This window comes from Rhodococcus sp. Z6_132, assembly GCF_058133635.1.
In genome coordinates, this window is the sequence record NZ_JBYUNP010000002.1 from 224,964 (window position 1) to 450,403 (window position 225,440).

215 protein-coding genes, 10 tRNA genes and 1 other RNA gene (2 of these 226 cut by a window edge) are annotated in these 225,440 nt (G+C 72.3%); 138 read left to right on the plus strand and 88 right to left on the minus strand.

Annotated elements, in window-relative coordinates:
- The 5 genes from AC3YO9_RS07675 to AC3YO9_RS07695 all read left to right on the plus strand — a co-directional run.
- Nucleotides 1-804, plus strand: partial view of an aldehyde dehydrogenase family protein gene (locus AC3YO9_RS07675; protein WP_489982761.1) — the 3' portion only. Its footprint begins 621 nt before the window's first position; 804 of the gene's 1,425 nt are visible here — the last part of the coding sequence; its start codon lies beyond the left edge, outside the window; its stop codon occupies nt 802-804.
- Nucleotides 804-1,658 carry a glycosyltransferase family 2 protein gene (locus AC3YO9_RS07680; RefSeq protein WP_489982762.1) on the plus strand — a complete coding sequence of 285 codons (855 nt, stop codon included), beginning with the start codon at nt 804-806 and terminating at the stop codon, nt 1,656-1,658. The genes AC3YO9_RS07675 and AC3YO9_RS07680 overlap by 1 nt, the downstream gene beginning before the upstream one ends.
- Nucleotides 1,651-2,547: a glycosyltransferase family 2 protein gene (locus AC3YO9_RS07685; RefSeq protein WP_489982763.1), complete on the plus strand. Its 897-nt coding sequence runs from the start codon at nt 1,651-1,653 to the stop codon at nt 2,545-2,547. The genes AC3YO9_RS07680 and AC3YO9_RS07685 overlap by 8 nt, the downstream gene beginning before the upstream one ends.
- Nucleotides 2,548-2,560: 13 nt before the next feature.
- On the plus strand, nt 2,561-3,466 hold the full coding sequence (locus AC3YO9_RS07690; protein WP_489982764.1) for a polysaccharide pyruvyl transferase family protein: 906 nt from the start codon (nt 2,561-2,563) through the stop codon (nt 3,464-3,466).
- Between the two features lie 71 nt (nt 3,467-3,537).
- Nucleotides 3,538-4,365, plus strand: coding sequence for an MBL fold metallo-hydrolase (locus tag AC3YO9_RS07695; protein ID WP_489982765.1), 828 nt, complete (start codon nt 3,538-3,540; stop codon nt 4,363-4,365).
- A 10-nt stretch (nt 4,366-4,375) separates the two neighbouring features.
- Here the strand turns inward: AC3YO9_RS07695 and AC3YO9_RS07700 are convergent, their stop codons facing one another.
- The 3 genes from AC3YO9_RS07700 to AC3YO9_RS07710 all read right to left on the minus strand — a co-directional run bounded on the left by AC3YO9_RS07700 (nt 4,376) and on the right by AC3YO9_RS07710 (nt 6,478).
- The gene (locus AC3YO9_RS07700) at nt 4,376-5,260 is read right to left on the minus strand and encodes an NAD(P)H-hydrate dehydratase (RefSeq protein WP_489982766.1); all 885 of its coding nucleotides are present in this window, start codon (nt 5,258-5,260) and stop codon (nt 4,376-4,378) included.
- Nucleotides 5,244-5,984, minus strand: a complete 741-nt coding sequence (locus tag AC3YO9_RS07705) for a histidine phosphatase family protein (protein WP_489982767.1) — start codon at nt 5,982-5,984, stop codon at nt 5,244-5,246. The genes AC3YO9_RS07700 and AC3YO9_RS07705 overlap by 17 nt, the downstream gene beginning before the upstream one ends.
- Nucleotides 5,985-6,055: 71 nt before the next feature.
- On the minus strand, nt 6,056-6,478 hold the full coding sequence (locus AC3YO9_RS07710) for a ChaB family protein (protein ID WP_489982768.1): 423 nt from the start codon (nt 6,476-6,478) through the stop codon (nt 6,056-6,058).
- Between the two features lie 310 nt (nt 6,479-6,788).
- Here AC3YO9_RS07710 and AC3YO9_RS07715 point away from each other — a divergent pair, with 310 nt between their 5' ends.
- Both AC3YO9_RS07715 and AC3YO9_RS07720 read left to right on the plus strand, forming a co-directional pair.
- On the plus strand, nt 6,789-7,688 hold the full coding sequence (locus AC3YO9_RS07715; protein ID WP_489982769.1) for a DUF2382 domain-containing protein: 900 nt from the start codon (nt 6,789-6,791) through the stop codon (nt 7,686-7,688).
- Entirely contained in the window at nt 7,685-8,179 is a 495-nt protein-coding gene (locus tag AC3YO9_RS07720) for a DUF2382 domain-containing protein (protein WP_489982770.1), read from the plus strand. The genes AC3YO9_RS07715 and AC3YO9_RS07720 overlap by 4 nt, the downstream gene beginning before the upstream one ends.
- 12 nt (nt 8,180-8,191) lie before the next feature.
- Here AC3YO9_RS07720 and AC3YO9_RS07725 read toward each other — a convergent pair whose 3' ends face one another.
- From AC3YO9_RS07725 to AC3YO9_RS07735, 3 genes are all read right to left on the minus strand, one after another.
- Complete coding sequence (locus tag AC3YO9_RS07725) at nt 8,192-9,160, minus strand: S1C family serine protease (RefSeq protein ID WP_489982771.1); 969 nt, start codon at nt 9,158-9,160, stop codon at nt 8,192-8,194.
- Between the two features lie 195 nt (nt 9,161-9,355).
- The gene (locus AC3YO9_RS07730) at nt 9,356-9,574 is read right to left on the minus strand and encodes an Rv3202a family protein (protein WP_127783583.1); all 219 of its coding nucleotides are present in this window, start codon (nt 9,572-9,574) and stop codon (nt 9,356-9,358) included.
- 100 nt (nt 9,575-9,674) lie between these two features.
- Nucleotides 9,675-11,462 (minus strand): PucR family transcriptional regulator, encoded by a 1,788-nt coding sequence (locus tag AC3YO9_RS07735; RefSeq protein WP_489982772.1) that lies wholly within the window; start codon nt 11,460-11,462, stop codon nt 9,675-9,677.
- Between the two features lie 214 nt (nt 11,463-11,676).
- Here AC3YO9_RS07735 and dnaK point away from each other — a divergent pair, with 214 nt between their 5' ends.
- The 5 genes from dnaK (at nt 11,677) to clpB (ending at nt 18,175) form a co-directional block, all read left to right on the plus strand.
- Nucleotides 11,677-13,581, plus strand: a complete 1,905-nt coding sequence (dnaK, locus tag AC3YO9_RS07740) for a molecular chaperone DnaK (RefSeq protein ID WP_489982773.1) — start codon at nt 11,677-11,679, stop codon at nt 13,579-13,581.
- A gap of 89 nt (nt 13,582-13,670) precedes the next feature.
- A complete protein-coding gene (locus AC3YO9_RS07745) occupies nt 13,671-14,222 on the plus strand; it encodes a nucleotide exchange factor GrpE (RefSeq protein WP_489983438.1) in 552 nt (183 codons plus the stop codon).
- A 6-nt stretch (nt 14,223-14,228) separates the two neighbouring features.
- Nucleotides 14,229-15,191, plus strand: a complete 963-nt coding sequence (locus AC3YO9_RS07750; RefSeq protein WP_489982774.1) for a DnaJ C-terminal domain-containing protein — start codon at nt 14,229-14,231, stop codon at nt 15,189-15,191.
- Between the two features lie 51 nt (nt 15,192-15,242).
- Complete coding sequence (locus tag AC3YO9_RS07755; RefSeq protein ID WP_127783578.1) at nt 15,243-15,548, plus strand: chaperone modulator CbpM; 306 nt, start codon at nt 15,243-15,245, stop codon at nt 15,546-15,548.
- Complete coding sequence (gene clpB / locus AC3YO9_RS07760; protein ID WP_489982775.1) at nt 15,539-18,175, plus strand: ATP-dependent chaperone ClpB; 2,637 nt, start codon at nt 15,539-15,541, stop codon at nt 18,173-18,175. The genes AC3YO9_RS07755 and clpB overlap by 10 nt, the downstream gene beginning before the upstream one ends.
- Before the next feature lie 78 nt (nt 18,176-18,253).
- On the opposite strand, the gene hisN is transcribed toward clpB, so the two are convergent.
- The gene (gene hisN / locus AC3YO9_RS07765) at nt 18,254-19,033 is read right to left on the minus strand and encodes a histidinol-phosphatase (RefSeq protein WP_489983439.1); all 780 of its coding nucleotides are present in this window, start codon (nt 19,031-19,033) and stop codon (nt 18,254-18,256) included.
- Nucleotides 19,034-19,228: 195 nt separating this feature from the next.
- Between hisN and AC3YO9_RS07770 the strand changes: the two genes are divergently transcribed.
- The 8 genes from AC3YO9_RS07770 (at nt 19,229) to ssrA (ending at nt 25,240) form a co-directional block, all read left to right on the plus strand.
- Nucleotides 19,229-19,750 (plus strand): PadR family transcriptional regulator, encoded by a 522-nt coding sequence (locus AC3YO9_RS07770; RefSeq protein WP_489982776.1) that lies wholly within the window; start codon nt 19,229-19,231, stop codon nt 19,748-19,750.
- A 25-nt stretch (nt 19,751-19,775) separates the two neighbouring features.
- The gene (locus tag AC3YO9_RS07775; RefSeq protein WP_489982777.1) at nt 19,776-20,363 is read left to right on the plus strand and encodes a GNAT family N-acetyltransferase; all 588 of its coding nucleotides are present in this window, start codon (nt 19,776-19,778) and stop codon (nt 20,361-20,363) included.
- 39 nt (nt 20,364-20,402) lie between these two features.
- Nucleotides 20,403-21,518: a peptide chain release factor 2 gene (prfB, locus tag AC3YO9_RS07780; RefSeq protein WP_489982778.1), complete on the plus strand. Its 1,116-nt coding sequence runs from the start codon at nt 20,403-20,405 to the stop codon at nt 21,516-21,518.
- Between the two features lie 126 nt (nt 21,519-21,644).
- Nucleotides 21,645-22,334, plus strand: a complete 690-nt coding sequence (gene ftsE / locus AC3YO9_RS07785; protein WP_127783574.1) for a cell division ATP-binding protein FtsE — start codon at nt 21,645-21,647, stop codon at nt 22,332-22,334.
- A 67-nt stretch (nt 22,335-22,401) separates the two neighbouring features.
- Complete coding sequence (gene ftsX / locus AC3YO9_RS07790; protein ID WP_127783573.1) at nt 22,402-23,304, plus strand: permease-like cell division protein FtsX; 903 nt, start codon at nt 22,402-22,404, stop codon at nt 23,302-23,304.
- A gap of 52 nt (nt 23,305-23,356) precedes the next feature.
- Nucleotides 23,357-23,830 (plus strand): SsrA-binding protein SmpB, encoded by a 474-nt coding sequence (gene smpB, locus AC3YO9_RS07795; RefSeq protein WP_127783572.1) that lies wholly within the window; start codon nt 23,357-23,359, stop codon nt 23,828-23,830.
- 8 nt (nt 23,831-23,838) lie between these two features.
- A complete protein-coding gene (locus AC3YO9_RS07800; protein WP_489982779.1) occupies nt 23,839-24,777 on the plus strand; it encodes an amidohydrolase family protein in 939 nt (312 codons plus the stop codon).
- Nucleotides 24,778-24,869: 92 nt separating this feature from the next.
- Nucleotides 24,870-25,240, plus strand: a transfer-messenger RNA (tmRNA) gene (gene ssrA / locus AC3YO9_RS07805).
- Nucleotides 25,241-25,295: 55 nt separating this feature from the next.
- Here the strand turns inward: ssrA and AC3YO9_RS07810 are convergent.
- Nucleotides 25,296-25,871 (minus strand): helix-turn-helix domain-containing protein, encoded by a 576-nt coding sequence (locus AC3YO9_RS07810; RefSeq protein WP_489982780.1) that lies wholly within the window; start codon nt 25,869-25,871, stop codon nt 25,296-25,298.
- 70 nt (nt 25,872-25,941) lie between these two features.
- On the opposite strand from AC3YO9_RS07810, the gene AC3YO9_RS07815 reads away from it, so the two are divergent.
- Both AC3YO9_RS07815 and AC3YO9_RS07820 read left to right on the plus strand, forming a co-directional pair.
- Nucleotides 25,942-27,507, plus strand: a complete 1,566-nt coding sequence (locus AC3YO9_RS07815; protein ID WP_489982781.1) for an FAD-dependent oxidoreductase — start codon at nt 25,942-25,944, stop codon at nt 27,505-27,507.
- A gap of 99 nt (nt 27,508-27,606) precedes the next feature.
- Entirely contained in the window at nt 27,607-28,656 is a 1,050-nt protein-coding gene (locus tag AC3YO9_RS07820) for an NAD(P)-dependent alcohol dehydrogenase (protein ID WP_489982782.1), read from the plus strand.
- Between the two features lies 1 nt (nt 28,657).
- On the opposite strand, the gene AC3YO9_RS07825 is transcribed toward AC3YO9_RS07820, so the two are convergent.
- Together AC3YO9_RS07825 and AC3YO9_RS07830 are read right to left on the minus strand one after the other, a co-directional pair.
- Nucleotides 28,658-29,419: an enoyl-CoA hydratase-related protein gene (locus tag AC3YO9_RS07825; protein ID WP_489982783.1), complete on the minus strand. Its 762-nt coding sequence runs from the start codon at nt 29,417-29,419 to the stop codon at nt 28,658-28,660.
- Nucleotides 29,416-31,101: a class I adenylate-forming enzyme family protein gene (locus AC3YO9_RS07830; RefSeq protein WP_127783566.1), complete on the minus strand. Its 1,686-nt coding sequence runs from the start codon at nt 31,099-31,101 to the stop codon at nt 29,416-29,418. Before AC3YO9_RS07830 ends, AC3YO9_RS07825 begins: the two co-directional genes overlap by 4 nt.
- Before the next feature lie 131 nt (nt 31,102-31,232).
- Between AC3YO9_RS07830 and AC3YO9_RS07835 the strand changes: the two genes are divergently transcribed.
- From AC3YO9_RS07835 to AC3YO9_RS07850, 4 genes are all read left to right on the plus strand, one after another.
- Complete coding sequence (locus tag AC3YO9_RS07835; protein ID WP_127783565.1) at nt 31,233-31,664, plus strand: fluoride efflux transporter FluC; 432 nt, start codon at nt 31,233-31,235, stop codon at nt 31,662-31,664.
- Entirely contained in the window at nt 31,664-32,020 is a 357-nt protein-coding gene (gene crcB / locus AC3YO9_RS07840; RefSeq protein WP_127783564.1) for a fluoride efflux transporter CrcB, read from the plus strand. The genes AC3YO9_RS07835 and crcB overlap by 1 nt, the downstream gene beginning before the upstream one ends.
- A 263-nt stretch (nt 32,021-32,283) precedes the next feature.
- Nucleotides 32,284-33,912 (plus strand): phosphoglucomutase (alpha-D-glucose-1,6-bisphosphate-dependent), encoded by a 1,629-nt coding sequence (pgm, locus tag AC3YO9_RS07845; protein ID WP_489982784.1) that lies wholly within the window; start codon nt 32,284-32,286, stop codon nt 33,910-33,912.
- 71 nt (nt 33,913-33,983) lie between these two features.
- Nucleotides 33,984-35,201: an MFS transporter gene (locus AC3YO9_RS07850; protein ID WP_489983440.1), complete on the plus strand. Its 1,218-nt coding sequence runs from the start codon at nt 33,984-33,986 to the stop codon at nt 35,199-35,201.
- Here AC3YO9_RS07850 and AC3YO9_RS07855 read toward each other — a convergent pair.
- The gene (locus AC3YO9_RS07855) at nt 35,176-35,865 is read right to left on the minus strand and encodes a VIT1/CCC1 transporter family protein (protein WP_489983441.1); all 690 of its coding nucleotides are present in this window, start codon (nt 35,863-35,865) and stop codon (nt 35,176-35,178) included. The two genes, AC3YO9_RS07850 and AC3YO9_RS07855, sit on opposite strands and share 26 nt — an antisense overlap.
- 169 nt (nt 35,866-36,034) lie before the next feature.
- Between AC3YO9_RS07855 and AC3YO9_RS07860 the strand changes: the two genes are divergently transcribed.
- From AC3YO9_RS07860 to serB, 5 genes are all read left to right on the plus strand, one after another.
- Nucleotides 36,035-36,514: a MauE/DoxX family redox-associated membrane protein gene (locus AC3YO9_RS07860; protein WP_489982785.1), complete on the plus strand. Its 480-nt coding sequence runs from the start codon at nt 36,035-36,037 to the stop codon at nt 36,512-36,514.
- Nucleotides 36,515-36,655: 141 nt separating this feature from the next.
- Complete coding sequence (locus AC3YO9_RS07865; RefSeq protein ID WP_489982786.1) at nt 36,656-37,378, plus strand: DsbA family protein; 723 nt, start codon at nt 36,656-36,658, stop codon at nt 37,376-37,378.
- Between the two features lie 77 nt (nt 37,379-37,455).
- A tRNA-Ala gene (locus AC3YO9_RS07870) sits at nt 37,456-37,528 on the plus strand.
- A 235-nt stretch (nt 37,529-37,763) separates the two neighbouring features.
- Complete coding sequence (ctaD, locus tag AC3YO9_RS07875) at nt 37,764-39,530, plus strand: aa3-type cytochrome oxidase subunit I (RefSeq protein ID WP_489982787.1); 1,767 nt, start codon at nt 37,764-37,766, stop codon at nt 39,528-39,530.
- A gap of 151 nt (nt 39,531-39,681) precedes the next feature.
- Nucleotides 39,682-40,959, plus strand: coding sequence for a phosphoserine phosphatase SerB (gene serB, locus AC3YO9_RS07880; RefSeq protein ID WP_489982788.1), 1,278 nt, complete (start codon nt 39,682-39,684; stop codon nt 40,957-40,959).
- Nucleotides 40,960-40,998: 39 nt separating this feature from the next.
- On the opposite strand, the gene AC3YO9_RS07885 is transcribed toward serB, so the two are convergent.
- A complete protein-coding gene (locus AC3YO9_RS07885) occupies nt 40,999-43,068 on the minus strand; it encodes an ATP-dependent DNA helicase (RefSeq protein WP_241248919.1) in 2,070 nt (689 codons plus the stop codon).
- 94 nt (nt 43,069-43,162) lie between these two features.
- The gene (locus AC3YO9_RS07890) at nt 43,163-44,458 is read right to left on the minus strand and encodes a nicotinate phosphoribosyltransferase (protein WP_489982789.1); all 1,296 of its coding nucleotides are present in this window, start codon (nt 44,456-44,458) and stop codon (nt 43,163-43,165) included.
- Nucleotides 44,459-44,533: 75 nt separating this feature from the next.
- Between AC3YO9_RS07890 and clpS the strand changes: the two genes are divergently transcribed.
- The 10 genes from clpS to rdgB all read left to right on the plus strand — a co-directional run bounded on the left by clpS (nt 44,534) and on the right by rdgB (nt 51,110).
- A complete protein-coding gene (gene clpS, locus AC3YO9_RS07895) occupies nt 44,534-44,836 on the plus strand; it encodes an ATP-dependent Clp protease adapter ClpS (protein WP_127783557.1) in 303 nt (100 codons plus the stop codon).
- Nucleotides 44,837-44,945: 109 nt separating this feature from the next.
- Nucleotides 44,946-45,533: an oxidative stress transcriptional regulator AosR gene (aosR, locus tag AC3YO9_RS07900; RefSeq protein ID WP_489982790.1), complete on the plus strand. Its 588-nt coding sequence runs from the start codon at nt 44,946-44,948 to the stop codon at nt 45,531-45,533.
- A 59-nt stretch (nt 45,534-45,592) separates the two neighbouring features.
- A complete protein-coding gene (locus AC3YO9_RS07905; protein WP_489982791.1) occupies nt 45,593-46,048 on the plus strand; it encodes a M67 family metallopeptidase in 456 nt (151 codons plus the stop codon).
- Between the two features lie 76 nt (nt 46,049-46,124).
- Nucleotides 46,125-46,403 carry a MoaD/ThiS family protein gene (locus AC3YO9_RS07910; protein ID WP_127783554.1) on the plus strand — a complete coding sequence of 93 codons (279 nt, stop codon included), beginning with the start codon at nt 46,125-46,127 and terminating at the stop codon, nt 46,401-46,403.
- 2 nt (nt 46,404-46,405) lie between these two features.
- Nucleotides 46,406-47,368, plus strand: a complete 963-nt coding sequence (locus AC3YO9_RS07915) for a PLP-dependent cysteine synthase family protein (RefSeq protein ID WP_127783553.1) — start codon at nt 46,406-46,408, stop codon at nt 47,366-47,368.
- Nucleotides 47,365-48,003: a rhomboid family intramembrane serine protease gene (locus AC3YO9_RS07920; protein ID WP_127783552.1), complete on the plus strand. Its 639-nt coding sequence runs from the start codon at nt 47,365-47,367 to the stop codon at nt 48,001-48,003. The genes AC3YO9_RS07915 and AC3YO9_RS07920 overlap by 4 nt, the downstream gene beginning before the upstream one ends.
- Nucleotides 48,000-48,830 (plus strand): glutamate racemase, encoded by an 831-nt coding sequence (gene murI, locus AC3YO9_RS07925; protein ID WP_127783551.1) that lies wholly within the window; start codon nt 48,000-48,002, stop codon nt 48,828-48,830. Before AC3YO9_RS07920 ends, murI begins: the two co-directional genes overlap by 4 nt.
- A 43-nt stretch (nt 48,831-48,873) precedes the next feature.
- Nucleotides 48,874-49,674, plus strand: coding sequence for an MBL fold metallo-hydrolase (locus AC3YO9_RS07930; protein WP_489982792.1), 801 nt, complete (start codon nt 48,874-48,876; stop codon nt 49,672-49,674).
- A gap of 52 nt (nt 49,675-49,726) precedes the next feature.
- Nucleotides 49,727-50,506 (plus strand): ribonuclease PH, encoded by a 780-nt coding sequence (gene rph, locus AC3YO9_RS07935; RefSeq protein ID WP_489982793.1) that lies wholly within the window; start codon nt 49,727-49,729, stop codon nt 50,504-50,506.
- A 13-nt stretch (nt 50,507-50,519) separates the two neighbouring features.
- Nucleotides 50,520-51,110, plus strand: a complete 591-nt coding sequence (gene rdgB / locus AC3YO9_RS07940) for an RdgB/HAM1 family non-canonical purine NTP pyrophosphatase (protein WP_489983442.1) — start codon at nt 50,520-50,522, stop codon at nt 51,108-51,110.
- A gap of 27 nt (nt 51,111-51,137) precedes the next feature.
- Here rdgB and AC3YO9_RS07945 read toward each other — a convergent pair whose 3' ends face one another.
- The 3 genes from AC3YO9_RS07945 to AC3YO9_RS07955 form a co-directional block, all read right to left on the minus strand.
- Nucleotides 51,138-52,493 carry an HNH endonuclease signature motif containing protein gene (locus AC3YO9_RS07945; RefSeq protein ID WP_489982794.1) on the minus strand — a complete coding sequence of 452 codons (1,356 nt, stop codon included), beginning with the start codon at nt 52,491-52,493 and terminating at the stop codon, nt 51,138-51,140.
- A 101-nt stretch (nt 52,494-52,594) separates the two neighbouring features.
- On the minus strand, nt 52,595-52,948 hold the full coding sequence (locus AC3YO9_RS07950) for a DUF3817 domain-containing protein (protein WP_489982795.1): 354 nt from the start codon (nt 52,946-52,948) through the stop codon (nt 52,595-52,597).
- Nucleotides 52,948-53,355: a hypothetical protein gene (locus AC3YO9_RS07955; RefSeq protein WP_489982796.1), complete on the minus strand. Its 408-nt coding sequence runs from the start codon at nt 53,353-53,355 to the stop codon at nt 52,948-52,950. Before AC3YO9_RS07955 ends, AC3YO9_RS07950 begins: the two co-directional genes overlap by 1 nt.
- 91 nt (nt 53,356-53,446) lie before the next feature.
- Between AC3YO9_RS07955 and AC3YO9_RS07960 the strand changes: the two genes are divergently transcribed.
- Nucleotides 53,447-53,530 (plus strand) — tRNA-Leu (locus AC3YO9_RS07960).
- Nucleotides 53,531-53,533: 3 nt separating this feature from the next.
- On the opposite strand, the gene bcp is transcribed toward AC3YO9_RS07960, so the two are convergent.
- Nucleotides 53,534-54,022 (minus strand): thioredoxin-dependent thiol peroxidase, encoded by a 489-nt coding sequence (gene bcp / locus AC3YO9_RS07965; protein WP_489982797.1) that lies wholly within the window; start codon nt 54,020-54,022, stop codon nt 53,534-53,536.
- Between the two features lie 105 nt (nt 54,023-54,127).
- Here bcp and AC3YO9_RS07970 point away from each other — a divergent pair, with 105 nt between their 5' ends.
- The gene (locus AC3YO9_RS07970) at nt 54,128-54,349 is read left to right on the plus strand and encodes a DUF3618 domain-containing protein (protein ID WP_127783544.1); all 222 of its coding nucleotides are present in this window, start codon (nt 54,128-54,130) and stop codon (nt 54,347-54,349) included.
- A gap of 109 nt (nt 54,350-54,458) precedes the next feature.
- On the opposite strand, the gene AC3YO9_RS07975 is transcribed toward AC3YO9_RS07970, so the two are convergent.
- The 9 genes from AC3YO9_RS07975 to AC3YO9_RS08015 form a co-directional block, all read right to left on the minus strand.
- Nucleotides 54,459-55,256: an SCO6745 family protein gene (locus AC3YO9_RS07975; RefSeq protein ID WP_489982798.1), complete on the minus strand. Its 798-nt coding sequence runs from the start codon at nt 55,254-55,256 to the stop codon at nt 54,459-54,461.
- Nucleotides 55,257-55,369: 113 nt separating this feature from the next.
- Nucleotides 55,370-55,442, minus strand: a tRNA-Lys gene (locus AC3YO9_RS07980).
- A 92-nt stretch (nt 55,443-55,534) separates the two neighbouring features.
- The gene (locus AC3YO9_RS07985) at nt 55,535-55,792 is read right to left on the minus strand and encodes a DUF167 domain-containing protein (RefSeq protein WP_127783542.1); all 258 of its coding nucleotides are present in this window, start codon (nt 55,790-55,792) and stop codon (nt 55,535-55,537) included.
- A gap of 11 nt (nt 55,793-55,803) precedes the next feature.
- Nucleotides 55,804-56,043, minus strand: coding sequence for a hypothetical protein (locus AC3YO9_RS07990; protein WP_127783541.1), 240 nt, complete (start codon nt 56,041-56,043; stop codon nt 55,804-55,806).
- A 102-nt stretch (nt 56,044-56,145) separates the two neighbouring features.
- Nucleotides 56,146-56,925, minus strand: a complete 780-nt coding sequence (locus tag AC3YO9_RS07995; RefSeq protein WP_489982799.1) for an acyl-[acyl-carrier-protein] thioesterase — start codon at nt 56,923-56,925, stop codon at nt 56,146-56,148.
- A gap of 58 nt (nt 56,926-56,983) precedes the next feature.
- Nucleotides 56,984-58,060: an alpha/beta fold hydrolase gene (locus AC3YO9_RS08000; RefSeq protein WP_489982800.1), complete on the minus strand. Its 1,077-nt coding sequence runs from the start codon at nt 58,058-58,060 to the stop codon at nt 56,984-56,986.
- Nucleotides 58,061-58,141: 81 nt separating this feature from the next.
- A complete protein-coding gene (locus AC3YO9_RS08005) occupies nt 58,142-58,906 on the minus strand; it encodes an alpha/beta fold hydrolase (RefSeq protein ID WP_489982801.1) in 765 nt (254 codons plus the stop codon).
- Between the two features lie 32 nt (nt 58,907-58,938).
- Entirely contained in the window at nt 58,939-59,424 is a 486-nt protein-coding gene (locus tag AC3YO9_RS08010; protein WP_489982802.1) for a DUF5709 domain-containing protein, read from the minus strand.
- Nucleotides 59,421-60,287: a putative protein N(5)-glutamine methyltransferase gene (locus tag AC3YO9_RS08015; RefSeq protein ID WP_489982803.1), complete on the minus strand. Its 867-nt coding sequence runs from the start codon at nt 60,285-60,287 to the stop codon at nt 59,421-59,423. The genes AC3YO9_RS08010 and AC3YO9_RS08015 overlap by 4 nt, the downstream gene beginning before the upstream one ends.
- A 73-nt stretch (nt 60,288-60,360) precedes the next feature.
- Here AC3YO9_RS08015 and AC3YO9_RS08020 point away from each other — a divergent pair, with 73 nt between their 5' ends.
- From AC3YO9_RS08020 to AC3YO9_RS08040, 5 genes are all read left to right on the plus strand, one after another.
- On the plus strand, nt 60,361-62,073 hold the full coding sequence (locus tag AC3YO9_RS08020; RefSeq protein WP_489982804.1) for a DEAD/DEAH box helicase: 1,713 nt from the start codon (nt 60,361-60,363) through the stop codon (nt 62,071-62,073).
- Nucleotides 62,074-62,169: 96 nt separating this feature from the next.
- Nucleotides 62,170-64,758, plus strand: a complete 2,589-nt coding sequence (locus tag AC3YO9_RS08025) for a glutamate--cysteine ligase (RefSeq protein WP_489982805.1) — start codon at nt 62,170-62,172, stop codon at nt 64,756-64,758.
- A 62-nt stretch (nt 64,759-64,820) separates the two neighbouring features.
- Nucleotides 64,821-66,605, plus strand: coding sequence for an N-acetylglutaminylglutamine amidotransferase (locus AC3YO9_RS08030; RefSeq protein WP_489982806.1), 1,785 nt, complete (start codon nt 64,821-64,823; stop codon nt 66,603-66,605).
- 1 nt (nt 66,606) lies between these two features.
- Nucleotides 66,607-68,472 carry a S9 family peptidase gene (locus AC3YO9_RS08035; protein ID WP_489982807.1) on the plus strand — a complete coding sequence of 622 codons (1,866 nt, stop codon included), beginning with the start codon at nt 66,607-66,609 and terminating at the stop codon, nt 68,470-68,472.
- A gap of 81 nt (nt 68,473-68,553) precedes the next feature.
- The gene (locus tag AC3YO9_RS08040; protein ID WP_489982808.1) at nt 68,554-69,690 is read left to right on the plus strand and encodes a zinc-binding dehydrogenase; all 1,137 of its coding nucleotides are present in this window, start codon (nt 68,554-68,556) and stop codon (nt 69,688-69,690) included.
- Here the strand turns inward: AC3YO9_RS08040 and AC3YO9_RS08045 are convergent.
- Nucleotides 69,687-70,562 carry a hypothetical protein gene (locus tag AC3YO9_RS08045; protein ID WP_489982809.1) on the minus strand — a complete coding sequence of 292 codons (876 nt, stop codon included), beginning with the start codon at nt 70,560-70,562 and terminating at the stop codon, nt 69,687-69,689. The genes AC3YO9_RS08040 and AC3YO9_RS08045 overlap by 4 nt on opposite strands.
- A 228-nt stretch (nt 70,563-70,790) precedes the next feature.
- Between AC3YO9_RS08045 and AC3YO9_RS08050 the strand changes: the two genes are divergently transcribed.
- Nucleotides 70,791-71,999, plus strand: a complete 1,209-nt coding sequence (locus AC3YO9_RS08050) for an MFS transporter (RefSeq protein ID WP_489982810.1) — start codon at nt 70,791-70,793, stop codon at nt 71,997-71,999.
- Nucleotides 72,000-72,008: 9 nt separating this feature from the next.
- On the opposite strand, the gene AC3YO9_RS08055 is transcribed toward AC3YO9_RS08050, so the two are convergent.
- Entirely contained in the window at nt 72,009-73,154 is a 1,146-nt protein-coding gene (locus AC3YO9_RS08055; RefSeq protein ID WP_489982811.1) for a winged helix DNA-binding domain-containing protein, read from the minus strand.
- A 36-nt stretch (nt 73,155-73,190) separates the two neighbouring features.
- Nucleotides 73,191-73,769, minus strand: coding sequence for a TetR/AcrR family transcriptional regulator (locus tag AC3YO9_RS08060; RefSeq protein WP_489982812.1), 579 nt, complete (start codon nt 73,767-73,769; stop codon nt 73,191-73,193).
- Between the two features lie 119 nt (nt 73,770-73,888).
- On the opposite strand from AC3YO9_RS08060, the gene AC3YO9_RS08065 reads away from it, so the two are divergent.
- Nucleotides 73,889-75,343 (plus strand): MFS transporter, encoded by a 1,455-nt coding sequence (locus AC3YO9_RS08065; protein WP_489982813.1) that lies wholly within the window; start codon nt 73,889-73,891, stop codon nt 75,341-75,343.
- Nucleotides 75,344-75,397: 54 nt separating this feature from the next.
- Here AC3YO9_RS08065 and AC3YO9_RS08070 read toward each other — a convergent pair whose 3' ends face one another.
- From AC3YO9_RS08070 to AC3YO9_RS08085, 4 genes are all read right to left on the minus strand, one after another.
- Nucleotides 75,398-75,712, minus strand: a complete 315-nt coding sequence (locus AC3YO9_RS08070; RefSeq protein WP_489982814.1) for a hypothetical protein — start codon at nt 75,710-75,712, stop codon at nt 75,398-75,400.
- 365 nt (nt 75,713-76,077) lie between these two features.
- Entirely contained in the window at nt 76,078-77,442 is a 1,365-nt protein-coding gene (locus tag AC3YO9_RS08075; RefSeq protein ID WP_489982815.1) for a DNA polymerase IV, read from the minus strand.
- A gap of 53 nt (nt 77,443-77,495) precedes the next feature.
- Complete coding sequence (locus tag AC3YO9_RS08080) at nt 77,496-78,536, minus strand: Atu2307/SP_0267 family LLM class monooxygenase (RefSeq protein WP_489982816.1); 1,041 nt, start codon at nt 78,534-78,536, stop codon at nt 77,496-77,498.
- 601 nt (nt 78,537-79,137) lie between these two features.
- Nucleotides 79,138-79,443 carry a helix-turn-helix domain-containing protein gene (locus tag AC3YO9_RS08085; protein ID WP_241248916.1) on the minus strand — a complete coding sequence of 102 codons (306 nt, stop codon included), beginning with the start codon at nt 79,441-79,443 and terminating at the stop codon, nt 79,138-79,140.
- A gap of 161 nt (nt 79,444-79,604) precedes the next feature.
- On the opposite strand from AC3YO9_RS08085, the gene AC3YO9_RS08090 reads away from it, so the two are divergent.
- Nucleotides 79,605-83,483 (plus strand): nSTAND1 domain-containing NTPase, encoded by a 3,879-nt coding sequence (locus AC3YO9_RS08090; protein WP_489982817.1) that lies wholly within the window; start codon nt 79,605-79,607, stop codon nt 83,481-83,483.
- Nucleotides 83,484-83,522: 39 nt separating this feature from the next.
- Here the strand turns inward: AC3YO9_RS08090 and AC3YO9_RS08095 are convergent, their stop codons facing one another.
- Nucleotides 83,523-85,076 carry an MFS transporter gene (locus tag AC3YO9_RS08095; RefSeq protein WP_489982818.1) on the minus strand — a complete coding sequence of 518 codons (1,554 nt, stop codon included), beginning with the start codon at nt 85,074-85,076 and terminating at the stop codon, nt 83,523-83,525.
- Between the two features lie 150 nt (nt 85,077-85,226).
- Here AC3YO9_RS08095 and AC3YO9_RS08100 point away from each other — a divergent pair, with 150 nt between their 5' ends.
- Nucleotides 85,227-85,811, plus strand: a complete 585-nt coding sequence (locus tag AC3YO9_RS08100; protein ID WP_489982819.1) for a TetR family transcriptional regulator — start codon at nt 85,227-85,229, stop codon at nt 85,809-85,811.
- A gap of 50 nt (nt 85,812-85,861) precedes the next feature.
- Here the strand turns inward: AC3YO9_RS08100 and AC3YO9_RS08105 are convergent.
- Nucleotides 85,862-85,937 (minus strand) — tRNA-His (locus tag AC3YO9_RS08105).
- Nucleotides 85,938-85,986: 49 nt separating this feature from the next.
- Entirely contained in the window at nt 85,987-86,625 is a 639-nt protein-coding gene (gene orn, locus AC3YO9_RS08110) for an oligoribonuclease (protein WP_489982820.1), read from the minus strand.
- 109 nt (nt 86,626-86,734) lie between these two features.
- Here orn and AC3YO9_RS08115 point away from each other — a divergent pair, with 109 nt between their 5' ends.
- A complete protein-coding gene (locus tag AC3YO9_RS08115; RefSeq protein WP_164860642.1) occupies nt 86,735-87,517 on the plus strand; it encodes a lipase family alpha/beta hydrolase in 783 nt (260 codons plus the stop codon).
- 77 nt (nt 87,518-87,594) lie between these two features.
- Here the strand turns inward: AC3YO9_RS08115 and AC3YO9_RS08120 are convergent, their stop codons facing one another.
- The 5 genes from AC3YO9_RS08120 to AC3YO9_RS08140 all read right to left on the minus strand — a co-directional run bounded on the left by AC3YO9_RS08120 (nt 87,595) and on the right by AC3YO9_RS08140 (nt 94,285).
- A complete protein-coding gene (locus AC3YO9_RS08120) occupies nt 87,595-88,401 on the minus strand; it encodes an ABC transporter permease (protein ID WP_127783519.1) in 807 nt (268 codons plus the stop codon).
- On the minus strand, nt 88,398-89,366 hold the full coding sequence (locus AC3YO9_RS08125) for an ABC transporter ATP-binding protein (protein ID WP_489982821.1): 969 nt from the start codon (nt 89,364-89,366) through the stop codon (nt 88,398-88,400). The genes AC3YO9_RS08120 and AC3YO9_RS08125 overlap by 4 nt, the downstream gene beginning before the upstream one ends.
- Nucleotides 89,363-90,478, minus strand: a complete 1,116-nt coding sequence (locus tag AC3YO9_RS08130) for a LolA family protein (protein ID WP_489982822.1) — start codon at nt 90,476-90,478, stop codon at nt 89,363-89,365. The genes AC3YO9_RS08125 and AC3YO9_RS08130 overlap by 4 nt, the downstream gene beginning before the upstream one ends.
- A gap of 37 nt (nt 90,479-90,515) precedes the next feature.
- On the minus strand, nt 90,516-92,534 hold the full coding sequence (locus tag AC3YO9_RS08135; protein ID WP_489982823.1) for an SDR family oxidoreductase: 2,019 nt from the start codon (nt 92,532-92,534) through the stop codon (nt 90,516-90,518).
- A gap of 71 nt (nt 92,535-92,605) precedes the next feature.
- Nucleotides 92,606-94,285, minus strand: coding sequence for an AMP-binding protein (locus tag AC3YO9_RS08140; protein ID WP_127783517.1), 1,680 nt, complete (start codon nt 94,283-94,285; stop codon nt 92,606-92,608).
- Nucleotides 94,286-94,600: 315 nt separating this feature from the next.
- Here AC3YO9_RS08140 and AC3YO9_RS08145 point away from each other — a divergent pair, with 315 nt between their 5' ends.
- The gene (locus AC3YO9_RS08145; protein ID WP_489982824.1) at nt 94,601-95,164 is read left to right on the plus strand and encodes a DUF308 domain-containing protein; all 564 of its coding nucleotides are present in this window, start codon (nt 94,601-94,603) and stop codon (nt 95,162-95,164) included.
- Here AC3YO9_RS08145 and AC3YO9_RS08150 read toward each other — a convergent pair.
- The 5 genes from AC3YO9_RS08150 to AC3YO9_RS08170 all read right to left on the minus strand — a co-directional run bounded on the left by AC3YO9_RS08150 (nt 95,148) and on the right by AC3YO9_RS08170 (nt 98,453).
- Complete coding sequence (locus AC3YO9_RS08150) at nt 95,148-95,990, minus strand: metal ABC transporter permease (RefSeq protein WP_489983443.1); 843 nt, start codon at nt 95,988-95,990, stop codon at nt 95,148-95,150. The two genes, AC3YO9_RS08145 and AC3YO9_RS08150, sit on opposite strands and share 17 nt — an antisense overlap.
- A 41-nt stretch (nt 95,991-96,031) precedes the next feature.
- Nucleotides 96,032-96,778, minus strand: a complete 747-nt coding sequence (locus tag AC3YO9_RS08155) for a metal ABC transporter ATP-binding protein (protein ID WP_489982825.1) — start codon at nt 96,776-96,778, stop codon at nt 96,032-96,034.
- The gene (locus tag AC3YO9_RS08160) at nt 96,775-97,704 is read right to left on the minus strand and encodes a metal ABC transporter substrate-binding protein (RefSeq protein WP_127783514.1); all 930 of its coding nucleotides are present in this window, start codon (nt 97,702-97,704) and stop codon (nt 96,775-96,777) included. Before AC3YO9_RS08160 ends, AC3YO9_RS08155 begins: the two co-directional genes overlap by 4 nt.
- Before the next feature lie 124 nt (nt 97,705-97,828).
- Nucleotides 97,829-97,902 (minus strand) — tRNA-Arg (locus AC3YO9_RS08165).
- An 89-nt stretch (nt 97,903-97,991) separates the two neighbouring features.
- Nucleotides 97,992-98,453 (minus strand): hypothetical protein, encoded by a 462-nt coding sequence (locus AC3YO9_RS08170; RefSeq protein WP_164860641.1) that lies wholly within the window; start codon nt 98,451-98,453, stop codon nt 97,992-97,994.
- Between the two features lie 219 nt (nt 98,454-98,672).
- Here AC3YO9_RS08170 and AC3YO9_RS08175 point away from each other — a divergent pair, with 219 nt between their 5' ends.
- The 5 genes from AC3YO9_RS08175 to AC3YO9_RS08195 all read left to right on the plus strand — a co-directional run bounded on the left by AC3YO9_RS08175 (nt 98,673) and on the right by AC3YO9_RS08195 (nt 104,562).
- Nucleotides 98,673-100,685, plus strand: coding sequence for a bifunctional copper resistance protein CopD/cytochrome c oxidase assembly protein (locus tag AC3YO9_RS08175; protein WP_489982826.1), 2,013 nt, complete (start codon nt 98,673-98,675; stop codon nt 100,683-100,685).
- A 209-nt stretch (nt 100,686-100,894) separates the two neighbouring features.
- Nucleotides 100,895-101,422, plus strand: a complete 528-nt coding sequence (locus AC3YO9_RS08180; protein ID WP_489982827.1) for a single-stranded DNA-binding protein — start codon at nt 100,895-100,897, stop codon at nt 101,420-101,422.
- Nucleotides 101,423-101,513: 91 nt separating this feature from the next.
- Nucleotides 101,514-103,193 (plus strand): energy-dependent translational throttle protein EttA, encoded by a 1,680-nt coding sequence (gene ettA / locus AC3YO9_RS08185; protein ID WP_127783510.1) that lies wholly within the window; start codon nt 101,514-101,516, stop codon nt 103,191-103,193.
- 216 nt (nt 103,194-103,409) lie between these two features.
- Entirely contained in the window at nt 103,410-103,886 is a 477-nt protein-coding gene (locus tag AC3YO9_RS08190; RefSeq protein ID WP_127783509.1) for an acyl-CoA thioesterase, read from the plus strand.
- Nucleotides 103,879-104,562 carry a DUF8185 domain-containing protein gene (locus AC3YO9_RS08195; RefSeq protein ID WP_489982828.1) on the plus strand — a complete coding sequence of 228 codons (684 nt, stop codon included), beginning with the start codon at nt 103,879-103,881 and terminating at the stop codon, nt 104,560-104,562. The genes AC3YO9_RS08190 and AC3YO9_RS08195 overlap by 8 nt, the downstream gene beginning before the upstream one ends.
- A 22-nt stretch (nt 104,563-104,584) precedes the next feature.
- Here AC3YO9_RS08195 and AC3YO9_RS08200 read toward each other — a convergent pair whose 3' ends face one another.
- The 3 genes from AC3YO9_RS08200 to AC3YO9_RS08210 all read right to left on the minus strand — a co-directional run bounded on the left by AC3YO9_RS08200 (nt 104,585) and on the right by AC3YO9_RS08210 (nt 108,157).
- Entirely contained in the window at nt 104,585-104,995 is a 411-nt protein-coding gene (locus AC3YO9_RS08200; protein WP_127783508.1) for a globin, read from the minus strand.
- A complete protein-coding gene (locus AC3YO9_RS08205; protein ID WP_127783507.1) occupies nt 104,992-105,933 on the minus strand; it encodes a mechanosensitive ion channel family protein in 942 nt (313 codons plus the stop codon). Before AC3YO9_RS08205 ends, AC3YO9_RS08200 begins: the two co-directional genes overlap by 4 nt.
- A 70-nt stretch (nt 105,934-106,003) precedes the next feature.
- On the minus strand, nt 106,004-108,157 hold the full coding sequence (locus AC3YO9_RS08210) for a prolyl oligopeptidase family serine peptidase (RefSeq protein WP_489982829.1): 2,154 nt from the start codon (nt 108,155-108,157) through the stop codon (nt 106,004-106,006).
- A gap of 237 nt (nt 108,158-108,394) precedes the next feature.
- On the opposite strand from AC3YO9_RS08210, the gene AC3YO9_RS08215 reads away from it, so the two are divergent.
- The 3 genes from AC3YO9_RS08215 (at nt 108,395) to AC3YO9_RS08225 (ending at nt 109,767) form a co-directional block, all read left to right on the plus strand.
- Nucleotides 108,395-108,937: an HNH endonuclease gene (locus tag AC3YO9_RS08215; protein WP_241248911.1), complete on the plus strand. Its 543-nt coding sequence runs from the start codon at nt 108,395-108,397 to the stop codon at nt 108,935-108,937.
- 79 nt (nt 108,938-109,016) lie between these two features.
- Nucleotides 109,017-109,286 carry an aa3-type cytochrome oxidase subunit CtaJ gene (gene ctaJ, locus AC3YO9_RS08220; protein WP_127783504.1) on the plus strand — a complete coding sequence of 90 codons (270 nt, stop codon included), beginning with the start codon at nt 109,017-109,019 and terminating at the stop codon, nt 109,284-109,286.
- 7 nt (nt 109,287-109,293) lie between these two features.
- On the plus strand, nt 109,294-109,767 hold the full coding sequence (locus AC3YO9_RS08225) for a DUF5130 family protein (RefSeq protein WP_489982830.1): 474 nt from the start codon (nt 109,294-109,296) through the stop codon (nt 109,765-109,767).
- 217 nt (nt 109,768-109,984) lie between these two features.
- Here AC3YO9_RS08225 and pepN read toward each other — a convergent pair whose 3' ends face one another.
- A complete protein-coding gene (gene pepN / locus AC3YO9_RS08230; protein WP_489982831.1) occupies nt 109,985-112,570 on the minus strand; it encodes an aminopeptidase N in 2,586 nt (861 codons plus the stop codon).
- Between the two features lie 215 nt (nt 112,571-112,785).
- Here pepN and AC3YO9_RS08235 point away from each other — a divergent pair, with 215 nt between their 5' ends.
- The 3 genes from AC3YO9_RS08235 to AC3YO9_RS08245 are packed head-to-tail and all read left to right on the plus strand — an operon-like array spanning nt 112,786 to nt 115,439.
- The gene (locus tag AC3YO9_RS08235; RefSeq protein ID WP_489983444.1) at nt 112,786-113,427 is read left to right on the plus strand and encodes a DsbA family oxidoreductase; all 642 of its coding nucleotides are present in this window, start codon (nt 112,786-112,788) and stop codon (nt 113,425-113,427) included.
- Between the two features lie 50 nt (nt 113,428-113,477).
- Complete coding sequence (locus tag AC3YO9_RS08240) at nt 113,478-114,917, plus strand: aldehyde dehydrogenase family protein (protein WP_346773849.1); 1,440 nt, start codon at nt 113,478-113,480, stop codon at nt 114,915-114,917.
- 48 nt (nt 114,918-114,965) lie between these two features.
- The gene (locus AC3YO9_RS08245) at nt 114,966-115,439 is read left to right on the plus strand and encodes a ribose-5-phosphate isomerase (RefSeq protein WP_127783502.1); all 474 of its coding nucleotides are present in this window, start codon (nt 114,966-114,968) and stop codon (nt 115,437-115,439) included.
- 85 nt (nt 115,440-115,524) lie between these two features.
- On the opposite strand, the gene AC3YO9_RS08250 is transcribed toward AC3YO9_RS08245, so the two are convergent.
- Both AC3YO9_RS08250 and AC3YO9_RS08255 read right to left on the minus strand, forming a co-directional pair.
- Nucleotides 115,525-116,220 carry an LpqN/LpqT family lipoprotein gene (locus tag AC3YO9_RS08250; protein ID WP_127783501.1) on the minus strand — a complete coding sequence of 232 codons (696 nt, stop codon included), beginning with the start codon at nt 116,218-116,220 and terminating at the stop codon, nt 115,525-115,527.
- Between the two features lie 156 nt (nt 116,221-116,376).
- Nucleotides 116,377-116,450: transfer RNA gene (locus tag AC3YO9_RS08255), tRNA-Gly, on the minus strand.
- Nucleotides 116,451-116,540: 90 nt separating this feature from the next.
- On the opposite strand from AC3YO9_RS08255, the gene AC3YO9_RS08260 reads away from it, so the two are divergent.
- From AC3YO9_RS08260 to clpX, 5 genes are all read left to right on the plus strand, one after another.
- A tRNA-Pro gene (locus AC3YO9_RS08260) sits at nt 116,541-116,617 on the plus strand.
- A gap of 53 nt (nt 116,618-116,670) precedes the next feature.
- On the plus strand, nt 116,671-118,116 hold the full coding sequence (tig, locus tag AC3YO9_RS08265; RefSeq protein WP_489982832.1) for a trigger factor: 1,446 nt from the start codon (nt 116,671-116,673) through the stop codon (nt 118,114-118,116).
- A 144-nt stretch (nt 118,117-118,260) separates the two neighbouring features.
- The gene (locus AC3YO9_RS08270) at nt 118,261-118,848 is read left to right on the plus strand and encodes an ATP-dependent Clp protease proteolytic subunit (RefSeq protein ID WP_127783499.1); all 588 of its coding nucleotides are present in this window, start codon (nt 118,261-118,263) and stop codon (nt 118,846-118,848) included.
- Between the two features lie 52 nt (nt 118,849-118,900).
- A complete protein-coding gene (locus AC3YO9_RS08275; RefSeq protein ID WP_127783498.1) occupies nt 118,901-119,542 on the plus strand; it encodes an ATP-dependent Clp protease proteolytic subunit in 642 nt (213 codons plus the stop codon).
- 307 nt (nt 119,543-119,849) lie between these two features.
- Nucleotides 119,850-121,130: an ATP-dependent Clp protease ATP-binding subunit ClpX gene (gene clpX / locus AC3YO9_RS08280; RefSeq protein ID WP_127783497.1), complete on the plus strand. Its 1,281-nt coding sequence runs from the start codon at nt 119,850-119,852 to the stop codon at nt 121,128-121,130.
- A 61-nt stretch (nt 121,131-121,191) separates the two neighbouring features.
- Here clpX and fdhD read toward each other — a convergent pair whose 3' ends face one another.
- From fdhD to AC3YO9_RS08295, 3 genes are read right to left on the minus strand one after another with little or no spacing between them, the layout of a single operon-like run.
- Complete coding sequence (gene fdhD / locus AC3YO9_RS08285) at nt 121,192-122,040, minus strand: formate dehydrogenase accessory sulfurtransferase FdhD (RefSeq protein ID WP_489982833.1); 849 nt, start codon at nt 122,038-122,040, stop codon at nt 121,192-121,194.
- A 14-nt stretch (nt 122,041-122,054) separates the two neighbouring features.
- On the minus strand, nt 122,055-122,507 hold the full coding sequence (locus tag AC3YO9_RS08290) for an HIT family protein (RefSeq protein ID WP_489982834.1): 453 nt from the start codon (nt 122,505-122,507) through the stop codon (nt 122,055-122,057).
- Nucleotides 122,508-122,552: 45 nt separating this feature from the next.
- Entirely contained in the window at nt 122,553-124,907 is a 2,355-nt protein-coding gene (locus AC3YO9_RS08295; protein ID WP_489982835.1) for an FdhF/YdeP family oxidoreductase, read from the minus strand.
- A 56-nt stretch (nt 124,908-124,963) separates the two neighbouring features.
- On the opposite strand from AC3YO9_RS08295, the gene mobA reads away from it, so the two are divergent.
- The 14 genes from mobA (at nt 124,964) to AC3YO9_RS08365 (ending at nt 142,455) form a co-directional block, all read left to right on the plus strand.
- Nucleotides 124,964-125,608: a molybdenum cofactor guanylyltransferase gene (mobA, locus tag AC3YO9_RS08300; RefSeq protein ID WP_489982836.1), complete on the plus strand. Its 645-nt coding sequence runs from the start codon at nt 124,964-124,966 to the stop codon at nt 125,606-125,608.
- Nucleotides 125,609-125,627: 19 nt separating this feature from the next.
- Nucleotides 125,628-128,288, plus strand: a complete 2,661-nt coding sequence (locus AC3YO9_RS08305; RefSeq protein WP_489982837.1) for a valine--tRNA ligase — start codon at nt 125,628-125,630, stop codon at nt 128,286-128,288.
- Nucleotides 128,285-129,679: a bifunctional tetrahydrofolate synthase/dihydrofolate synthase gene (gene folC / locus AC3YO9_RS08310; protein ID WP_127783492.1), complete on the plus strand. Its 1,395-nt coding sequence runs from the start codon at nt 128,285-128,287 to the stop codon at nt 129,677-129,679. The genes AC3YO9_RS08305 and folC overlap by 4 nt, the downstream gene beginning before the upstream one ends.
- 59 nt (nt 129,680-129,738) lie before the next feature.
- A complete protein-coding gene (locus AC3YO9_RS08315; protein ID WP_127784841.1) occupies nt 129,739-130,068 on the plus strand; it encodes a DUF4233 domain-containing protein in 330 nt (109 codons plus the stop codon).
- Nucleotides 130,069-130,175: 107 nt separating this feature from the next.
- On the plus strand, nt 130,176-130,586 hold the full coding sequence (gene ndk / locus AC3YO9_RS08320; protein ID WP_127783491.1) for a nucleoside-diphosphate kinase: 411 nt from the start codon (nt 130,176-130,178) through the stop codon (nt 130,584-130,586).
- Between the two features lie 137 nt (nt 130,587-130,723).
- Entirely contained in the window at nt 130,724-131,629 is a 906-nt protein-coding gene (locus AC3YO9_RS08325) for a DUF559 domain-containing protein (RefSeq protein WP_489982838.1), read from the plus strand.
- A 180-nt stretch (nt 131,630-131,809) separates the two neighbouring features.
- On the plus strand, nt 131,810-133,723 hold the full coding sequence (locus AC3YO9_RS08330) for a TIGR03960 family B12-binding radical SAM protein (RefSeq protein WP_489982839.1): 1,914 nt from the start codon (nt 131,810-131,812) through the stop codon (nt 133,721-133,723).
- A 6-nt stretch (nt 133,724-133,729) separates the two neighbouring features.
- Entirely contained in the window at nt 133,730-134,566 is an 837-nt protein-coding gene (locus AC3YO9_RS08335; RefSeq protein WP_206518002.1) for a TIGR03936 family radical SAM-associated protein, read from the plus strand.
- A 142-nt stretch (nt 134,567-134,708) separates the two neighbouring features.
- Nucleotides 134,709-138,122, plus strand: a complete 3,414-nt coding sequence (locus AC3YO9_RS08340; protein ID WP_489982840.1) for a translation initiation factor IF-2 N-terminal domain-containing protein — start codon at nt 134,709-134,711, stop codon at nt 138,120-138,122.
- A gap of 211 nt (nt 138,123-138,333) precedes the next feature.
- On the plus strand, nt 138,334-138,642 hold the full coding sequence (gene rplU, locus AC3YO9_RS08345) for a 50S ribosomal protein L21 (protein ID WP_127783488.1): 309 nt from the start codon (nt 138,334-138,336) through the stop codon (nt 138,640-138,642).
- A gap of 58 nt (nt 138,643-138,700) precedes the next feature.
- Nucleotides 138,701-138,976 carry a 50S ribosomal protein L27 gene (rpmA, locus tag AC3YO9_RS08350; protein WP_127783487.1) on the plus strand — a complete coding sequence of 92 codons (276 nt, stop codon included), beginning with the start codon at nt 138,701-138,703 and terminating at the stop codon, nt 138,974-138,976.
- Between the two features lie 147 nt (nt 138,977-139,123).
- Nucleotides 139,124-140,578: a GTPase ObgE gene (obgE, locus tag AC3YO9_RS08355; RefSeq protein ID WP_489982841.1), complete on the plus strand. Its 1,455-nt coding sequence runs from the start codon at nt 139,124-139,126 to the stop codon at nt 140,576-140,578.
- A 2-nt stretch (nt 140,579-140,580) separates the two neighbouring features.
- Nucleotides 140,581-141,681, plus strand: coding sequence for a glutamate 5-kinase (gene proB / locus AC3YO9_RS08360; protein WP_489982842.1), 1,101 nt, complete (start codon nt 140,581-140,583; stop codon nt 141,679-141,681).
- A gap of 165 nt (nt 141,682-141,846) precedes the next feature.
- Nucleotides 141,847-142,455 (plus strand): hypothetical protein, encoded by a 609-nt coding sequence (locus AC3YO9_RS08365; RefSeq protein ID WP_127783484.1) that lies wholly within the window; start codon nt 141,847-141,849, stop codon nt 142,453-142,455.
- Nucleotides 142,456-142,469: 14 nt separating this feature from the next.
- On the opposite strand, the gene AC3YO9_RS08370 is transcribed toward AC3YO9_RS08365, so the two are convergent.
- Nucleotides 142,470-144,593 (minus strand): RecQ family ATP-dependent DNA helicase, encoded by a 2,124-nt coding sequence (locus AC3YO9_RS08370; protein ID WP_127783483.1) that lies wholly within the window; start codon nt 144,591-144,593, stop codon nt 142,470-142,472.
- Nucleotides 144,594-144,682: 89 nt separating this feature from the next.
- Between AC3YO9_RS08370 and AC3YO9_RS08375 the strand changes: the two genes are divergently transcribed.
- The 11 genes from AC3YO9_RS08375 to AC3YO9_RS08425 all read left to right on the plus strand — a co-directional run bounded on the left by AC3YO9_RS08375 (nt 144,683) and on the right by AC3YO9_RS08425 (nt 155,901).
- Nucleotides 144,683-145,981, plus strand: coding sequence for a glutamate-5-semialdehyde dehydrogenase (locus AC3YO9_RS08375; protein ID WP_489982843.1), 1,299 nt, complete (start codon nt 144,683-144,685; stop codon nt 145,979-145,981).
- Nucleotides 145,982-146,114: 133 nt separating this feature from the next.
- A complete protein-coding gene (locus AC3YO9_RS08380; protein ID WP_489982844.1) occupies nt 146,115-147,002 on the plus strand; it encodes an AAA family ATPase in 888 nt (295 codons plus the stop codon).
- 13 nt (nt 147,003-147,015) lie between these two features.
- Nucleotides 147,016-148,461: a vWA domain-containing protein gene (locus AC3YO9_RS08385; RefSeq protein WP_489982845.1), complete on the plus strand. Its 1,446-nt coding sequence runs from the start codon at nt 147,016-147,018 to the stop codon at nt 148,459-148,461.
- Between the two features lie 80 nt (nt 148,462-148,541).
- Nucleotides 148,542-149,291: a nicotinate-nucleotide adenylyltransferase gene (gene nadD, locus AC3YO9_RS08390; protein ID WP_489982846.1), complete on the plus strand. Its 750-nt coding sequence runs from the start codon at nt 148,542-148,544 to the stop codon at nt 149,289-149,291.
- Nucleotides 149,288-149,743: a ribosome silencing factor gene (gene rsfS / locus AC3YO9_RS08395; RefSeq protein WP_127783479.1), complete on the plus strand. Its 456-nt coding sequence runs from the start codon at nt 149,288-149,290 to the stop codon at nt 149,741-149,743. Before nadD ends, rsfS begins: the two co-directional genes overlap by 4 nt.
- An 11-nt stretch (nt 149,744-149,754) precedes the next feature.
- The gene (locus tag AC3YO9_RS08400; RefSeq protein WP_489983445.1) at nt 149,755-150,366 is read left to right on the plus strand and encodes a histidine phosphatase family protein; all 612 of its coding nucleotides are present in this window, start codon (nt 149,755-149,757) and stop codon (nt 150,364-150,366) included.
- The gene (gene octT, locus AC3YO9_RS08405; protein WP_127783478.1) at nt 150,363-151,079 is read left to right on the plus strand and encodes a diglucosylglycerate octanoyltransferase; all 717 of its coding nucleotides are present in this window, start codon (nt 150,363-150,365) and stop codon (nt 151,077-151,079) included. Before AC3YO9_RS08400 ends, octT begins: the two co-directional genes overlap by 4 nt.
- 50 nt (nt 151,080-151,129) lie before the next feature.
- Nucleotides 151,130-152,035: a DegV family protein gene (locus AC3YO9_RS08410; protein ID WP_489982847.1), complete on the plus strand. Its 906-nt coding sequence runs from the start codon at nt 151,130-151,132 to the stop codon at nt 152,033-152,035.
- 246 nt (nt 152,036-152,281) lie between these two features.
- On the plus strand, nt 152,282-152,677 hold the full coding sequence (locus tag AC3YO9_RS08415) for a hypothetical protein (protein WP_489982848.1): 396 nt from the start codon (nt 152,282-152,284) through the stop codon (nt 152,675-152,677).
- Between the two features lie 99 nt (nt 152,678-152,776).
- Nucleotides 152,777-153,583: a ComEA family DNA-binding protein gene (locus AC3YO9_RS08420; RefSeq protein WP_489982849.1), complete on the plus strand. Its 807-nt coding sequence runs from the start codon at nt 152,777-152,779 to the stop codon at nt 153,581-153,583.
- The gene (locus AC3YO9_RS08425) at nt 153,580-155,901 is read left to right on the plus strand and encodes a ComEC/Rec2 family competence protein (RefSeq protein ID WP_489982850.1); all 2,322 of its coding nucleotides are present in this window, start codon (nt 153,580-153,582) and stop codon (nt 155,899-155,901) included. Before AC3YO9_RS08420 ends, AC3YO9_RS08425 begins: the two co-directional genes overlap by 4 nt.
- 48 nt (nt 155,902-155,949) lie before the next feature.
- Here AC3YO9_RS08425 and AC3YO9_RS08430 read toward each other — a convergent pair whose 3' ends face one another.
- The 3 genes from AC3YO9_RS08430 to AC3YO9_RS08440 all read right to left on the minus strand — a co-directional run bounded on the left by AC3YO9_RS08430 (nt 155,950) and on the right by AC3YO9_RS08440 (nt 159,034).
- Nucleotides 155,950-156,642: an NADPH-dependent F420 reductase gene (locus AC3YO9_RS08430; protein ID WP_489982851.1), complete on the minus strand. Its 693-nt coding sequence runs from the start codon at nt 156,640-156,642 to the stop codon at nt 155,950-155,952.
- Nucleotides 156,643-156,830: 188 nt separating this feature from the next.
- A complete protein-coding gene (locus AC3YO9_RS08435; RefSeq protein WP_489982852.1) occupies nt 156,831-158,543 on the minus strand; it encodes an MDR family MFS transporter in 1,713 nt (570 codons plus the stop codon).
- Entirely contained in the window at nt 158,540-159,034 is a 495-nt protein-coding gene (locus AC3YO9_RS08440) for a MarR family winged helix-turn-helix transcriptional regulator (protein WP_241248905.1), read from the minus strand. The genes AC3YO9_RS08435 and AC3YO9_RS08440 overlap by 4 nt, the downstream gene beginning before the upstream one ends.
- A gap of 179 nt (nt 159,035-159,213) precedes the next feature.
- Here AC3YO9_RS08440 and holA point away from each other — a divergent pair, with 179 nt between their 5' ends.
- A complete protein-coding gene (gene holA, locus AC3YO9_RS08445; protein ID WP_127783472.1) occupies nt 159,214-160,212 on the plus strand; it encodes a DNA polymerase III subunit delta in 999 nt (332 codons plus the stop codon).
- 81 nt (nt 160,213-160,293) lie between these two features.
- Here holA and rpsT read toward each other — a convergent pair whose 3' ends face one another.
- On the minus strand, nt 160,294-160,560 hold the full coding sequence (rpsT, locus tag AC3YO9_RS08450) for a 30S ribosomal protein S20 (protein ID WP_127783471.1): 267 nt from the start codon (nt 160,558-160,560) through the stop codon (nt 160,294-160,296).
- Between the two features lie 131 nt (nt 160,561-160,691).
- Here rpsT and AC3YO9_RS08455 point away from each other — a divergent pair, with 131 nt between their 5' ends.
- Nucleotides 160,692-161,495: a sulfite exporter TauE/SafE family protein gene (locus AC3YO9_RS08455; RefSeq protein WP_241248904.1), complete on the plus strand. Its 804-nt coding sequence runs from the start codon at nt 160,692-160,694 to the stop codon at nt 161,493-161,495.
- Here the strand turns inward: AC3YO9_RS08455 and AC3YO9_RS08460 are convergent.
- Nucleotides 161,492-162,025: a type II toxin-antitoxin system PemK/MazF family toxin gene (locus AC3YO9_RS08460; RefSeq protein WP_489982853.1), complete on the minus strand. Its 534-nt coding sequence runs from the start codon at nt 162,023-162,025 to the stop codon at nt 161,492-161,494. The genes AC3YO9_RS08455 and AC3YO9_RS08460 overlap by 4 nt on opposite strands.
- Nucleotides 162,026-162,115: 90 nt before the next feature.
- On the opposite strand from AC3YO9_RS08460, the gene lepA reads away from it, so the two are divergent.
- On the plus strand, nt 162,116-164,026 hold the full coding sequence (gene lepA, locus AC3YO9_RS08465; RefSeq protein ID WP_489982854.1) for a translation elongation factor 4: 1,911 nt from the start codon (nt 162,116-162,118) through the stop codon (nt 164,024-164,026).
- A 4-nt stretch (nt 164,027-164,030) separates the two neighbouring features.
- Complete coding sequence (locus AC3YO9_RS08470; RefSeq protein ID WP_489982855.1) at nt 164,031-165,074, plus strand: nitronate monooxygenase; 1,044 nt, start codon at nt 164,031-164,033, stop codon at nt 165,072-165,074.
- 455 nt (nt 165,075-165,529) lie between these two features.
- Here AC3YO9_RS08470 and AC3YO9_RS08475 read toward each other — a convergent pair whose 3' ends face one another.
- Both AC3YO9_RS08475 and AC3YO9_RS08480 read right to left on the minus strand, forming a co-directional pair.
- Nucleotides 165,530-167,506 carry a glycoside hydrolase family 15 protein gene (locus tag AC3YO9_RS08475; protein WP_127783467.1) on the minus strand — a complete coding sequence of 659 codons (1,977 nt, stop codon included), beginning with the start codon at nt 167,504-167,506 and terminating at the stop codon, nt 165,530-165,532.
- Between the two features lie 68 nt (nt 167,507-167,574).
- Nucleotides 167,575-168,540 carry a quinone oxidoreductase family protein gene (locus tag AC3YO9_RS08480; protein WP_489982856.1) on the minus strand — a complete coding sequence of 322 codons (966 nt, stop codon included), beginning with the start codon at nt 168,538-168,540 and terminating at the stop codon, nt 167,575-167,577.
- Between the two features lie 38 nt (nt 168,541-168,578).
- On the opposite strand from AC3YO9_RS08480, the gene AC3YO9_RS08485 reads away from it, so the two are divergent.
- Nucleotides 168,579-168,803: a hypothetical protein gene (locus AC3YO9_RS08485; protein WP_127783465.1), complete on the plus strand. Its 225-nt coding sequence runs from the start codon at nt 168,579-168,581 to the stop codon at nt 168,801-168,803.
- 112 nt (nt 168,804-168,915) lie between these two features.
- Here the strand turns inward: AC3YO9_RS08485 and AC3YO9_RS08490 are convergent, their stop codons facing one another.
- Nucleotides 168,916-169,419: an RrF2 family transcriptional regulator gene (locus AC3YO9_RS08490; RefSeq protein WP_127783464.1), complete on the minus strand. Its 504-nt coding sequence runs from the start codon at nt 169,417-169,419 to the stop codon at nt 168,916-168,918.
- A gap of 249 nt (nt 169,420-169,668) precedes the next feature.
- Between AC3YO9_RS08490 and AC3YO9_RS08495 the strand changes: the two genes are divergently transcribed.
- From AC3YO9_RS08495 to AC3YO9_RS08510, 4 genes are all read left to right on the plus strand, one after another.
- The gene (locus AC3YO9_RS08495; protein ID WP_489982857.1) at nt 169,669-170,571 is read left to right on the plus strand and encodes a sulfite exporter TauE/SafE family protein; all 903 of its coding nucleotides are present in this window, start codon (nt 169,669-169,671) and stop codon (nt 170,569-170,571) included.
- An 80-nt stretch (nt 170,572-170,651) separates the two neighbouring features.
- Nucleotides 170,652-171,731, plus strand: a complete 1,080-nt coding sequence (locus tag AC3YO9_RS08500) for an ABC transporter substrate-binding protein (protein WP_489982858.1) — start codon at nt 170,652-170,654, stop codon at nt 171,729-171,731.
- A 10-nt stretch (nt 171,732-171,741) separates the two neighbouring features.
- Nucleotides 171,742-172,533, plus strand: coding sequence for an ABC transporter ATP-binding protein (locus tag AC3YO9_RS08505; RefSeq protein ID WP_489982859.1), 792 nt, complete (start codon nt 171,742-171,744; stop codon nt 172,531-172,533).
- A complete protein-coding gene (locus AC3YO9_RS08510; RefSeq protein ID WP_127783460.1) occupies nt 172,520-173,425 on the plus strand; it encodes an ABC transporter permease in 906 nt (301 codons plus the stop codon). The genes AC3YO9_RS08505 and AC3YO9_RS08510 overlap by 14 nt, the downstream gene beginning before the upstream one ends.
- Before the next feature lie 35 nt (nt 173,426-173,460).
- Here AC3YO9_RS08510 and AC3YO9_RS08515 read toward each other — a convergent pair whose 3' ends face one another.
- The 8 genes from AC3YO9_RS08515 to AC3YO9_RS08550 form a co-directional block, all read right to left on the minus strand.
- The gene (locus AC3YO9_RS08515) at nt 173,461-173,853 is read right to left on the minus strand and encodes an RNA-binding S4 domain-containing protein (RefSeq protein ID WP_127783459.1); all 393 of its coding nucleotides are present in this window, start codon (nt 173,851-173,853) and stop codon (nt 173,461-173,463) included.
- The gene (locus tag AC3YO9_RS08520; protein ID WP_489982860.1) at nt 173,846-174,628 is read right to left on the minus strand and encodes an enoyl-CoA hydratase family protein; all 783 of its coding nucleotides are present in this window, start codon (nt 174,626-174,628) and stop codon (nt 173,846-173,848) included. The genes AC3YO9_RS08515 and AC3YO9_RS08520 overlap by 8 nt, the downstream gene beginning before the upstream one ends.
- A gap of 75 nt (nt 174,629-174,703) precedes the next feature.
- Nucleotides 174,704-175,999, minus strand: a complete 1,296-nt coding sequence (locus tag AC3YO9_RS08525; protein ID WP_489982861.1) for a sulfate adenylyltransferase subunit 1 — start codon at nt 175,997-175,999, stop codon at nt 174,704-174,706.
- The gene (cysD, locus tag AC3YO9_RS08530; RefSeq protein ID WP_127784833.1) at nt 175,999-176,886 is read right to left on the minus strand and encodes a sulfate adenylyltransferase subunit CysD; all 888 of its coding nucleotides are present in this window, start codon (nt 176,884-176,886) and stop codon (nt 175,999-176,001) included. The genes AC3YO9_RS08525 and cysD overlap by 1 nt, the downstream gene beginning before the upstream one ends.
- 44 nt (nt 176,887-176,930) lie before the next feature.
- The gene (locus AC3YO9_RS08535; protein WP_127783456.1) at nt 176,931-177,629 is read right to left on the minus strand and encodes a phosphoadenylyl-sulfate reductase; all 699 of its coding nucleotides are present in this window, start codon (nt 177,627-177,629) and stop codon (nt 176,931-176,933) included.
- The gene (locus AC3YO9_RS08540) at nt 177,626-177,832 is read right to left on the minus strand and encodes a hypothetical protein (RefSeq protein ID WP_127783455.1); all 207 of its coding nucleotides are present in this window, start codon (nt 177,830-177,832) and stop codon (nt 177,626-177,628) included. Before AC3YO9_RS08540 ends, AC3YO9_RS08535 begins: the two co-directional genes overlap by 4 nt.
- Nucleotides 177,829-179,514, minus strand: a complete 1,686-nt coding sequence (locus AC3YO9_RS08545) for a nitrite/sulfite reductase (RefSeq protein ID WP_489982862.1) — start codon at nt 179,512-179,514, stop codon at nt 177,829-177,831. Before AC3YO9_RS08545 ends, AC3YO9_RS08540 begins: the two co-directional genes overlap by 4 nt.
- A 90-nt stretch (nt 179,515-179,604) precedes the next feature.
- Entirely contained in the window at nt 179,605-179,703 is a 99-nt protein-coding gene (locus AC3YO9_RS08550; RefSeq protein WP_489982863.1) for a putative leader peptide, read from the minus strand.
- Between the two features lie 86 nt (nt 179,704-179,789).
- Between AC3YO9_RS08550 and hemW the strand changes: the two genes are divergently transcribed.
- The 15 genes from hemW (at nt 179,790) to AC3YO9_RS08625 (ending at nt 192,275) form a co-directional block, all read left to right on the plus strand.
- On the plus strand, nt 179,790-181,004 hold the full coding sequence (hemW, locus tag AC3YO9_RS08555) for a radical SAM family heme chaperone HemW (protein ID WP_489982864.1): 1,215 nt from the start codon (nt 179,790-179,792) through the stop codon (nt 181,002-181,004).
- A 117-nt stretch (nt 181,005-181,121) separates the two neighbouring features.
- On the plus strand, nt 181,122-182,153 hold the full coding sequence (gene hrcA, locus AC3YO9_RS08560; RefSeq protein ID WP_127783452.1) for a heat-inducible transcriptional repressor HrcA: 1,032 nt from the start codon (nt 181,122-181,124) through the stop codon (nt 182,151-182,153).
- A 96-nt stretch (nt 182,154-182,249) separates the two neighbouring features.
- A complete protein-coding gene (gene dnaJ / locus AC3YO9_RS08565) occupies nt 182,250-183,401 on the plus strand; it encodes a molecular chaperone DnaJ (protein WP_489982865.1) in 1,152 nt (383 codons plus the stop codon).
- On the plus strand, nt 183,402-184,160 hold the full coding sequence (locus AC3YO9_RS08570; RefSeq protein WP_489982866.1) for a 16S rRNA (uracil(1498)-N(3))-methyltransferase: 759 nt from the start codon (nt 183,402-183,404) through the stop codon (nt 184,158-184,160).
- Between the two features lie 181 nt (nt 184,161-184,341).
- The gene (locus tag AC3YO9_RS08575; protein WP_127783449.1) at nt 184,342-185,364 is read left to right on the plus strand and encodes a PhoH family protein; all 1,023 of its coding nucleotides are present in this window, start codon (nt 184,342-184,344) and stop codon (nt 185,362-185,364) included.
- The gene (gene ybeY, locus AC3YO9_RS08580; RefSeq protein ID WP_127783448.1) at nt 185,361-185,909 is read left to right on the plus strand and encodes an rRNA maturation RNase YbeY; all 549 of its coding nucleotides are present in this window, start codon (nt 185,361-185,363) and stop codon (nt 185,907-185,909) included. The genes AC3YO9_RS08575 and ybeY overlap by 4 nt, the downstream gene beginning before the upstream one ends.
- Nucleotides 185,906-187,285 carry a hemolysin family protein gene (locus AC3YO9_RS08585; RefSeq protein WP_127783447.1) on the plus strand — a complete coding sequence of 460 codons (1,380 nt, stop codon included), beginning with the start codon at nt 185,906-185,908 and terminating at the stop codon, nt 187,283-187,285. Before ybeY ends, AC3YO9_RS08585 begins: the two co-directional genes overlap by 4 nt.
- 55 nt (nt 187,286-187,340) lie before the next feature.
- A complete protein-coding gene (locus AC3YO9_RS08590; RefSeq protein WP_164860707.1) occupies nt 187,341-187,625 on the plus strand; it encodes a cytidine deaminase in 285 nt (94 codons plus the stop codon).
- Nucleotides 187,618-188,538, plus strand: coding sequence for a GTPase Era (gene era / locus AC3YO9_RS08595; RefSeq protein WP_241248902.1), 921 nt, complete (start codon nt 187,618-187,620; stop codon nt 188,536-188,538). The genes AC3YO9_RS08590 and era overlap by 8 nt, the downstream gene beginning before the upstream one ends.
- Nucleotides 188,539-188,628: 90 nt before the next feature.
- Nucleotides 188,629-189,168, plus strand: a complete 540-nt coding sequence (locus AC3YO9_RS08600; RefSeq protein ID WP_489982867.1) for a hypothetical protein — start codon at nt 188,629-188,631, stop codon at nt 189,166-189,168.
- Between the two features lie 85 nt (nt 189,169-189,253).
- On the plus strand, nt 189,254-189,661 hold the full coding sequence (locus tag AC3YO9_RS08605) for a CD225/dispanin family protein (RefSeq protein WP_127783444.1): 408 nt from the start codon (nt 189,254-189,256) through the stop codon (nt 189,659-189,661).
- Between the two features lie 82 nt (nt 189,662-189,743).
- Nucleotides 189,744-190,184 carry a DUF2752 domain-containing protein gene (locus AC3YO9_RS08610; RefSeq protein WP_489982868.1) on the plus strand — a complete coding sequence of 147 codons (441 nt, stop codon included), beginning with the start codon at nt 189,744-189,746 and terminating at the stop codon, nt 190,182-190,184.
- A 40-nt stretch (nt 190,185-190,224) separates the two neighbouring features.
- Complete coding sequence (gene recO, locus AC3YO9_RS08615) at nt 190,225-191,064, plus strand: DNA repair protein RecO (RefSeq protein WP_127783442.1); 840 nt, start codon at nt 190,225-190,227, stop codon at nt 191,062-191,064.
- Nucleotides 191,021-191,851 carry an isoprenyl transferase gene (locus AC3YO9_RS08620; RefSeq protein ID WP_489982869.1) on the plus strand — a complete coding sequence of 277 codons (831 nt, stop codon included), beginning with the start codon at nt 191,021-191,023 and terminating at the stop codon, nt 191,849-191,851. Before recO ends, AC3YO9_RS08620 begins: the two co-directional genes overlap by 44 nt.
- Before the next feature lie 22 nt (nt 191,852-191,873).
- A complete protein-coding gene (locus tag AC3YO9_RS08625) occupies nt 191,874-192,275 on the plus strand; it encodes a hypothetical protein (protein ID WP_127783441.1) in 402 nt (133 codons plus the stop codon).
- Nucleotides 192,276-192,298: 23 nt separating this feature from the next.
- Here AC3YO9_RS08625 and AC3YO9_RS08630 read toward each other — a convergent pair whose 3' ends face one another.
- Entirely contained in the window at nt 192,299-192,754 is a 456-nt protein-coding gene (locus tag AC3YO9_RS08630) for a Fur family transcriptional regulator (RefSeq protein ID WP_489982870.1), read from the minus strand.
- Complete coding sequence (locus AC3YO9_RS08635) at nt 192,755-193,099, minus strand: ArsR/SmtB family transcription factor (RefSeq protein WP_489982871.1); 345 nt, start codon at nt 193,097-193,099, stop codon at nt 192,755-192,757.
- Between the two features lie 135 nt (nt 193,100-193,234).
- Between AC3YO9_RS08635 and AC3YO9_RS08640 the strand changes: the two genes are divergently transcribed.
- On the plus strand, nt 193,235-194,638 hold the full coding sequence (locus AC3YO9_RS08640; RefSeq protein WP_489982872.1) for a glycine--tRNA ligase: 1,404 nt from the start codon (nt 193,235-193,237) through the stop codon (nt 194,636-194,638).
- Between the two features lie 35 nt (nt 194,639-194,673).
- Here the strand turns inward: AC3YO9_RS08640 and AC3YO9_RS08645 are convergent, their stop codons facing one another.
- Nucleotides 194,674-195,159, minus strand: coding sequence for a nitroreductase family deazaflavin-dependent oxidoreductase (locus AC3YO9_RS08645; RefSeq protein WP_241248901.1), 486 nt, complete (start codon nt 195,157-195,159; stop codon nt 194,674-194,676).
- Between the two features lie 118 nt (nt 195,160-195,277).
- Between AC3YO9_RS08645 and AC3YO9_RS08650 the strand changes: the two genes are divergently transcribed.
- From AC3YO9_RS08650 to AC3YO9_RS08660, 3 genes are read left to right on the plus strand one after another with little or no spacing between them, the layout of a single operon-like run.
- Nucleotides 195,278-196,273: an XdhC family protein gene (locus AC3YO9_RS08650; protein WP_489982873.1), complete on the plus strand. Its 996-nt coding sequence runs from the start codon at nt 195,278-195,280 to the stop codon at nt 196,271-196,273.
- Nucleotides 196,274-196,275: 2 nt separating this feature from the next.
- Complete coding sequence (locus AC3YO9_RS08655; protein WP_489983446.1) at nt 196,276-196,917, plus strand: YdcF family protein; 642 nt, start codon at nt 196,276-196,278, stop codon at nt 196,915-196,917.
- A 14-nt stretch (nt 196,918-196,931) separates the two neighbouring features.
- Entirely contained in the window at nt 196,932-198,188 is a 1,257-nt protein-coding gene (locus AC3YO9_RS08660; RefSeq protein WP_489983447.1) for a deoxyguanosinetriphosphate triphosphohydrolase, read from the plus strand.
- 6 nt (nt 198,189-198,194) lie between these two features.
- Here the strand turns inward: AC3YO9_RS08660 and AC3YO9_RS08665 are convergent, their stop codons facing one another.
- Entirely contained in the window at nt 198,195-199,823 is a 1,629-nt protein-coding gene (locus AC3YO9_RS08665) for a long-chain fatty acid--CoA ligase (protein WP_489982874.1), read from the minus strand.
- A 123-nt stretch (nt 199,824-199,946) separates the two neighbouring features.
- Between AC3YO9_RS08665 and AC3YO9_RS08670 the strand changes: the two genes are divergently transcribed.
- Nucleotides 199,947-200,540 carry a carboxymuconolactone decarboxylase family protein gene (locus AC3YO9_RS08670; RefSeq protein ID WP_489982875.1) on the plus strand — a complete coding sequence of 198 codons (594 nt, stop codon included), beginning with the start codon at nt 199,947-199,949 and terminating at the stop codon, nt 200,538-200,540.
- 10 nt (nt 200,541-200,550) lie between these two features.
- Here the strand turns inward: AC3YO9_RS08670 and AC3YO9_RS08675 are convergent, their stop codons facing one another.
- A complete protein-coding gene (locus AC3YO9_RS08675) occupies nt 200,551-201,471 on the minus strand; it encodes a sigma-70 family RNA polymerase sigma factor (RefSeq protein ID WP_127783436.1) in 921 nt (306 codons plus the stop codon).
- 69 nt (nt 201,472-201,540) lie between these two features.
- Here AC3YO9_RS08675 and dnaG point away from each other — a divergent pair, with 69 nt between their 5' ends.
- Nucleotides 201,541-203,430 carry a DNA primase gene (gene dnaG, locus AC3YO9_RS08680; RefSeq protein WP_489982876.1) on the plus strand — a complete coding sequence of 630 codons (1,890 nt, stop codon included), beginning with the start codon at nt 201,541-201,543 and terminating at the stop codon, nt 203,428-203,430.
- A complete protein-coding gene (locus AC3YO9_RS08685; protein WP_489982877.1) occupies nt 203,427-203,939 on the plus strand; it encodes a hypothetical protein in 513 nt (170 codons plus the stop codon). Before dnaG ends, AC3YO9_RS08685 begins: the two co-directional genes overlap by 4 nt.
- On the opposite strand, the gene AC3YO9_RS08690 is transcribed toward AC3YO9_RS08685, so the two are convergent.
- Nucleotides 203,936-204,217: a hypothetical protein gene (locus AC3YO9_RS08690; protein WP_489982878.1), complete on the minus strand. Its 282-nt coding sequence runs from the start codon at nt 204,215-204,217 to the stop codon at nt 203,936-203,938. The genes AC3YO9_RS08685 and AC3YO9_RS08690 overlap by 4 nt on opposite strands.
- Nucleotides 204,218-204,384: 167 nt before the next feature.
- Between AC3YO9_RS08690 and AC3YO9_RS08695 the strand changes: the two genes are divergently transcribed.
- The 4 genes from AC3YO9_RS08695 to bphC all read left to right on the plus strand — a co-directional run bounded on the left by AC3YO9_RS08695 (nt 204,385) and on the right by bphC (nt 207,002).
- A tRNA-Asn gene (locus AC3YO9_RS08695) sits at nt 204,385-204,460 on the plus strand.
- A 63-nt stretch (nt 204,461-204,523) separates the two neighbouring features.
- A tRNA-Ile gene (locus tag AC3YO9_RS08700) sits at nt 204,524-204,597 on the plus strand.
- Nucleotides 204,598-204,871: 274 nt separating this feature from the next.
- Complete coding sequence (locus tag AC3YO9_RS08705; RefSeq protein ID WP_489982879.1) at nt 204,872-206,053, plus strand: acyl-CoA dehydrogenase family protein; 1,182 nt, start codon at nt 204,872-204,874, stop codon at nt 206,051-206,053.
- A 43-nt stretch (nt 206,054-206,096) separates the two neighbouring features.
- Nucleotides 206,097-207,002, plus strand: coding sequence for a biphenyl-2,3-diol 1,2-dioxygenase (gene bphC / locus AC3YO9_RS08710; protein WP_127783432.1), 906 nt, complete (start codon nt 206,097-206,099; stop codon nt 207,000-207,002).
- A 66-nt stretch (nt 207,003-207,068) separates the two neighbouring features.
- On the opposite strand, the gene AC3YO9_RS08715 is transcribed toward bphC, so the two are convergent.
- The 3 genes from AC3YO9_RS08715 to AC3YO9_RS08725 form a co-directional block, all read right to left on the minus strand.
- A complete protein-coding gene (locus AC3YO9_RS08715) occupies nt 207,069-208,229 on the minus strand; it encodes a lipase family protein (RefSeq protein ID WP_164860638.1) in 1,161 nt (386 codons plus the stop codon).
- A 186-nt stretch (nt 208,230-208,415) separates the two neighbouring features.
- The gene (locus AC3YO9_RS08720) at nt 208,416-208,562 is read right to left on the minus strand and encodes a hypothetical protein (protein WP_489982880.1); all 147 of its coding nucleotides are present in this window, start codon (nt 208,560-208,562) and stop codon (nt 208,416-208,418) included.
- A gap of 12 nt (nt 208,563-208,574) precedes the next feature.
- Nucleotides 208,575-209,663: a GH25 family lysozyme gene (locus tag AC3YO9_RS08725; RefSeq protein ID WP_164860636.1), complete on the minus strand. Its 1,089-nt coding sequence runs from the start codon at nt 209,661-209,663 to the stop codon at nt 208,575-208,577.
- A gap of 428 nt (nt 209,664-210,091) precedes the next feature.
- On the opposite strand from AC3YO9_RS08725, the gene AC3YO9_RS08730 reads away from it, so the two are divergent.
- A complete protein-coding gene (locus tag AC3YO9_RS08730) occupies nt 210,092-210,607 on the plus strand; it encodes a DUF3145 domain-containing protein (RefSeq protein ID WP_127783429.1) in 516 nt (171 codons plus the stop codon).
- Nucleotides 210,608-210,729: 122 nt separating this feature from the next.
- Here AC3YO9_RS08730 and AC3YO9_RS08735 read toward each other — a convergent pair whose 3' ends face one another.
- From AC3YO9_RS08735 to AC3YO9_RS08760, 6 genes are all read right to left on the minus strand, one after another.
- Complete coding sequence (locus AC3YO9_RS08735) at nt 210,730-212,166, minus strand: acyl-CoA carboxylase subunit beta (RefSeq protein ID WP_127783428.1); 1,437 nt, start codon at nt 212,164-212,166, stop codon at nt 210,730-210,732.
- An 82-nt stretch (nt 212,167-212,248) separates the two neighbouring features.
- On the minus strand, nt 212,249-213,505 hold the full coding sequence (locus AC3YO9_RS08740) for a beta-ketoacyl-[acyl-carrier-protein] synthase family protein (RefSeq protein WP_127783427.1): 1,257 nt from the start codon (nt 213,503-213,505) through the stop codon (nt 212,249-212,251).
- The gene (locus AC3YO9_RS08745) at nt 213,502-213,741 is read right to left on the minus strand and encodes an acyl carrier protein (RefSeq protein WP_127783426.1); all 240 of its coding nucleotides are present in this window, start codon (nt 213,739-213,741) and stop codon (nt 213,502-213,504) included. The genes AC3YO9_RS08740 and AC3YO9_RS08745 overlap by 4 nt, the downstream gene beginning before the upstream one ends.
- A gap of 40 nt (nt 213,742-213,781) precedes the next feature.
- On the minus strand, nt 213,782-214,771 hold the full coding sequence (locus tag AC3YO9_RS08750) for a beta-ketoacyl-ACP synthase 3 (RefSeq protein ID WP_127783425.1): 990 nt from the start codon (nt 214,769-214,771) through the stop codon (nt 213,782-213,784).
- A complete protein-coding gene (locus tag AC3YO9_RS08755; RefSeq protein WP_489983448.1) occupies nt 214,768-215,685 on the minus strand; it encodes an ACP S-malonyltransferase in 918 nt (305 codons plus the stop codon). Before AC3YO9_RS08755 ends, AC3YO9_RS08750 begins: the two co-directional genes overlap by 4 nt.
- Before the next feature lie 202 nt (nt 215,686-215,887).
- Nucleotides 215,888-217,075, minus strand: coding sequence for a PucR family transcriptional regulator (locus tag AC3YO9_RS08760; protein WP_206517997.1), 1,188 nt, complete (start codon nt 217,073-217,075; stop codon nt 215,888-215,890).
- Nucleotides 217,076-217,271: 196 nt separating this feature from the next.
- Between AC3YO9_RS08760 and AC3YO9_RS08765 the strand changes: the two genes are divergently transcribed.
- Both AC3YO9_RS08765 and bluB read left to right on the plus strand, forming a co-directional pair.
- Complete coding sequence (locus tag AC3YO9_RS08765; RefSeq protein ID WP_127783423.1) at nt 217,272-218,882, plus strand: ABC transporter substrate-binding protein; 1,611 nt, start codon at nt 217,272-217,274, stop codon at nt 218,880-218,882.
- A gap of 158 nt (nt 218,883-219,040) precedes the next feature.
- Nucleotides 219,041-219,715, plus strand: coding sequence for a 5,6-dimethylbenzimidazole synthase (gene bluB, locus AC3YO9_RS08770; protein ID WP_489982881.1), 675 nt, complete (start codon nt 219,041-219,043; stop codon nt 219,713-219,715).
- A gap of 33 nt (nt 219,716-219,748) precedes the next feature.
- On the opposite strand, the gene aceE is transcribed toward bluB, so the two are convergent.
- Nucleotides 219,749-222,670 (minus strand): pyruvate dehydrogenase (acetyl-transferring), homodimeric type, encoded by a 2,922-nt coding sequence (aceE, locus tag AC3YO9_RS08775; RefSeq protein ID WP_127783421.1) that lies wholly within the window; start codon nt 222,668-222,670, stop codon nt 219,749-219,751.
- 177 nt (nt 222,671-222,847) lie between these two features.
- Between aceE and AC3YO9_RS08780 the strand changes: the two genes are divergently transcribed.
- From AC3YO9_RS08780 to AC3YO9_RS08800, 5 genes are all read left to right on the plus strand, one after another.
- Nucleotides 222,848-223,420 carry a hypothetical protein gene (locus tag AC3YO9_RS08780; RefSeq protein ID WP_489982882.1) on the plus strand — a complete coding sequence of 191 codons (573 nt, stop codon included), beginning with the start codon at nt 222,848-222,850 and terminating at the stop codon, nt 223,418-223,420.
- A 156-nt stretch (nt 223,421-223,576) separates the two neighbouring features.
- Nucleotides 223,577-223,996 (plus strand): DUF3052 domain-containing protein, encoded by a 420-nt coding sequence (locus tag AC3YO9_RS08785; RefSeq protein ID WP_127783419.1) that lies wholly within the window; start codon nt 223,577-223,579, stop codon nt 223,994-223,996.
- Nucleotides 223,997-224,136: 140 nt separating this feature from the next.
- Nucleotides 224,137-224,601 carry a peroxiredoxin gene (locus tag AC3YO9_RS08790; protein WP_127783418.1) on the plus strand — a complete coding sequence of 155 codons (465 nt, stop codon included), beginning with the start codon at nt 224,137-224,139 and terminating at the stop codon, nt 224,599-224,601.
- A 49-nt stretch (nt 224,602-224,650) separates the two neighbouring features.
- Nucleotides 224,651-224,725, plus strand: a tRNA-Val gene (locus AC3YO9_RS08795).
- A gap of 60 nt (nt 224,726-224,785) precedes the next feature.
- Nucleotides 224,786-225,440 carry the 5' portion of a cobalamin biosynthesis protein gene (locus AC3YO9_RS08800; protein ID WP_489982883.1) on the plus strand. It continues 329 nt past the right edge of the window, so only the first 655 of its 984 coding nucleotides appear in the window; its start codon is at nt 224,786-224,788; the stop codon falls past the right edge of the window.

The window sequence follows — 225,440 nt, forward strand, 5'->3', positions numbered from 1 at the left end:
GTGGCGGCCGACCCCCGGGTGCACGTGGTCGCCCAGGTGGGCAGCACCACGACCGGCCGGGCGATCGCCGCCACGGTTGGTGCCCGCGGCGGACGGGTGCTGCTGGAGAACGGCGGCAAGGACCCCATCCTGGTGGACGCCGGGGTGAACCCGCGCTGGGCGGCCCAGCAGATCGCCACCGGGGCCTTCACCAACGCCGGCCAGCTGTGCACCTCGGTGGAGCGGGTCTACCTGCACAGCGACGTCTCCGACGCGGTGATCAGCGCGCTGCTCGCGATCGCCGAGACGATGGTGGTCGGTGATCCGGCCGACCCGGCCAGCGACCTGGGACCGATGGTGGACGAGCGTCAGCTGCAGGTGGTCGCCGAGCAGGTGGACGCCGCGGTGGCGGCCGGCGCCCAGTGCCTGACCGGCGGCGCACGCCTGGACCGCCCGGGCAGCTGGTACCCACCGACCGTGCTCACCGGGTGCACCCCGGACATGGCCGTGCTCACCGAGGAGACCTTCGGTCCGGTGGCCGCGATCGTGGTGGTGGCCGACTTCGAGGAGGGGCTGGAGCTGGCCGAGGCCGGCGCCCACGGGCTGGCCGCCACCGTGCTCACCCCGCGGATGGACCACGCCCTGCGTGCCGCTGAGCACCTGGAGGTGGGCACGGTGAAGGTGAACGCCGTGTTTGGCGGCGCCCCGGGTGGCTCGGCCGACCCCCGTCGTGCCAGCGGTTCCGGCCCCGGCTTCGGCCCTGCCCTGCTGGGCGAGCTGAGCGCCCTCAAGGCGGTGCACCTCGAGCCGGCTCCGCCCGCCTGATGGACCCGCGCACCACGGTGGTGATGATGACCCGGGACCGGCGTGCACAGCTGCTCACCTCGCTGGCTCACCTGTCGGCGCTGCCGGAGCGCCCACCGATCATCGTGGTGGACAACGGTTCCACCGACGGAACAGCCGCGGCGGTGCGGGCGGCACACCCCGAGGTGAGCGTGGTGGAGCCCGGGCGCAACCTGGGTGCCGGGGCGCGCAACCTCGGCGTGCAGCTGGCGAGCACGCCCTGCGTGGCCTTCAGCGACGACGACTCCTGGTGGGCACCCGGCGCACTGGGCCGGGCGGCGGAGCACTTCGACGCCTGTCCCCGGCTGGCGGTGCTGGCGGCGCGGTCCCTGGTGGGTCCACCGGAGCGGCTGGACCCGGTCAGCGTCGCGATGGCCGCCAGCCCGCTGCCGGTGGCCGCCGACCTGCCGGGGCCGTCGGTGCTGGGCTTCGTCGCCTGCGCGGCGGTGGTGCGTCGCCGCGCGTTCCTGCAGGCCGGGGGCTTCAGCCCGGTGATCTTCTTCCTGGGGGAGGAGGCGGTGCTGGCCCAGGACCTCGCCGCGGCCGGCTGGGGCCTGTCCTACGCCGACGACGTGGTGGCGCACCACCACCCGCAGCCCGGGGCGGACCGGCGGGGCCGGCGGCAGCTGCAGGCCCGCAACGACGTGCTCTCCGCCTGGCTGCGCCGTCCGCTGCCGGTGGCGCTGCGGCACACCGCCGCTGCGCTGCGCGACGGCGACGCCCGCCCGTCCGTGCCGGAGCTGGCCCGGCGGCTGCCTGCAGCGCTGCGCACCCGTCGCCGGCTGCCGGCGGAGGTGGAGGCGCAGGTGCGGCTGCTGGAGACCAGCGGTGGGTGAGCCCCGGGTGGCGGTGGTGGTGATCACGCACAACCGCTGCACCGAGCTGCACCGGACGCTCGCCAGCCTGGCCGGGCTGCCGGAGGAGCCCGCCGTGGTGGTGGTGGACAACGGCTGCACCGACGGCACCGCCGAGATGGTGCGAACCCGCCACCCCGAGGTGACGCTGCTGAGCCCGGGCTGGAACATGGGTGCCACCGGGCGCAACCTCGGCGTGGCCACGGTGGACGCACCCTACGTCGCCTTCTGCGACGACGACACCTGGTGGGACCCCGGTGCCCTGGCACGGGCGGCGGACCTGCTGCAGGCGCACCCGCAGCTGGCGGTGCTCACCGCCCGCATCGTGGTGGAGCCCGGCGGCCACGACGACCCCATCTGCGACGAGCTGCACCGCTCGCCGCTGCACCACCCCGCGGGGCTGCCCGGCCACCCGCTGCTCAGCTTCCTGGCGGGGGCGTCGGTGGTGCGCCGCTCGGCGTTCGAGGCGGCCGGAGGCTTCTCCGCCCGGCTGTGGCTCGGCGGTGAGGAGGAGCTGCTCGCCGCCGACCTGGCCACCGCCGGCTGGGTGATGGCCTACGTCCCCGAGCTGGTCTGCCACCACCACCCGTCCCGGGCGCGGGATGCGCACCTGCGGCGTCGGCACGGCATTCGCAACACCCTGTGGTTCACCTGGCTGCGCCGGCCACTGCCCAGCGCGGTGCGGCGCACGCTCTACCTGGCGCGCACGGTGCCGCGCGACCGGTTGTCGGTGGCCGGGTTCGCCGAGGCCGTGCGCGGCCTGCCGTGGGTGCTGGCCGAGCGGCGGGTGGTGGCGCCGGAGCTGGAGCAGGGCTACCGGCTGCTGGAGCAGATGCAGCGCGGCTCCACCACCCGCCGCTACGTCTCGTGAGCGAGCACCGGTGGTGAGCGCCGTCCGGGTGCTGGTGGTGGGCTGGCCCAGCCTGCTGCACGGTGAGGCCACCGCCGGCGACGTGCTCAGCATGCAGGCGGTGGGCCGGGCGCTGACGCGGGCGGGCACCGCCCACGAGCTGGCCTGGAGCGCGGTGATGTGCCCGCCGGAGGGGTTGCGCCTGGACGACGCCGACCCGGCGCGCTTCACCCACCTGGTGTTCGCGTGCGGACCGCTGGCCGGGGCGGGCCCGGCGCAGCTGCACCGGCGCTTCGCCGGCCTGTGCCGCATCGCGGTGGGCGTGAGCGTCCTCGACGCCGCTGATCCCGCGGTCGCGGGGTTCGACCACGTCATCGCCAGGGACGCCCCTGGGGTGCCCGCCCAGCGCGACCTCGCTGCCCGCCACTGGTCTGCCAGCGTCCCGGTGCTCGGGGTCTACCTCACCCAGGGCCAGGCCGAGTACGGCCCGCGGCGGCGGCACCCCGCGGTGGTGGCTGCCCTGCAGGGCTGGCTCTCCACGGTGGACGCCGCGCGCCTGGACCTGGACACCCGGCTGGACCCGCGGGACTGGCGGCTGGCCGCCACCCCGGTGCAGGTCGAGGCGCTGCTGCGGCGGTTGGACGCGGTGGTCACCATGCGGATGCACGGACTGGTGCTCGCGCTGAAGAACGGGGTGCCGGCGCTGGCCGTGGACCCGGTGGCCGGCGGCGGCAAGGTCAGCGTGCAGGCCCGCGCCTGGCACTGGCCCGCGGTGCTGCCCGCCGAGGACGTCCACCCGGCGAGGCTGCACGAGCAGCTGGCGTGGTGCCTGTCCGCCGAGGGGCGGGCCTCGGCGGCGGCGCGGGCGGCGCTGCCTCCCGCCGGTGCGGACCAGCTGGCCCGGCTGCTGGAGGTGCTGCGGGGTGGTGCGCCGCGCTGACCCGGCACGCACGGGGTGGCTGTGGTCTCATCGCAGGGCGTGACTCACCAGCCCAGAGGAGCACCCCCGCCATGACGGCCCCCGGCCCATCCAGCGCGCCCACCGGCGACAGCATCACCTTCATCGGGACGGCGACCACGCTGATCCGGCTGGGTGGTTTCACCGTGCTCACCGACCCCAACTTCCTGCACCGGGGCCAGCGCGCCTACCTGGGCAAAGGTCTGTGGTCCACCCGTCTCACCGAGCCGGCGATGCAGCCGGGCGACTTGCCGGCGCTGGACGCCGTGGTCCTGTCGCACCTGCACGGCGACCACTTCGACCGGGTGGCCCGCCACCGGCTGGACAAGGCGGTGCCCATCATCACCACGCCGCAGGCCGGGCGCCGGCTGAACAGCTGGGGCTTCGTCACCACGGGCCTGACACCCTGGGAGAGCACCGAGCTCGCGGCCCGCCCGGGCGCCGTGCACACCCACGAGACGCTGACCGTGGAGTCGCTGCCGGCCATCCACGCCCGGGGGGTGATGGGTCGGCTGCTGCCCCCGGTGATGGGCTCGCTGCTGGTGCACCGGGCGGGCGGCGAGGTGACCCGGCGGGTCTACGTCAGCGGCGACACCCTCACCGGGGACCACCTGGACGAGATCCACCGACGCCACCCCGACATCGACGTCGCAGTGGTGCACCTGGGCGGTACCCGGGTGCTGCTGCACACCGTCACCATGGACGCCGCGCAGGGCGTGGACTTCCTGCAGCGCATCCAGCCGGACATCGCCGTTCCCGTGCACCACGACGACTACGGGGTGTTCCGCTCCCCGCTGCCGGCGTTCCTCAGCGCGGCCAGCGGCGCCGGCCTGGGCGAGCGACTGCGCGTGCCCAGGCGCGGGGAGACCATCCCGCTGTAGCGGCTCCGGGTCAGGCGTCCATCTCGGTGTTCACCAGCGGGATCTCCTCCAGCAGCTCACGGGCCAGGAACCCCACCCGGCCCACCCGAGCGGCCAGGCGGTCGCCGGCGGTGCCGTGCAGGTAGGTGCCCCAGCACGCCGCTTGCGCGGCGTCGGCGCCCCGGGCCAGCAGCCCGGCCACCGCGCCGGCCAGCACGTCCCCGCTGCCGGCCGTGCCCAGCCCGGAGTGCCCGGTGGGGGAGACCCACCGTCCGCCCTTGGCGTCGGCGATGCCGTTGTGCGCCGTCACCACGGCGCCGTAGGCCTCGGCCACCCGCACCGCGGTGTCCAGCGGGTCGTCCAGCTCGTCCTCCTCGCAGTGCAGCAGGAAGGCGGCCTCGGTGGTGTTGGGGGTGAGCACCAGCCGCCCGGACAGCCGCTCGGCGGTCTCCTCGGCGTCGGCCAGCACCCCGATGCCGTAGGCGTCCAGCACCACCGGCACGTCCTCGGGCAGTCGGCGCACCAGCTCGGCGAGCAGGGGGCGGGTCTCGTCCGGGTTGTCCAGGCCGGGGCCGAACAGCACCGCGTCCACCTGCTCCAGCTGGTCGGCCAGCGCCTCGGCAGCGTCGCGACGCACCGATCCTGCGTCGGTCTCCGGCAGCTCGATCACCCCCAGCTCGGGCACGCTCAGCGCCAGCTGCACGGCGACCGAGCGGGCCACCGCGGCGGTGAGCACGCCGGCGCCCACCCGCAGCGCCGCGATGGAGGACAGCGCGACCGCACCGGGGGTGGTCCGTGCGCCGCCGACCACCAGCAGCCGTCCGCGGCTGTTCTTGGACCCGCCCAGCTCGGGCAGCCGCCACTCGCGCAGCAGCGCGGGGGTGACGATCTCGGGTGAGTCAGTGTGCTCGGGCATCGTGCTCCGTCGGTTGGTCGGTCTTGGGAGTTCCGTTGTCGGTCAAGTGATCCTGGTCGTTGAAGACGTCGAGGCGCCAGGTGAGGCCGTCGGGCTCGCGCACCAGCCGGGTGACCGAGGCGTTGGCGACTCCGGAACCCTTGCCGATGGCGAGCACCTCCTCCTCGCTGAGCTGCTCGCAGATGTAGCGGATGCCCAGGATCACCATGTCGTGGGCGACCACGAGCACGCGCTGGTGCGGGGTGGTGCGCTCCAGGTCGGCCAGCCAGGTGCGCAGCCGCAGGATGACGTCCGCCCACGACTCCCCACCGGGCGGGCGGTGGTAGAACTTGCCCAGCCAGCCGCGGCGCTCAGCCTCCTCCGGGTAGCGCGCCAGCATGCCCTGGGTGGTGAGCATGTCCAGCACGCCGAGCTCGCGGTCGCGCAGCCGCTCGTCCACCCGGGTCGGCAGCTGCAGCCCGGCCTCCTCCAGCGCGGTGCTGGCGGTCTCCCGGGCACGGGCGTACGTCGACACCCAGAGCCCCTGCGGACGCTGGTCGGGATCCTGCTCGCGCAGCCACCGGCCGAAGGCCCGGGCCTGCTCCAGCCCGAGCGGCGACAGCGCCACGTCGGCGTCGCGGAGATCGACCTCGAGCCGGTCGGCCTTGGCTGCTTCTGCCTTGCGCTGCGCCAGGTTCCCGACGCTCTCCCCGTGCCGGACGAGCAGCAGCTCCAGTGTTCCCATGTTCCAGGACCGTACCGAGTTCCCCTCGGGTGCACCGTGCGGACCCGCGTGGCGCTGGTCTCCCACGCCGCTCAGGACTTGCGGGCGCGGGCGGACTCCCGGTCGTTCGCCTTGCCGATGGCCTGGACCAGCTCGTCCTTGGACATCCGGGACCGGCCGCTGACGTCCAGGCGCCTCGCCAGCTCCATGAGGTGGTCCTTGGACGCGTTGGCGTCCACCCCGCCGGCGGTCTCCCGGTTGGTGTCCTTGCCGCCCTCGGCCTGCTCGTCCGAGGGGCCCTTGCCGTCCTTGGGCTCCCAGTGGTCACCCACCTTCTCGTGGGTGTGCTTGAGCGCGGAGTAGGCCACCTGGTTGGCGCGCCGCTCGTCGCCGTACTCCTCGGCGGCGGAGTCGTGCGTCTTGGCGAAGGTCCGCTTGGCCTTGTCGTCGGAGCGCTGCAAGGTGCTCGGCAGCTCGTCCTCGATCGCCTTGCCCTGCTTGGTGGTCTTCGGCATCTTCAGTCCTCTCTGTCCGCGCAGCACCCGTCGGGTGGGTCTCGGCCCATCCTCGCCAGCGCGTCGACGACCGACAACCGCGGCCACCTCCGGGGCCTCTCCTGGCGCTGCTCGGACACGGCTGGCAACACTGTTTCCCCAGGTAACCATGGGTTTTGTCGAACGGCGCGGGGGGCCGAACGCGCTTACCGTGGGGAGGTCGGACCGGTGTCCGCAGCGTGCGGCGCCGGTGGGTGGGGGCCGACGAGGACCGACGAACTTCCGGACCGCGCCAGCAGCGCGCGGCCCCCACGCAACGAGGAGAACTGAGATGGCTAATCCCCGCACCATGAGCCCCGACCAGCTGGAAGGGCTGCAGGTGAAGGACGGCAGCGGCAGCAAGGTCGGGAAGGTGGACGCGATCTACCTCGACGTGGAGACCAACCAGCCGGAGTGGGCGGCGGTGAAGACCGGGTTCTTCGGTGGCCACGTAACCCTGGTCCCGCTGGTCGACGCCTCGCTGGAGGAGAAGGACCTCACGGTGCCCTACAGCAAGAACCTCATCAAGGACGCGCCCCACCACGATCCCGGTGGCGACCTGTCCACCGACGAGGAGATCGAGCTGTTCACCTACTACGACGTGCCCTACTCCGGCAGCACCGCCACCGCCGACACCAGCTCCAGCGACACCAGCTCCAGCGGCTCGAGCGGCAGCAGCTCCAGCGGCTCGAGCGAGACCAGCTCCAGCGGCACCAGCTCAGCGGGCAGCAGCGGCTCGGCCAGCAGCAGCGCGGGCCAGGCGAGCCAGTCCAGCAGCTCGGGCCACGACACCTCCGGGCCCAACACCGACGACGCGATGACCCGGTCGGAGGAGGAGGTGAGCGTGAGCACCGAGCGCGTGCGGACGGGCCGGGCACGGCTGCGCAAGCACGTGGTCACCGAGACGGTGACCCAGTCGGTGCCCGTCTCGCACGAGGAGGTCCGGGTGCAGCGCGAGCCCATCACCGACGCCAACGTGGACGCCGCCACCTCCGGGCCGGAGATCAGCGAGGAGGAGCACGAGGTGACGCTGCACGCCGAGGAGCCGGTGGTGGAGAAGAAGACGGTGCCCAAGGAGCGGGTGCGGATGGACACCGAGACCGTCCGCGGCGAGGAGAAGGTCTCCGAGCAGGTCCGCAAGGAGCAGATCGACCAGGTGACCGACGACGACAAGGGCCACAAGCGCTCGTGAGCGCCACCCCCGACCCGGGACGCGCCGCCGACCCCTCGGCGGCGCGTCCTGGTCGTCCCGGTGCTGTGGGTGCGGCATCGGCCAGCACGACTCGCGCCGAGGAGGAGCTGGACGTCCGCGTCCGCCGGGTGCCCGTCGAACGGGTGCGGGTGCGCCGGCGGGTGGTCACCGAGACCCGCCAGGTGAGCGTGGACGTCCGCCGGGAAGAGCTGGTGCTGGAGCACCTGCCGGTGGCCCAGCCCCCCGATGACCAGCCCCCCGATGACCAGCCCCATGACCAGACCCCCGAGGGTGCCGCGTTCGGGGAGGAGCGTGAGCCGGTGGTGCTGGTGCTGCACGAGGAGGTCCCCGTCGTGCAGCTGGCGACGCGGCCCTACGAGCGGGTGACCGTCCGGGTGGAGCGGGTCGACGGGGCGCACACCGTCAGCGCCGACCTCGCCCGGGAGGTGGTCGAGGTGCACACCGCGACCGAGCCCCCCGACCAGCGCTGACCAGGAGCACCATCAGCCGGCTCGGGCGCCGATCACCACCTGCAGCTGCTGCTCGGAAGGTCCCCGCAGCACCGTCATCGGGACGGTCTGCCCCGGCGTGGTGCCGCGCAGGATCCGCACGAAGGCCTGCGCGGTGGGGGTGTCCTTGCCGTCGAAGCTGATGATGACGTCGCCGGGCTGCAGGCCTGCGTTGGCGGCCGGGCTGTCCTGCACCACCTCCACCACCACCACGCCGTTGTCGCGGTTGAGCTCCAGCCGCTGGGCCTCGGCCGCGGTCAGCGTCTGGATCTGCAGGCCGACGTAGGGGTTCTTGGCGGTGCCGGAGGCCAACAGCTGGTCGGCCACGCTCACCACCGTCGCCGCCGGCGTGGCGAAGCCCAGCGCCACCGCCCCGGTGGTCGGCGGGAGGTAGGCCTCGGCCAGCCCGATCACCTCGGCCCCGGCGTTGACCAGCGGTCCACCGGAGTTGCCCGGAGAGATCGGGGCGTCGGTCTGGATGAGGTCAGACAGCGCGGTTCCGATGTTGCTGGAGGTGGGGATCTCCCGGTGCAGCCCAGAGATGATCCCCGAGGTCACCGTGTCCTGCAGGCCCAGCGGGCTGCCGATCACCACCGTGGGTGCGCCCACCACCGGCAGCTCGGTGTTGAAGGTCGCGGCGGGCAGGTCCTGCCGGCTGGCCTGCAGCACCGCGATGTCGCTGCCCGCGTCGCTGGCCCGCACCGTGGCGGGCCCGCGCTGGCCGTCGGAGTAGGCGATGACCACCTGCGCCGCGCCGGAGACCACGTGCGCGGCGGTGAGGATGATGCCGTCGCTCCGGTAGACCACGCCGCTGCCCAGGTCGTTGTTGTTGATGATCGTGACCACCGACGGCTCGACCTTGTCGACGATCGCGGGCACGTCGGCGACGGCGGAGGCGGAGGAGACGGTGGGGCTGGGGGTGGAGGACGACGTGCAGCCGGCCAGCACGACCCCGAGGACCACGGTTGCGCTGCACGCGCCCAGCCGGAGCTGTCGGCGTCGGCTGGTGACGGCTGCAGCAGGTCCGCCGCCGGGCTCGGTAGGGAGGGGCACGAGAACAGGGCGCATGACAACACACCTTCCGGGGGAGAGGTCCAGAGCTGCTAGCGACAACCCCCTTCGGCTCGTGCGCGAGCCCGGCGGCGACCCGGCGCGGGTCTAGCCGGCCGTCTCGCCTGGCGGGTAGTCGTCGTCGGTGTCCGGCAGCTCGCGGCGCTGGTCGAGGGCGTCGGCGGGATCAGCCTCCAGCGACTCGGGCAGCTGCTCGGGCAGCTCGTCGGTGGTGTCGCCGTCCTCCGGCAGCTCGTCGAGCGCACGCTCCTGCTCGAGGCGGTCGGCCTCCGGGGTCTCCAGCGGTGGCCTGCGGTCGTCTGCCATGTGCACCTGCTTCCCTCTCTCGTCGTGCTCACCAGGGTGCGCCGTCGCGCAACCCACGAGGGTAGGCGCGGCGGCGACGGGGCGGCGCCGGCCGGGGCGCTCACTCCACGACCTCGGCTGCCTGGTTCGGCGCCGCTGGGCTGCGCAGCGCCGGGACTGCGGCGACCTCGGCACCGCGCAGCACCTGAAGGGCCCGGGTGGCCAGGTGCAGGTTGAGGCGGGTGTCCACGTCGTGCAGGTCGCCCCCGGTGAGCTCGCGGATGCGGGCGAGGCGGTAGCGCAGCGTGCTGCGGTGGATGAGCAGCGCCCGGGCGGTCGCGTCGTAGCCACCGCCGCGCTCGAGGTACTGGGTGAGCGTGGCCACCATGGTGCTGCCGTGGAGCTCGTCGTAGTCCAGCAACGGGCCCAGGTTCTCCCGGACGAAGGCGCGCACCTCCTCCGGCCCGCCGCCGGAGTCCAGCAGCCGGTACACCCCCAGCTCGTCGAAGCGCACCACCCCGGCGGCGTGGTGGGTGTGGCGCCGGACCTCCTGCGCCCGGAGCGCGTCGGCGAAGGACTGCGGCAGCCCGGCAGGTCCGGCGCACACCGACCCCACCCCCAGCACCCCGGTGGCCGGGGCCAGCTCCTCGGCGACGCTGCGGTACAACGCGTCGGGGTCGGTGCTCGCCTGGGTCACCAGCACCACGGTCTGCCCGCGCTGGGTCAGCAGCGACGGCACCTGCCGGGTGCCGACGCAGTGCCGGACCGCCTCGGCCACCGTGTGCACCGCCGTCCGGGGGTCCCAGCTGAGGGTGACCACGCGGTGCGGCTGGCGCAGGTCGTGGCCCAACAGGTCGGCCCGGGCTACGGCGCTGGCCTCGTCGGTGCCCGCCACCAGGTCCTCGGCGAGGTGGCGCCGCAGCCGGAGCTCGGTCTCGGCGAGGTCGCGCTGGTGGGCCATCTCCACCCCGAGCGCCGCAGCGGTCTGGGTCAGTGCCAGCTCGTCGAGCTCACCCACCCGGTGGTCGGGATCCCACAGGTACAGCAGCCCCAGCACGTCCTGGCGGGGACGGATCACCTGCAGCACCCGGTTGGCCTCGCGCAGCGGGCCGCAGCTGGCGGCGGCCCGGCGCAGCAGGTCCTCGCGGTTGCGGCCCCCGGTGCGGCGGTAGCGCCCGGCGCGCTCGGGTCCCTGCCAGGCGCGCAGGTTGCCGAAGGTGTCCTCCAGGCCGCTCGCCAGCCCGGTGAGCTGGTGCAGCGCGGTCAGCAGGTCCGCGTCGGCCGAGCCCGCCGCCGCGGCGACGGCCACGGTGCGCTGCACGTGCTGCTGCCCCTGCAAGCGCGCCACCTCCGTGGCCAGCTCACCGATGGTGCTGGTGCGGTCCTTGATCACCTCCCGCAACCGGGCGAGCTGGCGCAGCTGGCGGCTGCGCTGCTGCTCGCGGGCGGCCAGCTGCGCGTGCGCCACCGCGGTGGCCGCCTCGTGGGCCAGCACGCCCAGGGCGAACAGCGCGTCGGGGTCGGGAGCAGCGGGTGCGCCCACCACCAGGCAGCCCACCACGTCGTGGCCGGCGCGCAGGCCCAGCAGGTGGTGCCACCGGTCGTCGTCGCGCGCCACGTCGCGGTCGGCGCCCAGCGAGCTGGCCGCCGTGCCCGGGCGCAGGGCCCCGGCGGACTGCGGTGGGCTGGGCCGCAGCAGCCCGGCCTCGGCGCGGTAGCTGGCCTCCACGGTGAACGGGCCCAGGCAGGGCACCACGTGCGCGGCCAGCTGCAGCACCTCGGCCGGCTCGTGGCCGTCGAACAGGTGCGCGGTCGCGCTGAACACCTGGCGCCAGTCCCACGCCCGCTCGACCGGACCAGCGGCGGGCAGCACGCACCCTCCGACGGTGTCGTCCAGCTCACGTGCCACCACTCCGAGCGTACCCACGGCGGCGCCGTCGCCCCGCCGACCTGACCTGCGGGGACGGGTCGCCGGGGGGCAGTTCACCCCCGTAGGTCGAGGCGGGGCCTTCGACGGGCGGTGACGCTGGAGCGCAGGGGTCGTGGCCGCGTCCGGCCGCCCGGACTGCCGTCCGGTTGCCGACCCGAGACAGCTCGTCCCGACCTGAGCGGAGCACACCCTGATGGCAAGACCAGTCGGCATCGACCTCGGCACCACCAACTCGGTCATCGCGGCGTGGGAGGGCGGTGAGCCCATCGTCATCGCCAACGCCGAGGGCGCCCGCACCACCCCGTCGGTGGTCGCCTTCACCGACAGCGGCGAGCGCCTCGTCGGCCAGATGGCCCGCCGCCAGGCCATCCTCAACCCCAAGGGCACCATCTACTCGGCCAAGCGGTTCATCGGCCGCCGCTACGACGAGATCTCCGACGAGGCCAAGGCCGTCGGCTTCGACGTGGTGCCCGGCGACAACGGGGAGGCCCGGTTCGAGATCCGGGGCAAGAAGTACGCGCCGGAGGAGATCAGCGCCCTGGTGCTGCGCAAGCTCGCCGAGGACGCGGGCAAGTTCCTCGGGGAGAAGGTCAACGAGGTGGTGATCACCGTCCCCGCCTACTTCAACGACGCGCAGCGCCAAGCCACCAAGGACGCCGGCCGCATCGCCGGCCTGAACGTGCTGCGCATCGTCAACGAGCCCACCGCCGCGGCGATGGCCTACGGGCTGGACAAGCGGGAGAACGAGACCATCCTGGTCTTCGACCTCGGCGGCGGCACCTTCGACGTCAGCCTGCTCGACGTGGGCGACGGCGTGGTGGAGGTGCGCTCCACCGCGGGCGACACCCACCTCGGCGGCGACGACTTCGACCGCCGGCTGGTGGACTACCTGGCCGACCAGTTCCAGAAGGAGAACGGGGTCGACCTGCGCAAGGACCCGCAGGCGCTGCAGCGGCTGTTCGAGGCTGCGGAGAAGGCCAAGGTGGAGCTGAGCTCGGTGACCCAGACGCAGGTGAGCCTGCCGTTCATCACCGCCAACGCCGACGGCCCCATGCACCTGAACACCACCATCATGCGGTCCACCTTCGACCAGGTGACCGCCGACCTGGTGGAGCGCTGCCTGGGCCCGGTGCAGCAGGCGATGTCCGACGCGCAGGTCACCGACGACGACATCGACGAGGTGATCCTGGTCGGCGGCTCCACCCGCATCCCGGCCGTGCAGAACCTGGTGCGGCGCCTGACCGGCGGCAAGGAACCCAACATGAGCGTGAACCCCGACGAGGTGGTGGCCATGGGCGCTGCCGTGCAGGCCGGGGTGCTCAAGGGCGAGGTCTCCGACGTGCTGCTGCTGGACGTCACGCCGCTGTCCATGGGCGTGGAGACCGCTGGCGGCGTGATGACCAAGATCATCGACCGCAACACCACCATCCCCGCCCGCCGCTCGGAGACCTTCTCCACCGCCGCCGACAACCAGCCCGCGGTGGACATCGTGGTGCTGCAGGGGGAGCGGGAGATGGCCGCCGACAACCGGGTGCTGGGCCGGTTCCAGCTGGAGAACATCCGCCCCGCCCCCCGGGGCGAGCCGCAGATCGACGTCACCTTCGACATCGACGCCAACGGCATCCTCAACGTCAGCGCCAAGGACAAGGACACCGGCGGGGAGCAGCGCATCACCATCAGCGAGGGCTCGAACCTGGACAAGAGCGAGATCGACCGGATGGTGCAGGAGGCCGACGCGCACCGCTCGGAGGACCGGCAGCGCCGCCAGGAGGTGGACGCCCGCAACGAGCTGGACGCGATGGCCTACCGGGTGGAGCGGTTGCTGTCCGGGCTCGGTGACGCCGCACCCAGCCACGAGAAGGCCCGCGCCGACATGCTGGTGGGCGACGCCCGTGAGGCGATCAAGAACCAGGCCGGCGTGGAGCGGGTGCGCTCGCTGACCTCGGAGCTGCAGCAGGTGGCAGCCGGGCTGGCGGCCATCCCCAGCGGCGGCGGCGCGAGCGCGGGGCCCGGGGCCGCCGGCCCGGCGGGTACCTCGGGCCCGGGGCCCGGCGGACCCGGTGACGACGTGGTCGACGCCGAGTTCGACAAGGGCTGAGGCGGCACCCGGTGACGTCACCGAGTCCGCGTCGCACCGGCCGGGCGGCGTCGGCCGCCGAGCCGGCCGCGCAGCCCGCCGACGCCGCGGTGGGTGGGGAGAGCACGAGCACGCCCGACCCCACCGAGTCCGTCGCGGCGACGGAGGGCACCGAGGAAGAGCTGGTCACCGGCGCCGCGGAGCCGGGGGACGCTGCCGGGGCGCTGGCGGAGATGGAGGACCGCTGGCGGCGGGCGCTGGCCGACCTGGACAACCTGCGCAAGCGCCACGCGCGGGAGGCCGGTCGGGAGCGCCAGGACGAGCGCAACCGGGTGGCCGCCCAGTGGCTGCCGGTGGTGGACAACCTCGAGCTGGCCCTGGAGCACGCCGACGCCGACAACCCGGTGGTGCAGGGGCTCAAGGCCATCCACCAGCAGGCGGTGCAGGTGCTGGCGCACCTGGGCTACGTCCGCCACGACGAGGTCGGCGTCGCGTTCGACCCCCGCCACCACGACGTGGTGTCGGTGGTGGAGGACCCGAGCGCGGCGCCGAGCACGGTGGTGCACGTGACGTCGCCCGGCTACGGCGAGGACACCCACCAGCTGCGCCCGGCGGCGGTGGTGGTCAGCCGTGCCCCGGCGGATCCCGGAACCGCGGAGTGAGGGCGCATGGCCACTGACTTCTACCAGGTGCTCGGGGTGGACCGGAGCGCCTCCACCAAGGAGATTCAGCAGGCCTACCGCAGGCTCGCGCGCCAGTACCACCCCGACCTCAACTCCAGCCCGGAGGCCGAGGAGCGGTTCAAGGAGATCAGCGAGGCCCACGAGGTGCTCACCGACCCCAAGCAGCGGGCGCGCTACGACCGCTTCGGACCGGACTTCCGCAAGATCCCGGAGGGGATGGAGGACGCTGCGGAGCGGGCCAGGGCCGGGGCAGGTGCACGAGGGCGCTCCGGCGGGTGGACCACCGCCGGGGGACCCGCGGGCGGCACCCGGGTGCACTTCGGCGGCGACTTCGGCGGGGCCGAGGGCTTCGACTTCGATGACCTGCTGGGGGGCATCTTCGGCGGCGCCCGGGGCGGGGGTGGCTTCGCGGTGCCCGGCGCCGACCAGGAGGCGGAGCTGGAGCTGACCGTGCTGGAGGCCTACCGCGGCGGCAAGCGACACCTGAGCCTCACCGGGAACGGCACCCGGGAGTACGACGTCACCATCCCGCCCGGGGTCGTCGAGGGCCAGCGCATCCGGCTGGCCGGGCAGGGCGGGCAGGGCACCGGCGACGCCCCGGCCGGTGACCTGTACCTGGTGGTGCGGCTGCGCCCGGACCCGCGCTACCGGCTCAACGGCCGTGACATCACTGTCACGGTGCCGCTGAGCCCTGCCGAGGCGGCGCTGGGCGCCACCGTGCCGGTGGAGACCCCGGGCGGGGAGCTGAAGGTCCGCATCACGCCGGGCTCCTCCAGCGGGCGCCGCTTCCGGCTCAAGGGTCAGGGCATGCCCAACGCCCGCGGTGCACCCGGCGACCTCTACGCCGAGGTGCAGATCCGGGTGCCGGCCATCCTCACCGACCACGAGCGCGAGCTGTACGAGCAGCTGGCAACCGAGTCCACCTTCGACCCCCGGGCCCGCACCTGAGGCCCGCGCACCACCGTCCCAGCCTGAGTCCACCGGCAGCAGGAGCACCGCATGAGCACCACCTACCCGCTGGCCCGCCCCGTGCGGCTGAGCCTGGACAGCGTCGCCCGGGAGAGCGGGCTGCACCCGGAGCTGCTGGTGCGCTTTGTGGAGCTGAGCCTGCTCGACGCCACCCGGGACGCCCAGGGGCGGCTGTGGTTCGCCCCCGGCACCCCGGTGCGGGTGGCGCGCATCCGGCGGCTGCGGTCCGGGCTGGCCCTGAACTACGCGGCGATCGGACTGGTCATCGACCTGCTCGACCGGATCGACGCGCTCGAGCACGACGTGAGACGAGGAAGAGCGACGCCATGGACATGAACGCACTGACCCAGAAGTCGCAGGAGGCGCTGCAGAAGGCGCAGGCCGAGGCGCTGCGCGGGGGCCACAACGAGACCGACCCCCTGGACCTGCTGGTCGCGCTGATCGACGACCCGGAGTCGCTGGTGCCCCGCCTGCTCACCCGGATGGAGGTGGACCTGGGCGGGCTGCGCCGCGGCGCCGAGGCCGAGCAGCAGCGCAAGCCGCGGGTGAGCGGGCCCGGGGTCACCCCCGGGCAGGTCTACGTCAGCCGCGAGCTCAACGGGGTGCTGGAGGCCGCCCAGCGCGAGGCCGGCCGGCTCAAGGACGACTACGTCTCCGTCGAGCACCTGCTGCTGGCCATCGTGGAGACCGGCTCCAGCACCGCCGCCGGTCGCCTGCTGGCCAGCTTCGGCGTCACCCGGGAGCGCTTCCTCGCCGCGCTCACCGACGTCCGGGGCAACCAGCGGGTCACCTCGGCGACGCCGGAGGGCACCTACGAGGCGCTGGAGAAGTACGGCCGCGACCTGGTGGAGGACGCCCGCCGCGGCACGCTCGACCCGGTGATCGGCCGGGACAGCGAGATCCGCCGGGTGATCCAGATCCTCTCCCGCAAGTCCAAGAACAACCCGGTGCTCATCGGCGAGCCCGGCGTGGGCAAGACGGCCATCGTGGAGGGACTGGCCCAGCGCATCGTCCGCTCCGACGTGCCCGAGGGGCTGCGGGACAAGACGGTGTTCGCCCTGGACATGGGTGCGCTGGTGGCCGGGGCCAAGTACCGGGGTGAGTTCGAGGAACGGCTCAAGGCGGTGCTGGGGGAGGTCAAGGCCGCTGAGGGCCGCATCCTGCTGTTCATCGACGAGCTGCACACCGTGGTGGGCGCCGGCGCGGCGGAGGGCGCGATGGACGCCGGCAACATGCTCAAGCCGATGCTGGCCCGCGGCGAGCTGCACCTGATCGGGGCGACCACCCTGGACGAGTACCGCAAGCACGTGGAGCCCGACGCCGCGCTGGAGCGGCGCTTCCAGCCGGTGGTGGTGTCCGAGCCGGACGTGGAGGACACCATCTCCATCCTGCGCGGACTGCGCGAGCGCCTGGAGGTCTTCCACGGGGTGAAGATCCAGGACGGCGCCCTGGTGGCGGCGGCGACGCTGTCCAACCGGTACATCACCGACCGCTTCCTCCCGGACAAGGCCATCGACCTGGTGGACGAGGCGTGCGCCCGGCTGCGCACCGAGATCGACTCCATGCCCGCCGAGCTGGACGAGCTCACCCGGCGGGTGACCCGGCTGGAGATCGAGGAGGCGGCGCTGGAGAAGGAGACCGACCCGGCCAGCATGACTCGGCTGGAGGACCTGCGCCGCGAGCTGACCGACCTGCGTGCGGAGGCCGACGCCAAGCGGGCCCAGTGGGAGTCCGAGCGGCGCTCCATCCGCCGCGTGCAGGACCTGCGCGGGCAGCTGGAACGGCTGCGCCACGAGGCGGAGGAGGCCGAGCGCCGCTACGACCTCAACCGGGCCGCGGAGATCCGCTACGGCGAGCTGACCGACCTGGAGCGCCGGCTGGGCGCGGAGGAGTCGCAGCTGGCCAACCGGCAGGACGGGCACCGGCTGCTGCGCGAGGTGGTCACCGCCGACGAGATCGCCGAGATCGTGGCGTCGTGGACGGGCATCCCGGTGACCCGGCTGCAGGAGGGGGAGCGGCAGAAGATCCTGCGCCTGGACGAGACCCTGCGCGAGCGGGTGGTGGGCCAGGACGAGGCGGTGGAGGCGGTGTCCGACGCGATCATCCGGGCCCGCTCGGGCATCCGCGACCCCCGCAAGCCGATCGGGTCGTTCATCTTCCTGGGCCCCACCGGGGTGGGCAAGACCGAGCTGGCCAAGTCGCTGGCGGTGGCGCTGTTCGACTCCGAGGACGCGATGGTGCGGCTGGACATGAGCGAGTACCAGGAGCGGCACACCGTGAGCCGGCTGCTGGGTGCGCCGCCCGGCTATGTCGGCTACGACGAGGGCGGCCAGCTGACCGAGGCGGTGCGCCGCAAGCCGTACTCGGTGATCCTCTTCGACGAGATCGAGAAGGCCCACGTGGACGTGTTCAACACGCTGCTGCAGGTGCTCGACGACGGCCGGATCACCGACGCGCAGGGACGGACGGTGAACTTCCGCAACACCGTCATCATCATGACCTCCAACATCGGCTCGCAGCACCTGCTGGAGGGCATCACCGCCGAGGGGGAGATCCAGCCGCAGGCCCGCGAGGCGGTGATGGCCGACCTGCGGCTGCACTTCCGCCCGGAGTTCCTCAACCGGGTGGACGACGTGGTGCTCTTCGCCCCGCTCGGGCTGCCGCAGATCATGCAGATCGTGGACCTGCAGTTCGCCGAGCTGCGCGACCGCCTCGCCGAGCAGCGCATCCGGATCACCCTCACCGACGCCGCCCGCAAGCTGATCGCGGAGCGGGGCTTCGACCCGGTGTACGGGGCGCGGCCGCTGCGCCGCTACATCTCCCACGACGTGGAGACCGCGGTGGGGCGGGCGCTGCTGCGCGGCGACGTCGCGGAGGGCGCCACGGTGACGGTGGACGCGGTGGACGGGGCGCTGAAGGTCGACTACAGCGGGGCCGAGGAGCTGGCCGGCACCGCCGCGTGAGGGGTTAGGTGCGTCTGCAAGTACGCCCATCCTGGCGGATGGCGTACTTGCAGACGCACCCAGAGCAACTCTGCGCAGTCAGCGCAGCCGGGACAGCACCCGCTCCTGCAGCAGCCCGTTGGTGGCCACCGCGCTGCCCCCGTGCGGGCCCGGCGTGCCGTCCAGCGCGGTGAACGCCCCGCCGGCCTCGCGCACCAGGACGTCCAGCGCCGCGAGGTCCCACAGCGACACCTCGGGCTCGGCGACGGCGTCCACCGCGCCCTCGGCGAGCAGGCAGTAGGAGAAGAAGTCGCCGTAGCCGCGCAGCCGCCACACGTCGTCGGACAGCGCGATGAACTGCTCCCGCAGGCCCGCGTCGCGCCACCCGCTGAGGCTGGAGAACGCCAGGCTGGCCGAGGCGAGGTCGTCCACCCGCGAGACGCTGAGGCGCCGCCGCGGCGAGCCGTACACCCGCAGCCACGCGCCGTCGCCGGTGCTGGCCCACCAGCGCCGGCCCAGGGCGGGCGCGCTCACCACGCCCACCGTGGGGACGCCGTCCTCCAGCAGCGACACCAGGGTGGCCCACACCGGCACGCCACGGACGAAGTTCTTGGTGCCGTCCACCGGGTCCAGCACCCACTGGCGGCCGCTGAAGGTCACCTCGCCGCCGTACTCCTCGCCGAGCACCGCGTCGTCGGGGCGCTGGGCGGCCAGCACCTCCCTGGCGGCGCGCTCCACCGCCAGGTCGGCGTCGGAGACCGGCGTGAGGTCGGGCTTGTCGTCCACCTGCAGGTCCAGGGCCAGGAAGCGGGCCAGCGTGATGGCGTCGGCGGCGTCGGCGATCTGGTGGGCCAGGGCGAGGTCGTCGGTGGCCAGGATGTCGGAGTTCTCGCTGGCCGCGTCGTCGTGGGTGGACTCGCTGGCCGTGGGGTCGGCGGAGTGCTCCGGGTTTGTCACGGCAAGTACGGTACCGGCCTGCTCGTACCGTCGTCCCGCTGGCCGGTGGCTGCAGTTTCGTCCGATATGGACGGTCGTGAGTGGACGTCCTCGGGTGCGCGGTGGCACGGTGGAAGGATGGCTACGCGCATCCAGCTGAACTCCACCGCTGCGGCGCTGCTCGGACTCCTCCGCGAGGGGCCGGCCACCGGCGGTCAGCTGATGGCGCTGGCCGAAGAGCGTTACAGCGGGTACTTCGGTCTCACTCGTAGTCAGGTGTACCGGGAGCTGCCCGCCCTCACCGAGGCCGGTTTGCTGCGCCTGGGCAAGCTCGGTGCGCGCTCCAGCCAGCAGTACGTCATCACCGCCGCCGGCCGCCGAGCCTTCAAGGCGTGGCTGGGCCAGGGTGATGCGGTCGCCGCGGTGGGCGACACCGTGCGCAGCCCGCTCATCCTGCGGCTGGCCAACGCCGGCGAGATGAGCGAGCGCCACCGCAACGAGCTGCTGGAGACCGCCCAGCAGGCGGTGGCCGACCGGTTGGCCGAGGCCAAGGCCACCTATCGGGCCGTGCCGGACCCCTACGACAAGGCGGTCGCGGAGTTCACGGTCAACCACTACAAGGCGCTGGCCAAGCTGGTCGACCGCATCATGACGATCTAGGTCATGACGACCTAGCGGTGCCCTGGTGGTGACCGAGGTGCGCTCCGCGGTCGGGCTGTTCGAGGATTTCGCCCGGGTCGTGGGCACCCGGCGCCCGGACGCCGGTGGCTGCTGGTGCACCAGCTATCGCGACTCCCGCCTGCGCGGGCCGCAGCGCCCCGAGCACATGCGGCGCGAGTGCGCGGCCGAGCCGGGACCAGGGGTGCTGGCCCACGTCGACGGCGAGGCGGAGGGGTGGTGCTCGGTGGCCCCGCGCAGCTCCTACCGGCGGCTGCAGCACTCGCGCACCCTGCCCCTGCTGGAGGGGCCACCGCCGTGGAGCATCGTCTGCTTCGTGGTGCGGCCCGCCTTCCGCCGCCGGGGGCTGATGCACGAGCTGCTGGCCGGGGCGGTGGCCCACGCTGCCGCGCACGGGGCGGAGGTGGTCGAGGGCTACCCCATCGAGAAGGGGGCGCAGAAGGTCGACGTCATCTCCGGCTACGTCGGCACGGTGGAGCTGTTCGAGCGCGCAGGCTTTCACCGCGCGGCACCCACCACCGGGCACAGCGGGCACCGGCCGCGCTGGCTGGTTCGCCGGGACCTGCGCCCGCCGGGGGCGGCCTCCTGCGCCTAGGCGGTTGGTCGGTTGATCAGGGCGGTAGCCTGGTGAATCGTGCATCCCGACGTCATTGCTGACCTGGCCGAGCTCGAGACCACCCTGGGCACCGTCGAGGCGGTGCTGGACGTGGAGGAGCTGCGTCGCCGGGTGGACGAGCTCGAGCAGCAGGCTGCCTCCCCGGACCTGTGGAACGACCAGGAGCACGCCCAGCAGGTGACCAGCCAGCTTTCCCACGTCCAGGCCGACCTGCGCCGGGTCAACGGCCTGCGCCAGCGCCTGGAGGACCTGCCGCTGCTCTACGAGCTGGCCGAGGGCGAGGAGGGGGACGCAGCCACCGAGGCCACCGCCGACGCCGACGCCGAGCGGGCCGCCCTGCGCGAGGACATCGCCGCCATGGAGGTCCGCACGCTGCTCTCCGGTCCCTACGACGAGCGCGACGCCCTGGTCACCATCCGCTCCGGCGCCGGGGGAGTGGACGCCGCCGACTGGGCCGAGATGCTCATGCGGATGTACCTGCGCTGGGCGGAGCGGCACGGCTACGGCACCGAGGTCTACGACACCTCCTACGCCGAGGAGGCGGGCATCAAGAGCGCCACCTTCGCGGTGAAGGCGCCCTACGCCTACGGCACGCTCTCGGTGGAGCAGGGCACCCACCGCCTGGTGCGGATCAGCCCGTTCGACAACCAGGCGCGGCGGCAGACCTCCTTCGCCGACGTGGAGGTGCTGCCGGTGGTGGAGACCACCGACCACATCGAGATCCCCGAGGGCGACCTGCGGGTGGACGTCTACCGCTCGTCCGGCCCCGGTGGGCAGAGCGTGAACACCACCGACTCCGCCGTCCGGCTGACCCACATCCCCACCGGCATCGTGGTCACCTGCCAGAACGAGAAGAGCCAGCTGCAGAACAAGGTCGCCGCCATGAAGGTGCTGCAGGCCAAGCTGCTGGAGGTCAAGCGCAAGGAGGAGCGCGCCGAGATGGACGCGCTCAAGGGCGACGGCGGCAGCTCGTGGGGCAACCAGATGCGCTCCTACGTGCTGCACCCGTACCAGATGGTGAAGGACCTGCGCACCGAGCACGAGGTGGGCGACCCCACCAAGGTGCTCGACGGCGACATCGACGGCTTCCTGGAGGCCGGGATCCGCTGGCGCATGCGGGAGCCCCAGAGCTGAGCGCAGCGGGAACCCAGGCCTGAGAACCGTCGGCGCGTCCCTGAAAGCGTGTGAGCACGGCTTTCGTGACGCGCCCGGGTCGGGAAGGGATCGGACAATCCGACTGGGTCGGTAGACTTCCCGCCTGTGATCCGGGTCGAGCACGTGTCCAAGTCCTACAAGTCCTCCACCAGGCCTGCGCTGGACGGCGTGAGCATGGAGGTCGAGAAGGGCGAGTTCGTCTTCGTCATCGGCGCCTCCGGCTCGGGCAAGTCCACGTTCATGCGGATGCTGCTGCGCGAGGAGGCCCCCACCTCCGGTGACATCCACGTGGCCAACTTCCACGTGAACAAGCTCGCCGCCCGCCGGGTGCCCAAGCTGCGCCAGCGCATCGGCTGCGTGTTCCAGGACTTCCGGCTGCTGCAGCAGAAGAACGTCGCCGACAACGTGGCCTTCGCGCTGGAGGTGATCGGCAAGCCCCGCAGCACCATCAAGAAGGTGGTGCCCGAGGTGCTCGACCTGGTCGGGCTGGCCGGCAAGGCCGACCGCCTGCCCTCGGAGCTCTCCGGTGGCGAGCAGCAGCGGGTGGCCATCGCCCGGGCCTTCGTCAACCGGCCGCTGCTGCTGCTGGCCGACGAGCCCACCGGCAACCTCGACCCCGACACCAGCCAGGACATCATGCTGCTGCTGGAGCGGATCAACCGCACCGGCACCACCGTGCTGATGGCCACGCACGACAACCACATCGTGGACTCCATGCGCCGCCGCGTGGTGGAGCTGTCGCTGGGCAAGGTCGTGCGGGACGAGGCGCGCGGCGTGTACGGAGTCGGCCGCTGACCCTGCGCTCAGCGCCGCCCCGCTAGCCCCTGCACCCTGTTCCCACGTCCCGGAGGACCGCGACCCGATGCGCGTCAGCTTTGTACTCAGCGAGGTCTTCACCGGCCTGCGCCGCAACATCACCATGACGATCGCCATGATCATCACCACGGCGATCTCCCTCGGGCTCCTCGGCGCCGGGCTGCTGGTCGTGCAGATGACCAACAAGACCGAGCAGATCTACTTCGACCGGGTCGAGGTGGCGGTCTTCCTCACCAACGACATCTCCACCAGCGACGCCGAGTGCAGCGGGCCGATCTGCGCCACCCTGCGCGAGGACCTGCAGAACTTCCCGGGCGTGCAGTCGGTGGAGTACGAGAGCCGGACCGCCGCCTACGAGCGCTTCAAGAAGGTCTTCGCCCAGCAGCCCGAGCTGGTGCAGCTGGCCCGCCCGGAGGCGCTGCCGGCGTCGTTCCGGGTGAAGCTGAGCGACCCCAAGCGCTTCGCGGTGATCAACGAGACCTTCGGCACCCAGCCGGGGGTGGACCGGGTGGTCGACCAGGCCCAGCTGGTGGAGCGGCTGTTCTCCGTGCTCGGCGGGGTGCGCAACGCCGCCTTCGCCATCGCGGTGGTGCAGGCCCTGGCCGCGCTGCTGCTGATCTCCAACATGATCCAGATCGCGGCGTTCACCAGACGCACCGAGGTGAGCATCATGCGGCTGGTGGGCGCCACCCGCTGGTACACCCAGCTGCCGTTCCTCCTGGAGGCGGTGGTGGCCGGGCTCATCGGCTCGGCGCTGGCGGTGATCGGGCTGTTCACGGCCAAGTCGGTGTTCCTGGACGGGGTGCTGGAGGACCTGTACTCGTCCAACATCATCGGCCAGATCACCACCAGCGACGTGCTCTACGTGGCACCGCTGCTGGGCATCGTCGGCATCGGGCTGTCCTCGCTCACCGCCTACATCACGCTGCGCCTGTACGTCCGCCAGTAGCGCGCGCCGGGCGCCCCGGTTACCGGCTGGCGCCGGTGGATAGGGTGGACGCATGAGGGAAAAGGGCCGCAAGGCCATCGCGACCAACCGGAAGGCGCGCCACAACTACAGCATCGTGGACGTCTTCGAGGCCGGCGTCGTACTGGTCGGCACCGAGGTGAAGAGCCTGCGCGACGGCAAGGCGTCGCTGGTGGACGCCTTCGCCACGGTGGACAACGGCGAGATCTGGCTGCGCGGTCTGCACATCCCCGAGTACACCCAGGGCAGCTGGACCAACCACGCCCCGCGCCGCAGCCGCAAGCTGCTGCTGCACAAGTCCGAGATCGAGCGGCTGATCGGCAAGACCCGGGAGGGCAGCCTCACGCTGGTGCCGCTGTCGATGTACTTCCAGAACGGCTACGTCAAGGTGGAGCTGGCCCTGGCCAAGGGCAAGCAGGCCCACGACAAGCGCCAGGACCTGGCCAAGCGGGACATGGAGCGCGAGGTCACCCGGGAGCTCGGGCGTCGCGTCAAGGGGATGCGCTGAGCACCCCGGTGGGCACCGCTGCCGCAGCGTTCACGCGGCCGGTGCTCGACGGCCCCGCGGACGACGCCGAGGTGGCCGCCTGGACCCGGGTACTGGGCCTGGACGGGTTGGTCGACCTGCACGTGCACTTCCTGCCCGAGCGGGTGATGGCCAAGGTCTGGGACTACTTCGACCACGCCAGCGAGAACTACGGCACCCCGTGGCCGGTGCACTACCGCCTGCCCGAGCCCGAGCGGCTGGCGGTGCTGGGCCGCCTGGGTCTGCGGGCCTTCGCGCCACTGGTGTACCCGCACAAGCCCGGCATGGCGGCGTGGCTCAACGACTGGGCCGCCGACTTCGCCGCGCGGGTGCCCACCGCGGTGCCCACCGCCACGCTGTTCCCCGAGCCGGGCGTCACCGACTACCTGCGCACCGCGCTGCGCCAGGGTGCGCGGGTGGTCAAGGTGCACGTGCAGGTCGGCGGCTTCGACCCGCGTGACCCGTTGCTGGACCAGTCCTGGGGGTTGCTCGCCGAGCTGGGCGTGCCGGTGGTGATCCACTGCGGGCACGGCCCGATCCCCGGCGAGCACACCGGCCTGGACGTGTTCGGCGAGGTGCTGCGCCGGCACCCGCAGCTGACCGCGGTGCTGGCTCACGCCGGGATGCCCGAGTTCACCGAGGCGCTGGAGCTGGTGGCGGCCTATCCGCGGGTGCACCTGGACACCACCATGGTGGGCACGCCGTTCAGCCAGCAGATGACGCCGCTGCCCGCCGACTGGGCGGCCCGGCTGGCCGAGCACCCCGACCGGGTGGCGCTGGGCACCGACTTCCCCAACATCCCCTACGACTACGCCACCCAGCTGCGCGCCATCGCCGGCTGGGCCGCCGCGGACGACCGGCTGGGGGAGGGTTTCCTGCGGGCGGTCCTGCACGACACCCCGTCTCGGCTGTTGGGGCTGGCTGCCTGACCTGTGCCGACGCGCCTTCTCCCGCCCAGGAATGACGCGGCGGGGTCGGGGCGTTAAGGTAGGGAGCCCGGTGCAGGTTGCCGGGCACGTATGGGGGTGAACGGTTTCGACTCCGTACGTTGATTCAGGGGAAGCGTGCTGGTGCAGGCAGGAGACCACCACAAGCGTCACTGCAACCAAATAAGCGCCGACTCCAGTCAGCGCGAGTTCGCCCTCGCCGCCTGAGCGAGTAGCGACTCTGTCAGACCGGGTGTGCCCTCGCCCCGGACCCTGGCATCGACTAGAGGGCTCTTACCCTGCGGATCGGCCGCGGATCCGCAGGGGACACCAAACAGCGGCTGGGATCGTCGTCCTGGCTCGTCCTCGTGACCAGGAGATCCAAGCAGGGACATAGAGGACTGCGCACGGAGAAGCCCTGTTGATGCGACGAAGGACCCGGGTTCGATTCCCGGCACCTCCACCCCGTACGTGAGGGAGGGGCGGTCACCACGGTGACCGCCCCTTTTTCGTGTGCCGGCTCAGGCGCCGTCGGTGTGCAGGTGGGCGCGCTGGCCGTCGCGGTCGAACACCATGACCAGCTCGGCCGGCCCGTCGAGGGCGTCCACGGCGTGCGGGGTCATGGTGGAGAACTCCGCGGCCTCACCGGTCTCCACCACGATCTCGCGCTCGCCGAGCGTGAGCCGCACCCGGCCGGAGAGCACGAACATCCAGTCGTGGCCCGGGTGCACGCGCGGCTCACGGCGCTCCGCGGTGGGCGCCAGGCGCATCTTGAGGGCGACCGTGCTGCCGGTCGGGCGGCTCAGCGGCCAGGTGGTGGCACCGTGGCGGGTGGTGGGGACGGGCCTGATCACCACGTCCTCGTCGTTGCCGTGCACGTCCAGCAGCGAGTCGAGGTCGATCTGCAGCGCGGTGGCCAGGGCGATGAGCACGTCGATGCTGATGCCGCGCTTGCCCGTCTCGATGCGGCTGATGGTGGACGGGCTGAGGTGGCTGCGCTGGGCCAGCTCGTCCAGGGACCACCCGAGCGAGCGACGCAGGGTGCGCAACCGGGCGCGGACGAGCTCTTCGACGTCGTTGGCGGGCACGGCACCCATCCTGGGCGCTTCTTGCCATTACCGCAAGATGCGTTGCTGCATTCGCCTGAGCGGTCGTACGGTTGTGGACATGACGGAACCAGTGATCCAGGACGACCAGCGCTCTGCCGACCACCCCCACGACGTGGTGGTGATCGGCGGCGGCGCGGCCGGCCTGACCGCCGCCCTGCAGCTCGGGCGGGCACGCCGCTCGGTGGTGGTGATCGACTCCGGCGAGCCGCGCAACGCCCCGGCCACGCACGTGCACGGCTTCCTCGGTCACGAGGGCATCGCCCCGGCCGAGCTGCTCGCGCGGGGTCGCGCCGAGGTGCGCGGCTACGGCGTGGAGATCTGGGACGGCCGGGTGCACACCGTGGACCGCACCGACACCGGTTTCCAGGCCACGCTCACCGACGGCCGCACCGTCCAGGCGCGCCGGGTGCTGCTGGCCACCGGCCTCACCGACCTCCTGCCGGACATCCCGGGGGTGCACGCGCAGTGGGGCCGCGGGGTCCTGCACTGCCCGTACTGCCACGGCTGGGAGGTGCGCGACCAACGCATCGTGGTGATCGCCACCGGACCGGCCGGGGCACACCAGGCGGGGCTGTTCCGCCAGCTCACCGAGCAGGTGACGGTGGTGGTGCACGAGGGCACCGGGCCGGACCACCACGAGCGGGTTCGGCTGGCGGCACGCGGTGTGCAGGTGCTGCCCGGCCCGGTGGAGCAGGTGGTGGTCGACGCCGACCAGGTCTCCGGGGTGCGCCTGGCCGACGGCACCATCGTGCCTGCCGACGCGGTGGTGGTCGCCCCGCGGATGGTGGCTCGGGCCGAGCCGGTGCACTCGCTGGGGCTGACGGCGGCGCCCGACCCAGCCGGCTGGGGCGAGGTGATCCCCACCGACGCCGGCGGCGCCACGGCGGTGGCCGGGGTGTTCGTCGCCGGCAACGCCACCAACGTCACGCAGCAGGTGCTGGCTGCCGCCGCCGACGGTGGCTGGGTGGGTGCGGCGATCAACGCCGACCTGGTGGCCGAGGACACCACCGCGGCGGTGGCGGCGCTGCCGGCCGACGTGGAGTGGGACCACCGCTACGCCGAGCAGATCTGGAGCGGCGGACCCAACGGCGTGCTGGTGGACGAGCTGACCGGGCACCAGCCGGGACGGGCCCTGGACGTGGGCTGCGGCGAGGGCGGCGACGCCATCTGGCTGGCCCAGCACGGCTGGCAGGTGACCGCCGTGGACGTCTCGCAGGTGGCGCTGGACCGAGGCCGGGCGGCGGCCGCCGGGGCCGGGGTGGAGGTGGACTGGCGCAAGGTCGACGTCACCACCGAGCCGCTGGGCCGCTACGACCTGGTGTCGCTGCACTACCCGGCGCTGCAGCACGGCGCTGACCACGCCACCGAGCGCGCGCTGCTGGCCGCCGTGGCCCCGGGCGGCACCCTGCTGGTGGTGGGGCACGCCTTCGGTGACCTGGCGCACGCCCACGCCCACTCCCAGGACTTCGACCCCGCCGACTACGTGCAGCCGCCGGACGTGGCGGCGCTGCTGGACGACGACTGGGAGGTGCTGGTGGACGGGACCCGCCCGCGCACCGGCGAGCCCGCGGAGATCTCGCCGCACACCCACGACGTGGTGCTGCGCGCCTGCAGACGGCGCTGACGGTGCGGGCGTTGTGACGCACGTCGTGTGATCCGCGGAATAGCCCGCGGCTCTGGCGACCTGTACTCGGGAGTAACACCGCCTACGCACAGGAGAACCATGACGAGCACCGCCGCCCTCGCTGCCGACTCGGCCGGAGCGCCGCTCAAGCCGACCACCATCGAGCGCCGCGCGCTGCGGGACGACGACGTCCGCATCGACGTCAAGTTCGCCGGCATCTGCCACAGCGACATCCACCAGGTGCGCGAGGAGTGGGGCACGGCGATCTTCCCGATGGTTCCCGGCCACGAGATCGCGGGCGTGGTGTCCGAGGTGGGCTCCGGCGTGACCTCCTACCAGGTGGGTGACCGCGTCGGGGTGGGCTGCATGGTGGACTCCTGCGGGGAGTGCGACTTCTGCCGCAGCGGCGAGGAGCAGTACTGCGACAAGGGTGCAGTGATGACCTACAACGGTCTCGGCTACGACGGCGAGCCCACTCTGGGCGGCTACAGCCAGGAGGTCGTGGTCTCCGACCGGTTCGTGCTGCGCATCCCGGACGGCCTCGGTCTCGACGTGGCCGCGCCGCTGTTGTGCGCCGGCATCACCACCTACAGCCCGCTCAAGCGATGGGGAGCAGGGCCGGGCAAGAAGGTCGCCGTCATCGGCATGGGCGGGCTGGGCCACATGGCCGTGCAGATCGCCGACAAGCTCGGCGCCGAGGTCTCCGTGCTCTCCCGCACGATGGCCAAGCAGGAGCAGGGCGCGGAGCTGGGCGCCGACCACTACTACGCCACCTCCGACGCCGACACGCTGAAGAGCCTGCGCAACAGCTTCGACCTGATCATCAACACCGTCAGCGCCGACCTGGAGATGGACCGCTACGTGGCGCTGCTGCGCCCGCTGGGTGCGCTGGTGAACGTGGGTCTGCCCTCCAACCCCTACCAGGTGACACCCGGCGGGCTGGTGGGCGAGGGCCGCACCCTGGCCGGGTCGAACATCGGTGGCATCCCGCAGACGCAGGAGATGCTCGACTTCTGCGCCGAGCACGGCATCGGCGCCGTCATCGAGACGATCAGCGCCGACCAGGTGGACGAGGCCTACGACCGCGTCGTGGACTCCGACGTGCGCTACCGCTTCGTCATCGACACCGCCACCATCGCGGTGGGCTGAGCTAGCCCTGCCAGGTGGGCCGGCGCTTCTCCAGGAACGCCGCCCGGCCCTCCACCGCGTCCGGGGTCTGCGAGGCCGCGGCCATCACCTCGATGGCCAGGGCGTAGGCGTCGTCGGTGGGCCGGTCCAGCTGGGCGCGCAGGGTCTGCTTGCCCAGCGCCTTGGACGCCCTGCTGCCCCGGGTGGCCCGGGCCAGCAGCGCGTCCACCGCGGCGTCCAGCTCGGCGTCGGGCACCGCGTAGTTGACCAGCCCCCACTGCGCGGCGGTGGGGGCGTCGATGACGTCTCCGGTGAGCGCCAGCTCCATCAGGTGCTTGCGGCTGATGGAGCGGGCCACCGGCACCGCGGGGGTGTGGCAGAACCACCCGGCCTGCCCGCCCGGCAGCGCGAAGCCCGCCGACTCCGCGGCCACCGCCAGGTCGCAGCTGGCCACCAGCTGGCAGCCCGCCGCGGTGGCCAAGCCCTGCACCCGGGCGATCACCACCTGCGGTGCGCTGCCGATGGCTCCCATCACCGCCGTGCACAGCTGCAACAGGTCCCGCACCCCGGCGTGGTCGCGGCCGTGCACGTCGCTGAAGTCGTGCCCGGCGGAGAACACCGGTCCCTCGGCCGCCAGCACGATGCCGGTGGCCGGGGTGGCGGCGGTCTCCTCCAGCGCGGCGAGCAGCTCGCGCAGCACGTCCTCGGCCAGGGCGTTGCGCCGCTGCGGGCGGTCCAGGGTGATGCGAGTGGTGGGGCCGTCCTGCTTGACCAGCACGCTCACTCGACGATGCCCGTCTCGGCGATCAGCCCCGCCCGCAGCTCCCGGCGCAGCACCTTGCCTGCCGCCGACACCGGGATGGCGTCCACCAGGTGCACCTCGCGCAGCTTCTTGTACGGCACCACCAGCGCGTTCACGTGCTCCTGCAACGCCTCGGCGGTGACGTCGGAGCCCTCCACGAGCACCACGAAGGCCACCGGCAGCTCGCCGGCCTCCTGGTCGGGCCGGCCGACCACCGCGGCCCCGGCCACCGCAGGGTGGGCGTGCAGGATCTCCTCCAGCTCGCGCGGGAACACGTTGTAGCCCTTGTAGAGCAGCATGTCCTTGGCGCGGTCGACGATGGACAGGTAGCCCTGCTCGTCGAGGGTGCCGACGTCGCCGGTGCGCAGCCAGCCGTCGGCCAGCACCTCCTCGGTGGCCTCCGGGCGGTGGTGGTAGCCCTGCATCACCTGCGGGCCGCGGATGCACACCTCGCCGCTCTCGCCGTCGGCGACGTCCGAGCCGTCCACGTCCACCAGGCGCACCTGGGTCTGGAACACCGGCACCCCCACGGTGCCCACCTTGCGGGTGCCCGAGCGCCACGACGGGTTGCTGGTGGCCATCATCGTCACCTCGGTGAGCCCGTAGGCCTCGGTGACCACCGCGTCGGGGAAGCGCTGCTTGAGCGCCTCCAGCACCGACACCGGCAGCGGCGCAGCACCGGAGGTGATGCCCTTGACCGCCGACAGGTCGCGGGTGAGGAAGTCCGGGTGACGCAGCAGCGCCACGAACACCGGGGGAGCGCCGCCGATCATGGTGGCGCGGAACTTCTCCAGGTCGGCCAGGAAGTGCCCGGGGTCGAAGCGCTGGTGGATCACCACCGTGCTGCCCGTCAGCAGCGGCACGCTGAGGTAGCCGATGACGCCCATGGCGTGGAACCAGGGGGTGAGGTTCACGGTGATCGCGGTGCCGTGGCGGGTGGGCCACTCCTGCTCGGAGCCGACCTGGTCCAGCAGCAGGTCCCCGTCGTCGGTGAGCACCGGCACCGAGCCGCTGCCCCAGCACGCCGCCTGCAGCGCGTTGGTCACCACGTGCCGGTGGGTGAGCTCCACGCCCTTGGATCGTCCGGTGGTGCCGCCGGTGTAGGCCAGGTGCGCCAGCGCGGTGGCGGGGTCGACGTCCAGCTCCGGCGGCGTGGTGGACTGGCCCGCCAGCAGCTGCTCCAGCGGCACAGCGTCGGGCAGCTCGGCGTCCACGGTGATGATGGTGCGGGCGGGGATCTGGTCGCGGATGGCCCCGATCGCCGGAGCGGCGATGCTCCAGGTGACCACCGCGACGGCACCGCTGTCGGACAGCTGGAAGGCGAGGTCGCCGGGCGGCAGCAGCGGGTTGGCCGGGGTGAACACCGCACCGGCCAGCAGGATGCCGAAGTAGATCGGCGGGTAGTCCAGGCAGTTGGGCATGTGCACGGCCACCACGTCGCCGGGTTGCACGCCCTGGGCCCGTAGCCCGTTGGCCACCTGGGCGGCGCGCTCCAGCAGCTGGGTGTACGTCAGCTCAGCGCCATCGTGGTGAAAGGCAGTCCGGTCGGCGAAGCGAATGGCGGAACCACGCAGCACCGCACCCACGTCGGTGAGCGGGAACTGCAGGTCAGCAGGGATGCCGGGGGGCAAGATCGCGCCTACCGTGGTGGTGTCGTGCACCATAGCTAGCTCCTCACTCAGCGCGGAGCGTCGTTGCTTCGGCTGAGGTCCTAGGTTGCCCGTGCAGGTAGTACCGGGGCAAGGGTCCAGCCCAAGGAAGATGGGCTCAGAGTCGCAAAGATTGGGGTCGTGCCATGGCGGGCAAGCACACCGACGAGGACCTTCATCCCCCAAATCGCACGCGGCAGAAGACGCTCCACGTGCTGGTGGCCATCGCGCTGGGGGGCGCGCTCGGGGCGCTGGCCCGACACGGGCTGGACCGCGGGTGGACCACCGATCCCGGGGGATTTCCCTGGTCGACGCTGGTGGAGAACGTGCTCGGGTCATTCCTGCTCGGGGTGATCGTGGTGGCGGTGACCGAGAAGCGCAGCGGTCACCCATTGTTGTATCCCTTTCTCGGAACGGGGCTGATGGGTGGGTTCACCACCTTTTCCACCTATGCCGTTGATGCGGTGACGCGAGACAGCAGCGGGGTGGCCACCATCTATGCGGTGGTGACCCTGGTGGGAGCACTGGCGGCCGCCTGGCTGGGCGTGCAGCTCACCCGATCGATCGGAGCCCGGTGATGGTGTGGCTGCTGGTGGCCATCGGTGGCGCGATCGGGGCGCCCACCCGGTACCTCGTGGGCAGGTGGACCAAGCCGTGGGCCGGCAGCACCGCGTTCCCGGCGGGCACGTTCGTGGTGAACATGACCGGCTGCTTCCTGCTGGGCATGTTCACCGGGGCGGACCTGTCGGCGGAGTGGTTCGCCCTGGTCGGCACCGGCTTCTGCGGGGCGTACACGACGTACTCCACGTTCAGCCACGAGGCGGTCAGCCTGAACGAGAAGGGCGACCAGGGCACCGCGCTCATCTACGTCGCGGTGAGCGTGGTGGTGGGTCTGCTGCTGGCCCTGGCCGGCTACGAGTGGGTGCACGACTAGGGCGTACTTGCAGACGCCCCCACCACCGCCACGGTGGTCTGCAACCGCTGCCAAGCCGGCGTGCTGCCGGCTGCGCTGCCTGCCCGGCCGTCGTTGGCGGCCACTGCGACCGGGCGGGGTGTGCGCCCGTCGGGGGAGGGGGAGAGGATGGACGGCACGCGGGCCTGCCCGTGGTGACCTGAAGCGCTGACCCCGGTGCGCCTGCCCCGCAGCGCACCACCCCGACCTGTGACCTCCGAACCCGTGAGACCCGAGGAGTACCCGTGGCGCACGAGCGTGCCGGCCAGCCGGCGCAGCCCTCCGACCTGATCGACGTCGCCGAGGTGGTGTCGGCGTACACGTCCATCACCCCGGACGTGGACGACCCGGCGCAGCAGGTGGTCTTCGGCACCTCCGGCCACCGCGGCTCCTCCCTGGACGGCGCGTTCAACGAGGCGCACATCCTGGCCACCACCCAGGCCATCTGCGAGTACCGCGCCAGCCAGGGCACCACCGGTCCGCTGTTCATCGGCCGCGACCCGCACGCGCTGTCCGAGCCGGCCTGGGGCACCGCGCTGGAGGTGCTGGTGGCCAACGACGTCACGGTGGCCATCGACAGCCGCGACGGCTACACCCCCACGCCGGCGGTCAGCCACGCCATCCTGCGGCACAACGCCAGCGCCACCCGGCGGGCGGACGGCATCGTGGTCACCCCCTCGCACAACCCGCCCCGCGACGGCGGCTTCAAGTACAACCCGCCGGACGGCGGCCCGGCCGGGTCGGAGGCCACCGGCTGGATCGCCGACCGCGCCAACGAGATCCTCCGCGGCGGCCTGGCCGACGTGCGGCGCCGCCCGCTCAGCGAGGCGCTGCGCCAGGTGGAGCGCTACGACTACCTGGGCACCTACGTCGACGACCTGCCCTCGGTGGTGAATCTCGAGGTGATCCGCGAGGTCGGCCTGCGCATCGGCGCCGACCCGCTCGGCGGTGCCAGCGTGGCGTACTGGGGCGAGATCGCCGAGCGGCACAAGCTCGACCTCACCGTGGTGAACCCGGTGGTGGACCCCACCTGGTACTTCATGACGCTGGACACCGACGGCAAGATCCGGATGGACTGCTCCTCGCCCAACGCCATGGCTTCCCTGGTGGGCAAGCGCGGCGACTTCGACCTGGCCACCGGCAACGACGCCGACGCCGACCGGCACGGCATCGTCACCCCCGACGCCGGCCTGATGAACCCCAACCACTACCTCGCCGTGGCCATCAGCTACCTGGTGGCCAACCGCCCGCAGTGGCCCGCCAACACCGCCATCGGCAAGACGCTGGTGAGCAGCTCGATGATCGACCGCGTCGTGGCCGCCGCTCACCGCGACCTGCTCGAGGTGCCCGTCGGCTTCAAGTGGTTCGTGCCGGGCCTGCTGGACGGCTCCATCGGCTTCGGCGGCGAGGAGAGCGCCGGTGCGTCCTTCCTGCGCCACGACGGCAGCCCGTGGACCACCGACAAGGACGGGCTGATCCTGGACCTGCTGGCCGCGGAGATCACCGCCACCACCGGCCAGACCCCCTCGCAGCGCTACGCCGAGCTGACCGAGCAGCACGGCGACCCGGTGTACGCCCGCGTCGACGCCCCGGCCACCCGCGAGGAGAAGGCCCGCCTGGCCAAGCTCTCCGCCGATCAGGTCACCGCCGACACCCTCGCCGGCGAGCCGATCACCGCCAAGCTCACTCGGGCCCCCGGCAACGACGCACCCGTGGGCGGCCTCAAGGTGTGTACCGAGAACGCCTGGTTCGCCGCGCGGCCGTCCGGCACCGAGGACGTCTACAAGATCTACGCCGAGTCGTTCCTGGGGGCTGACCACCTGCGCCAGGTGCAGGCGGCCGCCCAGGAGATGGTCACCGAGGTCCTGGCTTGAGCGACCCGCTCCCCGATCCCGCCGACCACCCCGACACCACCTCGAGCGCCCAGAGCTCTGCGCGCGCACCGCTGCCGCGGGAGATCTGGGTGCTGGTCGCCGCGGCCTTCGTCATCGCCGTGGGCTTCGGACTGGTGGCCCCCGCGCTGCCGGAGTTCGCCCGCTCCTTCGACGTGGGGGTCACCGCGGCGTCGGTGGTGATCAGCGCGTTCGCGTTCATGCGGCTGGTGTTCGCCCCCGCCAGCGGCCGGCTGGTGCAGCGGCTGGGGGAGCAGCCGGTCTACCTCACCGGCCTGCTCATCGTGGCGCTGTCCACCGGTGCCTGCGCCATCGCGCAGACCTACTGGCAGCTGCTGGTCTTCCGCGGGCTCGGGGGCATCGGCTCCACCATGTTCACCGTGTCCGCGGTGGGCCTGCTGGTGCGGATCTCCCCGCCGGAGGTGCGCGGCAGGGTCACCGGGCTCTACGCCACCAGCTTCCTGCTGGGCAGCATCGGCGGGCCGCTGGTGGGCGGGGCGCTGCTGCGCTTCGGCCTGCGGGTGCCGTTCGTCATCTACATGGTCTCCCTGCTGGTGGCCGCCGCCGTGGTGTACACCCAGCTGCGAGGGTCCACGCTCACCCCCCGCGACAGCACCGACAACCGGCCGGTGATGACCCTGCGCGCGGCGCTCGGCAACGGCGCCTACCGGGCGTCGCTGGCGTCGAGCTTCGCCAACGGCTGGGGCGTGATCGGCGTGCGGGTGGCGCTGATCCCGCTGTTCGTCACCGAGGCGCTGGACCAGGGCGCCACGCTGTCCGGAGTGGCGCTGTCGGTGTTCGCCGTGGGCAACGCCGCGGTGCTGCTGCCCGCCGGCCGCATGTCGGACGTGTGGGGGCGGCGCGGGTTGACCCTGACCGGGCTGGTGATCACCGGCAGCGCCACCATCTGGCTCGGCTTCACCGGCGGGCCGGTGTCCTTCCTGGTGGCCACGGCGCTGGCGGGCGTCGGGTCGGGGCTGATGAACCCGCCGCAGCAGGCCGCGGTGGCCGACGTGGTGGGCTCGGAGAGCAAGGGCGGGCCGGTGTTCGCCGGCTTCCAGATGGCCTCGGACGTGGGCGCCATCGCCGGCCCGGTGGGGGCGGGCCTGCTGGCCGAGCACGTGTCCTACTCGGCGGCCTTCGGGGTGACCGGGGCCATCGCCCTGGTGGCCGCACTGGTGTGGGCGCGGGCCCCGGAGACGCTGCCCGGCCGGGCAGCGGCTCCGGGTCAGGGCAAGGGGCAGGTCAGCCGACCGGGCCCACCCCGATGAGGGTGCCCACCAGGTAGGTGGCGCCCGCCGCCACGACGCCGAACACCAGCTGGCGGGCGGCGCCGCGCCACCACTTCTGCGCGGTGAACGTGGCCGCGACCGCTCCGGCCAGCACCAGCCCCAGCGCGCCCACGGCCAGCCCGGCCAGCAGCGAGCTGAAGCCCAGCAGGTAGGGCAGCAGGGGCACGATCGCGCCCAGGGCGAACATCAGGAACGACGACAGCGCCGCCACCATCGGGGAGGGCCTCTCCTCGGGGTCGATGCCCAGTTCGTGGGTGAGGTGCGTGCGGACCGCGCGCTCCGGGTCGTGGTGCACCTCCCGGGCCGCGCTGGTGGCGGTGGGGGTGCTCATGCCCATCTCGGTGAACATGGCGACCAGCTCGGCCTCCTCGCCCGCGGGGTTGTCGCGCAGCTCGCGACGCTCCACCCGCGCCTCGGCCTCCACCTGCTCGTTCTGGGTGGACACCGAGGTGTACTCGCCCAGCGCCATGGAGAACGCGCCGGCCACCAGCCCGGCCACCCCGGTGAGCACGATGGTGCGTGGCGCGGCCCCGGCAGCACCGATGCCGGCGACCAGGGAGATGTTGGTCACCAACCCGTCCATCGCGCCGAAGACCGCGGCGCGCAGCCACCCGCCGGACACGTCGGCGTGGGTGTGACCGATCTCGCCCGGGCCGTCCTGGGCCGTGCTGGCGACAGGTCCGCCGGTGGCGGCCGGGCCCCGGAACCCGGGGATGGCTGAGGTGGTCACCAGGTGCACGATACCGGCCGGACGATCCTTTGTGGACGAAGGGGAGGCTACCCTGACCGGGGGAAACGTCTACTCTGCGGGGATGTTCCTCACTCCCTGGGTGAGCCTGCTCGCCCGGCTCGGACTGGCGGCCGTGTGGCTGGCCTCCGGCGCCATCAAGGCGGCCGACCCCCTGCAGGCCGTGGTCGCCGTGCGCGCCTACCAGCTGCTGCCGGAGTCGATGGTCACCCCGTTCGCCAACGCGCTGCCCTTCGTCGAGATCGGGCTCGGCCTGCTGCTGCTGTGCGGCGTGGGGGTGCGACCGGTGGCGGTGGTCTCGCTGGTGGTGCTGGTCGGCTTCATCGCCGGGGTGTCCTCGGTCTGGGCTCGTGGGCTGTCCATCGACTGCGGTTGCTTCGGCGGGGGAGGGGTGGGCGACGTCGGACCCTGGGACTACGCGGTGGAGATCGTCCGTGACCTGGGCTTCATGGTGCTGGCGGGGTGGCTGGTGTACCGCCCGCTGAGCCCGGTGGCGCTGGGTGCCGGCTCGCGCTCACCCTGGCCGCTGGCCCGCGCCCGCTGAGGTCACCAGGCCCGACCTGGCGTGAGTGTTGTTGTGCGCCAACATGTCAACGGTGTCTGTGTGGCGTTGGCGACAGCAGTGGCATCCTGGGTGCAACGTCTGCGGCACCAGGCTCGCCGGCGAACCGCCCCGGAGGAACACGTGAGCAGCCAAGGCATGAACAAGCGCCCGGTGACCAGCAAGCGGTCAACGATCATCGCCGGCGTGGTGCTCGCTCTCGTGGCGGTGGTGGTGATCGGTGGGGTCGTCAACCAGAGCAACCAGAACGAGGCTCGGAACGAGGGGTACGGCCATGCGCAGAACTCCCCGGTCCAGGTGAACCAGGGCGTGGTGCGGGTGGGGTCGGACACCGCGCCGGTGACCATCGACATCTACGAGGACTACCTCTGCCCGGTGTGCGCCCAGTTCGAGAAGATCTACGGCCAGGAGCTGGCGCAGGCCACGGACGAGGGCAAGATCGCCGTGCGCTACCACTCGCTGGACTTCCTCAACGACGCCTCGGCCAGCAAGGACTACTCCACCAGGGCGGCTGCTGCGGCCCTGTGCGTGGCCACCACGGGGGACGGGCGGGCCTACCCGGCCTACCACGCCACCCTCTTCGACACCGAGAACCAGCCGGCCGAGCGGGCCAGCACAGACCTGAGCAACGACCAGCTCGCGGAGCTGGCCACCCAGGTGGGTGCGCCGGCCGAGGCGGGCCCGTGCATCACCAGCGGGGCGCGCATCGCCGACGCGCAGGCCGCCTCGCAGGCCGGGGAGGCCGAGCTGGCGGCCGCGGTGGGCGCGGTCGCGACGCCGACGGTGCTCCGGGACGGCAAGTCGGTGGACTTCCGCAACACCAGCTGGGTGTCCCAGCTCGGCTGACCAGCGGTTTCGCCCAGAGGGGTACCCCCGATTTCAGTTCTGGTGCCCACGTCGTGTAACTTTCTGTCTCGCAGCACGGGGCTGTGGCGCAGCTGGTAGCGCACCACACTGGCAGTGTGGGGGTCAGGGGTTCGAGTCCCCTCAGCTCCACCCGTGAACGCACGCGAGGCCCAGATCCGAACAGGATCTGGGCCTCGCGTGCGTTCGGGCGGCTAGCGGCGGGGCGGCGGCTGTGCGGCACTTGCCTCCGGCTACGATCTGCTCTGCCGCTTTTCCTCCGACTCGTCGGGGTGGGTCGCGGTGCAGGATGCGCGAGCCAAGCGGTTCGTGAGGCAGCACGGGTCCCCCGGGTTCACCCCGGTCGGACGCGCAGTCAGGAGGATCAGTGACGGCCCTAGCGCCCCAGCCCGTCGCCACCAGGCCGTACCCGGCCCGGGAGGTGAAAAAGGGCAACTTCATCGTCAACATGCTCAAGACGACCGACCCGAAGACCCTCGGGTTGATGTACATGGTCACCGCGTTCGTCTTCTTCATCGTCGGTGGCCTGATGGCACTGCTCATGCGGACCGAGCTGGCCGTTCCTGGGCTGCAGTTCCTCTCGAACGAGCAGTACAACCAGCTGTTCACCATGCACGGCACGATCATGCTGCTGCTGTACGCGACGCCGATCGTGTTCGCCTTCGCGAACTACATCCTGCCGCTGCAGATCGGCGCGCCGGACGTGGCGTTCCCCCGGCTGAACGCCTTCTCCTACTGGCTGTTCCTGTTCGGCGGGACCATCACCATCTCCGGCTTCATCACCCCCGGTGGTGCCGCTGACTTCGGCTGGTTCGCCTACACCCCGCTGTCCAGCAGCGTCTACTCCCCGGGCGCCGGCGCCGACCTGTGGATCATGGGCCTGGCCATCGCCGGCCTGGGCACCATCCTCGGTGCGGTCAACATGATCACCACCGTGGTCTGCCTGCGCGCCCCCGGCATGACGATGTTCCGGATGCCGATCTTCACCTGGAACATCCTCATCACCGGCCTGCTGATCCTGCTGGCCTTCCCGATCCTCACCGCGGCGTTCTTCGGCCTCGCTGCCGACCGCCACCTGGGCTCGCACATCTTCGACCCCGCCAACGGCGGCGTCATCCTGTGGCAGCACCTGTTCTGGTTCTTCGGCCACCCCGAGGTCTACATCATCGCGCTGCCGTTCTTCGGCATCGTCAGCGAGATCTTCCCGGTGTTCTCCCGCAAGCCGCTCTTCGGCTACAAGGGCCTGGTCTTCGCCACGCTGGCCATCGCCGCGCTGTCGGTCGCCGTCTGGGCGCACCACATGTACGCCACCGGTGCGGTGCTGCTGCCGTTCTTCTCCTTCATGACGTTCCTCATCGCCATCCCCACCGGCGTGAAGTTCTTCAACTGGATCGGCACCCTGTGGAAGGGCCAGCTCACCTTCGAGACGCCCATGCTGTTCTCCCTGGGCTTCCTGATCACGTTCCTCTTCGGTGGGCTCACCGGTGTGCTGCTGGCCAGCCCGCCGATCGACTTCCACGTGTCGGACACCTACTTCGTGGTGGCGCACTTCCACTACGTGCTCTTCGGCACCATCGTGTTCGCGACCTACGCCGGCATCTACTTCTGGTTCCCCAAGATGACCGGCCGGATGCTGGACGAGAAGCTGGGCAAGTTCCACTTCTGGACCACGTTCATCGGCTTCCACCTGACGTTCCTGGTGCAGCACTGGCTGGGCAACGAGGGCATGCCGCGCCGCTACGCCGACTACCTGCCCTCCGACGGGTTCACCACGCTGAACACGGTGTCCACCATCGGTGCGTTCGTCCTCGGCGCCTCCACGCTGCCGTTCCTGTGGAACGTCTTCGTCAGCTACCGCTACGGCAAGCCGGTCCTGGTTGACGACCCGTGGGGCTACGGCAACTCCCTGGAGTGGGCCACCAGCTGCCCGCCGCCGCGGCACAACTTCACCGTGCTGCCGCGCATCCGGTCGGAGCGTCCCGCCTTCGAGCTGCACTACCCGCACATGGCGGAGCGCATGCGCGCCGAGGCGCACACCGGCAAGGCCGCCGCGAACCACGGCGCCCCGTCGGAGAAGGTCAGCAACGTGGTGGAGCCGGATTCCACCAACGGCGGCGACCCCCGGTCGCGCTAGACCGGTAGCACCCAGCTCCGCAGCACTCCAGCGATGAGCCTCGACCTGCAGTGGGTCGGGGCTCATCGCCGTCCCGTGGCACTGTGAGAAGACGTGACAGCACCCGGGCCTCTAGGCCCGGGCGAGAACCCAACCCAGGAGGAACCCCGACGTGACCGGGCCAGCCCAGCCGACGCACGAGAGCACTGTCCTGGTCACCGTCACCGGGCCTGACCGCCCGGGCGTGACCTCCGTGCTCTTCCAGGAGCTGACCAAGCACGACGTGGACGTGATGGACGTCGAGCAGGTGGTCATCCGGGGGCGGCTCACGCTGGGGGTGCTGGTCAGCTGCGCCGGGGATGCCGACGCGCTCAAGGCGTCGGTGGAGCAGGTGATGCCCACGGTGGGCGTGCACGTGGACGTGGAGGTCGGGGCACCGGTCGGCGGCGGTCGCAGCCCCTCCACGCACTCGGTGCTGGTGCTGGGCAGCCCGGTGAAGGCGCGGGCGCTCACCGCCATCGGTCGGGAGCTGGCGGTGCAGGGCGCCAACATCGACGCCATCCGCGCAGTGGCCGACTACCCGGTCACCGGCCTGGAGCTGATGGTCAGTGCCCCTGGCGACGGCTCCGAGGCCACGGGCACCGTGGGCCACGAGAGCGCCTCGGACACCGCGCTGCGCACCGGGCTGGCCGCGGTGGCCGCCGGGGAGGGCGTGGACATCGCGGTGCAGCGCGGCGGACTGGCCCGCCGGGCGCAGCGGCTCATCGTCTTCGACGTCGACTCCACCCTGGTGCAGGGCGAGGTCATCGAGATGCTGGCCGCTCGCGCCGGCGCCGAGGACAAGGTCGCCGAGATCACCGCGGCCGCGATGCGCGGCGAGCTGGACTTCACCCAGTCGCTGCACCAGCGGGTGCAGTCGCTGGCCGGGCTGCCGGCGAGCGTGATCCAGGACGTGGCCGACGAGCTGGAGCTCACCCCGGGGGCCCGCACCACCATCCGCACGCTGCGCCGGCTGGGCTTCCACTGCGGGGTGGTCTCCGGCGGCTTCACCCAGGTGATCGAGGGCCTGGCGCACGAGCTGGAGCTGGACTTCGTGGCGGCCAACACCCTGGAGATCGTGGACGGCACGCTCACCGGACGGGTGATCGGGCCGATCATCGACCGGGCCGCCAAGGCGGTGGCGCTGCAGCGCTTCGCCGCGCAGGCCGGCGTGCCCCTGGAGCAGACCGTGGCGGTGGGTGACGGCGCCAACGACATCGACATGATCTCTGCTGCGGGGCTGGGCATCGCCTTCAACGCCAAGCCGGCGCTGCGCGACGTCGCCGACACCGCGCTGTCCTACCCCTACCTGGACGCGGTGCTGTTCGTGCTGGGCATCACCCGGGCCGAGGTGGAGGCCGCGGACGCCATCGACGGGGTGCTGCGGCGCGTGCCCCTCGGCGGCCAGTGACCACCGGCTGAGCGGAACCAGCTCGGGCCCGCACCGGGCCTAGGCCTCGGGGTTGTCCACCAGCCGACGCAGCGCGGAGCGGACCACGGCGGGGTCGGTGGTCTGCCAGAACGGGGGCAGCGACGCCCGCAGGTAGCCGCCGTAGCGGGCGGTGACCAGGCGCGGGTCGAGCACGGCCACCACCCCGCGGTCGTCCACGCTGCGCAGCAGCCGGCCCACGCCCTGGGCCAGCAGCAGCGCCGCGTGGTTGGCGGCCACGGTGAGGAAGCCGTTGCCCCCGGTGGACTCCACGGCGCGCTGGCGGGCGACCAGCAGCGGGTCGTCGGGGCGGGGGAAGGGGATGCGGTCCAGGATCACCAGCGACAGCGATCGGCCGGGCACGTCCACGCCCTGCCACAGCGACAGCGTGCCGAACAGCGAGGTGGCCTCGTCGGCGGCGAACTTGGTGATGAGCTGGCCGGTGGAGTCCTCGCCCTGGCACAGCACCGGGGTGTCCAGGCGCTCGCGCATGGCCTCCGCCGCCGCCTTGGCCGCGCGCATGGAGGAGAACAGGCCCAGGGTGCGCCCACCGGCGGCGGAGACCAGCTCCTCGATCTCGGTGAGGTACGCCTCCACCAGTCCGTCCCGGCCGGGTGCGGGCAGGTGCTTGGCCACGTAGAGGATGCCCGAGGTGGCGTGGGCGAAGGGTGAGCCCACGTCCAGCGACGACCAGCGGGTGCTGCTCGCCGCACCTTCCGACGGCGCCTCCTTGGCGCTGGCGGTACCGGTGTCGCTGCGGGCGGCGTTCTCCGCGGGCAGTCCCCACTGCCGGGCCAGGTTGTCGAAGGAGCCGCCCAGCGCCAGGGTGGCCGAGGTGAGCACCACGGTGGAGTCGTCGAAGAGGTTCTTGCGCAGCAGCCCGCCCACCGACAGCGGCGCCACCTTGAGCACCAGCCCGCGGCGCTCCTCCGCGGCCAGCCACACCACGTCGTGCCGCTTGGCGGGGTCGGGCTGGTCGAAGGCCACCAGCACGCGCACCGCGGTGTCGTGCACCTCGTCGATCAGGGCCAGCGCGGCGGTGCGGGCGGCGGCCGCCTCAGGGTCGGCGGCGCTCATCCCCGGCTTGACCGGGCCGATGGCGGTGCGGCACGCCCAGGCGGCGTCGCGGACGGCGGCCAGCGCGGTGGCGGCCTGGTCGGGCAGGCTCCGCTCCCAGCGGCCGGGGCCCACGTCCTCCAGCGCCATGGTGAAGCCCTCGGCCGAGGCCTCCAGCCGGTCCACGTCGCGGTCGTCGATCATCTTGGCGCAGCGCCGGGCCGCGGCGCTGATGGCGGCCCCGTGCAGCTCGGCGGTGGCCACCGCGGTCACCCGGTCCACCAGCTCGTGGGCCTCGTCGATCACCACCGCGTCGTGCTCGGGCAGCACCGGGATGCCGGTGATGGCGTCGATGGCCAGCAGCGCGTGGTTGGTCACCACCACGTCCACCTTGGCGGCGGCTGCGCGCGCCTGCTCGGCGAAGCAGTCGCTGCCCACTGGACAGCGGGCGACGCCGAGGCACTCCCGGGCGGAGACACTGACCTGCCGCCAGGCCTGCTCGCTCACCCCGGGCACGATCTCGTCGCGGTCACCGGTCTCGGTCTTCTCCGCCCATGCGTGCAGGCGCTGCACCTCCCGGCCCATCTTGGAGACGGCGAAGGCGTCGAACAGTGCCTCGTCGGGGTCCTCGGGGGCGCCGGCGTCGAGGCGGTGCAGGCACAGGTAGTTGCGCCGGCCCTTGAGGATGGCGAACTGCGGGGCCTGGCCCAGCTCGGGCTTGAGCGCCTTGGCCAGGCGCGGCAGGTCGCGGTCCACCAGCTGGCGCTGCAGGGCGATGGTGGCGGTGGAGACGACCACCGTCTTGCCCGAGCTGACGGCGTGCCGGATCGCGGGCACCAGGTAGGCCAGCGACTTGCCGGTGCCGGTGCCGGCCTGCACCGCCAGGTGCTGGCCGCCCTCCAGCGCGTGCGCCACGGCGGAGGCCATGCTCAGCTGCCCGGTGCGCTCCGCGCCGCCGAGAGCCTGCACCGCGCTGGCGAGCAGCTCGGGGACCGCGGGCAAGCGTGCGGAGTCAGGAGCAGGGGAGTCGGGCACGGGTGCAGACGCTACCGCCGTGGGCGGGGTGGCCCCGCCCACGGTGGCGCGTCGGTGGGCTCAGAGGGTCGGTGGGCCCAGAGGGTCGGTGGGCTCAGAGGTAGGTGGTGGGGATGGCCGGCTCGCCCTTGGACAGCTTGAGGCCCTCCCACGGCAGGCTGACCAGCCCGGCGGCCAGGTGCTTGCGGGACTGCTCCAGCGTGGGCAGGCCCTCCACCGGCTCACCCTTGCGCACCAGCGGGACGGGGACGACGCGGTCGTCGGGGCCCAGCTCGGGGGCGTGCTCGACCCCGTGCACGACCTCCTCCACCACGGTGCCGGTCGCCCGCGCCCGGCGCACCGCTGACTTGGCTCCGCCGCGGGAGGCCTTGTTGCTGCTGCGCTTGGCCACCGGGACGCCGTCCACGGCGACCAGCTTGAACACCATGCCCGCGGTGGGGGCACCGGAGCCGGTGACCAGCGAGGTGCCCACGCCGTAGGCGTCCACCGGCTCCGCGCGCAGCCCCGCGATGGCGTACTCGTCCAGGTCGCCGGAGAGCACCACCCGGGTCTTGGTGGCGCCCAGGGAGTCCAGCTGGGCCCGCGCCTGCGCGGCCATCACGCCGAGGTCGCCGGAGTCGATGCGCACCGCGCCCAGCTCGGGCCCGGCCACCTCGATGGCGGTGGCGATGCCGTTGTGGATGTCGTAGGTGTCCACCAGCAGCGTGGTGCCCACCCCGAGGGCGTCCACCTGGGCGCGGAAGGCGGCGGCCTCGTCGGTGCCGTGCTCGGTGGTGTGCAGCAGCGTGAAGGCGTGCGCGCTGGTGCCGGAGGTGGGCACCCCGTAGTGACGTCCGGCCTCCAGGTTGGAGGTGGAGGTGAACCCGGCGAGGTAGGCGGCGCGGGCGCTGGCCACCGCGGCCCGCTCGTGGGTGCGCCGCGAGCCCATCTCGATGAGCGTGCGGCCCCGGGCGGCGCTGACCATCCGGGCGGCGGCGGAGGCCACCGCGGAGTCGTGGTTGAGCACCGACAGGGCCAGCGTCTCCAGCACCACGCACTCGGCGAACGTGCCGTGCACCGAGAGGACGGGCGAACCGGGAAAGTACAGCTCACCCTCCGGGTAGCCGTCGATGTCCCCGCGGAAGCGGTACTCGGATAGCCACTCCAGCGTGCGCGTGTCCACCACCCCGGCCAGCGCGGCCAGCTCCCGCTCGCCCACCTGGAAGTCGGCCAGCAGCTCGAGGAAACGGCCCGTGCCGGCGACCACGCCGTAGCGCCGCCCGGCGGGCAGCGAGCGCGCGAACAGCTCGAAGGTGCAGTGCCGGTCACCGGTGCCGTCCTGGAGGGCGGCACTGAGCATGGTGAGCTCGTAGTGGTCGGTGAGCAGGGCGGTGCTTGTGTAAGCCGTCACGTCTGGTCACTGTACGAGGCTCGCACCGAGACCGGGACGTGGGAGTTCGTCCGTTTCGGTCGTAAGGTGGAGTCCATGGCTGCACCCACTGAGCTGGAACCTCAGGTCGACCCCGACTCGGTAACCGACGAGGCGCGGGGTGAGGACCGACCGTGGGTGACGGTGGTGTGGGACGACCCCGTGAACCTCATGCACTACGTCACCTACATCTTCCAGAAGCTCTTCGGCTACTCCAAGGACAAGGCCACCGAGCTGATGATGCAGGTGCACTCCGAGGGCAGGGCGGTGGTCTCCTCAGGCACCAAGGAGAAGATGGAGGGCGACGTGAGCAAGCTGCACGCCGCGGGCCTGTGGGCCACCCTCCAGCGGGACGGCTGAGCCCGCACCAGCTCGCACGAAGCTCGCCGCCACGGCACAGCACATTCACCGACCTGACCGACACCGCAGCACGGCGCGGGTGGTCAGCCAACCCACCGGGACACATCTCATGCAGCACTGGTCACGCAGGAGCACGTTCGGGGGAGCTCGGGTGCGCACCGAGCTCGACCCCCAGGAGGCAGCGGTGCTCCGCGGGCTGGTGTCCTCGGTGGTGGAGATGCTGCGCGCCCGCGCCGACGACGCCCCCACCGACGAGCTCTCCCGGATGACCGGATTGCGCACCGGCCACAGCGACCGCCCCCAGGACGACAGCCTGCTGCGCCTGCTGCCGGACTTCCACCGCCTCGACGACCCCGCCTACACCCAGGACGGTGCCGACCGGGAGCAGGGCGCCGACGCCGCCGGTGCGCTGCGCAGCCTGCACGAGCCGGAGATCATCGACGCCAAGTGCGCGGCGGCCCAGGTGCTGCTGGACTCCTGCCCGCCGCGGGGCGGGCGGGTCACGCTGAACACCACGCAGGCCGACGCCTGGCTGGCCACCATCAACGACGTCCGGCTCACCCTCGGCACCATGCTGGACATCGGCCCGGACACCCCCGACGAGGTGCCCGAGGACGACCCCCGCGCGGGTCACCTCGGCGTGTACCACTGGCTCACCTTCGTGCAGGACTCCCTGGTGCAGTCGCTGATGAGCTGAGCCTGGCTGGCCCGTCGGGCCCGGTCGGCGCGGCACCGGCGTCGCCTAGGATGGGTTGCGTGCTGACAATCCGGGCAGACCTCGTCGAGGCGATGATCGCCCACGCGCGCGCCGACCACCCTGACGAGGCCTGCGGGATCCTCGTGGGGCCGGAGGGTTCCGACCGTCCCGAGCGACACGTGGCCATGATCAACGCCGAGCGCTCACCGACGTTCTACCGCTTCGACTCCGGCGAGCAGCTGCGGGTGTGGCGCGAGATGGACCGCAACGACGAGGTGCCGGTGGTGGTCTACCACTCGCACACCGCCACCGAGGCCTACCCCAGCCGCACCGACATCAACCTGGCTGCCGAGCCGGACGCGCACTACGTGCTGGTCTCCACCCGCGAGCCCGACACCGAGGAGCTGCGCAGCTACCGCATCGTCGACGGCGTGGTCACCGAGGAGTCCGTCGAGGTGGTGGAGAGCTACCGGTTCGCGCACTCCGGTCCGGACGACGTCCCCGACCAGCAGTGACGTGCGCCGGGAATCCCCGGCGCCCCTGCAGACGTTGCCCGCACGAAGGACCACTCACGAACTCAGGAGCTCTCCCATGGCAGTGACCGTTTCCGTCCCGACCATCCTGCGCACCCACACCGACGGCCAGAAGAGCGTCGAGGCCTCGGGCGCCACGCTGGCCGAGCTGATCGACGACCTCGAGGCCAAGCACAACGGCATCAAGGAGCGCCTGGTGAACGGGGACAAGCTCCACCGCTTCGTCAACGTCTACGTCAACGACGAGGACGTCCGCTTCTCCGGCGGCATGGCCACCCCCATCGGCGAGGGTGACGACGTCACCATCCTCCCCGCGGTCGCTGGCGGCGCACGCTAGAGATGGCCCGCTACGACAGCCTGCTCGACTCCCTGGGCCACACCCCGCTGGTCGGACTGCCCTCGCTCTCCCCGCAGTGGGAGGGCGAGAACCCGGTGCGGCTGTGGGTCAAGATGGAGGACCGCAACCCCACGGGCTCGGTCAAGGACCGTCCGGCGCTGGCCATGATCGAGCAGGCCGAGCGCGACGGGGTGCTCACCCCCGGGTGCACCATCCTGGAGCCCACCAGCGGCAACACCGGCATCTCGCTGGCCATGGCCGCGCGGCTCAAGGGCTACCACCTGATCTGCGTGATGCCGGAGAACACCTCCATCGAGCGCCGGCAGCTGCTCACCATGTACGGCGCGGAGATCATCACCTCCCCGGCCGCGGGCGGGTCCAACCAGGCCGTCGCCATGGCCAAGGAGATCGTCGCGGAGCATCCTGACTGGGTGATGCTCTACCAGTACGGCAACCCGGCGAACGCGCTGGCGCACTACCGGGGCACCGGTCCGGAGATCCTCGAGGACCTGCCCACCATCACGCACTTCGTGGCCGGGCTGGGCACCACCGGAACCCTGATGGGGGCCGGGCGCTACCTGCGCGAGAAGGTCCCCGGCATCCAGGTGATCGCAGCGGAGCCGCGCTACGGCGAGCTGGTGTACGGGCTGCGCAACATCGACGAGGGCTTCATCCCCGAGCTCTACGACGCGTCGGTGCTCACCACCCGCTACTCGGTAGGACCCAAGGACGCGCTGCGACGCACCCGCGAGCTCATCGAGCAGGAGGGCATCTTCGCCGGGTTCTCCACCGGCGCCATCCTGCACGCGGCGCTGGCCGCCGGGCGCAAGGCCGTCAAGGCGGGGGAGCGGGCGGACATCGCGTTCGTCCTCTGCGACGCCGGCTGGAAGTACCTCTCCACCGGCGCCTACGCCGGGACGCTCGAGGAGGCCGAGGCGGCCCTGGAAGGACAGCTCTGGGCATGAGGCCTCCCGCGATCCCGTCGGCGCACCGACCCTCCACCCCGGGCGGGCAGCCCGTGTGGAAGACGGCCGCCGTGACGATCGCGCTGTTCGTCGCCGCGCTGTGGGTGATCCAGGGGGTCAACTCCGCCACCGGTGACGAGCTCACCGACGACGGGATCGAGCCGCGCGCGGTGAGCGGGCTCGACGGCATCCTCTGGGCGCCGCTGCTGCACGCCGACTTCGGGCACCTGCAGTCCAACACCGTGCCCCTGCTGGTGCTGGGCTTCGCGGTGCTGGTGCTGGCGGGGCTGCTGCGGTTCGTGCTGGTCAGCGCCATCATCTGGCTGGTCAGCGGGGTGGGGGTGTGGCTGTTCGGCGAGCCGGACACGGTGGTGGTGGGCGCGTCCGGGCTGGTGTTCGGCTACCTCGCCTACCTCATCGTCAGCGGCATCTTCACCCGCAGCCTGCTCCAGCTGGCGGTGGGCGTGGTGGTGCTGGTGCTCTACGGCAGCCTGCTCTGGGGCGTGTTCCCCGGCGCGCCTGGCGTGTCCTGGCAGGGCCACCTCTTCGGAGCCGTCGGCGGGGTGGTCGCCGCGAGCGCGATGGCCCGCCGCGACCGTGCCGCCGGACAGCTCGGCCCGGGCGTGCGCCGGTGAGCACGCCGGTGGGCGCGGACGCGCCGATCGGCATCTTCGACTCCGGGGTGGGTGGGCTCACCGTGGCCCGCGGAATCATCGACCAGCTGCCGGCGGAGTCGGTGATCTACGTCGGCGACACCGCCAACGGCCCCTACGGTCCGCTGACCATCGCGCAGGTCCGGGCGCACGCGCTGGCGGTGGCCGACGACCTGGTGGAGCGGGGCGTGAAGATGCTCGTCATCGCGTGCAACACCGCGTCGGCCGCCTGCCTGCGGGACGCTCGTGAGCGCTACCCCGTGCCGGTGGTGGAGGTGGTGCTGCCGGCCGTGCGCCGTGCGGTGGCCACTACCCGCAGCGGCCGTATCGGCGTCATCGGCACCCGCGCCACCGTCGCCTCCCGCGCCTACGACGACGCCTTCGCCGCCGCCCGTGGGGTGAGCGTCACCTCGGTGGCCTGCCCGCGGTTCGTGGACTTCGTGGAGCGCGGCATCACCAGCGGACGCCAGATCCTGGGCTTGGCCCAGGCGTACCTGGAGCCGCTGCAGAGCGCCGAGGTGGACACCCTGGTGCTGGGCTGCACGCACTACCCGTTGCTGTCCGGGGTGCTGCAGCTGGCCATGGGTGACCAGGTGACCCTGGTCTCCAGCGCCGAGGAGACCGCCAAGGACGTGCTGCGCGTGCTCAGCGCCACCGAGCTGCTGCGGGAGAGCCCGGTGCCGCCGACCAGGGTGTTCCTCTCCACCGGTGATCCCACCTCGTTCGCGCGGCTGGGTCGTCGCTTCCTGGGGCCGGAGCTGACCGAAGTTGGTGCGGCCGCCGGCCCGGTCGGTGTCGCAGTCGACTAAGACGCGCTCGCAGATCACGGTTGGCCGTGGCAACATGACCGGAATGCGGCTCACCGTCGTCGGATGCTCCGGCAGTGTGGCAGGACCCGACTCCCCAGCCTCGAGCTACTTGGTGACTGCTGAGGGCGCACCACCACTGGTGATCGACCTCGGCGGCGGTGCTCTCGGGGCGCTGCAGCGCTACGTGGACCCTGCGTCGGTCACCGTGCTGCTCAGCCACCTGCACGCCGACCACTGCCTGGACATCGCCGGGCTGCTGGTGTGGCGGCGCTACCACCCGAGCCCGGTGCCGGGTCGCACCACGCTGTACGGGCCGACGGACACCGCACAGCGGCTGGCCGCGGCCTCGTGCGCGGGGACGGAGGAGGTGGAGGACATCTCCGACGTGATGGAGCTGACCCACTGGCGCAGCGGCGAGGCGGTGCGGTTCGGCTCCGTCACGGTGCTGCCGCAGCTGGTGGAGCACCCCTGCGAGGCGTTCGGGCTGCGCGTCACCGACCCGTCGGGCGTGACGCTGGTCTACACCGGCGACACCGGTCCGTGCGCGGAGGTTGAGGAGCTGGCTCAGGGCGCGGACGTGCTGCTGGCCGAGGCGTCGTGGACCGACTCCCCGAGCCGGCCGGTGGGGGTGCACCTGTCGGGCACCCAGGCCGGCCAGCTGGCGCAGAAGGCGGGTGTGGGCAGGCTCCTGCTCACCCACATCCCGCCGTGGACCTCCCGCGAAGACGTTGTGGCCGAGGCCCGCGCCGAGTTCGACGGCGAGGTGCACGCCGTCAGCGCGGGCGAGGAGCACGACATCGTGCACGGCGCCCGGGCCGGCTCGTCGGTGCCCGCGCGCCCCTGACTGGCGCTGCCCGCTCATCCGCGGTTCACCCGGTCCCCACTAGGCTCGCCGGGTGTCCACACGAGCAGACGGCAGAGAAGACGACCAGCTCCGCGACGTGCGCATCACCCGCGGATTCACCGACCACCCCGCCGGCTCCGTGCTGGTGGAGTTCGGCAGCACCCGGGTGATGTGCACCGCCAGCGTCACCGAGGGCGTGCCCCGCTGGCGCAAGGGATCGGGCCTGGGATGGGTGACGGCGGAGTACGCGATGCTGCCGGCGGCCACGCACACCCGCAGCGACCGCGAGTCGGTCAAGGGCAAGGTGGGGGGCCGCACGCAGGAGATCAGCCGGTTGGTGGGCCGCTCGCTGCGCGCGTGCATCGACCTGGCGGCGATCGGGGAGAACACCATCGCCATCGACTGCGACGTGCTGCAGGCCGACGGCGGCACCCGCACGGCGGCCATCACCGGCGCGTACGTGGCGCTGAGCGACGCGGTGACCTGGCTGCGGGCCAAGGGCGCGCTGTCCGACCCGCAGCCGCTGTCGTGCGCCATCGCCGCGGTGAGCGTGGGGGTGGTGGACGGCCGGGTGCGCCTCGACCTGCCGTACGAGGAGGACTCCCGCGCCGAGGTGGACATGAACGTCGTGCTCACCGACGCGGAGACCTTCGTGGAGATCCAGGGCACCGGTGAGGGCGCGACCTTTGCCCGCTCCACCATGGACGCGATGCTGGACCTGGCGGTGCGCGGGTGCGCGCAGCTGTCGGCCATCCAGGCAGAGGCGCTGGCGGCGCCGTACCCGGGCGTGCTGCCCGAGCCGCCCGCGCCGACCGGCAAGAAGCGGGGCTGAGCGGCCGGTGGAGCTGCTGCTGGCCAGTCGCAACGCCAAGAAGCTGGCGGAGCTGCGTCGCATCGTGACTGCGGCGCAGCTCACCGGCGTCACGGTGGTGGGCCTGGACGACGTGCCGCCGTTCGAGGAAGCTCCGGAGACCGCCCCGACGTTCGAGGGCAACGCACTGGCCAAGGCGCGTGACGGTGCGGCCGCGACGGGGATGGCCTGCGTGGCTGACGACTCGGGGCTGGCGGTGGACGCGCTCAACGGCATGCCCGGGGTGTTGTCTGCCCGGTGGTCGGGCCGGCACGGTGACGACGCGGCCAACACGGCGCTGCTGCTGGCCCAGCTGACCGACGTGCCCGACGAGCGCCGTGGCGCGGCCTTCGTGTCGGCATCGGCGCTGGTGGTGCCGGGCGGGCCGGAGGTGGTGGTGCGCGGGGAGTGGCGCGGCCGCATCGCCCGTGAGCCGGCAGGCACCAACGGCTTCGGCTACGACCCCGTGTTCGTGCCCGAGGGCATGGACTGCAGCGCGGCGGAGCTCATCCCGGAGGAGAAGGACGCCGTCTCGCACCGCGCCCGTGCTCTGGAGCAGCTGTTGCCCGCCCTGCGCGCCCTCTAGCTCACGCACAGCCACCTCGGACGTCACTTACGCCACCTCCCGGCAGCGGGCTGGAGGGTCGGAGTCGCTCAGGTCGGGTGGGTGGTGGATCGGGTTGGTGCGCGGAACCTGTTGTGGGTCAACATGTCGGGGTGCGATCCACTCGATGCGGCCGCTGGTGCCCATGCGGACGGTGAAGCCTTCGTGGGTGATGAGGCGGTGGTCGAACGGGCAGACGAGCGCGAGATTCGCTAGGTCGGTGGGGCCGCCGTGTTGCCACTCGTGCAGGTGGTGGACTTGGGTCCACTGGGCGGGCATCTCGCAGCCGGGTCGGGTGCAGCCACGGTCTCGGGCATACAGGGCTAACCGTTGCGCCGGTGAGGCCAGGCGTTGCCCGGTGCCCAGGTGCAGGACTTGTCCGGCGGAGTCGAGCACGCAGGGCAGCCACTTCGCCTCCGCGGCCATGCGGAGCACGTCGCGCACCGGCACGGTCCCGCCGGAGGCTGTGGAGGCAGTTCCCGTGCGGCGCTCCAGGTCCGCCAGTCCCATGGTGACCACCACCGTGGCTGGCAGACCACGGTTGCTGGGCAGCTCGCCGGAGGAGAGGGCGTTGCGGCACAGCGTGGCCAGCGCGTCGTGGTTGCGCTGGGCGGCGCTCCGCGGATCCGGAGTCCCCTCTTCCGACACCGGCCGGGCGGCAGCGGAGAAGGCGGCATCCACCAGGGCCCGGGTCATGGGGTCGAGCTCACCGCTGATGCGGCTCATCCCGTCCGGGCGCTGCCTACCGATGGTGAACCCGCGCCGCCGCGCGCGATCGGCGTCGGACGTTTCCCGCCCGTCGGGGTCGAGGTAGGCCACCAGTCGCTCCGCGGCCTTGGCCAGCTCGGAGGGCCGCAGCGCGCAGGCTTGCGCGGCGAGGGTCTGCTCGGCCATGGCGGTCGTTTCAGCGTCCAGCGAGGCCGGCAGGTCGTGCAGCGTCTTGGCGATGATCTCGGCATGCCGCGGCGAGATCTCACCAGCGGCTTCAGCAGCCGCGCACGCAGGATGGACCGGCCCGAGATCCTCCCCGGTGAAGGACGACCGAGGACCCCGCACCAAGGCGGCTCGCACCCGAGCCCGGGCCTCCTGCACGTCCAGATGCAGGGTCTCAGAGAGCAACCCCGCCGTGCCCCGGGCCAGGAACACCGTGGCCAGGGAACGGCACTCCATCTCCACGATCAACCGGTGATCCACCGTCGGCTTCATCCGGTGCACCCGCTCCACCTCGCGCACCACCGCCAACACCCCAGCATCGGACAGCCCGGCCAGTGGCACCTGCTGCAACCGCACCATCACCGCAGCGTGCTCAGCCAGCAACGAGGCGACCTCGTCGGGGAGGTCCGCCGCGACACCGTTCGAACTCATGTTCGAAGCATAAGGCGAGGCCCCGACATTTTGGCCCTGTGACCAGCGCAGACAGCAAACGGGCCGCCCCCGACAAGGTGCGGCCCGTTCTGCGGGGAGAGCTAGAGGCGCTCGCCCCGACGAATCTTGTTGGTGACCTTGTTCTCGGCCACGAAGGACATCAGGGGGATGGTCCCCGCGAGCAGCACCAGCACCGCCGAGCCGGGACGGAAGCGCGCCTTGACCGCGAGGTCCAGGGCCAGCAGCAGGTACACGACGTAGATCCACCCGTGGGCGATGGCGATGATGGAGGTGACTCCCGCGTCACCCACGGTGTACTTGAAGATCATCGCGACCACCAGCCCGACGAGCAGCACACCGGTGACGTAGGCGAGCACGCGGTAGCGCGTCAGCGCCGGCCCCACCCGGGGGCTCACCTCGTGGGCCGGGGCGCTCGCGGACTTGGCGGTGGTCATCAGCTGCTCCTGGTGGAATCGCGATCGGTCGCTGCGTGCCGGTCCTGCGCGGCGAGGTCAGCGAGGTAGGCGTTGTAGTCGGAGAGGGCACCCTCGTGGACCGGCGCGGCCGCTGTCGGCCGGGCGGGCAACAGGTCGGCCGGAATCTCCTCCGGGTCCTGCTCACCCCCGGCCACCTCGATGGTGTCGTCCTGCTGCTGTTCCTCCAGCCGGACGAACTTGCGGTAGGCGTACACGCTGACCAGCGCGAACAGCGGCCACTGCAAGGCGTAGCCCAGGTTCTGGGCCGTCCCACTGCTCTCGGAGAAGCGCTCCCACTGCCACCAGCCGAGACCGATGCAGCCACAGAAGACGACCACCACGAGGGCGACGAGTGCGCCGCGGTGGCGCCGGGCGGGTGGTGTCACGACGTCGACGGTACCCGTTGCGTCCGGTTGTGCACCGGGGGCGGACAGCGTTGGTGGCCAGCCCCACAGGCACCTTTATGCTGTCGTGCACGCGGGAGTGGTGGAATTGGCAGACACGCCAGGTTTAGGTCCTGGTGCTCGAAAGAGTGTGAGGGTTCGAGTCCCTTCTCCCGCACGCCTAGCCGGCGGCCTGGGCGACGTCCAGCTCGCGCATCAGCTTGGCGACGTGACCGGTGGCCTTGACGTTGTACTGGGCCACGCTGATCTTGCCCTCGGCGTCGACGACGAACGTCGAGCGGATGACTCCGTTGACGACCTTGCCGTAGAGCTTCTTCTCCCCGAAGGCGCCCCACGCCTGCATCACCGACTTGTCGGCGTCGGACAGCAGCGGGAAGGTGACCCCCTCCTTCTCCCGGAACTTGGCCAGCTTCGGCGGGGCGTCGGGGGAGATGCCCAGCACCGCCAGCCCCGCGCCCTCCAGCTCGTTGAGGTTGGTGCTGAAGTCGCACGCCTGCTTGGTGCAGCCTGGCGTCATGGCCGCGGGGTAGAAGTAGACGATGACGGCGCGGCCCCGGTAGTCCGCCAGCGAGACGGGGTTGCCGTCGGCGTCGGGCAGGGTGAAGTCGGGTGCGTCGTCGCCGGGGGCGAGCCGAGTCGTGTCAGTCACGACAGGCAGGTTACCGCCCGACGCCGACACCTGTGCTGGGTCTCGCGGCACCGTCTGCTCTACGGTAGGTCGGAGATTCAGCGCTATTCGGAGAGAAGAGGACACGTGGCACGGGACACCGAGAACATCGAGCGTGAGATCGAGCGCGCCAGGGACCAGCTGGCCCGGACCGTGGACGAGCTGACCGTGCGGGCCAGTCCCAAGCGCATGATCGACAACGTCAAGCACACCGTGCTGGCCAAGCTCGAGGAGCCCGCCGTGCGCAACGCCCTGATCGGCGTTGGGGCCGTGGTGGGCGTGCTGGTCCTGCGCAAGATCTTCCGCTGAGCACGGCCGTCCAGGCCTGACGCTCTCCAGGAGCCCCCGTCCGCCCCGCGCGGACGGGGGCTCCTGCGCGCCCATCGGGTCTGCGCCCATCGGATCTGCGCCCAGAGGCTCAGAGCTCGGGCCGGCGCAAGCCCATGGCGTTGGGGAAGGGCACACCGTCCCCGTCCACCACCAGCTGGGCGAGCGGCTCGAGCAGGCGCCGCAGCGCCACCGTGTCGATGGTCTCGTAGGCCCGGGCGGCCAGCACGTCGGTGTGCTCCTCCAGCACTGCCGCGGCCGCCGGGTCGACGTCGGCAGCCTCCTCCTCCGCGGCCTGCCACTGCGCATCGCTCCACCCTCGAAACTCCTGCTGCCGGTCGGGCACCCGGTCGGCAGCCATCAGGTGCGGCACCGGCCAGCGCAGCCCGGCGGCGGTGACCGCCGCGACGTGGCCGTCCCCGCGGTGCTCCCGCAGCACCGTGCAGTCGTGCCACAGCGCTGCCAGCGGGTCGTCGGGACGGGGCAGGGCGGCGTGCGCGGCCGCCAGCGGACGCCCGGCCAGGTCCAGCGAGGCCACCGCTGAGCCGGTGAGGGACGCCGCCCGCGTCACGTCCACCCCGTCGTCGCCCAGCAGCCGGCGCAGCGCCCCCACCGCGGCGTCCTGGCGCGCCTGCAGGACGTCCCGGGGCGAGACGACCCGCCAGATCTCGGGGACCGCGCGGGCGACGAAGTCGGGTGCGAACCCAGCGAAGACCGCGGTGACCAGCTCCGCGCTGGCGGGTCCGAGCGCGGCGGCCCGGGAGGCGAAGTAGCCGGGCCAGAACCCGCGCAGGCCCAGGTCGAGGTAGGCGCTCTCGGCCTCGGGTGCGAAGTACACCGCGGCGTGCAGCACCTCGGTGATTGCACCCAGCCGCCGAGTCTCGACCATGGTCCGACGATACGACCGGCGGCGGAAAGTGGCGCTCTGGCGGCTCAGCGAGCAGGGAGCCAGACAGAAAAAGACCCGCCCGGGGTAACCCGGGCGGGTGATGTTCAGGCGAGTGCGCCGTCAGGGACTTGAACCCCGAACCCGCTGATTAAGAGTCAGCTGCTCTGCCAATTGAGCTAACGGCGCATGCGCTTGCGGCGCGAGACAAACGATAACAGGGGCTCTGGCGACTCGCGAAATCGGCAGGTCAGCAGGCGCATTGACGGCGCTGGCCCAGGTCAGCCGGACAACAGGTGGTCGAGCCTGCCCTGCGTGCCGCCCGTGACCTCAATCACCTTGGTGCGGCTGGTGGGCCCGCTGACCAGCTCGACCGCGCGGCGGCGCACGCCGAACGCCTCGGCCACCGCTCGCAGCGCCGCCTCGGTGGCCTTGCCGTCCACGGCGCGAGCCGCCACCCGGACCACCAGGGCGCCGTCGTGAGACCCGCCGACCTCGGTCCGACTGGCGCCCGGGCGCACCCGGATGGCGACCCGCACGTGGTGCTGGCTCAGGCGCCGAGGTCACCGACCGTGGCGTCGAGGGTGGTGGCGAGCTGGTCGAGGTCGGTGTCGCTGTACTCGGCGGGCAGGCGCTCCACCAGCTCGTCGCGGTTGATGATCTCCACGTCGGCCGAGTCCACCTCGTCGGTCGGGTCGGTGACCTTGGCCTTGCCCTCCTCCAGCACCAGCCGGTAGTTCTCCGGCCCGGCGTCGATCAGGCGTCGCAGGTCATCGCGGGTCACAGCCACTCTGGTCTCCCTTGTCTCGCAGCGTTGTTCAGCATCGCCGTGCGGCGGCCTCCCCGAGCATTGCGCATGCCGGTGGCGTGGGCGACCTGGGGGTGGGGGAGCTCAGAGCGCGTCCGGGCCGAGCGGGCGGATGCGGGCAGCGGCGCGCACACGGCCGGCCACCAGGAACCACAGGTGCACGGCGTCAGCGTCGGTCGTGGTCATCACCTCGACCTGCTCACCGCGGGTGATGGGGGTGTTGTACTCCAGCACCGCCTCGTGCGGGCCGTCCAGCAGTCCGCGGTGCACGGCGTCCAGGTGCTCCTCCACGGCAAACCAGTAGGCGGCGTTGTTCACGTGGGAGAACCAGTCGAAGTCGGTCACCCGCAGCGGGAACGGCGTGCCCCGCAGGTGCTCGCCCTCGGGCGCCCGGGGCGGGGTGAGCATCCGCCGCCAGCGCAGCTCCCGGTCGGCCGCGGGCAGGTGGAACATCGAGAAGAAGTCCTGGGAGAGCGGGGTGGGCATCCCGGTCTCGGCGCTGACGTTCACCCAGAAGCCCTCGGTCTCGATCAGCGCTCCGTCGTCGCCCTCGATCTGCACCCGCTTGGTGCACCACCGGCTGGCGTAGCCCGAGCACCACGAGTGCAGCCGGACGTCCTCGTCGAACTGGGCCGGACGCAGCACCCGGACGACGCAGCGACGCAGCACCCAGTAGGCGTGCTTCTCGCCGAACCCGGCGTCGTTGAGGTCGTCGAAGGCGATGTCCTGGAGGTAGCGCGCCATCCCGTCCAGGCGCAGCCGCCGTTGTGGGTCCACGTCGTTGGCACGGACCCGGCGCTGCTGGGTGAACACCCGGCCCTCGGTGGGGACCGCGGTGAACTCAGTGGGTTCGAGCGTTCTCATGTGCTGACATGTTGCCCCCTGCAGGCGTTCTCGGTGGGACGGGGGAGGCCGCGGCCGCTCACGTGGCGCTCCGGTCGTCGGCGCCGATGGTGCCCAGCACCGCCCGGCGCATGGCGGGGCTGCTCTCCCCGAGGGCAGGGGCGACGCCGGCGATGAGCGTCTCCCGCCACACCTGCGGGTCGAACACCATCGGCTCCGTCTCGGCGAGGAACTCCCGCACCACCCGCAGGAATCCCTCGGGGTCGTCGCGGAAGGGGAAGTGACCGCTGCGGGGGAAGACGTCCAGCCGCGAGCCGGGCATGGCGGCGTGGGCCAGGTAGGCGTGGCTGACCGGGACCACGGTGTCCACCGCGCCCCAGATGATCTGCACCGGCAGCTGGGAGGTCAGGTGCACGCGGTCGAGGATGGTGACCACCTGCCCGCGCCAGTCCACCACCGCCCGCAGCGTGCGCAGGAACGCCTCGCGCGCGGTGGGGTCGGGCAGGTCGCTGAGCACGCGCACCAGGTCGGGGACGTCGTGGAAGACCGTGGCCCCCCGCAGCGGGCCCCGGTAGAGCAGCTCGGACACCCGGCCGAGCAGGCCCACCACGGTGAGGGAACCGGGCAGCCGCAGCAGGCGCAGCGCCTGGTTGGCCACCGGCAGGGCAGCCAGGCGCAGCGCGGGGTTGACCTCCTTGGTCACCCCGCCGGGGGCCACCACGACGAGCCGCTCCACCATGTGCGGGAACTGGTAGGCGAACTGCAGGGCCACGCCGCCGCCCAGGGAGTGGCCCACCAGGGTGACCCGCTCGATGCCCAGCACGGTGAGCAGGTCGCGCATCCCGTTGGCGTAGGCGGCCACCGAGTAGTCCGCGCGCGGCTTGTCCGAGCGGCCGTGGCCCAGCAGGTCGGGTGCGATGACGGTGAAGCTCTGGGCCAGCTCGTCGATGACGTGGGTCCAGGTGCTGGAGCTGTCCCCGATGCCGTGGATGAGCAGCAGCGGCGGACCACTGCCCGCCGTCCGGAACGCCCGCCGGTAGCCGTGGATGGTGCGGTGCCGCAGCTGCACCTCGCCCCCCGGCGCCGGCGGCGGGTCCTGCACCACGCGCAGGGGTGGCGGGTCCGGCAGCGTGCGCGTGCTCGTGTCGCGGGGCATCCCTGCATGGTCCAGGCGGGGGGTTGCCGGGGCGTCAGGCGAGCGTTGCGTGCGAGTAACGGCGAGCCGGGTCGCCGCTGGTCAGCGCCGGGCCGCGCGCCGCAGCGGCACCAGGGTGGGGGTGGCGTCGTGGAGCAGGAAGTCGAGCACCATGCGGTTGCACAGGTCCGGCTTCTCCAGCAGCAGCGTGTGCGACGTGCCGGGGACCACCGCCAGCTCGGCGTCCGGGATGGCCCGGAACATGGCCGCGGTGTGCTCCAGCGCGATGCCGTCGTCGTCGCCGGCCATCACCAGGGTGCGGGCGGCGACGTCGCGCAGCACCTCCGGGGACATGGTCGGCTCCTCCGCCCACATGCGGCCCAGCTTGGCGGCGACCACGGCGAGGTGCTCGCGACCGTCGGGGGACACCGCGGCGTAGGAGTCGGCCACCACCGACGTCAGCGCCTCCGCCTCCAGCCAGCCCTCCACGCTGCCGCTGTGGTGGATGCTGCCGCTCACGCTGACCAGCCGCTGCACCAGGTCCGGTCGGCGCAGGGCCACCAGCAGCCCGATGGTCGCCCCGTCGCTGTGGCCCATCAGCCGGCACGGACCACCCACCACCTCGTCGAGGAAGGCGACGGTGTCCTGGGCCATCAGCTCGTAGGTGATGGGGCCGGGGACGTCGGGGGTGTGCCCGTGGCCGCGGCGCTCCGGGACGTAGACGTGGAAGTGCTCGGCCAGCGCGTCGACGTTGGCGATGAAGTTGAGCTGGTCGCTCATCCCGCCGTGCAGCAGCACCAGCGGCTCGCCGGACCCGTGCTCGGCGTACCAGGTGTTGACCCCGTTCACGGTGACGTAGCCGGACATCGAGCCTCCGTGCGTGCGTGGTGGGGCGTGGACTAGTCCGTCGCGTCCTCGTCGATCACGTGCACCGCCGCCTCCTCGGCCGAGGCGGCACTGCCGTCGATGCCGACGTCCTCGGCGAAGAGCTCGGCGTCGAGGTCCGGGCCCACCCCCTCGTCCGGGGCGACCAGCCGCCCGGAGCGCGGGCTGCCGACCTCCTCGTCCCGCGGGAACTCGCTGGCCCGCTCGGCGACGTCGGAGCGCCACTGGTCGTCGCGGTCCAGCGGCTCGTCGATCTCGGCCGCGGGGTCGGGGACCTCTTCCGCCAGCAGCTCGTCCATGGTGGCGCTGCCGTCCCGCTCGTAGGTGGGCGAGCTGTCCGGGCGCATCTCCGGGCGCGGGTACTCCGGTGGCGAGTAGCCCTCGTCCAGGGCGTCGTCCACGCCCCGGTAGAGCAGGGTGTCCTCCTGGGGCAGCTGGTCCTCGGGGTCCAGGCTGTACTCGCTGTCCCCTTCATCTCTGAAGCTCTCAGGTCCGGTCATGCCTCCACGATGTCACTGTGCGGGCGGCTGCGCTCGTGCCGCTCAGGGGCGCGACCCAGCACCACCGTGGCGTCCAGCTCCTGGTCGTGCACCACAGTCGGCTGCAGGCCGTGCGCGCTCAGCAGGGCGCACGCCTGGGGCGCCTGCGCGGCGCTGGTCTGCGCCAGCAGCCGCCCGCCAGGGGCGAGCCAGGACGGGGCTGCCGCGCAGGTGCGCGCCAGCACCCGCAACCCGTCCGGGCCACCGTCGAGAGCGACCCGCGGCTCGTGGTCGCGTGCCTCGGTGGGCAGCAGCGCCAGCTCGGCGGTCGGCACGAACGGCACGTTGGCGACCACCACGTCCACCTGCCCGTGCAGCTGCGCCGGCAGGGTGTCGAACAGGTCGCCGTGCAGCACCCGGGCGCCGGTGCCGGCGAGGTTGCGGGCGGCGCACCGCACCGCGGGCGCGTCGATGTCGGAGGCGTACAGCTGCACCCCGTCGACGGGCTCAGGCCCGCTGGCCAGCCCGGTGAGCACCGCCAGCCCCACCGCGGCGCACCCGCAGCACAGGTCCACCACCACCCGCGGGGGCCGCCCCAGCGAGCGGGCCGCCGTCACGGCCTGCTCGGCCAGCGCCTCGGTGCGCCGGCGCGGGACGAACACCCCGGGGTCCACTGCCACCACGAGACCGTCGAACTCGGTCCAGCCCAGCACGTGCTCCAGCGGGGTTCCCGACGTGCGCCGGGCCACCGTCGCGGCCAGCTCAGCCACGGTGTCGGCGGACCGTGCCAGGAGCTGGGCCTCGTCCTCGGCGAACACGCAGCCCGCCGCACGCAGTTGCGCGACGAGCGCACTGACGTGCTCGGGGTCGAGGTCGACGGCCATCAGCGGCGAACCTACTCCCGACGGGGGCAGGCGCTAGCCTGTTCGCCATCGACACTTCCCGCAGAGCCCTGCCGTGACCGGCCGAGCACCGAGCAGGCGCCGCGGCAGCACCCCCCGCACCCGCACCGCCAAGACGGTCAAGCCGGTGCCCACCGCGGGCCCGGGGGAGCGGATCTGGATCCTCGAGGTGCCCTTCCGGGTGCAGCTGCCCGGCGTCAGCTACGTGCCGGCCTGGAAGGCCCACGCCTACGTGGGCGCCGAGCTGCCCGCCGCGCTGGCGCCCTACGCCTCGCTGCCCTACAGCTACCAGCGCTTCGTGGAGGACGAGCTCAACGGCGAGGTGGGCCCCGGTGCGCAGGCCCACCCGCGGCTGCCGCGGCCCGAGCAGTGCGACGGGGCCGAGGCCATCGTCGCTGCCGCCCGTGCCGGCGCCCGCGGCTTCTACCTGGCCGACGACCCGGGCACCGGCAAGACCATCACCGCGGTCATGGCGGTCCGCGAGATCGCCGAGCTGCGCGGGGAGACCAGCGTGCTGGTGACGGTGGACCGGCCCACCTCCATCACCATCGCGCACTGGCGGGCCTCCATCGCCGCGGTGGGCGACGGCGGGCTGCGCTGGCTGCTGCTCTCGCCGGACCAGCTGCGCAAGCTGTTGGCCCGCAACGGCAAGCCGCGCTACCGCTTCGGCATCTGCGTGCTGGACGAGGCACACCTGTACCGGCACACCGACACCCAGCGCACCACCGCGATGCGGCGCATCGCCCGCTACACCGACGCCCACGACACCGCGCCGTTCGTGCTCGCCCTCACCGCCACGCCCGGCCACCACCCCGGCGAGATGACCTACCTGTCGCCGCTGTTCGCGCAGGTGCACGACGAGCCGCCGGCGCGGTGGTCGCCGCTGGGCGCCCGGATGGCCGCCGCCGGCATCCCGCTGGAGCGCTCCCGCACGCGGTGGACCTGGACGGCGCAGGCCAAGGAGTCCGGGGCGGTGCAGCAGGCGGCCACCGAGACGGTGCGCGGCTGGCTCACCCAGGCCGACCCACCGGTGATGCTGCACCGCTCCGCACCGTGGGGGCCGGCGCCGCTGGAGGGCCTGCCGGTGGACCTCTCCGCCGACGAGCGCAGCGCCTACGAGAGCGAGTGGGGCGAGTACTGCCGGGAGATGGGCCTGGCCCGGCGCGGGCGCGACGTGGCTCGCGGGCGGGCGGCGGTGCTGCGCTTCCGGCAGAAGGCCGGCATGCTGCGGGCCCCGGCGAGCGCGGAGTGGGTGCACGCCCAGGTGGAGCGCGGCTACCAGGTGGCGGTGTCGGTGAACTTCGTGGGCACCGCCGCCGAGCCGCTGGCCGAGCTGCTCACCGACCGGGGCCTGCAGGTGGCCCGCATCTTCGGCCCGGACGCCGACCGCGAGCACGAGCGGATGCTGTTCCAGCGCGGTGCCGCCGACGTCGTGGTGTTCAACACCAGCTCCTCGATCAGCCTGCACGCCAACGAGCTGCTGGCCGACGGCACGCGGGCCAGCGCCACCCCACGGGTGGGGCTGATCCACCAGCCGTCGTACTCGGGCATCGAGGCGCGCCAGACGCTGGGGCGCACGCACCGCGACCACCAGGTGTGCCCGTGGTACCTCGGCTACGGGGTGAGCACCGTGGAGGAGCAGGTGGCCGCGGTGATGCTGGACCGGTTGCGCCAGAGCAGCGACAGCGTGGGTGCCGACACCACGGCGCTGCACTCCATCGCCGAGCTGCTGGGCGCGGACTGGTTGCCCGACGACGCCCTGAGCTGAACCGGTCCCCGGGCTGGTCGAGGTCCGGTGGGGTCGCGCCGTGGGCGTCACGCTGCTGTAACCGGTCCGTCACGTGGCGCACTTACGTTTGGCCGCATGACTGCATCTGGGGGGATCAGGAAGATGGGCGTCGAGGAGGAGTTCCACCTCGTCGACGCGCGCACGCGACGACTCACCGCGCGGGCGCCGGAGCTGCTGGCCACGCTTCCTCCGCAGGTCTACGTGGAGGAGCTGCAGCGCTGCGTGGTCGAGGTGAACAGCGGCGCGTTCGCCGACCTGCAGGCGCTGCGCGCCGACCTGGTCGGTCACCGGCGGATGCTGTGCAGCGCGGCAGCCGAGCTGGGCATGGGGGTGGTGGCCGCGGGGGCGGTGCCGCTGTCGGTGCCCTCGGAGATGCAGGTGACGCAGACCCCGCGCTACCGGCGGATGCTCGCCGACTACCAGCTGCTGGCCCGCGAGCAGCTGATCTGCGGCACCCAGGTGCACGTGGACCTGCCCGACCGGGACGAGGCGGTGGTGGTGGCCAACCGGGTGGCGCCCTACCTGGCGGTCTTCCTCGCGCTCAGCTCCAGCTCGCCGTTCTGGGCCGACGGCTCGGACACCGGCTACGCCAGCGCCCGCACCCTGGTGTGGCTGCGCTGGCCCACCACCGGCGCCAGCAGCGGCGCCGGCTCGGCCGCGGAGTACGACGCGCTGGTCGGCGACCTGGTCTCCAGCGGGGTGATCACCGACCCGGGGATGGTCTACTTCGACGTCCGCCCCTCCACCCGGCTGCCCACCCTGGAGCTGCGGATCTGCGACGGCTGCCCGTCGGTGGACTCGGTGGTGCTCATCGCCGGCCTCTTCCGCGCGCTGGTGGAGCGCGAGGTGGCAGACCTGCGGGCAGGTGTCCCGCCGCTGCAGGTCTCCACCACGCTCAACCGCGCCGCGCTGTGGCGGGCGGCCCGCTCCGGGCTGGAGGGGGAGCTGGTCGACGTGGTCACCGGCACGCCCCGTCCCGCCGGAGAGGTGGTCGACTCGCTGGTGCGGATGCTGCGTCCGCAGCTGGTGCAGACCGGCGACTGGGACACCATCTCCGAGCTGGCCCGCAGCGCCGTGCACGTGGGGAGCTCCGCCTCCCGTCAGCGCCGCACCCTGCGCCGGCGCGGCCTGCTCACCGACGTCGTGGACCTGCTGATGGCCGAGACGGCGTGCCTGCTCACCCCGCAGGCGGAGATCTCCGACCCCGAGGGCACGCTGCTGCACGGCTACCAGCTGCTGGGCAGCCCCCCCGTGGTGGACGTGCACGACGAGGCCGTGGACCACCGGGGCGAGGTGCGGCCGGAGTACCAGCAAGTGCTGAAGCTCGCCGCCGGGCTCGGTCCGGCCGGGCTGCGCAAGCGGCAGGCGGAGGTGGAGCGGGAGCAGAGCATCGACGGGGTGACCTTCCGGGTCAGCGGGGAGGGCCAGCCGCAGATCTTCCCGCTGGACGTGGTGCCGCGGCTGGTGCCCGCCCACGACTGGGAGCTGCTGCAGCGCGGCCTCGCCCAGCGCACGCTGGCGCTCAACGCGTTCATCGAGGACGTCTACGGCGAGCGCACGCTGGTGCACGACGGGGTGCTGCCGCCGGAGGTGCTCGACCGGGCGCCGGGCCTGCGCGAGAGCGGCCTGCTGGCCCCACGCGGGCGGGTGCGCACCCACTTCAGCGGGGTCGACCTGGTGTGCACCGGACCCGGCTCGTGGCTGGTGCTGGAGGACAACCTGCGGGTGCCCTCCGGCGTCGCCTACGCCCTGGCCAACCGCAGCCTGATGTGCGGAACTCTCCCCGAGCTGGAGATGCCGGCCGACGTGCTCTCCCACGACGCGGTGGCCGGGATGATCCGGGACACCCTGCTGGCCGCCGCACCCCCGCGGGCCGGTGACGCGGTGTCCGCCGCGGTGCTCACCTCCGGCTGGCAGGACTCGGCCTACTTCGAGCACAAGCTGATCGCCGACCAGACCGGGCTGCCGCTGGTGCGCACGGAGAACCTGTCGGTGAACGACGGAGTGCTGCACCTGCACCACGGGCGCCAGTCCCGGCGCATCGACGTGCTCTACGTGCGGATGGACGAGGACATGCTGCTGTCCTCCCTCGGCCACGACGGCCAGCCGCTGCGCCAGGGGCTCACCGAGGCGCTGGGCAACGGCACCCTGACCCTGGCCAACGCGCTGGGCAACGGGGTGGGTGACGACAAGGCGATCTACCCCTACGTCCCGGCGATGATCGACTACTACCTGGGCCAGGCGCCCATCCTCGACCAGGTGCCCACCATGGTGTGCGCCGACCGCGCCCAGCGCGACGAGGTGCTCGGCCGGCTCGCGGAGCTGGTGGTCAAGCCCATCGACGGCTTCGGTGGTGCGGGCATCACCATCGGGCCGGAGTGCACCGACGAGGAGCTGGCCGAGCGTCGGGTGGAGCTGATGACCCACCCGGAGCGCTACATCGCCCAGGAGGTGGTGCCGCTGTCCACCCACCCCACCTTCGACGGCACCGGCTTCTACCCCCACCACGTGGACCTGCGGGCGTTCGTGCACCTGCGCGCCGACGGCGACCGGGTGGACGCGCACGTGGTGCCGGCCGCGCTCACCCGGGTGGCGCCCGCGGGCACCAAGATCGTGAACACCTCGCGCGGCGGCGGTGGGAAGGACACCTGGATCCAGGGCTGAGCAGCCCAGGGCTGCGGACTTCCGGGCTGGACCAGTCACCACCAGGAGACGAGGAGATCGACATGTGCGGTCTGTGCGGCGAGATCAGGTTCGACGGCTCCAGCCCCGACGTGGGCGCGGTCGAGCGGATGACCGAGGCGATGACCACGCGCGGCCCCGACGGCGGCGGCGTGCACGTGCGCGGCGCCGCGGCGCTGGGACACCGCCGGCTGTGCATCATCGACCTGTCCAGCCGCGGCAGCCAGCCGATGGTGGACGAGGAGCTGGGCCTGTCGCTGGTGTTCAACGGCTGCGTCTACAACTACCAGCAGCTGCGCGCGGAGCTGGCCGGGCAGGGCTACCGCTTCGCCTCCACCTCCGACAGCGAGGTGGTGCTCAAGGCCTTCCACCGCTGGGGCAGCGACTGCGTGCAGCACTTCGTCGGGATGTTCGCCCTCGCCGTGCTCGAGCACCGCAGCGGCGTGCTCACCCTGGCCCGCGACCGCCTCGGCATCAAGCCGCTGTACCTGGCTGAGTCGCCGGGGCGGCTGCGCTTCGCGTCGTCGGTGCAGGCGCTGCTGGCCGGGGGCGGGGTGGACACCGAGCTCGACCGGGTGGCGCTGCACCACTACCTCAGCTTCCACTCGGTGGTGCCCGCCCCACGCACCATCTACCGGGGGGTGCGCAAGCTGCCACCGGCCACCGTGCGGGTGGTGCAGCCCGACGGCACCAGCAGCGAGCACCGCTACTGGGACCCCGTCTTCGCGCCCAGCCCCGACCGGGCCGACTGGTCCGCCCGCGACTGGCAGCAGGCGCTGCTGGACTCGCTGCGCACCGCCGTGTCCCGCCGGATGGTGGCCGACGTGCCGGTGGGGGTGCTGCTGTCCGGGGGCATCGACTCCAGCCTGGTGGTGGCGCTGCTGGCCGAGCAGGGCCAGCGCGACCTGGCCACCTTCAGCATCGGCTTCGACTCCGCGGGCGGGGAGTCCGGCGACGAGTACGCCTACTCCGACCTGGTTGCGAACACCTTCGGCACCGCCCACCACCAGATCCACGTGGACTCCGCGCGGCTGCTGCCGGCGGTGGAGCCCACGATCGCGGCGATGGGCGAGCCGATGGTCAGCCACGACTGCGTGGCGTTCTTCCTGCTGTCGCAGGAGGTCAGCCAGCACGTCAAGGTGGTGCAGTCCGGTCAGGGCGCCGACGAGGTGCTCGGCGGCTACGACTGGTACCCCCCGCTGCTGGGGGTGCCGCGGGCCCAGGCCAGCGAGGCCTACCGGGCGGTGTTCGTGGACCGCCCGCACGACGCCATCGGCTCCCTGCTGTCGGCGGAGTACCACCTCGACCACGACGTCAGCGCCGACTTCGTCCGCGCCCACCAGCAGCGCCCGGGTGCGTCCACCGCGGTGGACGCCGCGCTGCGGCTGGACACCACGGTGATGCTGGTGGACGACCCGGTGAAGCGGGTGGACACCATGACCATGGCGTGGGGGCTGGAGGCCCGGGTGCCGTTCCTGGACCACCAGTTCGTGGAGCTGGCCGCCACCTGCCCGCCGGAGCTGAAGCTGGCCTCGGGCGGCAAGGGGGTGCTCAAGGACGCCAGCCGGGCGCTGCTGCCGGCGGCGGTGGTGGACCGGACCAAGGGCTACTTCCCGGTGCCCGGCATCCGGCACCTCGACGGCGGTGTGCTGGAGCTGGTGCACGACGCCCTGGGCAGTCGCAGCGCCCGCGACCGGGCGCTCTACCGTCCCGAGGCGCTGGAGAAGCTGCTGGCCACCCCCAACGAGGACCGGACCACCCTGGGGTCCAGCTCGTTGTGGCAGGTGGCGGTGCTGGAGATGTGGCTGCAGACGATGGAGAGGTTCTAGCGTGACGACGTTCGTGGGGCTGCCGGAGCCGGCGGGGCTGACCAAGCGGGTGCGGTTCACCTCGCACGCCTCGCTCTCGCCCGATGCCACCGCCTTCGCCTGCATCGTCGACGAGGGCGGCTACCCCCGGGCCGAGCAGCGCTTCCTGTCCGGGCGCACCACCACCCACGCCCGCTGGGTGGAGCTGCCGGTGTCCGGGCCCATCACCAAGGTCATCCACTCCGCAGACGGGCGCTGGCTGGCCTGCCAGATGGCCCCCGACGGCGCCACCCGCACCCAGGTGTGGGTGGTGACCACCGATCCGGACGACCGCGCCGCCCGCCGTCTGGGCACGGCTGAGGACTGCTCGATGGAGCTGGCCGGCTGGGACGGCACCCGGGTGGCAGTGACGGCGATCGACGCCGACGGGGTGGCCGAGGCTCGGCTGGTGGACCCGCACACCCAGGCGGTGCAGGTGCTCGACCGGCGCCGGGGTGGGCACCTGGTGGACTCCTGGGACGGCACGGCGCTGCTGCGGGTGGGGCCGCGCGGTGACCGCGAGCTGCTCATGCTGCGCGGCGGTGCCGCCCTGCCGCTGCTGCCCCGCGACCCGGGCTCCACCACCGACGCCGGCATCCTCCTGGACGAGCGGCACAGCCCGGGGCGGCCGGAGAAGTACCGCTGGAACGGGCCCGACCAGCCGCCGGCCCGGCGTCGCGTCCGGGCCCTGGTGCGCAGCGACCACGGCGGCGAGCACGCCAGGCTGCTGGAGGTGGCCCTCTGGGAGGGCGGCGGCGAGGCCATCTCCTGGCGGGTGCTCGCCGAGCGGGCGGACTGCGACCTGGACGAGTTCGTGGTCAGCGACGACAGCTCGACCGTGGCGCTGCTGTGGAACGTGGGCGGGGTGAGCGAGCTGCAGGTGCTCGACCTTGCCGACGGCCACCTGCACCCGCCGGTGGACCTGCCCGGGCTGGTGGCCGCCGACCTCAGCGTCAGCGCGGGCGGCTCGATGCTCGCGGTCACCGTGCAGGGTCCCAGCATGCCGCCGTCGGTGGCGCTGGTGGAGCCGCGCACGGGGGAGTGGGGCCCGCTGGAGCCGGTGGACCCGGCGCCGGTGCCGGTGCACTCCCCGGTGCTGTGCGAGCTGACCGCCGCTGACGGGACCCCGCTGTCGGGCTGGCTCTACCGCTCGGCGCACTCCGGTCCCGGCCCGGTGCTGCTGTACTTCCACGGTGGTCCGGAGGCGCAGGAACGGCCGACCTACAGCGAGCTGTACCCCGCGCTGGTGGACGCGGGGGTGAGCGTCTTCGCGCCCAACGTCCGCGGCTCCGGCGGGTTCGGGCGCACGTTTGTGCACGCCGACGAGGGGGACAAGCGCTTCGCCGGGATCGACGACGTGGCCGACTGCGTGGCCCACCTGGTGGCCGAGGGCATCGCCGACCCTGCGCGGGTGGCGTGCGCGGGCCGCTCCTACGGCGGCTACCTGACGCTGGCCTCGCTGACCTTCCACTCCGAGCTGTTCGCCGCGGGGGTGGCGATCTGCGGGATGAGCAGCCTGGCCAGCTTCTACGAGAACACCGAGCCGTGGATCGCCGAGGCGGCCTACCCCAAGTACGGCCACCCGGTGCGCGACCGCCAGCTGCTGGAGGAGCTCTCACCCATCAGCCACATCGCCAAGCTCACCGCGCCGCTGCTGGTGGTGCACGGCGCGCACGACACCAACGTGCCGGTGTCGGAGTCGGAGCAGGTGGTGGCGGCGGTGCAGCGGCAGGGCGGGCAGGCCGAGCTGCTGCTGTTCCCCGACGAGGGCCACGAGATCGTCACCCGGGCCAACCGGGCCGCGCTGGTGGACGCGGTGGTCCGCTGGGTCACCCAGCACGCCGGCTGAGCAGCAACGCTGGCGGCGCGCACCCACGGGTGTGAGGGTGGAGGGGAGGCCCCCCTTCCCCCGAGCATCGGAGCACCCGCCATGACCGACCTGCCCAGCACGACCCTGGAGATTCGTTCCCTGGTGAGCAGCGCGGGGCGGCTGGAGCTGTCGCTGGAGGAGGTGCCGGTGCCCGCACCCGGTGAGGACGAGGTGGTGGTGCGGGTGGAGGCTGCGCCCATCAACCCCTCCGACCTCGGGCTGCTGTTCGCCGGTGCGGACATGCGCACCGCGCAGGCCTCGGGCACCGAGTCCCGGCCGGTGGTCACGGCCGAGCTGTCCAGCGCCGCCATGCGGGCCCTGGCCCAGCGGGTGGACGTGCCCATGCCGGTGGGCAACGAGGGCTCGGGCACGGTGGTGGCCGCCGGGTCCGGCCCGCAGGCCCAGGCCCTGCTGGGCAAGCGGGTGGCGATGATCGGCGGCGGGATGTTCACCCAGTACCGCTGCGTCAGCACCGTGGAGTGCATGCCGCTGCCCGAGGGCGTCACCGCCGAGCAGGGCGCGTCGGCGTTCGTGAACCCGCTGACCGCGCTGGGCATGGTGGAGACGATGCGCCGCGAGGGTCACTCCGCGCTGGTGTTCACCGCCGCGGCGTCCAACCTGGGCCAGATGCTGAACAAGATCTGCCTGGCCGACGGCATCGGGATGGTGAACATCGTCCGCAAGCAGGAGCAGGAGGACCTGCTCCGCGACCTCGGCGCCACCCACGTCTGCAACTCCACCTCGGACAGCTTCATGTCCGACCTCACCGACGCGATCGCGGCCACCGGGGCGACCATCGCCTTCGACGCCATCGGCGGCGGCAACGGGGCGGGGCAGATCCTCACCTGCATGGAGCAGGCCCTCAACCGCAAGGTCACCGAGTACTCCCGCTACGGCACCGACGTGCACAAGCAGGTCTACATCTACGGCGCGCTGGACCCGCGCCCCACCGAGATCCGGCGCAACTTCGGCTTCGCGTGGGGGATGGGCGGCTGGCTGCTGTTCCCGTTCCTGCAGCGGGTGGGCCACGACGTGCGACGCCGCCTGCAGGAGCGGGTGGCCGCGGAGCTGACCACCACCTTCGCCAGCCGCTACGCCAAGGAGATCTCCCTGGCCCAGGCGCTGCAGCTGTCGGAGATGGCCGGCTACGGGTCGCAGTCCACCGGCGCCAAGTACCTGATCACCCCGAACAGCTAGCGGGTGAGGCTGTCCTGCTGGGCCGCCAGCTCGGCGACCAGCAGCTCGTACAGGTCGGGGTAGTGGTCGGCGTGGTCGCCGTCCAGCCAGATCACCGGGCGACCGCCGCGGGGGGAGAGCGGGCCCTGGCGCCACAGCAACAGCTGGTTGAGCGACTCCTCCGGCTCGCTGGCCCCCAGCAGGTAGACGGTGGCGGGATCGACGCTGCCGTCGCGACCGGTGAACCACTGCGCGGTGCGGGTGCGCTCGCTCTCCCAGCGCGCACCGCGGCCCAGCTCGTCGGTGCTCAGCAGGTCCACGAAGGTGGTGAAGCCGCGCCAGCCGTTGACGCAGGCCAGCAGCTCGCGGTGCAGCCGCTCCAGCGGATGGCCCAGGCGACGCTCCACCTCACCCAGCTGTGCCTCGCGCGCACCGGCCGCCGGGCTGGTGGCGGCGTAGAGCAGCGGCTCGTTGTCGTTGAGGGCCGGGCGCAGCAGCACCATCGCCTCCAGCGGCCCGGCCCACCGGCGGGCGCCCGAGCGCGGTGGCGGCAGGGCCACGGTGTGCGGGTCGGCGGGATCGACCAGGATGCCCACGTCCGGCGGCAGCTGGGACTGCAGCTCGCCACCGGTGAGCACCTGCCACCGGCACGGACCCTCGTAGCCCTCCAGGCGCTGCGGACAGGAGAAGGCCAGCACCCAGCTGCCCATGCCGGGCACGGTGCGCACCATCAGGTCGGCCTCCGGCGAGCGCTCCACGTACACCGTTGCCCCGGCGAAGTGGTGCCGAAACTGCTGGGCGGAGCCGGCTCCGGAGAGCAGCGCGGTGCAGGCGTCGACGAGCTGCTGCTCGCAGCTGAGGTGCTGGTGCGGGAGCCCGGCGTTCTCGACCATTTCGTCACCATCTCACGGAATGGCGCGGAGGTGGCGAACATTGCGAGTGCCCGGTGGCCGGGATTCTGGGACCAGAGCCAGGCGTGGCGGGACGTGATGGTGGCGGTTCAGGACGTGATGTTGGCAGCACTGGGGCGCCCTGGCGGGGCCCGGCGCCTAACCTGAGACAGGTCCTGCTGCGCCGCTCGTCCGGCTGCCGACCCTCGCTCGTCCTTCGGAGGAAATCTCTTGCCTGTCGCGCTGCTCGCGCTTGCTCTCGGCGGTTTTGCGATCGGCACCACGGAGTTCGTGATCATGGGTCTGCTGCCCGAGGTGGCTGCGGACGTCGGGATCTCCATCCCCACTGCGGGACACCTCATCTCCGGCTACGCCGCCGGGGTGGTGGTGGGTGCGCTGGTGCTCACCGCGGCCACCGTGCGGCTGCCGCGCAAGACGGTGCTCTTCGGGCTGATGGGCCTGTTCGCGGCGGGCAACCTGCTCTCCGCCCTCGCCCCCACCTACGAGCTGCTGCTGACCGCCCGCGTCATCGCCGGGCTGCCGCACGGTGCGTTCTTCGGCGTGGGGGCGGTGGTGGCGGCCGGCATGGTCGAGCCCGGTCGCCGGGCCAGGGCGGTGTCGATGATGTTCCTGGGCCTCACCATCGCCAACGTGGTGGGCGTGCCCGGCGCCACGCTGCTGGGGCAGTCGCTGGGCTGGCGCTACGCCTTTGCCGCCGTGGCCGTCATCGGGGTGGCCACCATGGTGGCGGTGTCGGTGCTCGTCCCGACCGTCGAGCGCGCTCCCGACGACGAGGTTCCGGTGCTGCGCCACGAGCTGGCTGCGCTGCGCCGGCCGCAGGTGCTGCTGTCGCTGGCGGTGGTCACCTTCGGCTTCGGTGGGCTGTTCGCCTGCTACAGCTACGTGACGCCGATGATGACCGACGTGGCCGGCTTCGCGCCCAGCTCGATCACCGGCATCCTCATCGTGGTGGGTGTGGGCATGACCATCGGCTCCTACCTGGGCGGCAAGCTCGCCGACTGGGCCCCCGAGCGCACCCTGGTGGCCGGCCTGGTCGGGCTGATGGTGGTGCTCGTGCTGCTGAGCCTGGGGGCGTCCGTGCCGTGGCTGGCGGTGACGCTGCTGTTCTTCGTGGGCCTGTTCAGCATGGGCATGGGCCCGGCCATCCAGACGCGGATCATCGGGCAGGCCGAGGACGCACCCACCATGGTCTCCTCGGCCATCCAGTCCGGCTTCAACGTGGCCAACTCCCTGGGTGCCTGGCTGGGCGGACTGGTGATCGCCGCGGGGGCAGGCTTTCGCGCGCCCAACCTGGTGGGTGCTGGGCTGGTCGCGGTGGGGCTCGCGCTGCTGATCCTCTCGCTGGTGCTCAACCGCTGCGAGCGCAGCGCTGCGGTATTGGCTGCCGAGGCTGAGGAGCCGGTGTCTGTCGGCAGCTGACCCGTCCGGTCAGGGCACCAGCTCCAGCCCACGGTGTTCGGCCAGCCGCTGCGCCTCGCGCTCCACCGCCGCGCGCACTCCGGTGCTCCACTCCTGCCACGGCGACAGCTCCAGGCGCAGCCGTCGGCCCGTCGCGCGGGGGCGCCACGTCCCCACCACCTCGCCGTCGGCCAGCACCGCCCCGGGCCGGCCGAGGGTGCGCCACAGGTCCTTGCGGTGCGCCGCGTCGGGCACCACCCGCTCGCGGTCGCGGCACTGAAGGAACAGGTCGAACGGGCCCAGCAGTCGCACCACGGACGGCTGGTCCTCGGCGGCACCACGGAGGACATCGGCGTCGGCGGCCAGCACCCACGAATTCGCTGCCTGGCCGTCAACCTGCACGGCCACCACGTCGTCGGGCCACTGCTGCCGCACGTCGGCCAGCGGGGCGTCCAGGTAGGCCGCGACCTCTGCCGGGGTCGCCGGGCCCAGGTGGTGCAGGAACGCCCGCACCAGGTGCAGCCGGTCGGGGACGGCGGCCGCGTCCAGGTTGGCGACCTGGTCGGCGGGCCAGCCCGGCACCCGGCGCAGCACCGGGGGAGAGGTGCCCGCCGCCAGCTCCAGGCCCGCGTGCAGCGCCGCGAGCCGGAACGGCATCTCGTGCAGGTGGGTGGCGCTGCACGGCGTGCACCAGCGCAGGTACGGCTCGGGCATCCGCTCGGCCAGCCGCCCCGACAGCTCGCCCTTGACCATCGGGGCGTCCACGAGGTCGCGCAGCTCGGTGGCCACTGCAGCCAGGGCGTCCAGGGTGCCGATGCCTGCAGCCGTCAACGGCTTGCTGGCGTCGAAGATCCGCTTGCCCGCGTCGCGGTCTGACCACGGGCGCAGCGCCAGCTCCACGTCGGGCAGGTCGGTGCGCCGGTAGGCGTGCGGGGCGCCGCGCACCGTCCAGGCCAGCGCGAGCTCGTCGTCACCGGTGCTGGGGACCGCGCACCCGCGGTTGGTGAGCGACCACGCGGCACCGCCGGTTCCGGTGTCCTGCACGCCCAGGTCCAGCACGTCCGTCGTGGCCACGGAGGCGCTGGCCGGCTCGCGGTCGAGCTGCTGGGTGCGCACCCGAGAGCGCAGCACCTGCGCGCGGGTGACGGCCAGGGGGCTGCCCGAGGTCGTGCTCATGCGCTCGAGGGTGCCACGGCGCAGCGCTGGGGGCCGTCAGTCGGGTGGGGCGTCCAGCAGCTGCTGCACGGCGCGGCCGTAGTGCTCGACGATGCGGCGCCGGTGCCCGTCGGGGAGGTGGTCGAGGTCGCTCATCGACCAGCTCTGGATGAGCCCACCCAGCTGGGCGGAGATCAGGTTGGCCCGCAGCTCCGCGTCCCGGCCGGCCAGGCGGGGGGCCAGCTGGTCCACGAAGGAGCTGCGGATGGCCTTCTGCAGACCCACCCGGACGCTCGCCCGGTCGGAGGCGCGCACCAGGGCCAGGAACGTCCGCCGCATGTGCCCGTGGTCCGGGGACAGCACGTAGTCGACCAGGCTGGCGCCCAGCGTCTCCGCCGGCCCGTCGAGCTTGGGGCCGAAGTGCTTCTCGAAGCCCAGCACGTGCACGAACAGCTCTTCCTTGGAGCCGAAGTGCCGCATCACCAGTGCCGGGTCCACCCCGGCGGCGCGGGCGATGGCGCGGATCGAGGTGGCGGCGTAGCCCTGGTCCTCGAACAGCTCGGCCGCGTGCTGCGCGATGAGGTCCCGGGTGGCCCGCGGGGGCTCGGCGGCTCGCTGACCAGGTGAATCGGACATTTGCCCATTATGCCCGAGCGTCTGTCAACACTGTTGACACCTCCAGGTCAACAGTGTTGACTCCCCGGTCGGCCACGTCGGCAGGCGTGCACGACCCCACGATGAGGAGATCTCCGCGAATGACCGCTGACGCCGCCCCCACCAGCACCTCCAGCGAGGCTCCACCAGGACGGACCGGCGCCTGGCTGTTCTTCGTCGGACTGGGCGCCCTGGTGGTGTCGCTGTCGCAGTCCATCCTCATCCCGGTGCTGGCCCGGCTCCCGGTCCAGCTGGAGACCTCGCCGGACAACGTGCAGTGGCTGCTCACCTCCACCCTGCTGGTCGCCGCCATCTCCATCCCGGTGCTCGGCCGCATGGGGGACATGTTCGGCAAGCGGCGGATGCTGCTCATCGCTCTGGGCGTGCTGGTCCTCGGCTCGCTGATCACCGCCGTCACCAGCAACATCGCCCTGCTCATCTTCGGCCGCGCCATCCAGGGCATCTCCATGGCGGCCGTCCCGCTGGGCATCAGCCTGCTCAGCACGCTGCTGCCCAAGGAGCGGGCCGGCACCGGCATCGCCATCGTCAGCGCCATGCTGGGTGTGGGCGGTGCACTGGGCCTTCCGCTGGCCGGCTACATCTCCGACCACGCCGACTTCCACGTCCTGTTCTGGATGATGGCCGGCGGCAGCGCCATCGCCTTCGCCGGTGTGCTGGCGTTCGTCCCGGAGGCGCGTGCACGCAGTGGCGGTCGCATCGACGCGCTGGGCACCGTCCTGCTGGCCGGCGCCCTCGTCTCGCTGCTGCTGCCGCTGGCCGAGACGTCGAAGTGGGGCTGGGGCTCGGCCAAGGTGATCGGCCTGCTGGCGCTCTCGGTGGTGCTCTTCGCCGTCTTCGGCTGGTGGCAGCACCGCGCCAAGGACCCGCTGGTCGACCTGGTGGCCCTGCGCCGCCCGCCCATCCTGCTGACCAACATCGCCTCCGCGCTGTTCGGCTTCGCGCTGTACGCCTCGCTGATCGGCACCTCCTCCTACGTGCAGGCGCCGGAGTCCAGCGGCTACGGCTTCGGCTCCTCCATGCTGGTGGGTGGACTGGCGCTGCTGCCCAGCGGCTTGTGCATGCTGTTCTTCGCGCCCATCTCGGCCAAGCTGGTCGCCGTGCGTGGTGGCCCGCAGACGCTGGCCCTGGGCGCGGTGATCGTGGCCGTGGGCTGGCTGCTGCGCATGGTGATGACCGGGTCGCTGTTCCAGGTGATCGCGGGCACCACCATCGTCGGCATCGGCACGGGCATCGGCTACGCGGCCATGCCCTCGCTGATCAACGCGCACACCCCGTCACACGAGATCGCCGCGGCCAACGGGCTGAACACCCTGGTTCGCTCGGTCGGCAGCTCGCTGGCCAGCGCGGTCGGCGGCAGCATCCTGGCGGCCAGCACCGTGGCCATCGGCAGCATCGCGGTGCCCTCGCTCACCGCCTACCGCCAGCTGTTCCTGGCGTGCGCGATCATGTCGGGCCTGGCTGCCGTGGTGGCGCTGTTCATCCCGCACCAGAAGGTGCGCAAGGAGGAGCGGGCCACGATCGGCGTTCCCGGCTAGCCACTGCCCCCGAGCCACTGAGGCGCCGCAGCGGCGAGCCACCGTCGCGGCGCCTCAGTCGTCTCCAGGGCGCAGCGCCTGGTCGGGCACCCACTGCTGCAGCTCCACGCTGCCCTGGCCGTTGGCCGTGCGCACCGTGAAGCGGACGAAGCCGAGCCAGGCGCCCTGGGTGGTGCGCGCCCACGCCAGCAGCGCCCCCTCGGTCTGCCCGGTGAAGCTGAGCCCGCCGGCGCGCACCCGCATGGGCAGCGCCCCCTTGGTGGGCGGCGGCGTGGGCAGCACCGCCCCCAGGTCGACGAGCACCGGCCGGGGCGGCTGGACCTCCCGGCGACACGGCGGGTCGAACTGCGGCGGCCATGACTCGAACATGTGTTCGAGTATGCGCCTCGGGGTGGGTCGCCGGCGCAGGCGGGGCCCGGCTGCGCCGCCACCATCCTCGTGGCCCTTGCCGTGGTCCGCGCGAGCACACCGGGCTGTTCCTCCGGCACCGCCGGCCCGGCTGGACCTGCTGAACGGGTGACCCGGGGCGGGAATGTTCCGGGCCTCGCAGCGTTGTACCGATCGGCTGGTCCGATTCACCCCCGGGCCTCACCTTCAGCCGCTACGAGCGGCCACTCGCCGAGAGGCGGTTGACGGGCCAGCCCCCATACCGGCCACCCGTCGAGCACCCCCCGCCCGCTCCGGGTGGCCGCCCCAGGCCACCTGTCGAGCAGCCGCGAGCTCCGGGTGGCCCCTTACGTGCGCGCCCGCTGCGGTGGGCGCACTGGCGCTGGGTCCACCGCGCGCAGCTGGGTGTCGTCCACGGCGAAGCGGCGCTGCACCGCGGTGCGCGAGTCGGCCTCCTCGAACCGGACGACCACCTCGGCGTGCCCGGACGGGGCGTGCTCGGCGTCCACGTGGCGCACCACCCAGCCGCGGCCGTGCTCGTCGTGCGCCACGTCCGCCCCCACCGGCCACTGCGGCGGGGTCGCCGCGGCGGGAGCGTCCGCCGGGGCCGTCTCCGGGAGCGTGGCGTCCGCGGTGGCGGTGTCCTCGTCGGGCAGCAGGCTCAGCTGCGCGTCCTGGGTGAGCCCGGACAGCGCCACCCCGAGCAGCCGCGCCCCGGCACCGGACTCCTCCTCGGCGTCCAGGCCGAGGGCGCTGATGCTGGCCTGCAGGGCGTCGCGGGCCGCGGCGCGCAGCGGGCCCAGCTGTGCCGACGCGCTGCCCAGCGACACCGACCGGCCGATGGTGACGAACTGCGCGTCCCGCAATCGCACGGTGACGGTGCGGGCGGCGACGCCGGCGGCCACCAGCCGGGTGTGCGCCGCGGCGAGGACGTGGTCGAGCACCGGGTCGAGCCGGGAGGCGGGCACGTCGAAGTCCATGGTCCGCTCGGCGCTGATCGACTTGGCCGGCCCGCCCGGCGCCACCGGCCGGGTGTCCTGCCCGTGCGCCAGCGCCAGGGCCGCGTGCCCGGCGGCCACCCCCAGCAGCCGCTCCATCGACCGCGGCTGCTGCACCCGCAGCTCGGCCACGGTGCGCACCCCGATCTCAGCCAGCTTGGTCTGCGCGATGGGCCCCACCCCGGGCAGCGCCGACACCGGCAGCGCGTCCAGGAACGCCTGCTCCTCGGCGCGCGTCACCACCCGCACCCCGCGGGGCTTGGCCGCGCCCGCCGCCAGCTTGGCCACCAGCTTGGACGCGCCCGCACCCACCGACACCCGCAGCCCGGTGCGCAGCCACACTTGCTCGGCCAGGGCCGCCACCACCTCCCGCGGGTCGTCGCCGTCCAGGGTCACCTGCAGGTACGCCTCGTCGATGCTCACCTGCTCCAGCACGTCCGCCCGCTCCCGCAGCACCGCCATGATGGCTGCGGAGTGCTCCCGGTAGGCACGCATCCGCGGGGACAGAAACATCCCGCTGGGGCACCGGCGCAGCGCCGTGGCGGTGGACATCGCCGAGCCCACGCCGAAGCGCCGGGCCTCGTAGCTGGCGGTGGCCACCACACCCCGCGGACCGAGCCCGCCGACGATGACCGGGGAGTGGGCGAGCGAGGGCTTCTGGCGCTGCTCCACGCTGGCGAAGAACGCATCGGCGTCCACGTGCACGATCAGCACGCCCGAGTCCACCGTCCTGCCTCTCCCTGTTCTGCCCCGCCTCCTCGAACGGTCTACTCGCTGCCGAGCGCCTCGCGGACGATGGGGGCCACCGCGGTGCCCAGCAGCTCGATGCCGTGCAGCAGGGCGTGGTGGGCCAGCCGGACGTTGGTCATCTGCAGGGACACGCGGTCGACCCCGCCGAGGCCCGCCGACAGCCGCAGCAGCTTGGCCGCCACCGTGTCCGGGGCGCCGATGAAGTAGGCGCCGCTGGGTCCACAGGTGGCGTCGTAGCCGGCCCGGCTCGGCCGGGCCCCGCCGCGCTCCTGGGCGATGCGGGTGAAGATCTCCAGCCAGCCCGGGAAAAACTCGTCAGCGGCCCGCTGGTCGGTGTCGGCGACGTAGCCGAAGACGTGCACGCCGACCTTCAGCTGCTCCGGTGGGTGCCCGGCCTGCGCGCCTGCGCGCCGGTAGAGGTCCACCAGCGGAGCGAACTGCCGTGGCTGCCCGCCGATGATGGCCACCATCAGGGGCAGACCGAGCAGCCCCGCGCGGGCGAACGACTCCGGGGTGCCGCCGACGCCCAGCCAGATGGGCAGCGGGTCCTGCACGGGGCGCGGGTACACGGCCTGGCCGGTGAGCGCGGGGCGGTGCTCGCCCGACCAGGTGACGGTGACCGAGTCCCGGATCTTCAGCAGCAGGTCGAGCTTCTCGCTGAACAGGGTGTCGTAGTCGCGCAGGCTCAGCCCGAACAGCGGGAACGCCTCGGTGAAGGAGCCGCGCCCGACGACGAGGTCGGTGCGGCCGCGGGAGACCAGGTCCAGGGTGGCGAACTCCTGGAACACGCGCACCGGGTCGGCGGCGCTGAGCACGGCTACGGCGCTGTTCAGCCGGATGCGCGAGGTGCGCGCTGCGGCGGCGGCCAGCAGCACGGCCGGGGCGGAGTCGTAGTACTCCCTGCGGTGGTGCTCGCCGATGCCGAAGTGGTCCAGGCCCACCTCGTCGGCGCGGGTGACCTCCTCCAGCAGGTGCGCCACCCGGTCGACGGGGCTGATCACCTGGTCGGTCTCCGGGTCGGTGACCGCGGAGACGAAGCTGTCGATGCCAAGACGCACGGGGCAGGCCTCCCAGGGATTCACCGGCTACGCGCGGAGTCTACGGACGCACCGTGTGGGCGCCCGGACACGGTGAACACGGAACGGCAGAGAACACCGAACGGCAGAGGGAACACCGAACGGCACCTCCGTCCCGGCGTGCGGGATGGAGGTGCCGTCAGGATGCTGTGCCGATGCCCCCATCGGCACACCACCCGGGCCGGCTCCCCTCCGGCCCCGGCTTCATCATCCAGCGGAGCGCTCAGCCATCCGCCGGACAAGTCATGGGCGGCGCTGCTCGTCCAGCATGCGGCCACTGACGAACATCAGCATTCCCACCCACCGCGAGAGTCCGCGGTGATCTCGTTGGCGATCAGCCTTTCCTGGGCTGGTGCCATGGCGATGCATTCCTCTTCCTCAGCGGTGGATGCTCCGGTGAACGACAGGAAGAACGGTGCCCTTTCCGGCTCTCCTGCGCCATCTGCTGTTCGATCGACAGCAACGACACCCAAACCCCTCGCGCAGCGCCTTTTCTGCAGCCCCGGGAATGGCGTCGCCCCCTCGTGCGAGACCAGTCCCTGCTGCAGCGGCGCCGACGATGATGCTGCGACGAGGCAGTGGGTCACCACTCCTCGAGCGTGGTGAGGTTGTCCTGCAGCGCCCGGGCGAGCAGCGCGGCCTTGGTGGGTGCGGGGCGACCGACGTCGGCGTACTTGGCGCGGACGCGGGACAGGTGGGTGTTCATGGTGCCCACGGAGATGTAGAGCCGGCGGCACGCGGTGATCTTGGAGTCTGAGCGCAGCCAGGCCAGGACGACCTCGATCTCCCGCTTGCTCAGTGCGGGGCGGGTCAGCAGCGACTCTCGGCAGGGGCCGGCCGGGCCTCGGTCGACGGCGGGGGCAGGCGGAGGTGCGGACGTGAGCATCATTGGTGGCGAGCCTTCCGGTGGAGGAACGGGCCCCGACCCGTGCTGCGATGGCAGCGAACTCATCGTGACCGACCGCGTACCGCACGGGCACGGACGAGACCAAGGCGATACATAGTCAATACACCGAAATCCCCTGACCTGCGGCGATAGAGTGCCGCCTCGTGACGACACGGGTGGATGACGCGCTGACGCAGGGCCCCGATCCGGCAGCAATACGCACCAAGGACGAGCTGGCCGCAGCATTAACTGCGTTGCGTGAGCAAACCGGACTCAGCGTGCGCGCGGTGGCCGGAATCTCCGGCGTTCCGCAGGGGACGATCGCCGGATGGAGCTCCGGACAGCACGTCCCGACCAAGGCCAGTCTCGGGATGTTCACCGCAGTGCTCGTCGCCTGCGGAGTGGTGGCGGAGTCGGCGCACCAGGCCTGGCACGAGGCCATCGCCCGAGCCCGGCAGGACCACGGTCCACGGTCGAGCAGCACGGCCTCGCCCTACCGGGGGCTCGAGGCGTTCCAGGAGGCTGACGCGGCCTGGTTCTTCGGGCGCGAGACCCTGACCGAGCAGCTCGTCGATCGGGTGCGCCACGCCGCCGAGCAGGGCACGCCCCGCGTCGTCACGGTGATCGGCCCGTCGGGATCGGGAAAGTCGTCGCTGCTGCGGGCGGGACTCGTCGCCAAGGTCAATTCCGGAGAGCTCTCCCCACAGCTGTCCTCCGCCATTGTGATCACCCCGGGCGCACAGCCGGTGGCGGCACTCGACGCCATTCTTGACCACGCCGGCACGGAGCGCCGAGTCCTGGTCGTGGACCAATGTGAGGAGCTGTGGACCCTGTGCGCTGATGCGGATCTGCGCGCGCAGTTCCTGCACGCCATTGTCGACCTCCCCGAGCACCTGGTGGTGGTCCTGGGGCTGCGCGCCGACTTCTACGCCTCGGCCGCGTCCGAGCCCACCCTGGTTCCGGTCCTGGCGGCCGGACCGCTCGTGGTCGGACCCATGGCCAAGGACGAGCTGCGCAGCATCATCACTGCCCCCGCCACCAAGGCCGGAACCGTGGTGGAGGACGCGCTGGTGGAGCTGCTGATGCACGACATCGACCCGCGGCCCGCCATGTCTGCCGGATCGCTGCCCCTGCTGTCGCACGCGCTGCTCAGCACCTGGACGCGGGCCCAGGCGCGATGGCCGCAGGGGCGATCGCCCCGGGGTGCGGCGGAGCTGCAGCGGTCCCTGACGGCAGCCGACTACGGAGCAACCGGCGGCATCGGCGGAGCCGTCCAGCAGAGCGCCGAGGTGGCCTTCGGCGAGCTCACCCCGCGCCAGCAGGTCGCGGCCAGGCGCATCTTCCTCCGGTTGATCAGCGTCGCCGAGGACAGCGAGGCCAAGCGACGTGCGCGGCGCACCGAGCTCTCGGTGGGCGACGACGAGAACGTGCGGACGGTGGTGAACCAGTTCGCGCGGCGGCGGTTGCTCACCGTCGATGCGGAGTTCGTGGAGGTGTCCCACGAGGCCCTGCTGCGGGCCTGGGGCCGGCTGCGCGAGTGGGTGGATGCCGACCGCGCCGGCCTGATCCTGCAGCGCCAGCTGGTGCAGGCCGCGCAGCTGTGGCAGGACAGTGGCCGGGAGACGGGTGCGCTGCTCAGCGGCAGTCGGCTGACGGTGCTGGGGGAGTGGGTGGAGACGGGCGACCACCACGCGGACCTCACCGAGCTGGAGCGAGCCTTCCTCGCCGCGAGCACCGCGCACGCCGCGGAGCAGGAGCAGCGCGACCGCCGACGGGTCACCGTGCTGCGGTGGCTGGTCAGCGGCCTGGCCGTGCTCTTCGTCGTCGCCATGGTGGCGGCGACCACCGCGATGGTGGCGCGCACCAGTGCCAACCAGCAACGGACGGCGGCCGAGCACGCCAGGGACGAGGCAACGTCCCGTCAGGTCGCCACCGCGTCGGTGGGCATGCGGGACAAGGACCCGGCGCTGTCGGCGCAGCTCGCGCTGGCGGCGTTCCGGGTCAGCCCCACCCTGGAGGCGCGCTCGGCGCTGCTGGACTCCACCGCGTCGCACACGCCGTCGCGGGTGCTGGGGCCTGGCGGTGGGACGGTGTCCGCGGTGAGCGCCGACGGCTCGCTGCTGGCCAGCGCGAGCGCCGACGGCGTCGTCCGGCTCTTCGCCCTGGCGGCGTCCCCGGCGGCGCCCACCCCGCTGGGTGAGCTGCGGGCGGTGGAGGTGGCCACCCCGCTGTTCGCGCTAGCGCTCAGCCCCGACCGCCGGCTGCTGAGCGTGGGCGGTGGCGGCGGCACCTCCCTGTGGGACGTCTCCACCCCCGCCTCCCCGCGGAGGGTCGCCACCCTGACGGGGGAGGAGCAGGTGCTGGAGAGCCTGCAGTTCAGCCCGGACGGGCAGCACCTGGTCGGGGGGGCCGCCACCGCCGTGCTGCTGCGCTGGGACCTGCGCGACTCCGCGAACCCGGTGGCGCTCGCGCCGCTGCCGCAGCCGGGAGGCGGACGCACGGTGGTCGCCTTCAGCCCCGACGGTCGGCTGCTGGCCACCGGGGGCCGGGAGTCGTCACTGCGGATCTGGGACGCCACCGACGTCGCGGCCCTGGCGCGGCCCCGGCACGAGGTCGCCCCCAACGGCTCGGCCAAGCACTTCCTGGGCCTGGCGTTCAGCCCGGACAGCCGCACGCTCGCCGCCGCCACCACCGGACGCACCGTGGAGCGGTGGCTGGTCACCGACCCGTCGGCGCCCCAGGCGCAGGCGCCGCTGACCGGGTTCACCAACTACGTCAACGACGTCGCCTACAGCAGCGACGGAACCATGCTGGCCGCCGGCAGCTCGGACGACACCACCCGGATCTGGCAGACCGGCACCGACCAGCTCCTGGAGACCCTGCCGGGTCCGGCGGTGATCACCTCGGTGCAGTTCAGCCCCGGTCAGCCGGGCCAGGGTGACGTCTCGCTGGTCACCTCCGACGTCGACGGGACCACCCGGGTCTGGCCCATCCCGGGGCCGGTGCTCCCCGGGGCGCGGGACACGGTGTTCGTCAACCCGGTGAGCGCCGACGGCGCCACCGTGCTGGTGGGCACCGGCGGCAGCGACCCCTCGCTGCACCTGTGGGACCTGCGCGACCCCGAGCACGCGCGGCGGCTGCCCGACCTGACCCCCGCCGCCGGCAACCGGTTGTCTGGCGCGGCCGCGCTGTCGCGGGACGGGACCCTGGCCGCCGGCGGCACCAGCAGCGGTGGCGTCTGGTTCTGGGACCTCACGGACCGGGAGCGACCGCAGCCGGTGGGTTCGCCGGTGCAGGCGGTGGAGGGCCTGGTGGGGGTGGTGACCCTGAGCCCCGACGGCCGGCTCGCCGCGGTCGCCGCCCAGGACGGGCGGGTGGTGAACGTCTACGACCTCACCGACCGCGGCAACATCCGTCTGGCCAGCGCGCTGAGCACCACCAACTACCCACAGGCACTCGCGTTCAGCCCGTCCGGGCGGCTGGTGGCCGCGGCGACCGCGGACAACGCGGTGACGCTGTGGGACGTCAGCAACCCGGCGTCGCCCCGGGAGGTCTCCACCGTCTCCGGGTTCAGCGGCACCGCGCAGGCGGTGGCGTTCAGCGCCGACGGGACGACCCTGGCCGCGGGAAGCGCCGACCGCACGATCCGGCTGTGGAACGTGGCCGAGCCGGAGCGACCGCGCGAGCTCGCCCGGATCAGCGAGCTGACCGGGGCGGTGTACTCGCTGACCTTCAGCTCCACCGGGCACCGGCTGGCCGCCGGGCTCGGGGGCGGGGCGCTGTGGGTGTGGGACACCACGCAGCCTGCTCAGCCCACCCAGCACGCCGTCCTGACCGCGTACCCCGGCCGGGTCAACGACGCGCAGTTCGGCCGCGACGACGCCACGGTCGCCGGCAGCGGACCGGACAAGGTGGTGCGCCTGTGGCACACCGAGCCGGCAAGCGCGGCCGAGCAGGTCTGTCGCAGCGGGGGAGCGGCCATCACCGAGCAGGAGTGGCAGCGCTACCTGCCCGGGGTGCCCTACGAGCGGCTGTGCAGCTGACCCGAGGCCCCAGGGCCCTGATGCTCAGGGCCCCGAAGCTCAGTGGTCGGCGCGCTCGGTGAGGTCGGCGGTGGCCGAGACGCCGCGCAGCGTGGTCGCGGCCCAGGCGGCCGCGACCAGCATGATGACGGCGCCGAGAACGCAGGTGACCACCAGCGCGTCGGTGAAGGCCGTCTGGGCCGCCGTGACCAGAGCCTGCCCGGCCGCGGCGGGGAGCTCAGCGGCGACGGAGAACGCCTCGGCGATCGTGGAGCCGGCCTGCTCCAGCGCACCCGGGGAGACCTGGGCGCTGGCCGCGGGCTCGGCGACCAGGTGGGTGCGGTAGACGGCGGCCAGGATGGAGCCCAGCACCGCAGTGCCCAGGGCGGTGCCCAGCTCGTAGGCGGTCTCGGAGATGGCGGCGGCTCCACCGGCGTGCTCGGGCGGCACCGAGCTCATGATGATGTCGTTGGTCAAGGTCATGCCCACCCCGGTGCCCAGACAGATCAGGCACATCGCGACAGCCACGGGTACCGCCCCGGAGCCGGGCGTCAGGGTGAACAGGACCGCGAACCCGCCGGCGGCTACGACCAGGCCGAGGGTGACCAGCACCGCGGCGCTGATCCGCTTGACCAGGGTGGCAGCGAGGAAGCCCGCGGCGGCGGCCATCGCCATGGCGGGCAGCAGCCACACCCCGGCCTGCATCGGGCCGATCCCGGCGACCAGCTGCAGGTACTGCGTGAGCGCGAACATCGACCCGACCAGGGCGAAGATGGAGAGCAGGTCACCCACCACCGCCCCGCGGAAGGCCCGGACCCGGAACAGGTGCACGTCCAGCAGCGGGGACGGCAGGTGCAGCTGTCGACGCACGAACACCGCTCCGGCCACCAGTCCCAGGGCCACCGCCGCGAGGGAGGTGCTCGTGCTGTGCCCGGCGGCCAGCGTCTTGAGCCCGTAGACGGTGCTGAGCATGGCCACCAGCGACAGCACGACGCTGAGCAGGTCCAGTCGCCCAGGGTTCGGGTCCCGGCTCTCGGTGAGCAGGATCGGTCCGAGGATGACCAGCACGACCATCACCGGGATGTTGAGCAGAAAGGCTGAGCCCCACCAGAAGTGCTCGAGCAGCCAGCCGCCCACGACGGGGCCGGCCGCCGCGCCGAGGCTGCCCATGGTCGCCCACACGGCGATCGCCAGCCGGCGCTGCGCCCGGTCCAGGAAGATGGCCCGGATCAGGGACAGGGTGGACGGCATGATGGTCGCCCCGGCGAGGCCGAGCGCGGCTCGGGCGAGGATCAGGTGCAGCGGGCTGGTGGCGAAGGCGCCGGCCACCGAGGCGACGGTGAACAGCACAGCCCCGATCAGCAGCAGCTTCTTGCGGCCGATCCGGTCGCCGAGGGCCCCCATGGTGACCAGCAGCCCGGCGAGCATGAACGAGTAGATGTCCAGGATCCACAGCTGCTCGGTGGCCGAGGGTGACAGGTCGGCGGCGATGCCGGGCAGCGCGAACATCAGCACGGTGGCGTCGATGGCCAGCAGCAGCACCGGCAGGGCCAGCACGGCCAGCGCAACCCAGCTGCGGGCGGTTGCTCGGGGAGCCGAAGTCAGGTGAGTCATGAACGCCTTCACGAATGGTGAGGAGCAGCCGCCTGCCGCTGACCGGCAGCGGCAGGCCAGCGGAGGTCGGCCTACGCCTCAATTGGAACATATATGTTCCATTTCTGTCCACCAGTGCTCCATGAAGGGACTGCTCAGTACCCTGTCGGCATGAGCACGGGGCAGCAGACCGAGACGGGTACCCGGGCGCGCACGCGCGCGGCCATCCTGGAGGCCGCCGTGGTGGTGCTGGCGCAGGACGCCCAGGCGTCCCTGGCCGACGTGGCCGCCGCTGCGGGAGTGGGACGCACCACGCTGCACCGGTACTTCCCGGAACGGGCGGACCTGGTCCACGCCCTGGCCCGCCACGTCGTCCACCAGAGCAGGCAGGCGATCGAGCGGGCCGACCCGCACACCGGCCCCGTCGAGGCGGTGCTGCGCCGGATCGTGGACGAGCACTTCGAGCTCGGCTCGATCCTGATGTACCTCTACGCCGAGCCGCTGATCCACTCCGACCCCGACCTCGCCGCGGAGCTGGCCGCGATGGAGGAGGCCATCGACGAGGTGCTGGCCCGCCCGGAGGCGAACTTGAACCCGGACCTGTCGCGGGCGTGGGTGCGTCGCGCCTTCTGGGGCTTGCTCTACGCCGGGTGGGAGACCGCCAAGGCCGGCGAGATGACGCGGCACCAGATCGTGGAGGCGATCATGACCACCCTGTCCCGTGGGGTGTACGGGGGCACCAGCACGGCCCGGTGAACGAGAAGAGCCCCTGGCCAGCGTCGCTGCTGGTCAGGGGCTCGTCTGGTTGGGGTGAGTGACGGGGATCGAACCCGCGACAACCGGGATCACAACCCGGTGCTCTACCAACTGAGCTACACCCACCATGGCCGCTGACGCTGTCCGAGGACCGCGTCGTGAGCCGTGGAAGATCCTAGCGGGTGCCCTCCGCGGACTCCGAATCGGCTCCCCCAGAAGCACCCATCAGCTCCTTGGTGACCGCCGCGACCTCCTCCGAGGTGGGCCCGGGCTGCGCCACGAACGCGGTGCGCCGGTAGTAGGCGAGCTCGCGGATGCTCTCGGTGATGTCAGCCAGGGCGCGGTGGGCCAGGCCCTTCTCCGGCTGGCCGAAGTAGATGCGCGGGTACCAGCGCCGGCACAGCTCCTTGATCGAGCTGACGTCGATCATCCGGTAGTGCAGGTGCTCGTCCAGCGTGGCCATGTCCCGGCTGATGAAGCCACGGTCGGTGCCGATGGAGTTGCCGCACAGCGGGGCGGTCCGCGGGTCGGGCACGAACTGCTTGATGTAGTCCAGCGTCCGCTGCTCGGCCTCCTCCAGCGTGACGGTGGAGGCGCGCACCTCCTCGGTGAGCCCGGAGGCGGCGTGCATCTTCTGCACCACCTCAGGCATGCCGGCCAGCGCGTCGTCATCCGCGTGGATGACGATGTCCAGCCCCTCGTCGAGGATGTTGAGCTCGCTGTCGGTGACCAGGACCGCGATCTCGATCAGCTTGTCGGTCTTGATGTCGAGGCCGGTCATCTCGCAGTCGATCCATACCAGTTTGTCTTGCACGCACCCACCCTATCCAGTAGGTCCGACAACATCGGCGCACGGCTGTGCGGCCAGTCCTGCCACGGCCGCGCGTGGGCGGCCGTGCCACGCTGAGGTGGTGTTCTCCGCGATGGCTCCGGCCCGACGTCGACTCCTGCTGCTGCTCGTCGCGCTGGTGGTGGCCGTCGCCGTGGTGGTGACCGTCCTCGTCCTCACCCGCTCCGACGACAGCGCCCCCGTGGCGGAGGACCGGCCGGGACCGGTGCTGCTGGTGCCCGGCTACGGCGGGTCCACCGAGAGCCTGCAGAACCTGGCCGTCAAGCTGCGGGCGAGCGGGCGGGAGGCGGAGGTCGTCGCGCTGCCCGGCGAGGGCACCGGTGACCTCACCGAGCAGGCCCGGGTGCTCGACGCCGCCGCCCGCGCGGCCCTGCAGCGCACCGGGGCGGAGTCGGTGGACGTGGTCGGGTACTCGGCCGGGGGAGTGGTGGCGCGGGTGTGGCTGTCGGACCTCGGCGGTGCCGACGTCACCCGCCGGCTGGTCACCCTGGGCTCGCCCCACCACGGCACCAACCTCGCCGCGCTGGCCGGCGGGCTGCTGCCGTCGCTGTGCCCCACCGCCTGCCAGCAGCTCGACCCCGACAGTGACCTGCTGCGCCGCCTCAACGCGAGCGCACCGGCCGGCCCGAGCGTGGTGTCGGTGTGGACCACGGCTGACCGCGTGGTGACGCCGCCGAGCTCGGCGGAGCTGGACGGCGCGCTCAACCTCACCGTGCAGAGCGTCTGCAGCGACTCTGCCGTGGCGCACGACGCGCTGCCCACCGACCCGGTCAGCAGCGGCATCGTGCTGCTCCAGCTCGACCCCGGACCGCCGCGCACGCTCGGCGCCACCGACTGCGCGGCGCTGCGCGGCTGAGCCCGCCCCCGTCCGACCTGTGGGCGCGTTGCGCGACCTGAACGCCCCCAGCGGGACCTGAACGCCCCCAGCGGGACCTAGCTGGTGACGTCCTTGGTGGAGAAGTTGGCCCAGCCCGCGCCCAGGAAGACGGCGACGTACACCGCCTGCAGGCCGATGCCACGCACCAGGTCGCGCCACGGGATGGGGTCCCGGAAGAGGTCGACGAAGGCGAGCCAGTACCGCGTGGGCAGGTACGGCTGCAGCGCGCCGGCGGCCTCCAGGGTGAGCAGCAGCGACGAGGCGATGAGCAGCGCCAGCGCGCCCAGCGTGGCCGCCAGCGGGGAGTCGGTGACGGTGGAGAAGAACAGCGCCGTGGCCGCCACGCCGAGCATGGAGATGGCCACGTAGCCGATGGCCAGCGCGGTGCGCAGGGTGATGTCCTCCTGGGTCAGCGAGGTGCCGGAGAGCCCGGTGGCCAGGGAGGTGCTGCCCAGCAGGTTCACCCCCACCACGTACGCGGTGCCGGCCACCACCAGCACGGCCAGCACCACGAACACCACCACCGAGACCAGCTTGGCCACCAGCAGCTTGGTGCGCCCCACCGGCCGGGTCAGCAGGTAGCGCAGCGTGCCGGCCTGGGCCTCCCCGGCGATGGCGTCGCCGGCCACCACCGCCACCGCCACCGGCAGGAACAGCGGCAGCACGATGGCCAGCGCCGCCAGCGGGAACAGCTGACCGTTGGTGAGCACCGCCGACAGGAACGCCGGCCCCTGCCCGGGGCGCGGCCCGATGCCGGTGTAGGCCAGCAGCACCGCCACCAGGGTGGGCAGCGCGTCCAGCAGCGCGATGATCACCCACGTCCGCGGGCGCCGCAGCAGCGCCTTGAGCTCCACCAGGATCACCGCACGCCGCCTTGCTGCTCGCGGGCCCCGTGAGCCTCGGTGGCGGCCAGCACCGTCTGCTCCAGGCTGCGCCGCTCCGGCCGCAGCTCCCGCACCCGCACCCCCGCCCGCACCAGCGTCGCGTTGAGCTCCTCGGCGCTGGGGTGCGCCACCAGCAGGCACTCGTCGTGCTCGTCGGCCACCCGCTCGTGCACCACCACGCCGGGCTCGGCCTGCAGCACCGTCACCGCCCACGCAGCGTCGGGGGTGTGCACCAGCACCCGGCCGGTGAACGACGTCATCGCCGCCATCGAGTCCTGCACCACCAGGCGGCCGCGGTCCAGCACGCCCACCCGGGTGCACAGCTGCTCCACCTCGGCCAGCAGGTGGCTGGAGAGGAACACCGTGGTGCCGCCGGCGTGCAGCTTGAGCAGCAGCTCGCGGATCTCCCGGATGCCCTGCGGGTCGAGGCCGTTGGTGGGCTCGTCCAGCACCAGCAGCTCCGGCGCGCGCAGCAGGGCGTTGGCCAGGCCCAGTCGCTGGCGCATGCCCAGGGAGTAGTGCTTGACCGGCCGCCGGCCCACGGTGGCCAGGCCCACCTCCTCCAGCACCTCCTCCACCCGGCGGCGGCGGGTGCGCCGCGAGCCGCCCGGTCCGGCGGCGTCCAGCATGGTGAGGTTGGCCCGCCCGGAGAGGTGGCCGTAGGCGGCCGGACCCTCCACCAGCGTGCCCACCCGGGGCAGCACGTGCCGGCGCCGCCGCGGCATCGGCTCGCCCAGCAGCTCGATCTGCCCGGAGGTGGCCAGCACCAGGCCCAGCAGCATCCGCACCGTGGTGGTCTTGCCGGAGCCGTTGGCGCCGAGGAAGCCGTAGATGTCGCCGCTGTTCACCTGCAGGTCCACCCCCTGCACCGCGTGCACCGCCCCGTAGCGCTTGGTCAGCGCGTGGGTCTGGATCATCGGCCGCTCGAGCACCTCGGTCGTCATCGCAGCCGCACCGCGGCGAGCTCGGCGGCGGCGGCAGCCAGAGTGTCCGCGGTCACCGTGCCGACGAGCAGCCAGGCCAGCCCGCGTGGCCCGGGGGCGGTCAGGCGCACGGTGAGCGGGTCCACGGCCAGGGTGGTGCCGGTGGAGTCGGTGAGCGCGCCCGGCGCCGTGGTCAGCTCCGCCCGCAGCTGCCGCGCGGTCCGCCCAGGTACGGCCACCGCGATGACGGTGGTGACGCCGCGGCCGTAGACGCCGAGCCCGCCGTCGGCGCCCACCCCGGACAGGCCGGTGCGGCGCGGCAGCCCAGCCAGGCGGTCGGGGGTGCGCACTCCGGCCTGCTGGGCGGCGGCCACCAGGTCGTCGGGCTGCTCGGTGCGCACGGTGGCTCCCGGTGGCGGGGTGAAGGTGGTGACACCGGCGGCGGGCTCGGCGGGGGTGAACTCCAGGAACGAGCTGCTCAGTGACGCCCGCTGCGCACCCACGGCGTGCACCACCACGCGCAGCGGAATGCCGGTGCCCGGGTCCACCCACACGTCCACCGCCGCGATGGTGCTGCGCGGGTCGGCCGGGTGCAGCTGCAGCCCCGGGGTGTCCCGCCCGGCCACCCGCGCGGCGGGCAAGCGGGTCACCTCGGCGTCGGTGGCCTCGCTGAGCAGGCGCCGGCCCAGCGCGGGCGGCACCAGGTCGGCCGCCCGCGGCAGGCGCACCGCCAGGTCCACCGAGCGCACCGCGGTGTCGCTCTCGAAGTCCCAGCTCCAGGTGCCCCCGGTGTCGCGGTACAAGTCGGTCTCCCCGGTGGCGCTGAGGGTGTCCACCCGCCACTGCTGCGGCCCGCGGTACCAGCTGCGGGTGCGGGTGGTGTCGCCGAAGAGGTCGGTCAGCGAGCTGAGCTGGGTGGCCTGGGGCAGCGACACCCCGCCCACCGACTCCGCGTAGCCCGAGTAGGGCAGCTCAGCCGAGGCACGCACCGCGCTCAGCAGCTCGGGGGCGGTGGCGGGGGAGTCGCGGGCAGGCAGCCGCGCCACCAGCGACGGCGTGGCCACCAGCACGCCCACCACGACGGCGAGCACCGCCCAGCGCGCACCGCGGTTCAGCACGGCGGGGGTGGACACCGTCACGACGGTACGGAGAAACCCGCCCGCCCGCGCGCTACCAGTGCACGCCCGGCATGAGCCGCGCGAAGGCCATCGCCGCCCGGGACAGCTGCTTGGTGCCCATCGCGTTGCCGGACGCCGCGGCCTGCTGCTGGGCCGGGGTGGCAGCGGGATCGGGCGTGGGCTTGTCGCCGCGGGCCGCCGCGGAGTCGGGGAACACCTGGTACGCCTGGTGCAGGATCGCGTCCTTGAGCTTGGGTGCCAGCGTGCCGGCCACCTCGCCCAGGGTGCCCAGCGGGGTGTTGATCCGCTTGGGCCGGTCCTTGATGGCCCGCAGCAGCAGCTGGGCCGCGTCGTCCGGGGTGGCCGCGGGGAAGGCGTCGTACAGCGAGGTCGGCGCGATCATCGGGGTGCGCACCAGGGGCATCCGCACCGAGGTGAAGGTGATGCCGTCGTGCCAGGTCTCGCTGGCGACCACGTCGCTGAACGCGTCCAGGGCGGCCTTGCTGGCCACGTAGGCGCTGAACCGGGGCGGCAGCGCCTGCACGCCGATGGAGCTGACGTTGACCACGTGGCCGTGCCGGCGTCGCTCCATGTGCGGCAGCACGGCCAGCACCAGGCGGACGGCGCCGAAGTAGTTCACCGCCATGGTCCGCTCGTAGTCGTGCATCCGCTCCACCGACGCCGAGGCCGACCGGCGGATGGAGCGGCCGGCGTTGTTCACCAGCACGTCCACGTGGTCGTGCTCGTCGATGATGTGCTTGACCACCTGGCTCACCGACTCCGGGTCGGTGATGTCGCAGGGGTAGGCGTGTGCCCGGCCGCCGATGGCTCGGACCTCCTCCACCACCTCGTCCAGCTCCTCGGCTCGGCGGGCCAGCAGCAGGCTGATGGCGTTCTCCCGGGCCAGGGCCACGGCCAGCGCCTTGCCGATGCCTGAGGAGGCGCCGGTGACGAGCACGACGCGGTCCACCAGCTTGCCGGCCGGGTCGTCGCGGCGGGCGCGCTGCGGGTCGAGGTTGTCGGCCCAGTAGCTCCACAGCGCCGCCGCGTAGGTGGTCAGGTCGGGTGCGGCGATCCCGGTGCCGCGCAGCGCCTTGCGGGTCTTGTGGCTGGCGAAGTCGGCGCTGAAGGTGGTGTGGTCGATCACCTCCGGCGGGATCTCCAGCTGGTTGAGCACCAGGTCGCGGGCGACGGTGGCGCCGGGCAGCCGGCCCAGCAGGGACAGCGGCGCCAGCACCTCGCGCGGCAGGGTGGCCACCGCCATGGGTGCGCCCGCCGCCGAGGCGAGGGCACCGTAGACCTCGCGCAGCGGCTGTGGACGGCGGTTGACCAGGTGGAACGCCTGGCCGTCGCCCTCCTCGCGGTGCATCAGGTGGTCCAGCGCCGCCACCACGTAGTCCACCGGCACCAGGTTTGTCGACCCCAGGTCAGGCAGTGCGATCGGCAGCAGCGAGGGCACCGACGCCCACTTGGCCAGCGCACCGAAGAAGTAGTACGGCCCGTCGATCTTGTCCATCTGCCCGGTGACGGAGTTGCCCACCACGATGGCGGGACGGTAGATCCGCCACGGCGTGGTGGCGGTCTGGCGCACCAGCTTCTCGGCCTCGAACTTGGTGGCGTGGTAGGGCGAGGGCAGGTCCTGGCCGAGGTCGAAGTCGTCCTCCGTGTAGGTGCCCGGGTGGTCGCCGGCCACTGCCACCGAGGACACGTGGTGCAGCCGCGCGCCGAGGCGGCCGGCCAGCTCGATCACCCCGGTGGTGCCGATGACGTTGGCGGCGTGGCTCGCCTCCGCGGGGGCGGTCATGTCGTAGACCGCACCGAGGTGCAGCAGGTGGTCGGCACGGGCGGGCACCGTGTTCTCCGCGAGGCCCAGCCCGGGCTGGGTGAGGTCCCCGATCACCGGATGGACCTTCTGCCCGCCCGCCCAGCCCGCAGCGAGGTTCTCCAGCCGGCCCACTGAGGACTCCCGCACCAGGACGTGCACCGCGTCGCACTCCGGCCGCGTCAGCAGCAGCGGAATGGCGTACCTGCCGAGAAACCCGGTACCGCCCGTCACCACGTACGTGGTCATGTCAGACCCCCTCCGACGACTACGGGGACCAACCTAGCGCCGCAGGTGTGACGGGGGATACACGAAGCGGGCTACTGCTCCGACTTCTCCTGCGAGTCCGGCAGCTCGCGCTTGACGATCTTCCCGGTGGCGTTGCGGGGCAGCTCATCCAGGAACACCACGTCGCGCGGCACGCTGAAGCGGGCCAGGTGCTTCTTGACGTGCTCGCGGACCGAGTCGGCGTGCACCGAGCCGTCGTCGCCCTCCCGCACCACGTAGGCAGCCAGTCGCGCCCCGAACTTCTCGTCGTCCACACCGGTCACGAGCACCTCGCGCACCCCGTCCAGGGCGTTGATGAGGTCCTCCACCTCGCCGGGGTACACGTTCTCCCCGCCGGAGACCACCATGTCGTCGGAGCGCCCGTCGATGTAGAGCAGCCCGTCGTCGCCGAGGTGGCCCAGGTCGCCGGTGCTCATCAGGCCGCGGACGATCTCCTTGTCCTCCCCGGCGCGGGTGTAGCCCTCGAACAGCATCCCGTTGCCGACGAACACCCGGCCCACGGTGTCACCCGTCACCTCCTTGCCCTCGTCGTCGAGGATCTCCACCTCCGTGCCCAGCGGGGGCCGCCCGGCGGTGGAGGGGTGCTCCTGCAGCTCCTGGGGCTGGGCGATGGACACCCAGCTCACCTCGGTGGAGCCGTAGAGGTTGTAGAGCACCGGGCCGAACGTCTCGAGCGCCTTCTTCACCAGCGGGACACCGAGGGCGGACCCGCTGGCCGCGATCACCCGCAGGCTGGAGGTGTCGTGACGACGCTGGTCCTCGGGCAGCTCGAGGATGCGCTGCAGCATCACCGGCACCACGAACAGCGCCTTTGCCTGGTGCCGCTCCACGTCGGCCAGGCACTCGGCCGGGGTGAACTTGCGCCGCAGCACCATGGTGGAGCCCAGCGCCAGGCTCAGCTGCAGCGCCGCGAACCCCCAGGTGTGGAACATCGGCGCGGCGACCACGGTGGTCTCGCCGCTGCGCAGCGGGATGCGCGAGAGCACCGCCGCGGCGGGCATCCAGTTGCGCGGCTCGGGCCGGTGCGCGCCCTTGGGCGTGCCGGTGGTGCCGGAGGTCAGCACCACGGTGCGCCCGCGCCGGGGACGGGTGGGCAGCGTGACGTCGGCAGGGGAGCGCTCGATGAGGTCGTCCACGGTCTCCACGTCCGAGCCCAGCTTGAGCCCGTCCACCGCCCCGACAAGGCGGAGGTCACCGGAGCGCTGCCGCTCGTCGATGTCGTCGGGCAGCACCTCGGCGAACTCGCCGTCGGCCACCAGCACGGTGATCTTCTGCTCGGTGAGCACGTCACCCAGCTGCTTGCCGGACAGGCCGGTGTTGAGCAACACCAGGTCGGCGCCGACCCGACCGGTCGCACCGAGCACCTGCAGCACGCCGCGGTGGTTGCGGCAGAGCACGCCGACCCGGCTCTTGGTGCCCACCCCGCTGCGGCTGAGGCTGCGGGCCAGGGCCATCACGTCGGCCTCGAGCTGGCCGTAGGTGAGCTCACCGCTGTCGTCGATGACGGCGACGCGATCGGGGGCACGGCGCGCGGAGATGGCCAGCAGGGAGCTGGGGGTGAAGTCCCACCGCACCCAGGCAGCGGCGACGCGCGCCAGCCGGTCCGGGCGCATCGGCGCGATGATGCCCGACTGGGCCACCGGCACCAGGCCGAGCGCCAACGTCTTGGTCTCCGCGAGTCGTGCCGCGATCTTTGCCTTGGACAGGTCCATGTTCCGCGCGCCTACCTCGTTGGTGTGGGGGCCGATGGGGACGGCTCAGCAGTCATCGGTAGTGGTCGATCCCACCGGCGGCGCCCGATGGCCCAGGTCGTGGGGGGCGCGGCCGGATCAGGGCGGACGGCCTCGGTGGTGGTGAGGCGACCAGTGCGGGTCCTCCGCAAGCGTCGGCTCCACATCGGAGCGATGACGCTGATCACCGGATGAGGGTAACCGGTTGACGCAACCCCGGTCCGGCTCAGCGGTGTGCTGCCGCGGGTACCGTCGAGGAAGGCTGCCGCGCGTCCAGCACCTGGGGGAGGCCCCGCGATGTCGTCTGCAGAGGCCAACAACATCTTTCGGCGGCAGGTGTCGTCCGCCCGCAGGGTGGCCCGCTCGCTGGGCGTGTTCGCCGGCGTGGCGACGGTGGCCGTGGGGCTGATCGTGCTGGTGTGGCCCACCGCCACCCTGGTGGTGCTGGCGGTGCTGCTGGGAGTCCAGCTGATCATCTTCGGGGCCTGGCGCACGGTGCAGGCCGCGGCGCTGCTGGTGGCGCCCACGGCGCTGCGGGTGCTGGGGGCGCTGCTGGGCGTGCTGGCCATGGTGGCCGGCGTCCTGCTGATCGCCAGCCCGTTCTCCTCGCTGGAGACCCTGGTGGCCATCCTCGGCGTCGGCTGGATCATCGCCGGGATCAGCGGCATCTCCTTCGGCCTCGGCGCCCGCGGGGAGCTCACCAGCATCCCGTTCGTGATGGGCGTGCTCTCCGTGCTCGGTGGGGTGATCGTGCTGGCGAGCATCAGCCTGCTCAGCCTGGTGACGCTGGCCCAGACCGCCGGCTGGATCCTGCTGGTCATCGGCGTGGTGGAGATCGCGCTGGTCATCCGACGGCTCTGACGGGGTCGGTGACCGGTGTGCGGCGCCGGGCAGCCAGCAGGCGACGACCGAGGACGCCGTGGGTGGGGCTGAAGAGGTAGACCAGGGTGAAGACAGCCCCCTGGCTGAGCACGATCATCCCGCCGGAGGCGGTGTCCAGGTGGTAGCTGAGGTACAGCCCCGTCACCGAGCACAGCACCGAGATGGTGGGCGCGACCAGCAGCATCCGGGCGAAGCGGTCGGTGAGCAGGTAGGCGGTGGCTCCCGGGATGATGAGCATCGCCACCACCAGGATCACCCCCACCGCCTGCAGGGCGACCACGCAGGTCAGGGCGAGCAGACCCAGCAGCACCGCGCCCAGCACCCGTGGACGCAGCCCGATGGCCTGGGCGTGGACGGGGTCGAAGGCGTAGAGGGTGAAGTCCCGGCGCTTGAGCACCAGCGCGGTGAGCACCACCGCACCGAGCACCGCCACCTGGACCAGGTCCGCGCGGCTGACGCCCAGCAGGTTGCCGAAGATGATGTGGTTCAGGTCGGTCTGGCTCGGGGTGACCGAGATGAGGACCAGGCCCAGGGCGAACAGGGTGGTGAAGACGATGCCGATGGCCGCGTCCTCCTTGATCCGGCTGGTGTCGCGCACCACGCCGATGAGGGCCACCGCCAGGAACCCGAAGACCACTGCACCCACAGCGAACGGCGCACCCAGGACGTAGGCGATGACCACCCCGGGCAGCACCGCGTGCGAGACCGCGTCACCCATCAGCGACCACCCCACCAGCACCAGCCAGCAGGAGAGGACGGCGCACACCACCGCGGACACGACCGTGGTGGCCAGCGCCCGCGTCATGAAGCCGTAGGTCAGCGGCTCGAGGAACAGCTCGTGGGCGGTCACGTGGTCGTCTCCAGCCGGTCCAGGACGTCGAAGCCGAACGCCCGGGCCAGGTTGGCCGGCTGCAGCACCTCTCGCGGGTCGCCCTGCACCAGCACCCGCTGGCGCAGCAGCACCGCCTCGTCGGCGAGACCGGGCAGGGCGCGCAGGTCGTGGGTGGAGATCAGGATGGTGGTGCCTGCCCCCGCGAGCTCGCGCAGCAGCCGGGTGATGGTCGCCTCGGTGCGCTTGTCCACCCCGGCGAAGGGCTCGTCGAGCAGCAGCACCGTGGCGTCCTGGGCGATCCCCCTGGCGACGAAGGCGCGCTTGCGCTGCCCGCCGGACAGCCGCCCGATCTGGCGTCCGGCGTGCTCGCTGAGCTCCACCCGCTCCAGCGCCTCGTCCACCGCCTGGTGGTCGGCACGGCGGGGTCGGCGGGTGAGGCCGAGATGTCCGTAGCGGCCCATCATCACCACGTCGCGCACCGACAGCGGGAACGCCCAGTCGACGTCCTCGCTCTGCGGGACGTAGCCCACCACGCCGGACCGACGGGCCTGGGCAGGGGTGCTGCCGTGCAGCAGCACCCGACCGGCTTCCGGCCGGACGATGCCCATCACGGCCTTGAACAGGGTGGACTTGCCGGAGCCGTTCATCCCGACCAGCCCACACACCCGGCCGGGCGCCACGCTGAGGGTGGCGCGATCCAGGGCGAGGACCTCGCCGTAGCGCACCGTCACCTCGTCCACCTCGATGGCCGGCGTGCTCATCGGGCCGCCCCCGTGAGGCCACTGACGATGACGGTGGTGTCGTGCCGGACGAGGTCCAGGTAGCTGGGCACGGGTCCGTCGGCAGCCGACAGCGAGTCCACGTAGAGGGTGCCGCCGAGCCTCGCGCCGGTGGCCTGTGCCACCTGGCGCATGGGCGCGTCCGAGACGGTCGACTCGCAGAACACCGCAGGCACCTCGTTGCTCCGGACGAACTCGATGACGCTGGCGATCTGCTTCGGCGTGGCCTGGCGCTCGGCGTTGACCGCCCACACGTACTTCTCGGTGAGCCCGGCGTCGCGGGCGAGGTAGGAGAAGGCCCCCTCGCAGGTGACCAGGGCCCGCTGGCGCGGCGGCAGCCCCGCCAGCCCGGAGGTCAGCTCGTCCTGCACGAGCTGCAGCCGGGCCTGGTAGGCGGTTCCGTTGGCGCGGTAGGCGTCGGCGTTGGCCGGGTCGAGCTCGCTGAACGCGGTGACCATGTTGGCCACGTAGATCTGCACGTTCAGCGGCGACATCCAGGCGTGCGGGTTCGCCAGCCCGCGGTAGTCGTCCTCGGCGATGTCGATGGGCTCCACGCCCTCGCTGACCGTCACGTGGGGGACGTCGAGATCCTCGACGAACTGCGCGAACCAGGCCTCCAGGTTCATGCCGTTGTTGAGCACCAGGTCGGCGCGGGCGGTCTTCTTGACGTCTCCGGGGGTGGGCTCGTAGCCGTGCACCTCCGCGCCGGGCTTGGTGATCGACTCCACCCGCAGGTGCTCGCCCGCGACGTTCTGGGCGATGTCGGCCAGCACCGTGAACGTGGTGAGCACGGTCGGACGGTCGTCGGCCTCCTCGCCCGCCGCGCTGCTGCACCCCGCCAGCGCCAGCACCAGGACGGCCGTGAGCGCTCGCACCGAGCCGATCACCGAGGCACGTCGTGCACGCATGCCGGGACAGTATGTTCGGCGTCCCGCACCCGCAAGTTAGGCGAGCCGAACTTCGCCGGTGCGACCCCCGCGACCAGGCGGGACGGGCACCCGGGCAGTGCTCGAGCCCGTGCGTGCGGGTGAGTGCCCCCGGCAGGACTCGAACCTGCGACCTCGGGATTAGAAGGCCCTTGCTCTATCCACCTGAGCTACGGAGGCGTGCCCGCGAACGGACGCAGGGAGCCTAGCGCCCTCCGCCGGGTCCCGGGTGGACCCGCGCGGGGCGGTGCCGTTCCACGGCGCCCGCTCTAGATGGCCGGCAGCGAGCGCAGCAGCGGGATGGTCATCTTCTGGAGCTCGGCGAGCACCGTCGTGGTGGTGCGATCGACGGTGACGGGGCGGACCAGGCCGGTGACGAAGGTGCGCTCGGCGCTGATGGCCACCGCGGCGCCGCAGGTGATGGTCTGCCGTGCCTCGGAGCGCTCGCACCACAACCAGGTGCTGTTGCCGTCGGTGGCGCGCTCCAGCCCACCTTGCTCGGCGGGGTGGGTGGCCGCGACGTCGGTGAAGGAGACCCCGTAGCCGGTGAGGAAGCCGGACTCGCTGCCGCCCAGCAGGGGCCACACGCAGCTGCTGGGCGTGCCCGGCAGCGGGGCCGGCGGTCCGGTCACCGCGCCCAGGGTGCTCACCACCTGCGCCTCGGCGGCGATGCTGCAGGGGGGCACCACGTCGGCCTGCCTCGGCGTGGACAGGTGGGCGCCACTGCTCACCAGCTCCGGCGTGTGGGCACTGTCACTGGGTGACGTGGGCCCCGTCGAGGAGGGGGCTGACACCGCCGGTATCGGCGTGCCCGGTACCGGTTGTGAGCACGCCGCGACGCTGAGCAGGGCGGCGAGCAGCGCCAGAGCCCCCGTCCTCCGCCTGCGCACAGCGGCAAGGGTATCGACCTGGGGCGGCTGTGGGCAGCGAGTGCTCCTACGCTGGCAGCCATGGCCTCGCAGGACACCTCGACCCCACCCACGCAACGCCCCGGCGGAGTGCTGCTCGCTGCTGGCGTGGTGGCCGCGGTGGTCGCGGCCGCGCTGGCCGCGCTCTCCACCACCGAGGCACTGTCCCTGCTCGGACTGCCCGACCCCGGCGTGCTCACCACCTACGGGCTGCCGATCGTGCGCGCGGTGGGGGAGACCTCGGCGGTCCTGGCCATCGGCTGCATCCTGCTGGCCGCGTTCTTCGTGCCGCCGCAGCGCTCGGGGGTGCTCTCCGTCGATGGCTACCGCGCCATGCGGGTGGCCGCCGTCGCGGCGACGGTGTGGTGCATCTCGGCGCTGCTGCTCGTGCCGCTCACCCTCTCCGACACCTCGGGCCAGCCGCTCAAGGACGCGCTCGACCCCGCCCTGATGTGGGACCTGGTGGGCGAGGTGGAGGTGACCCGGGCCTGGGCGTGGACCGCCGGGCTGGCGTTCCTGCTGGCCGTGGGCTGCCGGGTGGTGCTGCGCTGGCACTGGACGCCGGCGCTGCTGGCGCTGGGCCTGCTCACGCTGGTGCCGCTGGGGCTGTCTGGACACTCCTCGGCCGGCGGCTCGCACGACGTGGCCGCCAACAGCCTGGTGTTCCACCTGGTCGCGGCCTCGCTGTGGGCCGGCGGACTGGTGGCGGTGCTGCTGCACGGCTACCACCGCGGTGAGCTCGCCGACCTCGCCGTGCGGCGCTTCTCCAAGGTCGCCCTCGTCTGCTTCGGCGTGATGGCCGTGACCGGCGTGATCAACGCCTCCGTCCGGCTGCCGCTGTCCGACCTGTTCACCACCACCTACGGCGTGCTGGTGCTGGCCAAGGCCGTGGCCCTGCTCGCCCTGGGCGTCCTCGGCTACCTGCAGCGTCGGCACGCCGTCGCCGCCCTGCAGGCCGACCCGACCAACCGGGCCCCGTTCCTGCGGCTGGCCGCCATCGAGGTGGTGCTGCTGGCCGCGACCGTGGGTCTGGCCATCGGCCTGAGCCGCACCCCGCCGCCGCAGGGCGGCGCGGTGCCCACCGTGAGCGAGGTCGCGCTGGGCTACAACCTGCCCAACCCGTTCAGCGTGCAGGAGATGCTCACCGGCTGGCGCTTCGACCTGGTCTACGGCACCGCTGCGCTGGTGCTGGCGGGCATGTACGTCTGGGGCGTGGTGCGGCTGCGCCGTAGGGGCGACGCCTGGCCGGTGGGCCGGACGGTGGCCTGGCTGCTGGGCTGCGTGGCGCTGCTGTTCGTCAGCTCCTCCGGCCTGGGCAAGTACGCGATGGCGTCGTTCAGCGCGCACATGAGCGCCCACATGGTGTTCTCCATGCTGGTGCCGGTGCTGCTGGTGCTGGGCGGACCGGTCACGCTGGCGCTGCGGGCGCTGCCCACCTCGCCCGCGGGCGCACCGCCCGGACCGCGCGAGTGGCTGCTCACGGCGCTGCACAGCCGCTTCTCCCGGATCATCACGCACCCGGTGTTCGCGCTGCTGATGTTCGTCGGCAGCTTCTACGCGCTGTACCTGGGCGGGCTCTTCGACGTGCTGGTGCCGTACCACTCCGCGCACGTGGCGATGAACGCTCACTTCCTCATCTCCGGCTACCTCTTCTACTGGGTCGCCATCGGCATCGACCCGGCGCCGCGCAAGCTGCCGTCGGTGGCCAAGCTGGGCATGGTCTTCGCGGCGCTGCCCTTCCACGCCTTCTTCGGCGTGATCCTGATGGGCTCCTCCACCATCGTGGCCGCGGCCCACTACCGCACCCTCGGCCTCACCTGGAACAGCGACCTGCTCGGCGACCAGCGCCTGGGCGGCGGCATCGCCTGGTCGGCGGGCGAGGTGCCGCTGATGCTGGTGATGGTGGCCCTGCTGGTGCAGTGGTCGCGGGAGGACTCCCGCACCGCCAAGCGGGTGGACCGGGTGGCCGACCGCGACGACGACGCGGAGCTGGAGGCGCACAACAACATGTTCGCCGAGCTCCGGCGTCGTGACCAGGAGCAGCAGCTGCACTGACGTCCGGGTCGGCACACCGCACCGACAGCTTTGCCGCCGGGCGGGGAGCTGGTGCACAGCCACGCCGGCTGTACACAGCACCCGCGCGGTACCTGGTCCGGGGGGCAGCGCGGGCGCAGGGTCATCTCACCGGTCGACGGCGGCCGGGGACCGACCAGGAGCGGCAATCCACTGCAGCTCTGGCGGGCCGAGCAGTGAGGACCCGAGCAATGACCCAGACGACCGTGACCCTGGTGGGCACCGTGGTGACCGACCCGTACCGCCGGCACACCGCCGAGGGTGCGCCCTTCATCAAGTTCCGGATGGCCTGCAACGAGCGCCGGCTGGACCGCGCCACCCAGGAGTGGGTGGACGGCGACAGCCTCTACGTCAACGTCACCTGCTGGCGACGCCTGGTCAAGGGCGTCGGCGCGGCGGTGGGCAAGGGCGACCCGGTGATCGTGGTGGGTCGCCTCTACACCCGCGAGTGGATGGAGGAGGGCGGCCGGCGCTCCAGCCTGGAGCTCGACGCCAGCACGGTGGGGCCGGACCTGGCCCGCTGCGTGGCCGTGATCGACAACACTCGCCGTCTCGGGAGCGACGCCGGCGCCCCCGACGGCGCCCCACTGACCGACCCGCACGCCGGTGGTGCCGCGGGTGGCGACGACCGGGCGGAGAGCGAGAACGGTTACCGGGCAAGGGTGGACCTGGACGGGGCGGCGCTGGGCGAGGACACCCACGAGCTGGCCACCGTCTGACCGAGCGGCCTCCGCCCCGCCGAGGACGGCGGGGTGGAGGCGCCGTCGGGCGAGGTGTGCCGGCGCCGCTGGCACCACTAGGCTGGCGGGTATGGCTGAGTTCATCTACACCATGAAGAAGGTGCGCAAGGCGCACGGCGACAAGGTCATCCTCGATGACGTCACGATGTCGTTCTACCCCGGGGCAAAGATCGGCGTCGTCGGCCCCAACGGCGCCGGCAAGTCGAGCATCCTCAAGATCATGGCTGGACTGGACCAGCCGGGCAACGGTGAGGCGTTCCTCGCCCCCGGTGCGAGCGTGGGCATCCTCATGCAGGAGCCCGAGCTCGACGAGACCAAGACTGTCCGCGGCAACGTCGAGGAGGGCCTCGGCGAGACCATGGTGCAGCTCAAGCGCTACAACGAGATCGCCGAGCTGATGGCCACCGACTACTCCGACGAGCTGATGGAGGAGATGGGCGACCTGCAGGAGAAGCTCGACCACGCTGACGCGTGGGAGATCGACTCCCAGCTGGAGCAGGCGATGGACGCGCTGCGCTGCCCGCCGCCGGAGGAGTCCGTCGTCCACCTCTCCGGTGGTGAGAAGCGCCGCGTGGCGCTGTGCAAGCTGCTGCTGAGCAAGCCCGACCTGCTGCTGCTCGACGAGCCCACCAACCACCTCGACGCCGAGAGCGTGCTGTGGCTGGAGCAGCACCTCGCTGCCTACCCGGGCGCCATCCTGGCCGTCACTCACGACCGGTACTTCCTCGACCACGTCGCGCAGTGGATCGCCGAGGTCGACCGCGGCCACCTGTACCCCTACGAGGGCAACTACTCCACCTACCTGGAGAAGAAGGCCGCTCGCCTGGAGGTCTCGGGCAAGAAGGACCAGAAGCTGCAGAAGCGCCTCAAGGACGAGCTCGCCTGGGTGCGATCCGGGGCCAAGGCCCGCCAGACCAAGGGCAAGGCCCGCCTGGCGCGCTACGAGGAGATGGCGATCGAGGCGGAGAAGACCCGCAAGCTCGACTTCGACGAGATCCAGATCCCTGCCCCGCCGCGTCTGGGCAACGTCGTCGTCGAGGTGAACCACCTGGACAAGGGCTTCGAGGACCGGCTGCTCATCAAGGACCTGTCCTTCACGCTGCCCCGCAACGGCATCGTCGGCGTCATCGGCCCCAACGGCGTCGGCAAGACCACGCTGTTCAAGACCATCGTCGGTCTGGAGGAGCCGGACTCCGGCAGCGTCAAGATCGGCGAGACGGTCAAGCTCAGCTACGTCGACCAGAACCGCACCGGCATCGACCCCAACAAGAGCGTCTGGGAGGTCGTCTCCGACGGCCTGGACTACATCGTGGTCGGCCAGACCGAGATGCCCTCGCGCGCCTACATCAGCGCCTTCGGCTTCAAGGGCCACGATCAGCAGAAGAAGGCCGAGGTGCTCTCCGGTGGTGAGCGCAACCGGCTGAACCTGGCCATGACCCTCAAGCAGGGCGGCAACCTGATCCTGCTGGACGAGCCGACCAACGACCTGGACGTGGAGACGCTCGGGTCGCTGGAGAACGCCCTCGAGCAGTTCCCGGGCTGCGCCGTGGTCATCTCCCACGACCGGTGGTTCCTGGACCGCACCTGCACCCACATCCTCGCCTGGGAGGGTGGGCTGTCGGACAACGACGCCGCCTGGTACTGGTTCGAGGGCAACTTCGAGGGCTACGAGGCCAACAAGATCGAGCGCTACGGCGCGGACGCGGCGCGTCCCCACCGGGTGACGCACCGCCGCCTCACCCGGGACTGATCTGCCCCCTGTGCCGGCCCGCGGAGGCGCGGGCCGGCACAGGACAGTGGTGGTGCTCGCCCCGCGGGTGCGAAGATCAGCCGCGGAAGCCGTGGGGACGGCGCGTCGGTGCGTCGCCCTCGGGCAGCGCGCAGTGGTGCGCGATGAGTTCGCGCGGGGGACCGGGCGCGTGAGACGACCTGCGTGAGGGACGTGCGCAGACGAGTGGAGGCAGCAATGAGTGCTCCGACGACGGGCACGCCCGCAGGCTCGGACGGGAGTGCGGTTCCGCCTGCCCTGCCCGGGGTGCGCATCGACGTCCCGGTGCGCTGGTCGGACATGGACGCCTACGGCCACGTCAACCACAGCCGCACCGTCACCATCCTCGAGGAGGCGCGGGTCGAGACCGTCTTCAAGCCGGGCTCACCCAGCGGCACGCTGGGGGCCGGCGCCGTGGTCGCCGAGCTGCAGGTCAGCTACCGTCGCCAGCTGGTGCACGACGACTCCCCGCTGCAGGTGCTCATGTGGGTCTCCCGCCTGCGCGCCGCCGACTTCACCCTCTGCTACGAGCTGCGTCCGCGTGGCGAGGACGAGTCCACCCGCCCGGCCGTCACCGCCAGCACGCAGATCGTGGCCTTCGACATCGCCGCCCAGCGCCCGCGGCGGCTCAGCGAGGTGGAGCGCGCCACGCTGCAGCAGTGGCGACGTGAGTGAGCGGGCCCCGTACGGCGCCACCGCGGTGAGCGGCCCCGGCCGCGCGCTGCGGGTCCCCGACCCCACCGAGCGTGACGACCTGGCCAGCTTCGTCGGCCGCGCGGTGCGGCTGGACTCCTCGTCCCTGGTGCGGCTGCGCTCGCGCGACGACGGCACGGTGGGTGTGTGGGCCTCCACCGGGTTCGACGCGATCGTGGCCCGCTCGGTCACCGGCACCGTGGCGCCCCGAGACACCACGGTCAAGGCCCGGGAGCTGCTCACCGCCCTGGCGGTGCTGCGCAGCGATGCCGTCGACCCCGGCAGCGCCCTGGACGCGGAGTGGCCCGGTGCGCTGCCCCCGGCCACCGGCTTTCGACACGTCGACGACGTGCCCGCCCACGTCATCGACCAGCTGGTGGAGCGCGGCGTGGAGCTGGCCCGTGACAACCCGGGGCCGCGCGGTGGTCCACCGGCGTCGCTGCTCGACCAGGAGGTGCTCACCGTCCGCGGCGAGCACGACGAGGTCGGGGTGCCGCTGCGGGTGGTCTTCGCGCTCAGCGGCATGGGCTTCCTCGACAACGGCGCCGGGGACGACCCGGTGCGGGTGCGGGTGACCGACGGCTGGCTGCGCCTGGACGCGCGGTACGGCTCGGTGCTGCGCCGCCGTCACCCGCAGATCCCGCTGCTGCTCGGCTGAGCTCGCCGCCGGCGCTGCGCGGCTAGGTCTGGCTGTTTACCATGGTCTCGGCCGCCGCGTGGAAGTAGGCGAGCAGGGCCGCGCGGTGCTCGGCGTCCAGGCGGTCCTCGCCGATGGAGTCCACGGCGATCTTCATGCACCGCAACCAGGCGTCGCGCTCGGCGGCACCGATGGTGAACGGGAAGTGCCGCATCCGCAGGCGGGGGTGGCCGCGCTGCTCGGAGTAGGTGCGTGGCCCGCCCCAGTACTGCTCCAGGAACATCCGGAAGCGCACCTCGGCCGGGCCGAGCTCCTCCTCCGGGTACAGCGGGCGCAGCACCGGATCGGTGGCCACGTGCGCGTAGAACTCTGCGACCAGGTCGCGGAACGTCTCGTGACCGCCGACCTCGTCGTAGAAGCTGCGGGGCTCACTCGTCTCAGGCACGGCACTCATTGTGCCTGCAGCTCCGACTCGATCTTGGCCAGACTGCCCCGGGGGAACGGGACCCGGACCTTCGCCTCGTCGAAGGCCTCCAGGATGCGTTGCGTCAGCGCGCGTTCCACCAGCCACTGCCTGCCCGGCCGCACCGTGACGGTCATCCGCAAGGTGACGGTGTCGGCAGTCACCTTGCTCACGCCCAGCACCTCCGGGGCGCCCAGCACCGCCGCCTTCATGCGCTCCTCGGCGAGCACCTTCTTGGCCGTGGCCAGCGTCACCTCCGAGGCCTGGTCGACGTCGGCGTTGTGGGCCAGCGGCATCTCCACCACGGCGACGGCGTAGTCCTGGCTCATGTTGCCCACCCGGGTGACCGTCCCGTTGCGGATGTACCAGACGGTGCCCTGGTAGTCGCGCAGCGTCGTGACGCGCAGCCCCACCGACTCCACGGTGCCCACCGCCTCGTCCACGTCGATCACGTCCCCCACGCCGTACTGGTCCTCCAGGATCATGAAGACGCCGGAGAGGAAGTCCTTCACCAGGTTCTGCGCCCCGAAGCCGAGCGCCACGCCGACGATGCCGGCGGAGGCCAGCAGCGGGGCGATGTTCACCCCGAGCTGGTCGAGCACCTGCACCGCCGCCAGCGACAGCACCGCCACCGAGGTGAAGGACTTCAGCACCGAGCCGATGGTCTTGGCGCGCTGGTTGCGCCGCTCGCGCATCACCGAGTTGGTCAGGTTGCGCGCCACCGCCTCCCGGCTGCGCTCCTTGAGCGGGCGGAGCAGCAGGGGAGCCTTGTCCGGATCGGGCTCGCGGGTCAGCCGGTCGATGGAGCGGTGGACCAGCGACCGCACGACCACCGCGACCACCACGATGACCGCGATGGCGATCGGCTTGTGGACCAGCCAGGTCGCGGAAAACTCGGACAGGGCGACGTCAGCAGGAAGTGGAGACATTCACGTCACTGTAACGACGAGCGCCGATGATCTTGAGGACCTCAGCGGGCGCCGCTGGGGTCCAGCCGGCTCAGTCGGCGTCCAGCCGCAGGTCAGTGTGCTGGGCGAGGAATGCCAGCTGGTCTGTGGCGAGCGTCACCGTGCGGCTCAGGGAGCGGGCGCCGTGGCCCACGTCGAGCTCGGTGCGCAGCAGGATCGGCGCGACGTCGAACGGCGCGGCGGTGGCGTGCTGCAGAGCCGCGCACATCTTCTCGGCGTGCACCGGGTCCACCCGGCTGTCGGAGGCGAACACGGTGAACAGCGTGGCCGGGTAGGCCGTGCCCTCCCGCACGTGGTGGTAGGGCGAGTAGCCCAGCAGCCAGCCCAGCTCCTCCGGGTCGGCGGCGGTGCCGTACTCGTCGTTCCAGGTGCGGCCCAGGGAGAACAGCTCGTAGCGCACCATGTCCAGCAGCGGTGCGGAGCAGACCACGGCGCGGTAGAGGTCCGGGCGCTGGGTGAGCGCCGCGCCCACCAGCAGCCCCCCGTTGGAGCCGCCCATGATGGCCAGCTGGGCGGGGGTGGTCCAGCCCTCGGCGACGAGGTGCTCGGCCGCGCAGTGGAAGTCGTTGAACACGTTCTGCTTGTGCGCCCGCATCCCAGCGCGGTGCCAGTCCTCGCCCTCCTCGCCGCCACCGCGCAGCGACGGCAGCGCCCACACGCCACCGGCCTGCACCCAGGTCAGCGCAGACGCCGCGTAGCCGGGCTCCCGGCTGAGGGAGAAGCCGCCGTAGCCGGTGAGCAGGGTGGGACGGGGCCGGTCGGGCAGCGGCGCGGCGCTCACCAGGAACATGCGGATGGTCTCGCCGTCGGTGGAGCGGTACTGCACCTGCTGCACGGACAGCTCCGGCAGGTCCACCGCGCCAGGAGCCGCCTCCACCAGCGTGGCGGCGTCCGTCCCGTCGCTGTCGCTCACCCCGTTGATCTTCCCGTCGCTGTCGCTCACCCGGATGCGGTGCACCTGCGAGGGGGTGGTGAAGTCGGTGTAGCCGATCCAGATGTCGCTGTCGTGACCAGCGGTGTGGGCGTCGGCCACGCTCAGCCCGGTCAGCGATCCGGTACCGGGCACCGGCAGCTGGCGCAGGTAGCTGCCATCCGCCTCGTGCAGGTGCAGCTCGCCGACGGCGTGTCGGGAGCGGGCCAGCACCAGGCGCGAGCCCGCGCGCAGCAGCCGCACCCCTTCCAGCACGGAGTCGGGCTCCTCCGCCACCAGCTCCTGCCAGTGCTCCCGCGTGGGGGCGTGCGGGTCGGCGGCGCAGAGCCGGAAGCGCGGCGCGCCGTCGGTGGTGAGCAGGAACAGCCGGGCGGGGCCCTCGGGCGGGCACTCCACCCAGGCGGTGCACCGGACGGCGTCGTCCTGGGTGAGCACCGGGGTGGGTGCGGTGCCTGCGGCGAGGTCGGCGATCCACACCGAGTCGCGCGGGGCGGTGCCCGGCGAGGCGTCCACCACCAGCCAGGCGCCGTCGGCGCTGACCCGGCAGCCGAAGTAGAAGGTCAGGTCGTCGTACATCCCCGCGCCGGTGACCAGCTCGTCGCTGTCGGGGTCGGTCCCCACCCGGTGGCGGCGCACCCGGCGGTGGAACATCGCCTCGTCGGCGGGCACCTCGGCCGGCGCCAGCCGACGCACGTAGAAGAGCTCCTCCCCGCCGGGCAGCCAGGCCACGGGGGAGTAGCGGCAGCGGTCGATGGGGCCGTCCAGCAGCGCGCCGGTGTCCACGTCCAGCACGTGCAGCAGCGACTCCTCGTTGCCGCCCACCGAGAGCTGGTAGGCCAGCCGGGTGCCCTCGCGGCTGGGCACCCAGGAGTCGAGGGTGGTCTTGCCGCTGGCGTCCAGCGCGATGGGGTCCAGCAGCACCCGCTCGCTGCCGTCGGGCTCACGGACCAGCAGCACGGAGTGCTCCTGGCCGGGCTGGCGGCGGAGGAAGAACTGCCGGTTCGCCCGCCAGGCCGGGGCGGACACCGAGCCCACGTCGATCAGCCGGTGCAGCTGGGCGGCCAGCGCCGCGCGACCGGGCGCCTCGGCGAGCGTCGCTGCGGACAACGCGTTCTGCTCCTGCTGGAAGGCGACGGTGCGCGGGTCGTCGCGCTCCTCCAGCCAGCGGTAGGGGTCGGCCACGAGGTGACCGTGCAGGTCGTCGACGAGGGGCAGCCGCTCGGCGGACGGATAGCTGGAGACAGAGGTGGTCACCCACGAACCCTAGGCGCCCGCCGCTGGCTGGCCGGACGCCTGGGCGCGACCGGGCAAGGAAGGCGTGCACGCGGTGGTCAAACGTGGTCGACTGTCACCATCTCCAGGGGAGGTGCGCTCTTGGCCGACGGACATCGCAGAGGCTCTGGCGCCCGGCGCGGTCGGGCGCCGCACCAGGCCGCCTCGGGTGCGCATCTCGCCGCCGGCCCCTGCGCCTCCGTCGACGGTCCGCCTCCGGTGCTGGACGAGGACGCCGTGCCGGCCTGGGTGCGCCGCCGCGTGCTGCTGCTCAACGCCACCTACGAACCCCTCACGGCCGTGCCGATGCGCCGAGCGGTGGTGCTGGTGGTGTGTGGCAAGGCGGTGGTGGTCGACGACGACCCCGCGGGGCTGGTGCTGCACTCGGCCGGGGCGTCGGTGCAGGTGCCCTCCGTGATCCGGCTGCGCACCTACGTGCGAGTGCCCTACCGTGCGCGGATCCCGATGACCCGAGCCGCGCTGATGCACCGCGACCGGTTCCGGTGCGCCTACTGCGGCGCCAAGGCCGAGACCATCGACCACGTGGTGCCCCGCAGCCGCGGCGGCGCGCACAGCTGGGAGAACTGCGTGGCCTGCTGCGCCTCCTGCAACCACCGCAAGGCCGCGCGGCTGCTCAGCGAGCTCGGCTGGGTGCTGCGCCACGACCTCACCCCGCCGAAGGGAGTGCACTGGCGGCTGCTGGCCTCCACCAAGGAGATCGACCCCACCTGGCTGCAGTACCTGGGGGAGCCCGCGGCGTGACGCCACCCCGGCCGGTCACCGCACGACACGGCTCGACCCGCGTGCCCACGGGCGCCGCCTCTCGGCTAACGTCATCGGTGTGACGATCGCGGAGACTGTGCTCATCTACGTAGGGATCCCGGTGGGGGTGCTCGTCCTCTTCGCCCTGCTCACCATGGTGCCGAACACGCGCAACAAGGCACCGCGGTACAAGTCCGGCGAGAGCTGGGACTTCGCACCGATGTGGTGGTCAGCCAACCCCGCGGGGGTTGAGGGGGACACGCACCACGACCTGCCGGAGCTGGGACAGCGGGAAGGCGCACACGCCGCCGCTGGCGTTGTAGGAGGAGGAGCTCGTGGCACCTGGTGAAGCAGCAGTGAGCGTTCGCGGCGGCGAGCAGCTCGACCGCGGCGTGGCCCTGATGGAGACCGGACGGTTCTCCGTCGCCAGGGACGTGTGGCAGCAGGACGAGCCGCTCCCCTTCAGCACCAAGCAGCTGTCGCAGGTGGACGAGGCGCTGACCTTCTGCACCCGCGCCACCGGCATCGACTTCAGCGTCTACCTGGGCCCGCTCGGTGCGGACACCCGCGCCCGGGCCGAGGAGCTGCTGGTCAGCACCGGCAGCCCCGACGCAGTGCTCATCGCGGTCTCTCCAGGCGAGCGCGTGGTCGAGGTGGTCACCAGCGAGCGCGCGCAGCGGCGGGTCTCCGACCGTGCCGCCCGCCTCGCGGTGATGGCCATGGTGGCCTCGTTCCGCGACGGCGACCTGATCGGCGGCATCCTCGCCGGGCTGCGCATGCTGGCCGACCAGGCCGGTCCCGGCGCCAGCACGAGCGCCTCGCACCACTAGCTTTCTCCGGCCTTCAGGGCCCTCAACGCCCCTTCTGGACACTCCAGAGGGCGTTGCGGGCCCTGAAGGCGTTTCGGGGGAGGCACGGCCCGCGGAGCCGGCGCAGCAACCAGCGACCGACCTGCCCCCGCGCCCGCCAGGGCGCTCCGGGCCCTTGTCGCCCCTGGCCGGGCCAGAAGAGGACGACAAGGGCCCGGAACGACCCCACCGAGGGCGCTCAGCTGGCGTCGAACTCCTGTGCCTTGAGCGCGCGCACCACTCCGGCACGGCCCTCGCTGACCAGGCGGACCAGCGCCGGCGGGTGCTCACCGGCGAGGAACGCGTCGGCAGCCTCCACCGTGGACTGGCGCACCGACCACGCCGGGAACAGGCCCACCACCACGGCCTGCGCCCGCTCGCTGGAGCGGCGGGCCCACACGTCGGCCACCTCGGCGAAGTAGCGACGCACGTACGGCTGCAGCAGCTGCGCCTGCGCCGGGTGGCCGAAGCCGGAGATGATGGCCCGGCCCAGGGTGTGCGAGAGCTCGTCCTGGTGCACGGCCTGGCCCCAGGCGCGCTCCTTGGCCGCCGCCTGCGGCCGCAGCGCCGCCGCCCGCGCCCCCTGCCGCTCGCCGGCCGAGGTCGGGTCGCGCCGCACCTCGGCGTCGATCTGCGGCGTCTCCAGCCCGTCTCCGTCCAGGTCGCCGGCCGCGGCCAGTCCCTGCACCAGCGACCAGCGCAGGTCGGTGTCCACCTCCAGCCCGGTCAGCCCGGCGCCGTCGACGTCGCCGGCCAGCAGCTGGCGCAGCACGTCGCGGTGGCGCTCGGACAGCACCGACGAGGCCAGCGCCGAGGTGAACACCAGCTGGTGGTCCGAACCCGGAGCGGACCCCTGCGCCAGCTCCAGCAGCCGGTCGGTGAACGCCGGCCAACCCTGCTCGGCCGCCCAGGCGGGGTCGGCGTAGTGGGCCAGCGCGCTCTGCGCCTGCAGCAGCAGCCGCTGCACCACCCCGATCTCGGTCTCGCGCTCCACCCCGGAGCTCACCAGCGCCACGAAGTCGCGGGCCTTCAGCTCGGCCTCGCGGGTCATCTCCCACGCCGCCGACCAGCACAGCGTGCGCGGCAGCGGCTCGGCGACGTCGCCGATGCGGTCGATGAGGGTGGTCAGGGAGTCGGCGTCCAGGCGCAGCGCGCAGTAGGTGAGGTCGTCGTCGTTGACCAGCACCAGCTTGCCCCGGTGCACGCCCACCAGCTCCGGCACCTCGGTGCGCTCGCCGGAGACGTCCAGCTCCACCCGGTGGGTGCGCACCAGCGAGCCGTCGGCGGCGTCGTCGTAGATGCCGACGGCCAGCCGGTGCACGCGGCGCTCACCGGCACCGGGGCTGGCCGGGCCCTGCACCACGGCGAAGGAGGTGATCTTCCCGTGCTCGTCGGCAGCGATGTCGGCGCGCAGGGTGTTCAGCCCGGTGGTCTTCAGCCACTGGGCACCCCACTCGGAGAGGTCGCGACCGGAGGCCTCCTCCAGCGCGTGCAGCAGGTCGTCGAAGGTGGCGTTGCCGTAGGCGTGCTCGGCGAAGTAGGCGCGCAGCCCCGCCAGGAACGGCTCCTGGCCCACGTAGGCCACCAGCTGCTTGAGCACGCTGGCGCCCTTGGCGTAGGTGATGCCGTCGAAGTTGACCTCCACGGCCGCCATGTCCGGGATGTCCGCGGCGATGGGGTGGGTGGAGGGCAGCTGGTCCTGGCGGTAGGCCCAGCTCTTCTCCACGTTGGCGAAGGTGGTCCAGGCGTTGGTGTACTCGGTGTTGGAGGTCTGGGCCAGCACCGAGGCGAAGGTGGCGAAGGACTCGTTGAGCCACAGGTCGTCCCACCAGCGCATGGTCACCAGGTCGCCGAACCACATGTGCGCCATCTCGTGCAGCACCGTCTCGCACCGGCGCTCGTAGGAGGCGGCGGTCACCTTGCTGCGGAAGACGTAGTCCTCCAGGAAGGTGACGCAGCCGGCGTTCTCCATCGCCCCGGCGTTGAACTCTGGGACGAAGCACTGGTCGTACTTGCCGAAGGCGTAGGGCAGGCCGAAGTTCTGGTGGTAGAACTCGAAGCCCTGCTTGGTCTCGGTGAACAGCCGCTCGGCGTCCATGTGCTCGGCCAGGGAGGCGCGGCAGTACAGGCCCAGGGGGATCTCGCCGTGGGCGTCGGCGTAGGTGTCGGTCCACTTGGCGTAGGGGCCGGCGACCAGGGCGGCCAGGTAGGTGCTCATCCGCGGGGTGGTGGCGAACACGTGGCGGCGCGCCCCGCTGGCGACCTGCTCCACCTTCTCGGCGGCGCCGTTGGACAGCACCTCCCAGCTGGCCGGTGCGGTGACCGTCAGGTCGAAGGTGGCCTTGAGGTCGGGCTGGTCGAAGCAGGCGAACATCCGCTTGGCGTCGGCGGTCTCGAACTGGCTGTAGAGGTACACCGCGTCGTCGGTGGGGTCGACGAAGCGGTGCAGACCCTCGCCGGTGTGGGAGTAGACGCAGTCGGCCACCACGGTCAGCTCGTTGTGCTCGGCGAGGGCGGGCAGGGTGATGCCCTTCTCCTCGTCGTAGTCGCTGACGTCCAGCTCGGTGCCGTTGAGCACGGCCCGGTGCACCCGCTCGGCCATGATGTCGACGAAGGTGCTCGCTCCCGGCGTCGCGTCGAAGTGGACGGTGCTGGAGGAGGCGAACGTGCCGGCACCAGGTCCACCGCTGTCGTCGGTGAGGTCCAGCTCGACGCGGTAGCCGAGCACGGTCAGGACGGCAGCGCGCTGTGCAGCCTGCTCGCGGGTGAGGTTGGGAGCGGTCACGGATCAGCACCTTCTTCGTGTGTACGACAGAGCTGTTCCATCCCATCATGACCCCGCTCGCCGGCGCTGCCTGGCCGTGGCGCCCGGCGCCAGCGACGAGCGGAAGCCCACCCTGCGGGAAGGCGCCAGGGCTCACCGTTGTTGCGCGTGGCAGGGTGTGAAGAGCACCACAGACATCAGGAGGTCTCGACGTGAGTGACGGCAGCACGACGGCAGTGGCGGCGCAGGACGCCGACCGCGCGGCACAGCAGGACAGCAAGGACCGGGTGGACTTCTGGTTCGACCCGCTGTGCCCCTGGTGCTGGATCACCTCCCGCTGGATCCTCGAGGTGGAGCAGGTCCGCGACGTCACCGTCCGCTTCCACGTGATGAGCCTGGGCGTGCTCAACGAGGGCAAGGACCTGCCCGAGGAGTACCGCGAGGCGATGGCCAAGGCGTGGGGGCCGGTCCGGGTCGCGATCGCCGCCGCCGCCGACCACGGCGACGAGGTGCTGAGCCCGCTGTACACCGCGATGGGCACCCGCATCCACGACCAGGGCAACAAGGACTTCTCCGTGGTGGTCCCGGAGGCGCTGGCGGAGGTGGGCCTGCCCGCCGAGCTGGCCAAGGCGGCCGAGTCCGACGCCCACGACGACGCGCTGCGCGCCAGCCACCGCGCCGGCGTGGAGCCGGTGGGCGACGACGTGGGCACCCCGATCATCCACATCAACGGGGTGGCCTTCTTCGGCCCCGTGCTCTCCCGCATCCCGCGCGGGGAGGACGCCGGCAAGGTCTGGGACGGCTCGGTGCTGCTGGCCGGCTACCCGCACTTCTTCGAGCTCAAGCGCACCCGGCACGAGGACCCCGAGTTCGACTGACCGCCCGCCCGCACGCCGCCCGCCCACGTCCCACCCCGAGGAGATCCGCCGTGACCACAGCCCCCGCACCCACCACCTCCTGCACCGACCACGTCATCGACGGCGAGCGCCGCGCCGGCTCCGGTGAGCGCATCGAGGTGACCAACCCGGCCACCGGCGAGCTGCTCGCCACGGTCCCGGCCGGCACCGCCACCGACGTCGACGACGCGGTCCGCGCCGCCCGTCGGGTCTTCGCCAGCTGGTCGCAGGTGCCGGTGGCCGAGCGGGCGGCCGTGGTGCGGCGGATCTCCGAGGGCATCGCCGCCCGCAGGGACGAGATCGCGGCCACCATCTCCGCGGAGATGGGCTCGCCCATCGGCTTCGCCACCGCGGTGCAGGCGTCCATGCCCGGGATCAACGCCGGCGTCTTCGCCGACGTCGCGGAGTCGTTCCCGTGGTCGGAGGAGATCGGCAACTCGCTGGTGCTGCGCGAGCCGATCGGGGTGGTCGGGGCGATCACCCCGTGGAACTACCCCCTGCACCAGGTGGTCGCCAAGGTGGCGCCCGCGCTGCTGGCGGGCAACACGGTGGTGCTCAAGCCCAGCGAGGTGGCCCCGCTCAGCGCGGGCATCCTGGTCGAGATCGCCGAGCAGGCGGGGCTGCCGGCCGGCGCCCTCAACCTGGTGCACGGCACCGGTGAGGTGGTGGGGGAGGCCATCTCCCGCCACCCCGACATCGACATGGTCTCCTTCACCGGCTCCACCGCCGCGGGCAAGAAGGTGAGCATCGGCGCTGCCGACACCGTCAAGCGGGTGGCGCTGGAGCTGGGCGGGAAGTCGGCCTGCGTGGTGCTGCCCGACGCCGACTTCGCCGTCGCTGCCCAGCGTGGGCTGGGCAACGGCTGGATCAACGGGGGCCAGACCTGCACCGCCTGGACCCGCATGCTGGTGCCCGCCGAGCGCCAGCAGGAGATGCTGGACCTGCTGCGCGAGGCCGCGGCGGCCTACCAGGTGGGCGACCCGTCCGACCCCGCCACCCGCATCGGCCCGATGTCCTCGGCGGCGCAGCAGGAGAAGGTCCGCTCCTACCTGGACGTCGGGGTGGCCGAGGGGGCGACCGTCGCCTACGGCGGCCCGCAGGCGGGCGCGGACCTGCCCACCGACGGCGCCTACGTGCAGCCCACGATCTTCGCCGACGTCCGCCCGGACATGCGCATCGCCCAGGAGGAGATCTTCGGCCCGGTGCTGTCGGTGATGCCCTACCAGGACCTGGACGAGGCGGCGGAGATCGCCAACTCCACCGTGTACGGCCTGGCCGGTGCGGTGTTCGCCGGCGACACCGAGTCCGGGGTGGAGTTCGCCAAGCGGATGCGCACCGGGCAGGTCGACGTCAACGGCGGGTCGTTCAACCTGCTGGCCCCGTTCGGCGGCTACGGCCAGTCGGGCAACGGCCGCGAGCTGGGCCGCTTTGGCCTGGAGGAGTTCTGCGAGGTCAAGTCCATCCAGCGCTGACGCTCACCCAGGCACGACGCGCGTGCCACAACCTGGGACACTGGGGCCATGCGCGTCTACCTGGGTGCCGACCATGCCGGCTTCGAGCTCAAAGCACAGATCGTCCAGCACTTGCAGGAGGCGGGACACGACCCGGTCGACGTGGGTGCGCACACCTACGACGCCGTGGACGACTACCCGGCCTTCTGCATCGCCGCCGCCCAGCGGGTGGTGGACGACCCGGGCAGCCTCGGGCTGGTGCTCGGCGGGTCGGGCAACGGTGAGCAGATCGCCGCGAACAAGGTGCCCGGCTGCCGTGCGGCGCTGGCGTGGAGCGTGGAGACCGCGCAGCTGGCCCGCCAGCACAACAACGCGCAGGTGATCGGCATCGGCGGTCGGATGCACAGCCTGGAGGAGGCGCTGGCCATCGTGGACGCGTTCCTGCAGACGCCGTTCTCCGGTGACGAGCGGCACCAGCGTCGCATCGACATCCTGGCCGAGTACGAGCGCACCGGCACACCGCCGGCACTGCCCGAGGCCTGAGCACCGGCCCACCTGAACAGCGAAGACAGAGCGGCCCCGGACACCTGCAACGGTGTCCGGGGCCGCTCTCGTAGCCGGGTGCTCGTCAGCTGATGACGAGGCTCTCGTGGAAGCTCTGCACTGCCTGCTCCCAGCCGGGGGCGAGGGTCTGGGTGCTCTGCGAGACCAGGTCCACCAGGAAGAGGCCCTCGTCGTTGTTGACGGCCACCGAGGTGACGGTCACCAGCAGCGGCGAGCCCACCTGCGGGCTGGTCCACTGGCCGGTGATGCGCTGGCCGGGGCTGCCGCTCACGGTGAGGGGCTTGGTGCCGGTCTCCACGTAGCCGGCCAGCTGGGTGCTCAGGGTCTTCTTGTCCAGGGCCAGCGCCTCCTCCTTGGAGCCGGCCTTGCCGGTGATGTTGCTGATCACGATGGTGGTGTTCGGGGTGAAGTCGTTGGCCCGGGCGTCGTTGACGAGGAAGGCGCCGATCAGGTCCGGGCTCTCGGAGATCTTCTCGGTGGACTGGGTCCAGCCGGCCGGCGGAGTCACCGTCAGCTTGGGGGCGCGGGGGTCCGGGCTGGTCAGCGTCACCGAGCCGGGCGCGGGAGTGGGCGCGGCCGACGTGGTGGTCGACGTGGGCGCGCTGGAGGTCGATGAGGACGCGGTGCTGCTGGAGGCGGCGGCGGAGGTGGTGGCGGCCGGGTCGGCCTGGGCGGCGCCAGACTCCTCGGAGCTGCAGCCGGCGGCGAGCGCGATGCCCACCGTCGCCAGCGCCAGCGCGGTCTTCATTCGGGTGGACATGGTTCACCTTTCGTCACGACGCGCCCGGATCAGGCGCACCCGCCGACAATACGGCGGTGGCTCAGCGGCGCTGCGACCGAGAGGTGTTGTGCCACAGGCTGCCCGCCGCGGCGGGCGCGGGAGAGGTGGTCGCTCGTGGGTGCTCGACTGGCACCGTGGAGCGGGCGACGGGAATCGAACCCGCGTAATCAGTTTGGAAGACTGAGGCTCTACCATTGAGCTACGCCCGCGTGCACCCGCGCCTGCCGGTGGCCCTTCAGCTACCGGCTCTTCGTGTGCGGTGTCAGATGCTACCTAACGGCCCAGTAGGATCGTCACGACGGGGTGTGGCGCAGCTTGGTAGCGCATCCGCTTTGGGAGCGGAGGGTCGCAGGTTCAAATCCTGTCACCCCGACCAGGTTCATCCTGGGTCAATTTGCCGAACTCACGTATTACCTGAGGAGCATGTCTGTGAAGAGCACCGTCGAGCAGCTGAGCCCTACAAGGGTGCGCATCAACGTCGAGGTGCCCTTCGAGGAGCTCAAACCCGACTTTGACGCCGCGTACAAGACCCTCGCCCAGCAGATCCGCCTGCCCGGGTTCCGCCCCGGCAAGGCCCCCGCGCGCCTGCTGGAGGCCCGCGTCGGCCGAGGTGCCGTGCTGGAGCAGGTCATCAACGCCGCCCTGCCGAACAAGTACTCCGAGGCGATCACCAACGCCGACATCCGGCCGCTGGGTCAGCCCGAGATCGAGGTGACCAAGCTGGAGGACGGCCAGGAGGTCGCCTTCACCGCAGAGGTCGACGTCCGCCCGGACATCACCATCCCCGCCTTCGGCGAGCTCTCCGTCACCGTCGACCCCATCGAGATCACCGACGAGGAGGTCGACGAGCAGCTGCACTCGCTGCGGGCCCGCTTCGGCACCCTCACCGGCGTCGAGCGTCCCGTCCAGGACGGCGACTTCGTCAGCATCGACCTGTCGGCCACCGTGGACGGTGAGGACGTCCCCGAGGCCTCCACCACCGGCATGTCCTACGAGGTCGGCTCCGGCGAGCTCATCGACGGCATCGACGAGGCGCTGATCGGCAAGTCCGCCGGCGAGAGCGCGGACTTCACCACCGCCCTGCTGGCGGGGGAGTTCGCCGGCCGGGACGCGGTGGTCACTGCGGTGATCAACAACGTCAAGGAGCGCGAGCTGCCTGAGGCCGACGACGAGTTCGCCCAGATGGCCAGCGAGTTCGACACCATGGACGAGCTGCTCGCCGACCTGCGCGAGCGCCTCACCCGGGTGAAGAAGGTCGAGCAGGCCACCGCCGCTCGCGACAAGGTGCTCGAGGCGCTGCTGGAGGTCACCGAGATCCCGGTGCCCGAGGCAGTGGTGGAGGCCGAGGTGGAGTCCCGCCTGCACGACGCGGTGCACCCCTTCGACCACGACGAGGACAAGCTGGCCGCCGCGCTGGTGGCGCAGGGCAGCAGCCGCGAGGAGTTCGACGCGGAGTCGCGCAAGGAGGCCGAGGAGTCGGTCAAGACCCAGCTGCTGCTGGACGCCATCGCGGAGGCCGAGGGCACCACGGTGGGCAACGAGGAGCTGACCGAGCGCATCGTCTACCAGGCGCAGCGCTTCGGGGTCAGCCCCGAGGAGTACATCCAGCAGGCGCAGCAGGCCAACCAGCTCGGCGCGATCTTCGCCGACGTCCGCCGCGGCAAGGCGCTGGCCGGGGTCGTGGCCCAGGCCACCGTCACCGACACCGCGGGCAACGCCATCGACCTCGACGAGCTGCTCGGCCGCAAGGCTGAGGACGCCGACGCTGAGGACACCGACGCTGAGGACGCCGACGCTGAGGCGGGCACCGAGGACGCCGCTGCGGAGGCCGTGACCGACGAGGCCGACGCCGAGAAGTCTGACGCCGACAAGTAAGAACGACTGACGCTCACAGCGAACACGGGCGGTACCGGGACTCCGGTGCCGCCCGTGTTCGTTAGGGTCAGAGACAAGCTCAACACACACCGGAAGGCAGGCCCGCTCGTGACGCCGCAGAACCCGACGCCGCAGAACCCTCAGATGGCAGGAACCACAGGACTGAACCTCAGCGACTCGGTATTCGAGCGTCTGCTGCAGGAGCGCATCATCTTCCTGGGCACCCAGGTCGACGACGAGATCGCCAACCGCGTCTGCGCCCAGATCCTGCTGCTCTCGGCGGAGGACCCCACCCGCGACATCTCCCTGTACATCAACTCTCCCGGCGGCTCGGTGACCGCGGGCATGGCGATGTTCGACACCATGCAGTTCGCCGAGTGCGACGTCGCCACCTACGGCATGGGCCTGGCCGCCTCGATGGGCCAGTTCCTGCTCGCCGCCGGCACCAAGGGCAAGCGCTTCGTCCTGCCGCACGCGCGGATCATGATGCACCAGCCCTCGGCCGGCATCGGCGGCTCCGCCACCGACATCGCCATCCAGGCCGAGCAGTTCGAGCACACCAAGCGTGAGATGAACGAGCTGCAGGCCCAGTTCACCGGGCAGACCGTGGAGCAGATCGAGAAGGACTCCGACCGGGACCGCTGGTTCACTGCCCAGGAGGCACTGGAGTACGGGTTCGTCGACCACGTCATCAGCCGGGCCGCGCAGGTCGGCGGAACCGGCAGCGCGTAGCCGGTCCGACCTCACCCCCAGTCCCGGCTGACCCGAACCTGATGGAGACACGATGACCAGCTTCCCGAACGGCATGCAGATGCCGAGCTCCCGCTACGTGCTGCCCTCGTTCGTCGAGCGGACCAGCTACGGCATGAAGGAGTCCAACCCCTACAACAAGCTCTTCGAGGAGCGCATCATCTTCCTCGGGGTGCAGGTGGACGACGCCTCGGCCAACGACATCATGGCGCAGCTGCTGTGCCTGGAGTCCGACGACCCCGACCGCGACATCACCATCTACATCAACTCACCCGGTGGCTCGTTCACCTCGCTGATGGCGATCTACGACACCATGCAGTACGTGCGGGCCGACATCCAGACCGTCTGCCTGGGCCAGGCCGCCTCGGCCGCTGCGGTGCTGCTCGCCGCGGGCACCCCTGGCAAGCGCCTGGCGCTGCCCAACGCCCGGGTGCTCATCCACCAGCCGGCCACCGAGGGTGTCTACGGCCAGGTCTCCGACCTCGCCATCCAGGCCGCGGAGATCCAGCGCATGCGGCGCCTGCTGGAGAGCACCCTGGCCAAGCACACCGGCCGCGAGGCTGACCAGGTGCGCACGGACATCGAGCGCGACAAGATCCTCACCGCCGAGGAGGCCAAGGCCTACGGCATCATCGACCAGGTGCTGCCGTACCGGAAGCTGTCGGCCCAGTCCTGACCAGCTCGGCGTGCCTGTCCGACACGCCGCTCGAGCCAGCCTGCGCTCGAGCGGCGAACCGGACAGGCACGCTGTAGCCCGGCGCGGCACCCGGCGGCACACACCGAGTCCGCGCTCGGCGTTCACCGGCGAGCTCGTCGGGATCCACGGGTAACGTCATCAGGAACGGGCAGCGACGACGCCGGTACCGGCGGAGCAGCGGAAGTCCTGTCCCGCAGCGGTTACGGGCTCGGGTCGGGCACGCGTTGATTTCGAAGTCGTTGAGCTCGAAGGCGTCATCCGCACACGGAAGTAGAGGGCGACAGGTATGGCACGCATCGGAGACGGTGGAGATCTGCTGAAGTGCTCCTTCTGTGGGAAGAGCCAGAAGCAGGTCAAGAAGCTGATCGCTGGTCCGGGCGTGTACATCTGCGACGAGTGCATCGACCTGTGCAACGAGATCATCGAGGAAGAGCTCGCCGAGACCGGTGAGGTCAAGCTCGAGGAGCTGCCCAAGCCCAACGAGATCCGCGACTTCCTGGAGAAGTACGTCATCGGTCAGGACAAGGCCAAGCGGACGCTGGCGGTGGCGGTCTACAACCACTACAAGCGCATCCAGGCCGGGGACAAGCTGCGCGACCCGCGCGAGGAGTCCATCGAGCTGGCCAAGTCCAACATCCTGCTGCTGGGGCCCACCGGCTGTGGCAAGACCTACCTGGCGCAGACGTTGGCCAAGATGCTCAACGTCCCCTTCGCCATCGCCGACGCCACCGCGCTCACCGAGGCGGGCTACGTGGGCGAGGACGTGGAGAACATCCTCCTCAAGCTCATCCAGGCCGCCGACTACGACGTCAAGCGCGCCGAGACGGGCATCATCTACATCGACGAGGTCGACAAGATCGCCCGCAAGAGCGAGAACCCCTCGATCACCAGGGACGTCTCCGGCGAGGGAGTGCAGCAGGCGCTGCTGAAGATCCTGGAGGGCACCCAGGCCAGCGTGCCGCCGCAGGGGGGCCGCAAGCACCCGCACCAGGAGTTCATCCAGATCGACACCACCAACGTGCTGTTCATCGTGGCCGGCGCCTTCGCCGGGCTCGACCGGATCGTGTCCGACCGAGTGGGCAAGCGTGGCCTGGGCTTCGGCGCCGAGGTGCACTCCAAGATCGAGACCGACACCGTGGACCGCTTCGCCGACGTGATGCCCGAGGACCTGATCAAGTTCGGGCTCATCCCGGAGTTCATCGGTCGGCTGCCCGTGCTGGCCAGCGTCACCAACCTGGACAAGCAGTCGCTGGTGACCATCCTGCGCGAGCCCAAGAACGCGATGGTCAAGCAGTACAAGCGGCTCTTCGAGATGGACAACGTGGAGCTGGAGTTCGAGGAGGAGGCCCTGGAGGCCATCGCCGACCAGGCCATCCTCCGCGGCACCGGGGCCCGTGGGCTGCGCGCCATCATGGAGGAGGTGCTGCTGCCGATCATGTTCGACATCCCCAGCCGCGACGACGTGGCCAAGGTGGTCATCACCGAGGACGTGGTCCGCAACAACGTGCTTCCCACCATCGTGCCGCGCAAGCCGACCCGGGCCGAGCGCCGCGACAAGTCCGCCTGATCCGCTGCGCTGACCGCCAGGTCCGGCCCCCACCACCACGGGGACGGGCCTGGCGGCGTGTTCAGGCCGTGCTGTGCTCCGGCACCACCACGCGGGCCTTCGCAGCGTCGGTGTAGACGTTCATGCTCGTCCCACGCAGGAAGCCGATCACCGTCATGCCCGTCTCGGCGGCCAGCTCCACCGCCAGCGACGACGGCGCGGAGACTGCGGCCAGCACGGGGATGCCGGCCATCACCGCCTTCTGCACCAGCTCGAAGGACGCGCGCCCGCTGACCATCAGCACGCAGCCGCTCAGCGGCACCCGGCCAGACTGCACCGCCCAGCCGATCACCTTGTCCACCGCGTTGTGCCGGCCCACGTCCTCGCGCACGGCCAGCAGCTCACCGTCGGCGGTGAACAACCCGGCCGCGTGCAGCCCCCCGGTGGTGTCGAAGACCTTCTGCGCGGCGCGGAGCTGGTCCGGCAGGGTGGCCAGCACGGAGGTGCTGACCGACACCGGGTCGGCGGCGGGGGAGTAGCGGCTCTTCAGCCGCACCGCGTCCAGGGACGCCTTGCCGCACACCCCGCACGAGGAGGTGGTGTAGAAGTTGCGCTCCACGCCGGCCTCGGGCGGGGCCACGCCGGGCGCCAGCTCCACGTCGATCACGTTGTAGGTGTTGCGGCCCTCGTCGTCCACGCCGTTGCAGTAGCGGGCGATGCTGACGTCCTCCCGGTCGCCGATGACGCCCTCGGTGAGCAGGAAGCCGTGCACCAGCTCGATGTCGCTGCCCGGGGTGCGCATGGTGACGGCCAGGGCGCGGCCCCCCACGCGCAGCTCCATCGGTTCCTCGACGGCGAGGGAGTCCGGTCGCCGGCGCTCCCCGTCGGCGGTGATGCGGCGAACCGGACGTCGGGTGGTGACGCGACCCATGGTGAAGACTCCGCTCAGCTCGTTGCTTCGGTAGGCCCAGCTTCGGTAGGCCCAGCCTCGGGGTGCCCGGCCTCGCGCAGCGCCGCCCGAAGCTTGTCGGCGGCGGCGTCCAGGCTCTCCGGGCTGGGGTCAGGGTCGGCGTTGGCGAAGTTGACCTGGGACAGCTGGTGGTAGGGCACCAGGTGGATGTGGGTGTGCGGTACCTCCTCACCCACCACCAGGACGGCGACCTTGGACGGGGAGAACGCCTGCTGCTGGGCCTGCCCGACCTTCTGGCTGACGTCCCAGAGATGGGCGGCGACCTCGGCGGGCAGGTCGATCCAGTGGTCGACCTCCACCCGGGGCACCACCAGCACATGACCCGGAGCGAGCGGGTTGATGGTCAGGAAGACCCCGCACACGTCGTCACGCCAGACGAAGCGACCGGGCAGCTCCCCGTTGAGGATGCGGGTGAAGAGGGTGGCCATCCACCGAGCCTAGACACCCCCGCGGTCGACCGGCGCGGGGGCGGATCAGCCGACCGGCTCGAGTCGCACCACCACGGCCTTGGAGACCGGGGTGTTGGACTTCTTCGCCACGTCGTGGACGGGGTAGAGCACGTTGGTCTCCGGGTAGTAGCCCGCGGCGTTGCCCTTCGGGGTGTCGTAGGAGACCACCCGGTAGCCCTCCGCGCGGCGCTCCTGCAGCACCCCGTCCTTGCCGGTGTACTCGGAGATGATGTTCACCACCGCACCGTCGGTGAGGCCGAGCTCGGTGATGTCCTGGGGGTTGACCATCACCACCTTGCGGGCGTTGTCGATGCCCCGGTAGCGGTCGTCCAGCCCGTAGATGGTGCTGTTGAACTGGTCGTGGCTGCGCAGCGACTGCAGGACGACGCGGCCCGGCGGGACCTTGACCCACTCCAGCTCGTTGGTGACGAAGTTGGCCTTGCCGTTGTCGGTGTCGGTGAAGTCCTGACCGTCCCGCGGCGGGTTGGGGAGCATGAAGCCGTCGGGCTGGCGCACCCGCTGGTTGTAGTCCTCGCAGCCGCCCACCACCCGGGCGATGGAGTCGCGGATGGTGTCGTAGTTCTTCATGAACGCCCGCCACGGCACTGGGTGGTCGGTGCCCAGGGTGGCCAGGGCCAGGCGCCCCATGATGACGATCTCGCTGAGCAGGTCCTCGCTCACCGGCTTCAGGTTCCCCCGGGACAGGTGCACCATGGACATGGAGTCCTCCACCGACACCTTCTGCTTGCGCCCGTTCTGGATGTCGCGGTCGGTGCGGCTCAGGCAGGGCAGGATCAGGGCGGTGCGCCCGTGGGCCAGGTGGCTGCGGTTGAGCTTGGTGGAGATCTGCACCGTCAGGGAGCACTGGCGCAGGCCCTCCTCGGTGTAGTCGGTGTCGGAGGTGGCCGAGGCGAAGTTGCCGCCCAGGCTGATGAACACCTTGGCCCTGCCCTCCTTCATCGCGTGCATCGCGCCGACCGTGTCCACGCCGTGCGGGCGGGGGCAGGTGATGCCGAACTCGGTGTCCAGCGCCGCCAGGAACCCCTCGGGCATCTGCTCCCAGATGCCCATCGTGCGGTCGCCCTGCACGTTGGAGTGGCCGCGGACGGGGCACAGGCCGGCACCGGGCTTGCCGATCATGCCCCGCATGAGCATGAGGTTGGTGCCCTCCTGGATGGTGGCCACGCCGGCCCGGTGCTGGGTCAGCCCCATGGCCCAGCACAGCACCGTGCGCTGGGAGCTCGCCATCAGGGCGGCGACCTTCTCGATGTCGGCCAGCTTGAGGCCGGTGGCCTCCTCGACGATGCCCAGGTCGAGGTCGCGGGCGGCCTGCGCCCACTCCTCGAAGCCAGCGGACTTGGTGTCGATGAAGGTGCGGTCGACGACGCTGCCGGGGTTGTCCTCCTCGGCCTGCAGCAGCATCTTGGCCAGGGCGCGGAAAAGGACCATGTCGCCGCCGAGCTTGATCTGCAGGTACTCGTCGGCCAGCTTGGTGCCGTTGCCCAGAACCCCGCTGACCGACTGCGGGTCGTGGAAGCGGCGCAGCCCCGCCTCCAGCAGCGGGTTGATGGCCACGATCTTGGCGCCGTTGTGCTTGGCCTCCTCCAGGAAGCTGAGCATGCGCGGGTGGTTGGTGCCGGGGTTCTGGCCGGCGATGATGATGAGGTCGGCCTCCTGGACGTCCAGGATGGTGACGGTGCCCTTGCCGATGCCGATGGACTCGGTGAGCGCGTGGCCCGAGGACTCGTGGCACATGTTGGAGCAGTCCGGCAGGTTGTTGGTGCCGAAGCTGCGGGCCAGCAGCTGGAAGACGAAGGCGGACTCGTTGCTGGCCCGGCCGGAGGTGTAGAACAGCGCCTCGTCCGGGCTGGCCAACCCGTTGAGCTCGTCGGCAACCAGGGCGATGGCGTCGTCCCAGCTGATCGGCTCGTAGTGCGTTCCGCCCGGACGCACCACCATCGGGTGGGTCAGCCGGCCCTGCAGGTTGAGCCAGTAGCTGCTCTTGCTGTTCAGCTCGTCGATGGAGTGCTGGGCGAAGAACTCCGGCGTGACGGTGCGGGTGGTGGCGTCGTCGGCCACCGCCTTGGCGCCGTTCTCGCAGAACTCGAAGGTCTTGCGGCCGTCGGCAGGCTCCGGCCACGCACAGCTGGGACAGTCGAAGCCGTTGCGCTGGTTGATTCGCAGCCAGGTGCGGGCGGTGCGGTCCGCGCCCATCAGCTTGAGTCCGCGCTGGGCGGCGACAAGGACGGCGGGAACGCCCGCGGCCGACTTCTCCGGCTTGGTGACCTTGAGGCTGCTCTCGTCGATGTCGGGCCGCCTGACCTTGCCGCGGTATCGCTTGTGCCCACCGGTGCTGTCGATCTCGATCTCGTGCGCCATGGCCCCATAGTGCGCCACGTGAGTCCCCCGCGACACACGAGGCTTAGCCTGCGCTGGTGGGTGTGTGCGGAGTGGTGCTGGCCGGGGGGAGGTCTCGCCGGATGGGCTCGCCCAAGGCTGCCCTGGAGTGGGACGGCGCCACCCTGCTGCAGCGCACCGTGGACGTGCTCGGCCACCACGGTGACCGGGTGCTGGTGGTCGCCGCCCCCGGGCAGCTGCTCACGGTGACCGGCGCGGAGGTGGTGCACGACGCGGTGGCCGACCAGGGCCCGCTGCAGGGCCTGGCCACCGGCCTGGCCCGGGCGGGGGAGCTGGGCGCGGAGACCGCCTTCGTCTGCGCCACCGACATGCCGCTGCTGCACCCCGCGCTGGTGGCCGCCGTGCTCGCCGCCCGCGGCCCGGAGGCGGAGCCGCGCCCGGACGTGGTGATGCCGGTGGACGCCGACCACGAGCACCCGCTGGCGGCGGCCTACGCCACCGCGCTGGCCGGGCCGGCCGCGGAGCTGCTGGCGGCGGGGGAGCGGCGGGTGCGGGCGCTGGGTGCGCGCTGCCGGGTGCGCCGCATCACCCGTGCCGAGCTGCTGGCCGACCCCGCGCTGGCCGCCGCCGACCCGGAGCTGGACTCGCTGCTGAACGTGAACACCCCGGCCGAGCTGGCCGCCGCGCGGCAGCGGCACCGGCCCGGTGATCGGCGCTGCTGACGTTTCCTAGACTTGCCGGGTGACCCCGCCCGAGAACACCCCTGCACCTGCCCAGCTCCCCGACAAGTGGGAGCCGGCCGAGGTAGAGGACGCGCTGTACCAGCGCTGGGTGGACGCCGGGTACTTCACCGCCGACGCGACCAGCGACAAGCCGCCGTTCTCCATCGTCCTGCCCCCGCCCAACGTCACCGGCAGCCTGCACATGGGCCACGCCATGGAGCACGCGGTGATGGACGCCCTCACCCGCCGCAAGCGGATGCAGGGCTACGAGGTGCTGTGGCTGCCGGGCATGGACCACGCCGGCATCGCCACCCAGACCGTGGTGGAGAAGCAGCTCACCGCGCAGGGCACCAGCCGGCACGAGCTGGGCCGGGAGGCCTTCCTGGAGAAGGTCTGGGAGTGGAAGCACACCTCCGGCGGCAGCATCGGCGCCCAGATGCGCCGCCTGGGTGACGGCGTGGACTGGTCCCGCGAGCGGTTCACCATGGACGAGGGCCTGTCCCGCGCCGTGCAGACCATCTTCAAGCGGCTCTTCGACGACGGCCTGATCTACCGCGCGGAGCGGCTGGTCAACTGGTCGCCCAAGCTGCAGAGCGCCATCAGCGACATCGAGGTCAGCTACTCCGACGTGGAGGGCGAGCTGGTCTCGCTGCGCTACGGCTCGCTGCGCGACGACGAGCCGCACGTCGTCGTGGCCACCACCCGGGTGGAGACCATGCTCGGTGACACCGCGGTGGCCGTGCACCCCGACGACGAGCGCTACGCCGCGCTGATCGGCACCACCCTGGAGCACCCCTTCACCGGGCGACGGATCCCGGTGATCGCCGACTCCTACGTGGACCCGGAGTTCGGCACCGGCGCGGTCAAGATCACCCCGGCGCACGACCCCAACGACTTCGAGATGGGCAAGCGGCACGACCTGCCGATGCCGTCGATCATGGACGAGTCCGGGCGCATCACCGGCACCGGAACCCAGTTCGACGGGATGGACCGCTTCGAGGCGCGCGTGGCCGTGCGCGAGGCGCTGGCCGAGCAGGGCCGGGTGGTGGCCGAGAAGCGCCCCTACGTGCACAGCGTCGGGCACAGCGAGCGCACCGGGGAGCCCATCGAGCCGCGGCTGAGCCTGCAGTGGTTCGTGGCGGTGGACAAGCTGGCCAAGTCCGCCGGCGACGCCGTGCGCGACGGGCGCACCACCATCCACCCAGAGAGCCTGGAGCCGCGCTGGTTCGCCTGGGTGGACCACATGCACGACTGGTGCATCTCCCGCCAGCTGTGGTGGGGCCACCGCATCCCGATCTTCTACGGCCCCAACGGCGAGGTGGTCTGCGTCGGCCCCGACGAGGACGCGCCCACCGGCGAGGGCTGGACCCAGGACCCGGACGTGCTGGACACCTGGTTCTCCTCGGGCCTGTGGCCGTTCTCCACCATGGGCTGGCCGGAGCAGACCGACGAGCTGGCGAAGTTCTACCCCACCAGCGTGCTGGTCACCGGCTACGACATCCTCTTCTTCTGGGTCGCCCGGATGATGATGTTCGGCCTCTACGCCGCCGAGGGCGACGGGCGCGCCGCCGCCGACTCGGTGCCCTTCCACGACGTCTTCCTGCACGGGCTGCTGCGCGACGCCGAGGGCAAGAAGATGTCCAAGAGCCGCGGCAACGGCATCGACCCGCTGGACTGGGTGGACCGCTACGGCGCCGACGCGCTGCGCTTCACCCTCACCCGCGGAGCCAACCCCGGCGCCGACCTGTCCGTGGGTGACGAGCACGCCGAGGCCTCCCGCCGCTTCGCCACCAAGCTGTTCAACGCCACCAAGCTGGCGCTGATGAACCAGGCCACCGTGGGTGCGCTGCCGGCGCGGGAGGCGCTGACCGACCCCGACCGCTGGATCCTGGACCGCCTGGACGCGGTGGTCACCGAGGTGGACGGCTGCTTCGACCGTTTCGAGTTCGGCCGCGCCTGCGAGACCCTGTTCCACTTCGCCTGGGACGAGGTGTGCGACTGGTACCTGGAGCTGGCCAAGGCCCAGCTGGCTGACGAGGCCACCGCGGCAGGCACCCGGGCAGTGCTCGGCCACGTCCTGGACGTGCTGCTGCGCCTGCTGCACCCGGTGATGCCCTTCGTCACCGAGACGCTGTGGACCGTGCTCACCGGCGGGGAGTCCCTGGTCGTCGCGGCGTGGCCCACCGCCACCGGTGTGGTGCCCGACGATGCTGCCGCCCAGCGGGTCGCCGACGCGCAGAAGCTGATCACCGAGGTGCGCCGCTTCCGGGCCGACCAGGGCGTGGCGCCGTCGCGCCGGGTTGCCGCCCGCATCTCCGGCCTGGACACCGCCGACCTCACCGGGCTGTCCGGGCAGGTCACCTCCCTGGCCCGGCTCACCGAGCCCGAGGCTGACTTCGCCGCCACCGCATCCATCGAGGTGCGCCTGCACGCGGCCACCGTGGTGGTGGAGCTGGACACCTCCGGCACCGTGGACGTCGCCGCCGAGCGGCGCCGGCTGGAGAAGGACCTGGCGGTGAACGAGAAGGAGCTCGCCGGCACCACGGCCAAGCTGGCGAACGAGTCCTTCACCAGCAAGGCCCCGCCGCAGGTGGTCGAGAAGATGAAGGCTCGCCAGGCCACCGCCCAGGCCGAGGTGGAGCGCATCAACGCCCGCCTCAGCGCGCTGGCGGCACAGTGAGCACCTCGGAGGGGGCGCGTCCCGGTCGCGACGAGCTCGCCGCGCTGGCCGCGGTGGAGGCGCGGCTCAACGAGCGCTGGCCGGAGACCAAGATCGAGCCGTCGCTGACCCGCATCAACGCGCTGCTGGACATCCTCGGCTCCCCGCAGCTGAGCTATCCGGCCGTGCACGTCGCCGGGACCAACGGCAAGTCCTCGGTCACCCGCATGGTGGACGCGCTGTTCACCCGGCTGCAGCTGCGCACGGGGCGCTACACCAGTCCGCACCTGCAGCTGGCCACCGAGCGGATCAGCGTGGACAACGAGCCGGTCAGCCCGGAGCGCTACGTGAGCACCTTCGCCGACGTCGAGCCCTTCGTGGCCATGGTGGACGAGCGCTCCACCGCCGCCGGCGGGCCGGCGATGAGCAAGTTCGAGGTGCTCACCGCGATGGGGTTCTCCGCCTTCGCCGACGCCCCGGTGGATGTCGCCGTGGTCGAGGTGGGCCTGGGCGGCACCTGGGACTCCACCAACGTGCTCAACACGCAGGTCGCGGTGATCACCCCGATCGCCATGGACCACAGCGAGTACCTGGGCACCGACCTCAGCGAAATCGCCGAGAACAAGGCCGGGATCATCAAGCCCGGCTGCACCGTGATCATGGCCGAGCAGCAGCCGGAGGTGCAGGAAGTAATCCTGCGCCGCTGCGTGCAGGTCGACGTCGCCGTCGCCAGGGAGGGCTCGGAGTTCGCCGTGCTCGGCCGGCAGGTGGCCGTCGGCGGGCAGCAGCTGCAGCTGCAGGGCCTGGGCGGGGTGTACGACGAGATCTTCCTGCCGCTGCACGGAGCCCACCAGGCGCGCAACGCGGTGCTCGCGCTGGCCGCGGTGGAGGCGTTCTTCGGCGCCGGCCCGCAGCGCCAGCTGGACGTGGAGGCGGTGCGCGAGGCGTTCGCGACCGTCACCGTGCCCGGCCGGCTGGAGCGGGTGCGCAGCGCGCCCACGGTGTTCATCGACGCCGCGCACAACCCGCACGGGGCCCAGGCGCTGGCCGCGGCGCTCACGGAGGAGTTCGACTTCCGCAAGCTCGTCGGGGTGGTGTCGGTGCTGGAGGACAAGGACGTGGCCGGGCTGCTGGCCGCGCTGGAGCCGGTGCTCGACGAGATCGTGGTGACGCAGAACAGCTCGCCGCGGGCGATGGACGTGGAGCAGCTGGCCGAGTTCGCCGTGGCCCGCTTCGGCGACGAGCGGGTGGTGGTGGCCGACGACATGGCCGGCGCGCTGGAGCAGGCGATCGCCATGGCCGAGGACGTGGCTGAGCCGGGGGAGTCGGTGTCCGGCGCCGGCGTGGTGGTCACCGGATCGGTCGTCACCGCGGGTGAGGCGCGCACGCTGCTCGGCAAGGAGCCTGCGTGAGCGCCCCCGAGCCGGTCCGGGCCCCCGCCACCGACCCGTGGAAGGGCCTGCGCGGAGTGATGGCCGGGACGCTGGTCCTGGAGGCCATCGTGGTGCTGCTGGTGCTGCCGGTGGTGGCCAAGCTCGGCGGCGGGGTGTCGTGGCTGTCCGGCGGGTACGTGGTGGCGCTGGCGGTGGTGATGATCGTGGCCAGCGGGATGCAGCGGCGACCGTGGGCGGTGCCGGTGGACGTGGCGCTGCAGGTGGCGATGATCGCGGGCTGGGCGGTGCACCCCTCGCTGGGGATCATGGGCCTGGTGTTCGCCGCGGTGTGGGCCTACATCCTGTACCTGCGTCGCGACGTGCAGCAACGCATCGCCACGGGCCGGCTGCCCAGCCAGCAGGGCTGAGCGTGCCGGTCGCCGGCAGGGCGTCGATTACCCTGAGCGCGACCGTTACCACCCCCGTCCACCCGCGTCCGGCGTGGCTGCACGGGCCCAGCTGAGGAGAGCACCCCGTGAGCGAGCGCACCCTGGTCCTGATCAAGCCCGACGGCGTCGCCCGCGGGCTCACCGGCGAGGTGCTGGCCCGCATCGAGCGCAAGGGGCTGACCCTGGCGGCGCTGAAGATGGTGCCGGTGGCCCGTGACCTGGCCGCGGCGCACTACGCCGAGCACGAGGGCAAGGGCTTCTACGAGTCGCTGCTGGAGTTCATCACCTCCGGGCCCGTGGTGGCCGCGGTGGTGGAGGGCCCCCGGGCGATCCCGGCGTTCCGCCAGCTGGCCGGTGGCACCGACCCGGTGGAGAAGGCCGCGCCCGGATCGATCCGCGGCGACCTGGCGCTGGAGACGCAGTCGAACATCGTGCACGGGTCAGACTCCCCGGAGAGCGCCGCGCGGGAGATCGCGCTCTGGTTCCCCGAGCTCTAGGGGCGTCTGCAAGTACCACCATCCGCGCCGTAACCGGTCTGCAACCGCTACCCAGCGTTGTGCACACCGCGGTGCGTCCTCCACAGCCGCCGGACGACCCCCCGAGCACGGCGCGCCGGGGTGCGAGCCTCTGCCGCATGGAGCAGTGGTGGAAGCCGTACACGGCGCCCGACGGGTTGATCCTGCGCGAGCAGGTGCTCACCGAGGGCGTGGATCCCGACCACCTCGTGGTGGCGCTGCGCACCGGGCGGATGTACCGGGTGCAGCGCGGGGTCTACTGCGCCCGCGCGCACCCGCCCACCGCGCTGGGCCGGGCCCGTGCCGCGGTGCTCTCCAGCGGGGTGCCCGACGCCGTCGCCAGCCACCAGACCGCGGCGCGGGTGCACGACCTCGCGGTGCCGGACCGCCCGGCCGCCGAGCACGTCACCGTCCGCCGGGAGCAGCGCCGCATCCGCCGCCGCGACCTGCACTTCCACAGCCGCGCCCTGGCCCTGGGCGACGTGGAGCTGGTCGGCGGGGTGCAGCTGACCAGCGTCGCGCGCACGGTGTTCGACCTGTGCGCGGCCCTGCCTCGGCGGGAGGCGGTGTGGTGCGTGGACGACGCGCTGCGCCGCGGGCTGCTCACCCGTGCGCAGCTGCGGGCCACCGTCGAGGTGCGCCGCGGCGGGCCGGGGGAGGCGAGGGCCGCCGAGCGGATCGGGCTGGCGGACGGGCTGGCCGAGTCGATCCTGGAGACCGCCAGCCGCCTCGCCCTGGCCGACGCGCAGGTGCCCCTGCCGGTGGCACAGCTGGAGGTGCACGACGCCGACGGGCGGCTGATCGGCCGGCTGGATGGCGGCTACCCGCAGCTGCGGCTGGGCCTGGAGCTCGACGGACGCTCGGTGCACTCCGCGCCCGAGGCGATCCTGCGCGACCGGTTCCGGCAGAACGCCCTGGAGGAGGCCGGCTGGCGCGTGCTGCGCTTCACCTGGTGGGACGTGGTGCACGACACCGAGCGCTTCGTCGACACCGTCCGTCGGGCGCTGGCCCGCGCCGGCACCTGAGCACAGGGCTGCGGCTCGGCCGGGGGAGACCCGCGTCTCTGGCTTGGTGGTAGTTGCAGACCCTGCTGCCCGCAGTGGGTGGTACTTGCAGACGCCCCATCTACCCTGGGGACCATGAGTACTACCACCCGTACGCCTGGTGCGTCCGTTTTCGCCGAGCTGGAACCGCTGCTTCCTCGCGTGTCCAAGCCTGTGCAGTACGTCGGCGGTGAGCTCAACGCCAGCCTCAAGGAGTGGAACGACACCGCCGTCCGCTGGGCCTTGATGTATCCCGACGCCTACGAGGTTGGCCTGCCCAACCAGGGCGTCATGATCCTCTACGAGCTGCTCAACGAGATGGATGACGTTCTCGCCGAGCGCACCTACGCGGTGTGGCCCGACCTCGAGGCCCTCATGCGCGAGGCCGGCGTGCCCCAGTTCACCGTGGACGGCCACCGCCCCGTCATCGACTTCGACGTGCTCGGCGTCAGCTTCTCCACCGAGCTCGGCTACACCAACCTGCTCGCCGCGCTGGACCTGTCCGGCATCCCGCTGCACGCCACCGACCGCGACGAGCGCCACCCCATCGTGCTCGCCGGCGGGCACGCCTCGTTCAACCCCGAGCCCATCGCGGACTTCATCGACGCCGCGGTGCTGGGCGACGGGGAGGAGGCCGTGCTGGAGATCACCGAGATCATCCGCGCGCACAAGGAGGAGGGCTCCCCGGGCGGGCGCGAGGAGCTGCTGCTGCGCCTGGCCGAGACCGGCGGCGTGTACGTGCCGCGCTTCTACGCCGTGGACTACCTGCCCGACGGCCGCATCCAGCGCGTGGTGCCCACCGACCCCCGGGTGCCCTACCGGGTGTTCAAGCGCACCACCATGGACCTCGACGCCTGGCCCTACCCGAAGAAGCCGCTGGTGCCGCTGGCGGAGACCGTGCACGAGCGGGCCAGCGTAGAGATCTTCCGCGGCTGCACCCGCGGCTGCCGCTTCTGCCAGGCCGGGATGATCACCCGTCCGGTCCGCGAGCGCTCCATCGAGGGCATCGGTGCCATCGTGCAGCAGTCCCTGGCCGCCACCGGCTACAACGAGGTGGGCCTGCTCAGCCTGTCCAGCGCCGACCACTCCGAGATCGCCGACGTCACCAAGGGCCTCGCGGACCGCTACGAGGGCACCGGCACCGGCCTGAGCCTGCCCTCCACCCGGGTCGACGCCTTCAACGTGGACCTGGCCAACGAGATCTCCCGCAACGGCCGCCGCTCCGGGCTGACCTTCGCCCCCGAGGGCGGCAGCGAGCGCATCCGCAAGGTCATCAACAAGATGGTCAGCGAGGAAGACCTCATCCGCACCGTCTCCACCGCCTACGCCAACGGCTGGCGGCAGGTGAAGCTGTACTTCATGTGCGGGCTGCCCACCGAGACCGACGAGGACGTGCTGCAGATCGGCCGGATGGCCCGCGAGGTCATCAAGACCGGGCGCGAGGCGGCCGGGCACAAGGACATCCGCTGCACCATCTCCATCGGGGGGTTCGTGCCCAAGCCGCACACCCCGTTCCAGTGGGCGGCGCAGTGCCACCCCGACGTGGTGGACGACCGGCTGCGCAAGCTGCGCGCCGAGGTGGGTGCCGACCGCAAGATGAGCCGCGCCATCGGCATGCGCTACCACGACGGCAAGCCCAGCCTGATCGAGGGACTGCTCTCCCGCGGCGACCGCCGGGTGGGCCGGGTCATCGAGCGGGTGTGGCGCAACGGTGGCCGCTTCGACGGCTGGAGCGAGCACTTCTCCTACGACCGCTGGGTGGACGCTGCCGCCGAGGAGCTCACCCCGCTGGGCGTGAGCCTGGACTGGTTCACCACCCGCGAGCGCGAGCGCACCGAGGTGCTGCCCTGGGACCACCTGGACTCTGGGCTGGACAAGGAGTGGCTCTGGGCTGACTGGGAGGACGCGCTCAACTCCGAGGAGCAGGACGACTGCCGCTGGACGCCGTGCTTCGACTGCGGCGTGTGCCCGTCCATGGGCACCGACATCGAGGTGGGCCCCACCGGCAAGACGCTCATCCCGATCGCCCCCGTCAGCGTCGGCAGCCCCATCACCAACCCCGCGCTGGCCGGCTGATCGCCCGTGGCCAAGCAGCACGAACCCAACCCCTCCGCCCCGCCCGTCCAGAAGGTGCGGCTGCGCTACACCAAGCGCGGCCGGCTGCGCTTCACCTCCCACCGCGACGTGGCCCGTGCCTTCGAGCGCGCCATCCGCCGGGCCGGGGTGCCGATGGCGTACTCGCAGGGCTTCAACCCCCACCCCAAGATCTCTTGGGTGGGCGCCGCGCCGACCGGGGTGGCCAGCGAGGCCGAGTACGTGGAGATGTCACTGGTACGGGTGGTGGACCCGCAGGTGCTCGCCCACGAGGTGGACAAGGCGCTGCCGCCGGGCCTGGACGTGATCGACGCGGTGACGGCGGTAACCGGCTCGCTGCCCGAGCGCATCCACGCCAGCCTGTGGGAGATCGCGGTCGAGGGGGTAGCGCCGGCGGCGCTGCGCGCGGCGGTGGAGAAGTTCCTCGCCCAGGAGACCGCGATGGTGGAACGGCTCACCAAGGACGGTCGCCGCCAGCTCGACGCCCGTGGGGCAGTGGTCAGCATGGCGGTGCCGGAGGACGAAACGCCGTCCACACCTGCAGGGGACATGGCGCCTGGCCGTCAGTGTGGGACAATAAGGGCAGTCGTGCGGCAGACAAGTCCTGCGGTGCGACCCGATGACGTCATGAGCGCGCTGCTCGTCGTCGCTGATCTGGTGCCGACCGTGCCTGTCAAGGCAACCCGGTTGGCGCAGGGTCCGCTCGACGATGACGACAGGACGCTCGGCGATCCTTTCGCGCCTGACCGGGTGCAGGACGATCCCACAGGGTCGCAGCACGCGGGGCAGCACGAGTCGCACGTCACCGAACCAAGTGTTAAGTGACAACGGCACCACCTTTTACAGCGCCAGAACTGGCACGACCTGCACTGCCGACCCCCGCAGGTGGTCGGATACGGACGAGTAGCCCCCGCGTGGCCGCGTGACACCTCAACGGTGGACGCGCCCGGGGGCCGAGGAGAACAACGTGGCCGAGAACGTGCCGCCCCAGAACACTGACGAGCTGCCTGCGCGGATGCGCGTGCACGCCCTGGCCAAGCTGCTGGGGGTGACCAGCAAGGCCGTCGCCGCCGCGCTCGACAAGCTCGGCGCCCCGGTGCGCTCGGCCCAGTCGAGCATCGACCGCGACGTCGCCGAGCAGGTGCGCGCCGAGCTCAACCCCGGCGCCGACGTCGCGGCGGCACCGGTCGCCGAGCCGGCACCGGCAGCACCCGCGCAGGCCGAGCCCGCGCAGCCCGAGCCCGCGGTCGCCGAGACCCGCGCCCCGGTTCGGCCGGTCGCCGCCCCGCTGTTCATCCAGCCCGAGGTGGTCAAGGCACCGCCGCGTCGCCGGGCGAGCCGTCCCGCCGCCCCCGCGGTGCCGCAGGACGTGCCGGAGGAGGTCGAGGAGGCAGCGGCCGCCGCGGTCACCGAGGCCACCACCGACGCCCCGGCCGTCACCGGCGGAGACGAGGACGACGACGCCCCCAAGCGCCGCCGCCGCGGTCGTCGTGGCCGGGGCCGGGGCCGTGGCCCGCAGGGCGAGGACAGCTACGACGACAACGACGGCGACGACTCGGGCCACGACGGCGACGACACCGCCGAGGCTCAGGCCGAGACCAGTGCGCCCGAGCCCCAGGCCGTGGAGCCGGAGGTCGCCGAGGAGGAGTCCGAGAGCACCGGTGGTGGTCGCTCTCGTGGCGGTCGCTCCCGTGGTGGCCGCTCCCGCGGCGGACGAGCGGCAGCGGACAAGACCGACGTGGATCCCGCCAGCGAGACCAGCTCGGACGAGCAGTCGACCGGCGACGCCGACAAGATCGAGACGGGTGCCGACGACGCGGACACGAGCAGCGACGACCAGGGCGCTGACGACCAGGGCACCGACGCCGACAACGACTCCGGCAGCGAGGACGGCACCGGCAGCCGTCGCCGTCGCCGTCGTCGCCGCAAGAGCGGTGGCCAGGGCGGCGACGCCAGCGGTGAGGACTCCGGCGACAACCGCGAGGACGACCCGCCCAACACCGTGGTGCACGAGCGCGAGCCCCGCAGCCGCGGCAAGAGCCGGCAGGGTCGCGAGGCCAGCAGCGACCAGGTGCAGGGAATCACCGGCTCCACCCGGCTGGAGGCCAAGCGGCAGCGCCGTCGGGACGGCCGGGACGCCGGCCGCCGCCGCCCCGCGATCCTCACCGAGTCGGAGTTCCTCGCCCGCCGCGAGGCCGTGAACCGCAAGATGGTGGTGCGCGAGCGCGGCAAGCAGACGCAGGTCGCCGTGCTCGAGGACGACATCCTGGTGGAGCACTTCGTCACCAGCGCCAGCTCCTCGGCGATGGTGGGCAACATCTACCTGGGCCGCGTGCAGAACGTGCTGCCCAGCATGGAGGCCGCCTTCATCGACGTGGGCCGCGGTCGCAACGGCGTGCTCTACGCCGGCGAGGTCGACTGGGACGCCGCCGGCCTCGGCGGCAAGTCCCGCAAGATCGAGCAGGCGCTGCACTCCGGCGACAACGTCGTGGTGCAGGTCAGCAAGGACCCGGTGGGCCACAAGGGTGCCCGGCTCACCACGCAGATCAGCCTGCCCGGCCGCTTCCTGGTGTACGTGCCGGGCGGTGGCTCCACCGGCATCAGCCGCAAGCTGCCCGACACCGAGCGCAAGCGCCTCAAGGAGATCCTCAAGCGCATCGTGCCCGCCGAGGCTGGGGTGATCATCCGCACCGCGGCCGAGGGGGTCAGCGAGGAGGAGCTCACCACCGACGTCGAGCGGCTGCGGGCGCAGTGGGACGCCATCAACACCAAGGCCACCGCGGCGATGGAGGCCAAGTCCACCAACCCGGTCGCGCTCTACGAGGAGCCCGACCTGCTGCTCAAGGTGGTCCGCGACCAGTTCAACGAGGACTTCAGCAAGCTGGTCGTGGCCGGTGACTCCGTCTGGGACGTGGTCGAGGGCTACGTCAACGAGGTTGCACCCGACCTGGCCGAGCGCGTCGAGCGCTACAGCGGGGACGTGGACGTGTTCACCGCGTACCGCATCGACGAGCAGCTGGCCAAGGCGATGGACCGCAAGGTGTGGCTGCCCTCCGGCGGCACCCTGGTGATCGACCGCACCGAGGCGATGACCGTGGTCGACGTCAACACGGGCAAGTTCACCGGCGCCGGGGGCAACCTCGAGGAGACGGTGACGCGCAACAACCTCGAGGCTGCCGAGGAGATCGTGCGGCAGATGCGCCTGCGCGACATCGGCGGGATGATCGTCGTCGACTTCATCGACATGGTGCTGGAGAGCAACCGCGACCTGGTGCTGCGCCGCCTCACCGAGTGCCTCGGCCGCGACCGCACCCGCCACCAGGTCTCCGAGGTCACCTCGCTCGGCCTGGTGCAGATGACGCGCAAGCGCATGGGTGCCGGTCTCATCGAGGAGTTCTCCACCCCCTGCGAGCACTGCCACGGCCGTGGCGTGATCGTGCAGGACGAGCCGGTGGTGGCGCACGAGTCGGAGCACGTGCACGGCGACAGCGGACGGCGCTCGCGTCGGGGCAAGGGTGGCGACAACCAGCCCAGCCAGCCCAAGCAGCAGCCGCCGGCGCCCAAGCCCGCCGTGGTGCCCACCGTCAAGGAGCCCTGGCCCGCCGCGCTGATCCCGGCGTCGTCGGCCAAGGCGCAGACCGCCACCGCACAGTCGACCGCGCCGCAGCCGGAGCCGGCCGAGGTGGAGGCGGCCGAGCCCGTTGCGGTGGAGCAGAGCGCGGCAGCTGCCGCGGTCGCACCGCAGCCGGAAAGCACCGAGCAGGTGGAGAGCACCGAGCAGGCTGGGTCGACCCAGGCCCAGCAGACCGCGGCCGAGTCGAGCCAGGCCGAGCCTGCCGTGATCGAGCACCCGCAGGCGGAGCAGGCCGAGGTGAAGGCGCCGGCGCGCCGCAGCCGCTCGCGCCGTGCCTCCCGGCCCACCGCAGCCCCGGCCGCGGTGGACCTGGAGCCGGTGGTGGTCGCCTCCGAGGCCGCTCCGGCGCCCGCGGTGGAACCGAGCACCACCACTGTCGAGCCCGTGGCCGCTGAGGTGGCTGAGGCCACCCAGGCGGTGGAGCAGGTGGAGCAGGCCGACCGCAACGGCGTGGAGCCGGCTCCCGTGGCGAGCCCACCGCGGCGCAGCAGGGCGCGACGGGCCTCCCGGCCCACCGCGGCCCCCGAGGCGCTCAGCACACCGGTGGAACCGATCGTGGTGCCCGCTGCGGCGCCGGCCGAGCCCGCCCCTGCGGCGAGCGCACCGGCCCCGTCCGAGGCCGAGCCCGGGGAAGCGGGTGGCTCAGCAGCCGCCGCCACCGCCGTGGCAGCCCCTGCCGCGGCCACCCGGCCGAGGCGCCGTCGTGCGGCGGCCCGCCCTGCGGGACCGCCGGTGGAAGAGCAGTAGTGCGCTGGGCCGAGGTTGCGGGGAGGCGGTTTGACCCCGCCGGTGCACGCCCCGTAACCTTGGCCGGTCACCTTTTGGTGGCGTCGTTGTCGCGCGCCTGCGCCTAGGCGCACGCGATGTCGGAGGAAGACCGACACTGACCCAGATGCGCGTTCCGACCCTCGAGGCGGGCGCGGCCAGAGTTCGAACGAGCAACAGGAGAAGCCCTCCGATGTACGCGATCGTCAAGACCGGTGGCAAGCAGTACAAGGTCGCCGTTGGTGACCTTGTTGAGGTCGAGAAGCTCGACGGAGCCCCGGGCGTGGAGATCGCGCTGCCCGCGCTGCTGCTCGTCGATGGCTCCGACGTCACGACCGACGCCGGCGCGCTGGCCAAGGCCTCCGTCACCGGTGAGGTGGTGGAGCACACCAAGGGCCCCAAGATCCGGATCCACAAGTTCAAGAACAAGACCGGGTACCACAAGCGCCAGGGCCACCGCCAGAAGCTGACCGTGGTCAAGGTCACCAACATCAGCAAGTAGGTCACCCGGAGCAGGTGCTCGCAGCCCCTGCCCAGACTTCCCCCAGGAGGGACGCTCCATGGCTCACAAGAAGGGTGCTTCCAGCTCCCGCAACGGTCGCGACTCGAACGCTCAGTACCTGGGCGTGAAGCGCTTCGGCGGCCAGGTCGTCAAGTCCGGCGAGATCATCGTCCGCCAGCGTGGCACGCACTTCCACCCGGGCGACAACGTCGGCCGCGGCGGTGACGACACCCTGTTCGCGCTTGCCGCCGGCTCGGTGCTCTTCGGCCGCAAGCGTGGCCGCAAGACCGTCAACATCGTGCCCGTCGAGGCACTCGAGACGGCAGCGGTCTGAGCTTCACCACGCAACACACGTCCTGACGACGGCGGGGACGGGCAGGGGGAGCAACCCCGCCCGTCCCCGCCGTCGTCTCATCAGGGTCCGACCCGCCGCCTCCGGCGCGGGCTCCGGATCCGCACTCGCACAGGTTAGGAGGGCCCGATGTCCCGATTCGTCGATCGTGTGGTCCTGCATGTTTCTGCCGGAGACGGTGGCAACGGCTGCTCCTCCGTGCACCGGGAGAAGTTCAAGCCCCTCGGTGGTCCCGACGGTGGCAACGGTGGACGCGGTGGCGACGTCGTGCTCGTCGTCGACCCCAACGTGCACACGCTGCTGGACTTTCACCACCACCCGCACGTCAAGTCCGAGCGCGGCAAGCAGGGCATGGGCAGCCACCGGGACGGGGCGCGCGGTGAGGACCTGATCCTGCCCGTGCCCGACGGCACCGTGGTCCTCGATCCCGACGGCAACCTGCTCGCCGACCTGGTCGGCGTGGGCAGTCGCTTCGTCGCCGCGCAGGGCGGTCGTGGGGGACTGGGCAACGCCGCGCTGGCCTCCAAGGCCCGCCGCGCTCCCGGCTTCGCGCTGCTGGGCGAGCCCGGCATCACCCGCGACCTGGTGCTCGAGCTCAAGTCGGTGGCCGACGTCGGCCTGGTCGGGTTCCCCTCGGCCGGCAAGTCCTCGCTGGTCTCGGTGCTCTCGGCGGCCAAGCCGAAGATCGCCGACTACCCCTTCACCACCCTGGTGCCCAACCTGGGCGTGGTGACCACCGGCGACACCACCTTCACCGTGGCCGACGTGCCCGGCCTCATCCCCGGTGCCAGCCAGGGCCGCGGGCTGGGCCTGGAGTTCCTGCGCCACCTGGAGCGCTGCGCCGTGCTGGTGCACGTGGTGGACTGCGCCACCCTGGACCCGGGGCGCGACCCCATCTCCGACGTGGACGCCCTCGAGGCCGAGCTGGCCGCCTACAACTCCGCGCTGACCACCGACGTCAGCCTGGGCGACCTGGCCGACCGGCCCCGCATCGTGGTGCTGAACAAGGTGGACGTGCCCGAGGCAGCCGAGCTGGCCGAGATGGTCAGCGAGGAGTTCAAGGCTCGGCAGTGGCCGGTGTTCGCGATCTCCGCGGCCACCCACGAGGGACTGCGCCCGCTGGTCTTCGCGCTGGGCAAGGCCGTGGAGGCCTACCGCACGGCGCACCCGCCGGCGGCGCCCACCCGCACCGTCCTGCGCCCGACGGCAGTGGACGACAAGGGGTTCACCGTGGAGCACGACCCCGAGGACGAGAACGGCTTCATCGTCCGCGGCACCCGCCCCGAGCGGTGGATCCGCCAGACGCAGTTCGACAACGACGAGGCCGTGGGCTACCTGGGCGACCGCCTGGCCCGGCTGGGCGTGGAGGACAAGCTGGCCAAGATGGGGGCGGTGCCGGGATCGTCGGTGACCATCGGCGACGTCACCTTCGACTGGGAGCCGTCCACTCCTGCGGGCATCGCGATGACCCGCACCGGTCGCGGCACCGACATCCGCATCGACGCCGACGAGCGGATCGGTGCGGCCGAGCGCAAGGTTGCCCACCGCGTGCGTCGTGGGCTCGACGTGGAGGGCATGAGCTAGCCGTGCAGACCCGGGATGCTGTTGCGGCCGCCCGTCGTGTCGTGGTCAAGATCGGGTCCTCGGGCCTGACCAGCCTCAGCGGGGGCCTCGACCTGGAGCGCCTCGACCGGCTGGTGGACGCTCTCGAGGCGCGGATGGCTGCCGGTTCGGACGTGCTGGTGGTCTCCTCCGGCGCCATCGCCGCAGGCATCGCCCCGCTGGGTCTGCGGGCGCGTCCGCGCGACCTGGCCACCCAGCAGGCCGCGGCCGCGGTGGGCCAGCTCGAGCTGGTGCAGGCCTGGCGCACCTCGTTCGCCCGCTACGGACGCACGGTGGGGCAGGTGCTCCTCACCGCCGAGGACGTCGCCCGGCGCTCCCAGCACCGCAACGCCCAGCGCACCCTGGACCGGCTGCGGGTGCTGGGCGTGGTGCCCATCGTCAACGAGAACGACACCGTGGCCACCGCCGAGATCCGCTTCGGCGACAACGACCGCCTCGCCGCGCTGGTCTCGCACCTGGTCAGCGCCGACGCCATGGTGCTGCTGTCGGACGTCGCCGGGCTCTACGACGGAGACCCGCGCCAGGGCGGGGCCACGCTCATCCGTGAGGTGAGCGCCGACGGCGCGGAGCTGGACGGCGTGGTGGCCGGCTCCGGGGGCACCCTGGGCACGGGCGGGATGGCCTCCAAGCTCACCGCTGCCCGGTTGGCCGCCGACGCCGGGGTCCCGGTGCTGCTGGCCTCGGCGGCACAGGCCCCGGAGGCCCTCGGCGACGCCCAGGTGGGCACCGCCTTCGCCGCTCGCGCTCGACGGCTCTCCGCCCGCCGGTTCTGGGTGCGCTACGCCGCGGAGACCTCGGGCAGCATCTGCCTCGACGCCGGTGCGGTCAGCGCCGTCATCGACGGGCGCCGCTCGCTGCTGCTGCCGGGGATCACGGCCGTCAAGGGCGACTTCCACGCCAGCGACGTGGTCCGGCTGATCGGACCCGACGGCACTCCAGTGGCCCGGGGCGTGGTCGCCTTCGACGCCGCCGAGCTGGCCGGGATGGTGGGTGTCCCAGCGTCTCAGCTGCCCCCCGAGCTGCGTCGGCCGGTGGTGCACGCCGACGACCTCGTGCGGGCCTGATCTCACCAGATCCGGTGCCGCAGAGCGCCTGGCGCTGATCACTTAGCGCCACATCGACTTACCAGGTGTCACCACTTTGTGACCTGAGACCCCCGCAGGTCACGGTATGTGCACGGGCCGCGTGGCGAGGGGTGGACGGGCGTGTCCGCGTCTAACATCGGCACCATGCGGGCAGGGTTGGCAATCGGTGTGGCGGCGATCGCGGTGCTGGCGGGCGGGTGCTCGCTGGTCTCCCCCGTCGCGGCGCCGGTGGTGCCCACGTTCCCGGCCACCACCTCGGCCACGCCGCCGCCGGCCACCGCCCAGCTGACCAAGGAGGGCCTGCCCACCAGCTGCAAGGACCTCATGAACGGCGACCAGCTGGACGCCGCTCTGGGCATGCCGTTGTCGGCGGTGGTCAAGACGCTGGTGGGCGTGCCCAACCCGGACATCGGGCTCACCGGGCGGGTCACCTGCAGCTACGGGATTCCCTCGCCCGCAGGCACGTACGCCCTCGAGGTGAGCCTCACCGCCTACACCGACGTGGCCGCGGCCGCGGTGCGGGTCCCGGTCACGGTGGAGGCGCGCCGCACCCCCGGGGTGGAGGCCGTGCCGCTGACCATCGGGCGGATGAACGCCAGCTACCTGGCCCTGCCCGACGGCCCCGTGCTGGTGGCCGCCACCGGCACCTACGCCATCCTGGTGTCCATGGCTCCCGGCAGCGTCACCCCCGAGCAGGCCCCCGGGGCGCTCGCGGCGGTGGCGGGCATGGCGCTGACCAACGTGCAGGCCTGACCCAGCCGCTCGGCTCAGGCCACGCTGCCCAGGGTGAGCGGCAGGACCGCGGGGGCGCCGGCAGCCAGCAGGGTGCGCGCGGCCATGGCCATGGTCCAGCCGGTGTCCAGCAGGTCGTCCACCACCAGCACCGGGCCGTCCAGCTCGGCCAGACCGGGCACGCTGCTGGTGTCCCAGGCGTCCCACAGCCCGGCCACCCGGTGCGCGGAGTTGGCGGCTGACGGTGGGACGTGCCCCTCCCGGTAGCGCAGCACCCCCAGGTCGCGCAGCCGCCCCACCGATGCCAGCCGCGCAGCCAGGCTGCGCAGCAGCACCGGGTGGCTGCCGGAGTCCAGGTTGAGCACGGCCACCGGGCGCTGCGCCCAGTCCCAGGCGGCGAGCACCTGCACGCAGGCCTGCACCACCTCCTCGCTCACCTCGGCGTCGGGGCCGGCGAGCAGCGGCCGCAGCCGCTGGCCCCAGCCCAGGTCGGTGAGCCGGCCGAGCGCCTTGCCCGGCTGCGGGCCCTGGGTGATCTTCCCGCTGAGGTCCACGCCGAGACGGGACATGCCGGTGGGCCACAGCTTGCGCGGGGCGAGGTCGACCCCCGGGCGGTCCAGCCGGGCGCGGGCGGCCTGGGCGGCGCTGGCGTCCACCTCCGGTGACCAGGTGGGTCCGCAGCACACGTCGCAGCGCCCACAGGCCACCGGCTCGCTGCCCAGCTCCGGGTCGTCGAGCTGGCGGCGCAGGAAGTCCATCCGGCAGGTGGTGGTGCGCTGGTAGTCCAGCATCGCCTGCTGCTCGGTGGCCCGCGCAGCAGCCAGGTGCTCGTAGCGGGCGGCGTCGTAGGACCAGTCGGCGCCGGTGGCGATCCAGCCGCCGCGCACCCGCTGCACGGCGCCGTCCACGTCGAGCACCTTGAGCACCATCTCCAGGCGGCTGCGGTTGAGCTCCACCAGCGGCTCCAGGGCGGCGGTGGACAGCGGCTTGCTCGCCGCGGACAGCGCCTCGATCACCGAGCGCACCACCGGCTCGGCGGGAAAGGCCAGCGAGGCGAAGTAGGCCCAGATGTCGCGGTCCTCGGCACCGGGCAGCAGGATCACCTCGGCGCGGGCGCTGGCGCGGCCGGCGCGGCCCACCTGCTGGTAGTAGGCGATGGGCGAGGCCGGTGCCCCCAGGTGCACCACGAAGCCGAGGTCGGGCTTGTCGAAGCCCATGCCCAGCGCCGAGGTGGCCACCAGTGCCTTCACCCGGTTGCCGAGCAGGTCGGCCTCCAGCGACTCGCGCTCGGCGGCGTCGGTGCGCCCGGTGTATGCGGCGACGGTGTGGCCTTGCTCGGTGAGGTGGCCCGCCAGCTCCTCGGCCTGGGAGACGGTGAGGGTGTAGATGATGCCCGAGCCGGGCAGCTGGTCCAGGTGCTGGGCCAGCCACGCGGCGCGCCGCTGGGAGCCGTCCACGTGCACCACCGACAGGTGCAGCGACTCCCGGTCCAGCCCGCCGCGCAGCACCAGGGTGTCGCCGCCGCCCACGCCCAGCTGGCTGGCCACGTCGGCCACCACCCGGTCGTTGGCGGTGGCAGTGGTGGCCAGCACCGGGACGCCGTCGGGCAGGTCGGCCAGCAGGGTGCGGATGCGGCGGTAGTCGGGGCGGAAGTCGTGGCCCCAGTCGGAGACGCAGTGCGCCTCGTCCACCACCACCAGGCCCGCGTTGGCGGCCAGCGAGGGCAGCACCTGCTCGCGGAAGTCGGGGTTGTTCAGCCGCTCCGGGCTCACCAGCAGCACGTCCAGCTCACCCGCGGTGACCTGGGCGCGCACCTCGTCCCACTCGGTGACGTTGCCGGAGTTGATGGTGGCCGCCCGCACCCCGGCGCGCTCGGCGGCGGCGACCTGGTTGCGCATCAGGGCCAGCAGCGGGGAGACGATGACGGTGGGGCCCGAGCCGCGGCTGCGCAGCAGGGAGGCGGCCAGGAAGTACACGGCCGACTTGCCCCAGCCGGTGCGCTGCACCACCAGGGCGCGGCGGCGCTGCACCACCAGGGCCTCGATGGCCACCCACTGGTCCTCCCGCAGCACCGCCCCCTCGCCGGCGAGGCGCTGCAGCAGCTGCTCAGCCTGGGCGCGCAGCTCGGTGGTGCCGGCGGGGACGGTGGAGGTGGTCATGGCCCCATGGTGCCCGCCGAGCCCGACGGTTCCCGTGGGGGTGCACACGAGAGCGGGATCGCGACGGTGTTCTGCCATAGGCTGGGGTCATGACCGTGGCTACCGATCTTCAGGCCGCTGAGGCCACCGACGCCGTGTCGCCCACCAGCGAGGACCTCCGCGAGACCGTGCACGAGGCCGCCCGCCGCGCGCGGGTGGCCAGCCGCACGCTGGCCCTGCTCACCCGCGCGGACAAGGACGCTGCGCTGCACGCCGCCGCCGATGCGGTGCTGGCCGCCACCCCGCAGATCCTGGCGGCCAACGAGGCCGACCTCACCGCCGGTCGTGCGGCCGGCATGGGCGAGGGACTGCTGGACCGGCTGCGGCTGACCGACGAGCGGGTGGCGGGCGTGGCGGCCGGGCTGCGCCAGGTGGCCGGGCTGCCCGACCCGGTGGGGGAGGTGCTGCGCGGGTCGACGCTGCCCAACGGGATGGAGCTGCGCCAGCAGCGGGTTCCCCTGGGGGTGGTCGGCATCGTCTACGAGGCGCGGCCCAACGTCACCGTGGACGCTGCCGGGCTGTGCCTGAAGTCCGGCAACGCCGTCCTGCTGCGCGGCTCGTCCTCGGCCGCGCACAGCAACGCCGCCCTGGTGCAGGTGCTGCGGGACGCGCTGGCCGCGCAGGGCCTGCCCGCCGACGCGGTGCAGCTGCTGCCGGCGTCCGACCGGGCCAGCGTCACGCACCTCATCCAGGCCCGCGGGCTGGTGGACGTGGTGATCCCCCGGGGCGGGGCCGGGCTGATCGCCGCCGTGGTGCGCGACGCCCTGGTGCCCACCATCGAGACCGGGGTGGGCAACTGCCACGTCTACGTGCACGCCGCGGCCGACCTGGACATGGCGCAGCGCATCGTGCTCAACGCCAAGACCCGCCGCCCCAGCGTGTGCAACGCCGCGGAGACGGTGCTGGTCGACCGTGCCGTCGCCGACGTCGCGGTGCCCCAGCTGCTGGCCGCGCTGGGCGAGGCCGGGGTGACCGTGCACGGCGAGGGCGCCGGCATGGTGCCGGTGACCGAGGCCGACTGGGCCGAGGAGTACCTCAGCATGGACGTCGCGCTGGCGGTCGTGGACGACCTGGACGCCGCGGTGCGCCACATCGACCGCTACGGCACCGGCCACACCGAGGCCATCGTCACCACCGACCTGGCCGCGGCCCGGGAGTTCACCGCCCGGGTGGACGCCGCCGCGGTGATGGTGAACGCCTCCACCTCGTTCACCGACGGCGAGCAGTTCGGCTTCGGCGCAGAGATCGGCATCAGCACCCAGAAGCTGCACGCCCGCGGGCCGATGGGACTGCCGGAGCTGACGTCGAGCAAGTGGATCGCCTGGGGGGACGGGCACGTCCGGGGATGATGTCCCAGGGCGACGGGCACGTCCGGGGATGATGTCCCAGGGGGACGGGCACGTCCGGGAGTGACCCTCGCGCAACGGCCTCGCCGACAACGACACTGATCGCCACCACCAGCACCCGACCGAGAGGCCCCGCGTGGACCGCGTACTCCCCACCACCCCGCCCCTGTTCAGCTCCGTCGACGACGTGATGGAGAAGCTGGCCACCACCGGCTACCTGGCCGACAAGGCCACCGCCACCACGGTGTTCCTGGCTGACCGCCTGGGCAAGCCGCTGCTGATCGAGGGCCCCGCCGGGGTGGGCAAGACCGAGCTGTCCCGCGCCGTCGCGCAGGCCACGGGCTCCGAGCTGATCCGGCTGCAGTGCTACGAGGGTGTGGACGAGGCCCGCGCGCTCTACGAGTGGAACCACGCCAAGCAGCTGCTGCGCATCCAGGCCGGCCAGGCCGACGGCGGCGACTGGGAGGCGCTGCAGACCGACGTGTTCTCCGAGGAGTTCCTGCTCAGCCGTCCGCTGCTCACCGCCATCCGGCGCACCGGGCCCACCGTCCTGCTCATCGACGAGACCGACAAGGCCGACGTGGAGATCGAGGGCCTGCTGCTGGAGGTGCTCAGCGACTTCGCCGTCACGGTGCCCGAGCTGGGCACCATCACCGCCACCCGCAAGCCGTTCGTGGTGCTCACCTCCAACGCCACCCGGGAGCTGTCCGAGGCCCTCAAGCGGCGCTGCCTGTTCCTGCACCTGGACTTCCCCGACGCCGACCTGGAGCGGCGCATCCTGGCCAGCCGGGTGCCCGACCTGCCCGAGGCGCTGGCCGAGCAGCTGGTGCGCACCATGCGGGTGCTGCGCGGCATGCAGCTGAAGAAGCTGCCTTCCGTCGCCGAGACCATCGACTGGGGGCGCACACTGCTGGCACTGGGCATCGACACCCTGGACGACGCGGCCGTGCGCTCCACCCTGGGCGTGGTGCTCAAGCACCAGAGCGACCAGCAGCGTGCCGCCGGCGAGCTGCGGCTCAACTGAGAGGGCCGAGACCATGACCAGCCGACCCCCGTGGCTCGCCGCGGACCGTCCCGCGGCCCCGCACGGGCTGCCCGGGCACCTCGTCAGCTTCGTCGAGGCACTGCGCGCCAGGGGGATCGGGGTCGGACCGTCGGAGACGGTGGACGCCGGCCAGGTCATGAGCGTGCTCGACCTGCTCGACCGGGAGGCGCTGCGGGAGGGCCTGGCCGCCGCGCTGCTGCGGCGGCCCACCCACCGGCGCACCTACGACAGCCTGTTCGACCTGTGGTTTCCCGCGGTCATCGGCGACCGCGCCGAGCGGCCGGTGGACACCGAGCTGCCCCGCGACGAGCAGGGGGAGATCGACACCGACGCCATCCGTGACCTGCTGGCCGACTTCCTCGCCGACGGCTCCGCGGAGAGCCGCGAGCTGATGCGGCTGCTCGCCCGCGAGGTGGCCGAGCAGATGGGGCGCTACGAGACCCGCAGCGGCCCCGCCTACTCCGCCTACCAGGCGCTGCGCGGCATCAGCCCGGAGACGCTGCTGGCCCAGATCCTGGAGGGCCTGCTGGGCGGGCCCGAGGGTGTGGCCGAGGCCAGCGACTTCGACAGCGAGATCGCCAGGCGCACCGCCCGCGAGCGCATCGCCGAGTTCCGCCGTGCGGTGGAGGAGGAGGTGCGCCGACGCACTGCCGAGCGGGTGGGCAAGGAGAAGGTGGCCGCGTCCTCGGTGCCCCGCATCGCCGAGCAGGTCGACTTCCTGCGCGCCCGCAGCGACGAGCTGACCGAGCTGCGCCGGACCGTCACCCCGCTGGCGCGGCGCCTGGCCAGCCGCCTGGCCGCCCGCCGGCGCCGCAGCCGGCACGGCACCATCGACATGCGCCGCACCATGCGCAAGTCCATGTCCACCGGGGGAGTGCCGCTCAAGCTCGAGCAGCGCAAGCCCCGACCGGGCCGTCCCGAGCTGGTCATCCTGTGCGACGTCTCCGGCTCGGTGGCCGGGTTCAGCCACTTCACCCTGCTGCTGGTGAACGCGCTGCGCGAGCAGTTCTCCCGGGTGCGCATCTTCGCCTTCGTGGACACCACCGACGAGGTCACCCAGTACTTCGCCGGCGGGGCCGACCTGGCGCAGGCGATGACCCGGATGACCCACGAGGCGCAGCTGGTCACCTACGACGGGCACTCCGACTACGGCCACGCGCTGGGCACCTTCGCCGAGCAGTTCGGCGACGCGCTCACCCAGCGCTCGTCGCTGCTGATCCTGGGCGACGGGCGCACCAACTACCGCGACCCCAACCTGGCGGTGCTGCGGCGCCTGGACTCGGTGGCCAAGCACGCCTACTGGCTCAACCCCGAGCCCCAGTCGCAATGGGGCAGTGGGGACTCGGCAGCCACCGACTACGCCGCGGTGGTGCCGATGCACGAGTGCCGCACCGCCGAGCAGCTCGCCGCCGTCGTCTCCCGCCTGCTCCCGGTCTGAGGCCGGCCACGAACGGCACGGGCGGGCCCCGCGACCAGCGCCGGACCCCGGCGGCAGACGACGCACTAGGATGTGGCGTCGTGTCCACCTCCGCGCCCGCCCGACGCAAGCTCGGGGTGATGGGCGGCACGTTCGACCCCATCCACCACGGGCACCTGGTGGCGGCCAGCGAGGTCGCCCACCGGTTCGGCCTGGACGAGGTGGTGTTCGTGCCCACCGGCCAGCCCTGGCAGAAGGCGCACACCGACGTGAGCCCGGCCGAGGACCGCTACCTGATGACCGTGATCGCCACGGCGTCCAACCCGCAGTTCTCGGTCAGCCGGGTGGACATCGACCGGGCCGGGGTCACCTACACCGCGGACACCCTCAGCGACCTGCAGGCCCAGCACCCCGACGCCGAGCTCTACTTCATCACCGGCGCCGACGCGCTGGAGGCGATCCTGTCCTGGCACCGGGTGGAGGAGCTGTTCGACCTCGCCCGCTTCGTCGGGGTCACCCGTCCGGGCTACGCGCTGGAGGCCAAGCACCTGACGCATCTCGCGCCGGGCCAGCTGACCCTGGTGGAGATCCCGGCCATGGCCATCTCCTCCACCGACTGCCGCGAGCGCGCCGGACAGGGCCGGCCCGTCTGGTACCTGGTGCCCGACGGCGTGGTGCAGTACATCTCCAAGCGCAACCTCTACCGGCCGGCCGAGTGTCCGCGCGCCGACGGCACCAGCCGCACCTCCGACCCCGTGCCGAGCCGCGCGCCCCGCGTGCCGCACGACAACGGGGCCGCTACCCACACAGACCATTCGCACGACCCGAACAACCTGGAGCTCCCGCAGTGACTGCCACCGACACCGCCCGCGAGGTGGCCCTCGTGGCCGCCGCCGCGGCGGCCGAGAAGATCGCCACCGACATCGTCGTCCTCGACGTCTCCGACCAGCTGGTCATCACCGACTGCTTCGTCATCGCCTCGGCGCGCAACGAGCGCCAGGTCAACGCCATCGTGGACAAGGTGGAGGAGGACCTGCGCAAGCAGGGCGTCAAGCCGGTGCGCCGCGAGGGCACCAAGGAGGGCCGCTGGGTCCTGCTCGACTTCACCGACGTGGTGGTGCACGTGCAGCACGTGGAGGAGCGCAGCTTCTACGGCCTGGAGCGGCTCTGGAAGGACTGCCCGGTCATCGAGTTCGACGCGGCCGCCCACACTCCGGAGGACGCCGAGGAGGAGGTCTACGGCGACGCCGACGACGAGCGCACCGAGACCCAGCGCCTGAACGACCTGCTGAACGGGCAGTGAGCGGCCGTCCCCTGATCAAGCGCCGCCTGATCCTGCTGCGCCACGGGGAGACCAGCTACAACGCCACCAGCCGCATGCAGGGCCAGCTCGACACCGAGCTGAACCCGCTGGGGGTGCGCCAGGCCACTGCGGCGGCGCAGGTGCTGGCCGAGCGCAAGCCCGGCCTGGTGATCTCCTCCGACCTCACCCGCGCCGCGGACACCGCCCGCCACCTGGTGGACCTGGTGGACGTGCCGCTGCGCCACGACCCGCGGCTGCGGGAAACGTTCCTGGGCGAGTGGCAGGGGCTGACGCACTCGGAGGTGGAGCAGGGCTGGCCCGGTGGGCTGGGGCACTGGCGCACCGACGTCCGCTACGTGCCGCCAGGCGGGGAGAGCAAGGAGCAGGTGGCCGCGCGCAGCGTGGCCGTGGTGCAGGAGATCGAGCCGAGCACCTGGGACGCGCACCCGGTGGTGCTGGTGGCCCACGGCGGGCTGATCCTGGCCCTCACCGCTGCGCTGCTGGGCCTGCCGCGGGACAGCTGGTCCACGCTGGGGTCGCTGGGCAACGCCCGCTGGGCCGAGCTGAGCACCCGCGCCGACGGGCAGTGGCGGCTGGACGCCTGGAACGCGGGCGTGGTGTGAGCGAGCAGCCGGTGCTGCTGGTGTTCGCCGACTCCCTGGCGCACCACGGTCCCCGCACTGCGCACCCCGCCGACCACCCGCAGATCTGGCCCAACCTGGTGGCCGACGAGCTGGGCTGGCGGCTGGAGCTGGTGGCGCGCATCGGCTGGACCTCCCGCGACGTGTGGTGGGCCATCACCCAGGACCCGCGGGTGTGGGCGGCCGTGCCCGACGCCGCGGCAGTGGTGCTGGCCGTGGGTGGCATGGACACCCTGCCCTCGCCGCTGCCCACCGCGCTGCGCGAGCAGCTGCGCTACCTGCGCCCGCCTGCGCTGCGCCGGGTGGTGCGCCAGGCCTACACGGCCGCGCAGCCCCACCTGTCCCGCCTCGGCCGGCCGGTGGCGCTGCCGCCGCGGCTGAGCGTGGAATACCTGGAGCAGTGCCGCGCCGCCCTGGTGGCGCTGCGCCCGGACCTGCCCGTCATCGGCACGCTGCCCTCGGTGCACCGCTCCGCGGCCTACGGCGGCGTGCACCGGGGCCGTCCCGCCGCCGAGCGAGCGCTGCGCTCGTGGTCGGCCCAGCGCGACGTCCCGCTGGTGGACCTGGCCGCCGCCGTGGGCCCGCACGTCGAGGCGGGCCGCTGCAACCCCGACGGCATGCACTGGGGCTGGGAGGGCCACCGCGCGGTGGCCGACGCGGTGCTCGCCGAGATCCGGGCCACCACCCGTCCCTGAGCTGCCCGTGCCTGCCCTGTTCGCCGCGGTGAGGCACTAAGGTTTCACCTGTGCATGCGGCCGTGGTGACCGACTCGACCGCCTACCTCCCACCCGGGGTGGCGGAGCGACACGGGATCACCGTGGTGCCGCTGCACCTGTCGGTGGACGACGAGCCGCACCTGGACGGGGTGGACTTCGACGCCGACCAGCTCGCCGCTGCGCTCACCCAGGGCCGCCACGGTGTGCGCCGCCGGCCCACCATCACCACCTCCCGCTGCACCCCCACCGAGCTGCGCGAGGCCTACCTGCGCGCCGCGCGCGGCACCTCCGCCGGTGGCACCGACGGCGTGCTGGCGCTGCACCTGTCCCAGCACCTCTCCGGCACCTGGGAGGCGGCGCGCCTGGCGTCCGAGCAGCTCGGCGCGGAGCACCCCGACGTGGAGGTGCGGGTGGTCGACTCCCGCTCCGCGGCGATGGGCCTGGGCTTTCCGGTGCTCGCCGCCGCCCGCGCCACCGCCGCCGGCAAGAGCCTGGGGGAGGCCTACGCCGCCGCGGTGGACGTGGCCTCGCGCTGCCGCACCCTGCTGTGCGTGGACACCCTGGAGCACCTGCGCCGCGGGGGCCGCATCGGCACCGCCGCCGCCCTGCTGGGCACTGCGCTGTCGATGAAGCCGCTGCTGCACGTGGTGGACGGGCGCATCCAGGTGCTGGAGAAGGTGCGCACCTCCTCGCGGGCGCTGGCGCGGCTGGCCGACATCGCGGTGGAGGCCGCCGGCGACGAGCCCACCGCCGTGGCGGTGCACCACCTGGGTGCGGCCGACCGGGCCGCCACGCTGGTGGAGCAGCTGAAGCAGCGCATCCCGCACCTCACCGAGGTCTACGAGTCGCAGGTCGGCGCCGTGGTGGGCGCGCACCTGGGACCGGGCATGGTCGGCGTGGTGGTCTGCCCCGGCGGCGCCGGAGACCCCGAGTAGTAGTTACGCCCTGTGGGAGCAGGCGGCCCTCAATTGGTGCGCGGGGTGCCATCGGACCGCTGGCCGGGTCCGCACTCGGCGAGCGTGCCGCCACCCCCGCCGCACAGGCGTTCCAGCCGAAGCATCTCGGCTATCTGCGCCTTGGTGAGGCATACCGATCCGAAGTCGCTCCACTCAGTGCCAGGTGGGCAAGACGGTTGGGTCCACTCCTGGGTGGTGGGTGGTGGTGTTGCGACACGGGGGCGCGTGGTGCTGGCCGGGGCCTTGGTGGCAGGCCGGTTGCGCGTGGTGGTGGCCGGGGCCTTGGTGGTGGGCGGCTTGCGGGTGGTGGTGGCCGGGGCCTTGGGGGGCGGCAGGGTGCCGGTGGTGCTGACCGGTGGCGGCGTGTACACCGCCGTCGGTGCGGGAGGCGTCGTCGCAGGCGCGGTGGGGGTGCTGGGCATCGTGCTGGAAGGCACCACCGACGGCGCCTCGGTGGTCGGCGACGGGGCCGTGGGCGCACTGCTGCTGCATCCAGCGGCTAGCAGTGCCACTGCAGCCAAGGAGGCCGCCAGGTGTCGCATGTTCATCTCAATTCCCTTGTCGTGTTTGGGTGATGTTAGGTGCGGGCGACGTGACTCGCCCGCACGACCGGCGCAGTAGCGCAGCACGCCTGGCTGGTTGTGCACATCGGTGCAGGTGGTCCACAGCGGCCTCGGACACCGGTCCCGAGCGGGCCGTGTGTCCCTAGCGTCAGCAGGCGTGCCGTCCCGTGAGCAGAACCAGCGCAGCCGCCACCGGCTCGGGCGCATCACCACGCCAGCTGCCCCGGACGAGCCATCCGTCGCCCCAGACGACGAGCCACTACCCACCCCTCGCGGCTGGCGGGAGAAGTGGCTGCCCACCCGCTGGCAGGGTGCCCGGGTAGACCCCGGCCGCCACGGCGCGCTCGCCCTCGCCGCGGTGGCCGCCGCGGCAGCGGTGCTCGCGGCTGTCGGGGCGTGGCGCGATCGTCCGGTCCCGGAGGTGGTGCCGCCCGCTCCGGCAGTGGCGCTGGCTCCAGTGGCGGCCGGCGCACCCAGCAGCGCACCGGCCCCGAGCGCCGCCCCCACCACGCTGGTGGTGAGCGTGGCCGGGCGGGTGCGCAACCCCGGACTGGTCACCGTGGCGCCCGGTGCTCGGGTGGCCGACGCGCTCGCGGGCGCCGGTGGGGCGCTGCCCGGCACCGACCTGGTGGCACTGAACCTGGCTCAACCGCTCACCGACGGCCAGCAGATCCTGGTGGGCATCGTCCCGCCGCCGGGCAGTGCGCCGGTCAGCGGCGGCACGTCTGCCGGCTCCACCGCGGGCCCGGCCGCCGGCTCGTCCAGCACGCCCGGGTTGGTGAACCTCAACACCGCCACCGCCGCCGAGCTGGAGGACCTGCCCGGGGTGGGCCCGGTGATGGCCAAGGCGATCCTGGACTGGCGCACCAAGAACGGCAGCTTCCGCAGCGTGGACCAGCTCTCCGAGGTCAGCGGCATCGGCCCGGCGCGGCTGGCCCAGCTGACGCCGCTGGTCGCGGTGTGAGCACCAGTGCTGCTCCCACCGAGCGGCTCGACGTCCGGCTGCTGCCCAGCGCTGGCTGCGCCTGGGCGGCGGTGCTGCTGGGCCTGCTCGCGGGCTGGCAGGTCTCGGTGGTGGTGGCCGCCCTGGCGCTGGGCGGGATCGCGTGGGTGTGGCGCCGCCACGAGCGCACCGTGGCCGCCGGGCTGCTGGCCGCACTGGCCGTCACCGCCGGGTTCTCCGCCGCTACCGCGCTGCGGACCCACGCCGTGGACGTCCACCCGCTGGCCGCGGCGGCGGAGCGGGGCGAAAGCGCGCAGCTGCAGGTGCGGCTGAGCGACGACCCCAAGCTGCTGCGCGCCACCCTCCCCGGCGCCCCGCAGCGGGTGCTGGTGCGCGCCCAGCTGACCAGCGCTGAGGGCTACCCCGAGATGCACGGTGCGGTGGTGCTGCTGGCCCCAGCCGACTCCTGGGAACACCTGCTGCCCGGCCAGCGGGTACGGGTGAGCGGGCGGCTGGCCCCGCCCCAGCGCAACGACCTCACCGTCGGCGCCGTGCGGGTGAGCGACCCACCGGAGCTGGTGGGGCAACCGCCGCGGGTGCAGCGGGTGGCCGGGGCGTTGCGCACCCAGCTGCGCGACGCTGCGGCCCGGGTGCTGCCCGCCGAGCCCGGTGCCCTGCTGCCCGGCCTGGTGGTGGGGGACACCTCCCGGCTGCCGCAGCCGCTGCTGGACGACTTCCGCACGGCTGGGCTGACGCACCTCACCGCGGTGTCCGGCACCAACATCACCATCGTCTGTGGCGCAGTGCTGCTGCTCACCGGGCTGGTGGGGGCGAGCCCGCGTACCCGAGCGGTGCTGGCCGCGGTGGCCCTGGTGGCCTTCGTGGTGCTGGCCCGGCCCTCGCCCAGCGTGCTGCGCGCCGCGGTGATGGGCGCCATCGCCTTGCTCGCCCTGGTCACCGGACGCCGCAAGCGGGCCCTGCCCGCGCTCGCCGGGGCGGTGCTGGTGCTGCTGCTGGTGTCGCCGCAGCTGGCGGTGGACGCCGGGTTCGCGCTGTCGGTGCTGGCCACCGGGGGACTGGTGCTGCTGGCCCCAGGCTGGGTCGACGGGATGCGTCGCCGGGGCGTGCCCGCGGGGGCGGCCGAGCTGCTGGCCGTCCCGCTGGCCGCGCAGGCGGTCACCGCACCCGTCATCGCCGGATTGTCTGCGCAGCTGAGCGTGGTGTCCGTGCTGGCCAACATCCTTGCCGCCCCCGCCGTGGGGGTGGCCACCGTGCTGGGGGTGCTGGCCACCGTGCTGCTGCCGGTGTGGACGCCGGCCGGCGAGCTGGCGGTGCGCTTCGCCGGGCCGGCGGTGTGGTGGCTGGTGCAGGTGGCCCACCGCTGCGCCGCGCTGCCCTCGGCGGCGGTGGCGGTCCCTGGTGGCACCACGGGCGCGCTGGGCATGGCCGCGGCCACCGTGGTGCTGCTGGTGCTCGCCCGCAGCCACGCCGTGCGGGTGGTGCTGCTGGCCGCGGTCACCGGCGCGGTGCTGGTCTGGGTGCCCACCCGGGTGCTGCACCCAGGGTGGCCGGTGCCCGGCTGGGCAATGGTGATGTGCGACGTCGGCCAGGGCGACGCCCTCGCCCTGGCCACCGGTGAGGGACGCGCGGTGGTGGTGGACGCCGGTCCCGACGCGCGGGCGGTCGCGGGCTGCCTGGACCGGCTGGGGGTGCAGCAGGTGCCGCTGGTGGTGCTCACCCACCTGCACGCCGACCACGTGGACGGCCTGGACGGGGTGCTGGCCGGGCGCAGCGTCGGTGCGGTGGCCCTGGGCCCGCTGCACCTGCCGGCCGACACCTTGCGCGAGGTGCAGCAGGTGGCGCAGCGCCACGGCGTGCCCGTGGTGCAGCTCAGCGCGGGGCAGTCCCTGCAGTGGGGGACGGCGCTCACGCTGGACGTGCTGGGGCCGGTGCGCCGCGCGCCCGGTGCGCTGGGGGGCGATGAGGGCACCGAGCTCAACGACTACTCCGTGGTGCTGTCGGCGCGGACGGCGGCGGGACGGGTGCTGCTCACCGGTGACGTGGAGGAGTCCGGGCAGAGCGCGCTGCTGCACTCCGGGGTCGACCTGCGTGCCGACGTGCTCAAGGTGCCCCACCACGGCTCGCGCTTCTCCGTGCCGCAGTTCCTGGACGCGGTGCAACCACGCCTGGCGGTGGTCAGCGTGGGCACCGGCAACACCTACGGCCACCCCAACGCCGGCGTGCTCGACCACCTCGCCCGCCAGGGCGCCACCATTGCCCGCACCGACCAGCGGGGCGACATCGCCCTGCTGCCCGGGCCGACGCTGGTCACCCGCTGAGCCCGGACGGTCCGGTGCTCGGGAAGCCGGAGTCAGCCCCCTCGTTGCTCAGCCGAGGATGCGCTCGGCGCGCTGCAGGTTGCGGACGAGCTCCTCGCGGCTCTGTCCGTCGACGTGGTGGCGCCACATCGGCGTGCCGGGAGCGCTGCGCCAGGACTCGCTCAGCGGGCTGTTGTCGACCGCGTCGAAGCCGAGATCGTCGTAGAAGCGCGTCACCAGCTCGACGGCGTCGGGGTAGTCGCTGGAGACGACCAGCGCCTTGCGGTCGGGGTGTCCGGCCGGTCTGGCCAGCCGGAGCAGGGCAGGCAGCGTGTCGCTGGGGACGCGGACGGGGGAGCGCGGGTGGAACTGGACGTGGGTGAACGCCTTGGCGACCTTCGAGGCGGGCAGCTGCTCCTGACGCAGCTCGTGAATCGTCGTGCGGCCGGAGTCCACCTCGGGAAAGCTCCCGTCCCGCCAGGCCATGTAGTTGTTGTTGTCGATGACGACCTTGCCCGCGAGCTCCTCGACCGGCGGCGTATCGGCGGGCGTGTACGGGTAGGCGGTGACCGCGAAGTCGGCTGCCGCTGCAGCATCGGCGGTGTGCGCGGCGCGTGCCCGCGGGCCCAGCTGGCTGAGCAGACCCGTCAAGGTCTCGGGTCCCCGCGAGTTGGCGATGACGACGTCGTAGCCCGCCGCGATCGCCGCACGGGCCAGCGTGCTCCCCACCTGGCCCGCGCCGATGATGCCGACAAGAGTCACAGTCGTTTCTCCTCTGTGTACCTAGGCGAATCGTCGTCTCGCTCGCACCGCCAGGCTAGGCCGCGTCGCAGCGCACACCGAGGGTCCTGTCACCCCCGGGGCTCGGGAGGGCCTGGGTCAGGAGCCGAGCCCGCAGACACGGGAAGGCCCCGCAGCGCAGTGCTGCGGGGCCCTCCTGGTGGAGCGGACTAGCTGTTGTCGGCCCGGTGCTTGCCCGCACCAGCTCCGGCGTCGGTGCCGGCCGAGACGCCGGTGGTGGCACCAGCGGCGGCACCGGAGGTGACCGCACCGTCCTTGCCGGCGGGCTTGTCGCTGGGCAGCTCCTCGGCGGGCACCGCCTCGGGGTCGTCCTGCACCAGGTCGATGGTGGTGCGCAGCGGCGTGTTCGGCAGGACAGCCACACACGCCAGCGTGACCAGCGCGATCACGGCGGCGATCAGGAAGATCCGGCCGGTCGCGTCACCGTAGGCGGCGCGGATGACCTCCTGGACGGGAGCAGGCAGGGCGCCCACGTTCAAGTTGGACCCGGCCGTGCTGCCGCCGGAGTTGATGCCCAGCTGTGCGAAGCCCTCCGCGGAGAGGTCGGCCACGCGGGTGGCCAGGATGGAGCCCATCACCGACACGCCGATCGCGCCACCGAAGGTGCGGAAGAAGGCGACCGAGCCGGACGCGGCACCGATGTTCTTGACGCTCACGGTGTTCTGCACGGCGAGCACCAAGTTCTGCATCAGCATGCCCATGCCGAAGCCGACGATGGCGATGTACGCGCTGACCAGCACCAGGTTGGTGGTGTGGTCCAGGGTGCCCAGCAGGGCGAAGCCGGCGACCATCAGCGCGGCACCGCTGACCACGAAGGCCTTCCACTTGCCGAACTTGGAGATCAGCTGGCCGGAGCCGACCGAGCCGACCAGCATGCCGACCACCATGGGGATGGTGAGCAGACCCGCGGCCGTGGGGCTGTAGCCGCGCGAGGTCTGGAAGTACTGGCCCAGGAAGGTGGTGGCACCAAACATGCCGACGCCCACGGCGATGGAGGCGATGATCGCCAGCCCGGTGGTCTTCTCGGTGATGATCTTCAGCGGGATGATCGGCGAGGACACCTTGGACTCGACGACCACGGTGGCCGCCAGCAGCGCCAGGCCGCCCAGGACGTAGAGCACGGTCTCGGTGGACATCCAGCCGTAGTAGCCGGCCTTGCCCGCGAAGGAGACCCAGATCAGCAGCACGGACACACCGGCGGTGAGCAGGGTGGCGCCCAGCCAGTCGATGGACACGTTGTCCTGGCGCACCGTGCGGATGTGCAGGGTGCGCTGCAGCAGCACCAGCGCGATCACGGCCAGCGGGACGCACACGTAGAAGCACCAGCGCCAGCCCAGCGGGCTGTCCACGATGACGCCACCGAGCACGGGGCCACCGGTCATGGCCACGGCCATCACCGCGCCCATGTAGCCGGAGTACCGGCCCCGCTCGCGCGGGGAGACGATGGTGCCGATGATGGCGACCACCAGAGCGGTCAGACCACCCATGCCGATGCCCTGGATGACGCGGGCCACCAGCAGCAGCGGCACGTTGTGCGACATGCCGGCGATGATCGAGCCGATGACGAAGATGATGATGGCGCTCTGCACGAGCACCTTCTTGTTGAACAGGTCCGCGAGCTTGCCCCAGATCGGGGTGGACGCCGCGTTGGCCAGCAGCGCGGTGGTGATCACCCAGGCATAGGCGGTCTGCGAGCCGTTCAGGTCACCGATGATGGTGGGCAGCGCGGTGGCCACGATGGTGGTGCTCAGCAGCGCGGTGAACAGCGCCGCGAGCAGACCCAGCAGCGCTTCGAGGATCTGGCGGTGGGTCATGGCCTCCGGCTCGTCGTCGAGCGGACGGTCCACGGTGGTGGTGGTCATGCGTGTGCCCCCAATCGGGTGTTGTTGCTGCTCCGACGGGTGGGTTCGGAGGGAAGTGCGTCGTTCAGGAAGGTTTCGGTGAGCTGGCCGAGGGAGGCGACCGCGCTGGCGGCGTCGTCCTGCTCCCACTCGCCGAGCAGCTCGCGCAGTCGCACGGCTCGGCGGGAGCGCGAGCTGGCCAGCAGGGCCAGTCCCTCGGCGGTGGCCTGGACGCGGGAGGCGCGTCCATCGGCCGGGTCGGGTTGTCGGGACACCAGGCCCAGCTCCACCAGCTCAGATACTTGGCGGCTGAGGGCGGACTGGCTGATGCACAGGTTCGCGGCCAGCTCGTTCTGCCGGCACTCGCCGTTGTTGGCGAGCACCTGCAGCACGCCCTCCAGCGGCAACGGCAAGGGGCCGTCGTCGGCGTTGGAGAGGCTGATCCGCAGCGCCCTGCCAAAGTGCATGATCTCGTCGACGAGAGCCTCGACGGTGGCGCGTGACACTGACACTAAGTCCCCACAAGTGATCGAATATGCGTGCTAAAAACAACTATATACATGCTTCGCGTGAGTAAGCACCCTGGTTCGATGTCTGTCGAGTCACACAAAGCCCAGGTAAAGCAGGGTTTTGGACCGGTTTGGCAGCCGGCGCGGCCGCGGTGTCCGGGCGTCGTGGGACGATCTGAGGCATGGCGAGGGCAGCACAGCACACGGCGCAGGACCCGGCGAGCGGCACCGAGCAGCAGCGCCTGCACCTGGTGCTCGGCGACGAGGAGCTGCTGGTCGACCGGGCCGTGGAGGGCATCGTCACCCACGCCCGCCTGGCCGACCCGGCGGCGGACGTGCAGAAGGTGCGCGCGGGCGCGGTGTCCGGCCCCGAGCTGGCGGAGATGCTCAGCCCCTCGCTGTTCGCCGAGGCCCGGATCCTCGTGCTGGAGGCGGCCCAGGAGGCAGGAAAGGACGCCGTAGCCCTCATCCTCAGTGCCGCCACCGACCTGCCCGAGGGCGTGGTCCTGGTGGTGGTGCACGCCGGCGGCGGCCGGTCCAAGGCGATGGTGGACACGTTGCGCAAGGCCGGCGCCCAGGTGCACGCGGCCGCCAAGATCACCCGGGCGGCCGAGCTGGCCGACTTCGTCCGCGCCGAGCTGCGCGGCGCGGGCGCCAAGCCCACCGCGGACGCGGTGACGGCGCTGCTGGAGGCCGTCGGGTCAGACCTGCGCGAGCTGTCGGCGGCCTGCTCGCAGCTGGTGGCGGACACCGCCGGCCCCATCGACGTGGCCGCGGTGCACCGCTACCACCGCGGGCGGGCGGAGGTCACCGGGTTCGACGTGGCGGAGAAGGCGGTGGCCGGCAACCGGGCCGCGGCCCTGGAGTCGCTGCGCTGGGCCACCCAGCTGGGGGTGCCGCACGTGCTGCTGGCGGACGCCCTGGCCGACGCGGTGCGGACCATCGCCCGGGTGAGCGCCTCGGCCGGGGGCGACCCCTTCCGGCTGGCCGGCCAGCTGGGCATGCCACCGTGGAAGGTGAAGAAGGCCGTCGCCCAGTCGCGCGGGTGGTCGGCGCAGGCGCTGGGCGAGGCGCTGCAGGTGGTGGCCCGGCTCAACGCCGACGTCAAGGGTGCCGCGGCCGACAACGACTACGCGGTGGAGCGGGCTGTGCTGGCTGTCGTCGAGCTGCACCGCCGCTGAGCGCCCGAGCACGCAGAAAGCCGCCCGGTCGTGACGACCTGGGCGGCTCTGCGTGGTGGAGCGGTGTTCGGGTGGAGCGAGTCAGGCGTCGATCTTGTTGGCCGCCTGGGCCATCGCCGACTTCTTGTTCGCTGCCTGGTTGGCGTGGATGACGCCCTTGCTGGCCGCCTTGTCCAGCTTGCGGGAGGCAACCTGCAGGGCCTCGGCGGCCTGCTCCTTGTTGCCGCTCGCGGCCGCCTCACGGAAGTGACGGATCGCGGTGCGCAGCGAGGACTTCACCGACTGGTTGCGCAGTCGCTGCCGCTCGTTGGTGCGGATCCGCTTCACCTGGGACTTGATGTTGGCCACGCGTTTCGCCCTCTAGTTCAGTCGAGTGTGGGAAAGATCAGCTGCGCAGGTCAAACATGCGCCGACCACGAAGGTTATCAGTGGTGCACCCGGATCCTCAAACCGCGGTGCGGGCGATAGCGTGCGCAGCCGTGGACACGACGCTGACCTGGCCAGGATTCGCGGGCATCAGCGTCTCCGCGCTGCTGCTGCTGGTGCTGGCCGCGTTCGTCGCCGGCGCGGTGGACGCGGTGGTCGGTGGGGGTGGGCTCATCCAGCTGCCGGCCCTGCTGCTCCTGCTGCCCGGGGCCTCGGTGCTGGCGGTGGCCACCAACAAGGTGTCGTCGGTGGTGGGCACCTCGGCGGCCACCATCACCTACGCCCGGCGCACCCCGATGGACTGGCGGGCCGCCGGACTGATGGCTGCGGCGGCCGCGGCCGGCTCGGTGGGCGGCGCCGCCTTCGCCACCGCACTGCCCGCCACGGCGCTCAACGTGGTGGTGCTGGTGGCCATCGTGGTGGTGGGCGCCTACACCCTGGCCCGCCCGTCGCTGGGGGTGGAGGAGAACCACCGCTTCCACGGCCGCGCCCGGGTGGTGGCGATGATGGTGGCCGGAGCGCTGATCGGCGCCTACGACGGCCTGGCCGGCCCGGGCACCGGCTCGTTCCTGGTCTTCGTGCTGGTCGGGTGGATCGGCTACGCCTTCCTGGCCGCCTCGGCCACGGCCAAGCTGGCCAACGTGGCCACCAACCTCGGTGCTCTGGCCTACTTCGCCCCGCACGGGCTGGTGGTGTGGGGCGTGGGCGGCTGCATGGCGGTGGGCAACCTGGCCGGCGCCACGCTCGGCGCGCGGCTGGCCATCAAGCTGGGCTCGGCCTTCGTCCGCCGGGTGTTCCTGGTGGTCGCGGGGCTGCTGGCGCTGAGCCTGTCCTGGAAGATCGCCGGCTCGTTCTAGCGCCAGCCGTGGTCGGCCCGCAGCCGGGCGGCCACCACGTCGAAGTCCTGGCGGGCCATCACGGCGCCCTCCCGGCGAATGCCCTCCTCGGGGACGTCGAGCACCCGGTCCAGGCGGACCCAGCTGGGCCGTCCCTCGGCGTCCCACGAGCCGGTGCCCAGCGACAGCCACCCCGGTTGTCCGTCCCGGTGGCTCTGGCTGGAGAGCATCAGCCCCAGCAGCACGCCGGGGCCCTCGCGGCCGACCACCAGCACCGGGCGGTCCTTGCCCTGGTGCGCGTCCTCCTCGTAGGCGACCCAGGTCCAGACCACCTCGCCCGGGTCGGCCTGGCCGTCCAGGGAGGGGGAGTAGCTGATGGTGCGGGCACGTTGTGCGGTGGGGACCGTGCGGGTGGCGACGGGCCGGCCGGCCATACCGGTGGGGGCCGGGAGCGGGTCGCGGGAGCTCTGCAGCCGCCGCAGCAGCCGGGGGCCCTCCCGCACCGCGAGCCTGCCGACCTGCCGTGCCACAGACTTCCAGATGCTCGCCACGGGGCCCGACCTTACGACCCCGCGGGGAGACCCGTCTGAGGGACGCCGCACCGGCGAACACCTCCGGCGTGCTCGGGACGGGCCGCGCGCATGGGACCATGGAGCCAAGCCGCCACCACCTGGACCAGGGAGTGTCTCATTTCCAGCTTCGCCGACACGACGTTCACCCCGCCTGAGCGCATTCGCAACTTCAGCATCATCGCGCACATCGACCACGGGAAGTCCACCCTGGCCGACCGCATCCTGCAGCTCACCGGGGTGGTCGACCCACGCGCCATGCGGGCCCAGTACCTGGACCGCATGGACATCGAGCGTGAGCGCGGCATCACCATCAAGGCGCAGAACGTGCGGCTGCCGTGGGTGGCGCCGGGCGTGGACGGTCCAGAGACCGAGCACGTGCTGCACCTCATCGACACCCCCGGCCACGTGGACTTCACCTACGAGGTGAGCCGGGCGCTGGAGGCCTGCGAGGGTGCGGTGCTGCTGGTGGACGCCGCCCAGGGCATCGAGGCGCAGACGCTGGCCAACCTGTACCTGGCGATGGACAAGAACCTCACCATCATCCCGGTGCTGAACAAGATCGACCTGCCCGCGGCCGACCCGGACCGCTACGCCAAGGAGATCGCCGGCATCGTCGGGTGCGAGCCCGACGACGTGCTGCGCGTGTCCGGCAAGACCGGCGCGGGCGTGTCGGAGCTGCTCAACGAGATCGTCAAGCTGGTGCCGCCACCGGTGGGCAACGCCGACGGCCCGGCACGGGCGATGATCTTCGACTCCGTCTACGACGCCTACCGCGGCGTGGTCACCTACGTGCGCGTGGTGGACGGCCGGATCCTGCCGCACGAGAAGATCACCATGATGTCCACCGGCAGCACCCACGAGGCGCTCGAGGTCGGCATCATCTCCCCGGAGCCCAAGCCCAGCCAGGGCCTCGGGGTGGGCGAGGTGGGCTACCTCATCACCGGCGTCAAGGACGTCCGGCTGTCCCGCGTGGGTGACACGGTGACCACCACCCGCAAGGGCGCCACCGAGCCGCTGGTCGGCTACCGCGACCCCAAGCCGATGGTCTACTCCGGGCTGTACCCGATGGACGGCTCCGACTACCCCGTGCTGCGCGACGCGCTGGACAAGCTGCAGCTCAACGACGCCGCGCTCACCTACGAGCCGGAGACGTCGGTGGCGCTGGGCTTTGGCTTCCGCTGCGGCTTCCTGGGCCTGCTGCACATGGAGATCACCCGTGACCGCCTGGAGCGGGAGTTCAACCTCGACCTCATCTCCACCGCGCCCAACGTGGTGTACCGGGTGGAGCTGGAGGACGGCACCCCGCACGAGGTGACCAATCCGTCGTACTGGCCCGAGGGCAAGGTGCGCAACGTCTTCGAGCCGATGGTGAAGTGCACGATCATCAGCCCGTCGGAGTACATCGGCGCCATCATGGAGCTGTGCCAGACCCGCCGCGGCGACCTGCGCGGGATGGACTACCTGTCCGAGACCCGGGTGGAGCTGCGGTACACGCTGCCCATGGGTGAGATCATGTTCGACTTCTTCGACTCGCTGAAGTCGCGCACCAAGGGCTACGCCAGCATGGACTACGAGGAGTCCGGCGAGCAGGCCGCCGACCTGGTGAAGGTGGACATCCTGCTGCAGGGCGAGGCGGTGGACGCGTTCTCCGCGATCGTGCACCGCGACGCTGCCTACGCCTACGGAAACAAGATGACCTCCAAGCTGCGCGAGCTGATCCCGCGCCAGCAGTTCGAGGTGCCCATCCAGGCCGCGATCGGGTCCAAGATCATCTCCCGCGAGAACATCCGCGCCATCCGCAAGGACGTGCTCGCCAAGTGCTACGGCGGTGACATCAGCCGCAAGCGCAAGCTGCTGGAGAAGCAGAAGGAGGGCAAGAAGCGGATGAAGACGGTGGGGCGCGTGGAGGTGCCCCAGGAGGCCTTCGTCGCCGCGCTGTCGTCTGACTCGCCCTCCAACAGCGGGGACAAGAAGAAGTAGCCCCGTGTCGCCGCTGCTGGAGCGTCTGCCGGTCCCCATCATCGGAGCGCCGATGGCCGGCGGGCCCAGCACGGTGCAGCTGGCCGCGGCCGTCTCCACCGCGGGCGGCCTCGGCGTGCTGGCTGGGGCCAACCTGTCGGTGGACGCGATGGGCGAGCGGGTGCAGGCGCTGCGTCCCGCCATCGGCGCCAACGGCGTGTTCGGGGTGAACCTCTTCCTGCCCACCGCCGAGCCCACCCTGGACGCGGACGAGCGGGCGGCCCTGGACCGGCACCTGGCCACGCTGGAGACGTGGGCGCAGCGCTACGGCGTGCGCCGCAGCGAGGCGGCGTGGGACGACGACCACTGGCGGGCCAAGGTCGACTGGCTGGTGGCGCACCCGGTATCGCTGGTCACCTTCCACTTCGGCGCGCCGCCGCGGGAGGTGGTGCAGGAGCTGCACGCGCTGGGCACCGAGGTGTGGACGACGGTGACCAGCCGCGCCGAGGCGCGGCTGGCGGCGGAGTCGGGCCTGGACGCACTGGTGGTGCAGGGGCCGGAGGCGGGCGGGCACCGCGGCTGCTTCACCAACGCCCTGGACGACCCCGACCAGCAGGTGCCGCTGCTCCAGCTGCTGGGGCTGGTGCAGTCGGTGACCGACCTGCCGCTGGTGGCTGCCGGGGGACTGGCCGACGCCGCGGCGGTGGCGCAGGTGCTCTCGGCCGGGGCACGGGCGGCCCAGCTGGGCACGGCGTTCCTGCTCTGCCCGGAGGCGGGCACCTCAGCCCCGCACCGCGCGGCGCTGGCGTCGGAGCGGCCGACCGCGGTGACGCGGGCGTTCTCCGGCCGGCCCGCGCGGGGCATCCGCAACGAGCTGCTGGACGAGCTGACCGACGGGGCGCCGGCGCTGTACCCGCACCTGAACCGGGCGTCGCAACCGATCCGTGCTGCGTCGGCTGCTGCCGGTGACGAGGCCGCCGTCGCGCTGTGGGCGGGGGAACAACACCGTGCAGCGCAAGCGATCCCCGCGTCCGACGTGGTGCGCCAGCTGGCGGCTGACCTGCGCTAGGGGCCGCTGTGCGCGGGCACGCAAGGTCGCGCACGCGGCGGTGTAACGCACTGCCCCAGAGGCGTCAGCACTCCTCCGGTGGTGCAAAAGTCGTCACAAGATCCCTTTCCTCTGGCGGTGCGAAGGTCACGAGATTCCATTGGACGCCATCGATCTCGGTAATCCACTTACCTGGGCTGGGAGGCCAAGTGGCGCCGATCAGAATCTGGGCCATCTTGCGCGGCGTCCGGTTCGGTCCGAAAAGGGTCTCTAGGTACGGAAGGTCCACACGCCACCCGTACGTGTAGGGGTGAGGTGGATTGAACTCCACATATCGGAACTTGTACCAGCAGACATCACCTTCGAGGCAAGCCGAGGGGTCTTCGATTTCGTGGAGTGGGAGGGCGTCTGTCAGCACCGCTATCAGTGCTTGCCGAAACGTCTCACTCCGTGAGGAAGCCATGCCGCTGACTTACCTACGGCCCGCTGTGCGCGGGCTGGAAGCTGCCGCCGTCCTCCTGCTCCGCCCGGATCACGTGCACCACGGCGTTGATCAGCGCCAGGTGGGTGAAGGCCTGCGGGAAGTTGCCCATGTGGCGGCCGGTCTTGGGGTCGATCTCCTCGGCGTAGAGCTGCAGCGCGCTGGCGTAGGAGAGCAGCCGCTCGCACAGGTGCCGGGCCCGCTTGAGCTCCCCGATCTCCACCAGCGCCGACACCAGCCAGAACGAGCAGATGGTGAACGTGCCCTCCTCGCCCTCCAGGCCGTCGTCGGTGGCGTCGGTCTTGTACCGCAGCACCAGCCCGTCCTCGGTGAGCTCCTCGGCGATGGCCAGCACCGTGGTGCGCACCCGGGGGTCGTCGGCGGGCAGGAAGCGCAGCAGCGGCACCAGCAGCAGCGAGGCGTCCAGATCGTCGGAGCCGTAGCGCTGCACGAAGGCGCCGCGCTCGTCCACCCCGTGCGTGGTGACGTCGTCGTGGATCTCCTGGGCGACGCGGGCCCACTTCTCCGCGTAGGAGTCCTCGCCGTGCAGCTTGGCCAGCCGCACCCCGCGGTCCAGCGCCACCCAGCACATCAGCTTGGACGAGACGAAGTGCTGCGGCTCGCCGCGCACCTCCCAGATGCCGCGGTCGGGCTCGCGCCAGTGCTCGATCGCCTGCTCCACCTGCGCCTTGAGCAGCGGCCACAGCTGCTCGGGCACGTGCTCGCGGGAGCGGGTGTGCAGGTACACCGAGTCCAGCACGGAGCCCCAGATGTCGTGCTGGCGCTGGTTGTACGCGCCGTTGCCGATGCGCACCGGCCGCGCCCCGCCGTAGCCGGACAGGTGGTCGAGCTCGCTCTCCACCAGCTCACGCTCCCCGCCCACGGCGTACATCACCTGCAGCGGGTGCGGCGAGCCGTTGGTGGCGCTGGAGACGTCGGCGATGAAGGCGAAGAAGTCGTTGGCCTCACGGTCCAGGCCCAGGGTGTACAGCCCCCACAGGGCGAAGGTGGAGTCGCGCACCCAGGCGTAGCGGTAGTCCCAGTTGCGCTCCCCGCCCGCGGTCTCCGGAAGCGAGGTGGTGGAGGCGGCCAGCAGGGCGCCGGTGGGGGAGTAGGTCAGTCCCTTCAGCGCCAGCGCGCTCTGCTGCAGGAAGCTGCGCCACGGGTGGTCGGGGAAGCTGCCGGCGGCGATCCACTGCCGCCAGCACTCGCCGGTCTTCCACATCTTGTCCGCGGCCTCGGCGTAGTCCTGCGGCACCGGCAGCTCCGACCACGACAGCGCCACGAACACGTCGTCGCCCTCGTGCAGCCGGGTCCGGGCGCGGGCCTCGCGGCCCTCCAGGCCCAGGCGCAGGTTGGTGGTCAGCCGGAGGTCGGGGAAGGTGTCGCGCCGCTCGGCCTTGCCGTCGGCGGGCTCGGTGCACCGGGCCACCGCCTCGCCGTACACCGGGCCGGAGTACTCCCAGGTGAGGTCCCGGCGGTGGTAGTCGTAGGCCGGCTCGCAGCTCAGCTCCAGCTCCACCGTGCCGCTGACGCAGCGCACCGTCCGCAGCAGGATGTGCTCGGCGTCCCAGTCGCTGGGGGTGCGCTTGTGCGTCCGCGACCGCTCGTCGGTGTTGTGCCAGGGCCCCATCACCAGCGCGTCGCGCACGATGATCCAGCCCGTCTCGGTCTGCCAGGTGGTCTCCACCATGAGGCTGCCGGGCAGGTAGCGGCGCGCGGCCGGGACGCTCACCCCGTACGGGCCGAGCCGGAAGTGCCCGGCGCCGCGATCGAGGATCGCCCCGAAGACGCTGGGGGAGTCCGGCCGGGGCAGGCACATCCACTCCACCGAGCCGTTCGGCGCGATGAGGCAGGTGTTCTCGCAGTCCGACAGGAAGGCGTAGTCGGCAATCGGGGGGAACTGGCTGCGGACCGGGGAGGTCACCATCCCGGGCGGCGGGGTTCCTGGCGGTGTCGGCGGTGCTGACATTCCTGCATCCTTCCCCACCAGGAGCCACCTGTGGGCTTGTGCGCCCTCCGGGTGCGCCGGATCACGATCTAGCGAGTGAGCACGATCTTTCCCGCGGTGTCGCCGTCGAGCATCGCCCGCAACCCCTGCTCGGCCTGCTCCATCGGCAGCTCCAGCCCGATCTCCGGGCTGATCCCGGTGAGCGCGCAGAACGCCAGCAGGTCCTGCAGCTCGTCGCGGGTGCCCATGGTGGAGCCGACGACCCGCAGCTGGAGGAAGAAGACCCGCTGCAGCTCGGCGTCGGCGTCCGGGCCGCTGGTGGAGCCGGAGACCACGATGACCCCACCCGGCTTGAGCGAGCGCACCGAGTGTCCCCAGGTGGCCTTGCCCACCGTCTCGAACACGCCGTCCACCTTCTCCGGCAGCCGCGCGCCCGACTCGAAGGTCTCGTGCGCACCCAGCGTGGTGGCCAGCGCCCGCTTGTCCTCGCTGCGTCCGGTCACCCACACCCGCAGGCCTGCCGCGCGGCCCAGCTGGACGAGCGCGGTGGACACCCCGCCCGAGGCGCCCTGCACCAGCATGGTCTGGCCCGGGCGCAGGCCCGACTTCACGAACAGCATGCGGTAGGCGGTCAGCCAGGCGGTGCCCATGCAGGCGGCCTGGGCGAAGGACAGGTCGGCGGGCTTGGGCAGCACGTTGCGCCGCGGCACGATCACCTTGTCCGCGAACGTGCCCTGGTGCTTCTCGGTGAGCAGGGTGCGTCGGGGGTCGAGCGTCTCGTCGCTCATCCAGTCGTCGCTGGCGATGACCGAGTGCAGCACCACCTCGGTGCCGTCGTCCAGGGTGCCGGCGCCGTCGCAGCCCAGGGTCATCGGGAACTGGTCGGGCTTGATGCCCACCCCCCGCAGGGTCCACAGGTCGTGCATGTTGATGCTGGCGGCGCGGACGTTGACCTCCACCCAGCCCTCCGGAGCGACGGGGGCCTCCCGCTCGCCCACGCGCAGGGACGCGAGGGGGTTGTCGGGATTGGGCTCGGATGCGTAGACGGCAAACATGGGGCTCACCCTAACGAGGGGCGACTACCGTTGCTGGGGTGAACACGTTGGCGAGATGGTGGGACGCGGCCGAGCTCTGGGTCGTCGGGCTGCCCTTCGCCGCGCAGATCACCGTGATGATGCTGGTGGCGCTGCCGCTGTGCGGCGCCGCGGCGGTGGCGCTCGACCGCGTGGGCGGCCTGGTGGCGGACAAGATCGGCACCCGCACGGACACGCTGGACGACCCGCCCGGGCCGGAGTGGGCGCGCAACGGCGACGACTAGGCTCGACCAGGTGAAGAAGCTCCGGCTGAGCCCTGCCGCCCGTATCAACGCTGCCCTCGTCGCGCTGCTGGTGCTGGTGCTGCTCGCCTGGCTCGTCAGCGTCTGGTAGCCGCTACGCCTCGGGCTGCTGCTCGGGCAGGTCCGTCTCCGGTGGCGGCCACACCGACGTCCACGAGCGGTGGTCAGTGCCCAGCGCGGTGACCGGTGCGGGCAGGTCCCCGGTGACCACCTGCCGCAGCGTCGTCTCCTCCATGATCCCGCGCAGCGCCGCGCGCACCGCTACCCACACGTCCTGCAGGTGCGTCGCCGGTGCGGGGTGCGACATCGCCTCCGGACGCTCCCCGTGGATCAGCGTGAGCGGGCCGTCGATCACCCGCACCACGTCCGCCAGGGTGATCGCCCACGCCGGGCGCGCCAGCTGGTGCCCGCCGCCGGGACCACGACGGCTGACCACCATCCCGCCGCGGCGCAGCTGCACCAGGATGGCGTCCAGGAAGTTGGGCGGGATGTCCTGCGCTGCGGCGATGTCGGCGGCCTTCACCACCACGCCCTCCTCGGCCACGGCGAGCACGCACATGGCGCGCAGCGCGTAGTCGGACTTGGCGGTGATCTGCATGCCCTGATCTTGCCCCACCCATTTGTTGACGCTTGCGGTCAACAATGCCAGACTGAGGTGGTGTCCAGGTCTGTCAACGTCGCGCTGCCCGCGCGACCCGTGCTGGTGCGCCGCCTGCACGTGGACCTGATGCGCCTGCCCAGCAGCGGTTGTCCGACGGTTCGCTAGCACCACCCGCCGCTCGCGCGGCACCGTCGCTCGAACGACTGCTGCGCCCGTGCGGCCAGCCGAGCAGCAGAGGCTCCGCGCATGCCCATTGATCCCTCGCTCTCCCTCGCCGGTCTCGTCGTCGGCCTCCTGGTCGGCCTCACCGGAATGGGCGGGGGCGCGTTGCTCACTCCGCTGCTCGTCCTGGTCTTCGGCGTGCAGCCGCTGGCCGCCATCTCCAGCGACCTCGTCACCAGCCTGGTCATGAAGCCCGTCGGGGCGGCAGTGCACCTTCGCCGCAAGACGGTGCAGACCGGGCTGGTGTGGTGGCTGGCACTGGGCGCGGTGCCCGCCGGCTTCCTGGGCTCCCTGCTCATCGGCAGCATCGGGCACTCCGCGGACGTGCAGCACTACCTGAAGATCGCCATCGGGGTGGCGCTCGTCGGGTCGTTCGGCTGCACCATCGCCCGGCTGGTGCTCGACCGGCGGGCGGGCACGCCCGGGGCCACCGGGCCGCTGGTGGTCAAGCCGGTGCGCACCGTGGTGATCGGCGTGGTGGGGGGCGTCGCCGTCGGCATGACGTCGGTGGGAGCGGGGTCGCTGATCATCGCGATGCTGCTGCTGGCCTACCCCCGGCTGCGGCCGGCGCAGCTGGTGGGCACCGACATCGTGCAGGCCATCCCGCTGGTGGCTGCCGCGGCGCTGGGGCACCTGCTCTTCGGCGAGGTGCACTTCGGTGTCACCGCGTCGCTGCTGGTCGGCGCGCTGCCCGGCGTCTACGTCGGGGCCCGGCTGTCGGCGCAGGCCTCGGCCAGCTTCACCCGACCAGTGGTGGCCGGTGTGCTGCTGGGCTCCGCGCTCGCCCTGCTCTCCGCACCCACCCCGGTGCTGGTCCTCGGTGCCGCCGCAGCCGCGGCCGGCACCTGCTGGCTCGGTCGCGGCCCCGTCGTGCCCGACCACCCGCCGGTCGACCTGGTCAAGCGCGAACCTGTGCTTGCTCGCTAGCTCCACCTCACCCCGTCACCCCGTGATCGGCCGCCCGTCCTGCGGGCGGTCGGCCCTGGCCCAGCTGGAGCCCCTTCGTCATGACGCTCTTCCGAACCCGTGCGCTCGTCGCCGCTGCCCTGCTGGCCGTGGTGGGACTCACCGCCGCCTGCGGCTCCAGCGGCGAGGCCGCCTCAGCCCCGTCCGCCGACCCCACCGCCAAGGCGGCCGAGCTGCGCCTGGGCTTCTTCGCCAACGTCACCCATGCCCCGGCCCTGGTGGGCCTCAGCGAGGGATTCCTCACCAAGAACCTGGGCGCGACCAAGCTCAGCACCCAGGTGTTCAACGCCGGACCGGCCGCCATCGAGGCGCTGCGCTCGGGCTCCATCGACGCCACCTACATCGGCCCGAGCCCGTCGGTCAACGGCTTCCTCCAGACCAAGGGCGAGGCGCTGCGCATCGTCTCCGGGGCGGCCTCCGGGGGTGCGCAGCTGGTGGTCCGCGAGGGCATCAACAACGTCGCCGACCTCAAGGGCAAGACCCTGGCCACCCCGCAGCTGGGCAACACCCAGGACGTCGCCCTGCGCGCGTGGCTGGACGAGAACGGCCTGAAGACCTCGGTGAGCTCCGGCGGCGACGTGACCATCACCCCCACCGAGAACGCCACCACCCTGCAGCTGTTCCGGGACGGCAAGATCGACGGCGCCTGGCTGCCCGAGCCCTGGTCCTCGCGGCTGGTGCTGGAGGCCGGGGCCAAGGTGCTGGTGGACGAGAAGACGCTGTGGCCGGAGGGCAAGTTCGTCACCACCCAGCTGATCGTGCGCACCGAGTTCCTCAACAGCTACCCGGGCACGGTGCGTGACCTGCTCGCCGCCAACCTCGAGTCGGTGGAGTTCATCTCGGCCAACAGCGAGGCGGCCAAGAAGGACACCAACAACCAGATCGACGAGCTCACCGGCAAGCCGCTCACGCAGCCGACCATCGACCGGGCATGGCCCAACCTGGACTTCACCTACGACCCGCTGGCGGCCAGCCTGCAGAAGTCGGCCGACGACGCGGTGACCGCAGGGACCACCAAGCAGGGCGAGCTCACGGGCATCTACGACCTGCGCCTGCTCAACGCGCTGCTCGCCGAGCAGGGCAGGCCCGCGCTGGGCGACGCCGGCCTCGGACAGGGCTGAGGCACCCGACGTGACGAGCACGCAGATCCACCAGGAGGTCCCGCCGGTGAGCAGCACCACCCACCCCGCCGTGCAGCTCGACGGGGTGAGCAAGAGCTTCCGCGGCTCGCCGCTGCCGGTGCTGGAGAACGTCTCGCTCACCGTGCAGCCTGGCGAGCTGGTGGCGCTGCTCGGCGCGTCCGGCTGCGGCAAGTCCACCCTGCTGAACCTGGTGGCGGGGCTGGACCGGCCCACCGCCGGCGCGCTGCAGGTGGCGGGCAGCGGGGCGGCGCTGATGTTCCAGGACGCGGCGCTGTTCCCCTGGCTCACCGCCGGGCGCAACGTCGAGCTCGCGCTCAAGCTGCGCGGCGTGGGCCGGGCTGAGGCCAAGGAGGAGGCCCGGCGGCTGCTCGACCTGGTCCGCCTGGACGACGCCTACGGCAAGCGGCCGCACGAGCTGTCCGGGGGCATGCGCCAGCGGGTGGCCCTGGCCCGGGCCCTGGCCCAGCAGCGCGACGTGCTGCTGATGGACGAGCCGTTCGCTGCGCTCGACGCCATCACCAGGGACGTGCTGCACGACGAGCTGATCCGCATCTGGCGGGCGACGGGCGTGGCCATCGTGTTCGTGACGCACAACGTCCGCGAGGCGGTCCGGCTGGGCCAGCGCGTGGTGCTGATGTCCTCGCGTCCGGGCCGCGTGGTCCGGCAGTGGGAGGTCGACATCACCGGGGAGCGGCGCATCGAGTCGCCCGCCGTGGCGGCGCTGTCCACCGAGATCACCGCCGTGCTGCGAGAGGAGATCATCCGCCATGGGCGTCGCTGAGCCAGGATCGGTCAAGCCCTCGGGAACCGAGGCACCTGACACGGGATCGGTGGAGGCGGGCCTGGACGCCCTCTCCACCGAGGTGACCGTCAAGCACGGCTGGGGCCAGCGCCTGCGCCGCTCCGTGCTCCCCCCAGTGGTCGCCGTGGCGCTGGTGCTGCTCGTCTGGCAGCTCTACGCCAGCACCCGCACCGGCTCGGCGGCCTACAACACCCCGTCCCCCACCGACGTCTGGGAGACCTTCCGGACGGAGTGGAGCTCCGGCGCCGCCTGGGAGTCGGTGTACAACAGCGTCCGCCGCGGCATCGTCGGCTTCGCCATCGCGGTGGTGATCGGTGCACCGCTGGGGCTACTCATCGCCCGCGTCCCGCTGGTGCGCACCGCCATCGGGCCGATCGTCAGCGGGCTGCAGAGCCTGCCGTCGGTGGCCTGGGTGCCCGCGGCGATCATCCTCATCGGCCTCACCCCGGGAGCGATGTACTTCGTCATCGTGCTGGGCGCGGTGCCGTCCATCGCCAACGGGCTGGTGGCCGGGCTCGACCAGGTACCTCCGCTGTACGCCCGGGTGGGCACGGTGCTGGGGGCCAACTGGCTGCAGCAGATCCGGTACGTGCTGCTGCCGGCGTCGCTGCCCGGCTTCATCGCGGGCCTCAAGCAGGGGTGGGCGTTCTCCTGGCGCTCGCTGATGGCGGCGGAGATCATCTCCTACTCGCCGGCGCTGGGGCGCAGCCTCGGCCAGATGCTCAACCAGGGCCGCGAGCTGAGCGACCTGAGCCTGGTGGTGGTGGCGATCATCATGATCCTCATCGTCGGGGTGGCCATCGACGTGCTGATCTTCGCGCCGCTGGAGCGCCGGGTGCTGCGCAGCCGCGGACTGCTCGTCTCCCGCTAGCCTGTCCCTTCGCCCTGGGGCCACCGGGGGAGTGCCTACTCCTCCGGCGGCTGCCAGCCGCGCTCGCGGAGGCGGTCGATCAGCCGGCGGTCCCGCTTGGTCGGCCGCCCCGCGCCGCGGTCGCGCTGCAGCGGCGGGGCCGCCAGCTCCTTGGGCGGCGGCGGGGGGCTGTTGTCGGTGAGGCACTCGGCGGCGACGGTGGCACTGACCCGCTTGTTGATGCAGCGGCGGACCACCAGGATCCGCTCCAGCCCGCCCGCGCGGACCCGTACCTCGTCACCGGGCTTGACCAGCTGGGCCGGCTTGGCCGAGGACCCGTTCACCCGGACGTGCCCGCCCTTGCACTGCGCCGCGGCCAGCGAGCGGGTCTTGGTGATGCGGACCGCCCACAGCCAGGCGTCCACCCGGACGGTGGCGGCCTCAGCCATCGCTCGGCACCCAGGCCGGCGGGCGCTTCTCGCCGAAGGCGGCCATGCCCTCCTGGGCCTCCTCGGAGGCGAAGAAGGACGCTGACAGCGTGGACTTCTCGCTGAACTCCTCGGCCATGTGGCCGTTGCGGGCGCTGAGCATCACCTTGGTGGCGGCCAGCGCCCGGGGTCCGCCCTTGGCCAGCGCGGCGACGTAGCGGGCGACGGCCGCGTCGAGGTCGTCGTCGGGCACCGCGGCGGTGAGCAGCCCGATCTGCGCGGCCCGCTCGGCGTCGAAGGTCTCCCCGGTGAGGAACAGCTCCTGGGCGGCGCGGGGCTGCACCCGGGGCAGCACGGTGACGGAGATGACCGCGGGCACCACCCCGATGCGCACCTCGCTGAACGCGAACGTGGTGGATGCCCCGGCCACCGCCAGGTCGCAGGCGGCGATGATGCCGATGCCGCCGGCCCGGGCGGTCCCGGCAACCCGCGCGATCACCGGCTTGGGGTGCTGCCAGATGGTCTGCAGGATCTCCGGGAACTCGTTGACGCCCTGCTCGTCAGGGGCGGCGCCCTCGGCCTCGCGCAGGTCCATCCCGGAGCAGAACACGGTGCCGGTGTGGGTGAGCACCAGCACCCGCACGTCGGTGTCCTGCGCGCAGTCGCGCAGGTGGCGGAGCAGCTCCTCGCGCAGCTGGGTGGACAGCGCGTTGCGGTTGGTGGGGGAGTCCAGGGTGAGGGTGGCCACCCCCGCCGCGATCTCCAGGTGCACCAGCTCGGTGGCGGCAGACGTCATGGTGGTGACCCTACGACGGGTGCGCCAGGACGCCTGCCCCGAGCGGCTCACCGGGGCAGGTCAGACCAGGGCGGGTCAGACCAGGGCGGTGTTCAGCTCGACCTTGGACAGCGCGTCGCCCACCAGGCCCGCGGCCAGGGTGTTGCCCTGGACGGGGTCGATGAGCAGGAAGCTGCCGGTGCGCCGGTTCAGCGCGTAGTCGTCCACCGCCAGCGGCTCCGCGGTGCGGATGCTGACGCGGCCGATCTCGTTCAGCGCCAGGGTGTCCGGGGTGGGCACCGCGGACAGCGCCTGCTCGTCGAAGCGCTCCACGATGGTCGAGACGATGGCCTGGGTGGTGCGGGTGCCGTGCTTGATCAGCAGCCGTGCTCCCGGGCGCAGCGGCGCCTCGGCCAGCCAGCACACCGTCGCCTCCAGCTCGGAGACTGGGACCGGGGCGTCGGCGGGGGAGGCGATGAGGTCACCGCGGGAGGCGTCGACCTCCTCGGCCAGCACCAGCGTGACGCTGCGCCCGACCTCGGCAGTGGCCAGCTCGCCGTCCGGGGTGTCCACGCGCAGCACGGTGGTGCGTACCCCCGAGGGCAGCACGACCACCTCGTCGCCGGGGGAGACGGTGCCGGCGGCGACCTGGCCGGCGAAGCCGCGGTAGTCGGGGTGCTCCGCGGTGCGGGGCCGGATCACGTACTGCACCGGCATCCGCAGGCCCACCCGGTGCGGCTCGGCGTCCACCGGCACCTGCTCGAGGTGCTCGACCAGGGTGGGACCGTCGTAGTAGGGGGTGTGCTCGGAGCGGTTGACCACGTTGTCGCCGTTGAGGGCCGAGACCGGGATGGTCTGCACCGCGTCCTCGGACCAGCCCAGCGCCCGGGTGAGGGCGGTGAACTCGGCGGAGATCTCGGCGTACACCGTGGCGGCGTCGGTCACCAGGTCGATCTTGTTGACCGCCAGCAGCAGCCGCGGCACGCCCAGCAGCGCCAGCACGGCCGCGTGGCGGCGAGTCTGGGAGATGACGCCCTTGCGTGCGTCCACCAGCAGGATCACCAGCTGCGCGGTGGAGGCGCCGGAGACGGTGTTGCGGGTGTACTGCACGTGGCCGGGGGTGTCGGCCAGCACGAACGACCGCGCGGGCGTGGCGAAGTAGCGGTAGGCCACGTCGATGGTGATGCCCTGCTCGCGCTCGGCGCGCAGCCCGTCCACCAGCAGCGACAGGTCCGGGGTGGTCAGTCCCTTGTCCACCGACGCGCGGGTGACGGCGTCGATCTGGTCGGCGAGCACCGACTTGGTGTCGTAGAGCAGCCGCCCCACGAGCGTGGACTTGCCGTCGTCCACGCTGCCGGCCGTGGCCAGGCGCAGGAGCTGGGTGGTGCTCATCAGAAGTAGCCCTCTCGCTTGCGGTCCTCCATGGCGGCGGAGGAGACGCGGTCGTCGGCACGGGTGGCGCCCCGCTCGGTCACGCGGGAGGCGGCCACCTCGTCCAGCACGGCCTGCACGTCGGCGGCGGTGGACTCCACCGCGCCGGTGCAGGACCCGTCGCCGACGGTGCGGTAGCGCACCGACAGGGTGCGCACCTCCTCGTCCTCGCGCGCGCTGAACCACGGGCCCTCGGTGAGCCACATGCCGTCGCGCAGGAACACCTCGCGCTGGTGGGCGTAGTAGATGCTGGGCAGCTCGACCTTCTCCTGGGCGATGTAGCGCCACACGTCCAGCTCGGTCCAGTTGCTCAGCGGGAACACCCGCACGTGCTCACCCGGGGCGTGGCGGCCGTTGTAGAGGTTCCACAGCTCGGGCCGCTGGCGCTTGGGGTCCCACTGGCCGAAGGCGTTGCGCAGGCTGAAGATGCGCTCCTTGGCGCGGGCGCGCTCCTCGTCCCGGCGGGCACCGCCGAACACCGCGTCGAACTTGCCCTCGGCGATGCCGTCGAGCAGCGGCACCGTCTGCAGCGGGTTGCGGATGCCGTCCGGGCGCTCCTGCAGCCGGCCGTCGTCGAGGTAGTCCTGCACCTTGGCCACGTGCAGCCGCAGGTTGTGCTTGGCCACCACCATGTCGCGGAAGTCCAGCACCTCCTGCAGGTTGTGGCCGGTGTCCACGTGCAGCAGCGCGAAGGGCACCGGGGCGGGCCAGAACGCCTTGATCGCCAGGTGCAGCAGCAGGGTGGAGTCCTTGCCGCCGGAGAACAGGATCACCGGGCGCTCGAACTCCCCGGCCACCTCGCGGAAGATGTGGATCGCCTCCGACTCCAGGGCGTCCAGGGTGGACATCGGGGTGACGAAGCCCGGAGTGGGGGTCTGCACCGTGGCGGCGCTCACTGGTGCAGCCCGCACTCGATCTTGGCGCGCCCGGCCCAGCGGCCGCTGCGCGGATCCGCACCCGGCAGCGGCTTGACCGTGCACGGCTCGCAGCCGATGGAGGGGTAGCCGGCGTCGACCAGCGGGTTGACCAAGATGGAGTGCTCCTCGATGTAGTGCTGCATGTCCTCGTCGGACCACGCTGCGATCGGGTTGACCTTGACCAGGCCGAAGGCCTCGTCAAAGGAGATCAGCGGGGCGTTGGCCCGGGTGGGGGCCTCCACCCGGCGCACGCCGGTGACCCAGGCGTCGTAGCCGGCCAGGGTCTTCTTCAGCGGGGCCACCTTGCGCATGGCGCAGCAGCGGTCCGGCGCGCTGGCGAAGAGGTTCTTGCCGTGCACCTCGTCCTGCTCCGGCACGCTGAGCTCGGCCTTGGCGTTGACGATGCGCACGCCGTAGACCTGCTCCACCGCGTCGCGGGTGCCCATGGTCTCGGCGAAGTGGTAGCCGGTGTCCAGGAACAGCACCTCCACGCCGGGGCGGGCCTGCACGGCCAGGTGCACCAGCACCGCGTCCTGCATGTTGGAGGCCACGATAAAGCGGTCGCCGAAGGTGTCGGCGGTCCACTGCAGGACGTCGGCCGCGCTGGCCCCGTCCAGGTCGGCCGCGCCACGCTCGGCCACCGCACGAAGGTCGAGATCGGTGGAGACGCTCACTCGGTCACCTCATCTTCCGTTCGAACCGGACTGGTGGCGAGCCGCTTCAGCGCGAACATCAGCTGGCACGCCCCGCACCGCCAGGTGCCGTGCGGCAGGGCCACCCCGTCGGCGGCGTCCGGACGGAGGTCCTCGTCACCGCAGTAGGGACAGTAGAAGGGAACAGCACGTGGGCTGGGCGTGTTCCCGACGGCCCTGCTCATCGCAGGTCGGACTCCTCGGCCCGGGTGACCCACTGCGCGAAGCGCTCACCGTGCTCGCGCTGCTTGGCGTAGCTGCGCACCACGCGCTCGACGTACTCGCCGAGCTCGTGGGTGGTGATCTTGTGCCCGCGCAGCTTCTTGCCGAAGCCGGCGTCGGCGCCCAGGCCACCACCGAGGTGCACCTGGAAGCCGTCCACGGGCTGGCCGTCGTCGTCGGTGAGCAGAATGCCCTTGAAGCCGATGTCGGCCACCTGCACGCGGGCGCAGGAGTTGGGGCAGCCGTTGATGTTCACCGTCACCTGGGTGTCCAGCTCGTGCTCCAGGTCGGCCAGGCGCTGCTCCAGGTCCGGCACCAGCGTCTGCGCCCGCACCCGGGTCTCGGTGAACGCGAGCTTGCAGAACTCCAGGCCGGAGCAGGCCATCACGTTGCGCCGCCAGGACGAGCCACGGGCGGGCAGCTCCAGGGCGTCCAGGTCGGCCACGAACGTCTCGAGGGTGTCGTCGGCGACGTCGAGGAAGACCAGCTTCTGGTAGGCGGTGATGCACACCCGGTTGGTGCCCGCCCGGTCCATGGCGTCGGCGACGGCGACGAGCTTGGTGCCGCTGACCCGGCCGGCGACCGGGGCGACGCCCACGGCGTTGCGGCCGTCGCGCTGGCGCTGCACGCCCATGTGGTCGCGGATGCCGACCTGCGGCGCCGGCGCCGGACCGTCCAGCAGCGGACGCTTGAGGTACTCCTCCTCCAGCACGCGGCGGAACTCCGCCGCGCCCCAGTCCTTGATGAGGAACTTGATGCGGGCCCGCGAGCGCAGCCGGCGGTAGCCGTAGTCGCGGAACACCGAGACCACGCCCTCCCACACGTCGGGCACCTCGTCGATGGGCACCCAGGCACCCAGGCGCTGGGCCACCATCGGGTTGGTGGACAGCCCGCCACCGACCCAGAGGTCGAAGCCGGGGCCGTGCTCGGGGTGGTTCACGCCGACGAAGGAGACGTCGTTGACCTCGTGGGCGACGTCCTGCAGCCCGGAGATGGCCGTCTTGAACTTGCGCGGCAGGTTGGAGAAGCGCGGGTCGCCGACGTAGCGGCGCACCGTCTCCTCGATGGCGGGGGTGGCGTCGATGACCTCGTCGGCAGCCACGCCGGCCAGCGGCGAGCCGAGGAAGGCACGCGGGCAGTCCCCGCACGCCTCGGTGGTCTTCAGGCCCACCTGCTCCAGCCGGCGCCAGATCTCCGGCACGTCCTCGATGCGCACCCAGTGCAGCTGCACGTTCTCGCGGTCGGTGAGGTCGGCGGTGTCCCGGGCGAACTCGGTGGAGATGCCGGCGATGACCCGCAGCTGCTCGGTGCTCAGGCGGGCGCCGTCGGTGCGGATGCGCAGCATGAAGTAGCGCGCGTCCAGCTGCTCCTCGTCGTCCATGCCGGTGAACGTGGCGTCCAGGCCCTCGGCGCGCTGGGTGTACAGCCCCCACCAGCGGAAGCGTCCGCGCAGGTCACCGCCGTCGATGCTGTCGAAGCCCTGCTTGGCGTAGATGTTCTCGATGCGGGCCCGGACGTTCAGCGCGTCGTCGTCCTTCTTGGTCCGCTCGTTCTGGTTGAGCGGCTCGCGGTAACCCTTGGCCCACTGGCCCTCGGACTTCTTGCGCGGTCGAGCGGGCACCGCGCGGTCCGTGGTGGTCGTCATCGGGGAAAGGTCCTCCGGAGATCTCAGGCACCGGAGCACGACGCAGGGCTGCACCCACACGGCACGTCCGACGCCGCTGGGTGAGCTGGATCAGGGGCGTGAGAGTGAGGAGCAGCGGCAGAGCGCGCTGGCGACTCGCTGCAGGTCGACGTGGCGCCGCGCCACGAGTCGCACACCTGCACCAGTCATGCGTCACAGTCTGCCACGTCACTCTCCGCTGTCCGCATCGGAGCACCATGACCTGGACCACTGCGCAGGCGGGGGAGAATGGGGGCATGGCCAGCACCCCCCTCGACGGCGATCCCGCACCCACCGACGGCGCGCTGCCCGCGGCCGCGCTGCAGGGGCTGGGCACCCGCCCGTTCGGGGTGTACGTGCACGTCCCCTTCTGCGCCACCCGCTGCGGCTACTGCGACTTCAACACCTACACCCCGGCCGAGCTGGGCAGCGCGGCGTCGCCGCAGTCGTGGCTGGAGGGACTGCGCCGCGAGCTGGACCTGGCCGCCCGGGTGCTCGGCACCCCGCCCACCGCCGACACCGTCTTCGTCGGCGGTGGCACCCCGTCGCTGCTCGGCGCCGAGGGCCTCACCGAGGTGCTCGACGCCGTGCGCGCCAGCTTCGGGCTCTCCGCCGGCGCCGAGGTGAGCACCGAGTCCAACCCGGAGTCGACGTCCCCGCAGTTCTTCGACGGCCTGCGCCGCGCCGGGTACACCCGGGTGTCGCTGGGCATGCAGTCCGCCGCCGCCCACGTGCTGCGGGTGCTCGACCGCACGCACACCCCGGGTCGGCCGGTGGCCGCTGCCCGCGAGGCTCGCGCGGCCGGCTTCGACCACGTCAACCTCGACCTCATCTACGGCACCCCCGGCGAGACCGACGCCGACCTCGCGGGCTCGCTGCAGGCGGTGCTCGACGCCGGGGTGGACCACGTCTCCGCCTACGCGCTGATCGTGGAGGACGGCACCGCCATGGCCAGGCGGGTGCGCCGCGGCGAGCTGCCCATGCCCGACGACGACGTGCTCGCCGACCGCTACGAGCAGCTCGACGCCGGGCTGCGCGCGGCCGGGCTGCACTGGTACGAGGTGTCCAACTGGGCGCGCACCGACGACGCCCGCTGCCGGCACAACCTGGGCTACTGGGACGGCGGCGACTGGTGGGGCGCCGGCCCCGGGGCGCACAGCCACGTCGGCGGGGTGCGCTGGTGGAACGTCAAGGCGCCGGCGCGCTACGCCACCCTGCTGGGCGAGGGCTCCTCCCCGGCGGCTGGGCGCGAGCTGCTCACCGCCGAGGAGCAGCACACCGAGCGGGTGATGCTCACCGCGCGTCTGCGCACCGGGCTGCCGGTGGTGGAGCTGAGCCCGGACGAGCTGGCCGCCGCGAAGCGGGTGGTGGACGACGGGCTGCTCACCGACGAGGGCACGCACCTGGTGCTCACCCCGCGCGGCCGGCTGCTGGCCGACGCGGTGATCCGCCGGGTGCTGGTGGGGGAATAGCTCCGGGGCTGGCGAGTGCTGAGCAGGGCATAGCGGGCGCAACGCCTAGAATGGCGGGGATGCAGCCCCGCTGGGGCTCGACAGTGGTGCTCCCTGCGAAACCGGAGGTGACGACCGATGTCCAACACCGATGACCGTCGTTTTGCGGTGCTTCGCGCCATTGTCGCCGACTACGTGTCCACCCAGGAGCCGGTCGGCTCCAAGACCTTGGTCGAGCGGCACAACCTGGGGGTGTCCAGCGCGACCGTGCGCAACGACATGGCGGCGCTGGAGGACGACGGCTACCTGGTGCGTCCGCACACCAGTGCCGGGCGCATCCCCACCGACAAGGGCTACCGCCAGTTCGTGGACGCCATCGACTCCGTCAAGCCGTTGTCGTCGGCCGAGCGCCGGGCCATCCAGGGCTTCCTGGAGACCGGCGTCGACCTCGACGACGTGCTCCGCCGGGGCGTGCGACTGCTGGCCCAGCTCACCCGCCAGGTGGCGGTGGTGCAGTACCCCACGCTGTCGGTGTCCTCGGTGCGGCACATCGAGGTGGTCTCGCTCACCCCGGCGCGCCTGCTGCTGGTGCTCATCACCGACTCCGGCCGGGTGGACCAGCGCATCGTCGAGCTCGGCGACGTCCTCGACGAGGACGGCGTGGGCCGGCTGCGCCAGCTGCTGGGCGAGGCGCTGGAGGGCAAGCGCCTGGCGGACGCCTCCGTGGCGGTCTCCGAGCTGAACGAGAAGGTGCCCGCCGACCTCAAGGACGTGGTGCTGCGCACCTCCACGGTGCTCATCGAGACCCTGGTGGAGCACCACGAGGAGCGCATGGTGGTGGGCGGGACCGCCAACCTCACCAGCTCCGCCGACTTCACCCCCTTCCCCGGCGAGCTGCGGGCCGTGCTCGAGGCGCTGGAGGAGCAGGTGGTGGTGCTCAAGCTGCTGGCCGCCGCCAAGCGCCCGGAGACGGTGACGGTGCGCATCGGCCGGGAGAACGAGGCCGAGCAGATGCGCGCCACCTCCACGGTGTCCATCGGCTACGGTGCCGCCGGAACCGTGCTCGGGGGCATGGGCGTGGTGGGACCGACGCGGATGGACTACCCGGCCACCATCGCCTCGGTGAGCGCGGTGGCCCGCTACGTCGGCGAGGTGCTCGCCGGTCGTTGACCCCCACCACCGGAGCGCGCCCCCAGGGCGTCCGGCAGGCTGCACACCCGCGGCTGAGAGACAGACCAGACCTACCAGTAAGGACTAGAGGGACACGTGGCACGGGACTACTACGGAACGCTCGGCGTCGGCACCAAGGCGAGTGCCGACGAGATCAAGCGCGCCTACCGCAAGCTGGCCCGGGAGCTGCACCCCGACGTCAACCCCGACGAGGCCGCGCAGGCCCGCTTCCGTGAGGTGACCACCGCCTACGAGGTGCTCTCCGACCCGGCCAAGCGTCAGGTGGTGGACCTCGGCGGCGACCCGCTGGAGAGCGGGGGCGGCGGCAACGGCGCCGGTGGCTTCGGCGGCCAGGGCTTCGGCTTCGGCGACATCATGGACGCCTTCTTCGGCGGCAGCGGGGGCGGCGGCGGTCGTGGGCCGCGCAGCCGCGTGCAGCCCGGCTCCGACGCCCTGCTGCGGGTGGAGCTCACCCTGGCCGAGTGCGCCAGCGGGGTGCAGCGCGACATCAGCGTGGACACCGCCGTGCTCTGCACCACCTGCCACGGCGCAGGCACCGCGGCCGGCACCAGCCCGGTGCGCTGCGACACCTGTGGCGGCGCCGGCGAGGTGCAGTCGGTGCAGCAGTCGTTCCTGGGCCGGGTGGTCACCGCACGGGTGTGCCCCACCTGCCGCGGCACCGGCGAGACCATCCCCGACCCCTGCCAGCAGTGCGCCGGCGACGGCCGGGTGCGCTCCCGCCGCGACATCACCGTCAAGGTGCCCGCCGGCGTGGCCGAGGGCATGCGCATCCGCCTCTCCGGGCAGGGCGAGGTCGGCCCCGGCGGCGGACCCGCCGGCGACCTCTACGTGGAGGTGGTGGAGAAGCCGCACGAGACCTTCGTCCGGGACGGCGACGACCTGCACTGCACCATCCGCATCCCGATGACGGACGCGGCGCTGGGCACCAAGGTGGGCCTGGACACCATCGACGGCCACGCCGAGATCGCGGTGGAGCCCGGCACCCAGCCCGGCACGATCACCACCCTGCGCGGGCACGGCATGCCCCGGCTGCGCAGCGGGGTGCGCGGCGACGTGCACGTGCACCTGGACGTGGTGGTGCCCAGCAAGCTCGACCACAAGCAGGCCGACCTGCTGCGCCAGTTCGCCGACCTGCGCACCCGGGACCAGTCCGAGGTGGTCACCGCCGGCTCCAAGCAGAGCGGCGGCCTGTTCTCCCGGCTGCGGGAAACCTTCAGCGGCCGCTAGGTGGCGCCCCCGGTCTTCCACCTGGCCCCGCTCCCGCCGGCCGGGGCCACCGCGGTGCTCGATGGCGCCGAGGGCCGTCACGCGGCCACGGTCCGGCGGTTGCGGTCGGGGGAGCGGGTGCTGCTCACCGACGGCCGCGGCGGGGTGGCTGACTGCACCGTCACCACCGTGGGCCGCGACCGCCTGGAGCTGGCCGTGCAGGCGCGCCAGGACGTGGCGCCCGCGGTGCCGCAGGTGACGGTGGTGCAGGCGCTGCCCAAGGGCGAGCGCTCCGATCTCGCCGTGGAGCTGGCCACCGAGGCCGGGGTGGACGCGGTGGTGCCCTGGCAGGCCGCGCGCTGCGTGGCCCGCTGGCAGGGGCCCAAGGCCGACAAGGGGGTGCAGCGCTGGCAGAGCACCGCAACCCAGGCCGCCAAGCAGTCCCGCCGGGCCCACGTGCCCGAGGTGGCGCCGCTGCACAGCACCACCGAGGTGGCCGAGCTGGTGGCGCGGACGGTGGCCGAGGGTGGGCACGCCCTGGTGCTGCACGAGTCGGCGCAGGCGCCGATGGCCGACCTGGTGCTGGACGGACCGCGGGTGCTGCTGGTGGTCGGCCCCGAGGGCGGCATCGCCGACGACGAGCTGGCCGCGCTCACCGCGCAGGGTGCGGTCGCGGTGCACCTGGGTCCCACCGTGCTGCGCACCTCCACCGCTGCCGCGGTCGCCCTGGGCGCACTGGGTGTGCTCACCCCGCGCTGGCTGGCTCGCCCGTTCGCCTAGCCAGGCTTGCCGGTTCGCCTAGCCGGGCTCGCCCGGGTGGGCCGGAACACGCGCGGCCTGCGGGCTGTTGTCCCAAGGGCAGCGCGAGATCGCGCCGTCCGCGCCGTAGGCTTGCCCTTTCCGGCCACCGGTGCGTGGACACCCCGTCACCATCGGGACAGCCGGATAGAATGAGGAGGTAATGGATCCTGTGACCAGCACCATCGTCATCCCTGACGCTGGTGTTCTGCCCTTTCTCGGTTCCGCCGACCGCAACCTGCGGGTGCTCGAGGAGCTGCTCGCCGCGGACGTCCACGTCCGTGGCAACGAGGTGCGCCTGCTGGGCGAGCCCGCCGACGTGGCTTTCGCCGAGCGCGCGGTCACCGAGCTCGTGGCCATGGCCCTGCGCAACCCCGAGCTGACCTCGGACGGCGTGCGCCGGACGGTGGGCATGCTGGAGGCCAACACGGCCGCCTCGCCCGCCGAGGTGCTCAGCCTGGACATCCTCTCGCGCCGCGGCAAGACCATCCGGCCCAAGACGCTGAACCAGAAGCACTACGTCGACGCCATCGACACCCACACCATCGTCTTCGGCATCGGCCCCGCCGGCACCGGCAAGACCTACCTGGCCATGGCCAAGGCGGTGCACGCCCTGCAGAGCAAGCAGGTCAGCCGCATCATCCTCACCCGTCCCGCGGTGGAGGCGGGGGAGCGGCTGGGCTTCCTGCCGGGCACGCTGAACGAGAAGATCGACCCGTACCTGCGCCCGCTCTACGACGCGCTGCACGACATGATGGACCGCGAGGCCATCCCCAAGCTGATGGAGGCGGGCACCATCGAGGTCGCTCCGCTGGCCTACATGCGCGGGCGCACGCTCAACGACGCGTTCATCATCTTGGACGAGGCGCAGAACACCACGGCCGAGCAGATGAAGATGTTCCTCACCCGGCTCGGCTTCGGATCCAAGATCGTGGTCACCGGCGACGTCACCCAGGTCGACCTGCCCGGTGGGGCGTCCTCGGGGCTGCGGGTGGTCCGGGAGATCCTCGACGGCGTGGACGACGTGCACTTCTCCACGCTGACCAGCAACGACGTGGTCCGCCACCGCCTGGTGTCCGACATCGTCGACGCCTACGAGCGCTTCGAGGCGGAGACCCGACCGGAGTCGGTCGGCCACACCCCGGCGCACCGCAGCGGCGGCCAGCGACGCGGGACCCGCCGATGAGCATCGAGATCGCCAACGAGTCCGGCGTCGAGGTGGACGAGGCCGACCTCGTCGCCGTCGCCGGCTTCGCGCTGGAGCGCATGCAGGTGCATCCCGCCGCCGAGCTGTCCATGGTGCTGGTGGACAACGCCTCCATGGCCACCCTGCACGAGCAGTGGATGGACCTGCCCGGCCCCACCGACGTGATGTCCTTCCCGATGGACGAGATGCGCCCCGGCGGTCGGCCCGACGCGGCCGACCCTGGCCCGTCCATGCTCGGTGACATCGTGCTCTGCCCGGCTTTCGCCGCCGACCAGGCGGAGCAGGCCGGCAAGACCCTGGCCGAGGAGCTGCGGATGCTCACCGTGCACGGGGTGCTGCACCTGCTGGGCTACGACCACGCCGAGCCCGAGGAGAAGCGCGAGATGTTCGGCCTGCAGGACCGCCTGCTGGCCGACTTCCACACCGACCGCCGGCGCGCGGCCCGGCAAGCGGTGCTCGACGCCGCCGACCAGCGGCTGCTGGGCACCGTGGGGCTGGACGACGATGGAGGCCGCGCCCGGTGAGCGGATCGCTTGCCATGCTCCTCGCCGCCATCGTGCTCGTCCCGCTCGCCGGCCTCTTCGCCGCGCTGGACGCCGCCCTGAGCACCGTCTCGCACGCGCAGGTGGCCGAGCTGGCCCGCAACGAGCGCCCCGGTGCCCCCAAGCTGCTCGAGGTGGTCGGCGACCGCCCGCGCTACGTCAACCTGCTGGTGCTGCTGCGGGTGGCCTGCGAGGCCACCGCCACCGTGCTGGTGGCCGTCGCGGTGGCCAGCTGGGTGTCCACCGCCCTCGCCGTGCTCATCGCCGCCGCGGTGATGGCCGTGGTCAGCTACGTGGTGATCGGCGTCGGCCCCCGCACCCTGGGCCGCCAGCACGCCTACCGCATCGGCCTGGTGGCCGCGGCCCCGCTGAAGATCTTCGGCACGGTGCTCGACCCGTTGAGCAAGCTGCTGATCCTGGTCGGCAACGCCATCACCCCCGGCCGCGGTTTCCGCCAGGGCCCGTTCTCCTCCGAGGTGGAGCTGCGCGAGCTGGTGGACATGGCGCAGCAGGGTGGCGTGGTGGACGCGGGGGAGCGACGGATGATCCAGTCCGTCTTCGACCTCGGCGACACCATCGCCCGCGAGGTGATGGTCCCGCGCACGGACATGATCTGGATCGAGCAGGACAAGACCATGCGCCAGGCCATGTCCCTGGCCGTGCGCAGCGGCCACTCCCGCATCCCGGTGGTGGGCGAGGGCCCCGACGACGTGCTCGGCATCGTCTTCCTCAAGGACCTGGTGCAGCGCTCGTTCACCCTGCGCGATGGCGAGCGCGGCGAGCCGGTGCGCGAGCTGATGCGCGAGGCGGTGTTCGTCCCCGACTCCAAGACGGTGGACGAGCTGCTCAGCGACATGCAGCTGGGCCGCCACCACATGGCCATCCTGGTGGACGAGTACGGCGGCGTGGCCGGGCTGATCACCATCGAGGACATCCTGGAGGAGATCGTCGGGGAGATCGCCGACGAGTACGACACCGACGAGCGCCCCCCGGTGGAGTACCTCGACGACGGTGCGGTGCGGGTCTCCGCGCGGCTGTCGGTGGAGGACCTGGGCGAGGTGTTCGGAATCGAGCTGCCCGCCGAGGACGTGGAGTCGGTGGGCGGGCTGCTCGGGCAGGTGCTCGGCCGCGTGCCGCTGCCCGGCTCCGAGGTCACCACCCACGGGCTGGTGCTGCGCGCGGAGGCCGGCCCGGAGATCCGTGGGCGGGTGCGGGTGGGCACCGTCGTGGTGCGCCGGGACCAGCCGGACGACGGCGGCGAGCACCACCCAGATCGACTACACCCAGACAGGTCAGACGGCTCCGACCGAACCCCGGAGCTGACGTCAGCAGAGGACAGGAGCCCCTACGGTGGCTGAGCACGGCCCGATCGACCCCGACGACGCCAAGCTGGTGACGCTGGCCCGCTCCTCGATGGGCCGCACCGGTGCCGCCGAGGGTGCCGCCGTGCGCGACACCGACGGGCGCACCTACGCCGCGTCCACCGTGGCGCTGCCGTCGCTGTCGCTGACCGCCCTGCAGGCCGCGGTCGCCGCCGCGGTGGCCAGCGGGGTGGACGGGCTGGAGGCGGCCGCGGTGGTCACCGGCGCCGACGTGCTCGACCCCGACGGTGCCCAGGCGGTGCGCGACCTGTCGCCGAAGGCGCTGCTGCTGCGCGCCGACCGCACCGGCACCGTCCAGGAGGTCACCGGTGCCTGACACCGAGCAGTCCGTGGCGCCGCACCGGTCGGGCTTCGCCTGCCTGGTGGGCCGGCCCAACACCGGCAAGTCCACCCTCACCAACGCGCTGGTGGGCACCAAGGTGGCCATCACCTCCAGCCGGCCGCAGACCACCCGGCACACCATCCGCGGCATCATCCACCGCCCCGAGGCGCAGCTGGTGCTGGTGGACACCCCGGGGCTGCACCGGCCGCGCACGCTGCTCGGCCAGCGGCTCAACGACCTGGTCAAGGACACCTACTCCGAGGTCGACGTCATCGGGCTGTGCATCCCCGCCGACGAGAAGATCGGCCCCGGCGACCGCTGGATCCTGCAGCAGCTGCGCCACGTGGCCCCGCGGGTGCCGGTGGTCGGCGTGGTCACCAAGATCGACAAGGTGGGCCGGCAGCAGGTGATGCAGCAGCTGATGGCGGTGTCGGCGCTGCTGGGCGAGGAGGCCGAGGTGGTACCGGTCTCCGCGGTCAAGGACGAGCAGGTGAACGTGCTGGCCGACGTGCTGGCCGCGCACCTGCCCGAGGGGCCCAAGCTCTACCCCGAGGACGAGATCACCGACGAGTCCGACCAGAAGATGATGGCCGAGCTGATCCGCGAGGCCGCGCTGGAGGGGCTCGGCGACGAGCTGCCGCACAGCCTGGCCGTGGTGATCGACGAGTTCGCCCCGCGCGAGGGCAGCAAGGACCTGTGGGACCTGCGGGCGCTGCTGTACGTGGAGCGCCAGAGCCAGAAGTCCATCGTCATCGGCAAGGGCGGCTCGCGGCTGCGCGACGTGGGCACCGAGGCCCGCCAGCAGATCGAGAACATGTTCGGTGTGCGCATCTACCTCGACCTGCACGTCAAGCTGGCCAAGGACTGGCAGCGCGACCCCAAGCAGATGGGCAAGCTGGGGTTCTAGCCACGCCGTGGGACGTCGTTGGGCCCGATGTCCGGTTCTCCTGGGTAGTTTCGGGGTGTCCTCCTTTCCCTGCGTCCCCTGGAGACCCTCATGACCGACGGCCCGCAGCATCCCTCCGGCACCCCTGCCTACCCGGGTGGCCCCGGCAACCTCGGGCCGATGCCGGGCAGCAACGACCCCGGGCAGCAGCCCCGCACCGTGCCCGCCGACGTGGACAAGGCGTGGAAGCTCTGGCTGGCCAGCATCGTGATCGGGCTGATCGGCACCGTCGTCGGGCTGCTGGCCACCGACCGGGACAAGCTCAAGCAGGACCTGATCGCGGAGGGCAGCGCACCGGCTGACGTGGACGCCGTCGTCAACGCCACCGTGGTGTCGGTCGCGGTGATCGGGCTGATCATCCTGGCCCTGCAGCTGCTGTTCGTGTTCAAGATGCGGGCCGGGCGCAACTGGGCGCGCATCGTGCTCACGGTGCTCGGCGTCGTCGGGGTGCTGTCCTCGGTGTTCAGCCTGAGCCAGGGCTCGGGCCTGGCCGCGGTGGTCAACCTGGTGTCCGCGGTGGTCGTGGTCGCGGCCATCGTGTTCATGTACCGACCCGCCGCCAAGGCGTACTTCAGCCCGCAGCGGTACTGACCCCGGGGGTTGCCACCGACGTTGCGGCACAGTAACTTTCGGTGACCGGTCGCCGAGGGCGACCACCGCGCGCTGGGGGGAAGCGATGACCACGTCCAACGGACCGGGCTCAGGCTGGGACAAGGAGCAGCACGGGCAGGGCCAGCCCGGCTACGGCCAGGGTGGCTATGACCAGGGTGGCTACGGTCAGGGCGGCTCCGGCCAGGGCGGGTACGGGGCGCCGATGGCGGCGCCGGACAACCACCTGGTGTGGGCGATCCTGTCCACCGTGTTCTGCTGCCTGCCGCTGGGCGTCGTCTCGATCGTCAAGGCGACCCAGGTCAGCTCGCTGTGGGCGCAGGGCCAGCACGACGCCGCCCGGGCGTCGGCCGACCAGGCCAAGAAGTTCGCCATCTACGCGGCCTGCACCACCGTTGGGTTCCTGGTGTTGTACGTCATCGGGATCGCCGCCGGTTTCGCCAGCTTTGAGCTGGACACCGACACCAGCAGCTAGGCAGCGCGTCGACGGCACCAACGCTGTCGGGGCCGCTCGCTAGATTGGTCCGGTCAGTCGCAGCACCACCGGAGGCAATGCCGTGAGCACCGCGCACCCGTTCTCGGCCCCGCCGGCCGACCGCCCCCGCTGGCTCGCGCCGGCCGGTGCGGCGGCGGCCGCCGTGGCCGGGTGCGCGCTGCTGTGGCTTGCCGACCCCACCACGCCGGGTGGCGTGCTGCCGGTGTGCCCGACCAACGCGCTGCTGGGCCTCACCTGCCCCGGCTGCGGCGGCATGCGGATGGTCTACACGCTGTTGCACGGTGACGTCACGGGTGCGCTGCGGTACAACGCTGTCGCCCTGGTGGCGGTGGTGATGATGGTGTGGGCGTGGGGCGCCTGGGTGCTGAGCCTGCGCCGTGGCCACCTGGTGCGCTCCTGGCAGCACGTCAGCTGGGTGCCCAGGGTGGCGCTGGTGGTCACGCTGACCTGGTTCGTGGTGCGCAACCTGCCGTGGGCGCCGTTCACCGGGCTGCAGGTCTAGCGATGGTGAAGCGCGACGGCCGGAGTGCGACGATGGCAGCGTGAGGCTCTACCGAGACAACGCGGTGGTGCTCCGGCAGCACAAGCTGGGGGAGGCCGACCGCATCATCACCCTGCTCACCCGCCAGCACGGCGTGGTCCGTGGGGTGGCCAAGGGCATCCGCCGCACCCGGTCGAAGTTCGGCGCCCGTCTGGAGCCCTTCGAGCACATCGACGTGCAGCTCTACCCCGGCCGCAACCTCGACATCATCACCCAGGTGCAGACCCTGGACGCCTTCAGCAGCCCGCTGGCCGCCGACTACACCCGCTACACCACCGGCTGCGCCGTGCTGGAGACGGCGGAGCGGCTGGCCAGCGAGGAGCGCACGCCGGTGCTGCGGCTGCACCTGCTCACCGTCGGCGCCCTGCGCGCGCTGGCCGCCGGTGACCGGGCTCCGGAGCTGGTGCTCGACGCCTTCCTGCTGCGGGCCATGGCGTTCGCGGGCTGGGCACCGGCGCTGGCGGAGTGCGCGCGCTGCGCAGCGCCCGGACCGCACCGGGCCTTCCACGTGGCCGCCGGCGGTGCGGTTTGCGTGCACTGCCGCCCGGCCGGCTCGGCCACCCCGAGCCCCGAGGTGATCGAGCTGATGCTGGCCCTGCTGCACGGGCAGTGGTCGACCACCGAGGACGTCACCAGCAGCGTCCGCCGCCAGGCCAGCGGGCTGGTGGCCGCGCACCTGCAGTGGCACCTGGAGCGCCAGCTGCGCACCCTGCCGCTGATCGAGCGCAGCCGTCCGCACCACGCGCCCGCCCCGGTGGCCGGTCCGGAGACCGACACCCCAGACACCCTCCGGCAGGATGGGCACCGTGATCCCACGCCGACGTCTGCGCACCGCGTCTGAGCGGACGGTCCGTCCGCCAGATCCGCACCCCTCCGGCGCCCTGCCCCCGCTGCTGCAGCCGGAGCTGGTGCCCCGCCACGTCGCCCTGGTGATGGACGGCAACGGCCGCTGGGCCCAGGAGCGCGGGCTGCCCCGCACCGCCGGGCACGAGCGAGGCGAGGCCGTGCTGATGGACGTGGTGAGCGGTGCCATCGAGCTGGGCGTGGAGTGGTTGTCGGTGTACGCCTTCTCCACCGAGAACTGGAAGCGCAGCCCCGAGGAGGTGCGCTTCCTGATGGGCTTCAACCGCGACGTCATCCGCCGGCGCCGCGACGAGATGAACGAGATGGGCGTGCGGGTGCGCTGGGCCGGTCGTCGGCCTCGGTTGTGGCGCAGCGTGATCAACGAGCTGGAGACCGCCGAGCAGCTCACCGCGGGCAACTCCGTGCTCACCCTGACCATGTGCGTGAACTACGGCGGGCGGGCGGAGATCGCCGACGCCGCCCGGGAGATCGCCCGCCGGGTGGCGGCGGGGGAGATCAACCCGGAGAAGGTGGACGAGAAGATGCTCGCCCGCCACCTCGACGAGCCGGACATGCCCGACGTGGACCTGTTCCTGCGGCCCTCCGGCGAGCTGCGCACCTCCAACTTCCTGCTGTGGCAGTCGGCGTACGCGGAGATGGTCTTTCAGCACACCCTGTTCCCCGACTTCGACCGCCGCGACCTGTGGGCGGCGTGCGTGGAGTACGCCTCCCGCGACCGACGCTTCGGCGGGGTGCCCGAGCGGGCGCCACAGGAGCCCCGGTGAGCACCGCGACGGGAGTCGCGCAGTGAGCACGGCGCCTGAGCTGCTCGCCGAGGCCCGCACCGCCCTGGAGCGGTACGTGGACGTGGCGGTCGACCCCAGCGGGGCACTGGCCTTCGCGCACGGGGAGGTGCCCTGCGCGGCGCAGGCCATCGAGCTGGCCGAGGGGCTGGTGGTGCTGTCGGTCACCTGCGTCATCGCGTGGGACCTCGACCGCAGTGCGGTGCTGGACGCGGCGGTGGCCCGGGCCGGTGCCAACGTGCAGTTCGGTGCGCTGGGGCTGCTCGACGACGGCGACCGCGCCGACGTGACCCTGCGCTACGCCTTCCCGGCCGCGGGGCTGGACACCGAAGCCCTGGCCACGCTGCTGCTGCTGGTGCTCTCCGCCGCCTCGCACGCGCGCACCGAGGTGCTGGCCGCCAGCTAGGTCGGGGTCTCCTCGGGGCGCTGCTAGCCCGCGGCGTCCGGGGACTCTGCGCAGGCCCGGCAGGTGCCGAAGACCTCGACGGTGTGGCTGACGTCGCTGAACCCGTGCTCGGTGGCCACCGTCTGCGCCCAGCGCTCCACCGCCGGGCCCTCCACCTCCACGGTGGCGCCGCAGTGCCGGCAGACCAGGTGGTGGTGGTGCCCGGAGGAGCAGCGGCGGTAGACCGCCTCGCCGTTGTCGTTGCGCAGCACGTCCACCGAGCCGGCGTCGGCCAGGCTCTGCAGCGTCCGGTACACCGTGGTCAGCCCGATGCCCTCGCCGCGGCGGCGCAGCTGCTCGTGCAGGTCCTGGGCGGAGCGGAACTCCTCGGTGGCGTCGAGCAGGCTGGAGATGGCGCTGCGCTGCTTGGTGGCGCGCACCCCCACCTCGGGCGAGCGGACCTCCGCCGCACGGGTGCCGCCCCTGGTCGACTCGGCCACTCAGTCCTCCTCGGCGTGCGCGACGGCGTCGATCACGATGTGCGACAGGTGCTCGTCCACCAGGCTGTAGACCACCTCGCGACCGGCACGCTCGCCGTGCACCACGCCCGCCGCCTTGAGCACCCGCAGGTGCTGGCTGACGAGGGGCTGGGAGAAGGTGAGCGCCTCCACCAGCTCGTGCACCGAGCGTGGCGACTCCCGCAGCTGCAGCACGATGGCGATGCGCACGGGGGCGGCCAGGGCGCGCAGCAGGTCACCCGCGCCGGCGAGGATCTCCTTGGGCGGCACCGCAGCCACCGGCGTGCGGTGGGCGGCGTGCCGCACCGCTTCTGCCTCGATGGTCACCAATGCCTCCGATGTCGTGAAATCACGAGTGGACCCCCATCGTAGTGAGCGCCGACAAACCGGGTGGGGAGCCGGACAGGTGCGCCTGGTGCGCCGGATAGTCTGGGGTTCAACCGCGTCGTCGTCGATACCTGTATGGAGCTCATCTCAGTGGCTGCCAAGTCGTCCCCCATCGATACCGTCGTCAGCCTCTGCAAGCGACGGGGCTTCGTGTTCCCCAGCGGGGAGATCTACGGCGGCACCCGCTCGGCCTGGGACTACGGGCCGCTGGGGGTGGAGCTGAAGGAGAACATCAAGCGCCAGTGGTGGCGGTCCATGGTCACCCGCCGCGACGACGTGGTGGGCATCGACTCCTCGGTGATCCTGCCCCGCCAGGTCTGGGAGGCCTCCGGCCACGTGGCCACCTTCTCCGACCCGCTGGTGGAGTGCCTGCAGTGCCACAAGCGCTACCGCGAGGACCACCTCGTGGAGGAGTACACCGAGAAGAAGGGCCGCGAGCCGGAGAACGGCCTGGCCGACATCGTCTGCGCCAGCTGCGGCACCCGCGGCGAGTGGACCGAGCCGCGCGCCTTCTCCGGCCTGCTCAAGACCTTCCTCGGCCCGGTGGACTCCGAGGAGGGTCTGCACTACCTGCGCCCGGAGACCGCGCAGGGCATCTTCGTGAACTTCGCCAACGTGCTCACGGCGTCGCGGCGCAAGCCGCCGTTCGGCATCGGCCAGATCGGCAAGAGCTTCCGCAACGAGATCACCCCGGGCAACTTCATCTTCCGCACCCGGGAGTTCGAGCAGATGGAGATGGAGTTCTTCGTCGAGCCCGGCACCGACGCGGAGTGGCACGAGTACTGGCTGGAGGAGCGCACTCGCTGGTACACCGACCTGGGCATCAACCCGGACAACCTGCGGCTCTTCGAGCACCCCAAGGAGAAGCTGTCGCACTACTCCACCCGCACCGCCGACATCGAGTACCGCTTCCGCTTCGGCGGCAGCGAGTGGGGCGAGCTCGAGGGGGTGGCCAACCGCACCGACTTCGACCTGCGCACCCACTCCGAGGCCTCCGGTACCTCGCTGGACTACTTCGAGCAGGCCAGCGGCACCCGCTACACCCCCTACGTCATCGAGCCGGCAGCCGGCGTGGGCCGGGCCATGATGGCCTTCCTGCTGGACGCCTACACCGAGGACGAGGCGCCCAACGCCAAGGGCGGGGTGGACAAGCGCGTGGTGCTGCGGCTGGACCGCCGGCTGGCGCCGGTCAAGGCCGCCGTGCTGCCGCTGAGCCGCAACGCCGACCTGACGCCCAAGGCCAAGGAGCTGGCCGCGAAGCTGCGCGAGCACTGGAACGTGGAGTTCGACGACGCCGGAGCCATCGGCCGCCGCTACCGCCGCCAGGACGAGATCGGCACGCCGTTCTGCCTGACCGTGGACTTCGACACCCTCGACGACCAGGCCGTCACCGTGCGCGAGCGGGACTCCATGGCGCAGGAGCGGGTGGCGCTGGACCAGGTGGAGAGCTACCTGGCCGCGCGGCTCATCGGCTGCTGACGCCCTGACTCACCTCCGGTCGCGGCCCGCGCTGCTCAGGCAGCGGCGCTGGCTGCGACCGGCGTGAGCACGAACACCCGCGACTCCCGGCCGGACATCTCGTGCTCCATCCGGTATCCGGGCCACACCTGCAGCATCAGCGGCCACAGCCTGGCGCGCTCCTCGCCGGTGACCTGGCGCACCTGGCAGGTGAAGGTGTCGCCCTCGAAGAACACCTCCGCGGTGTCGGCGGCCATCAGGTTCGCCGTCCACGCCGGGTGCTGGGGACGGCCCCAGTTGGAGCCGTTGACGATGAACGAGTCGCCGTGGGGCACGCAGAGCAGGTTGGTGGTGCGCGGCTTGCCGCTGGTGCGGCCCGGCACGGTGATCCGCACCCCCGGCAGGCCGGCCAGGCGCAACAGGGTGATCCGGCCGTGGGTGAGCCGGGCCAGCCACCGCTCCACCCGCGGGATGGCCGGCTCGATCTTCATCAACCACGGCTTGGTGCCGATTGCGCGCGCGATCGCGGCCAGAGGGTGCATGGGCGGATTCTAGGCGCGCCACGCCGGGCGGAGCGGGGGTTTGCGCGCAGCCCTGCAGGCCGGCAGGACGCCGTTGCCGGGCAACAGGGTTGGTGCGCGGGTAGGGCACGATGGAGGCATGGCTGAACTCGTGGACCTGGGTGCTGCCCTCACCCGCTGGCGGCTGAACGACACCCCGGTGTGCGTGGTGCGGGTGAGCGAGGTGCACGGCTTCGGCGCCACCGCTCCCACCCAGCTGCTGCTCAGCGACGGCGCGGAGCTGCACGGCAGCCTGCTGTCCGGAGCGGCCGACGAGCAGGCCAGGGGGCTGGCGGCCCAGGTGCTCGCCGACGGCGTCGCGCGCCAGGCCGAGGTGGCCGTGGACGAGAGCAACGCCGAGCGCAGCGGGCTGGCCTGCGCGGGACGGGCCACCCTGCACGCCCACCTGCTCCCGGACGCGGCCGCCGAGCTGGTGGCAGACGGCTTCCTCGCCGGCTCCCCGGTCGCGCTGCTGTCCGCGCCGGCCGGGCTGGTGGTCACCGTCGGTCGCGACGCCGAGCAGGTCAGCACCGAGCTGGACGACCCCGAGCCGGCGCTGGCTGCGGTGCGCGGGCTGCTGCGCCGCGGCCGCAGCTGCACCGAGACCGTCGAGCTGACCGACGGCGGGCAGGCGCTGGTGGACGTGCTGGTGCCGCGCAGCCGGCTGGTGCTGGTGGGTGGGGGCGCGCTGGCCGATGCTCTCGGCGCCCAGGCTCGGCTGCTGGACTGGGACGTGCTGGTGCGCACCGGGGTGGCCGAGACCGAGCAGACGGTGGCCGGGCTCACCGCGGCCGACGCCGTGGTGGTGCTCGACCACGACCCAGCCTTCGACGGCGCCCTGCTGCGCACCGCGCGGGGGGCCGGCTTCGCCGGGGCGCTGGGCTCGCGGCACACCCAGGCCGCGCGCCGCGAGCGGCTGCTGGCGGCCGGCGCCACCGAGGAGGAGCTGGCCCGCATCCACGGGCCGGTGGGCCTGGACCTCGGTGCGCGCACCCCGGCGGAGACCGCGGTGTCGGTGGTGGCCGAGATCATCTCGGTCCGTTCTGGGCGCGCTCCCAGAGCCCTCTCCGCAACCACTGGCAGGATCAAGGCGTGAGCATGCGACGCCGAAGTGCACTGGGGGCCTGGGCCGTGCGCCTGGTGGTGGGCACCCTCGTCATGGCTGTCGTGCTGGTGTGCGGCACCGCGCTGCGGGTGTGGCAGGTGGCCCGCGACGACGACCGCACGCCGGCCGACGCGCTGCTCGTGCTGGGTGCGGCCCAGTACGACGGCACCCCGTCGGCGGTCTTCGCCGCCCGCCTGGAGCACGCCAGGGCGCTCTACGCCGAGGGTGTGGCGCCGCTGGTGATCACCGTGGGCGGCAAGCAGCCCGGGGACGAGTTCACCGAGGCCGCCTCTGGGCGCAGCTACCTGGTCGACGCCGGGGTGCCGGCCAGCGCCATCGTGGCGGTGGAGGACGGTGCCGACACGCTGGGCAGCATCAAGGCGGTGGCGGAGCTGATGCGGGCGGACAACCTCAGCAGCGTGGTGGTGGTCAGCGACCCCTGGCACTCCGCCCGCACCATGGCGATGGCCGAGAACGAGGGCCTGCACGCGCAGTCCTCGCCCACCCGGCAGGGCCCGTCGGTGCTCACCAGGGAGAGCCAGTTCCAGGGCATCATGCGCGAGACGGGGGCGCTGCTGTACTACCGGCTCACCGACGCGCCCAGCACGCTGTTCGAGACCACGGCGAACTGGTAGTCGTGGCAGCCGCCGTGCCGGCCTACGACGAGCACTCGGTGGCCCGCCGGGTGCTGGAGGCCCCCAAGCAGGCCGCGCTGTCCGGCGCCGCCCCGGGCTCGCGCTCGGACTTCGCCCGCGACCGGGCCCGGGTGCTGCACTCCGCCGCGCTGCGCCGCCTGGCCGACAAGACGCAGGTGGTCGGTCCGCGCGACGGCGACACCCCGCGCACCCGGCTGACCCACTCGCTGGAGGTGGCCCAGATCGGCCGGGGCATCGCCCTGGAGCTGGGCTGTGACCCCGACGTGGTGGACGCTGCCGGGCTCGCCCACGACATCGGCCACCCGCCGTACGGCCACAACGGGGAGCAGGCCCTCAACGAGGCGGCCACCAGCTGCGGCGGCTTCGAGGGCAACGCCCAGAACCTGCGCATCCTCACCCGCCTGGAGCCCAAGGTGCTCGACGAGACCGGCCGCAGCGCCGGGCTCAACCTCACCCGTGCCGCCCTGGACGCCGCCATCAAGTACCCGTGGCTGCGCCGGGACGGGGAGGTGAAGTACGGCGCCTACGACGACGACGCCGAGGCGCTGGCCTGGGTGCGCGAGGGAGCGCCGCAGGGCCGCCGGTGCCTGGAGGCCCAGGTGATGGACTGGGCCGACGACGTCGCCTACTCCGTGCACGACGTGGAGGACGGCATCATCGCCGGCCGCATCGACCTGCGCGCCCTGGGCGTGCCCAGCGAGCAGCGGGTGCTGGCCCAGCTGGCGCGGCGCTACGTCCGCGAGGCCGACGAGGGGGTGCTGATCGAGGCGGCTGCGGGACTGGCGCACCTGCCGGTGGTGGCCGCGGTGTGGCCCTACGACGGCTCGCTCACCGCCTCGGTGTCGCTCAAGCGGCTCACCAGCGAGCTGGTGGGCCGCTTCGCCTCCGCCGCGGTCACCGGGACGCGGGCGGTGGCCGGCGACGGTGCGCTCACCCGCTACGCGGCCGACCTGTCGGTGCCGCCGGTGGTGGCCGGAGAGGTGGCGGTGCTCAAGGCGATGGCGCTGCGCTACGTGATGAGCGACCCGGTGCGCCTGGCCGAGCAGAACCGGCAGCGGGAGTGGGTGCACGCGGCGGTGCAGCTGCTGCTGGCGGCGGGGGAGCCGGCGCTGGACCCGATGTTCGCCGACCACTGGCGCCACGCCGCCGACGACGCCGCCCGCCGCCGGGTGGTGCTGGACCAGATCGCCTCGTGCACCGAGGCTCGGCTGGAGCGGATGCTGCGCGAGGGCGGCCTGCTCAGCTCCTGAGGCCGCTCAGTCGGGCAGCTGGTAGTCGGCGAACTCCGTGCGCAGGTCCTTCTTGGAGAACTTGCCGACACTGGTCTTGGGCACCTCGTCGATGAACTCGATTGCGTCGGGCAGCCACCACCGGGCCACCCGCGGGCCCAGGTGCTCCAGCAGCTCCTCGGCGGTGACGCTGGAGCCGTCCGAGCGCACCACGCAGGCCAGCGGGCGCTCGTCCCACTTGGGGTGGGCGATGCCGATCACCGCCGCCTCGGCCACGCCGGGGTGCGCCATCAGGTGGTTCTCCAGCTCCACCGAGCTGATCCACTCGCCGCCGGACTTCACCAGGTCCTTGGTGCGGTCCACCACGCGCACGTTGCCGAAGGCGTCCACGCAGGCCACGTCGCCGGTGCGCATCCACCCGTCCGCGGTCATCAGCTCCACCCCCGGGTCGGGGCGGTGGTAGCCGGCCGCCGCCCACGGCCCCCGCACCTGCAGCTCCCCGCTGGTGACGTCGTCCCAGGGCAGCGGGGTGGTGGCGCCCGGCTCCACGATGCGCAGCTCCACGCCGGGCACCGGGGTGCCCTGGCGGGCCCGCAGGGCGGCCTGGGCGGCGTCGCCGGCCTGGTGCTCGCGGTGCGGGACGTGCCCGACGCTGGCCACCGGGTGGGTCTCGGTCATGCCCCAGGCTTGCAGCACCGGCACGCCCAGGGTGGTGCGGTAGAGCTCGGCGAGCGCCTCGGGCACCGCCGAGCCGCCGCACAGCACGGCGCGCAGCGCGGGCAGCGTGACGTCGGCGAGCAGGGGCCGCATGCCCGCCCAGATGGTGGGCACCCCGGCGGCGAGGGTCACCCGCTCGTCGATCATCAGCTGCAGCAGCGACTGCGGGGACAGGTCCGCACCGGGCAGCACCAGCGACGCCCCGGCCATCGGCGCGGCGTGCGCCAGGCCCCAGGCGTTGGCGTGGAACATCGGCACCACCGGCAGGATGACGTCGCTCTCGGCCACCGCCATCGCGGCGGTGGTCATCATCGACATCGAGTGCAGCCAGGTGGACCGGTGGGAGTAGACGACGCCCTTGGGGTTGCCGGTGGTGCCGCTGGTGTAGCACATGGCGGCGGCCTGCAGCTCGTCGTCGACGTGGAAGTCCACCGGGTCGCACTGGCTCAGCAGGTCCTCGTAGTCGTGCACCTCAGCGGTGGTGATCACCACGTCCGCCGCGTCGGGGCCGGCGCCGTCGTCCATCACCACCACGTTGGTGACCGACGGGATGGAGTTCAGCAGCGGGGCCAGCAGGGGCAGCAGCGAGCGGTCCACGAACACCACCTCGTCCCCGGCGTGGTCGGCCACGTAGGTGAGCTGCTCGGGAAACAGCCGGATGTTCAGGGTGTGCAGCACGCGCCCGGTGCACGGGGCGGCGAAGTACAGCTCCAGGTGGCGGGTGGAGTTCCACGCGAAGGTGCCCACCCGGGCGTCCGGGCTCAGGCCCAGGGTGTTCAGCATCCCGCCGACCCGTCGGGTGCGCTCGGCCCACTGCCCGTAGGTGGTGCGGACCGGCGCCGGGCCGGCGCTGACCAGCTCCCGGTCCGGGTAGAGCGTCTCCGCCCGCCGGAAGAGGGAGTCGATGGTGAGCGGGTAGTCCTGCATCAGTCCGCGCATGGGCCGATCATGCCAGTGAGCCACGTCACACAACAGCGGAAGTGGGGTGCCGGTGTCACGTCCGGGTGCACCGCCTCGTCGGGAGGGTGTGCGGCCCACACCGGGTGGGCCCAGCCGGAGGAGATGACGACCATGCCTCGTGTTCCTGCTGTGCCCAGCCGCGGTGCCGGCCTGCTCAACCGGGTGGTGCACGCCTACGCCCGCCGGCGCTTCGGGGCGGTGCCCGAGCCGGTGGCGGTGGCCGGGCACCACCGGCGACTGATGCTGGCCTCCGCGGTACACGAGACGGCGGTGGAGCGGGCGGCCACCGTGCTGGAGCCGAGCCTGCGCGAGCTGGTCCAGCACCGCACCGCCACGGTGGTGGGCTGCTCGTGGTGCGTCGACTTCGGCGCGATGCTCGCCCTGCACCGCGGGCTGGACGCCGACCGGCTGCGCCACCTCGACGACTACGCCACCTCGCCGCTGTACACCGACACCGAGCGGCTGGCGCTGGACTACGCCGGGGCCATGACGGCGCTGCCGGTCACCGTCACCGACGAGCAGGTGGCTGAGCTGGACCGTCGGCTGGGCCACGCCGGGCTGCTGGAGCTCACCTACCTGGTGGCGCTGGAGAACGCCCGGGCACGGGGCAACGCCGCCCTGGGGATCACCGACCAGGGCTTCACCAGCGGGTCGGCGTGCGCGGTGCCCGTCGCCAGCCCAGGGCCGCGGCCGTGAGCTGGCGCGCTCAGGCGGGCAGGTGGCGCAGCTTGTCCGGGTTGGCCACGTCGTAGATCGCGGTGATCACCCCGTCGCGCACGTCCAGGGTGACCACGTGCGTGCCGGTGGCCGCGTGCTCGGCGTCGCCGGGGTCAGCCGGCAGCACCAGCCCCAGCTCGCCGTTGACCAGCACCGGCACCGCCCGGGCCTGGTCGTAGCCGTACTTGTGCACCAGGCCGAGCAGGAACCGCGCCACCTTCTCGGCCCCGACCACCACCTTCAGCGCGGTGCGCGCCCGGCCACCACCGTCGCCGGTGAGCGCCACGTCGGGGTGCAGCAGCGCGGTCACCGCGGGCACGTCCCCGGTGGCCAGCGCCGCAAAGAGCTCACCCACCAGCTGCTGCTGGGCGGCGGGCACGGTGCGCGGAGCTGGGCCGGCCTCGGCCAGCCGCCGCCGGCCGCGGGAGGCGTGCTGGCGGGCCGCGGCCACCGTGCAGCCCAGCGTCGCGGCCACGTCGGCGAAGGGCACCCCGAAGGCGTCGTGCAGCACGTACGCCACCCGCTGCTCCGGGCTGAGGGTGTCCAGCACCACCAGCACGGCCAGGCGCACGTCGTCGTCGTGCACCAGCCGCTCCAGCGGGTCGGCACCCGCGGCGTCCAGGGAGGTGACCACCGGCTCGGGCAGCCACGGGCCGGGGTAGGTCTCGCGGCGCGCCGCGGCCGAGCGGAGCCGGTCCAGGCAGAGGTGGCTGACCACGGTGGTGAGCCAGGCGGGCAGGTTGGTGATCTCCGTCGCGGCGTCGGCACCCAGACCGGCCAGGCGCAGCCACGCCTCCTGCACGGCGTCCTCGGCGTCGGCGATGCTGCCGGTGAGCCGGTAGCCGACCGCCAGCAGGTGTGGCCGGTGCTCGACGAAGCGCTGGGCCAGCGCGTCGGGTGTGACGCTCACCAGGGCAGTGTGCCTGAGCGAGGCGGAGGTGGTCGCCCCTCGCTGGTGCCGGGTCCTAGACTCCAGGGCGTGGCTGGCCGAATCCCCGAACGTGACATCGCGGAGATTCGTGAGCGCACCCGCATCGACGAGATCGTCGGCGACTACGTGGCGCTCAAGCCCGCGGGCAGCGGCTCGCTGAAGGGCCTGTGCCCCTTCCACGACGAGAAGAGCCCCTCGTTCAACGTCCGGCCCGAGCACGGCACCTACCACTGCTTCGGCTGCGGCGAGGGCGGTGACGCCATCAGCTTCATCCAGAACGTGGAGCACCTCAGCTTCGTGGAGACGGTGGAGCGCCTGGCCGACCGGGTGGGCTACAAGATCACCTACGAGGGCGGCGGCACCACCGTGCACCGCGACCGCGGCACCCGGGCCCGGCTGGTGGCGGCCAATGCCGCGGCGCAGGAGTTCTACGCCGCCCGGCTGCGCGAGCCCGACGCCGAGGCCGCCCGCGCCTACCTCGTGGAGCGCAACTTCGACGCCGCGGCGTGGCTGACCTTCGGCTGTGGCTACGCACCCGGCGGCTGGGACACCCTCACCAAGCACCTGCTGAACAAGGGCTTCGAGGCCAAGGAGCTCATCGAGGCGGGCCTGGCCTTCGAGGGCAAGCGCGGCCCGATCGACCGCTTCCGGCGCCGGCTGCTGTGGCCGCTGCGCAACCTCGGCGGCGACGTCATCGGCTTCGGCGCCCGCAAGCTCTACGACGACGACACCCTCGAGGCGAAGTACGTCAACACCTCCGACACCATGCTCTACAAGAAGTCGCAGGTGCTCTTCGGGCTGGACCTGGCGAAGCGGGAGATCGCCAAGCGCCACCAGGTGGTCATCGTGGAGGGCTACACCGACGTGATGGCCATGCACCTGGCTGGGGTGACCACCGCGGTGGCCACCTGCGGCACCGCCTTCGGCGAGGAGCACATGGGGGTGCTGCGCCGGCTGCTGATGGACGACTCCTACTTCCGCGGCGAGGTGATCTACACCTTCGACGGTGACAAGGCCGGGCAGGCGGCGGCGCTCAAGGCCTTCGACAGCGACCAGAAGTTCGCCGCCCAGACGTTCATCGCGGTGGCCCCGGCCGGACAGGACCCGTGCGAGCTGCGGCAGGCCTCCGGCGACGCCGCGGTGCGTGACCTGGTGGCCCGGCGGACCCCGATGTTCGCCTTCGCCGTCAAGGCGCTGCTGGCCGAGCACGACCTGGAGACCGCCGAGGGCCGGGTGGAGGCGCTGCGCCGCACCGCGCCGGTGGTGGCCCGCATCAAGGACGTGGCGCTGCGCGACGAGTACGCCCGCCAGCTCGCCGGCTGGATCGGCTGGGACGAGACCGCCGACGTGCTGCGCCGGGTGCGGGAGAGCGCGGGGGAGCGGCCGGTGCGCCCGCGCCGCACGCGCGCCGTGGAGGTCGTGGCCGCACCGGAGGGGCCGGCCCGGCCCAACCCGGCCGACCCGCGGCTGTGGGTGCAGCGCGAGGCGCTCAAGGCCGCGCTGCAGCTGCCCGCCGTGGCCGGGCCGGTGTTCGACTCGCTGCCCCCGGAGACCTTCGACCACCCCGCCTACGTGGCCCTGCACGCCGCGATCGGCGCCGCCGGCGGCACCGCCGCCGGGCTGGGTGGCGCGGCCTGGATGGACGCCGTCGCCCACCAGGTGGCCGCGCCCACCGTGCGGTCGCTGCTCACCGAGCTGTCGGTGGAGCCGCTGCGGATCACCACCACCGACGAGCCCCGGTACGTGCAGAGCGTGCTGTCGCGGCTGCAGGAGGTCTGGGTGGGCAAGCAGGTGGCCGAGCTGAAGTCGCGGCTGCAGCGCATCTCACCGGCGGACGACCCGGACGAGTACCACAACCTCTTCGGCGACCTGGTCGCCCTCGAGCAGTACCGGCGCGGACTGCTGGAGCAGACCAACGGCGAGCAGGGCGTGGGGTGAGCCTGCTCGACCGGCTGCTGCACCGGGTCCCGGTTCCCGAGGGCTCGGTGGGCACGCTGGAGGCGCAGGAGGAGGTGCTGGTGGCGGCGCCCCTGCGCGAGGGGCACCTGGTGGCGACGCGGCTGGGGTTGTGGGTGCCGGGGGATGCCGGCCCGCGCCGGCTGGACTGGCACCTGGTGAGCAAGGCCACCTGGGACGGCGCCGCGCTGGAGCTGGTGGTCGCCGAGGTCACCGGGCAGGCGGGACGGGCCGTGCTGCTGGCCGACGCGGAGCGGCACAGCTACGCGCTGGAGCGGCCCGGCAAGCTGCCCCAGGTGGTGCAGGAGCGAGTGACGTCGAGCATCCGCTCCACCCACCACAAGGCGCTGCCCGGGGGCGGCGCGTGGTTCGTGCAGCGCGCGGTGCCCGGGCGCGACGGGGTGGTGCTGCAGGTGCGGGTCGACCGGGGCACCGATGCCGAGGTGGTGGCCGACATCGCCGCCTCGGTGGCGGAGCAGCTGCCGCGCTAGGGCTGGGTGGGGCCGGTGCCGGTGCGCGCGGCGCCGCGCTGCTTCTCCACGTACACCGTGCCGTCGGCGTCCAGCGGCTCCAGCTGCCTGGTCGACGGGGCGTCCAGCGCCACCAGCAGCTTGTCCCGCGCCACGTCGCGCGCGATGACGGCCAGCTTGCGCGCGGTGGGGCTGTTGGCGATCCGCTGGTAGTTGCGGTTGATCAGCTCGTAGCGCTCGCGCCCGGCCTTGGTGCCCATGACGTATCCGGTCGCGGCCACGATCACATACCCGATCATCGTCGGTGGTCCCTCTCGCTCGGTGCGTCTGCCCCGGTCCATCTTGCCGTACGGCGTCGTACAGGGCACCGCGGGCGGAGGTAACCTGGCCCGGTGCGAGGCCCCCTGGGGCGTGCGCTAAGGTTTCAACCCGTCGCCCCACGCAGCACCGGAGCGGCGCACTGCGGTCCCCTGTAGCTCAATTGGCAGAGCAGCCGACTGTTAATCGGCAGGTTACTGGTTCGAGTCCAGTCGGGGGAGCCACCACTCCAGAGCCAGTCCCCAGCTAGTGTGCTCAGGGCTGGCTCGTCCAGCCGTCCACTACCTGGGGCAGTAGCTCAGCTGGTTAGAGCAGCGGACTCATAATCCGCCAGCCGTCGGTTCAAGTCCGACCTGCCCCACGCACAGCCTGCCCCGCCGAGGGTGCGGGCCGTCCGCCGCGCCGCTCCCGCTGAACGGGACGAGCCGGCTACCTCACCTCCCACAGGGCCACGATGGCCGAGACGCACTGTCCAGTGCCGTCGTGAGCGGCCCCGCGGAGGAACTGATGCACGTCACCGACGACGTCGTCCGGGACCGCGCCCTGGCGCCGGGCGCCGCGCCAGCCTTCACGCCGCGCGCGAGCCGGCACCTTCCGGCAGCATCCGGCACGGACACCCCCAGAAGGACGACTGCATGAGCTACGAGGTTCTCGCCCGCATCAACGAGCACGCGGATGCCCTCTTCGTCGAGGGCGAGGAGGCTGAGCGCATCGGTCGCCTGGCCGACGACTCCGCGAAGAAGATGAAGGACGCCGGCTCCATCCGCATGCTCCAGCCCAAGGAGTTCGGCGGCCTGGAGGTGCACCCGCGGGAGTTCGCCGAGACGGTGATGCGCACTGCCTCCATCAACCCCTCCGCGGGCTGGGTGCACGGCATCGTCGGTGTGCACCCGTGGCAGCTGGCCTACGCCGACCCCAAGGTGCAGCAGGAGATCTGGGGCGAGGACGAGAACACCTGGATGGCCTCGCCGTACATGCCCGGCGGCACCTGCGTGCCGGTGGACGGCGGCTACCAGTTCTCCGGCCGCTGGCAGTTCTCCTCAGGCACCGACCACTGCGACTGGGCCTTTCTCGGTGCCTTCGCCTGCAACCCCGACGGCAGCATGGTCATGCCGCCGAAGATGCTGCACGTGATCATCCCGCGCACCGACTACCAGATCATCGACGACTCCTGGGACGTCGTGGGCCTGCGCGGCACCGGCTCCAAGGACGTCGTGGTCAAGGACGCCTTCGTGCCCGACTACCGGGTGATGGAGTGGGAAGAGGTCTGCGACGGCACCGCGGCACGCAAGTACGGACGCACCGAGACGCTGTACCTCATGCCCTGGTCCACCATGTTCCCGCTGGGCATCACCTCGGCCACGCTCGGCATCTGCGAGGGTCTGCTGCACCACGCCAACGAGTACCAGGCCGACCGCATCGGCGCCTCGGGCACGGCCATCAAGGACGACCCCTACACCCTGTACCACTTCGGCCAGGCCACCGCGGACCTCCGCGCTGCCCGGGACAGCCTGCTGGCCAACGTCGACCGCATCTGGGACAAGGTCGACGCCGGCAAGACCGTCAGCTTCGAGGAGCGCGCCGCTGGCCGCCAGACCCAGGTGCGCGCCGCCTGGACCGCGGTCAACGCCATCGACCAGATCTACCCGCGCTGTGGCGGCAACGCCCTGCGGATGGACAAGCCGCTGCAGCGGTTCTGGCGGGACGCCCACGCCGGACAGCACCACGCGATCCACGTTCCCAGCACGGTGTTCCACGCCGCCTCCCTGAGCCGGCTCGGCGCGGAGCCGCAGGGCGCGCTGCGCGCCATGATCTGATTTCTCTCTGACCAGCACCTTCCACCACAGACACGGAGACACGATGACCGACATCAAGGGCCTCGGCTACGTCAAGATCCAGACCGCCGACATGGAGCGCTGGCGCACCTTCGCCTTCAAGGTGCTGGGCTTCGCCGAGGGCAGCGGCCCCGACGAGAAGGCGATGTACCTGCGCATGGACGAGCGCGCCGCCCGCATCATCGTCGTCCCGGCTGAGTCCGACGGCGTCGTCAACGTGGGCTGGGAGGTGGGTGACCACGCCGCGCTGGTGCGGGTGCGCGAGCGCCTGGAGAAGGCGGGCGTCGAGGTGACCCAGCTGTCGCTCGCCGAGGCCGACGCCCGCCGCGTCGAGGAGGTCATCGCCTTCACCGACCCGGCCGGCGCCGCCATCGAGATCTTCCACGGCGCGGTGCTCGACCACAGCCCCGTCGTCACCCCCTACGGCGCCAAGTTCGTCACCGGCTCGCAGGGCCTGGGTCACGTGGTGCTGCCGGCGCAGGACTTCAACGGCACCTTCGACTTCTACACCGAGGTGCTCGGCTTCTACCCGCGTGGCGCCTTCCGCCTGCCCACCCCGCCGGAGTACGGCGCCATCCGGGTCCGCTTCCTGGGGGTCAACGAGCGCCACCACAGCCTGGCGCTCGCCCCCACCCAGAAGTCCGGCGACCCGGGCCTGATCCACATCATGGTGGAGGTGGACACCCTCGACGCCGTGGGCCAGGCCCTGGACCGCGTGGCCAAGGACGGGTTCTCGCTGTCCTCCACCCTGGGCCGCCACACCAACGACAAGATGGTGTCCTTCTACGTGCGGGCACCCGGTGGCTGGGACATCGAGTTCGGCACCGAGGGCATGACGGTCGACCAGAGCACCTACTCCGGCGAGGAGATCACCGCCGACAGCTACTGGGGCCACGACTGGTCCGGCAGCGAGCCGCTCGCGGCGATGTAGTCCGCACCTGCACGACGCAGGGGGCCGGCTCACCCATGGGTGAGCCGGCCCCCTGCGCGTGGTGGGTCAGCAGACGTTGACCGGTGGTGCCCCTCCGAACCGGGCGCCCAGGAAGCCCAAGGCGCTCGGGATGCCCAGGATCGCCAGGAGTCCGTGGTCGGGCCACGGAATCCGCTGGGACTCCACGACGGCCCCCTGCGCGCAGTACAGCCCGACGAGCCGGTCGGCGCCCTCGGTGGGCACCGGGATGTCGATGAACGCGTGGTAGATCAGCACCGGCGACTTCGGCGGGCTGCCACCGAGGGTGTTGTCCGCCAGTGCATTCTGGACGCCCGGGGTGCCCAGTGCGTTGGGCGTGACGGTGAGCTCGTCGATCCGCCGGTTCGCGCCGATCCAGTTGGTGCTGTCGCCGCACGCCGTGGCCAGCTGGTCCCGCACCTTCTGCCCCTCGGCGTTGAGCAGGTCCTCGATGCCGGCATCCGGGTACTCCCGGCCGAGGCCGATGGTGGAGCGCAGCAGCAGCCCCGACGCGCCGGACCCGTCGTTGCGGCGGGCGATGTCGTTGAGGTCGTAGGAGACGCCGCCCTCGGCGCTGCCCACGATGTTCAGGTCAGGCGCGTAGGCGCCGTGCAGCTGCGCGGCCCACGCGGTGGCCTGTCCGCCGCCGGAGTACCCCCACAGCCCGAACGGAGTGTCGGGCCCGACGATGCCCAGCGGGGTGAAGCCCCGCACCGCCCGGGCACCGTCGAGGACCACCTGCCCGGAGAGACGCCCCGCGCCGTAGGCGGCGTTGGGTCCCTCGTGGTCGGGGACCGTCACGGTGTAGCCCAGCAGCAGCAGCAGCGCGAGGTGGAACTCCTCGCCGAACCGTCGGGTGGGCAGCGTCTGGGACGGCGCGCAGTCGGGGCTGATGGAGTTGATGATGGCCTGGAAGGAGACCACCCGCCGCGGACCGTTGTCGGCCGGCAGCAGCACGGTGGTCGCTGCGGCGATAGGGTTCTGCTGGCTGTCGTTGGACCGGTAGACCAGCTGGTAGCCGGAGACCGGGTAGCTGTAGAGCTGGATGGTCACCGGTCGAGACCGGATCACCTCACCCGGCGCCAGCGCGGCCAGGTTGGCCGGCGCGGCGAAGAACGGGTCGGCGACGGGCGTCGGCACCATCGGCGCCGCCACCGCGGCCGGCGGGGCGACCACTGTGGTCGTGACCGCCGCCACCGCGATCGCCATGGCCGGAACCATCTTCCGAACACGGTGCCCCCAGGCCCGTTTTTGTCCACTGTGCATTGAGTCCCCCTTGCTGACAACAGTGACAGCAAAGTAGCGGACCCAGGCGCTGCGGCGAGGGAAAACGGGGAGAATAGCGGAAAGAACTACGCCCTGTCAATACAGAACTACAGAGGGTGTTTGCCCAGGTCAGTCGCGGTGGGGTGCGCCCGGGGTGTCCGCCTCCACCTCGCGAGTGGCCATCCCGCCGTGACCGCCCTTGTCCTCCGGTCCTGGCGTCAGCTCGGGGCTGTCGTCACTGCGCGGGTCCGGGTCACGGTCGGGATGGCTGCTCATGGGGAGAGCCTCTCAGAAGGACAGCACCGGCGCGAAGCCGATGTTGTTGAAGAAGTCGGGGTCGGCGGGGGAGGGCAGGCTGATGGCGATGAGCGCACCGAGCCCGCCGTTGGCGGTGATGGTGAGCGGGAACGTCTTGTTCTTGCCCGCGGCCAGTGCCGGAACGGTCAGGTCGGTGTTCGGGCCCGCCGCGGTGCCGCCACCGGTGCTGGTGGTGGTGAACGCGCCCAGCGGGATCACGCTGACGGTCGCGGCCGGCGAGCTGGCGGGCCCGTGGTTGGTCGCGGTGACGGTGGCGGTGAAGCTCTGCCCCGGGGCCACGTTCAGCGGAGCCTGGAGGGTCACCTGCAGGTCGGCGGTCTTGGGGGGGACCGGGGCCGCCCCGCCGCCGCTGCTGCCGGCGAGCCGGGCCAGGGCGTTGGCGTCGCCGGAGAAGCGGTTCATGTCGACGTTGGCGTTGATGCCGGCGATCCGGCCGGTGTCGCTGTACTGCCAGATCTTCCACGAGGTCCAGCCGCCGAAGAGGGTGGGCGCGGAGATCGAGGTGTTGTAGTGCGCAGCCCACAACGGGTAGCGGGCGAACTGGGTGGTGTTGTTCAGGTACTCCGACCAGTACCAGCGTGCGGCGTAGACCAGGGGCACCCGGCCGGTGCGGCGCTCGACGGTGTCCAGCCAGCGCTGCGCCCAGTTGACCAGGTCGGTCGCGCCGAGCTGGGAGCCGGTGTCCTCGTAGTCCAGCGCGGGCGGCAGGTGCCCCACCTTGGCGTAGTCGCCGATCGTGTCCAGGTAGCAGTTGGCCTGCTGCTCCGCAGAGGCGTAGCGGTCCCCGGCCTGCACGGTGGGGCGCGCGTAGTGGTAGGTGCCCAGGTACATCCCGGCGTTCTTCACGCCGACCGCATCGTTGCGGAAGTAGGGGTTGACGTAGCCGCAGTTTCCCTCGGTGGCCTTCACGATGGCAAAGGACTGCCCGCCCTGGTTCTTGACCGCGGACCAGTTGATGCTCTGCCCGTTGGGGTGCTGGTAGGACGCCGCGTCGACCCCGGATATCTGTGCTGCGGCGGTTCCGGTCAGCCCCAGCAGAAAGGCTGAGGCGAGGGTCATTGTGGCCGCGGTGCGGAAGCGGAATCGGCGGGGGGACTTAGGGAGAGCCTTCATGGCACCCTCTCTCGGTACGGCGTGCGTGGTCAGCGGCGGTGCATTCTCAGCGTTTCGTGCGTGCCACCCGGAGAAAACGCTCGGGTGCACCGTTCACCGACGAGCGGGCGCCCTTTCGAGCGGGCTCCGCGCTCGGCGACATGGGCGGGTTGTGCACCGTCGCCCAACACGCCGACGCACAGTGATGTCTAACATACGGACAGTGATGTTAGAAGGGGCGATTCCAATTCTTTTCCTGAGAGAACTGTCACTGGCGTAACAGGGGCACCGCAGGGCACACTGAGTGCGCTGCGGCACACGCGCACGTGTCAGCTTCGGGACCGAGGTCGTTGGGGAAGACGTACCTCGTCTGAGCCGGAGGTGGACTTGTGGGCATGTCAGAGCAGTGCGCAGAGGGAACGATGGGCGTGGTCTACGTCCACTCGTCCCCCGCTGCGGTGTGCCCACACGTCGAGTGGGCGTTGTCGGCCGCGCTGAACACGCGCGCCGGCTTGCGGTGGACCGAGCAGCCCGCGCTGTCCGGGCAGCTGAAGGCGACCTGTTCGTGGGTCGGCCCAGTGGGCACGGGGGCGCGGCTGGCCAGTGCGCTGCGTGCGTGGCCGATGCTGCGCTTCGAGGTCACCGAGGACCCGAGCCTCGGCGTGGACGGCGAGCGGTTCAGCCACGTGCCCGGTCTGGGCCTGTGGCACGGCAGCACCAGCGCCAACGGCGACGTGGTGCTCGGCGAGCAGCGCCTGCGGGCCATGATGGCCGCCGCGGGCGCCGACTCCGAGCGGCTTGCCGCCGAGCTGGACAGCGCGCTGGGCGCGGCCTGGGACGAGGCGCTGGAGCCCTACCGCTGCAGCGGCGAGGGCCTCGAGGTCACCTGGCTGCGCCGCAGCGTCGGCTGACGCCGGCCTCGGGGGTGGAGGCTCACCCGGCGTTGCGGGCCCTTGTCGCCCCTGGAGAGACGCCTGTGGGGCGCTCAGGAACCTGAACGCCCCACGAGGTGGTGGTTGCCTGCCCCCGGCGGCTACAGCGGAATGTTGCCGTGTGCGCCGCGGCCGGCCGGGGCCGACGCCAGGGTCTCGGCGATGCGCCGCCGGGTGTCGGCGGGGTCGATGACGTCGTCCACCACCCCGATGGCGATGGCACGGTTCACCCCGCCGGCGATCTCCTCGTGCTCGGTGGCGAGCCGCTGGTGCAGGGCCTCGCGGTCCTCCTCCGACGCGGCGGCCAGCGCCTTGCGGTGCAGGATGCCCACCGCGGCCTTGGCCCCCATCACGGCGACCTCGGCGTTGGGCCAGGCGTAGACGGCGGTGGCGCCCAGGGACTTGGCGTTCATGGCGATGTAGGCGCCGCCATAGGCCTTGCGGGTCACCAGGGTCACCCGCGGCACGATCGCCTCGGCGAAGGCGTGCAGCAGCTTGGCGCCGCGGCGCACCACCCCGTCCCACTCCTGGCCGACGCCGGGCAGGTAGCCGGGCACGTCCACGATGACCACCAGGGGCACCCCGAAGGCGTCGCACATCCGCACGAACCGGGACGCCTTCTCGGCGCTCTCGGAGTTCAGGCAGCCGCCTAGGCGCAGCGGGTTGTTGGCCACCACACCCACGGTGCGTCCAGCCAGCCGGCCCAGCCCGATCACCACGTTGGGCGCCCACTTGGGCTGCATCTCCTCGAAGGAGGAGATGCCCTCGGCGGTGTCGTCCAGCAGCTCCCACAGCAGCGGGTGGACGTCGTAGGCCCGCTGGCGGGCGACAGGGAGCACCACGCCGAGGTCGGTCTGCACCGCGGCCTTGGCCATGTCGAAGATGCCCGGCCGCGCGAACAGCCCCACGAAGCGGCGTGCCCGCTGCAGGGCGTCCGGCTCGTCCTCGGCCAGCACGTGCACCACGCCCGACTTCTTGCCGTGCGCCTCCGGGCCCCCGAGCGCGGCCATGTCCACCTGCTCGCCGGTGACGCTGCGCACCACGTCCGGTCCGGTGACGAACACCCGCCCCTCCGGCGCCATGATCACCACGTCGGTCAGCGCCGGCCCGTAGGCGGCACCGCCGGCAGCAGGGCCGAGCACCACCGAGATCTGGGGCACCTTCCCCGAGGCGCGCACCATGGCCGCGAACACCAGGCCCACGGCGTCCAGCGCCTCCACGCCCTCGGCCAGCCGGGCACCACCGGAGTGCCACAGCCCGATCACCGGGCAGCGCTCCTTGGTGGCCTTGTCGATGGCCTCGACGATGTGCAGGCAGCCCGCCGAACCCATCGCACCACCCATCTTGGTGGCGTCGGTGCAGAAGGCCACCGCCTTGGCGCCGTCCACGAGCCCGCGGGCGGCCAGCACCCCGGAGGTGTCGCGCGGGCGGAGCAGCACGACGGTGCCGGGGTCGAAAAAGTTCTCGAGGCGGACCAGCGGGTCGCGCGGGTCGAGCTCCTCGAGGGGTGCTGCCTCGGTGTGGGCAAGTGCGGTCATGGGTGCTCCTGGGCAGACAGCGGGAGCCAGGCCCAGGTCGGGTCGGACTCTCAGTTCGGGAGAGAGAGGTTCACAGAGCTGGTCAGACGCGGGTGAAGGCGAGCGCGACGTTGTGCCCGCCGAACCCGAAGGAGTTGTTGATCGCCGCGTCGATGGTCACCTTGCGCGGCGACCCCGTGACCACGTCGAGATCGATGGCCGGGTCCTGGTTGTGCAGGTTGGCAGTCGGCGGGATGACCCCCTCGCGGATCGAGAGCACCGTGACGATGGACTCCACCGCACCGGCCGCGCCGAGCAGGTGGCCCAGCGACGACTTGGGGGCGGTGACCGCGGCGTGCTCGCCGATGGCACCGCGGATAGATGCCGCCTCGGCGGCGTCACCGATCGGGGTGGACGTGGCGTGCGCGTTGACGTGGCCCACGTCGGCGGCGGAGATGCCGGCGGTGGCGAGCGCCTTGCGCATGGCGCGGGACTGGCCCTCGCCGTCCGGCGGGGAGGCGGTGATGTGGAAGGCGTCGGAGGTGGTGCCGACGCCAGCCAGCCGCCCGAGGATGGTCGCGCCGCGGGCAGCGGCGAACTCGGCCCGCTCCAGCACCACGATGCCGGCGCCCTCGCCGAGGACGAAGCCGTCGCGGTCGACGTCGAAGGGCCGCGAGGCCCCGGTCGGATCGTCGTTGCGGGTGCTCATCGCGCGCATCTGGGAGAAGCCGGCGAACGGGATGGCGGCGATGCACGACTCGGTGCCGCCGGCGATGACCACGTCGGCCTCGCCGGTCATGATCATCCGCCAGCCCCAGGCCAGCGCCTCGGCGCCGGAGGCGCAGGCGGAGACCGGGGCGTGCACGCCGGCGCGGGCGCCGCGCTCCAGGCCGACCGCTGCGGCCGCACCGTTGGGCATGAGCATCGGAATGGTGAGGGGGGAGACCTTGCGGAGGCCGTGGCCCTCCAGCAGGTCGTCCTGGTCGAGCAGGGTGTTGGCGCCGCCGATACCGGTGCCGACGACCACGGCGAGACGCTCGGGGTCGACCTCGGGGGCACCGGCGTGAGCCCAGGCCTCGCGGGAGGCGACCACGGCGAGCTGCTGGCAGCGGTCCAGGCGGCGAGCCTCGACCCGGGTGAGGATCTCGGTGGGCTGCACCGCGAGCTGGGCGGCGATGGTGACGGGCAGGTCGAACTTGGTGACCCACTCCTGGTGCATCGGCGCGATGCCGCTGCGGGCCTCGAGCAGGCCGGACCAGGTGGAGGCGACGTCCCCGCCCAGGGGTGTGGTGGCACCGAGCCCGGTGACGACGACCCCCTGGGGGGCGCCGTCACCGGGAGTGCTGGAGAAAGACGTCACTTGTTCTTCGCGATGTAGTTCACGGCGTCGCCGACCGTCTTCAGGTTGGCGAGCTCGTCGTCCGGGATCTTGACGCCGTACTTGTCCTCGGTCTGGACCGCGATCTCGACCATCGACAGGGAGTCGATGTCCAGGTCGTCCACGAAGGACTTGTCCACGGTCACCTCGGACGCCTCGATGCCGACGACCTCCTCGATGATCTCGGCCAAGCCGGAGGTGATCTCTTCGTTGCTCACAGGTGGTGATTCCCTTCTGGTGTTGGGTAGAACCGCAAGATCATGGCAGCAGCACAACTTGGGCTGCGAAGCACAGTCCGGCGCCGAAGCCGACGAGCAGGGCCACGTCGCCGCTGCGCACCGTCCCCTCCGTGCGGAGGTGGTCCAGTGCCATGGGTATAGATGCAGCCGAGGTGTTGCCCGAGCTGATGATGTCGCGCGCGAGGACCATCTCGTCCCGCGCGCCCTCCTTGCGCAGGGCCTTGGCGATGGCCTCGAGGATGCGCAGGTTGGCTTGGTGGGGGATCAGCACGTCGATGTCGCCCGGCTTGATCCCGGCGCGCTCGATGGCGGCCAGCGCCACCGGCGCAATCTTGGTGGTGGCCCAGCGGAAGACCGTCTGGCCCTCCTGCTGCAGGAACGCGGTGCGGTCGGGGATGCTGATCACGTCGGCCATGTCGCCCGAGCTGCCCCACACCACCGGACCGATGCCGGCGGGGTGCTCGGCGTCGGCTGCGCCGATCACGGCGGCACCGGCTCCGTCGGCGAAGATGATGGCGGTGGAGCGGTCCTGCGGGTCGACCCAGTCGGTGAACTTCTCCGCGCCCACCACCACGACGGTGCGGGCGCTGCCGGAGCGGACCAGGTCGGCGGCGACGGCCAGGCCGTAGGTGAACCCGGCGCAGGCGGCGTTCACGTCGAACGCGCCGATGCCGTTGACGCCCAGGCCGGTGGCCACGCGGGCGGCGGCGTTGGGCACCGAGGTGGGCATGGTGCAGGTGGCCACGATGACCGTGTCGACGTCGGCCGGCACCAGGCCCGCATCAGCGATTGCCGCCGCGGCGGCGGAGGTGGCCATGTCGACCAGCAGCTCGGCGGGGTCGGCCAGGTGCCTGCTGACCACGCCGACGCGGGAGCGGACCCACTCGTCGGTGGTGTCGATGGTCAGGGCCAGCTCGTCGTTGGTGACCACGCGGGCCGGCTGGTAGCTGCCGACGCCCAGCAGGCGGGCTCCGACGACAGGTGCCGCCAGCTGGAGCGCGGGGCTCACTGGGTCACCGCGAGGGCGGTGAGCGCAGCGAGGTCGTCCGGGGTCTTCAGGGCCAGGGTCGGGGTGCCGCGCAGCTCCCGCTTGGCCATGCCCACCAGCGCCCCGGACGGGGGAAGCTCCACCAGGGCGGTGGCGCCGAGCTCGGCCATGGTGACCATGCACGCGTCCCAGCGCACCGGGTTGGTCACCTGGGTGACCAGTCGTCGCAGCACGTCCTGGCCACTGTGGACCACCTGACCGTCGGCGTTGGACAGCAGGGGGCGGACCGGGTCGTGCGGGGTGATGGCGGCGACGCGCTCGGCGACGGCGTCCTGCGCGGAGGCCATGTAGGGCGTGTGGAAGGCGCCGGCGACGCTGAGCCGGCGGATCCGGGCCTTGGCCGGCGGGTCGGCCTCGAGGGCGTCCAGGGCGGTGAGCAGTCCAGCGGCCACCACCTGGCCCTTGGCGTTCTGGTTGGCCGGGACCAGGCCCAGCTCGTCCAGGCGGGCGGTGACCTCCGCGGCGTCGCCGCCGAGCACGGCCGCCATGCCGGTGGCCTCGGCGGCGCAGGCGGCCCCCATGGCCGCACCGCGCACGGCGGCCAGCGCGACCGCGTCGTCGGGGGAGAAGACCCCGGCGATGGCGGCGGCGGCCAGCTCACCCACGGAGTGTCCGGCGGTCAGCACCTCGCTGGGCAGCTCGCCACGACGCTCGAGCTCCTCGTAGGCCAGCAGCGCAAGGGCCACGACCAGCGGCTGGGTGACCGCGGTGTCGGTGATCTCCTCGGCGGTCGCGGTGGTGCCCAGCCGGGCGAGGTCGAGGTCAGCGGCAGCCGACCACGCCGCCACTCGCTCTGGTGCGCCGGGCAGCGCCAGCCACGGTTCGAGCATGCCGGGAGCTTGCGAGCCCTGGCCGGGTGCGAGTAAGGCGATCACGGACATCAGGAAACACGGTCCGGGTGCAGCAGGTCCCCGTTCTGGGGCACCAAGTCTGCGGCTCGGTGTTGTGGGATTCCTACAACGGTCCCGGGGCGGTCGGTGTGCCGCGCGATCCGGGCGGGCAACCGCAGTGGGCGTCCTCGGCGGGCGGGCGAGTCGCTGACGTGCGCGGACGTCATGGCTGGGTGCGGATGAATCGCTAGGCAGAGGGGCGAGACTCGGTGAGTCGGCCGACGGCCAGGGCAACGCGCAGGACGTACGCGTCGCGCGGAACGCTCGGTTCGCGGTGCGTGATCTCTGCCACTTTTCGCAGTCGGTAGCGCACCGTGTTGGCGTGGACGAACAACGACCGCGCGCAGCTCTCGATGGCGCCGCCCCCCTCCAGGTAGGCCTGCAGGGTGCTGGCCAGCGACCCGCCGGCCTCGTCCAGGGGGTGCACCACGCCCTGCAGCAGGGCGCGCTCTGCGTAGGGGTCCCCGGCGAGCACGCGCTCGGGCAGGAGGTCGGCGGCGAGCACCGGGCGCGGCGCGGCGGGCCAGGCGGGGACGGCGCGCAACCCCGCCATCGCCTCCAGTGCGCTGCGGTGCGCCGCCCCCACCGAGCTCGACGTCGGGCCCACCACCACCGGCCCTGCGGCGAAGCAGGCCGCGAGGTCGTCGAGCAGGGCGGGCTGCAGCCGGCCGCTCACGATCACCACCAGCCGCGAGCCCTGCACCCCGACCAGGGCGTTGCGTCCGTGCTCGGCGGCCGCGGCGTGCACCGCACCCACCAGTGCCAGGCCCTCGTCGTCGGGCGGGTTGCCCACCAGCACGGTGGCCAGCGAGCCGAGGTCCCAGCCCAGCGCCGACGCGCGGGACAACAAGGACTCGTCGGCGTCGCCACGCACCACCCCGTCCACCACCAGGGCTTCCAGGCGCGCGTCCCAGGCCCCCCGGGACTCCGCCGCCGAGGCGTAGACGGTGGCCGCGGAGAAGGCGATCTCCCGGCTGTAGCGCAGCACCGCCTCGGTGAGGGCCACCCGCTGCTCGTCGTCGTAGGCCAGCGCGGGCAGGTAGCGCTCGAAGACCCCGGTGGCGGTGCGCACCATGTCCACGGTCTGCCGCAGGCTGACCTGCTTCATCAGCTCGGGGGGGACCGCGCCGAAGGCCTGGGTGGTCAGCTGTACCGCGGAGTCGGGGTCACGCAGCCAGCGGACGAAGTTGGTGACGCCGGTCTGCACCACCAGGGCCACGCTGGCGCGGACGTCCGCGCCGAGCTCCTCGAAGAAGGGCAGCGTCTCGTGCATCGCCGCGATCGCCTGCACCGAGTACTCGCCGGAGGACAGCTCGAGCTTGCGGATCAGCCGGCTGGGCAGGGGCGCGGAGGGGCGGGACGCGGAGGGGGACACCCTCGGCAAGGTAGCGCCTGCCGACGCGCAACGGCGCGCAGGGGAGGGCGGCACAGCCCCAGGCGCATTCCGGTGAGTGGGAGGCGAACCGCCGAGGTGTGGTCCGCATCACCAGGATTGCGGCGATCTCCGGTGCGTGATGCACGTCTCAGCAGGCGTCGCGCACCGGTCCTGCACGTCTGGAGGAGGAACATCGATGACCCGTCTGACGAGGACGCGCTGGAGCCGGATGGCTGCAGCCACCGTGGTGGGCAGCCTGCTGCTCGCCGGGTGCGCCGGCGGCACCGAGAGCAGCGGTGACAAGACCGCCCAGGACGGCCCTGCCGTGCGGGTCGGGCTCGTCGGTGAGCAGGGCGACGGCGGCGAGCCGGTCCGCGGCGGCACGCTCAGCTATGCCACCTACGCCCCGGTGTCCACCCTGGACCCGCTCGTCACCTACGCGACCGGATCCACCGGCGGCACCGAGCTGGCCGCGGTCTACGACCTGCTGGTGCGCTACGACGCCCAGACGGACAAGTACGAGCCGCAGCTGGCCAAGGCCGTGGACGTCAGCGAGGACCAGAAGACCTGGACGCTGACCCTGCGCGACGGCGTGACGTTCAGCGACGGCACGCCCCTGAACGGGCAGGCCGTGCTCTGGAGCATCCAGCGGTACCTGGACAAGCGGGGCCTGAACAGCCAGCTGTTCAAGACCGGGGTGTCCAAGATGGAGTCACCCACCCCCAGCACCGTGGTGTTCACCCTCACCGAGGCGTGGCCGGAGTTCTGGGCGATGCTGTCCTCCGGGCCGGGCGTCATCGTGGCGCCCAGCTCGATGCAGAGCGGGAAGTTCACCCCGATCGGGGCAGGTCCGTACACCGTCGAGCGGCTGTCTCCGCAGAACGAGCTCGTCCTCAAGGCCAACCCGGGCTACTGGGGTGGCGAGCCGAACATCAGCACGCTGCGCTTCGTGAACATCGCCGGTGAGCAGGCCAAGGTCGACGCCTTCAAGTCCGGTGGCGTGCAGATGATTTACCTGCGCAACCCGGAGGCCACCGAGCAGATCACGGCGATGAACGCGCCTGCCTTCGTGGACACCGGTGCGCTGGGCAACGTGGGCGTGATCAACCACCGTCCGGGTCGCCCGGGCGCCGACGTGCGCATTCGCCAGGCGATGGCCTACGCGGTCAACCCCGAGGCCATCGACCAGCGGGTGTACGCCGGCAAGGGCATGCCCGGCGCCGACCTCTTCCCCGAGTGGTCGCGCTGGCACACCGACGTCCGTGGGCTGGGCTACGACCCGGAGAAGGCCAAGCAGCTGCTCGAGGAGGCGAAGAAGGACGGGTACGACGGTCGCCTCACCTACGCCGGCTTCATGGAGCCCAAGGCCCAGGCGCAGGCGCTCGCCGTCCAGGCGATGCTGCAGGCCGTCGGGTTCACCGTGGAGATCAGCTACGCCAACAACGTCACCGAGCTGACCAAGCGGATCTACGTCGACAACGACTACGACATCAGCCGCGGGTCGTTCAGCCTGTGGGAGGCGGCTCCGCAGATCCGCCTCGCCAGCACCCTGGCCAGTGACTCCGACACCAACTCCATGGGCTACAAGAACGCGGCCATGGACGCCGCGCTGGTGAAGGTGAAGTCGGCGAGCACCGACGCGGACAAGCGCACCGCCATCGCGGAGATCCAGAAGCTGATGAACGAGACCGTGCCGTTCCTCACCTGGGGCACGCAGGCCGCGCTGATTCCGTGGCAGACCTCGGTGCACGGCCTCAAGCCGAGCCTGGACGGGATCATCCTGTTCGACAAGGCTTGGATGAAGTAAGGCCTGGATGAAGTAGGGCCTGGATGAAGTAGGGCTGGGCTGACGCCCTCCACTGCGCGCCCCGAGGACTTCCTCGGGGCGCGCAGTGCTGTCACTCCCGCTGACCGGCGCGCGCAGCGCCGTGACCGGGGTGTGGGCGCTGGGCTAGCGTGGCTCCGATGACGGCCGAACGTCGCGACAGCTCCGGGTCCACCCCCAGCGCCGAGCCCACCACCACCCTCTACGACGCCATCCGGATGCGCCGGGACGTCCGGGCTGAGTTCACCGGAGAAGCGGTGGCCGAGGACGTGCTGCACCGGGTGCTCACCGCCGCGCACGCCGCGCCCAGCGTCGGCATGACCCAGCCGTGGGACTTCGTCCTGGTGCGCCGGCCGCAGACCCTGCACCGTTTCGCCGAGCACGTGGCCGCCAAGCGCCGGGAGTTCGCCGCCACGCTGCCGCCCGAGCGGGCCACCACCTTCGACCCCATCAAGGTGGAGGGCATCCAGGAGAGCGGGTTGGGCGTGGTGGTCACCCACGACCAGAGCCGCGGCGGCCAGCACGTGCTGGGCCGGCACACCGTGGCCGACACCGGCCTGTTCTCCACCGTGCTGGCCGTGCAGAACCTGTGGCTGGCCGCCACGGCCGAGGGGCTCGGGGTGGGCTGGGTGAGCTTCTACGACGAGGAGGTGCTCGCCGAGCTGGTGGGGGTGGCCGAGCCGGTGCGACCCATCGGCTGGCTGTGCGTGGGCCACGTGGCCCGGCGCCAGGAGGTGCCCGACCTGGAGCGCTTCGGCTGGCGCAGCCGCCGCCCGCTCAGCGAGGCCGTGCACCAGGAGCGCTACGGCTCCTGATCGCACGGCCTCGGAGAGTGCGGAGCTACCCGCTCAGGCGACGCCGGTGTCGCCGGTGGAGGGGCCGGCCGCGCGGGGGTCGTCGATCTTGTACTGCGCGGCCGCCTCGACCGGTGCCTTCTCGGGCACGTCGCCGGACTCGGCCAGCGAGGACAGCACGGCCACCACGACCGACTCGGCGTCCACGTTGAACACCCGGCGGGCCGCCGGTCGGGTGTCGGAGAAGCCGAACCCGTCGGTGCCCAGGGTGATGTACTCGTTGGGCACCCACTGGCGGATCATGTCCGGCACCGCGCGCATCCAGTCCGACACCGCGACCACGGGTCCGGCCAGGTCGGTCAGCGCCTCGGTCACGTAGGGCACGCGCTTGTCCGCCTCGGGGTGGCGCAGCGCCTCACGCTCGCACTCCACGCCGTCGCGGTGCAGCTCGTTCCACGACGTCACCGACCACACGTCCGCCGCCACGTCCCAGTCGTCGGCCAGCAGCTGCTGGGCCTTCATCGCCCACGGCAGGGCCACGCCGGAGGCGAGGATCTGCGCGCGCGGACCCGTTCCCGCCGGTGCGGTGCTCACCCGGTGGATGCCGCGGAGGATGCCCTCCACGTCGACGTCCTCGGGCTCGGCCGGCTGCTGGTAGGGCTCGTTGTAGACGGTGAGGTAGTAGAAGACGTTCTCGCCGGCGCCGTCCGGGCCGCCGTCGCCGTACATCCGGCGCAGGCCCTCGCGCACGATGTGGCCGATCTCGTAGCCGTAGGCCGGGTCGTAGGCGACGACCGCGGGGTTGCTCGCCGCCAGCAGCAGCGAGTGGCCGTCGGCGTGCTGCAGGCCCTCACCGGTGAGGGTGGTGCGCCCGGCAGTGGCCCCCAGGGCGAAGCCGCGGGCCATCTGGTCGGCGGCGGCCCACAGCCCGTCGCCGGTGCGCTGGAAGCCGAACATCGAGTAGAAGATGTAGATCGGGATCATCGGCTCGCCGTGGGTGGCGTAGGAGGTGCCGACCGCGGTGAACGCGGCCGTCGAGCCCGCCTCGTTGATCCCCTCGTGCAGGATCTGGCCGACCTCGCTCTCCTTGTAGGCGAGCATCAGGTCGGCGTCCACCGAGGTGTACAGCTGGCCGTTGGGGTTGTAGATCTTCAGCGTGGGGAACATCGAGTCCATGCCGAAGGTGCGCGCCTCGTCGGGGATGATCGGGACGAACCGCTTGCCCCACCCCTTGTCCCGCATCAGCTCCTTGAGCAGCCGGACGAAGGCCATGGTGGTGGCCACCTCCTGCTTGCCCGAGCCGCGCTTGACCACGTCGTAGGTCTTGTCCTCGGGCAGCGGCGGGTTGTTCGCCGTCACCTTGCGAGTGGGCAGGTAGCCGCCCAGCACCCGGCGGCGCTCCCGCAGGTACTTGATCTCCGGGGCGTCGGCGCCGGGGTGGTAGTACGGCGGCAGGTACGGGTCGCGCTCGAGGTCCTCGTCGCTGATCGGGATGTGCTGGCTGTCGCGCAGGTGCTTGAGGTCGTCGAGGGTCAGCTTCTTCATCTGGTGCGTGGCGTTGCGGCCCTCGAAGTGCGTGCCCAGCCCGTAGCCCTTGATGGTCTTGGCCAGGATGACCGTGGGCTGGCCCTTGTGCGCCATCGCGGCGGCGTAGGCGGCGTGCACCTTGCGGTAGTCGTGCCCACCGCGCTTGAGGTTCCAGATCTCGGAGTCGGTCATCGGGTCGACCAGCTCCTTGGTGCGCGGGTCGCGCCCGAAGAAGTGCTCGCGGACGTAGCCGCCGTCGTTGGCCTTGTAGGTCTGGTAGTCACCGTCGGGGGTGCTGTTCATCAGGTTGACCAGCGCACCGTCGCGGTCGGCGTGCAGCAGGCTGTCCCACTCCCGGCCCCACACCACCTTGATGACGTTCCAGCCGGCGCCACGGAAGAAGCTCTCCAGCTCCTGGATGATCTTGCCGTTGCCGCGCACCGGCCCGTCCAGGCGCTGCAGGTTGCAGTTGACGACGAACGTGAGGTTGTCCAGCTGGTCGGTGGCCGCCACGTGCACCAGCCCGCGCGACTCCGGCTCGTCCATCTCGCCGTCACCGAGGAAGGCCCACACGTGCTGGTCGGAGGTGTCCTTGATGCTGCGGTGCTGCAGGTACTTGTTGAAGCGGGCCTGGTAGATGGCGTTCATCGGCCCGAGGCCCATGGACACCGTGGGGAACTCCCAGAAGTCCGGCAGCAGCCGGGGGTGCGGGTACGACGGCAGGCCGCCGCTCTCGCCGGCGTGGCTGTACTCCTGGCGGAAGCCGTCGAGCTGCTCGGCGGAGAGCCGGCCCTCGAGGAACGCGCGGGCGTAGATGCCGGGGGAGGCGTGGCCCTGGATGAAGACCTGGTCGCCGCCACCGGGGTGGTCGCGGCCGCGGAAGAAGTGGTTGAAGCCCACCTCGTACAGCGCTGCGGAGCTGGCGTAGGTGGAGATGTGTCCGCCGACGCCGACGCCCGGGCGCTGCGCCCGGTGCACCATCACCGCGGCGTTCCAGCGGATCCAGGCGCGGTAGCGGCGCTCCACCTCCTCGTCGCCGGGGAACCACGGCTCGTTCTCGGTGGGGATGGTGTTGACGTAGTCGGTGGAGGTCAGCGACGGCAGGGCCACCCGGGCGTCACCGGCGCGCTCGAGCAGCCGGAGCATCAGGTAGCGGGCGCGCTGCGGACCGGCCTCGCTGAGCATCGCGTCAAAGGACTCCAGCCACTCGGCCGTCTCCTCGGGGTCGATGTCGGGGAGGTAGGAACCGACACCTTCCCGGATGACACGAACCCGTGCCGGACCCTTCGCGGGCGTGTCGCTCCCGCCAAGCTCCGACGGGGCGCTCGATCGCTCGGCCACGGTGTGCTCCTCACTCTGGGTGGGCACGGGCCTTGGGGTGAGCCCGGTGCCGGACGCGTCCGTGGTGCGGACGGCGGGGGCAGCAGCGACGGAGTCGGTGTGTCCCATGCTCAATCGTGCCGCATGTAGTGGTCAAGGTGCGATGGGGATCCCTACCAGCGGGTAGCGTCCTCGCCGGAGCGGGGGTGCTGGCACGAGCATCGTTGCTCTCCTGGGGCATTCGGCGAACGAGCAGAGCGGGTGGGACTGATGGGCAGGACACGAGTGGGGTCAACGGCGGCTCTGGTGGGTGCGCTCCTCGTGGTCGGCGCCGGGGCGGCCTGCACCAGCCAGGTGGACGGCGAGGCGAAGCCCGACCCCGCGCTGGCCGTGGCTCGGGGCACCACCTCAGCCACCGCGACGACCACCACCACGGCGCGCCCCACCACGGCGCGCCCCACCACCACGCGCCCGACCAGCACCGCTGCATCCGCCACGGGTGTGCCGCCCACCGTCGTTGCCGTCGGGGACCGCCTCGTGGTGTGCGGGCGCATCCCGCAGCTCACCAACGCGGCCACCAAGGCCGTGAACGACTTCCTCACGGTGGCCAACGCCGGCAAGGGGGTCACCCCGGAGCTGGTCGCTGCCGAGACCGCCGCGCTCGCCAAGCTCGGGCCCCTGCCGCAACAGCTGCGCACCGTCCCCGGCGTGGAGCGGCTGCCGGCCACTGACCTGCTGACCACCGAGCTGCCGCTGATGGCCACCTCGCTGGACGCGGTGATCGCGGCGATCCCGCAGCGGATGTCGGCGCCGTTCAACGCCGCCAAGAACGACTACAACGCCCACCTCGACAAGATCAAGACCTCCTGCACCTCCTAGGTCGTGCCCCGGGTGCTGGTGTGGAGGGCGCTGTCTCAATATCCTGTCTCGGCTTGCGTCTGGGGGCCTGAGCCTGTTCGCTCACCTGACACGAGCAACACGACACGAGGTGCGGCGACCGCCGTTCCTGAGCACCAACTGAAGGAGGACCGCACCGTGGTCGCCGCGGGGGATTCCCGAAATGACGCCGAGAAGCTCGGAATTGTGCACGGGATGGTGGTGCAGGAGATTGGCTGGGACGAGGACACCGACGATTCCCTGCGGGCGATCGTGGAGCAGCAGTCCGGCAGCGAGCTGGTCGACGAGGACACCGACGAGGTCATCGACGTGGCGCTGCTGTGGTGGCGGGACGGTGACGGCGACCTGGTCGACGCGTTGGTGGACGCCATCGGACCGCTGGCCGACGACGGCGTGGTGTGGGTGCTGAGCCCCAAGACCGGCGTCAACGGGCACGTCGAGCCGAGCGAGATCGCTGAGGCCGCGCCCACCGCAGGGTTGACGCAGACGCTGACGATGAACCTGGGTGACTGGACCGCCAACCGTCTGGTGCAGCCTCGGACCAAGGCCAAGCGCTGATCCTGCCGGTCGGGTGACCACCGGGTGGAGTCTCAGCCGTGCGTGGAGTCTCCGGCCCGTCCCGCTAGGCTTTTGCGGGGCGCAGGGTGCGCCCGGACGCCGCTGCACCATGGCGGCTCCGCGGTACGGAGAGGACTTCCATGACGCTCGACGTCGGTACGACTGCACCTGATTTCACCCTCAAGGACCAGAACAACCAGGAAGTGACGCTGTCCTCCTACCGGGGTGACAAGAACGTCCTGCTCGTCTTCTACCCCCTGCCGTTCACGGGAACCTGCCAGGGCGAGCTCTGCCAGGTGCGCGACGACCTCCCCAAGTTCCAGAACGACGACACCGTCGTGCTCGCCGTCTCGGTCGGTTCCGCGCCCTCGCTGAAGGTCTGGGCCGCCGACCAGGGCTACACCTTCCCGCTGCTGGCCGACTTCTGGCCGCACGGCGAGGTTGCCCAGGCCTACGGCGTGTTCAACGACGCGACCGGCTTCGCCAACCGGGGCACGTTCGTCATCGACAAGCAGGGCGTCATCCGGTTCGCTGAGATGAACGGCCCCGGCGAGGCCCGCGACCAGTCCGCGTGGGACAAGGCGCTGGCAGCGCTGCCGGCGTGAGCGCTCAGAGTTGATCACTGCACGCCGCGGCTCCGGCCGGGGTGTGCACGGGCGTGTAGCTCAGCGGTAGAGCACCTGTCTTACACACAGGCGGTCGTAGGTTCGATCCCTATCGCGCCCACCACGTTGTTCCTCCGGGGCCGCCCCACGCGGGCGTGCCCGCCGGGTCGGTACCGTGTCGGCCGTGCCCGCTCTCGTCTCCACCACCGCGGGCAGCCGCCGCGCGGTCGGTCTGCTGCTCGGCCTGGCCCTCGACCGTGCTCTCGGCGACCCCCGTCGCTGGCACCCGGTGGCCGGCTTCGGCTCCACCGCCGCGGCCCTGGAGCGGCTGACCTACCGCGACTCCCGCCCCGCCGGCGCGCTGCACGTCGGCGTCCTGGTGGCCGGCGCCGCGGGCCTGGGCCTGCTGGCGCCCCGGCGCGGGATGGGGCACGTGCTGGCCACGGCCGCCGCCACCTGGGCGGTGCTGGGTGGCACCTCGCTGCTGCGGGAGGGCTCGGCCATGGCCACCGAGCTGACCGCCGACGACCTGGACGCCGCCCGCCGGCGGCTGCCCTCCCTGTGCGGGCGCGACCCGTCGGCGCTGGACGCCGCCGGCCTGGCCCGCGCCACGGTGGAGTCGGTGGCGGAGAACACCTCCGACGCCACGGTGGCTCCGCTGGTGTGGGGTGCGCTGGCTGGGGTGCCCGGCCTGCTGGTCTACCGCGCCGCCAACACCCTGGACGCCATGATCGGGCACCACTCGCCGCGCTACGAGCGCTTCGGGTGGGCCGCGGCGCGGCTGGACGACGGGCTCAACCTGGCTCCGGCTCGGCTGGCCGGGGTGCTCACCGTGGCGG

Excerpts from the sequence above, each read along its gene's own strand:
- AC3YO9_RS08370 (WP_127783483.1), bottom strand. The coding sequence starts at position 144,593 with ATGACCACCTCCACCGTCCCCGCCGGCACCACCGAGCTGCGCGCCCAG.
- AC3YO9_RS08720 (WP_489982880.1), bottom strand. The coding sequence starts at position 208,562 with ATGAGCAGCCATCCCGACCGTGACCCGGACCCGCGCAGTGACGACAGC.
- hrcA (WP_127783452.1), top strand. The coding sequence starts at position 181,122 with ATGTCCAACACCGATGACCGTCGTTTTGCGGTGCTTCGCGCCATTGTC.
- AC3YO9_RS08640 (WP_489982872.1), top strand. The coding sequence starts at position 193,235 with ATGGAGCTCATCTCAGTGGCTGCCAAGTCGTCCCCCATCGATACCGTC.
- AC3YO9_RS08790 (WP_127783418.1), top strand. The coding sequence starts at position 224,137 with ATGACGCTCGACGTCGGTACGACTGCACCTGATTTCACCCTCAAGGAC.
- AC3YO9_RS08010 (WP_489982802.1), bottom strand. The coding sequence starts at position 59,424 with ATGACCGGACCTGAGAGCTTCAGAGATGAAGGGGACAGCGAGTACAGC.
- AC3YO9_RS08605 (WP_127783444.1), top strand. The coding sequence starts at position 189,254 with ATGACCACGTCCAACGGACCGGGCTCAGGCTGGGACAAGGAGCAGCAC.
- rplU (WP_127783488.1), top strand. The coding sequence starts at position 138,334 with ATGTACGCGATCGTCAAGACCGGTGGCAAGCAGTACAAGGTCGCCGTT.
- AC3YO9_RS08655 (WP_489983446.1), top strand. The coding sequence starts at position 196,276 with ATGCGACGCCGAAGTGCACTGGGGGCCTGGGCCGTGCGCCTGGTGGTG.
- AC3YO9_RS07710 (WP_489982768.1), bottom strand. The coding sequence starts at position 6,478 with ATGCCGAAGACCACCAAGCAGGGCAAGGCGATCGAGGACGAGCTGCCG.
- AC3YO9_RS08115 (WP_164860642.1), top strand. The coding sequence starts at position 86,735 with ATGGCTCCGGCCCGACGTCGACTCCTGCTGCTGCTCGTCGCGCTGGTG.
- ettA (WP_127783510.1), top strand. The coding sequence starts at position 101,514 with ATGGCTGAGTTCATCTACACCATGAAGAAGGTGCGCAAGGCGCACGGC.
- AC3YO9_RS08735 (WP_127783428.1), bottom strand. The coding sequence starts at position 212,166 with ATGACCGCACTTGCCCACACCGAGGCAGCACCCCTCGAGGAGCTCGAC.
- AC3YO9_RS08515 (WP_127783459.1), bottom strand. The coding sequence starts at position 173,853 with ATGGCTGAGGCCGCCACCGTCCGGGTGGACGCCTGGCTGTGGGCGGTC.
- clpS (WP_127783557.1), top strand. The coding sequence starts at position 44,534 with ATGGCTGCACCCACTGAGCTGGAACCTCAGGTCGACCCCGACTCGGTA.
- cysD (WP_127784833.1), bottom strand. The coding sequence starts at position 176,886 with ATGTCCACCCTGGACGCCCTGGAGTCGGAGGCGATCCACATCTTCCGC.
- AC3YO9_RS08385 (WP_489982845.1), top strand. The coding sequence starts at position 147,016 with ATGACCAGCCGACCCCCGTGGCTCGCCGCGGACCGTCCCGCGGCCCCG.
- AC3YO9_RS08000 (WP_489982800.1), bottom strand. The coding sequence starts at position 58,060 with ATGCCCCGCGACACGAGCACGCGCACGCTGCCGGACCCGCCACCCCTG.
- clpX (WP_127783497.1), top strand. The coding sequence starts at position 119,850 with ATGGCACGCATCGGAGACGGTGGAGATCTGCTGAAGTGCTCCTTCTGT.
- AC3YO9_RS07815 (WP_489982781.1), top strand. The coding sequence starts at position 25,942 with ATGACGGAACCAGTGATCCAGGACGACCAGCGCTCTGCCGACCACCCC.
- AC3YO9_RS08095 (WP_489982818.1), bottom strand. The coding sequence starts at position 85,076 with ATGACTCACCTGACTTCGGCTCCCCGAGCAACCGCCCGCAGCTGGGTT.
- AC3YO9_RS07755 (WP_127783578.1), top strand. The coding sequence starts at position 15,243 with ATGAGCACCACCTACCCGCTGGCCCGCCCCGTGCGGCTGAGCCTGGAC.
- smpB (WP_127783572.1), top strand. The coding sequence starts at position 23,357 with ATGAGGGAAAAGGGCCGCAAGGCCATCGCGACCAACCGGAAGGCGCGC.
- AC3YO9_RS07995 (WP_489982799.1), bottom strand. The coding sequence starts at position 56,925 with ATGAGAACGCTCGAACCCACTGAGTTCACCGCGGTCCCCACCGAGGGC.
- AC3YO9_RS07770 (WP_489982776.1), top strand. The coding sequence starts at position 19,229 with ATGGCTACGCGCATCCAGCTGAACTCCACCGCTGCGGCGCTGCTCGGA.
- AC3YO9_RS08065 (WP_489982813.1), top strand. The coding sequence starts at position 73,889 with ATGACCGCTGACGCCGCCCCCACCAGCACCTCCAGCGAGGCTCCACCA.
- AC3YO9_RS08670 (WP_489982875.1), top strand. The coding sequence starts at position 199,947 with ATGACGACCATGCCTCGTGTTCCTGCTGTGCCCAGCCGCGGTGCCGGC.
- AC3YO9_RS08200 (WP_127783508.1), bottom strand. The coding sequence starts at position 104,995 with ATGAGTGCCGTGCCTGAGACGAGTGAGCCCCGCAGCTTCTACGACGAG.
- AC3YO9_RS07715 (WP_489982769.1), top strand. The coding sequence starts at position 6,789 with ATGGCTAATCCCCGCACCATGAGCCCCGACCAGCTGGAAGGGCTGCAG.
- AC3YO9_RS08175 (WP_489982826.1), top strand. The coding sequence starts at position 98,673 with ATGGCCTCGCAGGACACCTCGACCCCACCCACGCAACGCCCCGGCGGA.
- AC3YO9_RS08180 (WP_489982827.1), top strand. The coding sequence starts at position 100,895 with ATGACCCAGACGACCGTGACCCTGGTGGGCACCGTGGTGACCGACCCG.
- AC3YO9_RS08365 (WP_127783484.1), top strand. The coding sequence starts at position 141,847 with ATGCGGGCAGGGTTGGCAATCGGTGTGGCGGCGATCGCGGTGCTGGCG.
- AC3YO9_RS07730 (WP_127783583.1), bottom strand. The coding sequence starts at position 9,574 with ATGGCAGACGACCGCAGGCCACCGCTGGAGACCCCGGAGGCCGACCGC.
- AC3YO9_RS08705 (WP_489982879.1), top strand. The coding sequence starts at position 204,872 with ATGAGCTACGAGGTTCTCGCCCGCATCAACGAGCACGCGGATGCCCTC.
- AC3YO9_RS08500 (WP_489982858.1), top strand. The coding sequence starts at position 170,652 with ATGACGCTCTTCCGAACCCGTGCGCTCGTCGCCGCTGCCCTGCTGGCC.
- holA (WP_127783472.1), top strand. The coding sequence starts at position 159,214 with ATGGCGAGGGCAGCACAGCACACGGCGCAGGACCCGGCGAGCGGCACC.
- AC3YO9_RS08055 (WP_489982811.1), bottom strand. The coding sequence starts at position 73,154 with ATGAGCACGACCTCGGGCAGCCCCCTGGCCGTCACCCGCGCGCAGGTG.
- AC3YO9_RS08765 (WP_127783423.1), top strand. The coding sequence starts at position 217,272 with ATGACCCGTCTGACGAGGACGCGCTGGAGCCGGATGGCTGCAGCCACC.
- AC3YO9_RS07950 (WP_489982795.1), bottom strand. The coding sequence starts at position 52,948 with ATGACCACCGCCAAGTCCGCGAGCGCCCCGGCCCACGAGGTGAGCCCC.
- AC3YO9_RS08375 (WP_489982843.1), top strand. The coding sequence starts at position 144,683 with ATGACCGTGGCTACCGATCTTCAGGCCGCTGAGGCCACCGACGCCGTG.
- hemW (WP_489982864.1), top strand. The coding sequence starts at position 179,790 with ATGGCCAGCACCCCCCTCGACGGCGATCCCGCACCCACCGACGGCGCG.
- AC3YO9_RS08005 (WP_489982801.1), bottom strand. The coding sequence starts at position 58,906 with ATGTCCGGCTACGTCACCGTGAACGGGGTCAACACCTGGTACGCCGAG.
- dnaK (WP_489982773.1), top strand. The coding sequence starts at position 11,677 with ATGGCAAGACCAGTCGGCATCGACCTCGGCACCACCAACTCGGTCATC.
- AC3YO9_RS08040 (WP_489982808.1), top strand. The coding sequence starts at position 68,554 with ATGACCGACCTGCCCAGCACGACCCTGGAGATTCGTTCCCTGGTGAGC.
- AC3YO9_RS08600 (WP_489982867.1), top strand. The coding sequence starts at position 188,629 with ATGACCGACGGCCCGCAGCATCCCTCCGGCACCCCTGCCTACCCGGGT.
- AC3YO9_RS08495 (WP_489982857.1), top strand. The coding sequence starts at position 169,669 with ATGCCCATTGATCCCTCGCTCTCCCTCGCCGGTCTCGTCGTCGGCCTC.
- AC3YO9_RS08275 (WP_127783498.1), top strand. The coding sequence starts at position 118,901 with ATGACCAGCTTCCCGAACGGCATGCAGATGCCGAGCTCCCGCTACGTG.
- AC3YO9_RS08690 (WP_489982878.1), bottom strand. The coding sequence starts at position 204,217 with ATGATCGGGTATGTGATCGTGGCCGCGACCGGATACGTCATGGGCACC.
- AC3YO9_RS08155 (WP_489982825.1), bottom strand. The coding sequence starts at position 96,778 with ATGAGCACGCCGGCCATCGAGGTGGACGAGGTGACGGTGCGCTACGGC.
- AC3YO9_RS08250 (WP_127783501.1), bottom strand. The coding sequence starts at position 116,220 with ATGTCCACCCGAATGAAGACCGCGCTGGCGCTGGCGACGGTGGGCATC.
- AC3YO9_RS08270 (WP_127783499.1), top strand. The coding sequence starts at position 118,261 with ATGGCAGGAACCACAGGACTGAACCTCAGCGACTCGGTATTCGAGCGT.
- AC3YO9_RS08545 (WP_489982862.1), bottom strand. The coding sequence starts at position 179,514 with ATGACGACCACCACGGACCGCGCGGTGCCCGCTCGACCGCGCAAGAAG.
- AC3YO9_RS07910 (WP_127783554.1), top strand. The coding sequence starts at position 46,125 with ATGGCAGTGACCGTTTCCGTCCCGACCATCCTGCGCACCCACACCGAC.
- AC3YO9_RS07945 (WP_489982794.1), bottom strand. The coding sequence starts at position 52,493 with ATGAGTTCGAACGGTGTCGCGGCGGACCTCCCCGACGAGGTCGCCTCG.
- AC3YO9_RS07830 (WP_127783566.1), bottom strand. The coding sequence starts at position 31,101 with ATGGTGCACGACACCACCACGGTAGGCGCGATCTTGCCCCCCGGCATC.
- AC3YO9_RS08520 (WP_489982860.1), bottom strand. The coding sequence starts at position 174,628 with ATGACGTCTGCCGCCACCGAGCTGGTGCACCTGGAGATCGCGGCGGGG.
- AC3YO9_RS08060 (WP_489982812.1), bottom strand. The coding sequence starts at position 73,769 with ATGTCCGATTCACCTGGTCAGCGAGCCGCCGAGCCCCCGCGGGCCACC.
- AC3YO9_RS08490 (WP_127783464.1), bottom strand. The coding sequence starts at position 169,419 with ATGCAGATCACCGCCAAGTCCGACTACGCGCTGCGCGCCATGTGCGTG.
- AC3YO9_RS08025 (WP_489982805.1), top strand. The coding sequence starts at position 62,170 with ATGACTGCATCTGGGGGGATCAGGAAGATGGGCGTCGAGGAGGAGTTC.
- AC3YO9_RS08730 (WP_127783429.1), top strand. The coding sequence starts at position 210,092 with ATGTCAGAGCAGTGCGCAGAGGGAACGATGGGCGTGGTCTACGTCCAC.
- AC3YO9_RS08140 (WP_127783517.1), bottom strand. The coding sequence starts at position 94,285 with ATGGACCTGTCCAAGGCAAAGATCGCGGCACGACTCGCGGAGACCAAG.
- AC3YO9_RS08550 (WP_489982863.1), bottom strand. The coding sequence starts at position 179,703 with ATGACTGGTGCAGGTGTGCGACTCGTGGCGCGGCGCCACGTCGACCTG.
- AC3YO9_RS08135 (WP_489982823.1), bottom strand. The coding sequence starts at position 92,534 with ATGACCACGTACGTGGTGACGGGCGGTACCGGGTTTCTCGGCAGGTAC.
- AC3YO9_RS08145 (WP_489982824.1), top strand. The coding sequence starts at position 94,601 with ATGTCGTCTGCAGAGGCCAACAACATCTTTCGGCGGCAGGTGTCGTCC.
- clpB (WP_489982775.1), top strand. The coding sequence starts at position 15,539 with ATGGACATGAACGCACTGACCCAGAAGTCGCAGGAGGCGCTGCAGAAG.
- AC3YO9_RS08160 (WP_127783514.1), bottom strand. The coding sequence starts at position 97,704 with ATGCGTGCACGACGTGCCTCGGTGATCGGCTCGGTGCGAGCGCTCACG.
- AC3YO9_RS07860 (WP_489982785.1), top strand. The coding sequence starts at position 36,035 with ATGTTCCTCACTCCCTGGGTGAGCCTGCTCGCCCGGCTCGGACTGGCG.
- AC3YO9_RS08665 (WP_489982874.1), bottom strand. The coding sequence starts at position 199,823 with ATGCGCGGACTGATGCAGGACTACCCGCTCACCATCGACTCCCTCTTC.
- ftsX (WP_127783573.1), top strand. The coding sequence starts at position 22,402 with ATGCGCGTCAGCTTTGTACTCAGCGAGGTCTTCACCGGCCTGCGCCGC.
- AC3YO9_RS08150 (WP_489983443.1), bottom strand. The coding sequence starts at position 95,990 with ATGACGCGGGCGCTGGCCACCACGGTCGTGTCCGCGGTGGTGTGCGCC.
- ybeY (WP_127783448.1), top strand. The coding sequence starts at position 185,361 with ATGAGCATCGAGATCGCCAACGAGTCCGGCGTCGAGGTGGACGAGGCC.
- AC3YO9_RS08070 (WP_489982814.1), bottom strand. The coding sequence starts at position 75,712 with ATGTTCGAGTCATGGCCGCCGCAGTTCGACCCGCCGTGTCGCCGGGAG.
- AC3YO9_RS08295 (WP_489982835.1), bottom strand. The coding sequence starts at position 124,907 with ATGGCGCACGAGATCGAGATCGACAGCACCGGTGGGCACAAGCGATAC.
- AC3YO9_RS08325 (WP_489982838.1), top strand. The coding sequence starts at position 130,724 with ATGGAGCAGTGGTGGAAGCCGTACACGGCGCCCGACGGGTTGATCCTG.
- AC3YO9_RS08650 (WP_489982873.1), top strand. The coding sequence starts at position 195,278 with ATGGCTGAACTCGTGGACCTGGGTGCTGCCCTCACCCGCTGGCGGCTG.
- AC3YO9_RS08205 (WP_127783507.1), bottom strand. The coding sequence starts at position 105,933 with ATGTCTCCACTTCCTGCTGACGTCGCCCTGTCCGAGTTTTCCGCGACC.
- AC3YO9_RS08540 (WP_127783455.1), bottom strand. The coding sequence starts at position 177,832 with ATGAGCAGGGCCGTCGGGAACACGCCCAGCCCACGTGCTGTTCCCTTC.
- AC3YO9_RS07700 (WP_489982766.1), bottom strand. The coding sequence starts at position 5,260 with ATGCCCGAGCACACTGACTCACCCGAGATCGTCACCCCCGCGCTGCTG.
- AC3YO9_RS07975 (WP_489982798.1), bottom strand. The coding sequence starts at position 55,256 with ATGGTCGAGACTCGGCGGCTGGGTGCAATCACCGAGGTGCTGCACGCC.
- AC3YO9_RS08525 (WP_489982861.1), bottom strand. The coding sequence starts at position 175,999 with ATGAGCACCACCCAGCTCCTGCGCCTGGCCACGGCCGGCAGCGTGGAC.
- AC3YO9_RS07705 (WP_489982767.1), bottom strand. The coding sequence starts at position 5,984 with ATGGGAACACTGGAGCTGCTGCTCGTCCGGCACGGGGAGAGCGTCGGG.
- AC3YO9_RS08620 (WP_489982869.1), top strand. The coding sequence starts at position 191,021 with ATGGGCACCGTGATCCCACGCCGACGTCTGCGCACCGCGTCTGAGCGG.
- AC3YO9_RS08645 (WP_241248901.1), bottom strand. The coding sequence starts at position 195,159 with ATGCACCCTCTGGCCGCGATCGCGCGCGCAATCGGCACCAAGCCGTGG.
- crcB (WP_127783564.1), top strand. The coding sequence starts at position 31,664 with ATGGTGTGGCTGCTGGTGGCCATCGGTGGCGCGATCGGGGCGCCCACC.
- AC3YO9_RS08715 (WP_164860638.1), bottom strand. The coding sequence starts at position 208,229 with ATGGCGATCGCGGTGGCGGCGGTCACGACCACAGTGGTCGCCCCGCCG.
- rpmA (WP_127783487.1), top strand. The coding sequence starts at position 138,701 with ATGGCTCACAAGAAGGGTGCTTCCAGCTCCCGCAACGGTCGCGACTCG.
- AC3YO9_RS07695 (WP_489982765.1), top strand. The coding sequence starts at position 3,538 with ATGACGGCCCCCGGCCCATCCAGCGCGCCCACCGGCGACAGCATCACC.
- AC3YO9_RS08575 (WP_127783449.1), top strand. The coding sequence starts at position 184,342 with ATGGATCCTGTGACCAGCACCATCGTCATCCCTGACGCTGGTGTTCTG.
- AC3YO9_RS07835 (WP_127783565.1), top strand. The coding sequence starts at position 31,233 with ATGGCGGGCAAGCACACCGACGAGGACCTTCATCCCCCAAATCGCACG.
- AC3YO9_RS08510 (WP_127783460.1), top strand. The coding sequence starts at position 172,520 with ATGGGCGTCGCTGAGCCAGGATCGGTCAAGCCCTCGGGAACCGAGGCA.
- AC3YO9_RS08100 (WP_489982819.1), top strand. The coding sequence starts at position 85,227 with ATGAGCACGGGGCAGCAGACCGAGACGGGTACCCGGGCGCGCACGCGC.
- AC3YO9_RS08725 (WP_164860636.1), bottom strand. The coding sequence starts at position 209,663 with ATGACCCTCGCCTCAGCCTTTCTGCTGGGGCTGACCGGAACCGCCGCA.
- lepA (WP_489982854.1), top strand. The coding sequence starts at position 162,116 with ATGGGACCATGGAGCCAAGCCGCCACCACCTGGACCAGGGAGTGTCTC.
- AC3YO9_RS07680 (WP_489982762.1), top strand. The coding sequence starts at position 804 with ATGGACCCGCGCACCACGGTGGTGATGATGACCCGGGACCGGCGTGCA.
- AC3YO9_RS07820 (WP_489982782.1), top strand. The coding sequence starts at position 27,607 with ATGACGAGCACCGCCGCCCTCGCTGCCGACTCGGCCGGAGCGCCGCTC.
- AC3YO9_RS08245 (WP_127783502.1), top strand. The coding sequence starts at position 114,966 with ATGCGCGTCTACCTGGGTGCCGACCATGCCGGCTTCGAGCTCAAAGCA.
- aosR (WP_489982790.1), top strand. The coding sequence starts at position 44,946 with ATGCAGCACTGGTCACGCAGGAGCACGTTCGGGGGAGCTCGGGTGCGC.
- AC3YO9_RS08475 (WP_127783467.1), bottom strand. The coding sequence starts at position 167,506 with ATGTCAGCACCGCCGACACCGCCAGGAACCCCGCCGCCCGGGATGGTG.
- AC3YO9_RS08435 (WP_489982852.1), bottom strand. The coding sequence starts at position 158,543 with ATGACCACCACCACCGTGGACCGTCCGCTCGACGACGAGCCGGAGGCC.
- AC3YO9_RS08015 (WP_489982803.1), bottom strand. The coding sequence starts at position 60,287 with ATGGCCGTCGACCTCGACCCCGAGCACGTCAGTGCGCTCGTCGCGCAA.
- bluB (WP_489982881.1), top strand. The coding sequence starts at position 219,041 with ATGACGGCCGAACGTCGCGACAGCTCCGGGTCCACCCCCAGCGCCGAG.
- fdhD (WP_489982833.1), bottom strand. The coding sequence starts at position 122,040 with ATGGGTCGCGTCACCACCCGACGTCCGGTTCGCCGCATCACCGCCGAC.
- AC3YO9_RS07920 (WP_127783552.1), top strand. The coding sequence starts at position 47,365 with ATGAGGCCTCCCGCGATCCCGTCGGCGCACCGACCCTCCACCCCGGGC.
- AC3YO9_RS07930 (WP_489982792.1), top strand. The coding sequence starts at position 48,874 with ATGCGGCTCACCGTCGTCGGATGCTCCGGCAGTGTGGCAGGACCCGAC.
- AC3YO9_RS07810 (WP_489982780.1), bottom strand. The coding sequence starts at position 25,871 with ATGGGTGCCGTGCCCGCCAACGACGTCGAAGAGCTCGTCCGCGCCCGG.
- aceE (WP_127783421.1), bottom strand. The coding sequence starts at position 222,670 with ATGGGACACACCGACTCCGTCGCTGCTGCCCCCGCCGTCCGCACCACG.
- bphC (WP_127783432.1), top strand. The coding sequence starts at position 206,097 with ATGACCGACATCAAGGGCCTCGGCTACGTCAAGATCCAGACCGCCGAC.
- AC3YO9_RS08290 (WP_489982834.1), bottom strand. The coding sequence starts at position 122,507 with ATGGCCACCCTCTTCACCCGCATCCTCAACGGGGAGCTGCCCGGTCGC.
- AC3YO9_RS07750 (WP_489982774.1), top strand. The coding sequence starts at position 14,229 with ATGGCCACTGACTTCTACCAGGTGCTCGGGGTGGACCGGAGCGCCTCC.
- AC3YO9_RS08125 (WP_489982821.1), bottom strand. The coding sequence starts at position 89,366 with ATGACGACCGAGGTGCTCGAGCGGCCGATGATCCAGACCCACGCGCTG.
- AC3YO9_RS08480 (WP_489982856.1), bottom strand. The coding sequence starts at position 168,540 with ATGTTTGCCGTCTACGCATCCGAGCCCAATCCCGACAACCCCCTCGCG.
- AC3YO9_RS08085 (WP_241248916.1), bottom strand. The coding sequence starts at position 79,443 with ATGATGCTCACGTCCGCACCTCCGCCTGCCCCCGCCGTCGACCGAGGC.
- AC3YO9_RS08315 (WP_127784841.1), top strand. The coding sequence starts at position 129,739 with ATGGCCGGGACGCTGGTCCTGGAGGCCATCGTGGTGCTGCTGGTGCTG.
- AC3YO9_RS08045 (WP_489982809.1), bottom strand. The coding sequence starts at position 70,562 with ATGGTCGAGAACGCCGGGCTCCCGCACCAGCACCTCAGCTGCGAGCAG.
- AC3YO9_RS08030 (WP_489982806.1), top strand. The coding sequence starts at position 64,821 with ATGTGCGGTCTGTGCGGCGAGATCAGGTTCGACGGCTCCAGCCCCGAC.
- AC3YO9_RS07915 (WP_127783553.1), top strand. The coding sequence starts at position 46,406 with ATGGCCCGCTACGACAGCCTGCTCGACTCCCTGGGCCACACCCCGCTG.
- AC3YO9_RS08190 (WP_127783509.1), top strand. The coding sequence starts at position 103,410 with ATGAGTGCTCCGACGACGGGCACGCCCGCAGGCTCGGACGGGAGTGCG.
- AC3YO9_RS08590 (WP_164860707.1), top strand. The coding sequence starts at position 187,341 with ATGGGCCGCACCGGTGCCGCCGAGGGTGCCGCCGTGCGCGACACCGAC.
- obgE (WP_489982841.1), top strand. The coding sequence starts at position 139,124 with ATGTCCCGATTCGTCGATCGTGTGGTCCTGCATGTTTCTGCCGGAGAC.